General features: G+C 39.0%; 248 protein-coding genes, 8 tRNA genes, 6 rRNA genes and 40 pseudogenes (1 of these 302 running past the window's edge). 108 read left to right on the top strand and 194 right to left on the bottom strand.

What is annotated here, in order from left to right; genetic code table 11:
• Positions 1 to 24 precede the first annotated feature (24 nt).
• Both ACWYN3_RS26075 and ACWYN3_RS26080 read left to right on the top strand, forming a co-directional pair.
• Positions 25 to 1,323 carry an aminopeptidase P family N-terminal domain-containing protein gene (locus ACWYN3_RS26075; protein WP_456216994.1) on the top strand — a complete coding sequence of 433 codons (1,299 nt, stop codon included), beginning with the start codon at positions 25 to 27 and terminating at the stop codon, positions 1,321 to 1,323.
• Positions 1,320 to 1,805: a M24 family metallopeptidase C-terminal domain-containing protein gene (locus ACWYN3_RS26080; protein ID WP_456216995.1), complete on the top strand. Its 486-nt coding sequence runs from the start codon at positions 1,320 to 1,322 to the stop codon at positions 1,803 to 1,805. The genes ACWYN3_RS26075 and ACWYN3_RS26080 overlap by 4 nt, the downstream gene beginning before the upstream one ends.
• A 457-nt stretch (positions 1,806 to 2,262) precedes the next feature.
• On the opposite strand, the gene ACWYN3_RS26085 is transcribed toward ACWYN3_RS26080, so the two are convergent.
• The 24 genes and pseudogenes from ACWYN3_RS26085 to uvrB all read right to left on the bottom strand — a co-directional run bounded on the left by ACWYN3_RS26085 (position 2,263) and on the right by uvrB (position 22,537).
• Positions 2,263 to 2,757: a hypothetical protein gene (locus tag ACWYN3_RS26085; protein WP_456216996.1), complete on the bottom strand. Its 495-nt coding sequence runs from the start codon at positions 2,755 to 2,757 to the stop codon at positions 2,263 to 2,265.
• Positions 2,741 to 2,986, bottom strand: a complete 246-nt coding sequence (locus tag ACWYN3_RS26090; protein ID WP_456216997.1) for a hypothetical protein — start codon at positions 2,984 to 2,986, stop codon at positions 2,741 to 2,743. The genes ACWYN3_RS26085 and ACWYN3_RS26090 overlap by 17 nt, the downstream gene beginning before the upstream one ends.
• 25 nt (positions 2,987 to 3,011) lie before the next feature.
• Positions 3,012 to 3,877, bottom strand: a pseudogene (gene rfbA, locus ACWYN3_RS26095) (glucose-1-phosphate thymidylyltransferase RfbA).
• A gap of 18 nt (positions 3,878 to 3,895) precedes the next feature.
• Positions 3,896 to 4,462: a DUF3109 family protein gene (locus tag ACWYN3_RS26100; protein ID WP_354305532.1), complete on the bottom strand. Its 567-nt coding sequence runs from the start codon at positions 4,460 to 4,462 to the stop codon at positions 3,896 to 3,898.
• 93 nt (positions 4,463 to 4,555) lie between these two features.
• A complete protein-coding gene (locus ACWYN3_RS26105) occupies positions 4,556 to 5,335 on the bottom strand; it encodes a DUF3108 domain-containing protein (RefSeq protein WP_456216998.1) in 780 nt (259 codons plus the stop codon).
• Between the two features lie 33 nt (positions 5,336 to 5,368).
• Positions 5,369 to 5,815: a DUF2480 family protein gene (locus ACWYN3_RS26110; protein ID WP_456216999.1), complete on the bottom strand. Its 447-nt coding sequence runs from the start codon at positions 5,813 to 5,815 to the stop codon at positions 5,369 to 5,371.
• A 137-nt stretch (positions 5,816 to 5,952) separates the two neighbouring features.
• Positions 5,953 to 7,704, bottom strand: coding sequence for a peptidylprolyl isomerase (locus ACWYN3_RS26115; protein ID WP_456217000.1), 1,752 nt, complete (start codon positions 7,702 to 7,704; stop codon positions 5,953 to 5,955).
• 82 nt (positions 7,705 to 7,786) lie between these two features.
• Positions 7,787 to 8,050: a SurA N-terminal domain-containing protein gene (locus ACWYN3_RS26120; RefSeq protein ID WP_456217001.1), complete on the bottom strand. Its 264-nt coding sequence runs from the start codon at positions 8,048 to 8,050 to the stop codon at positions 7,787 to 7,789.
• A gap of 203 nt (positions 8,051 to 8,253) precedes the next feature.
• Positions 8,254 to 9,771, bottom strand: a complete 1,518-nt coding sequence (locus ACWYN3_RS26125) for a TonB-dependent receptor plug domain-containing protein (protein ID WP_456223157.1) — start codon at positions 9,769 to 9,771, stop codon at positions 8,254 to 8,256.
• A complete protein-coding gene (locus ACWYN3_RS26130) occupies positions 9,768 to 10,295 on the bottom strand; it encodes a hypothetical protein (RefSeq protein WP_456217002.1) in 528 nt (175 codons plus the stop codon). Before ACWYN3_RS26130 ends, ACWYN3_RS26125 begins: the two co-directional genes overlap by 4 nt.
• On the bottom strand, positions 10,292 to 10,408 hold the full coding sequence (locus tag ACWYN3_RS26135) for a TonB-dependent receptor plug domain-containing protein (RefSeq protein ID WP_456217003.1): 117 nt from the start codon (positions 10,406 to 10,408) through the stop codon (positions 10,292 to 10,294). The genes ACWYN3_RS26130 and ACWYN3_RS26135 overlap by 4 nt, the downstream gene beginning before the upstream one ends.
• Complete coding sequence (locus ACWYN3_RS26140; protein WP_456217004.1) at positions 10,399 to 11,025, bottom strand: carboxypeptidase-like regulatory domain-containing protein; 627 nt, start codon at positions 11,023 to 11,025, stop codon at positions 10,399 to 10,401. Before ACWYN3_RS26140 ends, ACWYN3_RS26135 begins: the two co-directional genes overlap by 10 nt.
• A gap of 269 nt (positions 11,026 to 11,294) precedes the next feature.
• Entirely contained in the window at positions 11,295 to 11,837 is a 543-nt protein-coding gene (locus ACWYN3_RS26145; protein WP_456217005.1) for a hypothetical protein, read from the bottom strand.
• A gap of 37 nt (positions 11,838 to 11,874) precedes the next feature.
• Positions 11,875 to 13,137 carry a hypothetical protein gene (locus ACWYN3_RS26150; protein WP_456217006.1) on the bottom strand — a complete coding sequence of 421 codons (1,263 nt, stop codon included), beginning with the start codon at positions 13,135 to 13,137 and terminating at the stop codon, positions 11,875 to 11,877.
• A 40-nt stretch (positions 13,138 to 13,177) separates the two neighbouring features.
• Complete coding sequence (locus ACWYN3_RS26155) at positions 13,178 to 13,774, bottom strand: type III pantothenate kinase (protein ID WP_456217007.1); 597 nt, start codon at positions 13,772 to 13,774, stop codon at positions 13,178 to 13,180.
• Between the two features lie 235 nt (positions 13,775 to 14,009).
• Positions 14,010 to 14,741: a DUF6427 family protein gene (locus tag ACWYN3_RS26160; RefSeq protein ID WP_456217008.1), complete on the bottom strand. Its 732-nt coding sequence runs from the start codon at positions 14,739 to 14,741 to the stop codon at positions 14,010 to 14,012.
• Positions 14,742 to 15,022: 281 nt separating this feature from the next.
• A complete protein-coding gene (locus tag ACWYN3_RS26165; RefSeq protein WP_456217009.1) occupies positions 15,023 to 16,009 on the bottom strand; it encodes a glycosyltransferase family protein in 987 nt (328 codons plus the stop codon).
• 28 nt (positions 16,010 to 16,037) lie between these two features.
• Positions 16,038 to 16,890: pseudogene (locus tag ACWYN3_RS26170) on the bottom strand (UDP-2,3-diacylglucosamine diphosphatase).
• Positions 16,891 to 17,322: 432 nt separating this feature from the next.
• Positions 17,323 to 18,273, bottom strand: a complete 951-nt coding sequence (locus ACWYN3_RS26175; RefSeq protein WP_456217010.1) for a YfhO family protein — start codon at positions 18,271 to 18,273, stop codon at positions 17,323 to 17,325.
• Between the two features lie 35 nt (positions 18,274 to 18,308).
• Entirely contained in the window at positions 18,309 to 19,295 is a 987-nt protein-coding gene (locus ACWYN3_RS26180; RefSeq protein WP_456217011.1) for a hypothetical protein, read from the bottom strand.
• Positions 19,296 to 19,297: 2 nt separating this feature from the next.
• The gene (locus ACWYN3_RS26185) at positions 19,298 to 19,789 is read right to left on the bottom strand and encodes a hypothetical protein (RefSeq protein WP_456217012.1); all 492 of its coding nucleotides are present in this window, start codon (positions 19,787 to 19,789) and stop codon (positions 19,298 to 19,300) included.
• An 84-nt stretch (positions 19,790 to 19,873) separates the two neighbouring features.
• Positions 19,874 to 20,143 (bottom strand): DUF4834 family protein, encoded by a 270-nt coding sequence (locus ACWYN3_RS26190; protein ID WP_456217013.1) that lies wholly within the window; start codon positions 20,141 to 20,143, stop codon positions 19,874 to 19,876.
• A 136-nt stretch (positions 20,144 to 20,279) separates the two neighbouring features.
• A pseudogene (locus ACWYN3_RS26195) lies at positions 20,280 to 20,482 on the bottom strand (YwbE family protein).
• Positions 20,482 to 22,537 (bottom strand): annotated as a pseudogene (uvrB, locus tag ACWYN3_RS26200) (excinuclease ABC subunit UvrB). Before uvrB ends, ACWYN3_RS26195 begins: the two co-directional pseudogenes overlap by 1 nt.
• 316 nt (positions 22,538 to 22,853) lie before the next feature.
• Between uvrB and ACWYN3_RS26205 the strand changes: the two are divergent.
• From ACWYN3_RS26205 to ACWYN3_RS26250, 10 genes and pseudogenes are all read left to right on the top strand, one after another.
• Positions 22,854 to 23,327 carry a DUF7033 domain-containing protein gene (locus ACWYN3_RS26205; RefSeq protein WP_456217014.1) on the top strand — a complete coding sequence of 158 codons (474 nt, stop codon included), beginning with the start codon at positions 22,854 to 22,856 and terminating at the stop codon, positions 23,325 to 23,327.
• A gap of 74 nt (positions 23,328 to 23,401) precedes the next feature.
• Positions 23,402 to 23,725 (top strand): hypothetical protein, encoded by a 324-nt coding sequence (locus tag ACWYN3_RS26210; protein ID WP_456217015.1) that lies wholly within the window; start codon positions 23,402 to 23,404, stop codon positions 23,723 to 23,725.
• Complete coding sequence (locus ACWYN3_RS26215; RefSeq protein ID WP_456217016.1) at positions 23,715 to 23,867, top strand: hypothetical protein; 153 nt, start codon at positions 23,715 to 23,717, stop codon at positions 23,865 to 23,867. Before ACWYN3_RS26210 ends, ACWYN3_RS26215 begins: the two co-directional genes overlap by 11 nt.
• Positions 23,864 to 24,361 (top strand): uracil phosphoribosyltransferase, encoded by a 498-nt coding sequence (upp, locus tag ACWYN3_RS26220; protein WP_456223158.1) that lies wholly within the window; start codon positions 23,864 to 23,866, stop codon positions 24,359 to 24,361. Before ACWYN3_RS26215 ends, upp begins: the two co-directional genes overlap by 4 nt.
• A 7-nt stretch (positions 24,362 to 24,368) precedes the next feature.
• Positions 24,369 to 25,060, top strand: a pseudogene (locus tag ACWYN3_RS26225) (YjjG family noncanonical pyrimidine nucleotidase).
• 246 nt (positions 25,061 to 25,306) lie between these two features.
• Positions 25,307 to 25,651: a hypothetical protein gene (locus tag ACWYN3_RS26230; RefSeq protein WP_456217017.1), complete on the top strand. Its 345-nt coding sequence runs from the start codon at positions 25,307 to 25,309 to the stop codon at positions 25,649 to 25,651.
• A gap of 111 nt (positions 25,652 to 25,762) precedes the next feature.
• Positions 25,763 to 26,912: pseudogene (locus ACWYN3_RS26235) on the top strand (flippase).
• Between the two features lie 154 nt (positions 26,913 to 27,066).
• Complete coding sequence (locus tag ACWYN3_RS26240; protein ID WP_456217018.1) at positions 27,067 to 27,870, top strand: class I SAM-dependent methyltransferase; 804 nt, start codon at positions 27,067 to 27,069, stop codon at positions 27,868 to 27,870.
• Entirely contained in the window at positions 27,833 to 28,348 is a 516-nt protein-coding gene (locus ACWYN3_RS26245) for a glycosyltransferase (protein ID WP_456217019.1), read from the top strand. Before ACWYN3_RS26240 ends, ACWYN3_RS26245 begins: the two co-directional genes overlap by 38 nt.
• A 7-nt stretch (positions 28,349 to 28,355) precedes the next feature.
• Positions 28,356 to 28,742 (top strand): hypothetical protein, encoded by a 387-nt coding sequence (locus ACWYN3_RS26250; protein ID WP_456217020.1) that lies wholly within the window; start codon positions 28,356 to 28,358, stop codon positions 28,740 to 28,742.
• Positions 28,743 to 28,869: 127 nt separating this feature from the next.
• Here the strand turns inward: ACWYN3_RS26250 and ACWYN3_RS26255 are convergent, their stop codons facing one another.
• Complete coding sequence (locus ACWYN3_RS26255; protein ID WP_456217021.1) at positions 28,870 to 30,345, bottom strand: ISL3 family transposase; 1,476 nt, start codon at positions 30,343 to 30,345, stop codon at positions 28,870 to 28,872.
• 191 nt (positions 30,346 to 30,536) lie between these two features.
• Between ACWYN3_RS26255 and ACWYN3_RS26260 the strand changes: the two genes are divergently transcribed.
• The gene (locus ACWYN3_RS26260) at positions 30,537 to 31,004 is read left to right on the top strand and encodes a helix-turn-helix domain-containing protein (protein ID WP_456217022.1); all 468 of its coding nucleotides are present in this window, start codon (positions 30,537 to 30,539) and stop codon (positions 31,002 to 31,004) included.
• A gap of 179 nt (positions 31,005 to 31,183) precedes the next feature.
• Here the strand turns inward: ACWYN3_RS26260 and ACWYN3_RS26265 are convergent, their stop codons facing one another.
• Positions 31,184 to 31,900, bottom strand: a complete 717-nt coding sequence (locus ACWYN3_RS26265) for a class I SAM-dependent methyltransferase (protein WP_456223159.1) — start codon at positions 31,898 to 31,900, stop codon at positions 31,184 to 31,186.
• A 374-nt stretch (positions 31,901 to 32,274) separates the two neighbouring features.
• Between ACWYN3_RS26265 and ACWYN3_RS26270 the strand changes: the two genes are divergently transcribed.
• The 5 genes from ACWYN3_RS26270 (at position 32,275) to ACWYN3_RS26290 (ending at position 35,076) form a co-directional block, all read left to right on the top strand.
• Positions 32,275 to 32,778: a hypothetical protein gene (locus ACWYN3_RS26270; RefSeq protein ID WP_456217023.1), complete on the top strand. Its 504-nt coding sequence runs from the start codon at positions 32,275 to 32,277 to the stop codon at positions 32,776 to 32,778.
• 79 nt (positions 32,779 to 32,857) lie between these two features.
• Positions 32,858 to 33,355, top strand: coding sequence for a glycosyltransferase (locus ACWYN3_RS26275; RefSeq protein ID WP_456217024.1), 498 nt, complete (start codon positions 32,858 to 32,860; stop codon positions 33,353 to 33,355).
• Positions 33,337 to 33,546 (top strand): hypothetical protein, encoded by a 210-nt coding sequence (locus tag ACWYN3_RS26280; RefSeq protein ID WP_456217025.1) that lies wholly within the window; start codon positions 33,337 to 33,339, stop codon positions 33,544 to 33,546. Before ACWYN3_RS26275 ends, ACWYN3_RS26280 begins: the two co-directional genes overlap by 19 nt.
• A 20-nt stretch (positions 33,547 to 33,566) precedes the next feature.
• Complete coding sequence (locus tag ACWYN3_RS26285) at positions 33,567 to 34,319, top strand: glycosyltransferase family 2 protein (protein WP_456217026.1); 753 nt, start codon at positions 33,567 to 33,569, stop codon at positions 34,317 to 34,319.
• A gap of 25 nt (positions 34,320 to 34,344) precedes the next feature.
• Positions 34,345 to 35,076 carry an AAA family ATPase gene (locus tag ACWYN3_RS26290; RefSeq protein WP_456217027.1) on the top strand — a complete coding sequence of 244 codons (732 nt, stop codon included), beginning with the start codon at positions 34,345 to 34,347 and terminating at the stop codon, positions 35,074 to 35,076.
• 2 nt (positions 35,077 to 35,078) lie between these two features.
• Here ACWYN3_RS26290 and ACWYN3_RS26295 read toward each other — a convergent pair whose 3' ends face one another.
• The 4 genes and pseudogenes from ACWYN3_RS26295 to typA all read right to left on the bottom strand — a co-directional run bounded on the left by ACWYN3_RS26295 (position 35,079) and on the right by typA (position 39,094).
• The gene (locus ACWYN3_RS26295; protein ID WP_456223160.1) at positions 35,079 to 35,843 is read right to left on the bottom strand and encodes a serine hydrolase domain-containing protein; all 765 of its coding nucleotides are present in this window, start codon (positions 35,841 to 35,843) and stop codon (positions 35,079 to 35,081) included.
• Positions 35,825 to 36,298, bottom strand: coding sequence for a hypothetical protein (locus ACWYN3_RS26300; RefSeq protein ID WP_456217028.1), 474 nt, complete (start codon positions 36,296 to 36,298; stop codon positions 35,825 to 35,827). Before ACWYN3_RS26300 ends, ACWYN3_RS26295 begins: the two co-directional genes overlap by 19 nt.
• Before the next feature lies 1 nt (position 36,299).
• Positions 36,300 to 37,019, bottom strand: a complete 720-nt coding sequence (locus tag ACWYN3_RS26305; protein WP_456217029.1) for a 3-ketoacyl-ACP reductase — start codon at positions 37,017 to 37,019, stop codon at positions 36,300 to 36,302.
• A gap of 263 nt (positions 37,020 to 37,282) precedes the next feature.
• Positions 37,283 to 39,094, bottom strand: a pseudogene (gene typA, locus ACWYN3_RS26310) (translational GTPase TypA).
• Between the two features lie 242 nt (positions 39,095 to 39,336).
• On the opposite strand from typA, the gene ACWYN3_RS26315 reads away from it, so the two are divergent.
• Complete coding sequence (locus ACWYN3_RS26315; protein ID WP_456217030.1) at positions 39,337 to 39,735, top strand: NAD(P)H-binding protein; 399 nt, start codon at positions 39,337 to 39,339, stop codon at positions 39,733 to 39,735.
• A 271-nt stretch (positions 39,736 to 40,006) separates the two neighbouring features.
• Here the strand turns inward: ACWYN3_RS26315 and ACWYN3_RS26320 are convergent, their stop codons facing one another.
• Positions 40,007 to 40,828 (bottom strand): alpha/beta hydrolase, encoded by an 822-nt coding sequence (locus ACWYN3_RS26320; protein ID WP_456217031.1) that lies wholly within the window; start codon positions 40,826 to 40,828, stop codon positions 40,007 to 40,009.
• A 250-nt stretch (positions 40,829 to 41,078) separates the two neighbouring features.
• Here ACWYN3_RS26320 and ACWYN3_RS26325 point away from each other — a divergent pair, with 250 nt between their 5' ends.
• The 14 genes from ACWYN3_RS26325 to ACWYN3_RS26390 all read left to right on the top strand — a co-directional run bounded on the left by ACWYN3_RS26325 (position 41,079) and on the right by ACWYN3_RS26390 (position 48,412).
• Positions 41,079 to 41,786, top strand: a complete 708-nt coding sequence (locus ACWYN3_RS26325; protein ID WP_456217032.1) for an esterase family protein — start codon at positions 41,079 to 41,081, stop codon at positions 41,784 to 41,786.
• Positions 41,787 to 41,826: 40 nt separating this feature from the next.
• On the top strand, positions 41,827 to 42,942 hold the full coding sequence (locus tag ACWYN3_RS26330) for an ATP-grasp domain-containing protein (protein ID WP_456217033.1): 1,116 nt from the start codon (positions 41,827 to 41,829) through the stop codon (positions 42,940 to 42,942).
• Complete coding sequence (locus ACWYN3_RS26335; protein ID WP_456217034.1) at positions 42,939 to 43,370, top strand: glutamate-cysteine ligase family protein; 432 nt, start codon at positions 42,939 to 42,941, stop codon at positions 43,368 to 43,370. The genes ACWYN3_RS26330 and ACWYN3_RS26335 overlap by 4 nt, the downstream gene beginning before the upstream one ends.
• Positions 43,363 to 43,890 carry a glutamate-cysteine ligase family protein gene (locus tag ACWYN3_RS26340; RefSeq protein WP_456223161.1) on the top strand — a complete coding sequence of 176 codons (528 nt, stop codon included), beginning with the start codon at positions 43,363 to 43,365 and terminating at the stop codon, positions 43,888 to 43,890. The genes ACWYN3_RS26335 and ACWYN3_RS26340 overlap by 8 nt, the downstream gene beginning before the upstream one ends.
• A complete protein-coding gene (locus ACWYN3_RS26345; protein ID WP_456217035.1) occupies positions 43,863 to 44,051 on the top strand; it encodes a hypothetical protein in 189 nt (62 codons plus the stop codon). Before ACWYN3_RS26340 ends, ACWYN3_RS26345 begins: the two co-directional genes overlap by 28 nt.
• Positions 44,048 to 44,416 (top strand): hypothetical protein, encoded by a 369-nt coding sequence (locus tag ACWYN3_RS26350; protein ID WP_456217036.1) that lies wholly within the window; start codon positions 44,048 to 44,050, stop codon positions 44,414 to 44,416. Before ACWYN3_RS26345 ends, ACWYN3_RS26350 begins: the two co-directional genes overlap by 4 nt.
• Positions 44,410 to 44,877, top strand: coding sequence for a hypothetical protein (locus ACWYN3_RS26355; protein ID WP_456217037.1), 468 nt, complete (start codon positions 44,410 to 44,412; stop codon positions 44,875 to 44,877). The genes ACWYN3_RS26350 and ACWYN3_RS26355 overlap by 7 nt, the downstream gene beginning before the upstream one ends.
• A gap of 1 nt (position 44,878) precedes the next feature.
• Positions 44,879 to 45,409, top strand: a complete 531-nt coding sequence (locus ACWYN3_RS26360; RefSeq protein WP_456217038.1) for a hypothetical protein — start codon at positions 44,879 to 44,881, stop codon at positions 45,407 to 45,409.
• Entirely contained in the window at positions 45,399 to 46,088 is a 690-nt protein-coding gene (locus tag ACWYN3_RS26365) for a hypothetical protein (RefSeq protein WP_456217039.1), read from the top strand. The genes ACWYN3_RS26360 and ACWYN3_RS26365 overlap by 11 nt, the downstream gene beginning before the upstream one ends.
• 38 nt (positions 46,089 to 46,126) lie before the next feature.
• Entirely contained in the window at positions 46,127 to 46,285 is a 159-nt protein-coding gene (locus ACWYN3_RS26370) for a FeoB-associated Cys-rich membrane protein (protein WP_456217040.1), read from the top strand.
• Between the two features lie 150 nt (positions 46,286 to 46,435).
• Positions 46,436 to 46,894 (top strand): Crp/Fnr family transcriptional regulator, encoded by a 459-nt coding sequence (locus tag ACWYN3_RS26375; RefSeq protein WP_456217041.1) that lies wholly within the window; start codon positions 46,436 to 46,438, stop codon positions 46,892 to 46,894.
• Between the two features lie 154 nt (positions 46,895 to 47,048).
• Positions 47,049 to 47,513, top strand: coding sequence for a YceI family protein (locus ACWYN3_RS26380; protein ID WP_456217042.1), 465 nt, complete (start codon positions 47,049 to 47,051; stop codon positions 47,511 to 47,513).
• 26 nt (positions 47,514 to 47,539) lie between these two features.
• Complete coding sequence (locus ACWYN3_RS26385) at positions 47,540 to 47,947, top strand: pirin family protein (protein WP_456217043.1); 408 nt, start codon at positions 47,540 to 47,542, stop codon at positions 47,945 to 47,947.
• Positions 47,948 to 48,034: 87 nt separating this feature from the next.
• On the top strand, positions 48,035 to 48,412 hold the full coding sequence (locus ACWYN3_RS26390) for a pirin family protein (protein WP_456223162.1): 378 nt from the start codon (positions 48,035 to 48,037) through the stop codon (positions 48,410 to 48,412).
• A gap of 61 nt (positions 48,413 to 48,473) precedes the next feature.
• Here the strand turns inward: ACWYN3_RS26390 and ACWYN3_RS26395 are convergent, their stop codons facing one another.
• The 3 genes and pseudogenes from ACWYN3_RS26395 to porV all read right to left on the bottom strand — a co-directional run bounded on the left by ACWYN3_RS26395 (position 48,474) and on the right by porV (position 50,432).
• A complete protein-coding gene (locus ACWYN3_RS26395; protein WP_456217044.1) occupies positions 48,474 to 48,689 on the bottom strand; it encodes a hypothetical protein in 216 nt (71 codons plus the stop codon).
• Between the two features lie 43 nt (positions 48,690 to 48,732).
• Complete coding sequence (gene ispF / locus ACWYN3_RS26400; RefSeq protein ID WP_456217045.1) at positions 48,733 to 49,209, bottom strand: 2-C-methyl-D-erythritol 2,4-cyclodiphosphate synthase; 477 nt, start codon at positions 49,207 to 49,209, stop codon at positions 48,733 to 48,735.
• Between the two features lie 36 nt (positions 49,210 to 49,245).
• Positions 49,246 to 50,432: pseudogene (porV, locus tag ACWYN3_RS26405) on the bottom strand (type IX secretion system outer membrane channel protein PorV).
• Between the two features lie 220 nt (positions 50,433 to 50,652).
• On the opposite strand from porV, the gene ACWYN3_RS26410 reads away from it, so the two are divergent.
• A complete protein-coding gene (locus ACWYN3_RS26410; RefSeq protein WP_456217046.1) occupies positions 50,653 to 52,251 on the top strand; it encodes an SUMF1/EgtB/PvdO family nonheme iron enzyme in 1,599 nt (532 codons plus the stop codon).
• Positions 52,252 to 52,323: 72 nt separating this feature from the next.
• On the opposite strand, the gene ACWYN3_RS26415 is transcribed toward ACWYN3_RS26410, so the two are convergent.
• The 20 genes and pseudogenes from ACWYN3_RS26415 to ACWYN3_RS26510 form a co-directional block, all read right to left on the bottom strand.
• Entirely contained in the window at positions 52,324 to 52,827 is a 504-nt protein-coding gene (locus ACWYN3_RS26415) for a biotin/lipoyl-containing protein (RefSeq protein WP_456217047.1), read from the bottom strand.
• A 1-nt stretch (position 52,828) separates the two neighbouring features.
• Entirely contained in the window at positions 52,829 to 53,488 is a 660-nt protein-coding gene (locus tag ACWYN3_RS26420; protein WP_456217048.1) for a DUF4159 domain-containing protein, read from the bottom strand.
• Positions 53,485 to 54,189 (bottom strand): annotated as a pseudogene (locus tag ACWYN3_RS26425) (RsmE family RNA methyltransferase). The gene ACWYN3_RS26420 and the pseudogene ACWYN3_RS26425 overlap by 4 nt, the downstream one beginning before the upstream one ends.
• Positions 54,190 to 54,200: 11 nt before the next feature.
• Positions 54,201 to 55,534: pseudogene (locus ACWYN3_RS26430) on the bottom strand (hemolysin family protein).
• Positions 55,534 to 56,084 (bottom strand): annotated as a pseudogene (locus tag ACWYN3_RS26435) (inorganic diphosphatase). Before ACWYN3_RS26435 ends, ACWYN3_RS26430 begins: the two co-directional pseudogenes overlap by 1 nt.
• Positions 56,085 to 56,098: 14 nt before the next feature.
• Positions 56,099 to 56,745: pseudogene (locus ACWYN3_RS26440) on the bottom strand (DedA family protein).
• Positions 56,746 to 56,789: 44 nt separating this feature from the next.
• Positions 56,790 to 58,162, bottom strand: a pseudogene (locus ACWYN3_RS26445) (NADH-quinone oxidoreductase subunit N).
• Positions 58,163 to 58,166: 4 nt separating this feature from the next.
• Positions 58,167 to 59,642: pseudogene (locus ACWYN3_RS26450) on the bottom strand (complex I subunit 4 family protein).
• A gap of 21 nt (positions 59,643 to 59,663) precedes the next feature.
• Positions 59,664 to 61,556, bottom strand: a pseudogene (gene nuoL, locus ACWYN3_RS26455) (NADH-quinone oxidoreductase subunit L).
• Between the two features lie 21 nt (positions 61,557 to 61,577).
• Positions 61,578 to 61,907 (bottom strand): NADH-quinone oxidoreductase subunit NuoK, encoded by a 330-nt coding sequence (gene nuoK, locus ACWYN3_RS26460; protein ID WP_041883890.1) that lies wholly within the window; start codon positions 61,905 to 61,907, stop codon positions 61,578 to 61,580.
• Positions 61,907 to 62,404, bottom strand: coding sequence for an NADH-quinone oxidoreductase subunit J family protein (locus tag ACWYN3_RS26465; RefSeq protein ID WP_456217049.1), 498 nt, complete (start codon positions 62,402 to 62,404; stop codon positions 61,907 to 61,909). Before ACWYN3_RS26465 ends, nuoK begins: the two co-directional genes overlap by 1 nt.
• Before the next feature lie 83 nt (positions 62,405 to 62,487).
• Positions 62,488 to 62,986, bottom strand: a pseudogene (locus ACWYN3_RS26470) (NuoI/complex I 23 kDa subunit family protein).
• 33 nt (positions 62,987 to 63,019) lie between these two features.
• Positions 63,020 to 64,062: pseudogene (nuoH, locus tag ACWYN3_RS26475) on the bottom strand (NADH-quinone oxidoreductase subunit NuoH).
• Positions 64,062 to 65,070 (bottom strand): annotated as a pseudogene (locus ACWYN3_RS26480) (2Fe-2S iron-sulfur cluster-binding protein). The pseudogenes nuoH and ACWYN3_RS26480 overlap by 1 nt, the downstream one beginning before the upstream one ends.
• A gap of 58 nt (positions 65,071 to 65,128) precedes the next feature.
• A pseudogene (gene nuoF / locus ACWYN3_RS26485) lies at positions 65,129 to 66,503 on the bottom strand (NADH-quinone oxidoreductase subunit NuoF).
• Positions 66,503 to 67,013 (bottom strand): annotated as a pseudogene (locus tag ACWYN3_RS26490) (NADH-quinone oxidoreductase subunit NuoE family protein). Before ACWYN3_RS26490 ends, nuoF begins: the two co-directional pseudogenes overlap by 1 nt.
• A pseudogene (locus tag ACWYN3_RS26495) lies at positions 67,006 to 68,220 on the bottom strand (NADH-quinone oxidoreductase subunit D). Before ACWYN3_RS26495 ends, ACWYN3_RS26490 begins: the two co-directional pseudogenes overlap by 8 nt.
• Positions 68,221 to 68,224: 4 nt before the next feature.
• Entirely contained in the window at positions 68,225 to 68,725 is a 501-nt protein-coding gene (locus tag ACWYN3_RS26500) for an NADH-quinone oxidoreductase subunit C (protein WP_456217050.1), read from the bottom strand.
• Positions 68,725 to 69,266, bottom strand: a pseudogene (locus tag ACWYN3_RS26505) (NADH-quinone oxidoreductase subunit B). The gene ACWYN3_RS26500 and the pseudogene ACWYN3_RS26505 overlap by 1 nt, the downstream one beginning before the upstream one ends.
• A gap of 106 nt (positions 69,267 to 69,372) precedes the next feature.
• Positions 69,373 to 69,743: pseudogene (locus ACWYN3_RS26510) on the bottom strand (NADH-quinone oxidoreductase subunit A).
• A gap of 384 nt (positions 69,744 to 70,127) precedes the next feature.
• On the opposite strand from ACWYN3_RS26510, the gene ACWYN3_RS26515 reads away from it, so the two are divergent.
• Positions 70,128 to 70,496 (top strand): serine hydrolase, encoded by a 369-nt coding sequence (locus ACWYN3_RS26515; protein WP_456217051.1) that lies wholly within the window; start codon positions 70,128 to 70,130, stop codon positions 70,494 to 70,496.
• Complete coding sequence (locus ACWYN3_RS26520) at positions 70,463 to 71,446, top strand: serine hydrolase domain-containing protein (protein ID WP_456223163.1); 984 nt, start codon at positions 70,463 to 70,465, stop codon at positions 71,444 to 71,446. The genes ACWYN3_RS26515 and ACWYN3_RS26520 overlap by 34 nt, the downstream gene beginning before the upstream one ends.
• A gap of 287 nt (positions 71,447 to 71,733) precedes the next feature.
• On the opposite strand, the gene ACWYN3_RS26525 is transcribed toward ACWYN3_RS26520, so the two are convergent.
• From ACWYN3_RS26525 to ACWYN3_RS26595, 15 genes and pseudogenes are all read right to left on the bottom strand, one after another.
• Positions 71,734 to 72,444 carry a tetratricopeptide repeat protein gene (locus ACWYN3_RS26525; RefSeq protein ID WP_456217052.1) on the bottom strand — a complete coding sequence of 237 codons (711 nt, stop codon included), beginning with the start codon at positions 72,442 to 72,444 and terminating at the stop codon, positions 71,734 to 71,736.
• Positions 72,386 to 72,886 (bottom strand): tetratricopeptide repeat protein, encoded by a 501-nt coding sequence (locus ACWYN3_RS26530; RefSeq protein ID WP_456217053.1) that lies wholly within the window; start codon positions 72,884 to 72,886, stop codon positions 72,386 to 72,388. The genes ACWYN3_RS26525 and ACWYN3_RS26530 overlap by 59 nt, the downstream gene beginning before the upstream one ends.
• A 25-nt stretch (positions 72,887 to 72,911) precedes the next feature.
• A complete protein-coding gene (locus ACWYN3_RS26535; RefSeq protein ID WP_456217054.1) occupies positions 72,912 to 73,451 on the bottom strand; it encodes a tetratricopeptide repeat protein in 540 nt (179 codons plus the stop codon).
• A gap of 147 nt (positions 73,452 to 73,598) precedes the next feature.
• Positions 73,599 to 73,910: a substrate-binding domain-containing protein gene (locus ACWYN3_RS26540; protein WP_456217055.1), complete on the bottom strand. Its 312-nt coding sequence runs from the start codon at positions 73,908 to 73,910 to the stop codon at positions 73,599 to 73,601.
• On the bottom strand, positions 73,907 to 74,503 hold the full coding sequence (locus tag ACWYN3_RS26545) for a substrate-binding domain-containing protein (protein WP_456217056.1): 597 nt from the start codon (positions 74,501 to 74,503) through the stop codon (positions 73,907 to 73,909). Before ACWYN3_RS26545 ends, ACWYN3_RS26540 begins: the two co-directional genes overlap by 4 nt.
• 1 nt (position 74,504) lies before the next feature.
• Positions 74,505 to 74,729: a hypothetical protein gene (locus ACWYN3_RS26550; RefSeq protein ID WP_041883918.1), complete on the bottom strand. Its 225-nt coding sequence runs from the start codon at positions 74,727 to 74,729 to the stop codon at positions 74,505 to 74,507.
• Positions 74,730 to 74,743: 14 nt separating this feature from the next.
• Positions 74,744 to 75,385 (bottom strand): energy transducer TonB, encoded by a 642-nt coding sequence (locus ACWYN3_RS26555; protein ID WP_456217057.1) that lies wholly within the window; start codon positions 75,383 to 75,385, stop codon positions 74,744 to 74,746.
• Entirely contained in the window at positions 75,382 to 75,567 is a 186-nt protein-coding gene (locus ACWYN3_RS26560; RefSeq protein ID WP_456217058.1) for a hypothetical protein, read from the bottom strand. Before ACWYN3_RS26560 ends, ACWYN3_RS26555 begins: the two co-directional genes overlap by 4 nt.
• Positions 75,568 to 75,594: 27 nt before the next feature.
• A complete protein-coding gene (locus ACWYN3_RS26565) occupies positions 75,595 to 76,131 on the bottom strand; it encodes an ExbD/TolR family protein (RefSeq protein ID WP_183882524.1) in 537 nt (178 codons plus the stop codon).
• A gap of 7 nt (positions 76,132 to 76,138) precedes the next feature.
• Positions 76,139 to 76,396 (bottom strand): hypothetical protein, encoded by a 258-nt coding sequence (locus ACWYN3_RS26570; protein ID WP_456217059.1) that lies wholly within the window; start codon positions 76,394 to 76,396, stop codon positions 76,139 to 76,141.
• 51 nt (positions 76,397 to 76,447) lie between these two features.
• Positions 76,448 to 76,759: an ExbD/TolR family protein gene (locus ACWYN3_RS26575; protein ID WP_456217060.1), complete on the bottom strand. Its 312-nt coding sequence runs from the start codon at positions 76,757 to 76,759 to the stop codon at positions 76,448 to 76,450.
• Between the two features lie 86 nt (positions 76,760 to 76,845).
• Positions 76,846 to 77,535: pseudogene (locus ACWYN3_RS26580) on the bottom strand (MotA/TolQ/ExbB proton channel family protein).
• 431 nt (positions 77,536 to 77,966) lie between these two features.
• Complete coding sequence (gene pckA / locus ACWYN3_RS26585; protein WP_456217061.1) at positions 77,967 to 79,571, bottom strand: phosphoenolpyruvate carboxykinase (ATP); 1,605 nt, start codon at positions 79,569 to 79,571, stop codon at positions 77,967 to 77,969.
• A 133-nt stretch (positions 79,572 to 79,704) separates the two neighbouring features.
• The gene (locus ACWYN3_RS26590; RefSeq protein ID WP_456217062.1) at positions 79,705 to 80,058 is read right to left on the bottom strand and encodes a translation initiation factor; all 354 of its coding nucleotides are present in this window, start codon (positions 80,056 to 80,058) and stop codon (positions 79,705 to 79,707) included.
• A 30-nt stretch (positions 80,059 to 80,088) separates the two neighbouring features.
• A complete protein-coding gene (locus ACWYN3_RS26595; protein WP_456217063.1) occupies positions 80,089 to 81,006 on the bottom strand; it encodes a diacylglycerol/lipid kinase family protein in 918 nt (305 codons plus the stop codon).
• 232 nt (positions 81,007 to 81,238) lie between these two features.
• On the opposite strand from ACWYN3_RS26595, the pseudogene metK reads away from it, so the two are divergent.
• The 15 genes and pseudogenes from metK (at position 81,239) to ACWYN3_RS26670 (ending at position 92,644) form a co-directional block, all read left to right on the top strand.
• Positions 81,239 to 82,516: pseudogene (metK, locus tag ACWYN3_RS26600) on the top strand (methionine adenosyltransferase).
• A gap of 322 nt (positions 82,517 to 82,838) precedes the next feature.
• Complete coding sequence (locus ACWYN3_RS26605; RefSeq protein WP_456217064.1) at positions 82,839 to 83,987, top strand: trehalase family glycosidase; 1,149 nt, start codon at positions 82,839 to 82,841, stop codon at positions 83,985 to 83,987.
• An 11-nt stretch (positions 83,988 to 83,998) separates the two neighbouring features.
• Positions 83,999 to 84,394: a trehalase family glycosidase gene (locus tag ACWYN3_RS26610; protein WP_456217065.1), complete on the top strand. Its 396-nt coding sequence runs from the start codon at positions 83,999 to 84,001 to the stop codon at positions 84,392 to 84,394.
• Between the two features lie 52 nt (positions 84,395 to 84,446).
• Positions 84,447 to 84,794: a hypothetical protein gene (locus ACWYN3_RS26615; RefSeq protein ID WP_456217066.1), complete on the top strand. Its 348-nt coding sequence runs from the start codon at positions 84,447 to 84,449 to the stop codon at positions 84,792 to 84,794.
• 176 nt (positions 84,795 to 84,970) lie between these two features.
• Positions 84,971 to 85,969, top strand: a complete 999-nt coding sequence (locus tag ACWYN3_RS26620) for a cytochrome P450 (protein WP_456217067.1) — start codon at positions 84,971 to 84,973, stop codon at positions 85,967 to 85,969.
• A gap of 135 nt (positions 85,970 to 86,104) precedes the next feature.
• Entirely contained in the window at positions 86,105 to 86,449 is a 345-nt protein-coding gene (locus tag ACWYN3_RS26625; protein WP_456217068.1) for an antibiotic biosynthesis monooxygenase family protein, read from the top strand.
• A 48-nt stretch (positions 86,450 to 86,497) separates the two neighbouring features.
• The gene (locus tag ACWYN3_RS26630) at positions 86,498 to 86,965 is read left to right on the top strand and encodes a hypothetical protein (protein ID WP_456217069.1); all 468 of its coding nucleotides are present in this window, start codon (positions 86,498 to 86,500) and stop codon (positions 86,963 to 86,965) included.
• Between the two features lie 34 nt (positions 86,966 to 86,999).
• A complete protein-coding gene (locus ACWYN3_RS26635) occupies positions 87,000 to 87,317 on the top strand; it encodes a helix-turn-helix transcriptional regulator (protein WP_456217070.1) in 318 nt (105 codons plus the stop codon).
• 64 nt (positions 87,318 to 87,381) lie between these two features.
• Positions 87,382 to 87,789, top strand: a complete 408-nt coding sequence (locus ACWYN3_RS26640; RefSeq protein WP_456217071.1) for a hypothetical protein — start codon at positions 87,382 to 87,384, stop codon at positions 87,787 to 87,789.
• Between the two features lie 10 nt (positions 87,790 to 87,799).
• The gene (locus ACWYN3_RS26645) at positions 87,800 to 87,991 is read left to right on the top strand and encodes a hypothetical protein (protein WP_456217072.1); all 192 of its coding nucleotides are present in this window, start codon (positions 87,800 to 87,802) and stop codon (positions 87,989 to 87,991) included.
• Between the two features lie 139 nt (positions 87,992 to 88,130).
• Positions 88,131 to 88,496 carry a hypothetical protein gene (locus ACWYN3_RS26650; RefSeq protein ID WP_456217073.1) on the top strand — a complete coding sequence of 122 codons (366 nt, stop codon included), beginning with the start codon at positions 88,131 to 88,133 and terminating at the stop codon, positions 88,494 to 88,496.
• Positions 88,475 to 89,005 carry a hypothetical protein gene (locus ACWYN3_RS26655; RefSeq protein WP_456217074.1) on the top strand — a complete coding sequence of 177 codons (531 nt, stop codon included), beginning with the start codon at positions 88,475 to 88,477 and terminating at the stop codon, positions 89,003 to 89,005. Before ACWYN3_RS26650 ends, ACWYN3_RS26655 begins: the two co-directional genes overlap by 22 nt.
• 11 nt (positions 89,006 to 89,016) lie before the next feature.
• The gene (locus ACWYN3_RS26660) at positions 89,017 to 89,406 is read left to right on the top strand and encodes a hypothetical protein (RefSeq protein WP_456217075.1); all 390 of its coding nucleotides are present in this window, start codon (positions 89,017 to 89,019) and stop codon (positions 89,404 to 89,406) included.
• A 221-nt stretch (positions 89,407 to 89,627) separates the two neighbouring features.
• Positions 89,628 to 90,041 carry a glycoside hydrolase domain-containing protein gene (locus ACWYN3_RS26665; RefSeq protein ID WP_456217076.1) on the top strand — a complete coding sequence of 138 codons (414 nt, stop codon included), beginning with the start codon at positions 89,628 to 89,630 and terminating at the stop codon, positions 90,039 to 90,041.
• A pseudogene (locus ACWYN3_RS26670) lies at positions 89,965 to 92,644 on the top strand (glycoside hydrolase domain-containing protein). Before ACWYN3_RS26665 ends, ACWYN3_RS26670 begins: the two are co-directional and overlap by 77 nt.
• Positions 92,645 to 92,914: 270 nt before the next feature.
• Here ACWYN3_RS26670 and ACWYN3_RS26675 read toward each other — a convergent pair.
• From ACWYN3_RS26675 to ACWYN3_RS26805, 27 genes are all read right to left on the bottom strand, one after another.
• Positions 92,915 to 93,583 carry a TetR/AcrR family transcriptional regulator gene (locus ACWYN3_RS26675; RefSeq protein WP_456217077.1) on the bottom strand — a complete coding sequence of 223 codons (669 nt, stop codon included), beginning with the start codon at positions 93,581 to 93,583 and terminating at the stop codon, positions 92,915 to 92,917.
• 72 nt (positions 93,584 to 93,655) lie between these two features.
• Complete coding sequence (locus ACWYN3_RS26680) at positions 93,656 to 93,964, bottom strand: hypothetical protein (protein WP_456217078.1); 309 nt, start codon at positions 93,962 to 93,964, stop codon at positions 93,656 to 93,658.
• A gap of 11 nt (positions 93,965 to 93,975) precedes the next feature.
• The gene (locus tag ACWYN3_RS26685; RefSeq protein ID WP_456217079.1) at positions 93,976 to 94,248 is read right to left on the bottom strand and encodes a hypothetical protein; all 273 of its coding nucleotides are present in this window, start codon (positions 94,246 to 94,248) and stop codon (positions 93,976 to 93,978) included.
• Positions 94,238 to 94,489 (bottom strand): hypothetical protein, encoded by a 252-nt coding sequence (locus tag ACWYN3_RS26690; RefSeq protein WP_456217080.1) that lies wholly within the window; start codon positions 94,487 to 94,489, stop codon positions 94,238 to 94,240. Before ACWYN3_RS26690 ends, ACWYN3_RS26685 begins: the two co-directional genes overlap by 11 nt.
• Positions 94,486 to 95,007 (bottom strand): hypothetical protein, encoded by a 522-nt coding sequence (locus ACWYN3_RS26695; RefSeq protein ID WP_456217081.1) that lies wholly within the window; start codon positions 95,005 to 95,007, stop codon positions 94,486 to 94,488. The genes ACWYN3_RS26690 and ACWYN3_RS26695 overlap by 4 nt, the downstream gene beginning before the upstream one ends.
• Positions 94,982 to 95,839 carry a hypothetical protein gene (locus ACWYN3_RS26700; RefSeq protein WP_456217082.1) on the bottom strand — a complete coding sequence of 286 codons (858 nt, stop codon included), beginning with the start codon at positions 95,837 to 95,839 and terminating at the stop codon, positions 94,982 to 94,984. The genes ACWYN3_RS26695 and ACWYN3_RS26700 overlap by 26 nt, the downstream gene beginning before the upstream one ends.
• Positions 95,840 to 95,844: 5 nt before the next feature.
• Complete coding sequence (locus ACWYN3_RS26705) at positions 95,845 to 96,996, bottom strand: hypothetical protein (protein WP_456217083.1); 1,152 nt, start codon at positions 96,994 to 96,996, stop codon at positions 95,845 to 95,847.
• The gene (locus ACWYN3_RS26710) at positions 96,948 to 98,012 is read right to left on the bottom strand and encodes a hypothetical protein (protein WP_456217084.1); all 1,065 of its coding nucleotides are present in this window, start codon (positions 98,010 to 98,012) and stop codon (positions 96,948 to 96,950) included. Before ACWYN3_RS26710 ends, ACWYN3_RS26705 begins: the two co-directional genes overlap by 49 nt.
• A 74-nt stretch (positions 98,013 to 98,086) precedes the next feature.
• Positions 98,087 to 98,452, bottom strand: a complete 366-nt coding sequence (locus tag ACWYN3_RS26715; RefSeq protein ID WP_456217085.1) for a phage baseplate protein — start codon at positions 98,450 to 98,452, stop codon at positions 98,087 to 98,089.
• 26 nt (positions 98,453 to 98,478) lie between these two features.
• Positions 98,479 to 98,925: a hypothetical protein gene (locus tag ACWYN3_RS26720; protein WP_456217086.1), complete on the bottom strand. Its 447-nt coding sequence runs from the start codon at positions 98,923 to 98,925 to the stop codon at positions 98,479 to 98,481.
• Positions 98,922 to 99,320 carry a hypothetical protein gene (locus ACWYN3_RS26725; protein WP_456217087.1) on the bottom strand — a complete coding sequence of 133 codons (399 nt, stop codon included), beginning with the start codon at positions 99,318 to 99,320 and terminating at the stop codon, positions 98,922 to 98,924. Before ACWYN3_RS26725 ends, ACWYN3_RS26720 begins: the two co-directional genes overlap by 4 nt.
• 58 nt (positions 99,321 to 99,378) lie before the next feature.
• Positions 99,379 to 100,218, bottom strand: coding sequence for a hypothetical protein (locus ACWYN3_RS26730; protein WP_456217088.1), 840 nt, complete (start codon positions 100,216 to 100,218; stop codon positions 99,379 to 99,381).
• Between the two features lie 2 nt (positions 100,219 to 100,220).
• The gene (locus ACWYN3_RS26735; RefSeq protein WP_456217089.1) at positions 100,221 to 100,787 is read right to left on the bottom strand and encodes a hypothetical protein; all 567 of its coding nucleotides are present in this window, start codon (positions 100,785 to 100,787) and stop codon (positions 100,221 to 100,223) included.
• A 1-nt stretch (position 100,788) separates the two neighbouring features.
• Positions 100,789 to 101,007 (bottom strand): hypothetical protein, encoded by a 219-nt coding sequence (locus ACWYN3_RS26740; RefSeq protein WP_456217090.1) that lies wholly within the window; start codon positions 101,005 to 101,007, stop codon positions 100,789 to 100,791.
• Complete coding sequence (locus tag ACWYN3_RS26745; protein ID WP_456217091.1) at positions 101,004 to 101,477, bottom strand: hypothetical protein; 474 nt, start codon at positions 101,475 to 101,477, stop codon at positions 101,004 to 101,006. The genes ACWYN3_RS26740 and ACWYN3_RS26745 overlap by 4 nt, the downstream gene beginning before the upstream one ends.
• Positions 101,478 to 101,479: 2 nt before the next feature.
• Complete coding sequence (locus ACWYN3_RS26750; RefSeq protein ID WP_456217092.1) at positions 101,480 to 101,986, bottom strand: hypothetical protein; 507 nt, start codon at positions 101,984 to 101,986, stop codon at positions 101,480 to 101,482.
• On the bottom strand, positions 101,980 to 102,489 hold the full coding sequence (locus tag ACWYN3_RS26755) for a hypothetical protein (RefSeq protein ID WP_456217093.1): 510 nt from the start codon (positions 102,487 to 102,489) through the stop codon (positions 101,980 to 101,982). Before ACWYN3_RS26755 ends, ACWYN3_RS26750 begins: the two co-directional genes overlap by 7 nt.
• Positions 102,483 to 103,025: a DUF6046 domain-containing protein gene (locus ACWYN3_RS26760; protein WP_456217094.1), complete on the bottom strand. Its 543-nt coding sequence runs from the start codon at positions 103,023 to 103,025 to the stop codon at positions 102,483 to 102,485. Before ACWYN3_RS26760 ends, ACWYN3_RS26755 begins: the two co-directional genes overlap by 7 nt.
• A 56-nt stretch (positions 103,026 to 103,081) precedes the next feature.
• Complete coding sequence (locus ACWYN3_RS26765) at positions 103,082 to 104,878, bottom strand: phage tail protein (RefSeq protein ID WP_456217095.1); 1,797 nt, start codon at positions 104,876 to 104,878, stop codon at positions 103,082 to 103,084.
• Between the two features lie 305 nt (positions 104,879 to 105,183).
• Positions 105,184 to 105,510, bottom strand: coding sequence for a hypothetical protein (locus tag ACWYN3_RS26770; protein ID WP_456217096.1), 327 nt, complete (start codon positions 105,508 to 105,510; stop codon positions 105,184 to 105,186).
• Between the two features lie 2 nt (positions 105,511 to 105,512).
• On the bottom strand, positions 105,513 to 105,947 hold the full coding sequence (locus ACWYN3_RS26775; RefSeq protein ID WP_456217097.1) for a hypothetical protein: 435 nt from the start codon (positions 105,945 to 105,947) through the stop codon (positions 105,513 to 105,515).
• A 7-nt stretch (positions 105,948 to 105,954) separates the two neighbouring features.
• Positions 105,955 to 107,130, bottom strand: a complete 1,176-nt coding sequence (locus ACWYN3_RS26780) for a DUF2586 family protein (protein WP_456217098.1) — start codon at positions 107,128 to 107,130, stop codon at positions 105,955 to 105,957.
• Entirely contained in the window at positions 107,127 to 107,333 is a 207-nt protein-coding gene (locus ACWYN3_RS26785) for a hypothetical protein (protein WP_456217099.1), read from the bottom strand. The genes ACWYN3_RS26780 and ACWYN3_RS26785 overlap by 4 nt, the downstream gene beginning before the upstream one ends.
• A gap of 20 nt (positions 107,334 to 107,353) precedes the next feature.
• Positions 107,354 to 107,494 carry a hypothetical protein gene (locus ACWYN3_RS26790; RefSeq protein WP_456217100.1) on the bottom strand — a complete coding sequence of 47 codons (141 nt, stop codon included), beginning with the start codon at positions 107,492 to 107,494 and terminating at the stop codon, positions 107,354 to 107,356.
• Positions 107,482 to 107,991: a hypothetical protein gene (locus ACWYN3_RS26795; RefSeq protein ID WP_456217101.1), complete on the bottom strand. Its 510-nt coding sequence runs from the start codon at positions 107,989 to 107,991 to the stop codon at positions 107,482 to 107,484. The genes ACWYN3_RS26790 and ACWYN3_RS26795 overlap by 13 nt, the downstream gene beginning before the upstream one ends.
• A 160-nt stretch (positions 107,992 to 108,151) precedes the next feature.
• A complete protein-coding gene (locus tag ACWYN3_RS26800) occupies positions 108,152 to 108,454 on the bottom strand; it encodes a hypothetical protein (RefSeq protein WP_456217102.1) in 303 nt (100 codons plus the stop codon).
• A 55-nt stretch (positions 108,455 to 108,509) separates the two neighbouring features.
• Positions 108,510 to 109,007 (bottom strand): TIGR02594 family protein, encoded by a 498-nt coding sequence (locus ACWYN3_RS26805; RefSeq protein WP_456217103.1) that lies wholly within the window; start codon positions 109,005 to 109,007, stop codon positions 108,510 to 108,512.
• A 582-nt stretch (positions 109,008 to 109,589) separates the two neighbouring features.
• Between ACWYN3_RS26805 and ACWYN3_RS26810 the strand changes: the two genes are divergently transcribed.
• On the top strand, positions 109,590 to 109,730 hold the full coding sequence (locus ACWYN3_RS26810) for a hypothetical protein (protein ID WP_456217104.1): 141 nt from the start codon (positions 109,590 to 109,592) through the stop codon (positions 109,728 to 109,730).
• Positions 109,731 to 109,843: 113 nt separating this feature from the next.
• On the opposite strand, the gene ACWYN3_RS26815 is transcribed toward ACWYN3_RS26810, so the two are convergent.
• Positions 109,844 to 109,966, bottom strand: a complete 123-nt coding sequence (locus ACWYN3_RS26815; RefSeq protein WP_456217105.1) for a hypothetical protein — start codon at positions 109,964 to 109,966, stop codon at positions 109,844 to 109,846.
• Positions 109,967 to 110,093: 127 nt separating this feature from the next.
• Entirely contained in the window at positions 110,094 to 110,306 is a 213-nt protein-coding gene (locus ACWYN3_RS26820) for a hypothetical protein (protein WP_456217106.1), read from the bottom strand.
• A gap of 307 nt (positions 110,307 to 110,613) precedes the next feature.
• Here ACWYN3_RS26820 and ACWYN3_RS26825 point away from each other — a divergent pair, with 307 nt between their 5' ends.
• Both ACWYN3_RS26825 and ACWYN3_RS26830 read left to right on the top strand, forming a co-directional pair.
• Positions 110,614 to 111,003, top strand: a complete 390-nt coding sequence (locus ACWYN3_RS26825; protein WP_456217107.1) for a helix-turn-helix domain-containing protein — start codon at positions 110,614 to 110,616, stop codon at positions 111,001 to 111,003.
• Positions 110,966 to 111,310 carry a S24 family peptidase gene (locus ACWYN3_RS26830; RefSeq protein WP_456217108.1) on the top strand — a complete coding sequence of 115 codons (345 nt, stop codon included), beginning with the start codon at positions 110,966 to 110,968 and terminating at the stop codon, positions 111,308 to 111,310. The genes ACWYN3_RS26825 and ACWYN3_RS26830 overlap by 38 nt, the downstream gene beginning before the upstream one ends.
• A gap of 73 nt (positions 111,311 to 111,383) precedes the next feature.
• Here ACWYN3_RS26830 and ACWYN3_RS26835 read toward each other — a convergent pair.
• The 9 genes from ACWYN3_RS26835 to ACWYN3_RS26875 all read right to left on the bottom strand — a co-directional run bounded on the left by ACWYN3_RS26835 (position 111,384) and on the right by ACWYN3_RS26875 (position 115,467).
• A tRNA-Asp gene (locus ACWYN3_RS26835) sits at positions 111,384 to 111,457 on the bottom strand.
• Between the two features lie 141 nt (positions 111,458 to 111,598).
• Positions 111,599 to 112,075: a hypothetical protein gene (locus ACWYN3_RS26840; protein WP_456217109.1), complete on the bottom strand. Its 477-nt coding sequence runs from the start codon at positions 112,073 to 112,075 to the stop codon at positions 111,599 to 111,601.
• Entirely contained in the window at positions 112,020 to 112,397 is a 378-nt protein-coding gene (locus ACWYN3_RS26845; RefSeq protein WP_456217110.1) for a hypothetical protein, read from the bottom strand. Before ACWYN3_RS26845 ends, ACWYN3_RS26840 begins: the two co-directional genes overlap by 56 nt.
• Complete coding sequence (locus tag ACWYN3_RS26850) at positions 112,394 to 112,552, bottom strand: hypothetical protein (protein WP_456217111.1); 159 nt, start codon at positions 112,550 to 112,552, stop codon at positions 112,394 to 112,396. The genes ACWYN3_RS26845 and ACWYN3_RS26850 overlap by 4 nt, the downstream gene beginning before the upstream one ends.
• Positions 112,540 to 113,070, bottom strand: a complete 531-nt coding sequence (locus ACWYN3_RS26855; RefSeq protein ID WP_456217112.1) for a hypothetical protein — start codon at positions 113,068 to 113,070, stop codon at positions 112,540 to 112,542. Before ACWYN3_RS26855 ends, ACWYN3_RS26850 begins: the two co-directional genes overlap by 13 nt.
• Positions 113,071 to 113,197: 127 nt before the next feature.
• Positions 113,198 to 113,271: transfer RNA gene (locus ACWYN3_RS26860), tRNA-Asp, on the bottom strand.
• 88 nt (positions 113,272 to 113,359) lie between these two features.
• A complete protein-coding gene (prfA, locus tag ACWYN3_RS26865) occupies positions 113,360 to 114,433 on the bottom strand; it encodes a peptide chain release factor 1 (RefSeq protein WP_456217113.1) in 1,074 nt (357 codons plus the stop codon).
• 279 nt (positions 114,434 to 114,712) lie between these two features.
• Positions 114,713 to 114,961 (bottom strand): hypothetical protein, encoded by a 249-nt coding sequence (locus tag ACWYN3_RS26870; RefSeq protein ID WP_456217114.1) that lies wholly within the window; start codon positions 114,959 to 114,961, stop codon positions 114,713 to 114,715.
• Positions 114,961 to 115,467, bottom strand: a complete 507-nt coding sequence (locus ACWYN3_RS26875; RefSeq protein ID WP_456217115.1) for a UDP-2,3-diacylglucosamine diphosphatase — start codon at positions 115,465 to 115,467, stop codon at positions 114,961 to 114,963. Before ACWYN3_RS26875 ends, ACWYN3_RS26870 begins: the two co-directional genes overlap by 1 nt.
• Before the next feature lie 203 nt (positions 115,468 to 115,670).
• Between ACWYN3_RS26875 and ACWYN3_RS26880 the strand changes: the two genes are divergently transcribed.
• From ACWYN3_RS26880 to ACWYN3_RS26890, 3 genes are all read left to right on the top strand, one after another.
• Positions 115,671 to 115,952, top strand: a complete 282-nt coding sequence (locus tag ACWYN3_RS26880; protein ID WP_456217116.1) for an NAD(P)/FAD-dependent oxidoreductase — start codon at positions 115,671 to 115,673, stop codon at positions 115,950 to 115,952.
• Between the two features lie 25 nt (positions 115,953 to 115,977).
• Positions 115,978 to 116,562, top strand: coding sequence for an NAD(P)/FAD-dependent oxidoreductase (locus tag ACWYN3_RS26885; RefSeq protein WP_456217117.1), 585 nt, complete (start codon positions 115,978 to 115,980; stop codon positions 116,560 to 116,562).
• Positions 116,563 to 116,695: 133 nt separating this feature from the next.
• Positions 116,696 to 117,025 (top strand): 2Fe-2S iron-sulfur cluster-binding protein, encoded by a 330-nt coding sequence (locus ACWYN3_RS26890; protein WP_456217118.1) that lies wholly within the window; start codon positions 116,696 to 116,698, stop codon positions 117,023 to 117,025.
• On the opposite strand, the gene ACWYN3_RS26895 is transcribed toward ACWYN3_RS26890, so the two are convergent.
• From ACWYN3_RS26895 to ACWYN3_RS26910, 4 genes are read right to left on the bottom strand one after another with little or no spacing between them, the layout of a single operon-like run.
• Positions 117,022 to 117,510: a hypothetical protein gene (locus tag ACWYN3_RS26895; RefSeq protein WP_456217119.1), complete on the bottom strand. Its 489-nt coding sequence runs from the start codon at positions 117,508 to 117,510 to the stop codon at positions 117,022 to 117,024. The genes ACWYN3_RS26890 and ACWYN3_RS26895 overlap by 4 nt on opposite strands.
• Before the next feature lie 4 nt (positions 117,511 to 117,514).
• A complete protein-coding gene (locus tag ACWYN3_RS26900; protein ID WP_456223164.1) occupies positions 117,515 to 118,534 on the bottom strand; it encodes a S41 family peptidase in 1,020 nt (339 codons plus the stop codon).
• Entirely contained in the window at positions 118,483 to 118,722 is a 240-nt protein-coding gene (locus ACWYN3_RS26905) for a hypothetical protein (protein ID WP_456217120.1), read from the bottom strand. The genes ACWYN3_RS26900 and ACWYN3_RS26905 overlap by 52 nt, the downstream gene beginning before the upstream one ends.
• Before the next feature lie 45 nt (positions 118,723 to 118,767).
• Entirely contained in the window at positions 118,768 to 118,983 is a 216-nt protein-coding gene (locus tag ACWYN3_RS26910; RefSeq protein WP_456217121.1) for a hypothetical protein, read from the bottom strand.
• 978 nt (positions 118,984 to 119,961) lie between these two features.
• On the opposite strand from ACWYN3_RS26910, the pseudogene nagB reads away from it, so the two are divergent.
• The 4 genes and pseudogenes from nagB (at position 119,962) to ACWYN3_RS26930 (ending at position 124,839) form a co-directional block, all read left to right on the top strand.
• A pseudogene (gene nagB, locus ACWYN3_RS26915) lies at positions 119,962 to 121,883 on the top strand (glucosamine-6-phosphate deaminase).
• 106 nt (positions 121,884 to 121,989) lie between these two features.
• Positions 121,990 to 122,643 (top strand): M16 family metallopeptidase, encoded by a 654-nt coding sequence (locus ACWYN3_RS26920; RefSeq protein ID WP_456217122.1) that lies wholly within the window; start codon positions 121,990 to 121,992, stop codon positions 122,641 to 122,643.
• A 20-nt stretch (positions 122,644 to 122,663) separates the two neighbouring features.
• Positions 122,664 to 124,568: a M16 family metallopeptidase gene (locus ACWYN3_RS26925; protein ID WP_456223165.1), complete on the top strand. Its 1,905-nt coding sequence runs from the start codon at positions 122,664 to 122,666 to the stop codon at positions 124,566 to 124,568.
• Positions 124,569 to 124,674: 106 nt separating this feature from the next.
• Positions 124,675 to 124,839, top strand: coding sequence for a hypothetical protein (locus ACWYN3_RS26930; RefSeq protein ID WP_456217123.1), 165 nt, complete (start codon positions 124,675 to 124,677; stop codon positions 124,837 to 124,839).
• A 52-nt stretch (positions 124,840 to 124,891) separates the two neighbouring features.
• Here the strand turns inward: ACWYN3_RS26930 and ACWYN3_RS26935 are convergent, their stop codons facing one another.
• Positions 124,892 to 125,524, bottom strand: coding sequence for a hypothetical protein (locus tag ACWYN3_RS26935; RefSeq protein WP_456217124.1), 633 nt, complete (start codon positions 125,522 to 125,524; stop codon positions 124,892 to 124,894).
• Complete coding sequence (locus ACWYN3_RS26940; RefSeq protein ID WP_456217125.1) at positions 125,479 to 126,429, bottom strand: glycoside hydrolase family 10 protein; 951 nt, start codon at positions 126,427 to 126,429, stop codon at positions 125,479 to 125,481. Before ACWYN3_RS26940 ends, ACWYN3_RS26935 begins: the two co-directional genes overlap by 46 nt.
• Before the next feature lie 217 nt (positions 126,430 to 126,646).
• Between ACWYN3_RS26940 and ACWYN3_RS26945 the strand changes: the two genes are divergently transcribed.
• A complete protein-coding gene (locus ACWYN3_RS26945) occupies positions 126,647 to 127,123 on the top strand; it encodes a hypothetical protein (RefSeq protein WP_456217126.1) in 477 nt (158 codons plus the stop codon).
• Positions 127,124 to 127,140: 17 nt separating this feature from the next.
• Positions 127,141 to 127,554 (top strand): hypothetical protein, encoded by a 414-nt coding sequence (locus ACWYN3_RS26950; RefSeq protein ID WP_456217127.1) that lies wholly within the window; start codon positions 127,141 to 127,143, stop codon positions 127,552 to 127,554.
• An 11-nt stretch (positions 127,555 to 127,565) separates the two neighbouring features.
• Here the strand turns inward: ACWYN3_RS26950 and ACWYN3_RS26955 are convergent, their stop codons facing one another.
• From ACWYN3_RS26955 to ACWYN3_RS26980, 6 genes and pseudogenes are all read right to left on the bottom strand, one after another.
• Complete coding sequence (locus tag ACWYN3_RS26955; protein WP_456217128.1) at positions 127,566 to 127,667, bottom strand: hypothetical protein; 102 nt, start codon at positions 127,665 to 127,667, stop codon at positions 127,566 to 127,568.
• Positions 127,668 to 127,710: 43 nt separating this feature from the next.
• On the bottom strand, positions 127,711 to 129,099 hold the full coding sequence (locus ACWYN3_RS26960; RefSeq protein WP_456217129.1) for an ATP-binding protein: 1,389 nt from the start codon (positions 129,097 to 129,099) through the stop codon (positions 127,711 to 127,713).
• A gap of 436 nt (positions 129,100 to 129,535) precedes the next feature.
• Positions 129,536 to 131,299 (bottom strand): hypothetical protein, encoded by a 1,764-nt coding sequence (locus ACWYN3_RS26965; RefSeq protein ID WP_456217130.1) that lies wholly within the window; start codon positions 131,297 to 131,299, stop codon positions 129,536 to 129,538.
• Between the two features lie 28 nt (positions 131,300 to 131,327).
• A pseudogene (gene fabD / locus ACWYN3_RS26970) lies at positions 131,328 to 132,214 on the bottom strand (ACP S-malonyltransferase).
• A gap of 17 nt (positions 132,215 to 132,231) precedes the next feature.
• A pseudogene (gene folE / locus ACWYN3_RS26975) lies at positions 132,232 to 132,869 on the bottom strand (GTP cyclohydrolase I FolE).
• A 13-nt stretch (positions 132,870 to 132,882) separates the two neighbouring features.
• Positions 132,883 to 133,296, bottom strand: a complete 414-nt coding sequence (locus tag ACWYN3_RS26980) for a 6-pyruvoyl trahydropterin synthase family protein (RefSeq protein WP_456217131.1) — start codon at positions 133,294 to 133,296, stop codon at positions 132,883 to 132,885.
• Positions 133,297 to 133,379: 83 nt separating this feature from the next.
• Here ACWYN3_RS26980 and ACWYN3_RS26985 point away from each other — a divergent pair, with 83 nt between their 5' ends.
• The 3 genes and pseudogenes from ACWYN3_RS26985 (at position 133,380) to ACWYN3_RS26995 (ending at position 134,899) form a co-directional block, all read left to right on the top strand.
• A complete protein-coding gene (locus ACWYN3_RS26985) occupies positions 133,380 to 133,574 on the top strand; it encodes a hypothetical protein (RefSeq protein WP_456217132.1) in 195 nt (64 codons plus the stop codon).
• Between the two features lie 53 nt (positions 133,575 to 133,627).
• Positions 133,628 to 134,008, top strand: a complete 381-nt coding sequence (locus tag ACWYN3_RS26990) for a phosphorylase family protein (protein ID WP_456217133.1) — start codon at positions 133,628 to 133,630, stop codon at positions 134,006 to 134,008.
• Between the two features lie 34 nt (positions 134,009 to 134,042).
• Positions 134,043 to 134,899, top strand: a pseudogene (locus ACWYN3_RS26995) (menaquinone biosynthesis family protein).
• A gap of 18 nt (positions 134,900 to 134,917) precedes the next feature.
• Here the strand turns inward: ACWYN3_RS26995 and ACWYN3_RS27000 are convergent.
• The 7 genes and pseudogenes from ACWYN3_RS27000 to ACWYN3_RS27030 form a co-directional block, all read right to left on the bottom strand.
• On the bottom strand, positions 134,918 to 135,298 hold the full coding sequence (locus ACWYN3_RS27000; protein WP_456217134.1) for a hypothetical protein: 381 nt from the start codon (positions 135,296 to 135,298) through the stop codon (positions 134,918 to 134,920).
• A gap of 1 nt (position 135,299) precedes the next feature.
• Positions 135,300 to 136,532, bottom strand: coding sequence for an ABC transporter permease (locus ACWYN3_RS27005; RefSeq protein ID WP_456217135.1), 1,233 nt, complete (start codon positions 136,530 to 136,532; stop codon positions 135,300 to 135,302).
• A 31-nt stretch (positions 136,533 to 136,563) separates the two neighbouring features.
• Positions 136,564 to 137,202: an MBL fold metallo-hydrolase gene (locus tag ACWYN3_RS27010; protein WP_456217136.1), complete on the bottom strand. Its 639-nt coding sequence runs from the start codon at positions 137,200 to 137,202 to the stop codon at positions 136,564 to 136,566.
• A gap of 12 nt (positions 137,203 to 137,214) precedes the next feature.
• A pseudogene (gene gldD / locus ACWYN3_RS27015) lies at positions 137,215 to 137,803 on the bottom strand (gliding motility lipoprotein GldD).
• A 12-nt stretch (positions 137,804 to 137,815) separates the two neighbouring features.
• The gene (locus tag ACWYN3_RS27020) at positions 137,816 to 138,559 is read right to left on the bottom strand and encodes a shikimate dehydrogenase family protein (protein WP_456217137.1); all 744 of its coding nucleotides are present in this window, start codon (positions 138,557 to 138,559) and stop codon (positions 137,816 to 137,818) included.
• 36 nt (positions 138,560 to 138,595) lie between these two features.
• A pseudogene (locus ACWYN3_RS27025) lies at positions 138,596 to 139,368 on the bottom strand (phosphosulfolactate synthase).
• 252 nt (positions 139,369 to 139,620) lie between these two features.
• A pseudogene (locus ACWYN3_RS27030) lies at positions 139,621 to 141,034 on the bottom strand (tetratricopeptide repeat protein).
• Between the two features lie 342 nt (positions 141,035 to 141,376).
• On the opposite strand from ACWYN3_RS27030, the gene ACWYN3_RS27035 reads away from it, so the two are divergent.
• A complete protein-coding gene (locus ACWYN3_RS27035; protein ID WP_456217138.1) occupies positions 141,377 to 141,547 on the top strand; it encodes a hypothetical protein in 171 nt (56 codons plus the stop codon).
• 122 nt (positions 141,548 to 141,669) lie between these two features.
• Here ACWYN3_RS27035 and ACWYN3_RS27040 read toward each other — a convergent pair whose 3' ends face one another.
• From ACWYN3_RS27040 to ACWYN3_RS27055, 4 genes are all read right to left on the bottom strand, one after another.
• Positions 141,670 to 141,942: a hypothetical protein gene (locus ACWYN3_RS27040; RefSeq protein ID WP_456217139.1), complete on the bottom strand. Its 273-nt coding sequence runs from the start codon at positions 141,940 to 141,942 to the stop codon at positions 141,670 to 141,672.
• On the bottom strand, positions 141,939 to 142,073 hold the full coding sequence (locus tag ACWYN3_RS27045) for a hypothetical protein (protein ID WP_456217140.1): 135 nt from the start codon (positions 142,071 to 142,073) through the stop codon (positions 141,939 to 141,941). The genes ACWYN3_RS27040 and ACWYN3_RS27045 overlap by 4 nt, the downstream gene beginning before the upstream one ends.
• A gap of 165 nt (positions 142,074 to 142,238) precedes the next feature.
• Positions 142,239 to 142,610, bottom strand: a complete 372-nt coding sequence (locus tag ACWYN3_RS27050) for a GIN domain-containing protein (protein WP_456217141.1) — start codon at positions 142,608 to 142,610, stop codon at positions 142,239 to 142,241.
• A 112-nt stretch (positions 142,611 to 142,722) separates the two neighbouring features.
• On the bottom strand, positions 142,723 to 142,863 hold the full coding sequence (locus ACWYN3_RS27055) for a hypothetical protein (protein ID WP_456217142.1): 141 nt from the start codon (positions 142,861 to 142,863) through the stop codon (positions 142,723 to 142,725).
• Between the two features lie 314 nt (positions 142,864 to 143,177).
• On the opposite strand from ACWYN3_RS27055, the pseudogene ACWYN3_RS27060 reads away from it, so the two are divergent.
• Positions 143,178 to 146,086, top strand: a pseudogene (locus ACWYN3_RS27060) (SNF2-related protein).
• Between the two features lie 41 nt (positions 146,087 to 146,127).
• On the opposite strand, the gene aat reads toward ACWYN3_RS27060, so the two are convergent.
• On the bottom strand, positions 146,128 to 146,769 hold the full coding sequence (aat, locus tag ACWYN3_RS27065) for a leucyl/phenylalanyl-tRNA--protein transferase (protein ID WP_456223166.1): 642 nt from the start codon (positions 146,767 to 146,769) through the stop codon (positions 146,128 to 146,130).
• Between the two features lie 70 nt (positions 146,770 to 146,839).
• On the opposite strand from aat, the gene ACWYN3_RS27070 reads away from it, so the two are divergent.
• The 4 genes and pseudogenes from ACWYN3_RS27070 to ACWYN3_RS27085 all read left to right on the top strand — a co-directional run bounded on the left by ACWYN3_RS27070 (position 146,840) and on the right by ACWYN3_RS27085 (position 149,486).
• The gene (locus ACWYN3_RS27070; protein WP_456217143.1) at positions 146,840 to 147,133 is read left to right on the top strand and encodes a hypothetical protein; all 294 of its coding nucleotides are present in this window, start codon (positions 146,840 to 146,842) and stop codon (positions 147,131 to 147,133) included.
• 19 nt (positions 147,134 to 147,152) lie between these two features.
• A pseudogene (locus ACWYN3_RS27075) lies at positions 147,153 to 148,132 on the top strand (DUF1800 domain-containing protein).
• Positions 148,133 to 148,134: 2 nt separating this feature from the next.
• Positions 148,135 to 148,272 carry a hypothetical protein gene (locus ACWYN3_RS27080; RefSeq protein ID WP_456217144.1) on the top strand — a complete coding sequence of 46 codons (138 nt, stop codon included), beginning with the start codon at positions 148,135 to 148,137 and terminating at the stop codon, positions 148,270 to 148,272.
• 11 nt (positions 148,273 to 148,283) lie between these two features.
• Positions 148,284 to 149,486: a DUF1501 domain-containing protein gene (locus ACWYN3_RS27085; RefSeq protein ID WP_456217145.1), complete on the top strand. Its 1,203-nt coding sequence runs from the start codon at positions 148,284 to 148,286 to the stop codon at positions 149,484 to 149,486.
• On the opposite strand, the gene ACWYN3_RS27090 is transcribed toward ACWYN3_RS27085, so the two are convergent.
• Positions 149,483 to 150,058, bottom strand: coding sequence for a phosphatase domain-containing protein (locus ACWYN3_RS27090; RefSeq protein WP_456217146.1), 576 nt, complete (start codon positions 150,056 to 150,058; stop codon positions 149,483 to 149,485). The genes ACWYN3_RS27085 and ACWYN3_RS27090 overlap by 4 nt on opposite strands.
• Entirely contained in the window at positions 150,034 to 150,459 is a 426-nt protein-coding gene (locus tag ACWYN3_RS27095; RefSeq protein WP_456217147.1) for a hypothetical protein, read from the bottom strand. Before ACWYN3_RS27095 ends, ACWYN3_RS27090 begins: the two co-directional genes overlap by 25 nt.
• Positions 150,460 to 150,617: 158 nt before the next feature.
• Between ACWYN3_RS27095 and ACWYN3_RS27100 the strand changes: the two genes are divergently transcribed.
• Positions 150,618 to 151,310 (top strand): diacylglycerol/lipid kinase family protein, encoded by a 693-nt coding sequence (locus tag ACWYN3_RS27100; RefSeq protein ID WP_456217148.1) that lies wholly within the window; start codon positions 150,618 to 150,620, stop codon positions 151,308 to 151,310.
• Positions 151,311 to 151,400: 90 nt separating this feature from the next.
• Here the strand turns inward: ACWYN3_RS27100 and ACWYN3_RS27105 are convergent, their stop codons facing one another.
• From ACWYN3_RS27105 to ACWYN3_RS27170, 14 genes and pseudogenes are all read right to left on the bottom strand, one after another.
• Positions 151,401 to 151,799, bottom strand: coding sequence for a hypothetical protein (locus ACWYN3_RS27105; protein WP_456217149.1), 399 nt, complete (start codon positions 151,797 to 151,799; stop codon positions 151,401 to 151,403).
• Entirely contained in the window at positions 151,800 to 152,450 is a 651-nt protein-coding gene (locus tag ACWYN3_RS27110) for an energy transducer TonB (RefSeq protein WP_456217150.1), read from the bottom strand.
• A 147-nt stretch (positions 152,451 to 152,597) separates the two neighbouring features.
• The gene (locus ACWYN3_RS27115; RefSeq protein WP_456217151.1) at positions 152,598 to 153,113 is read right to left on the bottom strand and encodes a peptidoglycan DD-metalloendopeptidase family protein; all 516 of its coding nucleotides are present in this window, start codon (positions 153,111 to 153,113) and stop codon (positions 152,598 to 152,600) included.
• 74 nt (positions 153,114 to 153,187) lie between these two features.
• Positions 153,188 to 153,577 carry a 30S ribosome-binding factor RbfA gene (rbfA, locus tag ACWYN3_RS27120; protein ID WP_456217152.1) on the bottom strand — a complete coding sequence of 130 codons (390 nt, stop codon included), beginning with the start codon at positions 153,575 to 153,577 and terminating at the stop codon, positions 153,188 to 153,190.
• A 19-nt stretch (positions 153,578 to 153,596) separates the two neighbouring features.
• Positions 153,597 to 154,790 carry a GTPase HflX gene (gene hflX / locus ACWYN3_RS27125; protein ID WP_456217153.1) on the bottom strand — a complete coding sequence of 398 codons (1,194 nt, stop codon included), beginning with the start codon at positions 154,788 to 154,790 and terminating at the stop codon, positions 153,597 to 153,599.
• A gap of 22 nt (positions 154,791 to 154,812) precedes the next feature.
• A pseudogene (gene trpC / locus ACWYN3_RS27130) lies at positions 154,813 to 155,603 on the bottom strand (indole-3-glycerol phosphate synthase TrpC).
• 10 nt (positions 155,604 to 155,613) lie between these two features.
• The gene (locus ACWYN3_RS27135) at positions 155,614 to 156,189 is read right to left on the bottom strand and encodes an anthranilate synthase component II (protein WP_456217154.1); all 576 of its coding nucleotides are present in this window, start codon (positions 156,187 to 156,189) and stop codon (positions 155,614 to 155,616) included.
• A gap of 9 nt (positions 156,190 to 156,198) precedes the next feature.
• Positions 156,199 to 157,616, bottom strand: a pseudogene (locus ACWYN3_RS27140) (anthranilate synthase component I family protein).
• Between the two features lie 217 nt (positions 157,617 to 157,833).
• Complete coding sequence (locus ACWYN3_RS27145; RefSeq protein ID WP_456217155.1) at positions 157,834 to 158,139, bottom strand: hypothetical protein; 306 nt, start codon at positions 158,137 to 158,139, stop codon at positions 157,834 to 157,836.
• Between the two features lie 2 nt (positions 158,140 to 158,141).
• The gene (locus ACWYN3_RS27150; RefSeq protein WP_456217156.1) at positions 158,142 to 158,300 is read right to left on the bottom strand and encodes a hypothetical protein; all 159 of its coding nucleotides are present in this window, start codon (positions 158,298 to 158,300) and stop codon (positions 158,142 to 158,144) included.
• Between the two features lie 108 nt (positions 158,301 to 158,408).
• The gene (locus tag ACWYN3_RS27155; RefSeq protein ID WP_456217157.1) at positions 158,409 to 159,080 is read right to left on the bottom strand and encodes a hypothetical protein; all 672 of its coding nucleotides are present in this window, start codon (positions 159,078 to 159,080) and stop codon (positions 158,409 to 158,411) included.
• A gap of 41 nt (positions 159,081 to 159,121) precedes the next feature.
• Entirely contained in the window at positions 159,122 to 159,391 is a 270-nt protein-coding gene (locus ACWYN3_RS27160; RefSeq protein ID WP_456217158.1) for a hypothetical protein, read from the bottom strand.
• Between the two features lie 179 nt (positions 159,392 to 159,570).
• Positions 159,571 to 159,715: transfer RNA gene (locus ACWYN3_RS27165), tRNA-Asp, on the bottom strand.
• A 23-nt stretch (positions 159,716 to 159,738) separates the two neighbouring features.
• Positions 159,739 to 159,849 (bottom strand) — tRNA-Asp (locus ACWYN3_RS27170).
• 154 nt (positions 159,850 to 160,003) lie between these two features.
• On the opposite strand from ACWYN3_RS27170, the gene ACWYN3_RS27175 reads away from it, so the two are divergent.
• Positions 160,004 to 160,480: an Lrp/AsnC ligand binding domain-containing protein gene (locus ACWYN3_RS27175; RefSeq protein ID WP_041883359.1), complete on the top strand. Its 477-nt coding sequence runs from the start codon at positions 160,004 to 160,006 to the stop codon at positions 160,478 to 160,480.
• 250 nt (positions 160,481 to 160,730) lie between these two features.
• On the opposite strand, the gene rrf (ACWYN3_RS27180) is transcribed toward ACWYN3_RS27175, so the two are convergent.
• The 12 genes from rrf (ACWYN3_RS27180) to ACWYN3_RS27235 all read right to left on the bottom strand — a co-directional run bounded on the left by rrf (ACWYN3_RS27180) (position 160,731) and on the right by ACWYN3_RS27235 (position 173,177).
• Positions 160,731 to 160,842, bottom strand: a 5S ribosomal RNA gene (rrf, locus tag ACWYN3_RS27180).
• Positions 160,843 to 161,011: 169 nt separating this feature from the next.
• Positions 161,012 to 163,893, bottom strand: a 23S ribosomal RNA gene (locus ACWYN3_RS27185).
• 233 nt (positions 163,894 to 164,126) lie between these two features.
• Positions 164,127 to 164,200: transfer RNA gene (locus tag ACWYN3_RS27190), tRNA-Ala, on the bottom strand.
• Positions 164,201 to 164,215: 15 nt separating this feature from the next.
• Positions 164,216 to 164,289 (bottom strand) — tRNA-Ile (locus ACWYN3_RS27195).
• Positions 164,290 to 164,508: 219 nt separating this feature from the next.
• A 16S ribosomal RNA gene (locus ACWYN3_RS27200) occupies positions 164,509 to 166,030 on the bottom strand.
• Between the two features lie 850 nt (positions 166,031 to 166,880).
• Positions 166,881 to 167,060 (bottom strand): hypothetical protein, encoded by a 180-nt coding sequence (locus ACWYN3_RS27205; protein WP_456217159.1) that lies wholly within the window; start codon positions 167,058 to 167,060, stop codon positions 166,881 to 166,883.
• Entirely contained in the window at positions 167,047 to 167,652 is a 606-nt protein-coding gene (locus ACWYN3_RS27210; protein ID WP_456217160.1) for a zeta toxin family protein, read from the bottom strand. Before ACWYN3_RS27210 ends, ACWYN3_RS27205 begins: the two co-directional genes overlap by 14 nt.
• A gap of 220 nt (positions 167,653 to 167,872) precedes the next feature.
• Positions 167,873 to 167,984, bottom strand: a 5S ribosomal RNA gene (gene rrf / locus ACWYN3_RS27215).
• A 169-nt stretch (positions 167,985 to 168,153) separates the two neighbouring features.
• Positions 168,154 to 171,035: ribosomal RNA gene (locus ACWYN3_RS27220) — 23S ribosomal RNA — on the bottom strand.
• 239 nt (positions 171,036 to 171,274) lie between these two features.
• Positions 171,275 to 171,348, bottom strand: a tRNA-Ala gene (locus tag ACWYN3_RS27225).
• A 15-nt stretch (positions 171,349 to 171,363) separates the two neighbouring features.
• A tRNA-Ile gene (locus tag ACWYN3_RS27230) sits at positions 171,364 to 171,437 on the bottom strand.
• Positions 171,438 to 171,656: 219 nt separating this feature from the next.
• Positions 171,657 to 173,177, bottom strand: a 16S ribosomal RNA gene (locus tag ACWYN3_RS27235).
• The 16S, 23S and 5S rRNA genes sit together here with 4 tRNA genes alongside, the layout of an rRNA operon.
• Before the next feature lie 1,452 nt (positions 173,178 to 174,629).
• On the opposite strand from ACWYN3_RS27235, the gene ACWYN3_RS27240 reads away from it, so the two are divergent.
• Genes ACWYN3_RS27240 through ACWYN3_RS27255 form a run of 4 tightly spaced genes read left to right on the top strand, consistent with a single transcriptional unit; the run spans position 174,630 to position 176,659 of the window.
• Entirely contained in the window at positions 174,630 to 175,214 is a 585-nt protein-coding gene (locus ACWYN3_RS27240; protein ID WP_456217161.1) for an RtcB family protein, read from the top strand.
• The gene (locus tag ACWYN3_RS27245) at positions 175,180 to 176,037 is read left to right on the top strand and encodes an RtcB family protein (protein ID WP_456223167.1); all 858 of its coding nucleotides are present in this window, start codon (positions 175,180 to 175,182) and stop codon (positions 176,035 to 176,037) included. Before ACWYN3_RS27240 ends, ACWYN3_RS27245 begins: the two co-directional genes overlap by 35 nt.
• Entirely contained in the window at positions 176,037 to 176,336 is a 300-nt protein-coding gene (locus ACWYN3_RS27250) for a hypothetical protein (protein WP_456217162.1), read from the top strand. The genes ACWYN3_RS27245 and ACWYN3_RS27250 overlap by 1 nt, the downstream gene beginning before the upstream one ends.
• On the top strand, positions 176,237 to 176,659 hold the full coding sequence (locus tag ACWYN3_RS27255; protein ID WP_456223168.1) for a peptide chain release factor-like protein: 423 nt from the start codon (positions 176,237 to 176,239) through the stop codon (positions 176,657 to 176,659). The genes ACWYN3_RS27250 and ACWYN3_RS27255 overlap by 100 nt, the downstream gene beginning before the upstream one ends.
• A gap of 30 nt (positions 176,660 to 176,689) precedes the next feature.
• On the opposite strand, the gene ACWYN3_RS27260 is transcribed toward ACWYN3_RS27255, so the two are convergent.
• Entirely contained in the window at positions 176,690 to 177,553 is an 864-nt protein-coding gene (locus ACWYN3_RS27260) for an AraC family transcriptional regulator (protein ID WP_456217163.1), read from the bottom strand.
• 173 nt (positions 177,554 to 177,726) lie between these two features.
• Between ACWYN3_RS27260 and ACWYN3_RS27265 the strand changes: the two genes are divergently transcribed.
• The 3 genes from ACWYN3_RS27265 to ACWYN3_RS27275 are packed head-to-tail and all read left to right on the top strand — an operon-like array spanning position 177,727 to position 179,484.
• Entirely contained in the window at positions 177,727 to 178,200 is a 474-nt protein-coding gene (locus tag ACWYN3_RS27265) for an MFS transporter (RefSeq protein ID WP_456217164.1), read from the top strand.
• A 32-nt stretch (positions 178,201 to 178,232) separates the two neighbouring features.
• Positions 178,233 to 179,174 (top strand): MFS transporter, encoded by a 942-nt coding sequence (locus ACWYN3_RS27270; protein WP_456217165.1) that lies wholly within the window; start codon positions 178,233 to 178,235, stop codon positions 179,172 to 179,174.
• On the top strand, positions 179,089 to 179,484 hold the full coding sequence (locus tag ACWYN3_RS27275) for a hypothetical protein (RefSeq protein ID WP_456217166.1): 396 nt from the start codon (positions 179,089 to 179,091) through the stop codon (positions 179,482 to 179,484). Before ACWYN3_RS27270 ends, ACWYN3_RS27275 begins: the two co-directional genes overlap by 86 nt.
• Here ACWYN3_RS27275 and ACWYN3_RS27280 read toward each other — a convergent pair.
• The 9 genes and pseudogenes from ACWYN3_RS27280 to ACWYN3_RS27320 all read right to left on the bottom strand — a co-directional run bounded on the left by ACWYN3_RS27280 (position 179,477) and on the right by ACWYN3_RS27320 (position 189,271).
• Positions 179,477 to 181,800, bottom strand: a pseudogene (locus ACWYN3_RS27280) (Tex family protein). The gene ACWYN3_RS27275 and the pseudogene ACWYN3_RS27280 sit on opposite strands and share 8 nt — an antisense overlap.
• Positions 181,801 to 181,945: 145 nt before the next feature.
• Positions 181,946 to 182,932: pseudogene (locus ACWYN3_RS27285) on the bottom strand (pyruvate dehydrogenase complex E1 component subunit beta).
• 105 nt (positions 182,933 to 183,037) lie between these two features.
• Positions 183,038 to 183,667, bottom strand: a complete 630-nt coding sequence (locus ACWYN3_RS27290) for a PD-(D/E)XK nuclease family protein (RefSeq protein WP_456223169.1) — start codon at positions 183,665 to 183,667, stop codon at positions 183,038 to 183,040.
• Complete coding sequence (locus ACWYN3_RS27295) at positions 183,660 to 184,691, bottom strand: PD-(D/E)XK nuclease family protein (protein WP_456217167.1); 1,032 nt, start codon at positions 184,689 to 184,691, stop codon at positions 183,660 to 183,662. The genes ACWYN3_RS27290 and ACWYN3_RS27295 overlap by 8 nt, the downstream gene beginning before the upstream one ends.
• Positions 184,624 to 185,946, bottom strand: coding sequence for a hypothetical protein (locus tag ACWYN3_RS27300; RefSeq protein ID WP_456217168.1), 1,323 nt, complete (start codon positions 185,944 to 185,946; stop codon positions 184,624 to 184,626). Before ACWYN3_RS27300 ends, ACWYN3_RS27295 begins: the two co-directional genes overlap by 68 nt.
• 3 nt (positions 185,947 to 185,949) lie before the next feature.
• The gene (locus tag ACWYN3_RS27305) at positions 185,950 to 186,123 is read right to left on the bottom strand and encodes a hypothetical protein (protein WP_456217169.1); all 174 of its coding nucleotides are present in this window, start codon (positions 186,121 to 186,123) and stop codon (positions 185,950 to 185,952) included.
• A complete protein-coding gene (locus tag ACWYN3_RS27310; protein WP_456217170.1) occupies positions 186,093 to 187,199 on the bottom strand; it encodes a 3'-5' exonuclease in 1,107 nt (368 codons plus the stop codon). Before ACWYN3_RS27310 ends, ACWYN3_RS27305 begins: the two co-directional genes overlap by 31 nt.
• 1 nt (position 187,200) lies before the next feature.
• Positions 187,201 to 187,692, bottom strand: coding sequence for a hypothetical protein (locus tag ACWYN3_RS27315; protein WP_456217171.1), 492 nt, complete (start codon positions 187,690 to 187,692; stop codon positions 187,201 to 187,203).
• A gap of 7 nt (positions 187,693 to 187,699) precedes the next feature.
• Positions 187,700 to 189,271 carry a UvrD-helicase domain-containing protein gene (locus ACWYN3_RS27320; protein WP_456217172.1) on the bottom strand — a complete coding sequence of 524 codons (1,572 nt, stop codon included), beginning with the start codon at positions 189,269 to 189,271 and terminating at the stop codon, positions 187,700 to 187,702.
• A 68-nt stretch (positions 189,272 to 189,339) separates the two neighbouring features.
• Here ACWYN3_RS27320 and ACWYN3_RS27325 point away from each other — a divergent pair, with 68 nt between their 5' ends.
• Positions 189,340 to 189,729: a thioredoxin family protein gene (locus ACWYN3_RS27325; RefSeq protein WP_456217173.1), complete on the top strand. Its 390-nt coding sequence runs from the start codon at positions 189,340 to 189,342 to the stop codon at positions 189,727 to 189,729.
• 159 nt (positions 189,730 to 189,888) lie between these two features.
• On the opposite strand, the gene ACWYN3_RS27330 is transcribed toward ACWYN3_RS27325, so the two are convergent.
• On the bottom strand, positions 189,889 to 190,332 hold the full coding sequence (locus tag ACWYN3_RS27330; protein WP_456217174.1) for an RrF2 family transcriptional regulator: 444 nt from the start codon (positions 190,330 to 190,332) through the stop codon (positions 189,889 to 189,891).
• A 218-nt stretch (positions 190,333 to 190,550) separates the two neighbouring features.
• Between ACWYN3_RS27330 and hmpA the strand changes: the two genes are divergently transcribed.
• Entirely contained in the window at positions 190,551 to 191,759 is a 1,209-nt protein-coding gene (gene hmpA / locus ACWYN3_RS27335) for an NO-inducible flavohemoprotein (protein ID WP_456223170.1), read from the top strand.
• A 364-nt stretch (positions 191,760 to 192,123) separates the two neighbouring features.
• Here hmpA and ACWYN3_RS27340 read toward each other — a convergent pair whose 3' ends face one another.
• Positions 192,124 to 193,764: a glycoside hydrolase family 3 protein gene (locus ACWYN3_RS27340; RefSeq protein ID WP_456217175.1), complete on the bottom strand. Its 1,641-nt coding sequence runs from the start codon at positions 193,762 to 193,764 to the stop codon at positions 192,124 to 192,126.
• A gap of 347 nt (positions 193,765 to 194,111) precedes the next feature.
• On the opposite strand from ACWYN3_RS27340, the gene ACWYN3_RS27345 reads away from it, so the two are divergent.
• Positions 194,112 to 194,723 carry a porin family protein gene (locus tag ACWYN3_RS27345; protein WP_456217176.1) on the top strand — a complete coding sequence of 204 codons (612 nt, stop codon included), beginning with the start codon at positions 194,112 to 194,114 and terminating at the stop codon, positions 194,721 to 194,723.
• 67 nt (positions 194,724 to 194,790) lie between these two features.
• Here the strand turns inward: ACWYN3_RS27345 and ACWYN3_RS27350 are convergent, their stop codons facing one another.
• From ACWYN3_RS27350 to ACWYN3_RS27380, 7 genes and pseudogenes are all read right to left on the bottom strand, one after another.
• Positions 194,791 to 195,801: a carbohydrate porin gene (locus ACWYN3_RS27350; protein ID WP_456217177.1), complete on the bottom strand. Its 1,011-nt coding sequence runs from the start codon at positions 195,799 to 195,801 to the stop codon at positions 194,791 to 194,793.
• The gene (locus ACWYN3_RS27355; protein ID WP_456217178.1) at positions 195,719 to 196,111 is read right to left on the bottom strand and encodes a hypothetical protein; all 393 of its coding nucleotides are present in this window, start codon (positions 196,109 to 196,111) and stop codon (positions 195,719 to 195,721) included. Before ACWYN3_RS27355 ends, ACWYN3_RS27350 begins: the two co-directional genes overlap by 83 nt.
• Before the next feature lie 78 nt (positions 196,112 to 196,189).
• On the bottom strand, positions 196,190 to 196,792 hold the full coding sequence (locus tag ACWYN3_RS27360; RefSeq protein WP_456217179.1) for a LutC/YkgG family protein: 603 nt from the start codon (positions 196,790 to 196,792) through the stop codon (positions 196,190 to 196,192).
• A 2-nt stretch (positions 196,793 to 196,794) separates the two neighbouring features.
• Positions 196,795 to 198,174 (bottom strand): annotated as a pseudogene (locus ACWYN3_RS27365) (lactate utilization protein B).
• Positions 198,175 to 198,183: 9 nt separating this feature from the next.
• Positions 198,184 to 198,921: a (Fe-S)-binding protein gene (locus ACWYN3_RS27370; RefSeq protein WP_456217180.1), complete on the bottom strand. Its 738-nt coding sequence runs from the start codon at positions 198,919 to 198,921 to the stop codon at positions 198,184 to 198,186.
• 349 nt (positions 198,922 to 199,270) lie between these two features.
• Positions 199,271 to 199,858, bottom strand: coding sequence for a TMEM175 family protein (locus ACWYN3_RS27375; RefSeq protein ID WP_456217181.1), 588 nt, complete (start codon positions 199,856 to 199,858; stop codon positions 199,271 to 199,273).
• A 41-nt stretch (positions 199,859 to 199,899) separates the two neighbouring features.
• Positions 199,900 to 200,730, bottom strand: a complete 831-nt coding sequence (locus tag ACWYN3_RS27380; protein WP_456223171.1) for a quinone oxidoreductase family protein — start codon at positions 200,728 to 200,730, stop codon at positions 199,900 to 199,902.
• A 293-nt stretch (positions 200,731 to 201,023) separates the two neighbouring features.
• On the opposite strand from ACWYN3_RS27380, the gene ACWYN3_RS27385 reads away from it, so the two are divergent.
• From ACWYN3_RS27385 to ACWYN3_RS27415, 7 genes are all read left to right on the top strand, one after another.
• Entirely contained in the window at positions 201,024 to 201,302 is a 279-nt protein-coding gene (locus tag ACWYN3_RS27385; RefSeq protein WP_456217182.1) for a LytR/AlgR family response regulator transcription factor, read from the top strand.
• A gap of 148 nt (positions 201,303 to 201,450) precedes the next feature.
• Entirely contained in the window at positions 201,451 to 201,816 is a 366-nt protein-coding gene (locus ACWYN3_RS27390) for a LytR/AlgR family response regulator transcription factor (RefSeq protein ID WP_456223172.1), read from the top strand.
• Positions 201,817 to 201,835: 19 nt separating this feature from the next.
• The gene (locus ACWYN3_RS27395; protein WP_456217183.1) at positions 201,836 to 202,303 is read left to right on the top strand and encodes a hypothetical protein; all 468 of its coding nucleotides are present in this window, start codon (positions 201,836 to 201,838) and stop codon (positions 202,301 to 202,303) included.
• Positions 202,300 to 202,872: a histidine kinase gene (locus tag ACWYN3_RS27400; protein ID WP_456217184.1), complete on the top strand. Its 573-nt coding sequence runs from the start codon at positions 202,300 to 202,302 to the stop codon at positions 202,870 to 202,872. Before ACWYN3_RS27395 ends, ACWYN3_RS27400 begins: the two co-directional genes overlap by 4 nt.
• Before the next feature lie 371 nt (positions 202,873 to 203,243).
• Positions 203,244 to 203,960, top strand: a complete 717-nt coding sequence (locus ACWYN3_RS27405; RefSeq protein ID WP_456217185.1) for a sensor histidine kinase — start codon at positions 203,244 to 203,246, stop codon at positions 203,958 to 203,960.
• Positions 203,961 to 204,007: 47 nt separating this feature from the next.
• Entirely contained in the window at positions 204,008 to 204,751 is a 744-nt protein-coding gene (locus tag ACWYN3_RS27410; protein ID WP_456217186.1) for a histidine kinase, read from the top strand.
• Between the two features lie 771 nt (positions 204,752 to 205,522).
• Complete coding sequence (locus tag ACWYN3_RS27415) at positions 205,523 to 206,152, top strand: histidine kinase (RefSeq protein ID WP_456217187.1); 630 nt, start codon at positions 205,523 to 205,525, stop codon at positions 206,150 to 206,152.
• On the opposite strand, the gene ACWYN3_RS27420 is transcribed toward ACWYN3_RS27415, so the two are convergent.
• Together ACWYN3_RS27420 and ACWYN3_RS27425 are read right to left on the bottom strand one after the other, a co-directional pair.
• Positions 206,133 to 206,744, bottom strand: coding sequence for an MBL fold metallo-hydrolase (locus tag ACWYN3_RS27420; protein WP_456223173.1), 612 nt, complete (start codon positions 206,742 to 206,744; stop codon positions 206,133 to 206,135). The two genes, ACWYN3_RS27415 and ACWYN3_RS27420, sit on opposite strands and share 20 nt — an antisense overlap.
• Positions 206,744 to 206,923 (bottom strand): hypothetical protein, encoded by a 180-nt coding sequence (locus ACWYN3_RS27425; protein WP_456217188.1) that lies wholly within the window; start codon positions 206,921 to 206,923, stop codon positions 206,744 to 206,746. The genes ACWYN3_RS27420 and ACWYN3_RS27425 overlap by 1 nt, the downstream gene beginning before the upstream one ends.
• Before the next feature lie 92 nt (positions 206,924 to 207,015).
• On the opposite strand from ACWYN3_RS27425, the gene ACWYN3_RS27430 reads away from it, so the two are divergent.
• Positions 207,016 to 207,360, top strand: coding sequence for a winged helix-turn-helix transcriptional regulator (locus ACWYN3_RS27430; RefSeq protein ID WP_456217189.1), 345 nt, complete (start codon positions 207,016 to 207,018; stop codon positions 207,358 to 207,360).
• A gap of 91 nt (positions 207,361 to 207,451) precedes the next feature.
• On the opposite strand, the gene ACWYN3_RS27435 is transcribed toward ACWYN3_RS27430, so the two are convergent.
• Complete coding sequence (locus ACWYN3_RS27435; RefSeq protein WP_456217190.1) at positions 207,452 to 209,578, bottom strand: M13 family metallopeptidase; 2,127 nt, start codon at positions 209,576 to 209,578, stop codon at positions 207,452 to 207,454.
• An 868-nt stretch (positions 209,579 to 210,446) separates the two neighbouring features.
• Between ACWYN3_RS27435 and ACWYN3_RS27440 the strand changes: the two genes are divergently transcribed.
• Positions 210,447 to 211,616, top strand: coding sequence for an ATP-binding protein (locus ACWYN3_RS27440; protein ID WP_456217191.1), 1,170 nt, complete (start codon positions 210,447 to 210,449; stop codon positions 211,614 to 211,616).
• Positions 211,617 to 211,639: 23 nt separating this feature from the next.
• Here the strand turns inward: ACWYN3_RS27440 and ACWYN3_RS27445 are convergent, their stop codons facing one another.
• From ACWYN3_RS27445 to ACWYN3_RS27465, 5 genes are all read right to left on the bottom strand, one after another.
• Entirely contained in the window at positions 211,640 to 212,068 is a 429-nt protein-coding gene (locus tag ACWYN3_RS27445) for a DUF6252 family protein (protein ID WP_456217192.1), read from the bottom strand.
• Between the two features lie 189 nt (positions 212,069 to 212,257).
• Complete coding sequence (locus ACWYN3_RS27450; protein WP_456217193.1) at positions 212,258 to 212,860, bottom strand: hypothetical protein; 603 nt, start codon at positions 212,858 to 212,860, stop codon at positions 212,258 to 212,260.
• Positions 212,861 to 212,900: 40 nt separating this feature from the next.
• On the bottom strand, positions 212,901 to 213,209 hold the full coding sequence (locus tag ACWYN3_RS27455; protein ID WP_456217194.1) for a hypothetical protein: 309 nt from the start codon (positions 213,207 to 213,209) through the stop codon (positions 212,901 to 212,903).
• Positions 213,210 to 213,268: 59 nt separating this feature from the next.
• The gene (locus ACWYN3_RS27460) at positions 213,269 to 213,415 is read right to left on the bottom strand and encodes a hypothetical protein (RefSeq protein ID WP_456217195.1); all 147 of its coding nucleotides are present in this window, start codon (positions 213,413 to 213,415) and stop codon (positions 213,269 to 213,271) included.
• Between the two features lie 81 nt (positions 213,416 to 213,496).
• Complete coding sequence (locus ACWYN3_RS27465) at positions 213,497 to 213,952, bottom strand: anthrone oxygenase family protein (RefSeq protein WP_456217196.1); 456 nt, start codon at positions 213,950 to 213,952, stop codon at positions 213,497 to 213,499.
• Between the two features lie 85 nt (positions 213,953 to 214,037).
• Here ACWYN3_RS27465 and ACWYN3_RS27470 point away from each other — a divergent pair, with 85 nt between their 5' ends.
• Entirely contained in the window at positions 214,038 to 214,862 is an 825-nt protein-coding gene (locus ACWYN3_RS27470; RefSeq protein WP_456217197.1) for a helix-turn-helix domain-containing protein, read from the top strand.
• Between the two features lie 481 nt (positions 214,863 to 215,343).
• Here ACWYN3_RS27470 and ACWYN3_RS27475 read toward each other — a convergent pair whose 3' ends face one another.
• The 4 genes from ACWYN3_RS27475 to ACWYN3_RS27490 all read right to left on the bottom strand — a co-directional run bounded on the left by ACWYN3_RS27475 (position 215,344) and on the right by ACWYN3_RS27490 (position 216,700).
• Positions 215,344 to 215,505, bottom strand: a complete 162-nt coding sequence (locus ACWYN3_RS27475) for a hypothetical protein (protein ID WP_456217198.1) — start codon at positions 215,503 to 215,505, stop codon at positions 215,344 to 215,346.
• A gap of 298 nt (positions 215,506 to 215,803) precedes the next feature.
• Entirely contained in the window at positions 215,804 to 216,061 is a 258-nt protein-coding gene (locus tag ACWYN3_RS27480) for a hypothetical protein (RefSeq protein ID WP_456217199.1), read from the bottom strand.
• 23 nt (positions 216,062 to 216,084) lie between these two features.
• On the bottom strand, positions 216,085 to 216,222 hold the full coding sequence (locus ACWYN3_RS27485) for a helix-turn-helix domain-containing protein (protein ID WP_456217200.1): 138 nt from the start codon (positions 216,220 to 216,222) through the stop codon (positions 216,085 to 216,087).
• A gap of 106 nt (positions 216,223 to 216,328) precedes the next feature.
• Positions 216,329 to 216,700: a hypothetical protein gene (locus ACWYN3_RS27490; protein WP_456217201.1), complete on the bottom strand. Its 372-nt coding sequence runs from the start codon at positions 216,698 to 216,700 to the stop codon at positions 216,329 to 216,331.
• 677 nt (positions 216,701 to 217,377) lie between these two features.
• Between ACWYN3_RS27490 and ACWYN3_RS27495 the strand changes: the two genes are divergently transcribed.
• From ACWYN3_RS27495 to ACWYN3_RS27530, 8 genes are read left to right on the top strand one after another with little or no spacing between them, the layout of a single operon-like run.
• Positions 217,378 to 218,316 carry a TlpA family protein disulfide reductase gene (locus ACWYN3_RS27495; protein ID WP_456217202.1) on the top strand — a complete coding sequence of 313 codons (939 nt, stop codon included), beginning with the start codon at positions 217,378 to 217,380 and terminating at the stop codon, positions 218,314 to 218,316.
• Between the two features lie 17 nt (positions 218,317 to 218,333).
• Positions 218,334 to 218,636 (top strand): hypothetical protein, encoded by a 303-nt coding sequence (locus ACWYN3_RS27500; protein WP_456217203.1) that lies wholly within the window; start codon positions 218,334 to 218,336, stop codon positions 218,634 to 218,636.
• A gap of 11 nt (positions 218,637 to 218,647) precedes the next feature.
• The gene (locus tag ACWYN3_RS27505; protein ID WP_456217204.1) at positions 218,648 to 219,322 is read left to right on the top strand and encodes a carboxypeptidase-like regulatory domain-containing protein; all 675 of its coding nucleotides are present in this window, start codon (positions 218,648 to 218,650) and stop codon (positions 219,320 to 219,322) included.
• Complete coding sequence (locus tag ACWYN3_RS27510; protein WP_456217205.1) at positions 219,237 to 220,310, top strand: TonB-dependent receptor plug domain-containing protein; 1,074 nt, start codon at positions 219,237 to 219,239, stop codon at positions 220,308 to 220,310. The genes ACWYN3_RS27505 and ACWYN3_RS27510 overlap by 86 nt, the downstream gene beginning before the upstream one ends.
• Positions 220,300 to 221,307, top strand: a complete 1,008-nt coding sequence (locus tag ACWYN3_RS27515; protein ID WP_456217206.1) for a hypothetical protein — start codon at positions 220,300 to 220,302, stop codon at positions 221,305 to 221,307. The genes ACWYN3_RS27510 and ACWYN3_RS27515 overlap by 11 nt, the downstream gene beginning before the upstream one ends.
• Positions 221,292 to 221,723: a hypothetical protein gene (locus tag ACWYN3_RS27520; protein ID WP_456217207.1), complete on the top strand. Its 432-nt coding sequence runs from the start codon at positions 221,292 to 221,294 to the stop codon at positions 221,721 to 221,723. Before ACWYN3_RS27515 ends, ACWYN3_RS27520 begins: the two co-directional genes overlap by 16 nt.
• Positions 221,724 to 221,732: 9 nt before the next feature.
• Positions 221,733 to 222,809 (top strand): RagB/SusD family nutrient uptake outer membrane protein, encoded by a 1,077-nt coding sequence (locus ACWYN3_RS27525; protein WP_456217208.1) that lies wholly within the window; start codon positions 221,733 to 221,735, stop codon positions 222,807 to 222,809.
• Positions 222,806 to 223,102, top strand: a complete 297-nt coding sequence (locus ACWYN3_RS27530; RefSeq protein WP_456217209.1) for a RagB/SusD family nutrient uptake outer membrane protein — start codon at positions 222,806 to 222,808, stop codon at positions 223,100 to 223,102. Before ACWYN3_RS27525 ends, ACWYN3_RS27530 begins: the two co-directional genes overlap by 4 nt.
• A gap of 161 nt (positions 223,103 to 223,263) precedes the next feature.
• Here ACWYN3_RS27530 and ACWYN3_RS27535 read toward each other — a convergent pair whose 3' ends face one another.
• The 4 genes from ACWYN3_RS27535 to ACWYN3_RS27550 form a co-directional block, all read right to left on the bottom strand.
• Entirely contained in the window at positions 223,264 to 223,626 is a 363-nt protein-coding gene (locus ACWYN3_RS27535) for a hypothetical protein (RefSeq protein WP_456217210.1), read from the bottom strand.
• Between the two features lie 851 nt (positions 223,627 to 224,477).
• On the bottom strand, positions 224,478 to 224,777 hold the full coding sequence (locus tag ACWYN3_RS27540) for a hypothetical protein (protein ID WP_456217211.1): 300 nt from the start codon (positions 224,775 to 224,777) through the stop codon (positions 224,478 to 224,480).
• Positions 224,753 to 225,124 (bottom strand): hypothetical protein, encoded by a 372-nt coding sequence (locus ACWYN3_RS27545; RefSeq protein ID WP_456217212.1) that lies wholly within the window; start codon positions 225,122 to 225,124, stop codon positions 224,753 to 224,755. Before ACWYN3_RS27545 ends, ACWYN3_RS27540 begins: the two co-directional genes overlap by 25 nt.
• A gap of 29 nt (positions 225,125 to 225,153) precedes the next feature.
• Entirely contained in the window at positions 225,154 to 225,504 is a 351-nt protein-coding gene (locus tag ACWYN3_RS27550; RefSeq protein WP_456217213.1) for a hypothetical protein, read from the bottom strand.
• A gap of 358 nt (positions 225,505 to 225,862) precedes the next feature.
• On the opposite strand from ACWYN3_RS27550, the gene ACWYN3_RS27555 reads away from it, so the two are divergent.
• The 6 genes from ACWYN3_RS27555 to ACWYN3_RS27580 all read left to right on the top strand — a co-directional run.
• Positions 225,863 to 226,615 carry a LytTR family transcriptional regulator DNA-binding domain-containing protein gene (locus ACWYN3_RS27555; protein ID WP_456217214.1) on the top strand — a complete coding sequence of 251 codons (753 nt, stop codon included), beginning with the start codon at positions 225,863 to 225,865 and terminating at the stop codon, positions 226,613 to 226,615.
• A gap of 65 nt (positions 226,616 to 226,680) precedes the next feature.
• Positions 226,681 to 226,854, top strand: coding sequence for a hypothetical protein (locus tag ACWYN3_RS27560; protein WP_456217215.1), 174 nt, complete (start codon positions 226,681 to 226,683; stop codon positions 226,852 to 226,854).
• A complete protein-coding gene (locus ACWYN3_RS27565) occupies positions 226,830 to 227,471 on the top strand; it encodes a hypothetical protein (RefSeq protein WP_456217216.1) in 642 nt (213 codons plus the stop codon). The genes ACWYN3_RS27560 and ACWYN3_RS27565 overlap by 25 nt, the downstream gene beginning before the upstream one ends.
• Before the next feature lie 69 nt (positions 227,472 to 227,540).
• Positions 227,541 to 227,711 (top strand): hypothetical protein, encoded by a 171-nt coding sequence (locus ACWYN3_RS27570; RefSeq protein ID WP_456217217.1) that lies wholly within the window; start codon positions 227,541 to 227,543, stop codon positions 227,709 to 227,711.
• Positions 227,712 to 227,997: 286 nt separating this feature from the next.
• On the top strand, positions 227,998 to 228,318 hold the full coding sequence (locus ACWYN3_RS27575) for a hypothetical protein (RefSeq protein WP_456217218.1): 321 nt from the start codon (positions 227,998 to 228,000) through the stop codon (positions 228,316 to 228,318).
• A 7-nt stretch (positions 228,319 to 228,325) separates the two neighbouring features.
• Positions 228,326 to 228,439: the start of a hypothetical protein gene (locus ACWYN3_RS27580; RefSeq protein WP_456217219.1), read on the top strand. 321 nt of this gene lie beyond the right edge of the window; only the first 114 of its 435 coding nucleotides appear in the window; the start codon lies at positions 228,326 to 228,328; the stop codon falls past the right edge of the window.

A 228,439-nucleotide genomic window follows, 5' to 3' on the forward strand; every position in this document is an offset into this window, starting at 1 on the left:
AATTCTATACACTAACATTTGCATATGACATATCAGGATAAACTGCGCGAAATACGTAAACAAATGAAGGCCGATAATGTACAGGCCTATATTATTCCATCTGCTGACCCTCATATCAGCGAATATTTGCCAAAACATTATAAATGCATTCCATTTACTTCTGGCTTTACCGGTTCTGCCGGGACTTTAGTGATTACACACGATTTTGCTGGTTTATGGACTGATTTCAGATATTTTGAACAAGGGCCTGCCCAATTACAAAACAGTGGTTTTGAATTAGTGAAACAAAAAGTTCAGCATGCACCGGAATATATACAATGGTTAAATGAAAAACTGGATAAAGGTGCGGTAGTTGCTACTAATGAAAAACTGCTTTCGGTATTACTGGGTGATTTATTAACACAACAGTTATCTGTAAGGGATATTCAATTAGTAAGTAAGGATTACCTGAGTCCAATCTGGGAAAACCGTCCGCCATTACCCGTTGACCCCGCGTTTCTAATCGCTGATGAACATGCCGGACAATCAGTAAGCAGTAAACTTACAGAAGTGAGAGCTGCACTAAAAAAAAAACATCAGGCAGATCATCACCTCATCTCCTCTCTCGACGATATCGCCTGGTTATTTAATCTCAGAGGTAAAGATGTAAACTTCAACCCCGTAGTATTAGCCTTTGCACTGATTAATCAGGATCATGCTACTTTATTTATTAACCCGGGTAAATTAACAGAAACGGAAAAGCAGGCCTTACTAAAAAGTGGTGTTGAAGTTCTTCTTCCTTATGAAGAGATAGCGCGCGCATTAACTCAGCTTCCGGCAAACAGCTCCATATTTATTGACCCTAAGCGTAACTGTTATGCTTACGCTAAACTGGTACCATCATCGGTCAGGATAGTTAAAGAAACTAATCCTTCTACTAACCTGAAAGCAGTCAAAAACGAAACGGAGCTCAAAAACACCCGAGAAGCAATGCTTAAAGATGGTGTTGCGATCACCAGATTTTTAAAGTGGGTGGAAGAAACAATCGGAAAAATCAGGATTACAGAACTTTCCGCTGCTGCACAGTTACGTGAATACAGAGCAGAACAAGAAGGTTTTATCGGAGACAGCTTTACAACGATTAGTGCTTACAGAGCACATGGAGCATTACCGCATTATTCAGCTTCTGCTGATAGTGATTCAGAAGTAATTCCCGAAAGTCTGTTCTTAGTAGATTCAGGAGGTCAGTATTTTTACGGAACAACTGATATTACCCGTACTATACAAAGGGCATTACTACCGAACAGGAAGAAACTGATTATACTCTCGTACTTAAAGGAATGATCGATGGCTGTAAGGCAAAGTTCCCTAAAGGCACCTGCGGATACCAGATTGATGCAATCACCAGGAAACCACTATGGGACTATACAATCAATTATGGACACGGTACAGGTCATGGTGTTGGTTATTTTCTTAATGTACATGAAGGCCCACAGGTATTCAATCCAACCAATACGCCGGTAGCTATAGAACTGGGTATGATTACATCTATTGAACCAGGCGTATACCGTCCGGGAAGACATGGTATCCGTATTGAGAATCTTGTTCAGACGATTGCTATTGAAACGAATGAGTTTAACGAATTCTATGGTTTTGAGACGCTGACTATTGCACCGATCAGTACAACTATTGTGAAAAAAGAATTATTAGATCAATCACAAATTAACTGGCTGAACAGTTACAATGCAGAGGTCTTTGAAAAACTTAGCCCAAGGTTGACTCAGGAAGAAAGTGACTGGCTGAAAGAGGCTACAAAAGCTATATAATAAAACCCTATATTAGGTATATGTATAAATTTTTGAAAAGTAATATTAACATTTTTTTGAAAGGCTGCTTGTTTTTTACAGTATTACAGGTGCTCTCCATGTTGTTCAATTATTATGTACTCGGTGAGACAATTAAACTTTCCTTAGTATTAATCTCAGGATATGCCGGCATCATAATCTTTGCGGCTCTTTTATACACCTTTGTGATGAAAAGAAAACAAGACAGACAAACGACCTGAAATAAAAAGCGTTGCTTCCTTTTAAAAGGAGGCAACGCTCATATATAATTGAAAGATATTTATTCCTTAAGACTGCTGCCAGCTATAAGCTGCTCCCACAAGAGCCGCATCTTCCCACATTACACTTTGTTTTAAAGCCACGTGTTTATCTTTAAGATGCTTCTGTACTTCCGGAATAAAATAGTCCCATGACTTAGCGATATTTCCACCAATAACAATTACATCAGGCTTCTCTCTTCGTCGATAAAATCATTAAGAAATGCAGCAAGGTTCTGGCCAAATTCTTCAAAGATCAGATCTTTGATTTCCTGTTTGTCAGAAGCTAACAGAGATTCTACATTTTTAATCTCTTCGCCAGTTAACTCTTTAAATCTTTTAGAGAACCATCTGGTTGAAATATACTCTTCAGCTATACTATCCTTAAACGGAATAAATGCACGGTCTGAATCAACAGTTTTACCCTGACAATTACTTGCAGACCCCAGCCCCGTACCTAAGGTAATTCCTAGCGCCCGTTTCTCTCCAGCAACTGCTCCAGAGGCCAATTCACCATGCAAAAACGATTCAGCATCATTTCGAAAAAGAATGTGACTAGTAGGGATACTCAATTTTTCAGCTAGAATTTCCAATACATTAAGCCCGTATAGAGAATCATACTTCTTGGTTCCTTTCATTAAAGAAATACCTTTTTCATAATCAAAAGGTCCTGGCATAGCAATACCAATATAAGTAGTTTTCCTCTCCCTGGTTTTCAATCAGCGGCATCAAAGCATCAACCCAGGACTTAATAATCACATCTGCACCTTCCATAGAAGCTACACGTTCTCTGATAAGTGAACTCTTTATTACTTTCAAATCAGCAGCATCTACATGTGCTGCTGTGATATGAGAGCCTCCAATATCCACCCCTATATAGGGTAGCTTAGGCGAATTATAATTCATGTTTCTGGTTAAGATTGTTTTAAATTTATTTGATCATTTTTAACAAATAGGAACCGTACCCACTTTTAACAAGCGGAGTAGCGATTTTACGTAGTTGTTCACTATCAATATAGCCCATCCGGTAAGCGATTTCTTCAATACATCCTATTTTAAGCCCCTGACGTTCTTCAATAACCTGGACAAACTGTCCGGCCTGCATCAATGAAGCAAAAGTTCCTGTATCTAACCATGCGGTTCCACGGCTCAAAACACCAACTTTTAATTTACCCTGCTCGAGATAGACTTTGTTGTTGACATCAGTAATTTCATATTCACCTCTAGGAGAGGGTTTAATATTTTTAGCAATCTCAACGACACTATTGTCATAAAAATACAGCCCTGGAACTGCATAATCAGATTTTGGCGCTACAGGTTTTTCTTCAATAGATATTGCATTTTTATGTTCATCAAATTCAACAACGCCGTAACGCTCCGGATCTGACACGCGATAAGATAAAAAACAACACCCCCATCAGGATCAGAACTAGCTTGTAAAAGCTTAGCCATTCCATCTCCATAGAAGATATTATCTCCTAATACAAGAGCAACTTTATCTGTTCCTATAAAATCTGCACCAATGACAAAAGCCTGTGCCAGACCGTTTGGCTCATGCTGAACAGCATAAGAAAACTTACAGCCCAAACTACTTCCATCACCTAAAAGCTTCTCAAAATTCGGAAGGTCATGTGGGGTAGAAATAATTAGTATTTCGTTAATTCCGGCCAGCATTAATATTGACAACGGATAATAGATCATTGGTTTTATAAAAACAGGCATCATTTGTTTACTCATAACAAGAGTTAGGGGATGCAGCCTTGTGCCGCTCCCACCTGCTAGAATTATTCCTTTCAAGATTTTATGTTTTAAAGGTTATAGATTTGAAGATACACTATTTTCTAATTCCTCATACCAGTCAGCACCATATTTTCTGATCAGTGGTCCTTTCAAAAAGGTATAGACAGGTACTTTAAGTTCTCTTCCAAATGCACAGGCGTCAGAGCAAATATGCCATCTGTCATAATTAAGCACATCAAATTCAGGGTATTGGGTAATACGTATCGGATATAAATGACAAGAGATTGGTTTTTGCCAATCTACAATTCCCTGTTCGTGTGCCTTCTCAATAGCACATTTAGTAATCCCATTTTCAAAAGTTACATAGGCACATTCTTTGTTGCCATCCACACATGGAGTGGTCAGGTCACCGTCTGCATCTACAACAGAAGTTCCATACTCCTCAATCGCTGCAATCCCTTTTGGGGCAAGCATATGTTTGATTTTAGGATAAATTTCTGCAAGAATAGCCGTTTCAGCTACCTCAAGCGGTGCTCCCGCATCTCCCTCAACACAACATATACCTTTACACTTATTCAGGTTACACACAAAGTTCTCACGTATAACATCTTCGTGAATAAGGGTATTTTGTATTTCTATCATTTTCATCAGAATATATTTGCTTTTCAGCGGTTATGAAGCTATCATGATTTTATGTTCATTTCGTTGTGTAATTTAAAAAATCATGATGGTTTTTTAGTTTTCTTTAGCCAGCGGATATTTCAATCCATCAGCTGATTTAATTTCCATGGTGACTGCACCCACTATAATCTCTACCTGAGCCTTTACAGGCACCCTGTTACCATCATCTGTAATCCAAAGATATAAAGCGCTATCTTTTCTAAAGATCCTTCCAGGATCAATGGACGGACTGAATTTCACACAACGTATATTTCCAAGCTTACTTTTTACAACTTCTTTTCCAACATATTTAATTTCCAGCTGATGAATACCATCCCCCAGAAAGTAGTTCAGTTTAAACTTCTCTCCTATCTTGAGTCTGGAAATATCAAGGCTCCTCGCAAAATAATAAGCCGAGACCAAGTCAAAAGTCTGGTTTGTCGGAGCAGTAAAAGTTCCTTTATTAGAGACTACTTTCTTTGTTTCCTGCGTAAACCTAGCTTTGTCTTTTCTTTTATAGCTTGCTTCTCTAACATCCTCCTGATAAAAATAAGGGGTCAGCGTAGTCTTGTCTATATAAGAATCATAATGATCCCTGATTTTATAAAATATATCAAAGGTCCCTGATGTTTTCGCATCAACTACCAGTTTATAGGTTTCCTTATCATCAAATTTCAAGTCTGAGTTCATTACTTTAATTGTAGCTTCTGCTGCTGTAATAAAGCCGTACTTCAATTTATAGGATAAAACTTCACCCGCTTGAAAAACGGGTTCTTTTTTTAAAGGCAAATCCTGAGCAGCTTTGGTACTAACTACGGTAATCAAAAACAAAAACAGTAAAAATAATTTCCTCATACCTGATCTAAAACAAAAACTCATCCAAAAAACTTAATCCTTTCGTTTAAAGATAGGAACTGTAGAGCAAGGCTCACCATACATAATACTTTTAACCACCGGGGTTAACAAAGATGTGATCTCCACATAGGCTGCTATCGGAACATCAATATCCGCACATCCTTTAACTACAACACGTGCATCTTTATAATCCGACAGGTCAACCTTAGCCAATGCTTTACTGAACAAAACAGCTTCTAAGGTTTCCAGACTTCCAAAAACTACTTCATTTGCATAAGGCTTTAATTTATTAGCCAGCAGCATATATGCCCAGGTTGGAACAATCGCATCAGCACTGCAGATTACTGCTATATTTTTACCAGTATAAGATGACCAGTCATGTGCTTTAATGAACTCTCTGAAATCCTTTTCTCTTAACATTAAACCATGAAAAAGATTATCCTTGATATCGTAGTAGACTCTCTCTCTCTCCTTTATCATAATAGAGTTCCAGATTAAAAGTAACTAAACCACTGGCAGCAACCTTATTGACTATATTTCCCTGAATATCCATTTGCGTCTAAAATAAAAAAACCGGAAGTGATATACTTCCGGTTTCAAAATTACGCAAAATAAGATTAATAGAATTTCACTCTATTGTCTTTTATGTCACTTTTATCTTGTAATGCCTGGAATGCTGCTCCTAATGACTTCTGAGCAACTGCCTGACGCATCATTTCTTTTTGTTTATAAGTATTTCCAATTGGAGCAGGGTTACTGAATCCATTAACAGTGAATACATATACGCCATGTTCACCGTCAACTGGTTTAGATACTTTACCCGGTGCTGAACCAAATACATTACCAATCAGTTTATTTTCCTGTGCTGCACCCGGAACAATCGGATTTGAGAATACGATGTTTGTAACCGGTGTAACGGCTTTCCCAACTTTCTGAGCCACTTGCGCAGGGTTAGCAGCACCTTTAGCTGCATTGCTTAATTTTTCCGCCAGCATCTTAGCTTTAACAGCATTGATCACCATTGGTTCAATATCCTTTTTAACAGATTCAAGAGGTAAAATACCTTTTGCTTTGATATCAGTAACATGGGCTACTACAAAAGCGTTATCCATTTGATAAACTTCTGTTAACACATCTCCTTTTTTAGCTGCAAAACCATCACGGATTAATTGACGCGGATTATCTAATCCTGGTGCATAACCCTGGCTTCCTGTAATTCTATCAGCGATAGCTACAGTATAACCTAGTTTCTTAGCTTCTGCACTAAAGTTATCTCCTTTAGCAACATTCAGGAAGTTCGAAGCTTTTTTATAAGCCTGATCTTTAGTTTTGCTGCTCGGTGTAAGGTTTTTCTCAATGTAAGCCAGCTTCGCAACTTTAGAAGAACCGATTTGTTTTTCGATTTTAATTAAGTGTACACCAAATTGCGAACGTATTACCTTAAGATCACCAACCTGACCATTAAATGCTGCATTCTCAAATTCAGGAACCATTTGTCCTCTTGAGAAAACAGGCAATTCACCACCTTTATCTTTCGATCCGTCTACACTGTACATTTTAGCCAATGCAGCGAAGCTACCACCTTTTTGAACAAGAGTTCTTAAAGAGTCAGCAAATTTTTCAGCTTTATCAACGCCGCCCATTTTGGTTGCATCTAAAAGAATATGACTTGCTTTAACAGAATCCGGAGAAAAACGTGTATCGATAACTTTTACCAGCTTGTAAGAGTTTCCAGTGAACACAGGTCCGTAAAAACTTCCTGCAGGTAAAGCGAATACTGCTGAATCAATTTTAGGATCTAATTTACCTTTGTTGATATAAGCATATGGAACTTTAACATCAGAGTTAACTGCTGCAAATAAGGAATCACTTTTCGAAGCTTTGAAATCCGAAGCTAATTTCTCTACCTGGTTTTTAACCGCAGCAGAATCTTCTTTAGTTGGATTAACACTGAATGAAACATATTCGAATGAACGTGTCTCAGCAGGGTTGTCAAATCTTTTCTTGTTGTTATTGTAATAATCAGCGTAATCTGATTCAGCAGGCTTAACTGATGCATCAGGAATACTTGCGTAATCCAGGCTCACATAGTTGAAGCTGGCCAGTTTATTTCTGTTTTGATACTCGTCGTTAGCTTCGATTGAAGTTACGTAAACAGAGTTCTTAATCAGGTTACCATATTTCTGTTGTAAAGCTTGTTTTTCAACTTCGGCTTCCAGCAAATCCCATTGTTGTTTCAACTGTGGGTTTGTTGCCTGTTGTTTCAACGAATTGATTACCGCAGCACGGTCAACCTGACCAGTTTGAGGATTACCAAAATATTGAACGATCAGCGGGCTGGGATTTTTACCCTGGTACAAATCGAACAATTCTTCACTGGAGATACCTAAACCTAAACGGTGATATTCTTTAGCCAGTAATAAAGTAGCTAACTCACCATTCCATGCATTGTCAAACAGCCATAGCCGTCATTTGAGGATTAGCACTACCACCGTACTGCTGTTTGAATTGTTGTAAATTCTGATCTACTTTAGGACCAAATTCATCGATGTTGATGTCCTCACCATCCACTGACCCAACAACCTTTTGAGATGCTGCCCAGAAAGGCTTTCCTACGTTAATTGCATCACCGACTAAAAATGCAACAATTGCAAAACCGATGGCGCCCACTAAGATAATGCCCATGCGATTCCGCAAAAAAGTCATAAAACCCATAATATCTATTATTTATATTTTTTAAAGAGGGCGCAAGATACAACTTTTGCTAAAAAAAGAAAACAATTTAATGTTTTTGAATAGAGCCCACTTTAAATTTGATTTAATATTTTATTTATAGCAGATAAAACAAGCAAAAAAACCACACAGAAGGAAAGCAGACCGGTGTGGGTTTTTACTGTTTTAACTAAGAAACTATAGGGTTAAACCCACACGAACAAAGAAACGTCTTCCATACTGCCCATTTGCACCGCATCAAAGGGTCCGGCAGGTTCATTATTATAAGCAAATCCTTTTGCACCTTTTATATAGCCCAGATCAGGATGAACATTAAAAACATTATCAGAACCTATGGTAACACGTGCAATTTTACTCGGTTTAAAAGAAAAATAAACGTCACTCACTACTTTTCCGGCATAATTGTACAGATCCGGTATCGGGCCAGACCCATTATCAGCCGGTACTGTAGGATAAATACTTGATCCATCGCCATATCCATAGATATCAACTTTACCAAAGTAAGTAAAACGTGTTCCCACTGTAAAATCCTTATGACCAAACTCAGGATTCAAAGAGAACTTGGCAGACGGAGCCGAAGCTAAGATAAACTTCTTCTCTCTTGAACTTAAGAAAGTCTCCTGCAACTGCTCCGTTTTGCCCAAAATAGGCGGATAATTGATCTTATCGATAGTCATATGCTGAAAATTACCAGTAAACAACATCCTATACCGGTTATCACCGATAGTTTTATTGTAATCCAGTACCACATCCAAACCACGATTAGTCGTATTCACAGCGTTTGCAAAAAACTGTGCAGAACCCACATGAAGTGCTTTCAGGGCATTAGTAAAGGATGGATCTAATGAGGTATCATCCGCGCTGAACTGACCAGACAACACCACGCGGTCTGTAACCTTAATAATATAACCATCAACCGTAATGCTAAATTCAGGAACAGGCTTAAACGTAAAACCTAAGCCCGCATTCTTAGACTTCTCCTGTTTAAGGCTGGCAATACCAGCAGCCTGGGTTATCTGGCTGTGATTAGGAGCGATTTTAACCTCAGAAATAATAGCTCCCTGTACATTGGTAAACGTAGAACTATAATTAATCTGCTGTAGTGATGGCGCACGGAACCCTGTACCAACCGACCCGCGGATATTAAAATTGTCAGTCACCTTGTAACGGGTAGCAAACTTCGTACTAAAATTATAGCCAAAATCACTGTAATGTAATGTTCCAGGCAGGCGATTAGCAAAATCAATCAGCCATTTTTTCGTGATATCTACCTCAAAATCAACGAAACCACCAAACACAGAACGATTTGCATTTGCTACATCTCCAGGCTGAAAACCAGGAAACCCTTGTGAACCGGCAGCCTTTACACCATTGGGATCATAATTTTTATAAGAAGCTTCCTCTCCTGAAAAAATCTTATAACGTTCATAACGGTACTCAGCACCAAAACCAAGGTTAAACCCTTGTAGCACTTTATCAAAATGTTTACTAAAATTCAGATTACTTGTATTCTGCAAAAATGCAGATCCACCATCATCAAAACGCGTCTGATCTGCACCCAGAGAAGCGTTAAATGTCTTTTCTCCATAGAAATGGAAGTTATTATTACCTGTATTATTGCTGAAATCCCAGGTCCAGGCATCACCAAAGCTCCCTTTCAGACCAGCAGCAAAAGCCAGGTCACTGTTATGCGTCTGAATCAGTGGGTTATAATAAGAATCCCCGTTTGGCGTATAAAAAAAATCACCCCATCCACAGGAATCATAGCTCCCGTAGCAGTGGTTGGAAAACGATCCGGTCTTGCCAGAAAATTCCTCGAAAAGGCATAAGCATCAGAAGCCTTATAGCTATAGCCGCCAAAACTGTAAAAAGTAGTCTTACTGCTCACCGGAATCTCGTTATTGAAAAAGATAGTCCCATTTTCAGACGAACCATCACCATTAGCACGTCTTGCCGTATTTACAGGCAATGCTTTAGGATTTGCTGTGGCCGTATCATGTACCTGTCTGTAGGTCTTTCCACTTTTAGAATAATCGGCAGTGATATTCAAAAACCCTTCTTTACCTATCTTAAACCCATAGTTAGCATCCACATTGACCGCATTTCCATCAATAGCCCCACCATGCGGATATTGATTGGCGACAATACTCTTTCCACTATTAAACGCGGGATCATAGTAGCCTGAGTATCCAGCATTAATATTAAACTGGTTTACACTTTTCTTCAAAACAATATTAATTTTACTCCGGCAATCGCATCAGACCCGTATTGAGCAGATGCACCATCCCGTAGTATTTCGACCCGATCAATCGAAGCCGTAGGTATAGAGCTTAGATCCACACCAGAATCCCCCTGCCCCTTGTTCCAAAAACCGAGACAAAAGCTGTTGAGTGCCTCCGTTTACCATTAACCAGAACCAATGTCTGATCTGGCCCTAAGCCCCTCAAAGTACCCAGTTCAACATGATCTGCCCCATCAGAGCCAGACTGTTTATTATAATTAAACGAAGGAGCTGCATAATTTAAAATATCTGTAAGTTCCATACGGCCAGTAGTAGCTGCCGATTTACTCACATTAACAATATCAACCGGAACTGCTGTTTCCAGTTTTACCCGGCCAGCAGAGCGCGTACCAATCAGCACCACCTCATTTAACTGCGCGGTATTACTTTCCAGTGTAACATCAATTTTCGTATTCGTTCCAACAGTCATTGTAACTGAGGTATAACCTGTATAGCTGAAGATCAGCTGATCTGCCGGGCCCGCCTGAATAGCGAAAGCCCCGTTTTGATTTGTACTCGTACTTAAAGTTCCTCCTTTAATCCTTATGGATACCCCGGCAATGGTTTCTTTGCTGGCTCCATCGGTAACGGTTCCACTAATCGTTTTCTTTTGTGCAATTGCCATTCCTGTACTAAGGAACAGCAACACAACAATTGCTAATAAATGTTTTTTCATAGGTCCTGGTTGATATGTTTTGGTTTAGGTATTAATAATATTACATTCAATATACAATATTATTTGACTAAACAATTAGCCAATAACCAACTAACAAAAAGACTTTTCTTAAATCAACCAATAAACATCTATCCACCAACAAATAAACAATTAGCCACCAGCCAATAAACGTCCGCAGAAGGGTAGGTAACGGCAATAAAAAAGGTTAAGGTGTATTCAGACATCAGTTCCATCAAATGGAACGTAGTCTGAATACACCTTAACCTTTTTTATTGTGCTAAATCCCCTTTAAGGTAAGTCTCACCAGATCCCTGCTCAAAAGCAACCGAACTAAAATCTTCTGGTGCAGTAAAGTTAACCGCGTTTAAAACAGTTCCATCGGGTTTTGTAACTACTCCTTTGGGAGAAAAATACATTTTCTTTTGCTCATTCCAGGTTAGCTCCTCCGTATTAAAAGTCAGCTCATCCCGGACTACAACTACATTTTTTCTGAAAATAGTAACCCGTTCTGTCTCTTTTCTAATGGCATAATCAGAAGTAATTGTACCTATAATTTTTTGTTGGGAATCGAAGAAGGTAATTTTTATCCCTTTTGGCATTTCCTGATATTTAGTACCAGAAGATGGGTTTACCTGATCAAGTATTGGTGCAAATCCTTTAGCCTTAACAACCGCAGAATCACTGAAAATGATTTCTACTTTTGAAGACCTGTCCTTACTAAGGATAAGTTTTTTAGAAGAAATAGTAGCCGCTTTTTTTAAGTCATCCTCATTGCAAGAGCTTAGCTTAAAAAAAAAAGCGGAATAAAGCACAGTATAACTATACGTGATAATATACCGGCAGAGTTCATTAATCGAATTTAAATCTTTTGAACCATGTATCATTAAGCGTAAAGCCTAAATGAAAGCTAACAAAGTTTTCCTGAAGAGACCCGGTTTGCATGGTGCCTCTGCGGCCAATTTCAGTCGTGAAATTCATTTTGTAGAATGTTCCCCTGGTTTGTGCATTTGCCAGCGGCAGACCAAGACCAAAAGATACAGCCATTTGTTTCACATCCTTATCAGAAATATTAATATATGTTTTATCGTAACTAAAGCCTAAGCGATAATCAACTCTTTTGAAATAGCTATTGATAGAAGTAATATCCGGTGTAATCTGACCACCTACAGATACTCCCTGACTGTTTTGTAATCCTTGATTTTCACCATTAATTGAGTATGAAGACCATTTTCCCGTTCTGAAATCTGCTCCAATCAACCATTTGTTATCTTTTTGAAGTGCAATTCCGAAGTTATGGATCAAAGGAAGTTTCAAACTAGACTTCCCGCTTGCAATAGAGTCTACAGTTTCGACAGTCACATTACTCTCTCCAGAAGCGCCATCATATAAGTACTTGCTTGCCAGGAAAGTTCTTGTTGAATTGATTGAAGACGGCGATGAACCTGAATAACCAAAAGTCAGCAACGTTTTTGAATCTAAACGAATATCATATTGCGCTCCATAAGAAAAGCTGATTCCGCCAACGCTGTTTTTGTTTTGAAGACGGGTAGCAAAAGCTGCCGGGTCATTCACAAACTCTACACCTCTACTTTCCATCAGGTTACCGAAAAGATATTCAACGTTAGCACCTATTCTGAAATGTTCACCGAAACGGTAACCATACCCAAAATAAGCTTTCGTTAAACCACCTTCACCAGAATAAACGTTATTCACATCAGAAGTTGAAGGGTTTCCTGGCGTACCAGTAATGGTTTGTTTGTTAGAAAAATTATATCCAAGCTCTGAATAAGGAAGGATACCAAAACTCAATGCAGAGTGCTGATTTATCGGAAAAGCAAGAGCAAGGTGACTCAATGTACCATTGAAACTATTTTCAGTAGCACCATTCTTCTTTAAATTGGTAAAAGTACCGGCAATACCCACGTCAATGGTAGTCGAAGTGATCCCTGCATAAGATGCGGGATTCTGCATATTGATATTGTTATATCCCGTAGGCTTATTAACAGCCGTAGAAATACCACCCATCGCCCTGAACTGAGGAAGTAAAACTCCTTTGAGATTTCCGATCCCATACTTTGAGTATGGTGATTGAGTCGTAACCTGTGCGTTCACAGAAATGCTGGCTAGCAGAACTAAAACTGCAGTTATATAGTTAATTTTTTTGTACATATTCAAATGCAATGACTTCATTTAATCCTTTTAATACTAAATAGGGATCGTTTATAATTTGAGGTGCAAAGATGCTGTTTTTTAATTGTTCCAGCAAAAAAGTAGCATCCCCTCCAGTTATAACTACCTTCAGTTCTTTATTATTCTTAGCATTGAAAGCTATAAAACCTTCAACTTCGTTGATTACACCCTGTAAAACCCCATTTATTATCGCCGTCTCTGTATCTGTACCTGATGGAATATTTTCTAATTCCCTGTCCCATTTCACTAATGGCAGCTTACCAGTATAGTGATTTAAGGCGCTGAACCTCATATTTAACCCCAAACTTATACTGCCTCCATAATAAGCTCCCTCATTATTCAACAAATCATAGGTAATGCAGGTTCCTGCATCTATAACCAAACAATTTTGTTGGGGATATGCGTGATGAACAGCGATTATTTTAGCCCACCTGTCCTGCCCAAGAGTGGATACTGTTTTATAATAATTGTTAATACCAGTATTCAAATTGGTAGAAAATGGCAGATAATTAGTTCTGGCCTTTAAAACAGCTATTAACGAGGGATCAGCCTTCTTCACACTGGAAACAGTGGAGTTTGCTATTTTATATTCTCTTCTATTAATGCTATTAGCACCTGCTGATCAAAATGCTCATGGATTTGAAAAAACACCAGTACCTTATCGTTAAAAACAGCTATTTTACTGTTAGTATTGCCGATATCTATAACAAGATTATGCATTTACCGATCCACACTTCATGATACAAAGCTATTAATCTTTACCAAGTTTCAAGCCGGTAAATTGTTAAAAAAAGTTAAACAAACAAAAAGAACTGAATGGTCAGAACCAAAATGAGGAACAAACTTTCATAAAACCAGCGTTTTGTTGCGTTCGAAAAATAGTACGCCAATAAAACTGCTCCAGGCGGCACACACAGTAAAAAATGATACAGCTTAAAGTTGGATTTTGTATAAACACTTAAAATAGCTATCAAAAACATAAAGAACAGCATCTGAAAGGCCTTTCTTGTACTGATAAAACTTCTGAAGAAATTTTCGCGCAGTTGTATCGTTGCCAAAACCATCGTTATTCCTACCGGAACCAGCACCAGGTAATCATTATTATACCTGATTTTAAACATCGAAGGAAACTTATTTTTCAAAGGAAGCCAGATTTTATAGAACATCCCTAAATTATCATTCCAGTAGTAGAAAACCGCCAGAAAGAAAATAATGGATAGAAAACCTACCAGTCCTGAAACCCATTCTCTCCAGTTAAATGACCTGTATAACAGTAAACTCAACCAGATCAGCAATAGCATCATCACAAAAGGAAAATAGATCAGCGTACCTACGGCAATAAATATCCCGATATCGAACATGATCATAATCGCATTGGGAGATTTACCAATTTTCAGCAGTTTATCCATAATCAGGATTAACATAAAATTACAGATCAGTACAGGGCTTAAAATCAGAAACGGGCCAAATAAACTAGCCCCTGTAATAAAAAGCAAAGCAGGTAAAAAACTAGGTTTAGACAGCAAAGCATGATTATTAACAATTCTGTTGAAAATAATAGCCTGTATAAAAATCAATAAACCCGCAATCAGGATTTGCTCGTCACCGAAAAATTATCCCCAATAGGAATCTGGATTAAAAACTTAGTATAGGGCTCCAGAAATTCAAAATTCAACCTGACAGGTGGATTAATTAAGATAGAGATCCGCATAAAAAAAGTATATGCGAACAGCAAAAGCAGGTTGATAGGGTTTAATGTTTTGAATTGATTGATCATGCCATAAATAGAATGGCAAAGTAAAGAAATTTATCTGGCATAAGTCTTTACAACTTTCGCAATCACGTCCGCTGTTTCATCTGGAAAATTAAATTGATGTTCCTGAGGCTGAAGTACCCATTTTTGGATTACTGGCAACCAGTTCTTATTAGATCCCCAGATTACAGGTAAACCCATCTCCTGTAAAGCATAAGCATTGCATTGTTGTTCATACTGGAATTTCATTGGGACAACCAATAATTTTTTCCCTAAAAACAAAGCTTCTGCCGGCCCTTCAAAACCACCACCGGTAAATAATCCTGCTGAACTGGCCAGACTGGCATTAAATTGCTCGTTATTGACCGGACGAACATTGACATTTCCGTCAGTAAACTCTGTCCTGGTATGTTTAGAGAACACTTCCCATTTAACATGAGGAATTTGCTTTAAAATAGGCACAAGCATCTTATCATCTATTGCCGGCAGATATACCGTATAGTGCCCAAGATTACTTGTTTGAAGATTTCTGATTTCAGAACGGATAACCGGGGTATGAATAAAATCATCGTACTCTTTGAAATGGAAACCCACATAATGCGTGGATGGTGCATAGTATTTCATCACTAATTGCGCCCAGTCTATACTTTTAGGCTTAGGGACTTTCTTTGATTGAAAAGAAGCCTGATGACTCAACCCTACACTTTCTACACCTTTTAATTTACATGCCCAGGCAGTAACAGGTTCAAAATCATTTAAAATGAGATCGTAATTCTTTAATGGAAGATTACGCATATCCTTAACAAATCGTGGAAGATTCATTGATTTCCAGGTTTCGTAATGATCTACCCCACCCTTTTTTCCAAAAATAAAACTAAAACCATGAAGCTGATAAGCCACTTGCTGACTTAATTTGACATCAGCCTGTGTACCGCTGATCAGCAGTTCGACATCACCGTGCTGTTGTAATAAGGGCACGATTTCACGTGCACGGCTGATATGGCCGTTTCCTGTACCCTGAATAGCATAAAGTATCTTCATCCTTGCCGAATATCTGTAATTTTATTTGCTAGACAATTTCTAATTTTATCTTTTGCAGCAACATATTGATATCCAGCTTACTATGTAAATCTTCACTATCGGATAAAATCCCTTCTTCTACCTCGTCTGTTTGAAAGTCTTTAGCATCATATTTAAAGATCGTCCAGTTTTCCTCATTATATTCCAGCGCAGTCAGGTTTTCTACCCAATCCCCACTGTTTAAATACAGAACCTGCCCGTCTTCGGTAGTTACAGTTCGCATTTCGGGTTGATGAATATGCCCGCATACGACGTAGGCGTAGCCATTTTTTTGCTGCCAGTTCCGCAGCAGTATCTTCAAATTTATTGATAAACTTAACTGCATCTTTAAACTGCGCCTTAACTTTTTTAGAAAAGCTCATTTTTTCTCTGCCGAATAGTTTTAAGCCCCAGTTTACAAAACTGTTAATCAGGATTAAGCTGTCATATCCTACGGCTCCCAGCTTGGCAAGCCATTTAGAATGCTGCATAGTCACATCAAAAATGTCACCGTGGAAAAACCACGCTTTTTTTCCATCAAGCTCCAAAACCAGTTTATTCTGAATATGGAAAGTACCTAAATGCATGTCCGCAAATTTACGCAGCAGCTCATCGTGGTTACCAGTTAAATAGTATACAGGTACACCCTCTACAACGAATTTCATCAGTTTCCTGACTACTTTCATGTGTGTTTCAGGCCAGTATCTTTTACTAAACTGCCATATATCAATGATATCTCCATTAAGGATCAGCATTTTAGGCTTGATACTTTTTAAATATTTAAGAAGTTCTTTTGCATGACAGCCGTAAGTGCCCAGATGGACATCAGAAATCACTACAATATCAACTTCCCGTTTACACATCGTCTTCATCAATGGTTAGATCATAAGGACTGAAAAAGAATGCTACAAGAGCGATAACACAGACAACCGTAATTACTTCTTGCATATCTTTCAGTTTATATACACAAATGTGCAAAACTCAGGTTAACAATGTGTTAAGTGAACATTATGGTATAACTACTTGCATTTAAACCGATAACCAGATAAGTAAGACACCTACCACTCAGGTAAAAGAGGCAATATTGCAGCTTTATTGTGACTGTGTTGTCGCTGGTCCTGTAACGGGTTTGAAGCGGGTCTGATACGGGTCGAGGCGTTTCAGACCCAGCCAGTATACAGCCCGTTTATAATTCATTTATAGGATTAAACACCTTGCTTCCCCTAACAAAGTGCAACAAAAAAGGGTTGCTGCATCATGCAACAACCCTTATCATATTATTATTTAATCAGGCTTTAACTAACCTTCTTTGTCTTTTTCTGATCACTATAAACAGCAAATCCCAAACCTAACATTAGCAGAATTGAACCTGCCAGAGAGATTTTCTCTCCCGTATAGTAAGAAGCAGGGTGGAAAATGAAGTCAATTTTGTGGTTTCCAGCAGGAAGCTGTGCAGCACGTAATGTATAATCAGCTCTAAAATATGGCTTCTCTACATCATCAACATACATTTTCCAGCCTTTATCGTAATAAATTTCAGAGAATACAGCAATCACATCTCTTGGGGCACTATAAGAATAGACCATATGATCAGGATGATAACTATCTAATTTTATCATCGCTGTCGGGCCACCTAAACCTGCCTTAGCGGTATCAATTAAGTGCTTATACTTAATATCTACAATTGCTTCTTTTTTAGGATCAAAACTGCTGATCGCTTTCATTTCCTCGTCAGAATTCTTCACAAACTGCACCTGCTCTACAATCCAGGCATTACCAGCCGCTGTTTCGTTACGCTGCATTTTGTATGAGCCCGTCTGCGGATCCTGTGTAATGATATATTTAGTGTTGAACATATCCAGCACATCATGGTTTACGCTTTTAGTAAACTGATGATCTACCAGCTCCTGAATACGTTTTAATCTTGCAGAGTGTGCTCCACCAACTGTTTTATGGAAATAAGAAGCATCAGCACTGGTAAAAGTAGGTATAGATGTATCAAATACCCTGAAATCAGGATCTTTATCAGCCAGAATGAAAGTATCTACATCCCTTGGCTGATAATGGTTAGTCAGTGAAGAGGCAGGCACAAAATTATCGTTATTTAAATAACGACGGTCAATCTGCCACATATCAATCAGTGTGAAGAAAGCCAGTAACCCAAAAGCGTACTCTGCTTTCATCTTTTTAGTGATGAATGCCCATGTTAACCCAAAGCCTATAGCGATAAAGATTAGCGTTCTCAAAGCATCAGCTCTTGCCAGCTCTGCTCTGTCCTGAATCAGAGCGCATTGCCGATCGTAAGTGCAACATTTTTATCGTTATTTACAGCCTGGCTCAGTGTAGCCAGAAAAGCTTCGTGGTCAGACGTTTTGAAACTAAAAAACAAAGTAGGCATAATCGCTATGATCAAGGCGAAACCACCTGTAATCCCCGCAGACCATGTTAGTTTTTTAACCAGATATTTCTCATCGTATTGTCCTTCCTGAGCTTCTTTAACAGCAAGCACCGCTAAGATTGGGAACAAGAGCCCTACTACTGCCAGAATTGATTCTACAGCTCTGAACTTATTGTAGAGTGGTACATAATCGAAGAAGAAATCAGATATAAATGGCAGATTTTTACCAAATGATAAGAATAAGAATAAAATTGTAGTAGATAAGATCCACCATTTGATACGGTTACGCACGATAAACAAACCAAATACAAACAGGAAGCAAATAATTGCACCAAAATAATAAGGGCCGGCAGTTCCTGGTTTATCTCCCCAGTATACTGGCATCTGCGCTGCAAAACCCGCAGCCTGCTCTGGTGAAGCACCAACAGTCTCAATAGCTTTGGCTACGTTTGATTTGCCATCAAGGCGATTAGTTCCGCCACCATATAAATTCGGAATTAAGAAGGTGAAAGACTCACTCACACCCTGGCTCCACTGATAGGCGTATTCTTTTGGAAGTCCGCTATCTGGCTCAGCAGCATCAGCAGTCAGGTTAGATTTACCACGGATTGTTTCTTTTCCATATTCATAAGTAGTCCACAGATTACTTGCGTTAACCATTACTGAAAGCAGTATGGCGACACCTAAAAATCCGATTGCTTTAGAAAGCTCTTTAGTTTTATGCGCTTTGAAAGCGTGATAGATCTCTATTCCGATATAAATTAACAGAGCCAGCAGAAAATAATAAGTCATCTGGATATGGTTCGCCCTGATATTCAATGCCAGAAAAAGCGCTGTTAAACTCGCGCCCAACCAATATTTCCCCCGCATGGTCAGAATAATTCCTGCAAATTGGGGGCAAAGAGACCAATTGCAAGCGCCTTATTACTATGTCCTGCACCAATAATTTGAAAATTATAAGAGGTAAATGCAAATGCGATTGCTCCTGCCGCAGCGAGCCATGGGTTAACCTTCATCACGCAGAAAAGCAAGTAAGCACCTAAAAGGTACATTAATACTGTTCCCACCGGATTAGGCAGAATATCCGTAATCAGCGCTATCCCGTAAGTAGTTAAATTTAGTGGATATTGAACCCAGATCTGGTAAGCGGGCATCCCGCCAAACATCTCGTTTGTCCACAGAGGTCCTTTGCCATCTTTGGCTTTGTACTCCATGATCTCCCTTTGCATGGCTTTAGCCTGCATTACATCGCCTTGAATCGGAACTTTACCCTGTAAAACAGGACTAAAATAGACGAAACATAAAATTACAAAAAATGCACTGATGGCTAAGTGTATGCCATTCCTTTTTAACCAATTGTTCATTAAGGTCTGTTTATATTAAACTAACCCAAAAAATATAAAATTGATACAGATTAGGAAGGAAATATCTCGATTAGCGTGATATTTTTATTTAACCTCCTCGTAATCAACGAAATCACCCAGTTTATCGGCATTTCCCTGTTTAGGCTGTGGCGGTACGTAATCGATTGACAACGAGCCCTCTGGTCTGTTAGACTGACGTTGTTGTTGCTGTTGCTGCTGTTGTCCGGCATAACCTGACGACTGCTGCATTTTCCCGAAGATACTTTTGACCACCAAAGGAAAAATCAGCTTCAAAAGAAGACGGATAATCCAGAGTATCAGTATAGTAAAAAAAAGAAATTTAATTAATCCCATTTATTTATTCAGTTAATCTACAAATATAGACAGAATTCGAGGTGAATAATTACAAAGTCTGTCTGTTTGTTGCACAATAATTACAATTTGTACAGAAATATCATTTTAAATTGTATTAAAGGCTGTTTTTAAAACCTTAATCTTCGTCAACAATCTCTGCAACCCTACTACTACTTGCCCGTCTTCGAGACGAACCTTGATGCCGCGCGAGTGAAACGCGGAGGAAGTCAATAAGTTAGCGACTATTCCCCTGGTCAGCTTCCCGCTGCGCTGATCTTTCTTTAAAATTATATCTACTTCTAGTCCCGGATAGATATCCGATCTGTTTTTTCCGTCCATTATTTAACTTTTTGTTTACCAAATCTTTCTTCAAATACGGTTTCCATTGCGAACATTTCGTCGCGCAGCCTTGCAGCCATTAAGAAATCCATATCCTTAGCTGCTTTAGCCATATCCTTACGTGTCTTATCAATTGATTTTTGCATCTCCGGCTGTGTCATATACTGAACAATCGGGTCTGCCATGATACTTGCCTGGTTAGTTTCCTGGTAAGCATTTTTATGTTCTGTATTTGACGAGAAATCCAATACCGATGTCTGCTCCAGGATAGCCTCCCTGCTTTTTCCTACAGTTTTAGGCGTGATACCATGCTCCGTATTATAAGCAATCTGTCTTTCTCTCTCTGCGACGGTTGGTTTCATCCATAGTTCGGGCCATGGAATCCGTTATTTTATCCGCATAGAGAATCACTCTCCCCCGATCATTCCTTGCCGCACGTCCCACAGTCTGGATCAGTGCACGGTCAGATCTTAAAAATCCTTCTTTATCGGCATCAAGTATCGCAACAAATGATACTTCAGGTAAATCCAAACCTTCTCTTAAAAGATTAATCCCTATCAGTACATCAAATTCTCCTAACCGCAATCCACGCAAAATCTCTACTCTTTCCAGAGTTTTCACTTCCGAGTGGATATAACGGCACTTAATATTCAGCCTGTCCATGTATTTGGTCAACTCTTCTGCCATCCGTTTGGTCAGCGTGGTTACCAGTACACGATCACCCATTTTAATGGTTTTATCTATTTCATCCAGCAAATCATCTACCTGATTAATTGCCGGTCTTACTTCGATCAAAGGATCCAGTAACCCGGTAGGCCGGATTACCTGTTCAACGACAACTCCTTCTGTTTTCTGTAATTCGTAATCTGCAGGTGTTGCACTGACATAAATCGTTTGCGGGGCAAGACTCTCAAACTCCTCAAAATTCAAAGGTCTGTTGTCCAGTGCTGATGGCAGACGGAATCCGTATTCTACCAGTGACATCTTACGGGATCTGTCTCCTCCGTACATCGCCCTGATTTGTGGAACAGTTACATGACTTTCGTCAATAACCATGAGATAATCTTCAGGGAAATAATCCAGTAAACAGAAAGGACGCATTCCGGGTTGACGGCCATCAAAGAATCTTGAATAATTCTCAATACCTGAACAATAACCCAGTTCTTTCATCATTTCTATATCAAAATTGACTCTTTCTTCCAATCTCTTTGCTTCGAGCAATTGCCTGTCTCCTATCAATTGATTTTTACGGACTTCCAGTTCTTCCTGGATTCCCCAGATTGATGAAGTAAATCTATCTTTTGGTGTAACGAACAGATTTGCCGGATAAACGGCCATATCTTCTACTTTTTCTACAGTTTTACCTGTTACCGGATCAATAATACTCAGTTCTTCGATATCATCGCCAAAGAAAGATACCCGGTAGGCCGTATCCAGATAAGCCGGAAAGATATCAACAGTATCACCTTTGACTCTGAATGTTCCCCTTTTAAAATCATTGATAGTCCGTGCATATAAAATCTCAACAAGACTATGCAGAAATGAATTTCTGGAAATCTTTGTACCTACAGCAAACCGGAATACAGAACGGGAAAAATCTTCTGGATTTCCCATACCATAAATGCACGAAATGGAAGACACCACAATTACATCCCTGCGGCCCGACATCAATGCAGAAGTTGTTCTTAGCCTTAGCTTTTCTATTTCTTCATTAATACTTAAATCCTTTTCGATATAGGTATTACTACTTGGCATATAAGCCTCCGGCTGATAATAATCATAGTAAGAAACAAAATAATTGACCTGGTTTTCAGGAAAAAAGTTTTTGAATTTCTCCATATATAACTGAGCTGCCAGGGTTTTATTATGACTCAGAATTAAGGTGGGTTTCTGTGTCTGCTGGATAACATTGGCCACGGTAAACGTTTTACCAGATCCTGTTACTCCCAGTAATGTCTGATAATTTTCATTATTGTTAACGCCTGTAACCAATTGTTCAATGGCGGCTGGTTGATCACCCGTAGGTTTATAATCTGAAACAAGTTGAAATTTCATAGCTATTCAAAGATAACAATTATTGATGTATTGGATTGTCGGGATTATATCCTAAATTTATTGGCATCATGAAATTACTGGTATATGTTCCCATACTTACACCAAGGATTAAGTATGTTTTCAACTTTATTTTCACCGATATCCTCAAAACACAAGCAGGATTTAGTTCTAACGTGCAAGAATTTAAAGCTTCAAAATTACCAAAAATCACTTATTCTAATCTGCCTGTAGCCGACGAGCTTTTTTTTAAAAATTCTGACTTCCTTCTGGAGCATACAATTTTCCGCCAAATATAAAGACCACAACATTTGGAGATATGATTGTCCCTTTTGCAGTTGATAACAGCAGTTTACCCTTTGATGTTTTTGCCGCAGCATTTTATTTTGTCAGCAGGTATGAAGAATATTTGCCTTTTGATAGTGATCCAGAGGGTAATTACCCGGTTGAAGCGAGTTTGCAATTCAAGCTTAAATTGCTGGAGTTCCCGGTTATAGACGGATGGGCGTTAATGCTGAAGAACATACTTTTGAAGCGTTATCCAAAAATGCATTTCGGCCAGCAGAAATTTGAGTTTACGCCTTTAATCTGTATGTACGATGCTCCGGGAATGAGCTCATTTAATATATTTAAACATGCTATTAATTTTTTAAGGAATATCCCTTTTGTTTCCAGACCAAGATCTGCTGAACAAACAAAAGGCAGCGGGTTGTCTTTGTTTCTAAATGCGGAGCATGAAAAATATAAAATAAACCCGGTTTGCTTTTTCAAGCCTTCTGCCCGGAAGATCTGATTTGTGACAGGCAGATATCGTTCCCAAAAAGCTACCTCCAATTACTGAAAAGCGGGATAGTTAAAGATTACAGAATGGGTTATGCCACAACTATCGGTTTCAGGGCTGGCACATGCACCCCATTTTTCTGGTACGACCTTCAATTGGAAAAAACTACGCATTTACAGGTTTATCCAATAGCAATAAATGACGCTATCTTAAGACAGGACAGAACTTTTAATATTGATGAAACACTTTATAAATGGGGCCGGCTGATAGAAAATGTAAAACTGCTCAATGGACATTTTTACATTCTATGGCATAAAGAATCATTGCCTGAATTCGGTAAGGGTAAAGTAGGGAGAAGACTATACACACAATTGTTAAGCAATTTTTTATCTTTGCCAAATGATATTTGACCTGAGTAAAACAAATTCTATTGCGAATATTTTCATCGCAGAATTACGTGATGAAAATATACAAAAGGATACGATGCGTTTCCGTAAAAACCTGGGAAAGACTCGGCGTTTTTTTTCGCCTGGGAAATCAGCAGAAATCTGACTTACAACGATTCAGAAACACAAACTCCGCTTGGTATTGCAAAAACAAAAGCTTTAGCAAACCAACCTGTGCTTGCTACCATTCTGCGCGCCGGATTACCTATGCAGCAAGGTTTACTGAATATCTTTGATCGTGCTGATGCGGCATTTGTGACTGCTTTCAGAAAATCAAATCCTGCAGGGACAATAGAGATCCATGTTGATTATATCTCCTCTCCTGATTTAACTGACAAAGTATTGATCATGGTTGACCCTATGCTGGCCACAGGCTTAAGCATGGTATTATGCTGTAAAGAACTGATGGCGAAATACAAAATTAAAGAATTACATATAGTTGCTGCCATTGCAAGTGCCGAAGGCGTGAGACATGTACGTGCAAACTTACCTAACGCCAAATTATGGTTGGGAGCAATAGACGAGGAAATGACTGTTAAGTCATATATCGTACCTGGATTAGGTGACGCTGGAGATCTTGCTTACGGAACCAAAATCTAAGTATCAGATGATAAAACATATCTTTTTTGATCTGGATCATACGATTTGGGACTTTGATAAAAACGCAAGGGAAACACTAACTGAATTGTATCATCAGTATCAATTGAATTTGCTGGGCCTTCCTGCCTGCGATATATTTATTGATGTTTATACTGAAAATAATCATTACCTCTGGGCTGAATATCATTTGGGGAAGATTACCAAAGAGGTATTAAGAGCTGAAAGATTCAGCAAGACCTTTGCACAACTGGGAGTTTCTCCAGCATTAGTGCCAAAAGACTTTGAAGTAGATTATGTAAATCAGAGCCCAAGGAAAAAGAATCTTTTTGAAGGGTCAGAAAAGGTTCTGACTTACTTACAGCAAAAATACACGCTCCATATTATTTCTAACGGTTTCAAGGAAACGACCCTGACTAAAATGGAAACCTGCAATTTAAACCCTTTTTTTTCGAATGTAATTATTTTTCGGAAGATGTAGGCGTCAATAAACCCGACAGGGCAATTTTCGAGTATGCACTAGATAAAGCGGGCGCTCAAAAACAGGAAAGTATTATGATTGGTGATAGCCTGGAGGCCGACATCCGCGGTGCGCAGGATTTCGGCATCAAAGCTATTTTCTTTAATCCGCTAAATATTGCCCAGCCTGCTGATGTGGAATGGCAAATTTTGCATTTGGAAGAATTGATGCAACATTTTTAGTTATTTACTGTTTTAGACCAGATGGCTGTTTAAATTAAAGATTTAAACAGCTTCTAAAGCTTTGATCTGACCCTATGCGTAATTCTTCTGTATTCTCTTCTCTAAAAAACATTTCGGCAGCCTACAGGGCTATATTAAAGGAAATTCCTGAAGAAAAATTTCAATTAACACCCTCTATTGGCGGATGGTCTTACAGCGAGGTTTATTCACATATTTTTGACATCAGTATACTGACTCTTAAAGAAGTTGAAAATTGTATTATTAGAAGGCGAGGGCATGGTAAAACCTACGGCTTTTATTGTTAAAATGGTTCTATTTTTTGGAAGCTTCCCGCCTAAAGCAAAATATAAAGTCCCTAAAGTATTACTGGGCAGGGAAAAGAAAATAACTAAAACTGCTGCTGAAGATTTTATAGAAAGATTTCTTGAACAGCTGAATATAGTTTATTCACAGCTCCATTTGGCCGACCCTGCTCTAAAAACACGTCATCCCCGTTTAGGCTATTTAAATGCGGAACAATGGTTCCGTTTTACGGAGATTCATTTAAAACATCATTTGAAACAATTAAAGCGAATTGAGAAGAGTTTTTAATTTCACATCTTTGCGCGGATGAAATTACCAGGTTTAAAAGGTTTTGACGAAGAAGCATTTAACAAGTATTTTAAAAATACGGGTTGGCTGATGTTTGGGAAAATTCTGAGCATGGTGATTGGCTTTGTCATTGCAAGGTATCTTCGCGCTTCTTCTTTTGGGGAGCTGAGTTTTGCTGATGCTTTTACCATGATCATAGCTGCTGTCGGTGCTTTGGGCCTGGATACTTTTATCATCAGGGAAATTCTGAATGAGCCACATAAAAAAGATGAGATTCTAGGCACTTCTTTATTGATGCGCCTGGGGGTAAACGCACTATTGATACCAATTACGGCAGGTATTTACCTGCTTTTCCACAATTACTCTGAAAAACCCGGAGATTCACTGACCTGGATTATTTTAATCCTGTCTTTCGCCTCTTTTTTCAAGTCGTTCAATGTCATTGATTCTTATTTTCAATCGCAGGTTGCATCAAAATATGTAGTTAAAGTCCAGAATATCTGTGTCGTGTTATCTGCAATAGTGAAAATTTTGCTGGTTGTTTTTAAAATGCCACTGATCTATTTTGCCGCTTCTTTAACTTTTGACAGTCTTGCACTTGCTTCAGGTTTGGTTTACATGTACCATAAAAGAGGATTTAGCCTGTTTACCTGGACTTTTAGCCGTAAAAGGGCTCAATTTATTGAAACAATCTTTCCCGCTCATTCTTTCGGCAGTGATGGTTTCTATCTATATGAAGATTGATCAGGTCATGTTAAAGAGTGTCGGCAGTGTAGAGGTCGGAATCTATAGTGCTGCCGCAAAAATCAGTGAAGCCTGGTTTTTTATTCCCGTAGCCATCGTAACGTCTGTATTTCCAGCTTTAATCCATGCCCGAAAAACTGACATGGGCAGATACATGAAACGATTAAGAAATTTATATGATCTGCTTGTATTTATTAGCTTGCCAGTGGCTATAGTGATCACCTTTCTCGCTCCGTTTATTATTCAGCTCCTTTATGGGGATACTTATAATGGTGCCGGGCAAATGTTAGCCATACATATCTGGTCAGGCCTGTTTGTCTTTTTGGGTAGTGCAAGCTCACAATATTTACTGGCAGAAGGTTATACGATGATTTCTTTCCAGCGAACAGCAATGGGTGCTGTAGTCAATATCTTACTTAATTTATGGCTGATCCCTAAAATGGGGGGGTGCAGGCGCGTCTGTAGCCACCTTAATAGCCTGTGCAGTCAGCGCTTTTTATCTTTTATTCATTCCTAAAACCAGGGGACAGGGTATAATGATGTTAAAATCATTATTTTTGTTTACTGTGTTTCAAAAAATATTCAAACGCCAGGAAAATTTACCGCATGCATAGCTTGCCTCAATTTTTTATACATCAAACCTTATTTACACCTAAAAAAGACCTTTTGCTATGTTAAGCGACGAAGTAAAATCAGCATACGACAATTTCTATACACAGACCGACACGACCTGGCGCATGCTGGGTGCAGAAGCCAAAGCAACAAATATTATGGATGTTTGTAAAAGTATCCAGCCTGACAAAGTATTGGAAGTAGGTGCCGGAGACGGGAGTATTCTTCATTTTTTAAATGAATGGAACTTCGGTAAAGAACTCTATGCGCTGGAAATTGCGGATACGGGTGTTTCTTTAATTAAAAGCCGTAACCTAAGCCGCTTAAAAGAAGTGCAGAGCTTTGACGGATATAAAATCCCTTATTCAGATAATGAATTTGACCTGGTAATTTTAGCGCATGTACTTGAACATGTGGAGCATGAACGTATCTTAATCAGGGAATTAAAACGGGTAGCTAAAAACTTAGTGATCGAAGTTCCTCTGGACTATCGTTTTGGTGTGGATAAAAGGATGAAACATTTTCTGGATTATGGCCATATCAATATGTATACGCCAACTGCAATACGCTTCCTTCTACAAAGTGAGGGTTTAGAGATTATTGAGGACAAAGTTTCAATGACGCCTACATCAACAATTAAATTCAATCAGTTCATCAACAATAAAAAACCAAAAACTTTTTCTAAGGTCTTAAGAATAGAACTGGAATATAGAATCAAAAAGATTTTCGGAAATCTATTGGGTACAAAAAAGCAGGAACAATATGGAAATGCTTATACCGTTTTAACCAAAAAATCAAGTCAGACTCTTCAAAATATTTTAATCCATGCAGATCTTCGCTCCTATCGCCTTATTCGTTTATAACAGACCTAAGCATACTGAACGTACGCTTAAGTTTTTAAAACAGAATGAACTGGCAACCGAAACCCGGTTATTCATTTTCTCCGATGGCGCGAAAACGCCGGAAGACGAAGAAAATGTAAAGGAAGTAAGGGAACTACTGAAACATATTGATGGATTTAAATCTGTTGAGATAATTGAAAGAAAGCAAAATATGGGACTCGCTGAGTCTGTAATTGCGGGAGTTACCAGATTGGTAAAGGACTATAAACAGGTTATTGTTTTTGAGGATGACCTGGTGAGCTCACCTTATACACTGACTTATTTCAATGATGCACTGAACCGTTACCGCAAGGAAAAAAAAGTAATGCACATTGGTGCTTATATGTATCATCTTAAGGAGAATACGTTGCCGGAATCTTTTTTTTTTTTACAGAGCGGCAACAAGCTGGGGATGGGCAACATGGGAAAGAGCATGGGATCATTTCGAACCGGATATTGACAAGTTAATGAAACAGTTTGATGCAAAGAAAAGAGCCGATTTTTCTATTGAACATCAAATGAACTTCTGGAAACAGATGAAGGATTTTAAAAATGGAAAGAATAATTCATGGGCGATCAGATGGTACGCTTCTATCTTTTTAAAGGGAGGGTTAACGCTTAATCCAAGCCAATCGCTGGTGAATAATATTGGTCATGATGGTACTGGGGTACATTCCGGAATAAATGACATTTATAATGTGATTATTAACCCGAAACCGGTAAAGGTTTTTCCGGAGGTAATTGCAGAGAATAAAGTAGCCTACGAAGCAATCAGAGACTTCCTGAGTACGAGAAAGGGAAGTCTCCTGGAAAGAGTGAGGAGATATCTAAAAGAGATGAGGCTTTTCAGGTAAAAGGGAGGGGTTCTTCTCTTGGGAAAAATAAAAAGCCATCACTAATTCCGACCCGCGTTGACGGGGTCAACAATGGGGTTCTTCGTCATTTTGGTGAATTATGCTGACTTTGTGAGAACCATTTTTCTCAACAACTGAAAGCCTGCCCTGCCGTACATTTTTTTTTGATGTTTTTGATTCGGTTTACCTGTCCTTCAACTTGTCCGTTACTTATAGTTGTTATCACTGCATTATTTACCGCCTCGTAGTCCTTCATTAGATTTTTGGCAAAGTTCTTCAGTCCACACTCAGATTTTAGCGCCTCCTCAATCCATTTTTTCAGCATTCCATCCTCCTTGGCAACAAAGAGATGTTTAAAGCCTTTTACCAGTTGCTCCATTTGTTTTATCTGTGGTAGTTTTTCAAATAGTAATTTCAAAAAGTCTTTGTCATCATTTCCCTTAAGCTGGTCTGGTTCCATATATAGCATCAGAGACAGCCTGGTAGGCGACCAAGTCTTAATCGGCACCGGATAAAGAGGTTTTAATCGAGGGAGCGATTGGGTGTTATAAAGATCATTCATCTTAGCGCAAAACTGCGTGTACTTCCCGTTAAATCCCATCTGCATTATGGTTTTATGCAGTTCCCGGTACGTTTTATTCCTATTATGTTCCTGCAAAAGAAAATCTAGGAAAGCTTCCAGATTGGTTGAAGTCCTGGATTGTCTTTTCCCAAGCTGTTCCATGAGTATGTACTTCCTGACCGTTCCTCGTGCCAGTTTTGTGGTTCTAGCAATTTGCTTTATAGCAACACCATTGCTGCGTAGCTCTTTAACTTTCTCGAACTTATGTAGCCTGTCAACGCTAATATTAGCGGTTGAGACGTTCGGTTCTGTAATTTCCAGCGTACCTGGAGCTGGTTGTTCAAGTTCAACTGGTGTAGAAGTTCCTCTTTTCGGATCATTATAAAGGGTAAATATTTCCCTCAATTCTTTTCCTTTTGATTGAAAGATCCTCTTGGTTGCTTCTCCAAGGTTCATCAGCAAATGAAAGCGGTCTGCAACCTGGCTGGCAGCAGGTGCGCCAGTTTTCACGCCTAAAGCGTATGGACCGTACCGGTCTCTCGAAACTATTTTTATTTCCGGATGCTTCCTGAGCCATTCTGCAAGAGTACCTGACTCTCGGTCAGGCAGCAAGTCTATTACTTCTTTTCTTTCTAGATCAACAATAACAGTTCCGTAAGTCTTTCCTTTTTTGAATGCCCAGTCATCTACGCCGATTATACCAGATGTTAATGCCTTAGGCTGGATCTCAATCCTTTTGATCACACGCAATATAGTGGTTGGGCTAACAGGTACGCCAACATAGCGACTGATTGCAGCACCTGTATTTCCACCCAGCTCAAGTGCCATCCGCTTAAGAAGGTCATTCGAACGAACCATTCTTCTGTAGTAAGGTCTGATTTCACAATCGAAGCGTTCAGTAAATACTTTTCTCGGGCATACCGCATTATCACAAAAGTATTTCCTCGCTTTGAGCTTAACTTTGGCCATGTGTCCGGAAATAGGTAGATCTAAAAGGGTTCTGGAATACCTGCTATGGGATTCTATTGCTTGTTTTGCCACAAATGGGACAAGCCGAATATTTTTGACAAACAGAAGTATGAATATAAAGTACTCCTGGTTCTGAATAGATTGTTTCAGCTTTTAGCTGTAAATTAGAAGGAAGGATAAACTGTGATATCATAAGACAATAGTATATTATAAAATTACACATATATTATACTTATATTTGTCTTTATTAAAAGAAAAATATAGTGGGAAAATCTGTATTAAAAGTTCAGCGATCGGAAGCTGGAGAGATAAAGAAACTATTAAATACAAATGACGCTTACACTGTAGGTGTAAGGTTATATTTGGTATACCTAGTTGCTTTAGGTCATTCAAGTAGGAAGCTATCTGAACTTCATAATATAAGTTTCAAGCAAATAACCAATTGGGTACATAGATTTGAACAAGAGGGAATTGAAGGCCTAAAAGATAGAAAGGGACGTGGCAGACGTAGTGCACTATCAGATGAACAGTTAGACAGGATTAAAGAACTGGTGCTAAAAGAAGCTCCGGAGAAATACGGCTTTCAATCAGAAAAATGGACAGGACCGCTATTGGCGCAATGGATCAAGAAGGAATACGGCTTGGAATATCAAAAAGCACAGATATACAATCTTCTAGAAAAAGCGGGAATCGCCTTTAAAAAAAGATCTGGACTAGTTTTAAAAGTGTAATTATTTAATAAACTTTCACCAAAAGTGACGAAGAACCAACAATGGTCGGAATTAGTGATGGCTTTTTATTTTTTTCACATTTGTCTATCTCCTCTTTTACTGCTGCTAAGCAGACGTACTTTTAGATAAGCTCTGGGGTTGTTGTGCCGGGTGCAGAATTGAAGTTATGCATTAGTGCATTACTTTTGTTTTCTAGCCTCAAGGATGATATATGGAGAGAGTTGGCGAGAGTTGAACGGGAGTATTTTTGTGAATACTTTACCAGTTAACCAAATAAACTTTTTTAGGAGCTTCACTCCGGCTGATCTTTGTTTTTCGTTCTCAGCCCAGATGCTGAAATTTCCAAAGTATTTTGACTGGATGACTTCAAGACCTGCTTTCCTGCAAATTGCGGCAAGAAGGTCTGGATCCATACAGCTGATGTTGTGTTTGTCGTAATTGGCGCGATCAAAGTTCTTTTGGAACCACCCGTTTACGGCTTTGAAGTTAGGAAGGGTAATGAAAAGGGTTCCTCCGGGTTTCACAAAGTCTATGTGTCGCTGGATGATGTCGGCGGTATCGTTGAAGTGCTCGATTAAGCCGCAGGATAGAACAAGATCGTACTGCTGGGTTTCTTTATGGTTGAAGAGGTCGGTTTCGATGATGTGGATATCGCTTTCACTCAGGCCATTGGCTTTAAGCAGGTCGTGGGTCACAGGCTGATGAACAAAGTAATCCAAAAGGGTGACGTCTAGTTTAAGGTACTTTTTAAGGAAGACTGCATAATAGCCCGGGAAACCACCGAGTTCTATGGCGGTTTTTACTTTTTGGGTACCGGCTATGGCAGCAAAGTTCCTTATGGAACAAGTAGTTTGCTGGAATACTGACGGACAATCCTGTTTTACTTTCCCAATAATTCACCCAAAATTGTCTGTCTGTCAAAAGGTTATCCATGTTTATTTGCTTTTCTTGTTTTTTTTTATAGTTTTGATCTTCTGCTAAATAACGTCAAATTCTGGTACTAGAGTTTATGGATCTGGCGTTATGGAAGAAAAATATGTCTCAATTGTTTATTTTGGGAGTTGTAAAAATATGATAAAATTATTTATAGGCTCTAATAAGGATAACAATTATACGTAATTTTGATCTGTTGAAACCATCATGTGCAGCACGACACAGACCAAAATGAACTAAATCATGTAGCACATGATAGCTTCAATACCTTTGAAACCACGCTTGCTCCTGAGAACCATTAAAAACTTAAACAGCACGAAAAAACAAATTTACACTATTGAAAATAATCCATTTAAATACATACGAAGGAAACGGAGGCGCTGGAAGAGCTTGCTCAGGGTTAAGTGATGCACTTCAGGAAAGTGGCGTCGAATCCCGCGTGATGGTGTATTACCAGTTTAAGGAAAGTAAGAAAGCTGATTCATTCAGTCGCACGCCTTTCCAAAAAGGGAAAGCTATTTTTAATATTCTTTCAGAAAGGTATTTAGCAAAGGGTCTCACCAAAGCTCTTAAAACGCCTTTCTCTTTACAATGGTTTGGTCGTTCTGTAATTTCTAATAAGGCTTTGAAAGAAGCTGATCTGATTCATATTCACTGGATTAATCATGGGTTTTTAAGACCAAAGGATCTCGCTGAACTGGAAGAACTGGATAAGCCTATTGTATGGACTTTCCATGATAGCAATGCTTTTACGGGCGGTTGTCATGTACGTTACTCCTGCGAGAATTTTCATAAACAGTGTGGGTTTTGTCCGCTGCTGAAAATGAGCGGCAAAAAATGATATTTCTCACAGAAACTGGTTAAGCAAAAAAAAGGGATACGCCAATTTGGGTTTTCATATCGTTGCACCTAGTAACTGGATGGCCAAATCGGTTAAATTCAGCAGCTTGATGGGCGCAAGGGAAGTTACTGTAATCCCAAATACAATTGAAACGAAGGTTTTTAAGCCTTACGTGAAAGCTGAAGCTAAAAAATTATTAAATATTGCTCCTGAGAAATTTGTTCTGATGAGTGGTTTTATGCCTTCTGCAAATGATAAGCATAAAGGTACATCTTACCTGATCGACGCGATGAATGATCTGTCTAACAGACCAGGTATCGTGAAAGAGAATATAGAGCTGCTGATTTTCGGGAATAAAGAAAACGCCGATATGCCTGTTTTCCCCTTTAAGACGACTTTCCTGGGCAAAATAGATAATGATGTTCACCTTGCCAAATGCTATTCTGCCGCTGACGCGTTTATTACAGCTTCTCTGGAAGACAATCTTCCTAACACTGTTATGGAGAGTCTGGCTTGCGCGACACCTGTAGTGGCCTTTAAAACCGGTGGAATTCGGATATGGTGGAGCATCTTGTGAATGGTTATCTGGCAGATTATGAATCCTCAGAAGATCTTGCAACAGGCATGGAGTGGTTATACCATGAGGAGAGTGCCGCTGCAATTCAAAAACAAGCCAGGTTAACGATACTTACTCATTTTTCGGAAGAGGTAATCGCTGATAAGCACATCAATTTATATCAATCCCTGATCAATTTACATCCACATTAATCAATTATACTTTATCCTTCATGTTGCAGCCAAAACTTAGTGTCATCACCATCGTATATAATAATGTAAGGGATATCGAGCGCACTATGCTTTCTGTATTAAATCAGACGTATCCGAATATTGAATATATCATTATTGATGGCGCTTCAACGGATGGGACAAAAGATATTATCTATAAATACAAATCCAGGCTCAGCCAGTTTATTTCCGAAAAAGATAAAGGGATCTATGATGCCATGAATAAAGGGTTGAATCTTGCCACGGGCGATTATATCCTGTTTATGAACTCTGGAGATGAAATTTATGCTCCCGAAACGGTGACTGAAATATTTGATACTGCCCCTGGTGCTGACATTTATTATGGGGAGACGGAAATGTTTGATGATAACTGGAAAAGTTTAGGACAAAGAAGACACCGTGCCCCTGAATGTTTTAGCTGGCGCAGTTTTAAACACGGAATGAGTATTAGTCATCAGGCTATTTATGTGAAACGCAGTTTAGCTGAACCGTATGATTTGAAGTATAAATATAGTTCAGATATTGACTGGATTATTAAAGCAGCAAAAAAGGCATCGAGCATTGTGAATACACAGCTTTATGTAGCTAAATACCTGGTTGGCGGTATCTCCAAGCAAAAACATCTGGCTAGTTTAAAGGAACGGTTTCGCATATTCCATAAATATTACGGGCTCATTCCTAACCTGGTTAATCATTTCTGGATCGCTGTTAACCTGACCCAGTATTATGTGAAACATAAGAAAACCAATGACTAGCTTTAATTTTTCACACTCCTGATTCATGCCGTTTCTATCTCATATATCACTGCCCAAAATTGCAATTGAAGAATATCCTTTCTCTATTCCGGCTTTTAAGGGTGGATTGGATCTGACACTGTATAATAATGTCACTTTCTTTGTCGGGGAAAATGGTTCTGGAAAATCAACTTTAATGGAAGGTATTGCAGAACAATGCGGATTTAGCTTACGCGGAGGAAATCGCAATCATAACCTGAATACAGAAGGGGTATTTGATGGCTACGAAACACCGTTAACTTCACATTTAACTTTGGGATGGACTCCAAAACGCATAAATCAAGGCTTCTTTATGCGTGCAGAAAGCTTCTTTAATTTTGCTGATTATATCGATGAGATTGCTACAGAAGACGGAAGTATATTAGGTGCTTACGGTGGCAAGTCACTTCACGAGCAATCACACGGGGAGTCATTCCTATCTCTTTTTACGAATCAGTTTCGCAATGGTATTTATATACTGGATGAGCCTGAGGCTGCGCTGTCTCCAAACAGATTAATGACTTTTATGTCTATTATTAATAAACTGGAAAAGTCAGGGAGGGCGCAATTTATAATTGCAACACACTCGCCCATGCTACTCTGTTATCCGGATGCCAGCATCTTCAGTTTTAATGAAAATGGACTGGAAGAAATGGGCTGCAAAGATACTGAGCACTATCAATTGACTAGAAGTTTTCTGGATAACCCGGATGCTTATTTCCGTTTCTTATTTGAATAAATTTACTGACTAATCGCTGATTCTGAAGGTGGGTTCTTTGGGTAAGCAAATGGCAAACCCGACAAATACCGGCTAATTTTTCTAAAGGGATACCCTCCTGCCCCTTTGCCCGAAAACTGAACAATGATAGTGTGGGTTAAAGGATCAATATATAATCTTTGTCCTCTCATTCCTTCTGCTGCAAAATCTCCGGCTACACCCTGCTGAGGTACCCACCATAAATAGTGATGTGCTGACTTCTGCCAGCCTTTCGAGTTCGCGGGCGCACTATTACCTAAATTAACAGATTGATTAACCCAGTCTGCTGAAATGACCTGATTTCCTTTATATTTACCTTTATTCAAATACAAACGACCAAGTTTTGCTAAATCTATAGCCGTTGACTGGAATCTGCTGGCAGTATTCGCCAACCCGTTTTCATGATCCAGTCCAAAACCCGCCGGATAGGCAGTTCCTATCTTTTTCCAGATTTTATCCTGAAAGTAAACTGCTGCTTTCTTCCCGGTTGCATTTTCCAAAGCCCAGGTCAGCAGAAAAGCATCTATACTTTTATACTTCCAGACTGTGCCAGGGGGATTAACAGCTTTCACTTTAATCAATTCCTTCTTGATATCGTCTGTATAATAGTATTTCGCTTCATCTGATAAAAAGGCTGATACAATACCTCCGTAAACATCTTTAAATTCCAGACCGGACTTCATATCCAGCAGGTTCTTTAAAGTGATTTCCTCAAATGCAGGGTTTACCTTTAGTTCTGGAACACATATTTAATCAGCTTATCATCGAGGCTTTTAATTTTCCCTTCTGCCAGGCTCTCACCAGCCATGATAGAGACCATGGTTTTGGCTACGGAGAAAAGTGTGGTAAGCGTGGTATCACTATATCCGGGAGCGAACTTCTGATAGATGATCGTGTCATTCCTGATCACCATGAAAATGTTCGCTTGCCCCTCTTTAAGATAGGTTGTAAAGGGAACGGATTCATTTTTCCAGTTCAGCACTTGCACAGTATCCAGATCATCTCTGTTTACCGCAGCTTTTACAAAATGAAAAGCGGTATCTGAAGGCTGGATTATGGCTTGCGGGAATATTTTATAAGTATTAGCATCCGGAGACTGATACCTCATAACACGCACCAGTTCGGGGCGCCAGGTAAACAGAACTGCAAAAAGAAGAATAATTAATAGAAATATAGCCGCAAGCCAGTATAGAATCCGTTTCATATTATGGGTTTTGTAGACCAGCTTCTTCAGCTTCTTTCACAAAAACTCTCCGGTTTAATTTCAATTGACTAACTACTAATTCGGCAAGGTCTTCGGGCTGCATAACCTTATCCGGATTTCCATCAGTAAGCTTCAGTTCTTTCGCTAAATCAGTAGCTACAGTGCTTGGAGTCAAAGTGGTTACTCTGATATTATGTTTACGGACTTCCTGCATTAACGATTCAGAAAGACCGATTAATCCAAATTTAGAAGCACTGTAAGCACTTGTTACTGCGGCTCCGCGCTGACCTGCAGTAGATGATATATTCACAATATCCCCGGTTTGTCTTTCTATCATTTCTGGCAGAATTGCACGGGTTACATAATAAACACCAAATAAATTGACTTTTACAATCTCTTCCCATCTGGCTGGCTCTAACTCCATGAATGAACCAAATGTGCTGGTACCAGCATTATTGATTAAAATATCAATTACGCCCAGATCAGATTTCACTTTTGCAACAGCAATATTTACAGAGTCGATTGAAGATACATCTACTGTAGCGATTGCGGTTTTCACATTAAAAGTTTTTAACTCTTCTGCCAGATTTTGCAAGTCAGATTCTGTTCTTGCAACCAACCCCACATTCACACCCTCCTGAGCAAGGGCTATGGCCAATGCACGACCAATTCCTTTACCAGCACCTGTAATCAGTGCATTTTTTCCTTTTAATGATTCCATGATCCAATTTTATTGAATTACAAAACTAAGAAATTTTAAAATACAAGTGCCCTTTTAAGCTTTAATACAAAAAAGGTTTGGTCACTATTTCACAAAATTCACGCACTATCTATTTAATATATAAATAAAATAGATTTCATCTATAATACAGACAATTTATATATTTCGAAGGACAACCCGGCAACAGGTTCTTTTTGAATCCGCTTAAAAAAAAAAAAAACCCGTAAGCAAATGCTTACGGGCTTCATATTATGAATAAGGTATTAGAAATTTTTACCTTTTATTTTACGTTCTGATTCTGTTAAGTGAATTTTACGTAAACGCATACTTACTTAACGGAGTGATTTCAATGTACTCATCAGCCTGGATGTATTCCATTGCTTCTTCCAGAGAGAACTTAATTGCCGGAGCAATACGGTTACTATCATCTGTACCTGATGCACGCATGTTAGTTAAAGCTTTTCCTTTAACAATGTTTACTACTAAATCATTATCACGGATGTGCTCACCCATAATCTGACCTTCATAAACATCCACACCCGGATCAACGAAGAAACGACCACGATCCTGTAATTTATCAATTGAATAAGCTGTTGTGCTTCCTTTTTCCATAGAAACCAATACACCATTCAATCTTCCAGGAATAGTACCTTTCCAAGGCTCATAAGCTTTGAAACGGTGAGCCATAATCGCTTCACCACCTGTAGCAGTTAAGACGTTATTTCTCAATCCAATGATACCACGTGCAGGGATTTCAAACTCTAAATGCTGTAAATCTCCTTTTGGCTCCATGATCAGTAATTCACCTTTACGTTGAGTAACCAATTCAATTATTACCTTACCAGCAACTTCACCCGGTACATCTACGATCAGTGTTTCAACCGGCTCACATTTTTTACCATCAATTTCTTTGATAATAACCTGTGGCTGTCCTACCTGAATTTCGTATCCTTCGCGACGCATAGTCTCGATTAATACTGATAAATGCAGAATACCTCTTCCGTATACTAAATAAGCATCAGGAGATTCAGTTTCAACAACTTTCAACGCAAGATTTTTCTCCATCTCTTTGTACAAACGTTCTTTGATACGTTGAGATGTAACAAATTTACCTTCTTTACCAAAGAATGGTGAGTTGTTGTTGATTGAAACAACATGTTCATAGTCGGCTCATCAATTTTGATTACTGGTAATTGCTCAGGAGCTTCAAAATCAGCAATTGTATCACCGATATCAAATCCATCAATACCTACAACAGCGCAGATATCACCTGAACTTACTTCAGTTGTACGAATTTTACCTAATCCTTCGAAAGTGTATAATTCTTTTACTCTCTTGATTTTACCATTTTACCATCGCGTTTGATTAAAGTAACAGGTTGGTTTTCTTTAATTGATCCGCGGTGAACACGTCCAACTGCGATACGACCTACGAAAGATGAATAATCTAACGAAGTGATCTGCATTTGTAAAGTTCCTTCAATTAGTGGTGGAGCTGGAATGTTAGCAACAACTGCATCTAATAAAGGGAAAATATCTGTAGTTGGTTTAGTGTAATCAGTACTCATCCATCCTTGTTTAGATGAACCGTAGATTACAGGAAAATCCAACTGATCTTCTGTAGCTTCAAGGTTAAAGAACAATTCAAAAATCTGCTCATAAACCTCTTCAGGACGACAGTTTTCTTTATCAACTTTATTTACAACAACAATAGGTTTCAAACCTAAAGCCAAAGCTTTTTGAGTCACGAAACGAGTTTGAGGCATTGCACCTTCAAACGCATCGCATAACAACAATACACCATCAGCCATTTTTAATACACGTTCAACTTCCACCGAAATCGGCGTGACCAGGTGTATCAATGATATTAATTTTAATATCCTTATACATTACTGAAACGTTTTTGGAAACGATCGTAATACCACGTTCTCTTTCCAGGTCGTTATTGTCAAGTATTAAGTCACCTGTTTGCTCGTTGTCACGAAAAATAGAACAAGTGTGTAAAATCTTATCAACCAATGTAGTTTTACCGTGGTCAACGTGTGCTATAATAGCTATGTTTCTTATTTTTTGCATAAAATGCGCCTAAATTTTGGCGCAAAGATAACGTAAATAATTGATATATCAGCCTATTACCTAGGACTATGTCAATATATTTCGCATAAAAAGCAATCCAGACATTAAATTTCTTTTCATCTTATTAAAAGACAATTATGTAACAAATGTGTCTAATCCGCAAAGAAAGAAATTGATAACACCTATTTTCACACAGAAAATTTATATTTAAAACTAAGCCGAAGCGGAATTTTATGACAGAGATGAACAGGAAAGCAATACTACTGGTTGGCGCAAGCGGATCTATAGGCCGTAGTTTATTGCAGGATTTATTAAATGATAGCCACTATACAGAGGTACTGGTTTTAGTACGCAAAAAATTAAGTATTGAACATCCTGAATTAAATCAGCTGGTCATAGACTTCAGCCGCATCAGTGAATATTCGGCAGAGATTAAAGGAAATGCCGTTTTCTGCTGTCTTGGAACAACAAAAAGCCAGACCCCGGACGAAAACCAATATCGCATGATAGATTATCAGTACCCACTGGATATCGCCTGGATGGCTCATACCAATGGTGCAGATAGCTACCATCTGGTATCTGCAATGGGCGCAGACAAAAATTCCTCATTTTTTTTTACAATAGAACTAAAGGAGAAGTAGAACGCGATCTTAAAGCCGTTCCATTTAAAAGCATTCATATTTACCGCCCATCTTTACTAGACAGCAAAAGACCTCAAAAACGCTTTGGGGAAAGCGTTCTGAATAACCTGATGCATCTGATTAATCCTCTCCTCTGCTGATTGGCAAATGGAAAAAATATAGAAGTATTAAAGCAGAGTCTGTAGCAAAAGTTATGCTGGCACAATCATTAAATAATCAAAAAGGAATATTTATCCATCAATCAGATCAGATTCAGGCCTTAAGCGACGTCCTATAAAAACGTTTTTCTGGCAAAAGCCCAGCATAAAAATGAGGGCAGCGCTTTAGCCCAGGTAGCCACATTATGCTGGCCACCTACCATTTCGTAATAGAAGATATCATCTTGTCTTTTATATCCCTTTTTGGTTAATTCTTTGATCACATCAATTGTATCATCAATAGAATCAATGATAAAATTACGGTTACGGTCAGCTGTCTCATCTTCTGTCCCGGTCATTAACCAGAATTTAACTGAAGGCTGCCCTTCGGTTTCCCTGATGACCTGGTGCATAATTCTGTCTTCATCTGTATAACCGTCTTTCAGATCCTTTTTCCGCCACCAAAAAGAACCTGAGAAGACACCAACGGTATCAAAGAAACTATCATTCTTCCAGACGATATCAAAAGCGGTCAACCCTCCTAATGAACATCCGGCAAACGCACGTTTACCTAAAAAAGGCATTCCGCTTTCCTTTTCAATAAATGGGATTAATTCTAAAGTGATGAATTTAGAATAGTTATCAGCCCTGCCCCCTCTTCCTGCAAAATCAGGAACACCTGCAACTCCATATTCCAGCAACCGCTCAGCTGATGCTTTAATAGCGACAACAACTACAGGCTCAATTTTTTGTTCTTCGTATAAATTATCGAGTGTTTCTTTCAGTTCCAGCCCGGCAACATCCTGTCCGTCGTTTAACAGTAACAAATTTAACTTTTCATTGCCCAGTAAACCTGAAGGGTAAAATATTTCTATTTCCACTACCCGCTGCAAATGAACGGACGCTAACTGACGGCTGACGGGGTTTACCCCAAGAATTGACACAGTACTATACATAATTCAACGAATTCCCTTTCTCACAAATTCTTTGCAAATTTAACAATCTCTATAATATTATTAGTTATCTTTTTCGCTAAAGCATCCTCAGGTCCGGACAGATCAGGCTTATTATCATTATTCGGTTGATCTTTTTAAGCCAAAACCTATACAGATATAATTAATTGTTTATCAGTAATAATAAATCGACAAAACCTTTTGCGGTTTGAATGGGTTTTAGCTATATTCAGTATATCAAAAGGGGGAATTCGTGAAAGAAGAATACAAAAAATGGTACAGCCCTAACTTAAGCGGCGAGATAGAACTTCTGATTTACGGGCACAGCGGATATCCTGTTTTTCTTTTCCCTACAAGTAAAGGCCGTTATTATGAGACAAAGGACTTTGGTCTTATTGCTTCGGTACAGCATCTGGTTGAGGATGGAAAAGTCAAAAAAATATATTGCCCGGACAGTGTTGATGCACTGAGCTGGTACAATAAATCCATTTCTCCGGGAGACCGGGCAAGGAATCATAGCTGGTATGATAAAATGCTGGCTGAAGAACTCTTTCCGCTGGCAGTAAATGAAACCGGATACAAAAAGGTAATCACTTCCGGTTGTAGCTTTGGCGGTTATCATGCAGCAAATTTCGCATTCAAACATCCTTCTTTAGTCAGTCACTTGTTTAGTATGAGCGGGACTTTTGATATCAGTCCACAGGTTGATGGCTTTTATGATAGTGATATTTATTATAATAACCCTGTTGATTTCCTCCCTGCTGATCAGGATCCTGATCTTTGGAAATTAGCCATCATACTGGGCACTGGTGACAGAGACATTTGTAAACCGTTTAATGAACGGTTATCAGGAATCCTTGATCAAAAAAACATAAAGCACTGGCTGGATATCAGGCCTGACGCCGATCATGACTGGCCAGTCTGGCGCGAACAATTCCCAGAATACCTATCAAAAATATAAACAAGATCATATAAGCTTCATCACCTAATTAAAAAAATCTATGAAGAAAATAGGCATTTTATTCGGACAGGAACGATCATTTCCTGAGGCCTTCGTGAAACGTGTAAATGAACTGGGGGGAAATGACTTCAAGGCAGAATTCGTGAATATTGACAAAATATTTCAGGCAGAACCTCTGGATTACGCTGTAATCATTGACCGCATTTCTCAGGATGTCCCTTTTTACAGGGCTTCTTTAAAAAATGCAGCGATTACCGGAACAGCAGTTATCAATAATCCTTTCTGGTGGAGTGCCGATGAGAAATTTTTCAATAACGCACTGGCGGTTAAACTGGGAATACCAGTCCCTAAAACTGCATTGATCCCATCTCATGCCCGCCCTGATGATACGACAGAAAACTCTTTCAGCAATCTGGCTTTTCCCTTTGACTGGGACAATATTTTTGAATATACAGGCTTTCCGGCTTACATGAAACCATTTGACGGTGGTGGCTGGAAAGAAGTTTATAAGCTGAATGATAAAGAAGAGTTTTTTGATAAACATAGCCAGACGCATCAGTATGTAATGATGCTGCAGGAAGAAATTGAATTTGACGAATATTTCAGATGTTATTGTATCGGCGGAAAATATGTGCGTATTATGCAGTATGAACCACGTAACCCTGCACATTTGAGATACGCCGTAGATCACAAACCTTCTAGTGAGAAATTATTAAAAACAATACATGATTATGTGATTAAACTGAATCAGTATTTAGGTTATGATTTTAATACCGTAGAATTTGCTGTGCGCGATGGTATCCCTTATGCAATTGATTTCTGCAACCCTGCCCCTGACGCTGATGCATCAAGTGTAGGAAAGGAAAACTTCGAATGGGTGGTTGAAACATCAGCAAAATATGCAATTGAAAGAGCAAAAGCACAGGTTGACGGACAGGATAACTTAACCTGGGGCGAATATGTAAAATCGGCGATTGCCGGAAAACCACTAACAGCCGGTGGTACGACAGCAAAAACACCTTTTGTTAAAGCGGAAGCAAAACCTAAAGCAGAAGCAAAAACCAAGGCGCCTGTTAAAAAAACAAAAACCGTGGCAGCGGATAAAAAACTGCAGCAGCAAAGAAAAAATAAATTCGATAAGGAGGTTTCAAGATGATGAATGAATTTACGCTCGGTGTAGAGGAAGAGTATATGGTCATTGACCCGGTTACTCGTGAACTAACCTCACATGATCAGAAAATAGTGGAGGCTGCACAGAAAATCCACAAAGACCAGGTAAAAGCGGAGATGCACCAGGCCGTTGTAGAGGTGGGGACAGGGATCTGTAAAAATACAGAGCAGGCGCGAAAAGAAATTTCGCAGTTGCGTCATACTGTTTCAACACTTGCTGGTGAACAGGGTTTACGTATCGGAGCTTCAGGAACTCACCCCTTTTCACATTGGGAAAAACAATTGATCACTGAACACCCCAGGTATAGCGAAATCGTGAATGAACTACAGGAAGCTGCACGTTCTAACCTTATTTTTGGCCTGCATGTACATGTAGGTTTCCAATCGCGGGAGCTGGCTATTTCACATTGCTAATCAAGTCCGTTATTTTTTACCGCATGTTTTTGCTTTATCGACTAATTCCCCTTTCTGGGAAGGCAGAAATACAGGTTATAAATCATACCGGACCAAGATCTTTGATAAGTTCCCGAGAACTGGTATTCCAGATGTATTTAACAGCATAGAAGACTATGATAATTATGTTAAACTACTGATCAAGACTAACAGTATTGATAATGCAAAAAAGATCTGGTGGGACATCCGCGTACATCCTTTCTTTGAAACTATAGAGTTCAGAATTTGTGATTGCCCGATGCTGATCGATGAGACAATGGCTTTTGTAGCATTGTTTCAGGCGCTTTGTGCTAAACTATATAAGCTCCGTCTGCAAAACATGAGCTTCATCAATTATTCCAGGGCGCTGATCAATGAGAATAAATGGCGTGCCGCCCGTTATGGTATCGATGGAAACCTGATTGATTTCGGCAAAGAAATGGAAATCAACTGCCGTAATTTGGTATTGGAGTTGTGGATTTTTTTGATGTGGATGATGTAGTCGATGAACTGGGATGCAGAGAAGATCTGAGTTATATTCATAAGATACTGGAAAATGGCACTGGCGCAGACCGTCAATTAGCAATCTACTCACAGACGGGTAGTTTTGAATCAGTTGTGGATTATATTACTTCACAAACTTTAATCGGGGCACACGCATGACAGAACACACAAAAGAAATAAAAGTTGCTGTAATAGATATGAATAAAGGTGTCCCTAACCAGGGGCTGAGAGGTATTCTCGATATTGTTGCCAGCTATAAAAAAGAACATGCACTTGATTTATCCTGCAAAGTGTTCGATCTGAGGGTAAAGAATGAAATACCGGGAACCGACTATGATATTTATATCTCAAGTGGTGGCCCGGGCAGTCCTTATGAAGGTGTAGACCAGGAATGGGAAAATTCTTTTTTTAAACTCCTCGATGCTATTGAGGCTTATAACAAGATCAATGATCCTAAAAAATATGTGTTTTTAATCGTCACTCTTTCCAGATGGCATGCCGTAAATACGGCCTCGGAATGGTAACAGAAAGAAAGTCTAATGCCTTTGGGATTTTCCCGGTTACTTTAACAGAACAGGGTGAAAATGACATTATTTATGCTGGTTTAACTAACCCATTTTATGCAATTGACAGCAGAGACTGGCAGGTTGTAGATGCAGAAGACGAAACTTTCAACGAAACGGGGGCAGAAATCCTGGCTCTGGAAAAAGAACGTCCGCATGTTGATCTGGAACGTTGTATCATGTCTATCCGTTTCTCCAAAGAGTTTGTAGGCACACAGTTTCATCCCGAAGCCGATCCGGATGGTATGAGATTATATCTTCTGGAAGAGGAAAAGAAAAATACGATCATAGCCGCACATGGTGAGGAAAAATACCTTGACATGCTCGAAAGCCTGGATAATCCTGACAGAATCTTACTGACACAAAAATCAATACTGCCTAATTTTTTAACCGAAGCTATTCAATCTCTTAAAGAAGCCTGATATGGTCCATACTTACAGGGAATATTTTAACCGGAATTTCACAAAAGATAAATATGTGAACTTTTTACGCATACTGGAAAAAGACTACCCGCCAGTAACGATAAGATTTGCTGAAACACCTGTATTCATTCCTGAGGATTTAAAAGACCAGCTGATCGAAGCTGGCGAAGAGATTATCAAATTAATCAAACAGCCCGACTTCAAAGCACTGACAGAAAATGCCATTCCTAAAGAATGGGCTGTCCCTAATGAAAATGATCATCCTCATTTTTTAGCCTTTGACTTTGGTATATGTAAAGATGATGATGGCAGACTTGTTCCCAGGCTCATAGAAATGCAGGGATTTCCTTCGCTTTTCGCCTTTCAGGCACATTTGGCTGACACTTATATAGAAGCATTCGAACTGGACAACCTGGCTGATTTCAGTCCGTTTTTCCACGGTATAAATCAGCAATCTTATATTGCTTTATTAAAAAAAGTGATCCTGGGGGCCTTATGCTGCTTCCGAGGAGGTTGCATTAATGGATATTGATGCCCCAAACCAGAAAACTGCTATTGATTTTTTTGTGACGGCCAAACATTTAGGCATCCGTATTTTAAGTTTAACGGATATCTTTAAAGAAGGTGATCAGCTATTCTACAAGGAACAGGGTAAAAAGACACGCTTAAGAAGGATTTATAACCGTCTGATTTTTGACGAAGTGAGTACACAGCAGGATTTATTTAAAATAAGTTTTGATCCCCGTGAGCCTGTTGACGTCGAGTGGATCACACACCCTAATTGGTTTTATAGGATCAGTAAATTCACAATGCCTTTTTTAAAGAATGAATTCGTACCCGAAACCCGGTTCCTGAATACGATAGAAACTATCCCTGCTGATCTGGAGAATTATGTACTCAAACCTTTGTTTTCATTTGCAGGAATGGGCGTAATTATAGACGTAACTAAGGCTGATATTGAAAAAATAACTGATCCTGGAAACTGGATCTTACAGCGTAAAGTACATTATGAACCTGTTGTTAAATCGCCGGATGGCTATGTAAAAGCAGAAATCAGGCTTTTATATGTGTGGCCGGATGGTGAAGAACCCCAATTGTGTATTAACCTGGCCAGGCTGAGCAGGGGAAAAATGATAGGCGTACGTTATAATGCTGATTTTGACTGGGTGGGAGGCACTGTAGGACTGATGGCACAAGAAATTGACAATTAACAGACTGCCTCACTAAATGAATTAATTAGATTTGTATTATGGATATTCAAGCTATTTTAGTAGGACTTTTATTTGTTGCCGCCCTGTTTTATATAGGTCGCATCATTTATCGCGCCGTATCCCCAAAAAGTGGTGGATGTGCATCTAATTGCAAATGTGGTGTAGATTTTTCTAATATTGAAACTAAAAACAAATAGTTTTCATCTATATCAATATGTTCGGACAGCTTAAAGAGTACTTACAAAAAAGAATTGCAGTAACTGATGAGCAGTTTGAACTGATTTCGAAGGAAGGACATTCAGGTTAAAACTTTTGAAAAAAACAAAGTCATCCTCTCTCCTGATGAAATGAGCGGAAAGACATATTTTGTTACTGAAGGTTTGATGCGCTGTTATTCTATTGACAGCAAAGCTAAAGTTAATATCATTCAGTTTGCACCTGAGAACTGGTGGATAGGGGATAGAAACAGCCTTTTCAATGAGCCTTCTGATTTCTATATTGATACCGTAGAACCAACTACGGCATTGCTGATTCCCAAGAACTATTTTATGGACGCTTCTAAAAGCATCCCTTGTTTCGCTGATCTTAACTATAAGATGCTGAACAATTCGATCCGTTTTATGCAAAAAAGGATCAATATGTTATTAAGTGCTTCCGCTGAAGAAAGGTATCTTGATTTCATCAAATTATATCCCAATCTTACGCTGCGTGTTCCACAGTGGATGATTGCTTCTTATCTGGGCATTACTCCAGAATCGTTAAGCCGCGTACGTAAAGACCTCGCACACAAACATTTCAAAGTTTAATTATTTCTTATCATACATCAACACCCACGCCTAACAATAGCTTTAATTTTGTGTTATAATAAAAACCAATATTAAAACTAAATATTATGGCAACTACTAAATGGGTATTAGATCCAGCACACAGTGAACTTCAATTTTTAAAGTAAAACATTTAATGATCTCTACTGTTACTGGTAGCTTCAATGAATTTTCTGCTGAATTAGATACAGACAGTGAAGATTTCGAACATTCAGCTGTTTCTTTTAAAGCAGGTGTAGATTCTATCGATACGGGTAATAAAGACAGAGATGGTCACTTAAAAAGTGGTGATTTCTTTAATGCAGCAGAATTTCCAGCTGTTTCATTTGTTTCTACTTCATTCACTAAAGATGGCGGCGATTACAAATTAGCCGGGAACCTGACTATTAAAGACGTGACTAAACCAGTTACATTGGATGTTGAATTCGGTGGTACTGCACAGGATCCATGGGGTAACACTAAAGCAGGTTTTACAATCAAAGGAAAAATAAACAGAACTGATTTCGGTCTTACTTATAATGCCGCGCTGGAAACTGGTGGTGTAATGTTAGGTGAAGAAGTACGCATATTAGGTGAATTGCAATTTGCAAAACAAGCTTAATAAGCCTTTATAAATAACAATTTCTTATGGGAACCAATATAAAATCCGTCTCGGCTGTTTTAGATGCACCGTCACCGCATATGGTGGGTGATGGGTTCAAAGTAAGTAATTTTTTCCCGGGAGGTTATAAAATTAAAATGAGCCCGTTCTTTTTGCTTGATTTTAATGATAAAACAGAACTCCCGCCAACTAATCAATTACGCGGTGTTGGCGTCCACCCGCACCGCGGTTTTGAAACCGTGACCATTGCTTATCATGGGGCTGTGGCACATCATGACAGTTCCGGAAACAGTGGAATAATTTATCCTGGCGATGTCCAATGGATGACCGCAGCAAGCGGTATCCTGCATAAAGAATACCACGAAGGAATTCAGCCAGAAAGGCGGCCTTTTCCAGATGGTTCAACTCTGGGTAAACCTTCCGGCAAAAGATAAAATGAGTAAGCCTAAATATCAGGCTATCAAAAAAATAATACTATTGATAAATATATATTACCAGACCATGCAGGCATAGCAGAGATCATCGCAGGGGAATATAAAGGGACTAAAGGAGCGGCAACCACGTTCAGTGAGCTTCATGTATATAACGTACGCTTAAATGCCGGCGGAGAAGCTGCATTCAATTTCCCTGCTCATTATAATACAGGAATACTGATTGTAGAAGGCAGCGTTATGATCAACGGAGAAAAAGCAACTGGAAATCAGTTTGTATATTTCAGGAATGATGGAGAAGAAATCCTTGTTAAAGCCTCAGAAAACAGTATTGTTCTGATCTTAAGCGGTGAACCAATCAATGAACCGATTGCTCAATACGGGCCATTTTTAATGAATAACCAGGCAGAAATCAAAAAGGCGATCAGCGATTATAATGAAGGTAGATTTGGTTACCTCGAAGACTAAACCTGAATTGACATTAATTAAAAACCCGCTAAATGAAATGATTCAGCGGGTTTTTAATGGGTTACTTTTTAACCGGCTTTGAGTGATCTGTCTGCAAACTATCGATTAATGTAGTATCAGAACTCTTTGTTTGCTGCACCGGTTGTGAAGCTTTAATATTTGTATCTATTTTCACTGAATCGGGAACCTTCTCACTTCCTTTATCGCCCAGCGTGCAGGATGAAAAAGAAACAGCTGTTATGCCCGCTATCAGTAAACATTTTAATGAATTTTTCATAATAAAAGTTTCGGTAATAACCCTTTGCAGCAGTAATTGTTTTTTATTTTTCAATCAAACAAACTGCATAAGCAACTACTCCTTCTTCCCTGCCAATAAAACCCATAGTTTCATTAGTGGTCGCTTTAATCGAAATATCTTCTACAGACATCCCTATAGCTTCAGCAATATTTTGCTGCATTTGCGGGATATGAGGATTGATCTTAGGAGCTTCTAAACAAAGCATCGCATCAATATTTCCAATTGTCCATCCTTTTTCTGCAATCAATTTCACAGTTTCCTTTAAAAGAATAATACTGCTGATACCTTTCCACTGAGGATCAGTATTTTTAAAATGGAAGCCGATATCGCGAAGGTTCGCTGCCCCTAATAAAGCATCACAAATTGCATGTAACAAAACATCGGCATCAGAATGTCCAAATGCCCCTTGATGGTGTTCAAGATTTACTCCTCCAACCACAAATGGATGACCACCTTTTAACTGGTGTACGTCAAAACCAAATCCTACTTTAATCTTCATTTTTAATTATATATATTATTTGCCGGTATCCCCCAATTACTTATTGGTTTCTCCAAAATTGAATAATAAGGTAAACCTTAAGGTATTAGCTAATGGGCTTTTCCTGGCACTAGCTGCCAGATAAGACACATCGAAATTAAAACTTTCATATTTAAAGCCTGTGCCCAGTGTGAAGTATCTTCTGTCTCCCTTTTGTGGGCTTTCATAAAAATATCCAGCTCTTAAAGCAAATTTCTTGTTGTACCAGTACTCCAGACCAGTAGCTATATTTATTTCTTTTACCTCTTCACTGAAACCTCCGGGTGCATCGCTGAAAGAACCAAATATCCCCGAAGGAACTGAACGGTCAGGGTCTTTTCCGGATTGTATGCTTCCATCCTGATTATAAATTGGAAGAGTAGGCACTAAAAGTTTATTAAAGTCAAGCGCTATAGTAATTTCATTATAATCATCCAGAATAAAGGTTGACGCACCGCCGATCTTTAGGTTTGTAGGCAGAAAAAATAACTTTGTCCGCCGTCCATATAGCTCATTTTCGTACCTATATTCGAGATATTCGCACCAGCGGATACAATCGCGTCATACCCGAACAGGAAAGTTGGCTTTTTAAAATAGGCCGAAACATCCATCGCAAAAGATTTCCCTGCTTTGGACTGCTGTCCGACAGAAAACTGACCGGCAGCGAGATTAGAATAAATATATCTTACAGAGGTTCCTAAAGAAAAGGAATCCCCAAACCTGCGCGCAAAAGTCGCATCAATAGCAAACTCATTTGGATTATAGGTACCCAGATCCTGCTGATTGATATCTGTCATCTGAATTTTCCCAAGTGAGAAATAGCGCAGTGAAGCACCCAGCGTAGTTTTATCATCCACTTTATAAAATCCACTCAGGTATCCAAGATTGATATCCGATACTATACTTCTCAACCAGGGACTATAAGATGCTGAAAACCCATGTTTCTGTTCAAGAAAGGCTATTTTTGAAGGATTTATACTATTTGAATTTGCATCCGGTGCGATTGCCACACCAGCCTCTCCCATTCCCCCGACTCTCGCATCTGGTGTAATCAATAAAAATGGGACAGCCGTTCGCAAACTATTAAACCTGCTGCCATTGGTTTGTGTTTCTGGTGTCTGCGCACGCAATGAGAAACTTATTACTGCAAGAAAGAAGCAAATCAACAGAAATTTTGAAGAGCACTTAAGATTTATTATCCTCATTTAATTGATTTTCTTTTTTCAGGTTCATAGATAGGTGTGAATCAGTGTTGACTCTCTTCTTCAAATATAATTTAAATAAGCAATTTATTTAATTTAAGCACTAAGATTTACGCCCATAAATAATGCAAGATGTTAATCTAAGATGATATTATTCAATTATTTTGTTGCTTCGATCTTTTTTTGTGTAATTTTAACAGTTAGAATAGCTCAATACGCACTTATGGAAAAAACATACCTATATTCATTTGCTTTTTTATTGTCTGTTTCCTCATTAATTTCGTGCACGTCGAAAAAAAGTGCAACTTCCGAAAAAACAGGATTAGCATACAATAGACCAGAAAACGGAGGGTTTCAAGTAAATAACAAATTCAAACGCGGACCTGGTCCTGGTTTGGTTGAGATTGAAGGTGGTGTATTTGTGATGAGCGGAAGCGCTACCAATGTTCCGGGACAGGAACTTAAAGATTATAACCATAAAAGAGAAACTACAGTATCTTCATTTTACATGGATGAAACTGAGGTATCCAATACCAACTGGTTAGAATATCTGAACTGGATCAGAAAAGTCGATCCTACAAACTACGAATATTATTACAATGAGTTACCTGATACGCTGGTTTGGCGCAGGCCTCTTTCTTATAATGAACCTTACGTTGACAATTATTTAAGACATCCTGCTTACCAGGATTATCCTGTTGTAGGTGTAAGCTGGGAACAGGCACAAAGATATTGTGTATGGAGAACTAATATAGTGAATGAATCCTTGCTAAGGGAACAAAACTATATGACCAGTTACAAAGATCTGAACGGTACTGGCAATAAAAAAGGAAATGCTGCAGCTACTGCCGCTAAACCAACAGGCCCATTCAATACTGACATTTATTTAAATGGACAGTATGATGATAAAGGAACTAAAGCGATGAAAGATTTTGGCCCTGCTGCTACTGCTGCAAATGCGAACGGCAAAGGACAAAAAGGTGGTGCAACAAGAAATGTAAGATTAGAAGACGGTATTGTAAAACAACCTTATCGCCTGCCAACAGAAGCTGAATGGGAATATGCAGCTTTAGGCCTGATCGGGAACACCAATTATGAGAACATCTCTAATAATAAAATCTATCCATGGGATGGTTTAGGTATCAGTTCTGCAAAGAACAAGACCCGTGGTTTGATCCTGGCCAACTTTAAGAGAACTAAAGGAGATTATATGGGTGTTGGCGGTACATTGAACGATAAAGGAAGTATTACTGTTCCTGTACGTTCTTACGTACCTAACGATTTCGGTTTATACAACATGGCTGGAAACGTAAATGAGTGGGTAGCTGATGTTTACCGCTCCAATACATTTGAGGCTGCTGATGCTTTAAACCCATACCGGGGAAATTACTACCAGGATAAAAAAGTAGCCGATGCACTGACTGGCAGATTAGAAAAAGACGCTTATAACAGACCTATTATGACTGCAGCTGTTTCTGGCAAGAAACAAACCTGGGCAGAAAAACAGGCTGCATCAGCCAAAGCTGATACGTTAAAAAACTCATATGCTGACCAAAGAGGTTTCCGTGATGAAGAGAATAAACTATATGGCGAGATTACGCTGGTAAATAATAAATCAAGAGTTTATAAAGGCGGTTCATGGGATGACCAGGCTTTATGGTTAAACCCTGCTACCAGACGATTCTTACAACAGGATGAGTCTACTGCTGATATAGGTTTCCGTTGTGCAATGACAATGTTGGGTGCTTCTGAGATACGTTCTGCAGGAAAACCACAGTTTAAGCCTAAACAGCAAAAACCATTCAATGCCAAAAAGAAATAAAGTTATTTAAGATTATAAAAAAAGAGGAGCAAAATTGCTCCTCTTTTTTTATATGAATATTTTTTCACGTTTCTATACAAACTCAATCAAAACCTGGTTCTTTTCTACCTTATCCCCTCTGGTTACATAGATTTTTTCACTCACTACGCCCTCAGTTGCCGACTTCAGCATATTTTCCATCTTCATCGCCTCCAGAACCAACAGATTATCTCCTTTTTGAACTTCCTGCCCTTCAGAAACACTGATACTTAACACCAGGCCAGGCATTGGAGCCTTAACTTCTCTTGCGACCTTACCACTGCCAGCTCCCATCCCCATTTCCTTCAGCAAACTATCAAACTGGTCTTCGATTGCCACCTCATATAGCTTTCCGTTTATTTTAACAACGGAGGTCTTATCATCATGGTTCTCGGAAACAACCTCTGCGTTATAAGACTTGTTCTTATAAATAAAATGCAGGTGCCCATCATTAAGTTCACGCACATCAACAGGAATAGCCTCACCGTTTAGCTGCAGAGCGTCATTCGAAGCCGACAAATCAAAATCATAAGTATCATTTACTTTTATCTTATACATATCAATGGGTTAAAACATAACTGACTAAATTTGCGCCCATTCTAAGCGCATTGCTTCTTTTTTCAGCACTATCCTCCGGATAAGTACCAAAGTCTTCCCAGCCGTTCCCTAAATCACTCTCATAGGAATAATAGCAAACCACTCTTCCCTCCCAGATCAGTGCAAATCCCTGTGCACGTTTTCCATCATGCTCATGTATTTTAGGAAGCCCGTTTCCAAATTTAAACTTTTGACTGTAAACCGGATGATTAACCGGCAATTCTACAAATGATAATTCCGGAAACACCTTTTTCATCTGTACTCTTACATATTTATCCAGACCATAATTATCATCTATATGCAAAAATCCTCCGCCAGTTAAATAGCGACGAAGATTCTGTGCTTCCTGCGCATTGAAAACAACATTTCCATGCCCGGTCATATAAATAAAAGGATAATTAAAGAGTTCAGGACTGCCAACCTCTGCAATTGCTTCGTCAGCGGCAAAATTAGTATGGAGGTTCTGGTTGCAGAAGGCAATCAGGTTAACCAGAGCAGTCCTGTTGCCATACCAATCTCCACCACCGTTATATTTAAGCCTTGCGAGCTGATAAGCTGGGGTTTGAAAACTGCTCGTCAATAGAACCAATAAAGGGAAAATGATTAATAACCTGATTCTCATCTATTTAAGTAATTCACCTCAAAACAAGCTGCTAAAGCAGCAGTTTCAGTCCTGAGACGTGTATTACCTAAAGTTAATGGTTTAAAGTCATTTTGCAAAGCCAGCTCGATTTCATTTGGTGTAAAGTCACCTTCTGGGCCAATCAGAATCAGATAACTCTGACCCGGTTTGGAAACCTGGCTGATAAAACCGCGGGGTTCACCATCCACGCAATGTGCAATCATTTTATAATCAGCGGTTGCTTTACTGATAAATTCTTTGAAACCGACCGCTTCATTCAGCATCGGGTGATAAGCCTGCAAAGATTGTTTTTTACTGCTGAAGTTATTACTTTATTCAAGCGTTCTTCTTTTACAATTTTACGTTCTGAACGTTCACAGATCAGCGGGGTAATGATCGATTCCAATCTCCGTCGCTTTCTCCAGAAACCATTCGAGCCTGTCTATGTTTTTGGTGGGTGCCACAGCAATATGAAGACTGTGGTTTCTTTTCTGATATTCCCTGGTAGTTTTCAGCATACGCAGTGTCACGTTCCGTTTAGACTCAGCAATGATCTCTGCCTCATATAAACCTCCGTGCCCATCAATCAAATGAACAACATCACCGATAACCAGGCGCAGTACTTTCATACAGTGCCGGCTCTCTTCCTCATTTAAGATATATTCGTCAGCGGTAATATCTGGCGTATAAAAAACATGCATCTTGTGAAATTTTAGTGATTATCTACCAGATCATTATTACCGATTACCAATTCAAGCTTGATAGTCTCAATATTCTGCTCCGTTTTTTTAAGGATGGTAAATAAATACCCATAACATTCTTCACTGTCTCCTACATCGGGGATTTTCCCAAAAGCATGTGAAACCAAACCACCAACAGTATCAAAGTCAAGTCAAGATCCTCTCTAAGTAAGTCATGCGGAAGATGTTCATTTACATCATAAACCGTTGCATAAGCATTGATCACGAATTCTGTATCAGATATTTTCTCTACCGTAGGCTTCTCTTCATCATATTCATCCTGAATTTCACCTACAATCTCTTCAACGATATCTTCAAGGGTTACCATACCTGCAGTACCACCAAATTCATCAATGACAATTGCAATCTGGATACGTTTCTGCTGTAACTCGCTTAACAGGTCATTAATCTTTTTCGTCTCAGGGACAAAATAAGGCTTTCTGATAATATCTTTTAATGACCACTCTTTATTTCCTGCCAGTAAAGGCAAAACATCTTTAGCGTGAACAATACCAATGATTTTATCAATGATATCATCATATACCGGCATTCTTGAATAACCTTCGGCAATAATCAGATCAACCACATCTTCTTTAGGCGTAGACAGTTCGATACCAGAAATTTTGGTTCTTGGTACCATAATATTTTTTACCACACGTTCATGAAAAAAAAAAAACGTTACGGATGAGTTCGTGCTCATTATTATCTAAAGCACCACTCTCTCTTCCCTGGTCTAACAGGTAATATAGTTCTTCTGTACTGTGTACCGCCTCGTGTCCGCCAACTGTCGAAATACCAAAAACTTTCAGAATAATATTTGCAAACCCATTCAGTAACCAGATAAACGGTCTGAAAACTACATAGAAAACCTGTAATGGAACAGAGATAAAAAGTGTAGTGGCTACGGGGCGCTGAATAGCAATTGATTTTGGCGCAAGCTCTCCGAATACGATGTGCATAATCGTAATAAAACTGAATGCGATAATTGGAGAGGCAGTTTTCGAGAAAGAATCGATGAATGCAGGGGACTGGTTTAATGAAGTTAACAAATTGTGTAACAGATGTTCCATTACTGATTCTCCAACCCAGCCTAATCCCAGTGATGCTAATGTAATACCCAGCTGCGTTGCAGCCAGGTATCCATCAAGATGTTGTGTAATATATTAGCAATATTAGCTACTCTATTACCAGATTTAGCCTTAATTTCTATTTGCGACGCTCTGACTTTAACGATTGCAAACTCAGCTGCAACGAAAAAGCCGTTTAAGACGACTAAGAAAAAGGTTAAGAATATTTGAAAGCCCATTAAGAGTTGTTTCTAAATGTACTATTATAAAGTTCTATACTTTCTTCAATAACTTTATAAGCATAAGTAACGCCCATCAACTTTTCGATAGTTACGTTCTTTTCTTCTAAAGCTTTATAATCCTGGAAGAATCTTACGATTTCTTTCATCTGGTGTGGTGGCAATTCAGATATGTCATTGATATAATTCACTGACATATCATTTTTTGCAACAGCAATGATTTTATCATCCTGCTCACCATTGTCTACCATGTGCATTACACCAATAACTTTTGCTTCAACAATAGATAATGGGTAAACATCAACAGAACACAAAACAAGAATATCCAATGGATCATTGTCGTCACAATAGGTCTGGGAATGAAGCCATAATTTGCAGGATACATTACAGAAGAAAACAGGACACGATCCAATTTAATCAAATGAGAGTCTTTATCTATTTCGTATTTAGCTTTTGATCCTTTAGGAATTTCAATAATAGCATTTACCGATTCTGGTAAATTAGCACCTGGAGAAACACTGTGCCAGGGATGTTTTGTGTCTATTTGCATTTTTTTTAATGTTGTTATTTATTCTCTTCGTTAGTATGTACCCGCTTCTTCAAAAAAAAAGTATAGAGCAGCGGGATAGTAGTTATAACCATAAAACCTACAATAATATAAAGCAGGTAAGCGTTGATTTCCTTTTCAAATTTCTTGCCAAGAAAATAGCCCAGCAAAGTTAAAGATGTTATCCATAAAAAAGCACCACATATATTATATAGTGCGAACTTCTTAAAATCAAGTTTGACAACTCCGGCAATAATCGGCGCAAAAGTTCTGACAATAGGTACAAATCTTCCCATGATTAAAGCAAAAGCTTGTTTTTGTGGTAGTAAGCTTCGGCAGCCTTAAGATAACGCTTTTTGAAGAAAAAAGTGTCTTTACGATCGTATAAAACAGGACCTGTCTTCTTTCCAAACCAATAACCGGTAAAATTACCCGAAACTGCTGAAACGATCAGACCGAAGATAAGTACATAGATATTTACATCCAGTTTACCCGTCGCCACAAACATACCAGCCAAAAACAATAAGTAATCGCCCGGTAAGAAAAATCCAAAAAACAATCCTGTCTCAGCAAAAATTACGAATATCAGGACGTAAAAGCCACCTTCTTTAAGTAATTTCTCAGGATCAATAAAGTGATGTACGGAGGTCCAGAAATCGTGCATAGTTCAAGTAATCGTAAAATTACAAATAATTTCCTGAGAAATGCCTATATCAGATTTAATATTATAGTTGGATAAACTCCTAAGAATATCGTGATGATTACCGATAAAATTAAAACAACTTTATATTGAACTGGTGTTTCTAAAACGATATCAGCCCCTTCTTTAAAGTACATAGCTACAATTACTCTTAAGTAATAGTAAAACCCTACAAGCGCGTTTAAAATAGCAAATGCAACCAAATAAATCTGGTATTCATTCATTACGTTTAAGAACATCAGGTATTTTCCTATAAAACCAGCAGTAAGCGGTATCCCTGCAAGAGAAAGCATCGCAATAGTTAACGCCAGGGCAACTAAAGGATTACGTTTTCCTAATCCATTGAAACTCTCGAAAGTATCATGTCCGGTTTTCTGTTTCACCAGGATCAATACTGCGAAAGCAATAATGCTGGCGAAAGTATAAGCCGCTGCGTAAACCATTACATTGTTAGCTGAATTAGCCGTCAAAGTAACTAAAGAGAATAACAGGTAACCTGCATGAGAGATACTTGAATAAGCAAGCATCCTTTTGAAGTTCTTTTGAAAAAGGGCTGTAACGTTACCGATAAACAGGGTAATGCATACAATAGCCATCAATGGTGGCATCAGAAATCGTGAAGTGGTGCGAAAGTACCAGCGAAAAGGCGCAGGAAAGCCGCAAAACCAGCAGTTTTCACTACTGTAGACATGAATGCTGTAATTAAAGAGGGTGCGCCTTCATATACATCCGGAGTCCAGAAGTGGAAAGGTGCTGCACCAATTTTAAAACATAAACCAACCATGATCAGAATCACCCCAGGGTAAAACAGAGGAGATACCGCCTGGTAGTTGCCAACCAGGTATTGATTGATCGCATGCAGACTGAATGAACCAGTTGCACCATAAACTAAAGTGATCCCGAATAAAAGGAAACCTGTAGAAAAGGCACCCATCAGGAAGTATTTTAAAGAAGCCTCATTAGAAGCGAAATTGCTCTTTCTGATACCTGCAAGAATATACAGGGCCACAGACATAATTTCTATTCCAATAAATAACATAGACATATTGGTATAAGAAACCATGATCACAATCCCTGCAAGGGCGAATAGGATCAATGTATAGTATTCAGCTACATTTTCACTGTCTTTGGAGAAGTAATTCTGCGTCAGTAAAAAGATAAAAATAGTTCCTAAAATCGTAAGAGATGAAAAGGCTATGGCAAAATTATCCATCTCCATCATTCCATAATACACTGCATTAGAATTCCAGGCAGTAACTGCAAAGGCCAGAGAGATCAGTAACCCCACAAGAGTTAGTGGTAACAAAGCCTTTTTTGCTTTGAATAAACCTGCATAAAGCACCGCTAAAGCTGTAACAACAATTGTTATAATGATATTCATTTCCTTATTTTACCGATGTTAATTTTTGATTTACCTGTTCTAATAATTGTTGTACCGAAGCTTCTGATAAATGCAGAATTGGCTTAGGGTATACTCCCAGTACGATAATCAACGCACAAATTATAAACAATACAATTTGCTCTGTTCCTTTAATATCTGCAAATCCTACAGTAAGGTCATTTGTTTTGCCTAACATGATATTCTGGTACAGGCGGAACATATACACACCGCACCAAAGATAACAGTCAGACCGGCAAATACGACAGCCCAGATATTGTACTGGTAAATACCGATCAGCAACAGAAACTCTCCGATGAAACCATTTGTTCCTGGTAAAGCTACCGTTCCAAGCACAATGATCAGAAATGCAATAGCTAATTTTGGTGCCGATTTCGCAATACCACCCAGCTCAGCAATAGTATTTGTTTTTACCCTTGAGAAAATAATATCAAGTACAAAAAACAAACCGATTACGTTTACACCGTGACTCAACATTTGAATCATCGATCCTTGCAAACCCTGCATGTTTAAAGCAAAGATACCTGCTGAGATCAATCCTACGTGAGCAATCGAAGAATAAGCAATCAGTCTTTTTGCATCCTTTTGTTTAAAAGCAATAAGGGACGCATATACAATTCCTATAATAGACAATATGATCGCTATATTACCCCAATCCTGTACGCCTGCTGGTACGATTGGCAATAACCATCTGATCACTCCGTAAATACCATTTTTAACATGATACCCGAAAGCAGCATCGTACCTGCGGCTGGTGCCTCAGTATAAGTATCCGGCTGCCAGGTATGGAATGGGAAAATTGGCATTTTAATCGCAAAAGCGATAAAGAATGACCAGAATATCCATCCCTGCTGAACAGGATCTAAATGAAGCTGATAAAATGCCTGTATATCAAAGTTATGTGCAGGATTCTGCAAGTACAGGTAAATGATCCCTAATAACATGAACAAAGAACCGGCAATGGTGTAAACAAAGAACTTCATGTTTACTTTAATGCGGTCTTTACCCCCCCAGATCGCACAAATAAAGTAGATCGGGATTAAGGCAGCTTCCCATCCGATATAGAATAAGAAAGCATCCATTGCAGTAAATACAACAAGCAGACCTGCCTGCATAAATAGTATTAAAGCAAAGAATCCAGCTGGTGATTTATAATTATGCTGATAACTTGCCAGGATAATAATAGGCACCAATACGTTGGTTGGTTAGCAATACAGTGATTAATGAAGCTGATCCCGTCGATACCTGCATGGAAATGAATTCCAAGATCCTGAATCCACGGTAAATTAACCACAAACTGTGTGCTTGCGTCAGGAATAAACTGTCCGGCAACAGCAGCTGTTAATGCCAGTGAAGCAACAGCGAAAGCCAGGGCAACATGTTTAGCGGCATTACCGGTAAATGCCGTAACCAGTGCACCAATTACTGGCAGAAATATTAGAAGTATTAAAAGTTGTTCCATTATGTTTTCTTGGACGATCTTTTACAGAGATAAATAAGTATACAATAACAACGAGATGATTCCAACCACCATCATAAAAATATAGAACCCAACATTACCTGATTGTAATAATCTGACTCCTTTACTTGCTTCTGATGTGCTCCATCCTAAACCATTGACAATACCGTCAATAATCTTTTTATCAAATACCTTATAAAAGAATACTGAAATAGCATCCAGAGGTTTTCTGATCAAAGTATCATAGATCTCATCAACATAGAAATTTATGATAAGATAGTTTTGCCAATGCGGAACGTTGTCCTTCGTCTGCAACAGGAATATGGTTTTGCTTCACGTATTTGCTATAAGCAAATGCGATAGAGATCAGCACACCCACAACTGAAACAGCCATTAAAATATATTCAGTAGCATGATCCGGCGCTTCTCCATGATGCTGGATAACGGGTGCAAGCCAATGCGATAACCAATGAGAACCACCCAGCGATTCAGGAATACCAATTGCACCACCGATAGCTGAAAGCACAGCAAGAACAATTAATGGTATAGTCATGCTTTTTGGTGACTCATGAATTTTTTCTTCAGCATGATGTGTTCCTCTGTATTTACCAAAGAAGGTAAGGAACAACATTCTGAACATATAAAATGCAGTTAAGAAGGCAGTAAATACCCCGATTGCCCACATTACTTTATTGTACTCATATACATGAGAAAGAATTTCGTCTTTAGAGAAGAAACCTGAGAACGGAGGTAAGCCCGAAATAGCTATGGTACCAATCAGCATGGTTAGAAAAGTAACCGGAAGTTTTTTACGTAAACCACCCATATGTCTCATATCCTGCTCATGGTGCATTGCATGAATTACCGATCCTGCACATAAGAACAATAATGCTTTAAAGAAAGCATGTGTAATCACGTGAAAGAAAGAGCCGTTATAAGCACCAACTCCTAAGCCTAAGAACATATATCCCAGTTGCGAAACTGTAGAATAAGCCAGGACTTTTTTAATGTCTGTTTGTGTCAGGGCAACCAATGCACCCATAACAGCTGTTGCCAGACCAATAATTGCGATTAAATGCTGTACTACCGGAGCAAGATCAAATAATACATTTGAACGTGCAATCATATAGATACCAGCTGTTACCATTGTTGCTGCGTGAATCAGGGCAGAAACTGGCGTTGGTCCAGCCATTGCATCCGGTAACCAAGTAAATAAAGGAATCTGTGCAGATTTACCACAGGCACCAACAAATAATAACAAGCAATTAATGGAATGGTAGAATCGCCGGAAACCATATTACCTGCCAGAGGGAATATTTTAGAGAACTCAACACTACCGAAAGTAGTAAAGATCAGGAAGACCGCAATCAAAAAGCCAAGATCACCAATACGGTTCATCACAAAGGCTTTTTTCGCTGCTGTAGCGTAACTGCTGTTGGTAAACCAGAAGCCTATCAATAGATAAGAGCATAAACCAACGCCCTCCCATCCGATAAACATCACAATATAGTTTGACCCAAGAACCAGCAATAACATGAAAAAGATAAACAAGTTTAAATAGCTGAAGAATTTACCGAATCCTTCGTCATCATGCATATAACCGATTGAGTATACATGAATCAGGAAACCGATTCCGGTAATGATCAGTAACATGATTGAACTCAGCGGATCTACCAGGAAGGAAACCGGGATTTTTAAGGCACCGGCACTGATCCAGTCAAACAAGAAAATCTCATGCGATTTCACAGCATCGTTGCCTAAAGCTAAAAAGATGCCGATACTAATCACAAAAGATATGAATATCACGCTACTCCCAATAAAACCTATCAGGTTTTTGGATAATGTATTTCTCCCAAGACCGTTGATGATAAAGCCTAAAAGAGGAATTAACGGAACCAGCCAAACTAAATTTATCATTTTATAATTTATTCTTAATAATTACCACTTAAGGCGATTCAATACATTAATATCTGTTGACTGCGTATTTCTGTAAACCATTACAATAATACTTAAGCCCACTGCTACTTCGGCCGCTGCCAAAGCCATGATGAAAAATACAAACACCTGCCCCGAAGGATCATTGCTATGTACAGAGAAAGCGGTAAGTAATAAATTAACAGCATTCAGCATCAATTCTACCGACATAAAAATTACGATAGCATTTCTGCGGGTCAGTACGCCTATTACACCGATGGTGAAAATAATAGCACTTAACCATATATAATGATTAAGCGGTACACCCTGTAAGGTTTGAGTAAGATTATTCACTATACTTTTTCTTTTTTAGTTAATAATACGGCACCCACCATAGCTGTAAGCAATAGAATTGAAGACAATTCGAAAGGCAGCATAAACGGACCGAACAATTCTTTACCCAGGTTCTTAACCAGACCTAAGTTTGGATTCTGCAATACTAACGGATTAGATACAGCTGTAGCTTTTAAAGAACCTATCAGTGTCACAACCAGACAACATCCGGCTACGATACCTACAACTTTTACCAAACCTGACTTTAAGGGCTCGTTCTCTTTATTGAGATTGAGCAGCATCAGAACAAACAGGAATAGAACCATAATTGCCCCCATGTACACAATAAAGTTTACTACTGCCAGAAACTGGGCATTAAGCAAAATGTAATGGACTGTGAACGTAAAAAACGTTACGATCAGATAAAGTACACTATGCACCGGGTTCTTCGCGAAAATCACCATCAGTGAAAAGAAAATACTTAAAAAAGCGACCAAATAGAATACTGATGTACCCATTTTATTATTTTTGTTTTAAAGCCGTGTGAACGACAAATGTATAAACTGTTTATATCAAGAAGCGTATGAACACTTCAATTTCATTATTTCTTTAAAAGAGGCTCTTCTACCAGTTTATCTTTACCGTAAATAAAGTCTTTACGTAAATAATCTGAAGGAACGATTGGCCCGTCAAGATAAATTGCCTCTTTCGGACAAGCCTCTTCACATAAACCACAGAAAATACAACGCAGCATATTGATCTCATATACGGCAGCGTATTTCTCTTCTCTGTACAAGTCCTTTTCTTCTGGCTTACGTTCAGCAGCAATCATAGTGATTGCTTCTGCAGGGCACGATAATGCACATAATCCACAGGCAGTACAACGTTCTTTTCCGTCCTCATCTCTTTTAAGGGAATGCATCCCTCTCCAGTTGATAGACATTTCACGCTGAACTTCAGGATACCTGATCGTCGCTTCTTTTTTGAAGAAGTGACTAATCGTGATCGCCAGACCTTCCTAATGCAGGCAGATACATCCGCTCCGCAAAATTAAGTGGCTTTTGTATTAATATTTTCTTTTTACTGGTTAATGGTTCCATTAAACCTCCTTTTATATTCCGCTGAGCGGATAGTTAAAACTTTTCTACTATTGCAATCACAATACCTGTGATAATTACATTCGCTATTGCAATTGGAATTAATACTTTCCAACCTAAATGCATCAGCTGATCGTAACGGAAACGAGGAATTGTCCATCTTACCCACATAAAGAAAAATATAAATGCGAATATTTTAGCGAACAATACTGCCGTTCCAATTAACGGTGCGATCACAGGACCTGCTTGTGTCAGTACCCAATCCATACCCGGATAATTATATCCTCCGAAGTATAAGGTAGCCATCACTGCCGAAGACACAAACATGTTGATATATTCAGCAAACAGGTAAAAACCTAATTTCATGGAAGAATACTCTGTATGGTATCCACCAATTAATTCAGTTTCACATTCAGGTAAATCGAATGGCGCTCTGTTGGTTTCAGCAAATGCACAAATGATAAATAACAGGAAGCCTAATGGCTGATAAAGCACGTTCCAGCGCCATCCATGCTGCATATCCACAATTTCTTTCAGACTCATCGTATTAGTCACCAATAACAAGGCGATAATAGAAAGTCCCATAGCCACCTCATAACTGATATTCTGCGAAGCCGCACGAATAGCACTTAAAAAAGAGAGTATTTATTGTTAGAAGCCCAGCCTCCGATCATTACGCCATAAACACTTAGAGAAACAACTCCGAAAATGTATAAAACACCAACGTTAATATCAGTGACCTGTAAAGGGATAATCCTTCCGGCTGCTGTAGTAATCGGACTTCCCCATGGAATAACTGCCGTTCCGATACAAGCCGTTAGCATCGCTAAACCCGGCCCAACCATAAACAGCCATTTATTAGCATGAGTAGGGATAATTTCTTCTTTCATGAACATTTTCAGTCCATCAGCCAATGGCTGCAGGATTCCAAAAGGGCCTGCACGATCCGGTCCAAGCCTGTCCTGTAAAAAAGCGGCAACTTTTCTTTCCGCGTATGTAGAATACATAGCGATAACTAAACTTATACCAAAAATGATAGCAACAAGTATAAATTTTTCTATGACGAATGAGATATCCATTAGAATTTAGCGGTTTTTTCCAGTTCAACTTTATTTGCTTCCTGCAAACGAAGATCTTCCTGAATAACAGGTAAAGGAATCATCGTTTCATAGTGATTAGAAGAGATTACCGAAGTATCACTGATGTGTGTAGGATGCTCAATTGTCCAGTCTGCTGTTTTCTTTTTATCGAAACGGCAGGTGTTACAAATGAACTCTTCAACTTCACCGTAAATATCTTTACGGGCAGTTACCCTTAAAACATCTTCCCCTTTATACCATAAAGTCACTTTACCACTACAAGTAGGGCAGTCTCTATGCGCATCAACAGGTTTTGTAAACCAAACCCTGTTTTTGAAAGGAAAGTTTTATCAGTTAAAGCTCCAACCGGACATACATCAATAACGTTCCCGGAGAAATCATTATCAACAGCAGTCTGGATATAAGTAGAAATTTCTGAGTGATCACCTCTGTTCAAGATACCGTGAACACGTTTATTTGTAATCTGATCTGCTGTAAACACACAACGGTAGCATAAAATGCACCTGTTCATATGTAACTGGATCTTATCACCTATATCGATACGCTCAAAAGTACGGCGCTCAAATTCATAACGTGTTTTCTGTAAACCATGCTCATAACCCAGATTCTGCAAGTCGCATTCTCCGGCCTGATCACATACAGGACAGTCAAGCGGGTGGTTAATTAACAGCATTTCTACCACACCACTTCTGGCTTCAATTACTTCAGGAGAAGTAATATTCTGCACTTCCATCCCGTCCATTACTGTGGTACGGCACGAAGCAACCAGCTTAGGCATTGGTCTTGGGTCTTTTTCAGAACCCTTGCTTACTTTTACTATACAGTACAAGTACGGCATTTACCTCCACTACCTTCTAATTTAGAATAGTAGCACATTGCAGGAGGCACAATGTCCCCTCCTATTTGCCTTGCAGCATTCAGGATCGTTGTACCGGGCTCTACTTCGACGGTTATCCCGTCTATGGTTACCTTAACTTTTTCACTCATTGTTAAAGATATTCTTTTATCATTCCAGCATTTTCAATCAAAAACACAGGTCAGACAGTTAATTTTCCTGTTTTACTTCTGCTTTAGCAATAGGTACTGCATAATTAGCGATACCATAATTTCCCTGAAGACTTTTTATAGGCTCTTTCACATGCCATTCAAACTCATCTCTGAAATGTCTGATTGCACTTGCTACAGGCCATGCAGCAGCATCTCCTAAAGGACAAATTGTATTTCCTTCGATCTTCTTAGACACGTCAACCAATAAGTCAATATCACTCATTTTACCATGTCCGTGCTCCAGTCTGTGTAATACTTTTTCCATCCATCCAGTACTTCACGGCAAGGAGAACACTGTCCACAGCTTTCATGATGATAAAAGCGGGAAAAGTTCCAGGTGTTTCGTACAATACACTGATCTTCATCAAAAGCGATAAAACCACCTGAACCTAACATCGTTCCGGTAGCAAATCCACCTTCAGAAAGAGATTCGTAACTCATTAAACGTGGTTCACCGTTAGCCAATTTAAGCGTTAGGTTAGCTGGCAATACCGGAACAGAAGAACCTCCGGCTACAGTAGCCTTCAATCTTTTGCCATTAGCAATACCACCACAATATTCATCAGAATAAATGAACTCTTCTACCGGAAGACCTAATTCTATCTCGTATACACCTGGTCTTACCAGATTCCCCGAAGCAGAGATCAATTTCGTTCCGGTACTGCGTCCAATACCGATTTTCATATATTCATCACCACCTTCGTTAATGATAGGCACGACAGCGGCAATAGATTCAACGTTGTTAACTACTGTAGGACAGCCAGCCATACAAACCAGCAATAGCCGGAAATGGCGGTTTAATCCTTGGATTACCCCTTTTACCTTCCAGTGATTCTAATAAAGCCGTTTCTTCCCCGCAGATATAAGCTCCGCCACCCGGCTGAACATAAATCTCCAGATCATAACCCGACCCTAAAATATTTTTTCCTAAAAAGCCTGCAGCTTTTGCTTCTGCGATTGCTCTTTCCAGAATCCTGATTTGCGGCATCATCTCTCCACGTACGTAGATATAAGATGTTTTAGCGCCCAATGCATAACTTGACACAATCATTCCTTCAATTAAAGCATGAGGAATGTAAGTCATCAGGTAACGGTCTTTAAAAGTACCCGGCTCTGATTCATCAGCATTACATACCAGGTAGCGCGCAACACCTTCTGGTTTAGCCAGAAAGCTCCACTTCATTCCTGTAGGGAAACCTGCACCTCCACGGCCGCGTAATCCAGACTTTTTAACTTCTTCTACCACTTCATCAGGGGTAAGAGTTTTCAAAGCTTTCTCCACAGCACGCACGATAGCCGCCTTTCTGGCGATAAACATCAAGAGTATTGATGCCTGGTACGTTTATATGTTCTAATAAGAGTTTACGGGCCATTATTTTTTGCGTAATTCTTCTATCAATGTGTCTACCTTTTGATTGTCGAGGTTTTCATAAAAAGTGTATTCAGGGCCTATTTGCAGAACCGGGCCGTAACCGCAGGCTGCAAGACATTCAACACCTCTCCAGCTAAATAAACCATCAGCTGTAACCTCACCTTCTTTCACCCCAAGAGTCTGTTCCATATGCTCCATCAGTTTTTCTGCTCCTACCAGGCAGCAAGGCCCGGTGCGACAAACTTCTAAAACATATTTACCCTTTGGCTGCAAGAAGTACATACTATAAAAAGAGGCTACCTCGTAAACTTCGATAGGTTCAATTTTTAAATATGCTGCTACTTTATCCATCGCATTGGAGCTTAACCAACCCAGCTCTGCCTGAACTTCGTGAAGTATAGGCAATAGGGATTTTTTTGTTTCCCATCAGGATATCTACTTGAAATTTCATCACACTTTGCGATCAAAGCTGACGAAAACTCTACTGTTGTTGTTCTTCTACTTTAAGCATCTAATTCTCCGGCAATAATATTCATACTACTCATGTTGATAATGGCATCAGACAGTAACATTCCTTCACTCATCTTCGCATACATGGAATAATTGATAAAACTAGGTCTTCTGAAGTGCAGACGGTAAGGTGTTCTTCCACCGTCATTGATCAGATAAAAACCAAGTTCTCCGTTTCCGCCTTCAACAGCATGATATACTTCAGCTTTAGGTGCATCAATCTCTCCCATTACAATTTTGAAATGGTAAATCAAGGCTTCCATATTGTTATATACTTCTTCTTTAGCAGGCAGATAAAAATCAGGAACGTCTGCATGGAAAACTCCGGCAGGTTCATGTTTGATTTTTTCCAATGCCTGTTCAATCAGGCTTACACTTTGCCACATTTCTTCGTTACGACTAAATAACGGTCGTAAATGTCACCACTTGTACCTACTGGAACTTCGAAATCGAATTCATCATAAGAACAATAAGGCTCGCTTACACGCACATCATAATCCACACCAGTTGCACGTAACAAAGGACCAGTCCAACTGTAACTTAAAGCGTCTTCAGGGGTAACGCAGGCAACGCCGGCAGTACGGTCAATGAAAATACGGTTACGGTTAAGCAGGCTTTCAAATTCCCTTAAAGCAACAGGGAACTCTTTTAAGAATTTATTGATTTTAGCAAAGGCGATATCATTGAAATCTCTTTCAAAACCACCTATACGGCCAATATTTGTTGTTAAACGCGCACCGCAGATTTCTTCATAAATTTCATAGATATGCTCTCTGAACTGAAAAAGATATAAGAAGGTGGTTGTTGCACCCGTATCCTGTGCGATAATCGTATTACAGATAATGTGATCTGAAATACGCGCCAGTTCCATAACGATGATCCTTAGATAATCTACACGTTTTAGGTACGGTTATATTTAACAATTTCTCTACTGTCATGTGCCATCCCATATTATTAATAGGTGATGAGCAGTAGTTTAACCTGTCTGTCAGAGGTGTAATCTGATAGAAAGGCCTGTGTTCAGCAATCTTTTCAAAAGCGCGGTGAATATACCCTATGGTAGAAACTCCGCTCACAATACGCTCTCCGTCTAACTGGAGTACGTTTTGGAAAACACCGTGTGTTGCAGGGTGAGTAGGACCTAAGTTTAAGGTTACCAACTCATTCTGAGGATCGTTGTCTGTATATACTGGTTGATTGTGATTCATGTTCTTATCTACCAAAGTATTCGTCTTTTTTATCAACTCTGTTTGGATCTTCTAAAGGATATTGTTTTAACATCGGATGAACATTTAGTTCGTCCATATTCAAAATCCTTCTTAAATCCGGGTGACCTTCAAACTTAACGCCGAAGAAGTCATATGTTTCTCTTTCCATCCAGTTTGCACCGTTCCAAAGAACAGTAGCCGTAGGAATTAGTGGAGTTTGTTCGTGTATAAACACCTTCACTCTGATCCTGATTTTGTTCACCATGTTATGTAAATGGTAAACTACAGCGATGTGTTTAGTGTCAGGATAATGAACCGCAGTGATATCAGTAAGGAAGGCAAAATTTGCACCTTCTGCTTCTTTAAGAAACTTAAGTACATCAATAATCACATCCTTAGTGGTTTCTACCGTAAGCAAACCGTAAGGTTCGTTCACACCACTTACTTTAGCTCCGAAACGGTCAGCTAACAGCTGTATTACGCTACTATTATTAACCTCTGCCATTATTCGATACCGTATGAAGCCAACATTTGTTTGTACTGATCAGAATCTCTTCTTCTGCCAGATTCATTTCTTACTAATTCCTGAATCTTACCAAAGCCATCTAAAATTGCTTCAGGTCTTGGCGGACAGCCAGGGACATAAACATCTACAGGAATAATCTCATCAATTCCCTGTAAAACTGATAAGTGTCAAAAATACCACCGCTTGATGCACATGCACCTACCGCCATTACCCAACGGGGTTCTGCCATCTGTAAATACACTTGCTTTAAAACAGGACTCATTTTTTTAGCTATGGTACCCATAACCATTAATAAATCTGCCTGACGTGGAGAAAAACTTAAACGTTCTGAACCAAAACGACCAAAATCATAGTGCGAACCCATTGTTGCCATGAATTCAATTCCACAGCATGAAGTTGCAAATGGCAATGGCCATAATGAATGGGAACGGGCTAAACCAATAACCTTGTCTAAAGAAGTAGCGAAAAAGCCAGATCCTTCAATGCCTGGAGGCGCGTCTACTATATTGATGTCACTCATATCATAAAACAAAAAAGGCTCATTCTAATACAGAATGAACCACAAATCTACAATATTTCGAGCCAAATTGGCTTAGTCTATCTCGATTTAGAACCGATCTAAATAATTAATTCCAATCGAGAGCTTTCTTCTTCAGAATGTAATAAAGCCTAATAAAAGTGTTGCCATAAAGACAAACATCTCGATTAGTCCTGGCCAGCCAAGCTCTCTGAAATTAACTGCCCATGGGTACATAAAGATAACTTCTACGTCGAATAGAACAAATAGGATAGCGACAAGGAAGTATTTAATGGAGAACGGCTGACGCGCATTACCTACTACTTTAATACCTGCTTCGAAAGTTCCCAGTTTATCGCTGGTTTTACGGGAAGGGCCTAAGAAGTGAGTTGCAATAAGGGTTACCACAACAAAGCCCAGGGCTACGATAACTTGAAAAATAATTGGTAAAAAGTCTGAAGGCAAACTTTGCGTTTCCATATAATCTTAATTAGGCTACAAAAGTAAAAGAAAAAAGGGGGAAATCAAATAATTGAAAAAGACAAGCTATGTTCGGCCGGCATTGCCTTCGCTGAAGGGCTCGGAAAGCTATGTCCTCACATTAGCTTGTCTTTTTCAATTATCCGTACTGCACCCCTGTTTGGTCTTTTACCAGACGCCTATTAAGGTGAATGCGCTCTTTGGGTTGCGGGTTGGATAGTTGAGCGGAGAAACTGATGATATGGTTAGAGAAGAAACTTTGCAGCGATACTTATGATGATACTTTACGGCGAAGCTTGTGGAGAGTCTTTTGTCCATTATCTCTACATGATGTGGCTAAATTGTACATTTCGTTTTAGGTAATTTAGAACAAACAAATAATATATGCTTAGACAACGACTATTGATCTGCCTGGCTACACTACTTTTTTATTTTCCTGCGGAAGCACAAAGTGATCTTACGAGTGATAGTGTGGACGTGTTTATTAAAAATAAAATGCAGCAACTCTATATTCCTGCACTGCAAGTGGCCATTGTCAGAGGCGGAAAAATGATCAAACTAAGCAGTTACGGAATAGCCAATCTTGAAAATTCTATTCCCGCAACTGATGAAAGCTTATTTTCCATTAACTCCTGTACAAAATCCTTTGTGGGTGTAGCCATTATGCGCAGCTTCAGGAGGACGGCAAACTCAACATCAATGATCCGATCTCAAAATATCTGGATAGCTTACCTGAAGCCTGGAAAGAAGTAACCTTAAAGCAGACACTGGCTTGCATTTCAGGTCTTCCTAATATTATTGACGAATACGAACATGTATTAGAAGGCGGGAATGTGACTGCGGCATGGGCCAAAGTAAAAACCCTTCCCATGGAATTTAAACCCGGCGAAAAATACAGCTATAACCAGACAGGATACGTAATTCTGGGGATGATTATTAATAAACTCAGCGGAGTGCACTTCACCAAATTTATTGAAGACCGCCAGTTCAGGGCCGCCGGGATGAAATTAACCCGTTTCGGCGATTCACACGATATTATACCTCATTCTGCTGGCGCTTATACGACGCAGAACAATATAAACGGCCGTTGGACCAGCAGTGGTGAATTAAAAATTGCTTATGTAGAATTCCCGCCGTTTTTCAGAACAGCCAGCGGTATAATCTCTAATGCCAGAGAAATTGCTCAATGGATCATTGCCCTTCAGTATGGCCAGTTGCTAAAACAAAAATCCAGCTTGGATTTACTATGGACTTTTGTGCCACTGAATAATGGAAAACCTGGTGGCTTTAACAAGTTACTGAACGGCTATGCCCTTGGCTGGCCTGTCGCAGTAAGAAACGAACATCCGGCTGTAGGCCCGGTGGGCGGAATGAGAACTTCTTATTTCGTTTACCCAAAAGATGATCTTTCAGTCATAATACTGAGTAATTTACAGGGTGCCAATCCAGAGTATTTTATTGATGAAATTGCCGGATACTATATCCCCGATATGAAAGAGTCCAATGATTTTGGTTTATCCCCATCAGTCAAAAAATTAAAAATGGCCTTAATCAAACAGCAATATAACAATGCCTTAAAAACAGCAAGGCAGCTAAAAAAAAGTTTAGGCACAGAATTTACACTCAGCGAAGACGATCTTAACACTTTTGGATACAGACTTTTAGGAAAAAAAAAAAATAGAGGAGGCAGTAAAAGTTTTTAAATTATACACTGGTCTTTATCCAACAAGCAGCAATGCCTTTGATAGTTATGCAGAAGCCCTGGCAGCGAGCGGGAATAAAGCAGAGGCTAAAAAAAAACTACATACGTTCATTTGAACTGGATTCAAATAACACAAACGCTATACAACAGCTTTCAACTCTTCAAGGCCTTTAAGCTAATTTACATGAAATATGATCAGCGGCAAATGAATATACTGGTTCAAAAAAAAAACGGTCTCCAATTAGTTGGAGACGTTTTTTTTTTTTTTATATTCTGATTTAGAATTTACTATTTCTTCTTAGAAGGTGCTTTCGCAGCCGGAGCTGTTAATTGTTTTAAACCAGTTTGTGCATTTGCATTCGCCGGATCAATTGCTAAAGCTTTATTGAACAACTCAGTTGCTTTTCCTTTATCTGTAGGAGAATAGAAGAATCCTAAGTTAGTATAAGCTTCAACAAGGTTCTTTTTCTCTGCATCAGCAGTACCTAATTCAGGTTTTTTAACCGTTACCAGGTCTAAGTATGCTTGATAGAATGGAGCTCTTAATCCTTTTGGATTAGTCTGATCATCCATATAACCTGCAACACGACCTCTCATGATATATGCAAGAGTAAATTCAGGCTGAACTTTATTCAAGTGAGAGAAAGCTGAATCTGCTTCAACTAAAATAGTTTTGCTTGGATTCTTTTTATCTCTGTCTTTAGTTGCGTAATCAAAATAGTTAGCAGAACCTAAGTAGTAATAGTTAGTTAATGAACCTTTACCGTTAGGGTTTAATTTGATAGCTTCTTTATAAACACCTGCAGCATCTGCAAATTTCTTGTTGTTGTATAATGCTTTACCAACATCTTCTAATGCTTCTACGTTAGTAGAATCTTTAGAAATTGCTTTTCTGATGCTTTTCAAAGCCAAACTATCTTGTCCAGCAGCTAACTGAGCTTTACCTAAATAAAGATAATCGGCAGCAATTAAAACGTGAAGTATCAGGGTTCTTAGCAAAGAAGTCTGTTAACAGCTTCAAACTCTCAGGGCTTTTGTTTTCAGCCGCTGAATAAGCTTGCAGACGGTTAATAACCACACTTTTTTGGTTGTTAGGATATAACTTTGCGATCTCAGCAGTTTCAGTTTCTAAACCTTTGAAGTCTTTTGCATAAAACAAGAATTGCGCATAACGTAATCTTGAATCAAAAGATGAATCAGTTAAGTCCATGTATTTTTTGAAGTTCTCTAATGCTTGTTTAGTTTTTTCTGCATAATGAGCTGGTTCAAAATTTGCCCATTGCATGTATAACTCAGCAATTTCACGGTAAGCAGGACCATAGTTAGGATCTGCAGTAATTACTTCTTTTAATTGTGTTTCAGACTCAGGAAATGCTCTTGACTCTTTGTACATTCTACCAATCTGAACTTTAGCTCTTACTAAACCTTCATTGATATTCAATGCGCGTAAGTAGTTGCTTAATGCTTCAGAATTTCTTTTGTGCTGCGTATAAATCACCCAAAGCCAAAAATGTCTCTGGATCTTTATCTGCTGCATCTACTTCGTCTGCTTTTGTAAGGTTAGTTAAAGCTGCAGCGAAATCCGGTTTTGCCTGCGCGATGTAAGCTTTACCAATGTATAGGTATGGAGTATGGTCTTTCTTAGAAGCTAATGAAATAGCTTTATCAAAATTTGTTTTAGCTGATGCTGCATTGTTAGCAGCAAGATCTGCCTGTCCCAATCCAACATAGTTTAATGCATATTTAGGATCGGCTGTAATTCCTTTATTAAAAACTGCCTTAGCTGAATCTACATATTCGTTATGCAGATATACATCACCTAAGTTAAAATAGTTCTCTCCTTTACCTGCCTGAGAACTTACCAGTGATTTAAGCATAGAAGTAGCCTTTGCATACTGCTCAGCGTCAATCGCTTTTTTTGCATCATTCAAGTTTTGAGCAAAAGAGGCAGAACCCATCACTACTAAACCTAAACTTAAGGTCATTGCTTTCTTTGTCATTTTCATTCTTTTTCTGTTTGAGTTTTAATGGTAATGAAGCTTGCATGAAACATGCAGGTTTCATTCGTTCCTTATTTTTTGTTTAATGTATAAGCTAATTCGTTTTTTTTTTTCTATTTCCTAACCGCTGCCAGGCCAGGGCTCAATATAATACTAATTTTTTTTTTTTATATTAATCTCTCTCGGATTCATCTTATTTGGGCCAAGTCCGGATTTCAAAACAATCAACTGACCTCTCTGTCCCGTTAACCACGTTGCAAAACCCGTGCCTAAACCATTTTTACCTTCTGCATTAATAATATATATATTCCTCAAAAAAGGATATATACCATCAATTAAATTCTTTTGAGTAGGCTTGTAAAAGGTATCATCACCTTTTTTGCCCTTGGTGTTCTTCACACCCATAACTTTCACCTTAGTGGTAAAGTCCTGCTGATCTCTGCTACTTTTAAGTAACCAGTTCACTCCAACAACCCAATATAGTTCTTATGTTCTGCAACGTACTTTATAACGTCATTATTGTTCTGCAAAGTATAAATACCTGATTTAGGTAAATCCTTAACTTTTGCAAGGTCTTTAAAGTAGCGTAAAGTGCTCGAATAAGCATTATCGAAAACCAATTGTTTTCCAGAAGCGGAAGTCCCTTTTAAAATGGAAACTACTTCGTCAGCAGTAATTGTAGAATCGGGGTTATCATTCCCCGTAATCAATGCAATACCATCAATAGCAAACCTGGAAGTAAATATTGGAATACTTCTTCTAGAATAGGCTTTTTCTTCGTCAGGTGTAAGCATTCTTGATAAAATTGCTACCCTTACACTATCATTTAAGAAAGTAGGCAATATTTTATTCTCATTTCCCTGGGTCAATTCGAATTTCGCATCCGGATAGTCCAGCTTGAAAACTTCAATCTGATCTTGCAGAACCGAAGAAAAGCTCTCGTCAACAAGCACTTTTACTGTGCCCGAAACACGCGATCCCCCCCCATCATCACTTTTAGGTTTTTGCTTACAGGCAATAAATAAAAATAATGGCAGGATAAAAAATAGCTTTCTCATTCTAATTGTCTTTTTGATTAATCAAACGGAAAAATCTTATGATCGCATAAACGATCAGTAACAGACCGAACAGGATCCGGTAGGTAGGCTTAATCTCAAATGGAATGTCTTTCCAGAAGATCAGAGCAGCTCCAAGTACCAGGTACATGGTCAGCATCACTAGGCCTAAAATGAACAGAAATCGCTGTTGAGGCGATTTCTGCTTAAATGTATTGAAGTCAAACATTATAATAAATAATATTAGTTAGATAAAGTAAAACTGATCGGGATGTTATACTTAACACGAACAGGTTTACCATTCTGGATACCAGGAGTCCATTTTGGACTAGCCTTTAATACCCTGATGGCTTCTTCATCAGTACCACCACCAAGTTTACGCTCAACTTTAATATCAGTCAGACGACCATCTTTCTCTACTACGAAAGATAAGAACACCTTACCCTGAATATTATTTTCCTGAGCCATAGGAGGATATCTTACTGCTTTATGCAAGTATGCATAAAACTTGTCCATACCTCCAGGGAAACCTGGCTGAGTTTCGATACTTACAAAGTCGTAAACTTTAGTATCTTCTACTACTGCTGCTTGTTTAGGGCCTTCTCCTACTGGTCCAACCACTACGATATCAGCACCCGGATCACCTTCGATTGTTTTCTGACCTGGGTCAGCTGCTTTTAACTGCTCAATCTGAGGAGGGTCTTCATCACGTACCTGGTTATCCGGTTTTACAATCGGAGGAGGGAACTTGATTTGATCCGTCTTTGGTGGCGGTGGCTCAACCGGTGGCGGTGGAGGTGTTTTTGGATCCACCGGTGGCGGTGGTGCAACAGTAACTTCAACTTGTTTCACAATTTCCTCTTCAGGAAGCTGACCTTTGATCAAAGTGACGATCTTAGGTAAAAGAAACAAAAATATAAAGCTGCTGCCGAAGCAAAAAGTAGTGCTCTTGAAGTATTCGCGCCATTTTGTTTACGTAGCTCATAAGCTCCGTAATCCTTATTCTTTTTAGCGAAAACAACATCAAGCCATTCCTTATTGAATAAATCTATTTTAGATCCGAACATTGCTTGTTATTTAAAATGTTAATAATATTATAAAAGGTTTTGTGATTTCATAAATGCTTTTTCAGCATCAGTGATGTTTTCATCGTCAATTGCAGGAGCCGACTTGATTCCGGTAATTGCTAATTCATCCATGATATCAACAAAGTTTTTATAAGTTGCGCCAGAAGTTGGTTTAATCACCATAACGATTGATTTTCCACTTGCAGCCTGTACTTTCTGTTTGTTGTCCAGTATTGATTTTCTAATCTGGGTGAAATCCTGAACTTCAGGAGCTGACTTACCAGCCTCTCCCATGTACCATGCAACTTTATTATTTTTACCTAATAAAATCGTCATTGTCTGAGATGCTCTTAATTCAAGTCTCTGTTCAGATTTATCATCTTTATCTGGCTTCGCAATATCCATTGCGATTGGTTTATTCAGCGTGGTGGTTAACATGAAGAAGGTAATCAATAAGAACGCTAAATCAACCATCGCGGTTAAATCTACTTTCGTAGACGATTTCTTACTCCTTACTTTCCCACCTTTTTTGCCACCCCCGCCGGAGGTATCTAATTCTGCCATGTTTTAATTATTTGCTACCGCCTTCAGCAGTGGTGATTAAACTGAATTTGTTAATTTTTTGTTTTTGAAGGATGTCAACAATTTTCTTTACCATCGGGTAACCTTCTTCGGCATCACCTTTGATACTCACTCTCATTCCTTCAGAATGCAGCTCAGCAACAGCTTTACGGGATTGAAGAATCCAGTCTGCCAATTGATTATTGGTAGAATCCGTAGGGATACCTGTTTCCAGACCTGATTTTTTTCTTTTATCTCCGTCCAGCATTACAAACTGCTTTAAAACTCTGGATTGGGAACACCAAATGATCCAATAACGCTAAAGCGTTTTTTTTTTCTCTTCTGGTGTGAAATTGATTTTATATTGCTCACCTATTTTTTCCAGCGTAGCTACTTTGATATCCTGACCAGCAGCCTCGAAGAAAACTTTGTCTGCACCAATCGTTAAGATAGCGATGTCCTTTTCAGGAACTTTGATCTTATACGTTGACGTAGGAAGTCTTACATCCAAAGGATCCGGTTGTTTGGCAGTTGCTGATAAAATAAAGTAAGTAAGTAACAAGAAGGACACGTCGCACATGGCGGTCATATCAATCGAGGTACTCTTTCTTTGAACCTTTGCTCTAGGCATAATTTTAAAAATTACTTATGTTTTATATAATGATGTTAATTCTTCCGGTTTTCCATAAAGCCGGTAAAAAAAAATTACATTATTTTCTATTTATGCGTAGAAGCATAAGTTTGGATGATGCTAAAACCAGCCTCATCAATTGCATAAGTTAATTTATCAATTTTAGAAGTCAGTCAGGATGTTATACATGATAATCGCTAAAGTTGAAGTACCGATACCTGTTGCAGTATTGATAAGTGCCTCAGAAATACCTGTTGCTAACGCTGCTGAATCCGGAGCTCCAGAAGCACCTAAACCACCAAACGCCTTGATCATACCTGTTACTGTTCCTAATAATCCCATTAATGTACCAACAGATACTAATGTTGCGATTACAGTTAAGTTTTGCTCTAACATTGGCATTTCTAATGTTGTAGCTTCTTCGATATCTTTTTGGATAGCTAAACATTTTTGGTCTGTGTCCATGTTTGCTTCAACTTCCATCTCACGATATTTTTTCAAACCAGATTTGATTACGTTAGCAACCGAACCTTGTTGTTTATCGCATTCAGCCATTGCTGCTTCGATATTATTAGAATTTAAAAGAGTTTGTACTTTCTTAACAAAAGCATCTAAACTAGATGTACCAGTTGCTTTTCCGATAACGATGAAACGTTCTACTGAGAATACGATACCATTAAAAGCATACCCATTAAGATTGGAACGATTGGTCCACCTTTGTAAGCCATACCTGCATAGTTACCAACTTTAGGTAAATTCTCAACGTTGTTGTCAATAAAGTTATTTGCATCTCCAAGAACAAATTTATAAATAAGTGCCGCGATGATAATACAAATTGGAATGACTAGAGTAGCGAATAGATTTGAAGCTGATGAGCTTTCCTTTTTAACTGTTGTTGGTTTTGGTGCGTTTGTTTTTTTTTTTAGTTTTTGAGTTTTTAGTACTTTTTTTTTTTTTTAAATTTAGATTAAATATCTTGTAATACACACAACGACGAATAAAATCAAATGTTGTAATAACAAATCTACAACTTTGATTTTAATTCCAAATTAAATTATCATTACCAGGTAAATTTGTTTGTCGCATTAATTCTTCCGTCGCGGAGCCCATATTAAAAAAAGATTGTCCCGGTTAGGAGACAATCTTTCACAATGAAAACTAAAAAAAAATTGAATGCAAATTTTTCCTAAAAAAAAAAAAAAATGATTTAAAGTGTGATTTCTACAACTTTTGGGACTGATTTCAGTATTTCGTCGTTTGCGAACTCTTCAAATTGCTTAAAATTGTCAATAAACGCTTTAGCAAGTTCGTTTGCTTTCTGGTCATAATTATGTTTGTCAAACCACGTATTTCTCGGATTTAAAATTTCTGAAGGAACGCCTGGGCAAGCATCCGGCATCTGCAATCCAAAAACAGGATGCTCCGTAAATGTTGCAGAAGACAACTTTCCATTTAAAGCTGCAGTAATTAAGGCACGTGTATAACTTAATTTCATCCGTTGACCTACTCCATAAGCACCACCGCTCCAGCCTGTGTTCACTAACCATACATTAACTTTGTGCTCTTCCATTTTCTTTCCAAGCAGATCTGCATATTTAGTTGGATGCAAAGGCAGGAAAGCCTTTCCGAAACAAGCAGAAAAAGTGACCTGAGGTTCAGTTACTCCAGCTTCTGTACCAGCTACCTTAGCTGTATATCCGGAAATGAAGTGAAACATTGCCTGCCCCGGGTCTAATTTTGATAATGGAGGTAAAACACCAAATGCATCTGCCGTAAGGAAGAAAATGTTTTTAGGAATACCTGCAATAGAAGGTAAAACTGCATTATCAATATAATTTATAGGATAGGCTACCCTTGTATTTTCGGTTTTTTCAATATTTGAATAATCTACATCTCTGGTACCAGGAAAATAATTGATATTCTCCAGCAAAGAGCCGAATTTGATTGCATTATATATCTGTGGCTCCTTTTCAGCAGTCAGGTCTACACATTTCGCATAACATCCACCTTCAAAATTGAAAACAGAAGAATCTCCCCAACCATGTTCGTCATCACCGATCAACCCTCTTGCAGGATCAGCAGATAATGTAGTTTTACCTGTACCCGACAGTCCAAAGAAAATTGCAGTATCACCCTGAGCCCCAACATTGGCAGAACAGTGCATTGACAATGTGTTTTTAAGTTCAGGTAAAATAAAATTTAACACAGAGAAAATCCCTTTTTTAATTTCACCTGTATAACCCGTTCCACCTATCAATATGATTTTATCTGAAAAATTCAGAATAGCGAAATTCGCCTGACGCGTTCCATCAACTGCAGGATCCGCCAGAAAAGTCGGTGCAGCGATAATTGTCCATTCTGGATTCTCAATAACTTCTCCTTCTTCTGGTCTGAGGAATAAATTATTAGCAAATAGATTTTGATAAGCGGTCTCTGTGATTACCCTGATGCTCATTTTATAGGCTTCATCAGCGCACGCATAAGCATCTCTTACATAAAACTTGTCTTTGTTAAGATGCGCACAAACTTTGTGCAATAACGACTCGAAATTCGACTGACTGAACTGGATATTGATATCGCCCCACCAAACTGAATCTCTTGTAGCATCATCCAGCACTATAAACCTGTCTTTTGGCGAACGACCAGTAAATTTACCAGTATCAATCGCCAAAGCACCTGAAGATGAGAGCGTACCCTCTCCGTTATTGATGGCTTCTTCTATCAGTTGCGGTACGCTTAACTGGTAGTATGCATTATCAGTACCCAAATTCAACCGGGATAAGTCTGGTTTAGGCATTAAAACTTTGCTCATAAAATGATTATTTGTTTAGGCAAAGTTAAGGAGATATTTATTGAAAAAATATCATTTCAAAGGAAATATTTCACTTATTGTGGCATATACACTATACAACAACACGCTGACAATCAATAAATTAACAACGTTATTATCCGCCAGATTTTTTTACTTTATAACCTTCTTTTTGAAGCATCAAAACTACCTTGTCTCTGAAATCACCCTGTATAATAATTTCCCCATCTTTTGCACTTCCGCCTACTCCGCATTTGGTCTTCAGCATTTTTGATAATTTTTCCAGGTCTGCTGCATTTCCACGATAACCAGTAATTAGTGTAACTGCTTTACCACCTCTGTTTTTACGATCAAGCGTCACACGCAGGTCCTGCTGATTATTTGCAATCACCTCCTGCTCTGCATCGTTATCTGTCTCATAGCTATAAGAAGGATCTGTAGAGTACATAATCCCACCAAGATCACTCAATGATTTTTTATTCGGCTTCATATTCTTTAATATTTTGTTTTCAGAAACGTTTTAAACAATTTCCGGAACCGTACCGCCCATTTCTACCGGAACAATGACATTTAAAGACAGCGGCGAAATACTTACTGCAATCTCTCTGCCCATAAAATAAGGCTCCCCATCAATATGGATGGCTGCATCTTCCACCCTGGTAATCTGTATCTCTTTTCCTTTAATAATCTCCACCATATCGGAACGGTCAGTGCTTGCATTCAGCATATGATAAGCCAGCAATGGCAATTTATATAATGGGAACGATTTGATAACACAAACATCCAGCAAGCCATCTGTTACAGAAGCGTGTGGAGAGACATGTGCATTATTTCCATATTGAGAAGAATTAGCTACACTTACAACAAAAGCCGTTCTGGTTCTGGTATAACCAACGCCATCAATCCGAAGATGATAAGTTTCAGGTTTATAATTGATCATTTCCTTGAATCCCAGCTTCAGATAACCTGACAGGCCTCTTTTTTTATTTCCGACAAATACAGAACTGATATGTGCATCAAATCCCATTCCGGCCATATTAAAGAAAAACTTATCATTGAATGTGCCTGTATCTATTTTAATAACATTCAGGTTATTCAATACCTGGATTGCTTTAGCCGTATTCATAGGTATCTTTAAAAACCTGGCCAAACCATTTCCTGACCCAAAGGGAATAATTCCTAAGATCTTTTGCTGCTGCATTACTTTCGCTGCAATTTCGTTAATTGTACCATCACCACCTACGGCGACAATAATATCAAAATTCTTATTTGCAGCTTCTTCCGCTATCTCAGCGGCATGCCCTACATATTCCGTAAAACTATAATTAGGATTAAACTTGGATCTGTCCAGGTTCGCATCAATTATAGCAGGGATCTTTAACTTATCCTTACCCCCGGATATAGGATTGATAATAAATAGAATGTTCGACTTTGCCAAAGGATATGATTTAATTATGGCACAAAATAATTGATATTTTTTGACTATTTTGAATATATATAGTAATTTTGCATTCTAAAGGTGGACTGATTTGCGATGTTATGCTAGCATGACGGGATTGCAACCACGTAAAAAAAAGTGCTAACCATTCATACACTTCATTTTACTGCCTGTTTTTACGGGGTCATTGTCCATTTTAAAAAATTGTTGATTAATAAACTAATTATTTAAAATGTCATATTTATTTACATCAGAATCTGTTTCTGAAGGCCATCCTGATAAAGTAGCAGATCAAATTTCGGATGCACTAATTGATAATTTTTTAGCATTTGATCCTGAATCAAAAGTTGCTTGTGAAACTTTAGTAACTACCGGGCAGGTTTTTCTGGCTGGCGAAGTGAAATCATCAGCATATCTTGATGTGCAGAAGATCGCAAAGAGGTAAGGTAATCAATAAAATTGGTTATACTAAAGGTGAATATATGTTTGATAGTAACTCTTGTAGTGTATTATCTGCGATTCATGAGCAATCTCCTGATATTAACCAGGGTGTAGATAAAGAAGACAAAACAACTCAGGGAGCTGGTGACCAGGGAATGATGTTTGGTTATGCAACAAGAGAAACTGAGAACTTCATGCCTCTTGCACTTGACCTTGCACACAAAATCCTGATTGAATTAGCAGCTATCCGTCGCGAAAATACTGAAATCACGTATTTACGTCCTGATGCAAAATCTCAGGTTACTTTAGAATATAATGATAACAACGAGCCCGTAAGAATCGATTCTATTGTTGTGTCTACACAACATGATGATTTTGATGAAGAGCAGGCTATGCTTAAAAAGATAAACGACGATATTATCAATATCCTTATTCCACGTGTATCAAGTCAATATCCTCAGTTCAGCAAATTGTTCAACAAGGATATTAAATATCACATCAATCCAACCAACTGGTAAATTGTGTTATCGGTGGTCCGCATGGTGATACTGGCTTAACCGGAAGAAAGATTATTGTTGATACTTATGGTGGTAAAGGTGCCCACGGTGGTGGTGCATTTTCAGGAAAAGATCCTTCTAAAGTTGACCGTTCAGCTGCTTATGCAACAAGACACATTGCTAAAAATCTAGTTGCAGCTGGTGTTGCTGACGAGATTTTAGTACAGGTTTCTTATGCAATTGGTGTTGCTCAGCCTATGGGTATCTACGTAAACACTTACGGAACAGCAAAAGTTAAAGCAGCAGACGGTAAATTGCTTACTGATGGTGAAATAGCGAAAGAAGTAGAAAAAATCTTCGATATGACTCCTTATGGTATTGAAACACGGTTAAAATTACGGAATCCAATTTATTCTGAAACCGCAGCTTATGGTCACTTTGGTAAAAACAATGAAGTAGTTACTAAAGTATTCAAAGCATCTAACGGTGTTGAGAAAGAAATCACAGTAGAATTATTTACCTGGGAAAAACTAGACTTTGTAGACGCTGTTAAAAAAGCGTTTTCTCTATAATCCGATAAGGTATTAAAATAGAAAAAAGAGCGGTGTCTTCACAGACATCGCTCTTTTTCGTTTGTACCCAGCTTCGGAAGAACTTCTGTACGAATCCAGCTCTGATCCATGGGAGTTACACAGTGAATCCACCTATTTTCAGGAAAAGGCGGACTCAAGATGGACTCAACGTGGACTTGACGTGGACTCACACGCATCTTCGTCCCAACGAGGTACGTTTGTCTTATACTGATGTCTTGCCCTTGCTTTTCTATAGTTAAAATCCAAAACGTATCTGCAAACCCCAGAATAAATCGTATTATTATTCAATAATAAAAGATATATGACGCGCAGATTTATATTTATCCTGTTTATAGGGCTTCAATTTGGGAGCGTTTACGCCCAGACCAAAACACCAGACCAGTTATACGGACAATTATTTATTGATGTACAAATGCAAAACGTACTGAAAGACGGTAAAACATTTGTGGATTGTATCCCTAAAAAAGAACCATCCAAAATTCTGGAAGATTATATGAAGCTGAAAACGGCTAAAACCAAATTTAGCACACTGGATTTTGTAAAAGCCAATTTTCTTCTTCCCGACACCAATGCCACTGTTGTCATCACAGAAAACAAGCCGGTTGCAGAACATATTAACCAGCTTTGGGAAGCACTACGCCGCAAACCTGCAGACAAGATCGCCAACAGTTCATTATTAGACTTGCCGTCTCCCTATATCGTTCCAGGAGGTCGTTTCAGGGAGGTTTATTATTGGGACAGCTACTTCACGATGTTAGGTCTTCAAGTATCCGGAGAAAATGAAACTATTGAAAATATGGTCAAAAACTTCGCTTACCTGATTGAACAGAACGGACATATCCCCAATGGAAATAGAAATTATTATCTCAGCAGATCGCAGCCCCCATATTTCTCTCTGATGATTGGGCTTCTTGCTCAGATCAAAGATCAAAGGAGGGGGGTATATACAACTTATCAGTCTGCGCTGGAAAAAGAATATGCCTACTGGATGGATCAGTCTGCGCCAACTAAACATGTGGTAGTGATGCCCGACGGAAGTAAGTTAAACCGCTATTACGACCAGTTAAATACACCAAGACAAGAATCCTATAAAGAAGATGTACTGATCGGCAGACAAGCCGAGAAAAAAAACCCGGAGGTATATCGCGATATCAGGTCCGCAGCAGAAAGCGGATGGGATTTTAGCAGCAGATGGCTTGTTGACGAGATGCAGTTAAAGACTATTCAAACCACACAAGTAATTCCTGTAGATTTAAATTGTCTGTTATATAACCTCGAACAGACCATTCAAAAATGTTATGCACTTCAACATGATAAAGCGAAAGAACAGCATTACCAGTCTTTAGCATTAAAAAGGAAAATCAGCATTCAAAAATATTTCTGGTCACCACAACTATCGTGGTTCACTGACTATAATATTAAAACAAAAAAAAACAGTCTCCAGTATTAAGTCTGGCTGGTATGTATCCCCTGTTCTTTAACCTGGCGGATTTAAAACAGGCAAAACTGGTTAAAAACCTTTTACAGCAAAAATTCCTTAAACCTGGCGGGTTAGTTTCTACACCATTAAATACGCATCAGCAATGGGATGCTCCGAATGGATGGGCCCCTTTACAATGGATGGCAATCAATGGGCTGGGCAATTACGGTTTCCACGATCTGGAAAAGGACATCTCTGTACGCTGGATCAACTTAAATACAAATGTGTACAAAAGAACAGGGAAATTGATGGAGAAATACAACGTTGTTGATCTTGAGCTGAAAGCCGGAGGAGGAGAATATGCTTCTCAGGATGGATTTGGATGGACAAACGGGGTATTGCTTTCTCTGATGAAAAAATACGGCTACACTAAATAAAAAAGAAAACCATTTATAGAAGGCTTTGTTTAATAAGCAAACAATCTTTATTATGGAACAACCAGCGGAAATGAACACACTTAGCCAGATTTTAGAAAAATTAAGGCAAAAAGGGTTAGATAACGAAATAAAGATGACCGACCATGGCAAAATGCAGGGTGTTGGTCTGCACAAAATCTACGTACCGGAAGATCTGACTATCATAAAAACTTATCGTTTTGAAGGTGATTCAGATCCCGGAGATAATTCTGTGCTTTATTTGTTAGAAGATAAAGAAGGTCAAATTGGCTACATTATCGATGCTTATGGCATGTACAGTTCTCAGGAAGGAACAGGTTTTGATGACTTCCTTAAGAAAATCCCCACTGCCGACAGGGATATGCAAGAATTATTTAAATAGATATTCAATTTGAGCAAAGGACAACAACAACGTTTTTCTTTGCTCAATTACCACGCTCCCATCCGGGATTCCCGGATTAATCTATCCGCTCAACAGTAAACACCCATACTTCATTTCAAACTGAAGCATAATCTTTTAAGGTTGGTTAATTTTGATTAAACAAATAATCAGATCAAATGGATACCGGACTTATTTTAGATTGGAATAAAATTGACCCTCATACTTTTTATAGTAAATATCAATCAGAACATCCTGTTTACTATGTTTCAGCACAGCAAGGATGGAATATTTATTCTTATGCATATGCAAAACAAGTATTGCTTCATCAGGACGCACTTATTCCCGAAATCAAAACCAGCCATACTGGTCTGAATCAAAATTCAGTAAGACTAATCAGACAACTTGCCCGTTTAAATAATTCTCAGCAACATGAGAAATCAAGACGCGCAGCCATGCATATTTATAATCAAATGTGTCCTGCGCCGGTCAACCCTATTTTGGAATCTCTGCTCAAACCGGCAAAAACAAGAGGGAATATCAATTGGGTTGATGCCATTGCTAAAAAACTACCCGTACTTTATATTTTAAAAAGTCTGAATTTTGGAGAAGAGGACTGTGCATTCGTCGTCAAACATATTGCAGAATTAGTTAAAATAATGTCTGCGCAAAAGACAGCAAAAGAAATAATACTGCTGAATAAAATAACCGACGCTTTATTCACTTTATCACAAAAACATCTCGCCAATACTCCAACTGTGATAAACGGAACAGATAGTGATGAATGGATAGAATTGTTAACTTCTAATTTAATTGGTCTGCTCATTCAGAGTTACGATGCAGGCCGGGGGTTATTAACCAATACGCTGATCCAACTGATCCGTAATAACCAGCCTGTTCCCAAAGCCGGAGCAGAAGACTATTTCAGAAAAGTTATCATCGAAACTTTACGTTTTGACCCACCAGTACATTTAACCAGAAGGATTGCCGGAAAAGATCTTTTAATAGGTAATCAAATAATAAAAGAAGGAGAAATGATAACAATTGTATTAGCAGCAGCAAATCTTGATCCGCTGATATTTAAATCACCATTAACATATAACCCATCAAGAGCTAACAACCATGAGCACCTCACTTTTGGTGCAGGCCATCACCAGTGCCTGGCAAAAAATCTCTGATTACTGAACTAACTATTAAAACTTTTAAGACCTTATATCATCGTATCCAAATACCAGCACAGTCCATAACCTACGAGTCAATGTTAAACGTCAAACTGGTTAAAAACCTATTTATCACAATTTAAATTCATAAACATGATCGCAGTAATTTTTGAAGTCATACCAGAAGATGGTAAAATGGCAGACTACCTGGCTATAGCCGCAGATCTTAATCCCCTATTGTCTACCATAGAAGGTTTTATCTCCATTGAAAGATTCCAAAGCCTGGTACACCCTGATAAAATTTTATCCCTGTCCTTTTGGGAGAATGAAAAATCCATCCTTGAATGGAGAAATATCGAAATGCATCGTGAAGCACAATCAAAAGGACGCGATTCTGTTTTTAAGGATTATCATTTAAGAATAGCAAATGTGGTGCGGGATTATGGGATGTTTGATCGTAAAGAAGCTCCCGCAGACAGTAGGACAGCACACGGTTAATGCTTGAAAATTGTTTATATTAGATGCTGGATTCCAACCAAATAAGCAATGGCTATTTTACTCTCTTCAGGTAACTATTACGGTATTGAAAAACAATTTGAAGAGAGTTTATCCCTGAAATTAAATGTAACCCAATATCAGCCATTCATCAATATTCCAGAACATCAGCACGAAAACGCCTATTTATCGCTGCTGATTAATGGTGGCTATCAGGAAGTAAATGGCAAACAGGAAAACATCATCACTCCCGGCGAAATTCTTTTCCGGCCTGCGGGTTATACACATGCCAATAATTTTCAAAATGCTGGTGGTAAATGCCTCAATATTGAGTTAAAATCTAAGTTGTTTCATAACCACGATCTTTCAGACGCGATTCCAAAAACTCCTGCCATCTATAAAGCAGGTACATTTGAATATTTATACCGCATTATGTACAGCTTTGCACAAGCAGATGCACTTGTCTTTTCAGAAGAATACATCTATAACTGGCTTGCAGAAAGCACCATAGCACCATAGATAAAAACCTGCACGCCTGACCTGGCTGCCCAAAGTGAAGGCTATTCTGGAGAATGAGTTTGAAACGCACCATACGATACAATCTGTTGCAAATCGTGTTTTTGTTCATCCTATATACCTTGCAAGAGCATTTAAAGAAAAAGAAGGCCTTACTATTGGTGAGTACCAGCTTAAAATGCGTGTTAAAAAAGCAGTTGGGTTACTTTTCACTACTCAAACCACAGTTGCAGATATAGCTTATACCGCAGGTTTCACCGATGCGGCACATTTAATCAGATCTTTTCGTCTGTATTATCAGATTACCCCAGGAAAATTCCGCCAGATACTGAAAAGTGGTTTAGAATTCACCTGATAAATTTAAAAAGTTAATCTGATACAATTTCAACTGAAAGCGAACCTCTTTCTTTGTTAATACTATGAATAAATATCAGAAATACGCCAGACGGGCATTATTATGGTCTGTACTTTTTATCTGTCTGTTATTAATCCTGTCAACAGTGGCACATGCTCAGCAAAATCTGAATTACCAGCTACAGGTAAATACAGATTTGAACAAGCAAACTTTTAAGGTGAAAGGAACACTCTCGTTTTTAACAGAATCAATCAATAGTGATTCTGTCGAAATTGTGCTGAGCAAATGTCCTGTTCCTCCACTTTTAGAATTAGCAGGCGCCGCCTTCACAAGGAGAACTTCAGTAAATGATGCCGGAGATGTCGCCTATATTTTTAAGTTCACTAACAAATTACCTATTGGGAGCCCGTTAAAATTAAGTTATGCTTACGACCGTGGCTCCGCTCCCTCTTTTCATATATTATATAGATAGTATTTTTTGTATGGCCAGTGGTTATGGCTCAGCCTGGTATCCACAAGTGATCTCTTATGCTGAAGGAAAAACGGGAAAGTATTTACGGGGAACCGGAACACTTAAAGTAATTACAGAAACATCTCTTACCGCCGTAATGGCATCTTGTGAGGTCTTAACCAGCCAGACAAAAACACAAAAGACATTCACCTTTCACCTTTAAGTATACGCAGCCAGATATTTTCTCTTTATATATTGGAAGTTATCACCGGGAGGAATATAGAGGCAAAATACCTTTTTACACCTACAGCCTGAACAAAGGAATCGATGGAGCAGATTTATCTCTTAAGTCGGCCGCTGTCATGGACTTTCTAAGTTCACAGTTTGGCACACTGGGCATTCCGAATTTCTCTATTATTGAGTTTCCCCAATATATTGCTGAGCTGACAAGTATAGGCGGAGCAAGCGTACTTGGTGGTGTCTTAATGCCTACTGATGCACTGAGAAAATTTAATTACGCCTTGTTTGGTCACGAAATTGGTCATCAATGGTGGGGGAATAAAATTTCATCCAAAGGAGATAAAGGCGGTGCGATGTTAGCTGAGGCCATGGCACAATATGGGTCTTTACAGGTTGTCAACCATTTCGATAGTGCTCATGTTGCGGATTACCGGAAAACAGGATATCCTGGTTATATCAGCGACCAGTGTGGTCTCTGGGCTATCTAAAAAATTCGGCCGCGGGCAATGATGAACCTTTAAGCACCTTATCGGATGCCAACGACCATATTATTGGTGACAGCAAGGGCTTTCTTGTATTAGACTTACTATCCGAAACTATTGGAAAATCACGTTTTAATAAAGGACTACAATCTATCAGTGAGAAATATAGCAATAGTGGATTAACCTGGGCTAATTTTCTAAAAGAAATGGACCTCGCAAATGGAGGCAGTCTGCAATGGTTTTACACACAATGGTTTGACCGTGCTGGTGCCCCATCCTGGAAAACAAGCTGGGTACAGCATAAAAACGAACTAAATCTTAACCTGATTCAGCAAGGAGAGTATTATCGGTTATCACTTGATGTGTTAATCACTTATGCCAACGGAGAAACTTCAATGCAAAAAATAACTGTCAATGACAAAAGCAGTTCAGTCCTGTTATACGTCAACGCTAAAGTAGCAGCCGTAAGTATTGATCCTCATTATAAAGTTATATCCATTGGGACGATGAAATAAGACCACTAGCCATGGAAATGGGTAAAGTACAGCGCGTAGTCCTGCTAAGAATACATCAAAAACCAGAAGAGGCAGAAAAACTAGCCCTGCTTTATATAGATTCATGCAAAAATTCTGATCAGCATGCCCTTGAATTCTCCTTACTTTACAATTTAGGCAGGATAAAATCTGCTCAGCATAAAAGCACGGAAGCGCTCGACTATTACCAGCGTGCACTACAGGCTGTTTCACGTAATAGTGGAATGCTGGCCAGCATCTATTTCAGGATTGCACAAATCGCACTGCAACAAAAAAATAAGACACTCTTACAATGGGCAACCGATAATGCCGTTAAAGCTGATGAGCTTAATCATCATAGCGATGATATGCTCAATAAGGTTACGTCATTATTATTGCAATGACAAACGAAAGAAAGGTGACATCTTCGTATATGAAGGTACAGAAAGATAGCAGACCAGAACTACCGTTGAAACTACGCAGGGCTAAATAATTACAAAGGGCTTAACACAGCTACATTTCAAACGTTTGCGTTAATTTTCGGGGTCAAATCAGGGCTGTTTTCAGGTCTTTCGGAATTAAAATGAATACCTTCATGTCAGGCAAATATCCCTAACCTAAGGTCATGTTCAAATTAACCAAAGCAACTTTTTTATCAAAAGCAGTCCTTGTGACCGCTTTACTTTTCAGTATTAATTGTGCTGATACCCAAGCACAGCAATTAAAGTATGTATCAGGCAAAAGTAGCTGGGATGCGGATTCATTAGGGAATCATCGCGCAGTTATCACAGTTCCTTCAGCTGGCCCGGTGGCTAAGGCTGTGATTGAATGGCGCAGAAAAGATAACCCTGCAAATAAAGAAATCATCGTAGTGGATGCCCGTTCAAACAAACGGGTTTTGAATATCAAAACAGAATCTCTTTCACGTGAGACAGGAACAGTTTATTTCGAACCTGTTTCGGGTGCAGGAACCTATTATATTTTATTACCTGCCTTTTCATGTTCAGCCGGGTTCAAACTATCCTACGGCTATTTATAAAAAACCATCTGATCGCGCAACACCTGCGTGGACAAATAAAATAAACGGCAAAGCTATTGCGGCTAAAGTTGATTACCTGGAATCTTTTAACCAGTTAAACAGCTTTTACCCGATGGAGGTTATCGCTACTGCAAAAGAAGTTGAAAACCTGATCTCAAAAAATAAAGATCAGCCTTATCTTGTGTTTCCTGAAGACAGATCTCATCCTATAAAAATGGAGAAAGATCTTCCTCAGCGCTGGGTTACAAAAGGAACATCCAAAATATTTACTGATACTGCAGATCGTGGAGAGCATTACAGCTTTCAGTTAGGTTTATATGCTTTTTCAAAAGATCTGCACAATGTGAAATTGAATTTTACAGATTTAAAGAGTGCTGAGGGCGATATTATCTCCTCCAAATTAATCTCCTGCCTGAATACAGATGGGATAAACTGGGATAATACAGTAGAAAAGAAACAGGTAGACATTAAGAAGAATGATATTCAGGCTTTGTGGTGTCTGCTGGATATTCCCAAAACGCTAAAAGCTACTACCTATAGCGGGACTGTAACAGTAACGGTTGATGGAGCAGCCGCTGTTCCTGTACAGGTCAAATTAGTGGTCAGCCCGAAGATTGCTGTTAACGGGGGCGTGAACGAACCCTGGAAACAAACTCGTCTAACCTGGTTAAATTCATCTTTAGGGCAGAAAAACGAGCTGATCAAACCTTATATTCCTTTAAGGATAAATGGAAATACAATCAGTTTATTAGGTAGAAAACTGACCTTGGGAAATGATGGTATGCCTGCACAGATCGAATCTTTTTTCACAGAAGAGATGACTGCGATCGATCAGCACCCACGCCCTTTATTATCTTCTCCTTTTACATTGGTTGCTGAAGAAACAGATGGTTCAAATCTCAAATGGAAAACTGGCAAACCTGATATTAAACAACTAGAACCAGGCGAAGTAGTAGAATGGACAGCTGTAAATACATCACCTAAATTACGAATGGATATTAAGGCAAGTCTGGAGTTTGATGGATTTATTAACTATTCCATTAAACTTACGGCATTAAAAGATGTAAATTTCAAGGACATCAGAATGGTCATCCCTTTCAAAAAGGAGATTGCCGAATATATGATGGGCCTGAACTTAAAAGGCGGAAAAATACCAGCCGATTATAAATGGAAATGGGATGTAGCCTATAAAAACCAGGATGGAGCGTGGATCGGAGCCGTGAATGCTGGTTTACGGTTTGCATTAAAAGATGAGCACTATACCCGTCCCTTAAATACAAATTTCTATCTGGATAAACCACTTCTCTTACCTTCTTCATGGGGAAACCATGATAAGGGTGGAATTGATATTCAACAAAATGCCGCAAATACTTCTGTCACTAATTACAGTGGTGCAAGAGAAATGAAAGCAGGTGATACGCTTTATTATAATTTCAATTTAATGATCACACCTTTCCATTCGCTTAATACCGAAGATCAGTGGGCAACAAGATATTATCATAAGTACAATAATGTGGATACTATTAAAGCCACAGGTGCTTCTGTTATTAATATCCATCACGGAACTGCTATAAACCCTTATATCAACTATCCTTTTATCGCGCATGATGCAATGAAGAGCTATATAGACTCAGCACATCACCTGGGTTTAAAAGTAAAAATCTATAATACGGTTCGTGAAGTGTCTAATAGTGCTTACGAACTGGCTCCATTAAGAAGCCTGGGCCATGAAGTCTTTTCACAAGGTAAAGGTGGTGGTTATGCCTGGTTGCAGGAACATTTAAATGCAGATTATATTGCGGCATGGTATGTTCCAGAAGTAAAAGATGCTGCCATTATCAATAGCGGAATGAGCCGCTGGCACAATTATTATGTTGAAGGAATGAGCTGGCTGGTACAAAATGTGGGTATTGATGGGATATACCTGGATGACGTAGCCTATGACGAACAACAATGAAAAGAATTAAAAGGGTGCTGACCCAGGATGGGCATCCTGGTATCATTGACCTGCATTCTGCTAATCAATATAATAAACGTGATGGCTTTAATAACAGTGCCAATTTATATATGGATCATTTCCCTTATTTAAACAGATTGTGGTTTGGAGAAAACTTTGATTACCAAAATAATACTCAGGATTTTTATCTGACAGAAATCTCCGGGATTCCATTTGGACTAATGGGAGAAATGCTTGAGGGTGGCGGTAATCCATGGAGAGGTATGGTTTACGGTATGACTAATCGTATGCCATGGTCCGAAAATGCTGATCCGCGTCCAATATGGAAGGCTTGGGATAACTTCGGTATTAAAGACAGCAGAATGATCGGTTACTGGGTAAAAAGCAATCCGGTAAAAACAACGCAGCAAGATGTTTTGGCGACAGTTTATTTAAAAGATAAAAAGGCATTGGTAGCGATTGCAAGCTGGGCTAAAGAAGATGCAAGATAAAACTGGTAATTGACTGGAAAGCTTTAGGGATTGATCCAAAGAAAGCGACGCTAATTGCACCTGCAATTAAGAACTTTCAACCAGCACAGACTTTCTCTGTTAATGAGGAGATATCCGTTAAAAAAGGAGAAGGATTAATGCTGATAATTGAATGAGTTTTAGCGCCCAATTATTGATTATGAAATAGTCTCTTAAATAATTTTATTCACACACAAGTTCAATCAACAATTAAACGCCTCATAGTGAGGTGTTTAATTGTTGATTTGGTCTAAAAATATTTCCACTTTTTCTTACTTATGTCACCACTTAGGGAATTAATGTAAATTAACTTTGCTTTGTGTGAATCTTTATAAGATTAGAAATCGTTCTTACCAACATTAGTTTAGTATACCTCATGGCTTTAGGTGTGTTTAGCCATGAGGTATCTATTTAACAGTTTTTTTCTTCTTGCTTCCAAAACAGAGCTCTACAATTTTTCTTACGGCCTTTGTAATTTCTTTTCTTCCTGATTCTGATTCTGTATTCAAATCTAGCCCGCACAATGTACTCGTGTTTTTCTTAGTGTGTAACACAGAATAATAGATCCCACAAATAATAATAGCCGAAACTGCCCTGAAATTAATATCCGAGTCTTTAAAATAAGGATCTGTTAATTTTAAAAGCTCCTCTCCCATAGTCTCTCTCTTTTTACTCAGGTCGTTTAAGATATTGCTCTTTTCAGAGATCTCCCACAGAATGATACGCTGCATTTCATCCTCATTGAAAAAGAAATCAAATTGGTTTTCAAAAACTCCTGATGCAAACTCAATCATAGTTTGCTTTTTATTAGATGCAACAGCTGCATCGCTTACTTTTTTAGAAAAGGTCACCCAATAATCCCTTTCGATCAGATAGGTCTCTATTAAAGCGTCCACAGTCCCAAAATAACGATAGATCAGTTTTTTGCTGACACCAGCCGTTTTAGCAATCGCGTTTACGCCCAGCCCTGTATACCCTTTTGACCGGATAATTTCCCCTACAGCATCAATGAGCTTACGCTCAGTCAATTTCCTGTTTTTAGGTTCCGTTTTAAGTAAATCATTTTTCTCCGGCATATCTCTTTCGTACGTATATCATCAAAAATAGCGTTTTATGAGTTCTTTCAATGTAATACCTACGCAAATCGATTACATATTTAAACGTCTTCTAATCTTATCCTCATTTTCATGAAAGAGGTAATTGTGATTTTCAGATACAATCATAGAAGGAATATCTTCCCGCTGTTTGCTGAGAAAAGGAAAAGTCAGACCAATTTGCAATTTTGGCTGACACTTGCTGATGGTGTCTTCAAAATGGTTATAAATTGGCGAATCCAATAAAATACGGTAAGCCGATCTAAAAATCACAGTTAACTGGGTACCCCGGAACCCTCCTATTTTTAACAATTTATCAGAAACAGTCACTTCTTCATAACTTAACCAGGCTCCGGTAGCCAATACGTCCAGTTTTAATGCCGCAGCCGGTCAATATAATTTTCCAGGTTTTCTATGCTAAAGGCTTCTGTAAGCACCAGATCATCTTCAGCAAAAATAACATAGGGTTCTTCGATATGATCCTGAATGATTTGCTTGGCCGTATTATACAGACCATCATATTTTAGTGGTGTTATTTCACCGGTATATAGCCGGTAAGGAATACTATGAGTATTCAGTAAACGAACCAAATCAGCCTGCCGTTCCAGTGACAAGCTGGAATTTGTTGTAGCGATGTTAAAAACCATCTTTGAGTATAAGTTTCGTTTGAATCACTCCATCATTATCGATATACTGTACATGTGCGGGTTTGCCTTGAGAGCCAATGGCAACTATAGTTAGTGGGCCATACCCTTTATTAATATCAAAATACGCAATATTATAGTTGTTTATAGTATACCCCCCACCTGTGAAATTATATTTACTGGTGACATTATTCAATTGATAAGCTATCTTTGATTTAGTGAAATAGATTGCACTGGCACTCATACTACAGGAATTATATATAACCTATTAGATATAATAGTGCTAGACCCGGTATCTATCGTAAGAATGGAATTATCAATTAAACCTGCCATAAACGCATAACGGGCTCTGACAGTAGAATTATATATATCGTTAATTACACAAGGATGCGCTTCCCCATAACCTCCTGCCACGTGAATAGTACAATTTTTACCCATACTCTGTATAGCCAATCCTATACTACCATCTGCCTTCTTATATTTCACTTCCCGGAAATCAAAATTAACTCTATTGTTATTCACAAGGTCCCTTCTTTCCAGGATTGTTCCTTTCGTCGAATCCATAATTCCTCCATATTTATTTTGTAAGGTATAGACCATTTCGTCCTCCGGATAGACAGTAGATCTGGCTGTGCTATGTAAACTGTTAACTGTTAAAGCTAAAACTATAATAGGTTCAATGGCTCCTGAATATACCTCTGAAGTATAGTATAAAGTGTCAGATACTTCAGGATCTTCATAAATTACATGCATGCTGAGCATAAACAAAGGTGCTCTGAAAGTCTGTCATCAGATATTGTTGTCCGGGAACTAACGTACCTGCCGAGGTAGCAGCAACAAGTTCCAGATAGGTGGCTGGAACTAAAGGAGAACCTGCCCCGCCGCCAGAAGCATTAATGATCACCTCAGGATAAACTCCGGTTATTTCAACATTAGTTCCGGCACTAATCTTAGGAAGATCTTCTGCTCTTGCCAGCGTTCCGCTTAAAGCTGGCAGAAGGAGTTGCGTGTCTTCTGTAGCTACCACCGCAGGTTTAATATTTTGGTAAAAATTTTCTGCAGTTCTTACCGATAATTCGGCCGTAGTCAGTTTCCCTTTAATCTCAGCATCACCAGCATTATTAATTGTCAGCTGTTTACCCGAAAATATGGGAGAAGATGCAGTATCCTGAGACGCTGCAGTAGTCATTAATGATAACCTGCCATCCTCAATGTCAAATGTTAATTTACCAGCAAACCCACTACTACCAGATATTTTATCAACAGTATCCAGATTAAAATCAATTCCTGTATCAGAAAGTATCTTTGGTGTTCTGATATTATTTGTAAAGGTGTTCTTCCCTGTAAATTTGTTGTCTTCTCCTAATCCAGCCTTCCCATTTAACCCATGTGCAGTCAGATCTTTGATATGGCTGGCTAAGGCTTCTGCATCCGCTTTTTCATTAAAACGGGTGTCAAGGTTTTCGATATTTGCTGCTGGTATGATTGAATCCTTGTGCCAGAAAGAGTCCCAGGTATCCCAGAATTGCTGTTGAGAAGGTTTTAATCCGGTTTTAAACCAGTTTTTTATGATATTCAAGGTTTGTTTTGCCATGTTGTTTATAGTAATAATTTGTTAAATATTAAATTTGCCGGAGATGGAATTTTACGCTTTGTATTATTCGGGTACGAGAACGCTCCATCCTTTTTGAAGCAGAGATACCTTAGCAACATTAGACGCAGATGTTCTTTTAACATGCTCCATAACAGAGCCATTCCATTCCAGTTTCGATTATTATAAGAATCAATTTCAATTTTTCCATTGAACCTCCCGGCCTTATCCAACTCAATCAACATTCTATCCAGTTCAGACGAACTGATATTTGAATATCTCAATTCGATACTCGTGGTATCGGCTAAATTTTCAGGAATCTTTGAGAATTTACCCCACCATTGTCTCGAAGTATTAATTGCATCTTCAGGTGTATCACCATTAATCCAAACGCGTAGTGATTGGATCTTAACCTCCGGGTGGAATAAAATAGTATTCATGTAAAGAGTCTCACCAGGCGGAGCAACCTCAATCTTATAGACCAGATACATACTAGGAATACCGACATAAATCAGGTTTTTTAATTCTGAGCAATCCAGAATTCCTGCGTTTATTACAAACCGTCCCATTACTGGCAGACGCAACAATTGCAGATTCTCGAAAAAATTTAAGAAGTTTTTATTTAACTCAAAATTGGAAGATTGCGGCTGTGGTAAAGAATTGTATTCTTTGATACCAATTGACATTTCTCTAACACCCAATGGATTAACAATATATTTAACAATTTTTATTCCCGGCTGCTCCCCAAAATACCAGTTAATAACACCTCTTCCTATATATTCTGAGACCTTACTCTCCGTATTATCATTATTCAAATGGAATACCTCAACAATAATATCCTGCGCTTTGTTCTGATGCCAGCCAAAGTCTACATAGAATAAATTATTCGGAAGTGAGTAGTTAGCAGGGCAATCATAAAACCTTCCATATTCAATAGTTTTCTTATCTGTCAGATCGATATCATCTATTTTGATAATAACTGGTGGCGGTGGTGGAGGTATTGTAATGACGTTATATGGAGACCCTTTCGAAATATACAAAGTATCCGCATTTTTTTCGGAAGCCGGAAGTGCAGTATATTCATCTGCCGTTACCTGTCTGATCGTCTTGATCAGATTTGAAGTATCCCCACCAACAGGCACAGATGATCGTACAAGCAACTGCAGCGTACACCATCAGAGTAATAAATACACTTATCAGTACTGAGATATACAAAAGTCAGGGCTGTAGGTATTGTCGCAGGTAAACTATTGACAGTAAGTATACTCAATAACGGATTTCTTACACTTCCAAAAGTATTCCACAAAGTCCCATTCGCATCCCTTTCTATAGCTCCGTTTTGCAAAGCAGACGTCAATACTCCTCCAGGAATAATTAAAGGCGGTGTTGTCCCTGTTCCTGCCCCTAATGTAATCCCGGAATCAAAAGTCCACGATTTAGTGATGATCTGGGTTTGTGTTTTTACCCAGGCCCACCAATTGAATAACTTCAGTCTGCTCACCACCTTACTGTCTTCTGAAACAGTGGCATTAAGCTGAACTTCCGCATCACTGGCAATAGTCACATTCTGTAAGCTGTTTAGTTTAGCCAATAAAACATTGGTAAAAGCATTAGTATCCGGGTTACTTTCATAACTCGTCTTAATCTGACTTGCCGACATAGCTGCGTTCAACAGATCAGGATCACTAATCTTAACATAAGTAGCTTTCACTCCCGTTGTCGTTGCTTTATATAAAGCCCATCGGCCATCGCCATCATTGAGCACAAATATATTCATCGGCAAACCAGAAATATTAAATGCATCCCTTGCTGCAAGATCAGCAACCGTGACTTCTTTGAAACCACCGGATATCTTTTGGTATAATTTCATGAAAGTATTGCCATCTTCGGGAACACCATCTTTTAAATCAAAATCGTAGTCTTCAATCGCATATGAAATTTCCTGCTTGGTCGCTTTACTGTTTAGTACCTGCTGCAATCCGTCAACCTGATCAATAATATGGGTATGGTTCAGGTTCGCTTTTGAAGCTAAAAGTTCATGATGTGCTTGCGGATCTGTTAAATGGCCTGAAAAAGCTTGTCGATCAGCCTTCTCATCCAGACGTTTGTCCAGATTTTCAATATTTGCCGCAGGAATCATCCCATCTTTATGCCAGAAAGAATCCCAGGGTCCCAAAAAATTGCACCTGACTAGGCTTTAAACCAGTTTTAAACCAATTTTTTATCGCATATAAAGTTTGTTTCGCCATCTTATCCTCCTGTATATTCAATGAATATTACGATACGGTAAGGATTGAGATGGGTAATTTCTGCAGCTGTTCCCGGCCAGGAAATATGATTGTAAAGATCTGGTTCTGTACCTGAATTAGTCTTATCCGTACCCCTGGTAGTTACATCTTCTCCCCAGTATGACTGGCGCTGAAGACCAGCTCTGTCATTCGATAATCTCGGTAATTGCGATTCATTTAAAGTGTGCGTTTTAGCTCCCCCATTTTGTCCAACAGTATTGAAATTATAGTCGTCAGGATTCCAGCCCATAGGTAATCGTCCACGCCATTCTCTTACTTCAGACCAGCCAGCAGGAATTTGATTAAAAGGCTTTTTAAATAAGACCATACCACCACCCAAAGAAAATGGAGCCGCTATTTTCTTAAGTGTCTCAACTCATTTCTAAGTGCAGACAAATCTATACTTAGTGCTTTTTTAGTGATCTCTGTAGTTACTGTCTGCAAATCCATCAAACGGGGCAGACTTGCCCATGCTACTGCATCGGTGCCTGTTCCAAATTCTGCATAACGTGTAAAAAAGACATCCCTGCTCTGACCGTTTTCAAATGGACGGGTTTGTTTATCTTCCCTGATGACAATATTACTTTGTTCCAATCCCCCCCTAAAAGGTAACAACTCACCATTCAGTACAACATAGCCGTCTGTAAATGTCCTTCCAGAAGCCAGACAGCCAGACAAAATGTAATTGCTGCCACCTAAAGCAGTAACAGATTGCAGGGAGGCATAGCTGGTCTGCATAAAATTTAAAGTATCAGTTTCAAGCGGAAATCCTCCGGTTTGTTGAAAATTTATATTGTTCATATGGTTTCTATTATATGTCGTTTACTTGCTAGTTTGTAAAAATCAATTAATGCGTCTAGTTGATAATAATTTGCAGGGGTGTTCACCTCTGCCGGTACCATTACCTTAAAATCGTTACCAGTATCTGCGTAGCTTGTCCTGGGTTGTAGAAATAGCGGTTTTATGTAGCGAGGCTGATTCTCGGGCACGGTATAGATATAGGTACGTTTGAACCGGTCGCCATCATCTATGTAAATGCGCCTTAATTCCATGTCAAACATATCATTAAGTGCTTTTCTCAGATAACAAACCTGCCCGTTATGGGCTAGTTTATATAGATTATCTTCCCTTTTGTTATACCAGAACTGGTATAACATAGAGACTGGCGTAACTAATGCCTGTATATAACTTACCATCAGGTTTTGTCTAAGAAAGGTAGGCAGTATCAAAATTGCAAGCCTCTTGAAGTCTATTTTATACCACATATTTGATCCCGCTAAAGTCTTTGATTTCGAAATACCCCGATTGTGGAATCTTAGTTACTGTAATCTCTTCTGGTATTCCATAATCACCAGAGCCTGTACCACCAACCCAGCTGCTTTGAACGCTTTTAATATGCGGGATCTTTACACCAGGTAACAATTGTAATCGGTCTACCAGAGAAGCCAGTATCAATTCACCGTTAAAAGGCAATTCTTTGAGGTACTGTTTGAGCGCCTCTTCTACTGGTTTGCCTCCATTCAGAATACTGTTCCCCTCTGCGTCTATTAATAATGGATCACGAAAGATGAGCATGTCTAAGAAAAGTCTGTCTGGTAAAAAATTAATTACGTTAATACGCACTCCCGCATCCCTGATCTCAGCCAGATAAGCTTCAAAACTTTCTTTTTGAGCAGCAGTGATCGGTCCTAAATCGCCTGCGATTTCCGTAGCAATTTTAACAATCAGACGACTTTCTTCCTTTGCTTCTGTTACTGCTGCATATTTGATGATCTTGCTTTTTTCAACCAGATCTGCAGCTACATTGTTATTGTTATAATAGTCCGTATCACGAACCAGAGGGAAACCGTATTGAAAGGCCTTTGTTTTTTCACGCCACCTCGCCGTATGCGGTTTTAACAACGAGATCTTTGTGTCTGTCTCCTGTTTATGCAGATCAAACAGTTTTTCAAGCGTGGAAATTGCAGCGGCAATAACATAAGTTATCAATCGCCATATCGCTACTCTGCTTGTACTGTTCAGTCCATCCAAATCGGAATCGGCTTCTTTGGCCTGTATAATTTCTGCTTGTATTTGTTCTATGCTTCTTGCCATAATTAACTTACTATAAAATCGTAACTGACTGCCCAGTAGTCTATTCCCTGGGGTTTATTAATTGCTCCCTCTCCAAGTTTGTCAAAGCCGGTTGCCGGAATGTTTTTCATACTGAGCAGCACCAGTTTTTCTGACCTGTAGTCAGGCAGAAAAATCAATGTCCCTGCTACTAAATTTTCTGCTGGACTGGAGTTGTTAAATACTGCCAGATCAGTACCGAATTCAGCGGTTCCGTATTCATGCATGGAAATATCCCACCAGCTTTGCTGTTCATAAATTCTATATACTCCTTCATATGCTCCGTTTAGGTCTATACCATTTTCATTGATTGCCAACTCTTTAACTATAAAACCATCTGCTTCAAGCTGAACCCGGATATTGCGGTACAAAAAGCGATCTATAGTCCCATACTGTGCCTGGCTAATATCAATCCCCGCATGCGGGTTCTCCTTCCATTCGCCTTGTTTGCTTTTCAGGAGATGTTCTACGTGCTGTGCATCGGATTCTTCGATAAAAAAGTCACCCCTGACGATCAATGCATCATCATCTTTTACTAAAATGTCTTTCATCTTATTCTATTGTCATGTTTATAGTTCCTGTTACCGGGCCATTCGGACTCATCAAACCACTGGTATAGTTTATCTTTATGGCTTTGATTTCGGCAATCACAGCTTGTGATATAGATTCAGAAAGGCGATCTAAAGACGCATTTGCATTCTGTTCTTCTGTTTGTTCGGCCTGAATAGCAGCTTTAATTTTCTGTTTTAATCTTTGCTGGTCTAAACTCATTTTAAAAAGCTTTTAAATCTGTTTTCAATGGCTGTAAACTGTGCCTCGTTAATTAGTTTAATGGTTGGCCCCATATTGGTTGTGAACGTCATTAATTTAATCGCAGCAAGTAAATCGAGCATTAGTTTTTTTAAAGTTTCCTGCTCCTTTTGAAGCAGGAAACCTTCATTGGTTATTTCGAATTTTGTTTTTTCGATCTGGAAGGCTGCACTGTTAAGCTCTCCTGCATTAGCCAAAACCGCTGTTTCCTTATTGATAAATACTACTGAAACCAAACTATCATCCTTCGGAATTAAAAGAAAACCTCCGTGATCACTGTCTGCCTGCAAGTGAACCCCAAGAATCTTTGAAGAGCCATCAACAGGCTGTACATCGCAAGTCATTCCTTTGAGGTCAACAGTAACCACTCTACCTATTTTGGCGTATACTTCATCGCCTGTCCGGGCAAGTGCCTGTATTAATTCTTTCATATCTATGGCTTGGTTTTGTTAATATTTATGGGTTGTCCCAGTTCAATTTTCTGGCGGTAACCGCTGACTCCAAATCTTATCTCATTCTTTTTGACCAGGTAAGTTCCGCCTGTACCTTCTGCCGGATAGATCTCTATCATATCGCAGGTGTTTACCAGCGGTTCTCCAAAAGCTTCAAAACTCCCTTTAAGTCCATCCTCTTTATAGGTATCCAGCGATTGCTGAGCATACTTTCTAAGTTCAGGTTCAGTTAGTCCATCAATCCTGATCTGAATAATCTCTCCGACTTCTTTATCTCCAACTTCGACCTTCGTCTCCACGTGCTTTTCATTGAAAGAGACTGCAACAACTTTTGCTTTGACCTCGCTATTGTCCCGGTACTCGAAAGTTTCACTGATGATGTTTTTTCCAGTTATAAATTTTACTTTATTCCGGTTGTCAAATGGATAGGTTAAGCCGACATACAGGATGCTCTTTTCGTCAATATTGCGGAAGTAAGCACTCAACATGTATTTTTCCTTGAGCTCCTCCTGTAATCCTCCTCAGAAACGGTCGATTTGGAGACCCGGTAGTTACCAATATTCAACTCCTCATCAATGAGCTTAAATACAAAATCTGTTCCCTGAAGCAAATGTTTCATTACCTCTTTTAACATCGCAGATTTGAATGCCTTCGGCTCTGGTTTTTTCTGCTTCAGGATATACATGCCATCTTCACATTTTATCTTGATGGGATTTTTGGTGTCAATAGTCTTAATCAGGCCAGAAAAGCGAAGTTTCAATTCATCATCATATCCAAGTTTGATAGTTATCTTATCACCTTTTTTTATTGGCAACCCATTTTTGTTTTTGTTTCCTTCCCAGGAGATCTTTTTTGGTAACTCCAGTTCACAGGTATCGGTTAAAGTGCTAATGTCAGTTTGAATACTGCAGCTGACCAATGAGTCAAATTCCCAGCTCAATTTTCCTCCTTCAGACTGGGTGATGGTGATTCTACTGCATAACCTTAACATCTTTCTCCTTTAATTTTGATTTCATAAGGGGTATCCGAAAGCATCGTTATGTTGACTCCCTGACGATTACTATGAGTCTCCTGGTTGAGAGAGAATTTTTGAACAACAACTGACTCTATATTGAAGAAGTCCAGAAATTCACTATGCACCTTAAGTGAATCTTTGATGTTCAGATAACGGTTAAGCTCCTTAATTTTATCAGTTGGATATTCAGTAAAAGCAGGAGTTAAATTGCTGTTCTCATAATGTGTAATACCGGCCGCCATAGTGATCGTATAGTCACCTTGTGTGACATATTCCTTAATTGTTCCATTTCTACCCTGCAGAGGAGTAGAAACAATTGTTTTCTCCAGGTTTAACGACATGATACATTCTTCGAATGTGAAAGATCCCGGAATTGAATCATGTTGTATTGCCAGTGAAGTAAGCCAGGAGACACCTTCCATGTCATCCAGGATTTTAAAATCCGGGCCCGTCTGATCGATGACCTGAAAAGGTCTGGCAAGACCAAAAACGAAATGCCAGGTTTTGTGCAACTCCCGCTGCCATTTGCTTATTGTTGGGTAATTGTATTTTAAGTAGACTATCCATTTTATTGTGCTTTTACAAGTGAAAAATCTGCTACTGCAGTAAGCAAAGCATCTTTCACCATGGTGACCATGCTTTCTTTGCTCATTGTAGTGCCATTTTGATTATAGATATTCAGGTTTTCGATAAGCTTGGTAATATTCAGGTTCCCGGTGTTTTGAGTCGCGCCACCTTTATCCGGCCCGGCTGTACTCATAACCTGAGTAGCTGCGACTCCACCAATCGGGCTCATCGTTGGTAATGCAGGAGTTGTTTTAAGATTAAAGCTGGAAATTGCAAGCATGGTCTCTTTAGGGCTGTTCTTTCCGGATTTTTCATTTTTAGATTCTCCGGCTTTGTCTTTCTGATCATCCTGGAAACTTTTCGCTCCCTTTTCTTTACCCACCTGTGCAGCAACCTTCAGATCTTTCATCCCATCAGAAGAGAAAATCTTATTCCACAGGTCTTTGATAGGTTTGATAAACTTCATGATCTTGTTCATAATCCCATCGAATAAATCGGAAATCCATTTCCAAATACCACTAAAAGCTTCTCTGATAGGTTTAATCAGCAGGTTATTGATCCATTTTCCAAAACCTGAAAAGGTTTTTATGATCCAGTTCCAGATGCCGGAGGCAAAACCAAGAATCGCTGTAAAAACAGTCTTAATCACATTCCAGATGCCTAAAAATATGCCTGTATATAATTCCCAGATAAACGTTGCTACGGGCTGGATAACAGAAGACCAAAGCCATTGCAGGCCAGTGCTAATCCCATTCCATACTGTTTGTATGAAGTCCCCAATCGCAGTAAACACACCTGAATAGACTTCCCGGATCAGTGCAGCAACAGGTTTAATTACCAGTTCCCATACCCGGTTGATCACTACACCAATGTTATAAAATACAGCTTGTGCAACTTCCCAGATACTGAAAAGGATCTCTCTGAATCGCTGAGAATTATCCCACAATAATTTGACAGCTACAACAACAGCGGCGATGGCGGCAATAATCCATCCTATCCCAGGAATACTCATAATAGCAGTCCCCACCCCGCTTAAAGCAGGAATAATGTTTTTTATGCCTGAACCTACCGAACTGATTACCGTTCCTAATGTCCCCATATTCTTGCCTATACCGTCTACAAGTCCGCCTACACTACCCATGCCTTTACTCAGTGTGTCCATAACTTCGCCAACACCGCCTAAGGTATCACCAATAGTACTTGTATAGCCACCGATATTGCCCACTACACGGCCAATTGTTCCTGTTACGCCCCCAATGCTTTCCATTGATGTACCCAGGCGCCCCATCAGGTCACCCACGTCACCCATGGTACTGCCCAGATTGGTAGAGAGTTCTCCCATGCTGCCAGATACCTGACCCATAGTGCCCATGACATTGCCTACATTGCTGGTTACTGTGCCCATTTTATTTATAAAAAGGCCCAGGCGGTCAATTGCATTACCGAAGTAACCGGTAATGCCCTGACTTTGTGCTGCAATCTGGTTCACCCTGAAGCGCATGTCTGCAGTACCATCTGCTTTTAATGGCCCGGATTGAACCCTGGTTGCAGACAATATATCTTTTCCGGCTTTCATGGCATCGGAAAAGCTTTTGCCAAGAGTTTTAAACGAATCTGAAGCGGTGTTCAGGTCAGTGGTTAGTTTTGTTAAGGAGAAAGAATCCTGGAAATCGACCATAGCCTTAGTCGTTTTCTTGATTGTCTGTTCGATCGTATTCAGACCCTTTTTTATATTCACAAAAACAGGGTCGCCATTGGTGATGAAGTTAATTGGAAAAGTAATGCCGCCGTCAGCCATGTTGGAGTATTGTTTTGTTAATTTGATATAATTGTTATTTATGTTCAGAACTGAACGTTGTTTAAAAGCCGGGGTATCGGCTTTATTCACGATACCCCTAGGCCCCAAACATCACTTTAAATAAATTCAGCCTGCCTGGTTTTCAAGTCGCCAGCGCTCCAGCCATTGTGCCTGGGCATGTAATTTTGCCCATTCACTAAGCTGTAGTCTTTCTGGATCGACACTGAAATTTGAGCGGATTAATGCATCGCCCTGCCACCTCCCGGTGTCTGTTTTGCTATTGTCCGGCTCGCCATTAAGCGAGCCTACAAGTTTTTTACGGTAACATTAAAAGAGTTCATATGTTGCGCAAGGCATTCTACAGCTTTTAACTTTAAAAAGTCACGCTGACTTAAAGCATCATCAGAAGCGATTACACAATTATCAAAAAGTGCGATAGTACCTTTAATCGCATTCTTCTCTCCTACTGCACCGGTAGCTTCCAGTGTTTTAAAATCAGGTTCTTTGAAAATTGCCTGATAAGTTGTACCAGCCTGTCTCACTTCTCCTAAAATTAAAAAACCATGCTTTTCTTTAAGCTGCAGGATCTCAATATCACTAAGTCCGCAGATTAGTTTTTCATTGTTTTCCATAATTAAATGCTCTTGTCTACTACGTGTGAAACGATTAATTCTAATTCTACTTCTTTACTCATATCGCCTTCCTTCCAGTCGAAAGCGTTCTTTTTAAATTCGCAATTCTTTAATACATGCGTAATTAGCGGACCTGCTTCAGGCTGATAATTTACTGTAATGCTAAATGGTGCAACACGGTGTAATTGTCCTTTTGGTGCACCGGATTTTAAAGCGAATACGGTTCCTGCTAGCAGGGTAATTGAAGCTGTCGTTGAAATGCGACCATAACCACGGCTTACTGGATTTCTTCCTGCACCATAGATATTTTCTTTTTCCATGACCTCTTCATACTTGATGGCTCTGATACCTGTTAACGGTACAGCGTCGATATTGACAATAATATCCGCCCATCCATATTCTCTACCGTTAATTAATGGCTCTAATGTGATTCCCATTTTTATTTTATTTTTGAAGTGTTAAACCAATTTTTACCGTAATTTCTCTCAAGGTCCCTACTGGTACCAGTTTTAATACGACTTCTAATTTTGAAGTCTTCAGGATCGGCTGATCAGGATTGATGATAACTTTATAGCCACTTAATTCACCGCTTCTTACCATCTGATCTAAAACATCATCACAGATAGACTCTAATGCCGATGCTGTTGAAGCCTGGATCTTTCCAGTATCAGGATCAACGTATGCAGGACCAGAAACTTTTGGTAAAAGCACTCTATTGATTTCTCTGATGGCTTTATCAATTGTTCTGTTATTTTCGATATAAGCAAAGTCACTGGTTAATTTTACTGCAGTGAAACTATCATTTAAGTAAGAACCAGCGATCCCGGTATATTTCGTACCGAATATGTACCCCTTCTCATGGACTGACTGTAATTGTGAAGGAGTATAGTCCCCGATTTTGCTTCCATCTGCAAAACCTAACACATCAAGCTCTCTGGCCATCTCTGTAAGTGCATCCAATGGTTTAGGATAGGCAGTAGATACCAGGTTTTGTTTTTCAACCCAGCCAATAGATTCCTGAACTTTTGCTTTAGAGACTGCTCCCAATACTGCCCCTAGACATGAAACACTACGATACATAGCGCCACTACTTTTAGCCAAATAACTTCCCTTTCCACCAGCATCCTGACCAATAACCACACTTACACGATCAGCATTGAAATCATGCAGGTTAGGTAAAAGTGGAATATCAGATGGAAGAATATTTGCAGCTAATAAGATACTCAAGGGAATATTTTGATTGCCCAATTCTGTTGCAATCTGCTGTAAGACCGATACACGGCCATCTATCATTGGCAATGATATCGGATCATAAACTGCAAGTTGCCTGATATTGCCTTCTGCAAAATTTTGTAAAGTTTTAACCTCATTATATATACCATCAAGCGCCACCGGAGCGTGGATATATAACTTTGCACCTTCATTGATCCTGAAAAACTCCTGTATATGATAAACCAGTAGAGGGTTTGACATAGATAGGTCATCAACTTCACTTGATGATAGTACCAATTTTCTAGGTACTTCTGCTTCGCCATAAACAATAAGTCCGCTAATGTGGTCGTTGCCTGAAAGCTGTCTTGCAAGCCCGCCGTTTTCTCTGATGAATTTTACACCGTTCATTGATTTGTTTTTGTTATTTTTTGAATTGTTTTGTTATTTAACTCTTTAGCATGATCCTTTGCAGCTGATTCCAAATAGAATGGACTGCCATCACTGGTCAGGTAATACACATCTACAGTTGGATGCGGTACAAATACCTTATTTGGGGTGTCTGTCTCCTTTTGCGGTTTAACCGCAGGTGTTCCTTTGTTTCTTTTTGCCATGTTGACTGGTTAATTATTGTTTAAAATTCTACTAAGTTGTAAGACAAGCCAAGGCCTAGTCCAGGTGAAAACTGGCCTTTAAAGGGATTATAGTAATAGCCGGCCAGTAAGCTCAGGCCAAGACGGGAGGATTTAGGTGCAGCAATCGTTAAGGACTGCATACCGTTGATAGAATCATCCGTTTGTCCGGACTGAGGATATCGGTATATTGTACATAAGGGGAGAACCAATTCTTTCTCTTTACGTAATCCTGCCGTAACAGTTTGATCTGATAATTAATATCAAAGGTGCCACCCGTTGTATCCAGGTTGAAACTTGCTGTTAAATAATCATCACGATAGACATAATGTTTCTTTTGAAGACTGTCAATGATGCTGGTTGCTCTCAGTGCGGTGACCTTCAGATTTGCGTTAAGTAAGGAAGCCTGCTGCAATTTCCTGGTTTTATCCAGGTTGTCCAGCCGCAAACTGTCCATTACAGATTTGCTGATGGGCAACTTACTGATGTCACCGTCACCAATGATTGCAGCTTTCCTTTCCAGCGTTACTTTGGTATATCCCTTCTGATCTACTGCAGTTGCTAATATTTTTGCAGCCGTTTTTGCTTCTTCAATGAGCGCCGGGGATCTTGTTTCATTTTGCTGTACCGACTGCGGCACCAGTTTGAATAGTTTAAAACTAAGCCAGACAGACAATTAAGGAAACTGCGGCAATTAATGCCAGTTGTAAGCCTTTTGTTTTCATCAGAACGAATTTGTTTTTAAGGGTTTCATCAGCGTAAATTATAGGTTGTTGTATTTTGAGTTTATAGGGTTCGGTTTACCGGTACTTATATCTGCTTATAGCAGTGCTGTCAACTGTCTTTTGTATTTGGAGGTTCGCCGACCGTTCTATTAAATAGGCCTTAAAAACCTCGTCTTTCTCTTTCCTTTCAGCTTTCACCATGTCTTCAAGCTGTTCGACCTTTCTTGAGTAATCCTCCTTTGCCGTGCTTGCATCAAACCGCTCGGTCACAATCACACTGACCAGAACCAGCGTAACCACATAAAGTGCATAAGCAAAGGGGGTCTGTGCAATCTCCTTCAAAGAGATCTTCTCCAAACTTTCTTGTATATTTTCCAATGGCTATGTGATTTTTAAACTTCATTTTCTGAAAATGCTCGGCTGTCGGTAAGCCTTATTTATTGACAGTTTCAGGTTTGTTTTTGAAGGCCGGTCTTCTGCAGGCTACTAGCCTGGTTTTATCAATCCAAGCCAGACCAACGGCATTACTTTGGTTGCCCCCATAGACCAAAAATGCTTTTTCATTCTCTCCGCAGTAAAACCCCACATGGCCACCTCCAGGGCGTTTAAAGACCAGAATGTCATTGAACGCCTCTTTTCCTTTTTGGACCTCAACTCCCCATTTCGACCATTCCAATGCTGCCAACAGCTTACTCCCAACTGTCTGATATCCGGCTCGCAAAACACAGATTCCTACAAACAACCCACACCATGGAATGTCATCATTTGTGTACCAGCCAGAAACGCCAGCTTCTTTAGCCCATACTAAAATGTTTGGGTTACTGTCTTTGCCGGGAATCTCCAGCAAGCCATAATGCTTGCGGGCCTCCACCCATATTCGTGGAGATTTGAAACTGTCAAGCCATGTAAATTTTTGTGGTAGTGCTTTCATCTCTCTTTTATTTATTGTTTATAATCAGGATAGGGTTATGCGGGTGGCACTAAGCCTCCCCGCCATTTGAACCTGTTTAATTAACCCTATTAACTAGACTCCGTTTACCGGCTTCCAAAATTTTGAAGTAACGATCAATCATACAAATGATAGCTTAAAACATTAGTCTGAGTGCACGAATGTTTCTGATTCACAGGTTTATTACTGATGAATTTTCAGGCTTGTAAACCTCAGCTGAATTTGTGCGGCATCTGATATTTTGTCGTCCTTACAATGACAAAGGTGTAGCATTTTTCAGGGCTAAAAAAATCGGCAATCAGGCATTGTAACTTTCATAACATTTTTTGTATCAGACAGATACAAGCATTGATCATCACTTTTTTTTAACCTTATTTTTCATAGAGATTTGTCTTTATAAAGTATTTGATATGAACGATTTGATCTTAAAAAACAAGAAAAAGAATCAGGCAAATGACCTGGTTAAAAGCACCATTATGATGGAACAGCAACAGCCAGCCTGAAATCAGACATGAATTAAACAGGGATGAGGAGGATGACGGATCTGATCCGGAGGTCTTCGACTTGCTTAAAACAGAAGATGAAACGGGTTCTCTGAACGAGGCCAGACGTTATTTTGAAAACGACCGGGTAAAGGTGAAGGAATCTCGCTTCACAGAAGAAAACACTTTAATGGAAGAAGGTTTCGATGATTGGTATTTTTAAACAATAGCCAATCAGAACGGGACTGGGATTTACCTGCTCTTAAACAAAAAGCCTGTTTTACAGCCTTCGAAGGGTGAATGTAAAACAGGCGCCAGGAGGGTATTATAGACTATTTAACTGGCGTAATTACCTTCACCCTTTAAAATTGCCCTTACAGTACGTGGACTGATGTAAAATTTAGACGCTGTTTTTTCTTCCAGCGCATCCAGGCGCCATTCGGGTTTCTGTTTTACCAATTCGTCAAAATAGTCTTTAACAGCTTGATTTCTAGATATAAATTGTTGCTGCCATCAATATAATTAGGTTAAGAGCGCTCCTTGGAGCATGATTTAATAAAAAGAATTAATTCTCATGATTTCCATATTATTTTCTTTTAATAATTTTCAAGTGATTTGTATCATATACATAAAATTGTTCCTGTGTATCGAACCGCTTAATTTTAAGACCAAAACCGTAAATAGTATTTTCTCCGCCTATAACCCTGCCTGTTGCGCAGAAATGAGGATGGTATTCGTTGATTACTTTTACTTCGCTCTCAGCATAATAAGCAATCATATTGTTCATTGAGTTATTCATAGCTTAATGTTTAATAATTTATATTTCAATTGGGTTAAATCGTTTACAGATTGAGTGCAAACCTGAAAGAATATCTCAATTTGTGATCAAAATTTTGCATCACCTCATCTTTTTGTGATAATTTTCAATTCCGGCCACTATTCAGGCTTACCTGATACCCCTCTTATAATTCTGCATCAGTTCGTTTATAACCTGATAGTTGCACTTATTCTTTTTTTATTTACTTTTGCATATTGTGTAGCTTGTCTTTCTTGTCAGAACAAACATACACACAATATGTGTTTAAATACAAATAAATATTCACAATATGAGGGAGATCTCAGGTAAATCACAGATCCTTAGCCAGATAAAATCGCATTACAACTTCAAAAACGACGCAGAATTTGCGCGTTACTTAGATATAAAGCCTAATACGCTATCTAACTGGCACAGTAGAAACACCATTGATTATGAATTGATAGTCACAAAATGTGCTGATATCGATGCAAACTGGTTACTGACTGGTCAGGGAGAGATGCTTAAGAATGAAGGACAGGAAGTTAGTGTTAGAAAACTAAGGACAGATATGCTAATGGACACACAAAATATTCCACTTTATGATGTACAGGCTAGTGCAGGTGTCATCGAATTACTTGGAAAAAAAAAACCGGCTCAAACAAGTGCCGATAGACTATATACGTATTCCAAAACTTCCTAAATGCGATGGCGCATTATATATCACAGGCGACAGTATGTATCCTTTGTTGAAATCGGGAGATATTGTGATGTATAAAGAGATCAAGGATATTGCACATAACATCATTTGGGGAGAAATGTACCTGACGTATATTGAACATAATGGCGATGAGTTCTTTTTCACAAAATACTTGCAGAGATCTGAAAAAGAAGGATTTGTAAAATTTGTTTCTCAGAACCAGCATCATCAGTCGATTGAATTTCCACTTCATGCGATCAAGGCTCTTGCAATGGTCAAAGCATCAATCAGGATAAATTCACAACTATAGAAAAAAATGAACAGCAAAAAAAAGCCTGTTATCGGATGATAACAGGCTTTTGAATATTTTGCTATTTATATTGCGGACCGGACGGGACTCGAACCCGCGACCTCCGCCGTGACAGGGCGGCATTCTAACCAGCTGAACTACCGGTCCGTTTTCCTTACGACAACTCAGCATAAATACTGTTTGGTTGTTTTCCGGACTGCAAATATACGTTAATTAATTAAAAAAAAACCATTTTAAAAAGTCTTCAATTTTAAACATCTCTCCTAATTAACTGAAAATGAGGAACTATTATTTTTTCGTTCTGCTAATAATTTCAGTTAAGCTCAACCACTCTTCGTTTTTCAGCCCTTTCTGCTCTCCTTTTTGCGTAGGATGCCCCTTGAAAAACAGAACAGGCATCTGCTTTTGGCCAGGAGGAAGGGCAGTTTCGTTTCCATCCCTGGTTATTGAATGCTTTAAAGAGCAAAATAATTCAACCGTTTTACCATCTGTTCTTGCCAGGAAATCTTTAATATCCCATGGATATCCCCAGTATTTTTTATCGTTCTCTATAATAACAGGATTAACATAAAGCAGTGTTTTATCCTTCCCCGTCTTTAAATTCTGGTCCACAAAAGTATAATCAGCCCCATCTTCATCACCTATCGCTTCATAAATTTCAGGCTCCGGGTCATTGTCCAGATTGATAAACCAACGGTAATGAAACCCATCAATAATATTGAAGCTTTTTGATCTTCTTAAAATTGGACGAAACCCAATATTCATCACCAACTCCTGTAGAATCAAGCTTCATTTTACAGATAAAGTCAGGGATTTTATCCCCGGTAAAATCAATTTCCTCCACGTAATTGATAGAGTCTTTAAGATATTGCTTCAGCTTGATGGGGGTCGTTATTTTTAGCGGCACGGTAAAACCAACATCGATAAACTTTTTCGCAGTATCATTGGCAACTGTATCAGCAGTTTTTGTCTGCTTTTTAACAGTAAACATGTATTTTTTATTTGATTTCCCTTCTTTTTCTGACCCGTTCTGACACGAGACAAGAAATAGTATTGGAATAATTAAAAGTATGATTGTTCTTTTCATTGTAAGGACTTAGAATTCCCGGATTTTAGCCTGTCAATATCAACTTGTTGTTGTTTTATTAATTGCATCAGGATTTCTATTTTCTTATTCTGTTCAATAAGATGTAACGTAAGCTCTTCCTGATGTTTGAGCAATGCTTTATTTAGATTACCCAATTCGACACCATCAGTTTCAACCTGCTGCGCAGATGGAAAGTCAGGCAAATGATTGTTTTTTTAATATAAACTTCAAGGTCCGATAATGACATTGGCTGATATACTTCTTTAAATACATAATCAGGCCATTCCGTAGTTTCTACTCTAATTTCACGAGCACGAATATTACCATTAACAGAAAGTTTCTCCTTAGGAGTAATGGTGCCTATTCCGACATTCCAGGCCGTGGAATTAAGAATAAGATCATTACCCAAATCATTAATATGCAGTGGTCTTCCTCCATGCGACTGTATCCAATTATAATCTATATTATATCCCATACGCAAATTGGGGCCATTCGCATTCCCTAGTATGAAAGTTGTACCATTGGAATCCTCTTCTGTATTGACAACTTGTAATTTGCCAATAGGGTTAGTAATTCCAATACCTACACTGCCATTAACACCAATCTGGTTTGTTTGCGCGTAAATGAATTGGATAGATAAGCAGAGACCTAAGGAGAAGGCTATTGTTTTCATATATGAGCGTTTATGTCAAGTGCAATTTAATGAAATTAGTTTAACCAAATCACAATAACGAAGAGCAATAAAAAAAAAAAAGCCTGTTATCTAAAGATAACTTTTTTTTATTTTAATCTAAATTAAGCGGACCGGACGGGACTCGAACCCGCGACCTCCGCCGTGACAGGGCGGCATTCTAACCAGCTGAACTACCGGTCCGTTTTCCCATTTGGGAATGCGAATATAGGAACTATAATCACATTCCCAAATTAATATTTCAATTATTTTAGACAAAAAACACAACTCATTAAGCTACAGAGCCTTCTTTCATCTTCTCTGCATTCTCAGCGAACTGTAATGCATCAATAAGCTCTTGTACTCCTCCGTCCATCACACCATTCAGGTTATATAAAGTCAACCCGATACGGTGATCTGTTACCCTTCCCTGAGGATAGTTGTAAGTTCTGATCTTAGCTGAACGGTCTCCTGTAGATACCATAGTTTTACGTCTCGAAGCGATATCTCCATTACGTTTCTGCAATTCGATATCATATAGCTTACTACGTAACATCTCCATCGCAATCTCTCTGTTACCTAACTGTGAGCGTTCCTGCTGACAAACAACAACCATACCTGATGGTCTATGCGTCAGCTGTACTTTAGTCTCAACCTTATTTACGTTCTGTCCACCAGCACCACCTGAGCGGGAAGTTTGAAGATCGATATCAGCAGGGTTTAAGTAGAAATCTATTTCCTCGGCTTCAGGCAATACAGCTACAGAAGCAGCTGAAGTATGTACCCTACCCTGAGTTTCTGTGTCAGGCACACGCTGTACACGGTGTACACCCGACTCATACTTCAATTGTCCGTATACATCTTCTCCGGTAACTTTCATAATCACCTCTTTGTATCCGCCTGCTGTACCTTCGGTAACATCCACAACTTCAACTTTCCAACGTTTTTGCTCAAAACGAGTAGTATACATTCTAAATAAATCACCAGCAAATAAAGCGGCTTCATCACCACCAGTACCACCTCTGATCTCGAATACTGCATTTTTAGAATCCTCAGGATCTACAGGAATCAGCATCAAACGAACGCGTTCTTCAATTTCCTCCTGCTGTTTTAACAGTAAATCCAGTTCTTCTTTAGCCATTTCACGCATTTCAGCGTCCTTCTCTGTAAGCAGGATTTCTTTGTTTGCGTCAATATTGCTCATTACATTCTTGTAAACCAGGTATTCATTTACAATCTTGGTAAGGTCTTTATATTCTTTATTTAACTGGGCAAAACGTTTCATATCCTGCATCGTATCAGGATTGGTCAGCTGCTCTTCGACATCTTCCCAGCGAATTTTTATAGCTTCTAATTTCTCTAACATAATATTTTTATTCAGCAAATAAATAATTGCTCCGACCCTTTCAACAACGTTAACGTAGCTAATATCCAGTGTTAATTACCGGGAATAGCATATCAGAAGGGTATACTGAAGCAATTGGTATTTATAGGATTACAAAAATAAGGTTTTTCATTGAAATATGTCATTGATTTTTAATGGTAATGAAGCTATCATGTGCTACTTAGTTTTTGTTCAATCGGTTTATGCTCTGCTTCACATGATGGTTTCATTGAAATATGTCATTGATTTTTAATTACACATTTAATCCCCAGTCTTTTCAAAGTACTTCAAACTCAACTCTTCGCCATCAAAAACAGCATAAGAATTAAATCCAAACCACTCCCCTATATTATAATATTTACTATTGTTACCCAGATCAACGATCATTGGTAAGTGACGGTGCCCATAAATGAAGTAATCATAATGCTGCTTTTTCAGTACATCCCGTGAATAAACGGCAAGCCATTCTTTATCTTCGCCCAGAAAGACTTCTTCTGAAGCAGTATTCACTATACGGCTATGACCGGACCAGCCAGTGGCGATGCCCAAACCAATTCTGGGTGGAAGTCTGAAAATAACCAGCGGCAAACTGGATTTCTAAAAATCTTTCTTAGAATTCTATAATTGGCATCTCCAGGCCCTAGTCCATCTCCATGATGCAGATAAAAACTCTTCCCTCCCCTATGGATAACCAGCTCATCACTAATTATTTCTATGCCCATTTCTTTGGTAAAATAATCATCGACCCACATGTCGTGGTTTCCTTTAAAAAAATAGATTTTAACACCGGCATCAGACATGGAAGCCAGCTTCCCTAGTAACCGGATATAACCCTTAGGCACAACTGTTTTATACTCAAACCAAAAATCAAAAATATCACCCATTAAAAACAACTCTGAACAAGTCGGTTCAATTGAAGTAAGCCAGCGTACAATTCTGTCTTCGCGAAGACGGCTTGTGGTATGATTTGGTGACCCTAAATGAAAATCAGAGGCAAAATATATGTTCTTTTTCATCAATATTCAAAGATAGTCAACCATTTTATCATTCATGTTCAAAAATATTTTTTACAGACAATCGGCCTTAACTATATGATAAAATGAATACATACCCCACTAGATTGGTCAACTTTGTCAAATCAGCCTCAATTTTACATCAAATGCAGACAATCGAGAATCATTACAAACAAATTTCGTAAATTCGCAACAAATTTAAATACATGATTTCTACAGATATAGCCATTATTGGCGCCGGACCCGTAGGTTTGTTTGCTATTTTCGAAGCAGGTTTGCTTAAAATGCGTTGTCATTTAATTGATTACTTACCTCAGGTTGGAGGTCAGCTCTCTGAGATTTATCCTAAAAAACCAATATATGATATCCCTGGTTATCCGAGCGTATTAGCTCAGGAACTAGTTGATAACCTGGTAGAACAAGCTAAACCTTTTCACCCTGGTTATACTTTAGGTGAACGTATTGAAGGATTAGAAAAAACGCGGTGAAGGCGATTTCGTTCTGACGACGAATATGGGTACAAAGATAGAAGCCAAAGTAGTTGTAATTGCTGCTGGGGATTTAGGATGTTTCGAACCTCGTAAACCTGCTGTTGCCGGATTAGAACAATTCGAAAACGGACGTGGTGTAAACTATATGATTTTAGATCCTGAACAATACAGGGGACAAAAAATGGTAATTGCCGGTGGTGGTGACTCTGCATTAGACTGGACTATTTTCCTGGCTGATATTGTAGAAGAATTAACACTTGTTCACCGTAGTGAAAGCTTCCGTGGCGCTCCGGATTCAGTGAATAAAGTAATGGAACTTGCTGAAAGCGGAAAAATCAACCTGGTATTAAACAGCAATCTGAATTCTGTATCAGGACATGGTAAACTGGAAAATGTAGAACTAGTACATAACCGCAGCCTGGAAAAAACAATTATCCCTGCCGATCACCTGATTCCTCTTTTTGGTTTAAGTCCAAAATTAGGCCCTATTGAGCAATGGAACCTGAACATTCATAAAAGTGCGATTGAAGTAAATACTGATGATTATTCTACGAATATCCCAGGTATTTATGCAATTGGCAATTGGCGATATCAACACTTATACTAACAAATTAAAACTAATCCTTTGTGGATTCCACGAAGCTGCATTAATGAGTCACAGTGCTTACCAGTACATGAATCCCGGTGTTAAATACACTATGAAATATACTACAGTTAACGGAGTAGCAGAATTTTAAATAATGGAAGAAAATAATATTACCGTACACGTTCAGAATCCTGATGGTACTTTGACTTCACTGGAAGCCCCTGTTGATATGGGGTTAAGTCTGATGGAATATCTGAAAGCCTGTGAGTACGACATTTTGGCTACCTGCGGAGGTATGGCTTTATGTGCGACCTGCTGTGTAGATGTTTTAGAGGGTGAAGAAAAATTAAAGGAAATGACAGATGACGAATATGCTATGCTGGATACTTTACCTGATCTTTTACCTAACTCAAGATTAGCATGCCAGTTACAGTTAAGTCATGACATGGACGGACTAGTCGTTAAATTACACGGAGTTAACTAATTACTATCACTTGTTCCTGCTATTATTTTCACAGGATCACCTATAGTTTTATAAGTACCCTCACCTTTTAATATTGCAAGCATTTTAGTGGTATTGCCAAGTAGTGATTTTGCTGCTTCAAGCTCTTTATCATACTGGAATGCTTGCATTACTTTACCTTTCTCAAAATAATATCTGCTCACAATCTGTGTTTCCAATATCCTTTTGATCTCCGCTTTATGCGTGAGCACTTCGGTTTTTTTAGCAATGAGCATCTTAGCTTTTAATGCTTCAAGATCTTTTTTAACCACATCAAGCTTCTGCTCCTTTTCGGCCTCAGCCCTAAGATCTGAAAGCAGTCTTTCTGTTGTAGAGACATAAGCATAGTCTTTACCATCCAATGAACTTGCAAACGCCAAATAGTCTTCATCAGATAACTGAAATTCAGTTGCCGGACTTATTGCAGCATGTTTCTTCTTATAGGCATTAGCAAAATCGAAAAACATACTTTTACTGATCAGAGAGATTTGTAATAGGGCTCAGCTTTGTAGCTCCGACTTCCACATCAGGATAAACACCGCTTCCGTTATATACGCTTCTGCCTGTTCTGGTTTTATACTTAGCAATCAGAGAATCAGCTATTTTCACATTTTTTCCTTCTGCATTTTTATGCGCATAATCCACAGCTTGTATACATCTGCCAGACGGGGTAAAATATTTTGCCACGGTAACTTTAACAAGGCTGTTATAAGGCAAATTAAAGGTCTGCTGAACCAATCCCTTACCATAACTCCGTTGTCCGATAATAACGCCCCTATCCAGATCCTGTAATGCTCCAGCTACTATTTCGGAGGCCGATGCTGAAGATCCATTAATTAGCACAGCCAGAGGCAGGTCTGGAAATAATGGCAGATTACTGGTTTTATAATTGATGGTTTTTTCAGGATTACGTCCTTTTTGGGTAACAACAACCAAATCTTTATTAACAAAAAGATTGACGATTTTTACAGCTTCCTGCAAAATACCTCCACCACCATTATATCTTAAATCAAGTATCATCCCTTTTGGATGCTGTTTATTCAGTTCAACAGCCGCATCCTGTACTTCCTGTGCAGAATTCTCCAGGAATTTATCTAAACGGATATAAGCAATATCGCCTATCATCCCCGAATAAGAAACATTAGGCTGTTTGATTTCATCTCTTACCAGTTGTTTTTGAATAACTGTTCCCTCTCTGACAATCAGCAGGTCTACAGCAGAGCCACGCGGACCACGAAGTAAGCGGCTTACCTCTATACGTTCTTTTCCCTTTACTTCAACCCCATTGATCTTTACAATCTGGTCTCCGGGCTGAATACCCATTTTAAATGCGGGATAACCTGAGCTCACTTCATTCACGAAAAGCTTTCCTTCTATAAAAACAGTACTTGCACCAATTCCACCAAACTGTGTACTCACATATTTCAGCTTATATTCTTCTATCTCAGATTCAGGAATATAAGTAGTGTAAGGATCCAGCGTTTCCAGCAGGCATCGATACCATTTTTCATTAAATCAGTAGGATTGGTCTCATCAACATAATTGACGCTAATCTCTTTGTACAGAGATGCGAAAATATCCAGGTTTTTAGACACCAGGAATAGATCCTCCTTGAAAGACCAGGTGAAGGACGCAAATGCAATAAGAGCAAACAGGAGTGCAAACTTATTTCGTTTCATGAGCATGCAAATTATTTAAGAGGATGAGTTTACATGCAACTTACCTTACAACCTGTTTCCGTTAGGATCAGCAAGTGCTTTATTAATCGTAAATTCTACATATCTGACATCCCTTTTCAACAAAGCCGTTAATTGATTAACCAACTGATCTTCCTGGCCAGGCGCAAATACCAAATTCTCTTTAGCCAAATCTCTGTATTTTCTAAGAACTTTGATTTTAACTCTTTCTGCTGTTTCAGGAGTGAATGTAAAGCTTGCCATAATATATTCTTTCCTGCAAAAATATGAAAAAAAAAAAAAAAAACATCTAAAGCCCCATCTAAAAACAACAACTAAGGTTCCCTCTGAAATTTAAAATCTATGGTTTCTTCTGAAACAACAATATCTAAAAGCCCCTTCTAAAAAAACAACAACTAAAGTTTCTCCTGAAATCTAAAATCTACGGTTCCTTCTGAAACAACAATATCTAAAAGCTTCTTCTAAATAACAACAACTAAAGTTCCTCCTGAAATTTAAAATCTACGGTTCCTTCTGAAACAACAATATCTAAAAGCTTCTTCTAAATAACAACAACTAAAGTTCCTCCTGAAATTTAAAATCTACGGTTCCTTCTGAAACAACAATATCTAAAAGCCCCTTCTAAAAACAACAACTAAAGTTTCTCCTGAAATTTAAAATCTACGGTTCCTTCTGAAACAACAATATCTAAAAGCTTCTTCTAAATAACAACAACTAAAGTTTCTCCTGAAATTTAAAATCTATGGTTTCTTCTGAAACAACAATATCTAAAAGCTTCTTCTAAATAACAACAACTAAAGTTTCTCCTGAAATTTAAAATCTATGGTTTCTTCTAAACAACAATATCTAAAAGCTTCTTCTAAATAACAACAACTAAAGTTCCTCCTGAAATTTAAAATCTACGGTTCCTTCTGAAACAACAATATCTAAAAGCCCCTTCTAAAAACAACAACTAAAGTTTCTCCTGAAATTTAAAATCTATGGTTTCTTCTAAACAACAATATCTAAAAGCTTCTTCTAAAATTAAGGCACCATCTAAATAAAGCGCCAACCAGCACACCCCCAATAGGATGAGTTAAAAAAGGGGATAACATGTTTTGTGACATCATTCATTCTATATGAATGCGGTCACAAAACATGTTATCCCCTTTTTTAATCGAAGACTCGAAATCTTTTTTATATTTACGTCTTCCTTAAATCCTCAAAAACTCCATACTAAAAATGGCAAGATTAAATCTTTTGGAAGAAACACGTTTTGAAAAACTCCCTGTTTCAGTATTTGATAATCCAGCAACAGCATCCCCTTAACGTTGCGCAGCGTATCGCCAATCTCATAAGAGACAAACAAGAAAAGAAGCAAAAGGCAATTATAGGCCTTGCAACAGGTGCTACACCAGTTGCCGTATACGCAGAGCTTGTTCGTTTACACAAAGAAGAAAATCTTAGCTTCAGTAATGTCATCACTTTCAACCTGGATGAATATTATCCAATGCAGCCTGATGCTGCACAGAGTTATGTGACTTTTATGAAAGAGCATTTATTTGATCACATTGATATCCCTAAAGAAAATATCAATATTCCTGATGGTACATTAAGTCTTGAGGCTATTCCGGCATTCTGTCTGGAATATGAACGCAAAATTGGTGAGCTTGGCGGTCTTGACATTCAAATTCTCGGAATTGGACGTACAGGACACATTGGTTTTAACGAGCCAGGTTCTGCACCAAATTCAGGAACCCGCCTGGTTACACTCGATGATCTGACCAGAAGAGATGCAGCAAGAGACTTCGGTGGTAAATCTTTTGTCCCCTTCAAAAGCAATTACGATGGGAATCGGAACTATCTTCAAAGCGCGTGAAATCATATTGATGGCATGGAGCCAAAAGAAAGCTTCTATTATCAAAAAGGCTGTTGAAGGAGAAATTTCAAGTGAAGTACCTGCTACTTATTTACAACTTTCTGATCATGTAGAATTTATTCTGGATAAAGACGCAGCTTCATCACTTACCCGTTTTGATACTCCATGGCTTGTTAAAGATTGTGTTTGGGAAGATAAGTTAATTAGAAAAGCCGTAATCTGGCTGGCCAACACCTTGAAAAAGCCAATTCTAAAACTTACCGAAGATGATTTCAATAATCATGGTATGGCACAGCTAGCCATTGAGAGAGGGCCTGTCTATAATATCAACATTCATATATTCAATAAACTACAACATACAATAACCGGATGGCCAGGAGGAAAGCCAAATGCAGATGACTCTCAGCGTCCCGAAAGAGCAAAACCGGCTAAAAAAAGGGTCGTTATTTTCTCTCCGCATCCGGATGATGATGTAATTTCAATGGGTGGTACTTTTATCCGCCTCGTAGATCAGCAGCACGATGTTCATGTTGCTTACCAGACTTCGGGTAATACAGCTGTATGGGATGACGATGCTTTAAGATTCGTAGAATTCAGCATTGACTTTGCAGAGAAAATGGGATTAGATCAAAAGGAGCTGAAAGATATTTATCAGAACATGCGCGCCTTTATTGCGGAAAAACAGCCTAATCAGGTAGATACACCAGAAATCCAGTCTGTAAAAGGATTGATCAGAAAAGGTGAAGCCATAGCAGGAGCACGCTATTGTGGTCTTGAAGATGACCATATCCATTTTATGGCGCTGCCTTTTTATGAAAGCGGTAAAAACAAAAAGAACCCGGTAACTAATCTGGATGTCGAAATGACGATGGATTTATTACAAAAAGTTAAACCCGAGCAGATCTTTGCTGCCGGAGATTTTGAAGATCCGCATGGTACACACCTGGTTTGCTTTAATATAATCATTGAGGCTATGAACCGTCTGCGAAAAACAGAAGAATGGGCAAAGGATTGCTGGTTATGGATGTACCGTGGCGCATGGCAGGAATTCGATACACACGAAATTGAAATGGCAGTTCCACTTAGTCCTCAGGAATTGCTGAAAAAGAAATATGCCATTTTCAAACATCAGTCACAAAAAGACCGAGCAGTATTTCCGGGCGATGATGCCAGAGAATTCTGGGAGCGCGCCGAGGATAGAAACCGCGAAACGGCAAGAGCATATGACGACTTAGGATTAGCAGAATACGAAGCTATGGAAGCTTTCGTCCGCTGGAAATTCTAAAATTATTTTATTTACAAGCTTAGCGCCTGTTTAAGAAATCATTCAAAAACTATATTAACATAAGGTTTTTGAACGTTTCTTAAACAGGCGCTTAAATTAAACCCATATGTATAAAAATATCATCCCGATAATCGGATTAACTGTACTTGCTGCAATTAACAACCCAGTATCAGGACAACAAAAAACTACCGCACACAAATCCACTGTCCAACAAGCTGGAAAACTGATTCCTAATGACCCGGCAGTTAAAATCGGCAAACTTCCAAATGGACTTACCTATTATATCAGGAAAAACACAGAGCCTAAAAACAGGGCTGAGCTTTATCTGGCCAATCGCATAGGCTCTTTAATGGAAAATGATGACCAGCGAGGGCTAGCACATTTTACAGAACACATGGCTTTTAACGGCACTAAAGATTTCCCTAAAAATGAGATTATTAATTATCTGCAAAAGGCAGGTGTGCGTTTTGGAGCTGACTTAAATGCCTATACCTCTTTTGACCAGACAGTTTACCAGCTGCCAATTCCTACAGACAGTGCAGAACTCTTTAAAACCGGCTTTAAAATCCTCGCCAACTGGGCGGGAAAAATCAGCATGGAATCAGACGAGATAGATAGAGAACGAGGCGTAATTATCGAAGAGGACCGCCAAAGCGGCAAGAATTCGGGAGAGAGAGAATCAGAAAACAACTGCTCCCTATCTTACTCAAAGATTCCCGCTATGAAAATCGCATTCCTATTGGAAAAGTTGATTTATTAAAAACCTTTACACACGATAAGATCAGGAATTTTTATGCAGACTGGTACAGACCTGATTTACAGGCTGTCATTGCTGTAGGAGATTTTGACGTGAATGAAGTTGAAAAATTAATTATAGCAAACTTCTCTGACTTAAAAAACCCTGTCAAAGAAAGGGAGAGATTAAAATATGATCTTCCTGACAACAAAACCCCGCTTGTTAAAATTATTACTGATCCTGAACAGCAGTACAATATTGCCTCAGTAACCTGGAAACAACGCGGAAATATTTTAAAAACTACTGCAGACCAGAGGAAAAACATTGTGTACAGCATGATTAACTCCATGTTATCTGCACGCTTTCAGGAGATCATGGAGAAGGACAATGCTCCATTTTTATTTGCTCAAAGTTCATTTGGTGGTTATCAGGGAGGGCTTGTGCCCGAGATCAATGCTTTTCAAACCACAGTTGGGGCCAAATCAGGTAAAGAACTGGAACATGCCCTTACTGCAGCAATTGCCGAAAGTGAAAGAGCCGTAAGATTTGGGTTCCTGCAATCAGAACTTGATGTCGTTAAGAAAAACATTGAGGCCGGGAATGAAATTTTACTCAAAGAGAAAGACAAAACTTCGTCAGGTGCTTTTATGGGTGAATATCTGAGTCATTTCCTTACGGGATCTGCTATAGGATCAATTGATTTCAATTATGCCGATACGAAACAAAATTTAAAGACGATTACACTGGCAGAAGTTAATGCACTGGCAAAAACGCTGATTACAAAAGACAATCAAATTATAATCGTACAGGCTCCCGAAAAGGAAAAGGCGAACCTGCCGACCAAACCCCAGCTACTTGCTGTCTTTACCAATGCAGGAAAAAATCTGAAACCTTATGTGGATAATACAGTGAACAAGCCTCTTTTAGCGCAGCCGCCAGTAGCTGGTAAAGTAACCGCAGAAAAGAAATTCGAGGACATAGGCGTAACAGAGTGGACGCTAAGTAATGGGATTAAAGTTTTGTTGAAACCAACGGATTTCAAAAATGACCAGATTCTCTTCAGTTCATTTTCCAAAGGGGGAACTTCTTTAGCAAATCCAGCAGATTATCAATCTGCTGACAACGCCGGGATCATCCCGCAAAGTGGCTTGGGAGATTTCAATCCTTCACAATTAAACAGATTACTTGCAGGAAATACAGGTAGTGCGAGTGCTTATCTTGGCGAATTGTACCAGGGGTTTAGCGGAAGTGCTTCTCCTAAAGATTTGGAAAATGCCTTACAAATGGTTGTGGCATCTGCCCTGAACCCACGTAAAGACACTGAAATTTTCAAGAAGTGGATCAGTGATGCAAAGGTAAGCCTGGAGAATAAAAATGCCGAGCCTGAAAGTGTTTTTGCAGATACCGTACAAGCAGTTCTTTCTTCTTATAACAAAAGGAGCATGCCTTATACACTGTCTGACCTGGACAAAATCTCTCTGGACAAGGCTTTTGATTTCTATAAAGGCCGTTTTGCTGACCTTGGAGAACAAACCTTTATATTTGTAGGTAACTTTGACCTGAACACAATTAAACCCCTTATAGAGACTTATATTGCAGGTCTGCCTGCACTGAATAAGAAAACTGATTTCGTGGACTTAGGAGCACGCACGCCAAATGGCACCATTAGTAAAACTGTTCATAAAGGATTAGAAGATAAAGCCAGTGTCCAGCTATATATCCACGGAGACTATGATTATACAGCAGCAAATAATGTACAGCTCGATGCACTGAACAGTGCTTTAGAAATTAAAATACTGGAAAGACTACGTGAAAAAGAAAGTGGAGTTTATTCTCCGGGAGTTTCGCTGAGTGTCAGTAAGTATCCAAACGCACATTATTATTTTGTCATCTCTTTCAGCTGTGCACCTGCAAATGTAGAAAAAAACTATAGCCGCAGCATTAGATGAAGTAAAAAGTATTAGAACCAATGGAGCAACGGCACAGGATATCATTAAGTTCAAATCTGAAGAACAGCGTCAGCAGGAATTAAATCTTCGCAATAACGGTTACTGGTTGGGCTATCTGACTACCAGGCTAAAATATGGTGATAATTTAAATCAGTTACTGACAGAAAAACAAAGACTGGATGAAGTAACGGTTGAGTCTTCTAAAACTACTGCACAAAAGTATTTAAAGCAGGACAACTATATCAGACTTGTCTTAATGCCACAGCAATAAAAACATTTTGTTATCAAAAAAGCGGACATGATTGATTCATGTCCGCTTTTTTTTATTTGGTTTCTACTCCTACCGGACCGCCCGGGTCACTCTCGTTCTTTAGCCTGTCCAGCGCAGTCACTAAATAATTATATCTTTTTCCCTTCGTTACGCTCGTGTCTAAAAAGGAAGTTACATTTTCGAAACTGATCTTTATAATGTTTTTCGGGTTTACGACGCTGATTCTGATTCTTTCTCCTTCCTCAAACCGGTAAATCACATAACCAGAAGCGGTTTCTCCATCTTCTGCTTTTAATGGAGCAGCCCATTTAAGTTGCACCCCTACCCCAACAGCCTCAGCACTTAAGCCCTGTGGTATATTCGGTACAATTTCATCCAGCCACGGCATTTGCGGCGGAAGAGCAGGATATTTGTATAAATCATTTCTTAAAGAATCTCCCGTTGCCCTTGCCACTGTAGAAAATGATTTGGAACTAAAGAACACACTTCCCTGAACACGGTTATTCTCCCTCATATACCTGATCTGATCAGGGATCTGACTTGGATCCCGCCATGCGGCCTCCATACGCTGATTCATCAGATAAGCAGCCTGTCCGATATAAAGGTGTCTGCCATAAGTATTATTACTCCACCAGTCTACTAAAGTGTCAAATGGCGCGGCCTTTCTAGTAAAACTGAAATACACCTGAGGATTGATATAGTCAACCCAGCCTTCTTAACCCATTTTCTTGAATCTGCATATAATTCTGTATAATTGGAAAGCCCATGAGTTTCTGAACCCTGGGGATCTTCCTTACTATTTTTCCATATTCCAAAAGGACTGATCCCAAACTTTACATACTTTTTATAGTGGTGAATACTGTCATCCAGTTGCTTAATCAGCAAATCAACATTGTTTCTTCTCCAGTCATTCAGATTAGTAAATCCATTTGGATATTTATTAAAAGTAGCACCATCATTGATACGCTGACCAGCAATAGGATAAGGATAGAAGTAATCATCAAAATGAATACCATCCACATCATATCCTTTAACGACATCCAGAATTACCTGAACAATATATTCTCTTACCTCTGGCAGTCCGGGATCAAATTGTTTTTTCCCTCCATACGTGAAAAACAAGTCTGGCCTTTTTCTGACCATATGATCTTCACTGAAGACAGTATTTGCCCCCATACTTGCACGATATGGGTTAAACCATGCATGTAATTCCATTCCACGGGAATGGGCTTCCGTAATTGCAAATTCCAGGGGGTCATAACCCGGGCCAGGTGCGATTCCTTGTTTTCCCATCAGCCATTGGCTCCAGGGTTCTCTTGATTTGCGGTAAAATGCATCCGCTGCAGGTCTTACTTGTAATAAAATGGCATTCATTCCATTTCTTTTATGCTGGTCAATTAATGCAATCAGCTCCTGCTTTTGTTCATCTGTACTCAGTCCTGGTCTTGATGGCCAGTCAATATTAGCAACGGTTGCAACCCAGACCCCTCTAAACTCCCTTTTTGGAGCAATTTTTGCTGGTGTTTGTGCGTAAATAAAAATTGGGGTAATTAAAGTTGTTAGAATTGCAAAAACAATCTTTTTCAGCATTATTGGTTCTTTTGGTAGTTTAAACTTAACATCAATTTGGGGACAGCATACGAAACATTTATCGCCAACGTCAGCAATTAAACGATTTTTTTTAAGGTCTCATACAATTTCAAGCATTTTTTTTTTCCACAAATTATTTTTTTTATCCTATGTTCGTTTTTTTTTATCAATCAGCAGCTAAACAATTCGACAAAGAAACTTCAATTTTTGATTTCAAATGTTAGACCGAAAAGATCCCATAAATAAAGGAGACCGTAATAAAATATATTTTTTAATCGTAGTAATCGCTGCCTTACTGGGCACGAATGCTTTTCTGTATTTCAAAGATAAGCATGAAAAAGAACGCTTTGTCACTACGAATACTGAAAAAGAAAGATTAAAACTTGAGGTGGAGAAAATAGAAGTAGAATTTGATAAGGTGAACACGATGAATGTTGCCCTAACTGATAAACTTCAAAAAGAACAAGCGCTGGCAAGAGCCAAAATTTCAGCATTAAAACAGTCTTTACAGAGAGGACAGGTAACCCAGACAGAACTTATTACTGCACAAAATGAGCTAAAAAAATTAAGATCATTTTTAGCCGATTACAAAGAAGATTTCTCTCGTGTAGAGAAAGAAAATACTTTCTTAAAGCAGAAAGAGACAGCCTGGTTAAATCAGTTACTTATGTATCTGCTAAAGCTCATGCCTTAGAGAAGAAGAATTCAGAGTTGAGCGCTAAAGTAAAAAGCGGTGCAGCTCTAAAAGCATTTAACGTGAACTTATTAGCCTTCAAGGTGAAAAACAGCGGTAAAAACGTAGAAGTAACCAGAGCTTCCACAGCAAAAAAACTCGTAACCTATTTTAATATCATTCCTAATCAACTCGCAGCCAAAGACTATCATAAGATATATATCCGCGTTTTTGATCCTTCCGGAAACCTGATTGCAAATGAACAAAATATGTTTGAAGCAGATGGACAGGAAATGCAGTTCAGTGATATGATCACTATTTCTTATAACAATGATGATACCGCTTATACTATTGAATGGGTAAACCCAAGGCCATTTGTTAAAGGGACTTATTCTATCCTGCTTTATGCAAACGGCTTTACAATGGGAAAAGCTGCTATTACATTGAAATAGTTCCAGACAAATTAATCCTGAACCAGCGGGAAACTCAGATAAAATGTAGTTCCGGTATCTTCCACTGATTTAAAGTCTATCGTTCCACCAGCATTCTCTACTGCCTGTTTCACAAAGGCAAGGCCCAATCCGGTCCCGGAAGATTTAGTGGTGAAATTAGGGACAAATTTTTTTTGGCTGCAGTTCCTGATCAATACCCTTTCCATTATCCTCTACCTCAACCCACACATAGTCCGAATCATTAGTGATTTTAATAAAAATCATACATTTCTCTTTCTGATTCGCGGCCTCTATCGCATTCTTCATCAGGTTATTGAATGAACGCAGCATCTGATCTTTATCGCCTTGAATGAGCACCTCTTTATTGGTCAGATTGGATATATATATTTCAACATTTCTGGTGTTTACAAAAACATCTCTTGTTTGCTCAATAATTGGGATAAGCTTTAATTTTTCCAGCTTTGTATCTGGCATTTTTGCAAAGTTTGAAAATTCGGAAGCAATTGTTGCTAAACTATCAATCTGCTCTACGAAAGACCTGTAAAAACGTTCAAACTTCTGTTCAAAGTTAGGGTCTTTTTCTTTCCATGATTTCTCCAGCAGTTGTACGCCTAGTTTTAAAGGGGTAAGTGGATTTTTAATCTCATGCGCAACCTGCTTAGCCATTTCACGCCACGCACTCTCTCTTTCAGACTTCGCTAGTTTGACTGCACTTTCTTCCAGTGCAGCAATCATCTTATTATATTCTTTGATTAATGAGCCAATCTCATCGTGGCGCGACCAGAGAATAGGTTGATTTTTTTGTCCCAGCTTTGTCTTTTTAATACTTTCCTGAATGAAAGTCAGGGGGCTTGTAATCTGATTTGCAAGGAAGACCGCAAGGATACCAATGGCTACAAAAACAAGTGCATAAATATTAATCAGCGTATTAATGAACAATCCTATTTTTGATTGATAATCTGCCTCGTTACCGTAATAAGGCAAGCCTATATAAGCTACTGTCTGATTTTGAGCATTACGGATAGGCGCATAGGCGGATGAATATTTGAACTCACCTATCTTCTCCTGAGGATTGGAATATTCTGATCGCTGAAGCTGCTTGAGATAAATATAGGCCTTAGGCTCCATTTTAGTCCCTATAATCCCATAATCATACATCTTGGGCAATGAGGTGAATAAAAGATTCCCATCAGTATCAAACAGGTTTAAATAAGCTGAATTGATATCCGCAAACTGGTTGAAGTTAATCACAGCCATATCTGTGGCTTCTGGCACACCACTTCCAAAAATCTGCTTCTCATAAGAAAGTTGCACTTTTCTTATTTTTTCTCTGATAAAATCTTCCTGTTGTTTCCTGTACTCATCTCTGATATAAAAGAAAGTAGACCATCCAACGATCAATAAGGTAGCCACGACAGAAAGTACGATAGATAATTGTATCCGCGTTTTGTATAAGATCTTATTTGCATTGATCATTAAAGACCGGTTGATATTAAACCCTCCTCCCCAGCTCTTATCAATATTCTTTAATAGCCATATCAGCACATATAAAGCCGCAGAAAAAAAATAATAAACATCAGGAAAAAGAAAGATAATGCTGCGAGCCTGACAATGTAGTTCACCTTCTCTTTACTGATTACTATAATTTTTGAGTTGCTTGCCGAATAGATGAGGTGACTATAGCCTAACTTAGATTCATTCACAATTACTGGTTCACCGTAAATCCCCTTGAATTCCGTATTGGCAATTTTATAGGTATACTTTCCTGCCTGCTTAATCAGCTTATTATTGTTATAAAATGCAAAGGAATAATTACTGTAGTCTTCGTCATTTTTTAATTTCCCATCAATCAGGATCTCAGGAAACTGGCTGTTATAATTATACTGCTGAGATTTTAATTCAATAACCAGTGTCCCCAGAATATGGTTATCATCAAAAATCGGGATTATCCCGAAGTAGTTCTGATAGCCAAAAGTATCATTCAGGCGATAAAAAAGAAGTTTGAGATTTTTACAGACCCCGATTTAACCAGGTTCTGATAATGTTGTAATGACCTTTCTTCTCTGACAGCAAGCGTAGAATCTGCCGCATTAAATTCGTAGAAATTATGTTCAAAAGGAGCTAAATAGCCATCCAGAAAAGTCTTAATAATATAGTTTTGTAAAGCGAGGTGTCTGTTTGACCCGGGGCTTTTAAAGTAATCTGTAATAAAAAGATCATTAGAAATCCCGTTCCCAAGACTCTCAATAGAATTGATCACTTTAGGATCATCCGAAGATTGCAGCCGCTGTGCAATCACATAGCGGTTACTACGCTCCTTAATATCATTGAATTTTAAATACTTGATAGAAGAAATAAACGCAAGGCAGAAAAAGACCGCAGCAAAAATCCCAATCGAAAACTTATTCTTCTGAATATAGCTGTTATAAGAAATGATAAACAGGAATAGCGCATATGCGATAAAGAAAGCCGTAAAATCTGTACATAACATGTAAATGAAATACAGAGAAAACAAGGTAATAAATAAAATCACCCTTTCTTTATTGGTCACAAAAAGCTGCCTGGTTAACTCGATAGCAATACTGGCTATCAGATAAACATTAAACCAGACCAGGCATAGAATAATAATACAAACCCAGCTTAACCAGCTTAGATTGATAATATTGGTAATATCAAAATTTATCTTGGAGTTGTAAATAAGGCCAAAGAATACTTCATTCATCAAAAAGGCAATACCAGAGAAAAGCATCAGTAGCACAAAATGGAAAAACCACCCGGCCATTTTACTCCTGACCATCCATTGGGGAAGCCTGTAATTATCTTTATAGGTATAAACAAAGAGCACAACCCAGGTAATAGAAAGGACATTCAGCAGGAAGTCTCCAAGAGAGGGTAAAAAGAAACTTTCAGCATAAATAGATGGGCTGAAAATTTCGAGATTAAACTGGTGATTATACCAGCCGTATTCCAGGTCTGTAATTCTGACACCCAGGAAAAAGGTAATCAGCAGCAGTAACGTAGCAGGAACCAAATAGCCCCTTCTGGCCAGTCTGGCGCAAAATGAATTAACAAAAAGAGAAAAACTGAATAAACCAATTACCCATAGCCAGATCTGAATGGTAGAATAAACACTTTCAGTATAGTTAGGCTTGAGTTTCACCTCAAACAATAATTTACCATCCAGGTTCATAATTCCATTAACCTGTTCGTCCATAAAGGAAGCCAGAGCCAAAGAATTTGTAGTAGATAAGTTATTTACGATTCCATTTTTAAGATACCGGTTCTGAATACTGAACTGGTCTTTTACATCGATCAGAAAGATCAAAGTATAACTTCCTTCTGTTTTTTTAATCGCTTCATACCATCCATTAGACAGTTGCAGAAAAGAAGACCCTTCTTTTACCTTGTCCAGATTAGGTGGTATCGCTTTATTTGAACTCCAGAATTTAAGTACGGCGTGGTCGTAAGTCAGAATACTTATTCCTTTTACGCCAAATGAATTGATATAATTCAAAGCAAAAAATTTTTCATTCAGGTGAAACTGCTTGGCCCTTTCGAGCTGCTGCGCATCTGCTAAGAAATTATATACAGCCTGTTCGTTTAAAGCAAGGTTCTCCTGAAGTTTGCTTGCCTCGTGTTGCAGAAGGTCTTTTTCTGTTATAGAATGCTTTAACGATAATGCGGTAACAATACAGCATATCCCCAGAATCAATAAAAGAAATCTTATTTTACCCCCTATATTCACGCCGGTTTTTTTAATTAATGATCACCGATTAAACAGGAATTGCTGCAGAACTTGTCTGAGCTTCTCTGCTTACTTTTTTAACCAGGCCCTGCAATACTTTGCCCGGTCCTACTTCTAAAAATTCATCAGCTCCGTCTGCCAGCATACGTTCTACTGTTTGGGTCCATCTTACAGCACCTGTAAGTTGTGTAATTAAATTAAATTTAATTTTTTCAGGGTCTGTTTGTGGTATCGGGTCAACATTCTGGTAAATTGGACATACAGGGGCAAAAAAATTGTAGTATTTTCTATTGCTTCCTTCAGTTCAATTCTGGCAGGCTCCATTAATGGAGAGTGGAATGCACCACCTACATTTAATTTCAAGGCTCTTTTTGCTCCAGCTTCAGTCAATTTCGCACAAGCGATATCAATCCCTTCTATACTACCAGAAATAACCAGTTGTCCCGGGCAGTTATAATTCGCTGCTACAACTACTTCATCAATTTCTGCACAAATATTTTCTACTACATCATCTGCTAAGCCTAAGATAGCAGCCATTGTAGAAGGTTGCAGTTCGCAGGCTTTTTGCATTGCATTTGCACGTGCGATTACGAGTTTTAATCCGTCTTCAAATGAGATTGCAGATGCTGCAACCAATGCTGAGAACTCTCCTAAAGAGTGTCCCGCAACCATATCAGGTTTGAAATCATCTCCTAAAGATTTGGCAAGTATAACAGAGTGAAGAAATATAGCTGGTTGGGTAACCTTAGTTTGCTTCAACTCTTCTTCAGTACCGGAGAACATGATGTCACTGATACGGAACCCAATAATATTATTTGCTTTTTCAAATAATTCTTTGGCCATCTCAGTCTCATACAGTTCTTTACCCATACCTGAAAATTGTGCGCCTTGCCCTGGAAATAAATATGCTTTCATTTATATTATTCTTTTTTCTAATGTAACCGTGCTGTTATTAACCTCAAAAACTCTGCCCTCGTTTTGTCTTTTGCAAATTCTCCTGTAAAAGCTGAGGTTGTTGTTACTGAATTTTGTTTCTGTATCCCTCTCATTGCCATACATAAATGCTGACATTCGATAACCACCGCTACTCCCGCAGGGTTTAAAGTTTCCTGAATACAATCCCTGATTTCATTTGTCAATCGCTCCTGTACCTGCAATCTTCTTGCAAAAGCATCCACAACACGAGGGATTTTACTTAAACCAACAATATGACCGTTAGGAATGTAAGCCACATGGGCTTTACCAAAGAAAGGCAGCATATGGTGTTCACACACATAGAATAAACTTCTATGTCCTTTACCACAACCATCTGGCTGTAATCTTCTTTAAACATTGCCGACCGCAGGATTTCATCCGGTTTGATGTCATAACCATGCGTAAGATACTGCAACGCTTTAGCTACACGCTCAGGCGTTTTCAATAAACCTTCACGCTGAGGGTCTTCACCCAGCTGAGTCAATATATCAGTATAATGGCTGGAAATAGAAACTGTTTTCGCTGTGTTATAACGATCTATTTTAATATACCCTTCGTTCTCTTCATCAAAGGCATCTAGTGTATTATTTTCCATGTATATCGTTTGATTAACCGAAGTACTCTACAAAATTATTTTCGGTCTCGTAAATTTTAACGCAATGCAAAATTGCACCACCTTTTTGAATATGTGGTAATAGCTGTTCCCAAACTGCAATCACCAGGTTTTCTGTTGAAGCAAGTTTGTCTTTCATAAAATCGACATCCAGATTAAGATTTCTATGATCAAGTTTGTCAATGATATGCTGCTCATTGATAATTTCTTTCATCCATTTCAGGTCGACTAAAAATCCTGTTTCAGGATTAATTTCTCCCTTTACAGTAACAAAAAGCTGATAATTATGACCATGCCAGTTAGGATTGGCACATTTGCCAAAAACTTCAAGATTATGATCATCAGACCAGTCTGGTCTTGCTAATTTATGTGCGGCGTTGAAAGATTCTTTGCGGGTTATATAAATCATATTTCAGTAATTGACCGCAAATATACGAAGACTATCTAAAAACAAGCACGCTAGGTAGATCCATTATTTTGTAACTTCGTTAAATGAAGATACTGGTCGTTGCAGCAACAAGAGCTGAAGTAGCTGAATGTTGCCATACCTTCAGCCTTGCTGAAGGTAATTTTATTCAAACTCCACGTTTTGACCTGCTGATTACCGGCGTAGGGATGACTGCCACAGCATTTGCATTAGGCCAGCATTTATCCCCTTCATCAGACTATAAACTGGTTGTTAATTAGGCATCGCCGGATGTTATGATCCTAATATCCCATTAGGCAGCCTGGTTAATGTTGTGAGTGATGAGTTTTCAGAATTAGGTGCAGAGAATAAAGATGAGTTCTTGACGATAGATGCAATGGGCTTTGGGAAAAGCAGGTATACGGCTAAAAACATCCCCGCTTCGCTCAATTTACCAGAGGTGAACGGTATAACGATAAACAAAGTACATGGAAATAAGGCAAGTATAGCTGCTATTAGTCAGAGACTGAACCCCATTACCGAAAGTATGGAAGGTGCTGCTGTTTTTTACAGCTGCGAGCAGCTTGACATCCCTTGTATTCAGATTCGCAGTATATCCAATTACGTTGAAGAAAGAAATCGCGATGCCTGGAATATAAGGTTGGCTATCAAAAACCTGAACAACTGGGCAATTGAATTTTTGACAAACGATTAACCAAGCAGATACAGGAACTGCTTACATTTACCAAATGAAACTTTCACTCGCTTTTTCCTCCTGTGTCCAAACGAACGATTTTTTATTTTTGATGCATTGATTCATCATAAAATTGATACTGAAGGATTAGAATTCGAAGTATTCTTCGATGACGTTGAAACTTTAAACCAAAAGGCACTGAGAGCTGAGCTGGATATTACCAAATTAAGTTTTCATGCTTTTGCCCATGTTGCAGATAAATATGCTTTGCTGGATGCCGGAAGTGCATTAGGATTTGGGGTTGGCCCCTTGCTAATCTGTAATAATGAAAGTTTAATTGACAGCGATGAATTAAACAGAGAAAATTCTTCACTGACAGTAGCTATTCCCGGGGAATTGACAACTGCAAATTTCCTGTTGGGTATTGCATTTCCCAATTTGCTCAATAAACAGGTAATGGTTTTCTCAGAAATTCAGGATGCGCTACTGAATGACAGTATCGACCTTGGTCTGATCATTCACGAAAACCGTTTTACTTATACCGCAAAAGGCTTACATAAAATCGTAGATCTCGGCAGTTACTGGGAAGATTTAACCGGCTGTGCTATTCCATTGGGAGGAATTGTTGTGAATCGTAAACTCGATCGCGAAATACAGCTTAAAGTAAACCGCCTGATCAGAAAATCTGTGGAATATGCATTCAAAAATCCAAAATCAGGTATTGACTTTATCTCTGCTCATGCCCAGGAAATGAATGAAGAAGTCATGTATAAACACATAGATCTATACGTCAACAAATATTCGGTCGATTTAGGCATTGAGGGCAGAAAGGCAATCGACATTCTGTTTAAAATAGCGCAGGAAAAGGGTATCATTCCCAAAATCACCCAAAATCTTTATGTGACTAATTAAATCCGGGATAGCCTGGCCCTATTGATTACAAGGTCCGTCTGGAATTTCTTTGGTGATTTTAATCAATTTAGTAACTACTAAAGTAGAATCAAAGTCTGCTGACACAACAAGGCTATCAGATTTAATGACATGACATTCTGCCTCAATATAAACAGGCTCGTATGGTTTCTCGAAATTGAACTTGCTATAACCTAGTTCCAGTGTTTTAGAACTATCTGCGACCCAGTATTCCCTACCTTCTTCGCAATCAGTAAACGACTTTATTTCAGGCCCATAACTGTACAGCCCCTTTATTATTCTTGTTTTATTTTTTTGATCATCTGTCCCCTTACGGTTACAGCCTAAAATAACAACGGAAAGTACAAATAACAATAAAAACGTACGTTTTAAGAAATTCATGTTAGAGATCTTGATTTAAGTGATTAATGTTCTTCACGCTCAAATTAGATGACAAAGCTGATGCCATAAACGAGAAAATGCTCACTGTGATGAATACTAATAAAAAATCTTTCCATTTAAGACCGATAGGATAAGCGTTACTCATCAGCAGATTGTCCTGTGACATTTTGACTAACCCAAATTTTTGCTGAAGCAAACAAAATACCAGTCCAACGAAAAGGCCAAAAATGCAGCCTGCCAGCGTGATCATCATTCCTTCAAAAAGGAATATCTTTCTGATCAGACCTTTGCCAGCCCCAAGACTACTCAAAATTGCAATATCTTTCAGCTTATCGATAACCAGCATGGTTAGAGAACCTATGATATTAAAAATGGCAATAATCAGAATAAAAGTTAAAATGATATATACTGCCCATTTCTCCGTGCTTAAAATATTATATAATGCTTTGTTCTGTTCAACCCTATCCTTAACAACATAGTTAGCACCCAATTGCTTTTCGATCTTAGCCTTAAAGGCATCCGGATCAACCCCTTTTTGCAGATTGAGTTCTATAGAAGAGACCTTAATATCCTCCTGCAATAATTTCCTGGCAAAACTTAATGGTACAATGGCGATATTATCAAAATCCTGCTGTACTTCAAAAATACCAGATACCGGGATATATAAATCCATAAAGTCATCAGCCGGATTGACCGAGCTTGTCTTCAATCCCTTTTTAGGAGAAAAAACCTGCAACTGTGTAAATGGATCATTGGTATTGACCATTAAGTAGTTTTGTAAGGCAGAGCCGATAACCGCATTGGGACCACCTTCGTTTTCAAGTACAAATTTCCCCTGAACGGTAATACTATCCAGGCTTTTATTTTTAAGATAAGCTGTACTTACCCCTTTTACCATACCTACGGATTGCTTGTCACGATATCTCAGCAATGCATTCTCTGAGAGCACTTCAGTATAGGAATAGATTTCTTTTGCCGTCTTAAGCTCTGTAAAATAAACTGAATGAGGATCAAAGGTTTTCCCTTGAACAGGAGCAATCACCAGGTGCGGGGTAATTGTATTAAACATTTTTAAAACAACCTCTTCAAAGCCATTGAATACCGATAAAATAATAATCAAAGCCGCACTTCCTACAAAAACCCCTAGTACCGATATGGTAGAAATGATATTTATAGCATTGGTAGATTTTTTAGCAAAAAGATATCTGCGGGCAATATAGAGTGCTGTGTTCAAATGCTGGTGGTTTGGTCAAATATAAAGGTACTTATTTTAAAAAAGGATTGTTTCTCTTCTCATAACCAATAGTTGTTGACTGGCCATGACCAGGGTAAACTTCTACATTTTCTGGTAAAATGAAAAGTTTTTCCCTGATATTATCAAGAAGCTGCTGATGATTACCCCCTGGCAAGTCAGTACGGCCAATCGAAGAATAGAATAAAACATCACCACCAACAATAAATCCATCCGCCTTTGCATAAAAGCATAAATGCGCAGGAGAATGTCCGGGAGCAAAGATCAGCTCCAATTCACTGTTCCCAAAAGTCACAGTACCCGTTTCTTCCAGAAAAACTTCTGGTTCTGGTGAGAGTTCATAATTCATCCCCATCTGCGGCGCATATCCAGGGACCGCCTGAAGAATATACAACTCTCCTTTATGGAATTGAGGTTTTAAACCCCAGTTATCAAAAACAAATTTATTACCAAAAACATGGTCCAGGTGACAATGGGTATTTAACAACAATACAGGCTTCAGCTTTGTTTCTTTAATCCAGCTGGCTAATACATTTTGTTCAGCACCATCGTACATTCCCGGGTCAATAATTACACACTCTCCTGTTTCATCATATAAAACATAAGTATTTTCCTGGTACGGGTTGAATGTAAATTGTTTAAGAGTAATCATCGAAATTTATAATTAGTTTTTCCATCTGAAAGTATCGATCATTCGATCAATATCCTTCTTTATAAAACTCACAACGGGGGCAACTGAGTCATATTGCGGACGCTCATTAAAATATAAAGCTCCCCTAAAATAATGTTTAGCACTATCTGTCAGAAAAAACTGCACAGATGATGCCGTATTTCCTTCTATGGCATAATAAACGCCATAAACTTTTCTATCTGGAAAATTGATCAGTTTCTGATCAATAGAATTGGCTTTAACTGTATGTTTAAAGGCTAATGTACGTGCATCCTCTACTAAACCTTCATATTCCTTTCTTGAAGAAACATTATAATAAGTAAGGTGTAAACGTGCATTAAACTGAGAAAAAATGGACATTACTCCAGCATTTGCCGGCTCCACGTTCTTTGTCCGCCTCTATTTTTGTATATTTTGGATAGTCAAAAGAAAACGGACAGCCATCATCGTAAGTCAGGTATTCTTTTTTCGGAAACTTAATCTGAAAATATCCTCTTGGCTTTGGTGTATAACTTTCATTACTGGTACAAGCTGCACTACAGCATAAAAGAAAAAAAATACCATACAGCAAATAATGTTTCATGGTCATTTTAACCTAAGAGTTCCAGATAACCCAGGACCGTTCTGCCTGAAGCTGTAACATTTCATATCCATTTTTAACCGCAGCTCCCTGTGCTTTCGCACGTTTCAAAAATTCCGTTTCTTCCGGGTTATAAACCAGATCGTAAGCCAGGTGCTGTCCAGTGAGCCATTGATAAGGTATTGCCGGAGAAGCTTCAATATTCGGAAAAGTCCCTAAAGGGGTTGTATTGATAATCACCTGATGTTTCTGAATCAGTTCCTCAGTGAGGTCGCTATACAATATTGCATTTGGAGCAGCCTTTCTGACTACAGAAAGATAAGTGATGTTGAGTTGATCTAATACATACTTCACTGCTTTAGCGGCTCCACCATCTCCAAGTATCAGCGCACGCGTATGATGTTTCTTCAAATAAGGTTTTAGTGACTCCTGAAAACCAAATGCATCCGTGTTATATCCCTTAAGTATGGTTTTCCCTTCCTGATGCTTTATAGAAATACAGTTTACTGCACCTATTTTTTCAGCTGCGGGTTCCAGTTCATTCAGATAAGGCATTACGCCGACTTTATGAGGTATAGTTACATTGAGCCCGCTGAGTGAGCTGTCTGCTGCAATCAAAGAGACTACAGCAGCTATATTTTCTATTGGGAAGAGTTCGTATTTATGCTCAGCTATTCCTTCTTTCTCAAATTTCTCAGTGAAGAATTTTTTTGAAAAGGAATGTGCCAGCGGATAACCAATTAGTCCGAATGTTCTCATATGTGTCTCAGCAGCAGACCGGATATATATAGCCGGTTACTTGCCTAAATTAAGAAAGTGATCAAATGTATCCCCTCTTAATCCTAAACGAATAGTTTCCAATGGAATAACTTCAGCTGGAGCAATATTACCAAGATTCACATTAGTTCCAATCAGTTTGATAAACCAAACCTGTTGTTCTTTTTGCGGAGCTTCCCAAATAATAGTTTCTGCTGGAATTTGTGTTAATATTTCATCTACTAATCCTTCACGCACTTCGCCTGAACCTCTGTAAATACCTACATTTCCACCCTCTCTTGCTTCTGCAATTACTTTCCATGAACCGGCTTCAATCTCAGCATTCATTAATTTGATCCATTTATATGGTGCAAATATTTTCGTAGCGTCTTTAGATCCTACTTCTGAAATCACAGTAACGTGTTTGGCTAATTTATGAATGTATTCGCATTTAAGATCATGTTCAATTTCAATAGAACCATCAGAAACCTCTGCGTATTCCATCCCATATTGTTCCAGTACACGAATATAATATAATCTTGAAATTGATTACGGATAATAAACGCTTCGAACAAAGTACCTCCAAAATAAGTCGGGATACCTGCACTACGATATATATCTAATTTCTCTTTTAATTTAGGGGTAACAAACGATGTCGCCCAACCTAATTTTACGATGTCGGAATGGATACCAGCAACATCAATAAAATCTTCTGTCTGTCTCAAACTGAGGCCCTTGTCCATCACCATAGTTATGCCGCTCTGGCGTGGTTTTACTGGACGTTCCGGGATATTATTCAATGGGTAATTCATATCTGCTGTAAAGGTGAAAAAAATAAGGCTATTTTCATCTGTTTTCTATTTGTTTTTTAAAGGTGATGAAGCTTGCATGAAATATGCAGGTTTCATCTGTTTTCTATTTGTTTTTTAAAGGTGATGAAGCTATCAACAGTACATATTCTAAACTAAAAAGCTTATGTCATTATCTGACATAAGCTTTTTAGAGGTCGTCAATTGCATAACGCAAAAATGCCCCCCATGTATTACTGTGTAACGATTAAATGGCTATTTGATATACTTGTTAATAACCTCTATAATCGCGTTGTTGTCTTGTAATTGCGGCAGATATTCAAAAAGAATATAATGTTTCTCCGGATCTGTCACTAAGGCTGTTTCCAAATAAACCAAAGCCTCTTTATGTTGGCCAAGGGCGAATAAATACGCAACCTGTCTGTAATAAAGCTCCGCAGCGTCAGGATTATTCTTTATGCCGTCCGAAATAGTTTCTGAAGCTTCCAGCAATCTCCCCTGTTCATATAATACCGTAGAAAAATCCAGCCATGCCTCTATATCAAGCGGATTATATTCCAGCACTTTATGGTATGCATCCACAGATTGCTCTATTTGTCCGAGTTTATAATAAGCATCAGCCATTGCAAACCAGAAGTCAGGATTTTCATCATCCAGTTCTATTGCTTTTTTATAGAAGTGAAGAGATTCAAAATAACGCTCCTCAAAATTAAGGGTAAGGGTAACACCTATTCCAAACCATGCATCTGCCAGTTTATTATCCATCTTCACGGACTTTTTATAATAGGCACGTGCTTCGTCCATGCGCTCCAGTTTTTCGTAACATTCGCCTATTGCACAATAAGTATCTGCATTTGGCTTCTCATATTCCCAGGTTTGTTTATAAACTTCAATTGCCTCTGCATAGCGGTCAAGCTGCACAAGGGCATTCCCTTTGTTATAATAAGCCGAAGCAAAGTTATCTTTAATCAGAATTGCATAGTCATAAGCATCAATTGCTTTCTCAAACAAATCAAGTTTGTGGTAAGAATTTGCGAGATTGTACCATGCAGCATAAGAATAGGGATCGTTATCAATATATTCCATATAAAACTGGATACTTTCTTCCTGCTTATCCAGAATATCATAACAAAAAGCCAGTTCATATAAACCGTCTTTGTTTTCCATATTTTGTTCCAGACTTTGCTTGATATACTTGATTGCACTTTCGTAATCCAGCATATTCTGAAAACATAAGCGATCTGAAGCAGGATTTCATCTGTCGTTTCGGCGAAAGTCAAAGCGATCTGAAAATTATCCAATGCCTCTGTATAACGCTCCAGGCTGTTGTATATATTTCCGCGAAGGACATAGATTTCCGATTCAGAAGCTTCGAGCATTTCCGCTTTTTGCAAAGAGAAAAATGCTTTATCAATCTGATCGGTGATAAAAAGTAATTGCGCCTGTTTAATAAAAAAACACAGCAGCATATGGATGCTGATTCAGTGCATATTCTATCACCTGCAGTGCCTTTATGGGGTCACTTTTTTCTATATAGTAGTCAATGATATTCTCAAAGGCCTGGGCATCAAAAAAAAAAGTACTGATCCTGGTTCCTTATCATCTCTTCATAACGCTCTACCGAACGCTGTGCGTCATCACTAAAATCAAAGTAAAATTCCTCTTCCATTGTATTGAATAATTAAAGAACAGCTCCCTTTTTTTCTAAAATACAGTATAAGTTTACAGTATTATATAGCATGCAATGAAAACCGAAATAATTATCAACATCCAAACAACTTACATTGTAATTAGCTGATAATATTAAATTTAGCAGTAAATAAGCCGGCTAGCTTGGGTCAGCATTTTTTTTATTGCTGTTGGGATTTTTCCTGAATTCTTACAAAGAAACGCAACTTAATTTTAATCTGCGTAAGATTCAGGTCAAGAAATTAGAAGGCCTTTTTTTAATCTCCTGAAAGCTTCCCAATCATTCAGGATTTTTTTTGTTGATTTGTATAAATCAATAACTATGCAAACTAATATAAACTCAGTTTTAAAAAACTTAGGTATACTGGACTTAAATCCAGCATATAGCACAGGAAACGTATGGGGAAAAAAAAACAAGACAACTATCGACAGCTACTCACCGGTAGACGGTAAAAAGATTGCCGCTGTGCAGGTTGCTGATCAGGAAGATTAAATTTGATTTATAAATCTGCTTTAACTTACAGAATAAAAAAGCCGGTAAAATACCGGCTTTTTTTTTTATTCACCTGACAATTGGCAGCATGAGCTTAAAATATTTCCAAATTGGCGTTGGAACTAGTTACTAACAGTAACTAATTTGCTTGCTAAAATAGTAAACAATCCATCACCGTTACTTCCTACCAGATAGATAGTTCTTGTCCCGGCAGGACCTGAAGCAAAATCAGAACCATTGAATGTAATTGATGTAACTCCGTTTAAAGGCTGATCTGCTGGAAACTGTATACTCGGTGTACCGCTTACGCTCCACATAGCATCAGTCGGAAAGTCACCGATTAAATCGTTATGAGTATAGGTATAAGTGTAAGTTCCCCCACTTAAAGAAATCACCGACGGCCCCTGAATGGTGGGCTTTGGTTTTTTTTCTCTTTTACTACTGGTACCTGATTATCATTTGCATTCGCAGTAAAAGCACCAAATCCAAGGGCCATAGTCAGGCTTAAAATAATAATTTTCTTCATTAGTCTTTAATTAATAAGGTTGATTAAAAAGTTAATTACCTCAATCAATTTAATTAGAAAATTTAATAAACAAAAAAAGCACGAGACATTTTTGTTCTGTAATTTTTTTCACAGATAGAACATCTTATGCTTATTTAGCAAAAATACAACTCCCCCCTTATTTTCTCACACACTTGCATTTACTTTTTTAACCTTTCCTTTCACAACATTCATCGCCAATCTTGATTCTACTGGTAAATTCTCTGTTTTAAAAGCAGCTAACCTTTCCGTTTTCAAACTTCCTATTCCTGCATTTTTTATAGTATGACTCTCAGTTGCCCCTGCTAAATCCAAATTTGCCTCTCCATCCATATCAGTATACATACTCTCTGTCTTAGCTTTGATATGAGCAACTGCATGATCTCTTAGAATCACCTGAAGATACGCTAAGTTAAATGTACCAACAGTTCTTACATCTGCATTATTTAAAGCAGAGATCCGGTATAAATCCTTCACATAAACTGTTACCGTTACAGGTGTTTTTTCATTTGAGCCCACGTCAGTGTATTTCCCATTTGCTTAACTGAGATCTTATCCATATCACCTTCTTCAACAGAAACCCATTCGTTATTACTTTGCACCAGGAACACTTTAGTATTACCCTGTACGATTACTTTTTTTTAATATCCTCTTTAGCGGATACGTTTGCAACAGGTACTACTTTTTGAGCAGCGATTGAACTAAATACTGTGGCCGACAAAATGATGGCAGTCATTGCCGATGTTGCTAGTGTTTTGAATGAATTTTTCATGTCTTTATTTTTAAGGTTTTATAAAAGTCTGTTTCTTAATAGTTTGTAATTAAGACGCAGACTCCTATCATACGTTGCAAAGTTTTTCGTCTTTTATACCATGTACCAATCAAACCCGACGAACGCCCTTAATTTTCCGACAAACCCGAACCAAAATCCGGCCCCTTCTTTTCTTTTTTTCTAAATATTCAGCAGAATAATAAGGAATAATCATATGAAAAATCATTTTTCTATTGATCACGATTCAAATTTGATGTATGTATGTTTAAAGATTTTCCATACCTAAAGACTTCTATTTTTTAATCATTTACCTCATGTTACGCGTAGATAGCTCTAAACCCTGCAAAATCGTATATTCACTGTGCAAGCACGAGTATTTAGGCTATTTAATTGAACCCCATATTGTTCAGCTTAATCCACAGGGAGATTTTTCTTTAACCTACCAGCGTTTATTCAGTCATACGGCTAAAGAATTCATTAAACATCTGACAGATTCAGATCTTAAAATCATTAAGATGCTTGATGAAACAGAGCAGGACCATGTCATTAAAAAATACCATAAAAAAGCAGTCAGACCTTTTGAGTTTTTCAGCAAATTTTACGACGATAAATTCTACGATAGCGTACGCCCTAAAATCGAGAAAAAGTTAGCTGAGGTACTTGAAATCCTTAAAATTAAAGATGAGTTATATCTCATGGATAAAGACGGATGGCCGGCAGAACGCAAAATAGAACTCGCAACTGAACCCGCTACCACCATATTATTCCATTTTAGAAGAAGCGACGTAGAAACAAGATATTTTCCAACGATCAAATATCAGTCTCTACGAATTGATTTTATGTTTAAAGAGGCACAGATTGTCAGTAATCAGCCCGCGTGGTTACTACTGAATGATGTACTCTACTTCTTTGAGCAGGATATTGAAGGTAAAAAACTCTTCCCGTTTTTGAATAAACGATACATCACTATTCCTACGGCTAAAGAAGAGACTTATTTTGAGAAATTTGTTGCCCCCTTAATAGAGAAATATCATGTATATGCCGAAGGATTTGAGATCCAGACAGAAAAACATGAACCAAGTGCAATTCTTAAAGTTATCTATATTGAAGGAGGCATTTCCCAGCTTCAATTATATTTCAAATATGGCGAGCATGTTTTTGCTTTAGGCAATGAAAAAAAAGTAACTGTTCATGTAAGAAAACAGGATAATAATTACCTATTTACCCGTGTCAAAAGAGACACTTCATGGGAGAAATTTAAATATACTGAATTAATTAAGCTCGGACTTAAAAAGACAAGTGCGATCTTTTATAACCTTGAACTGGGAACTGCTGCCGAAACCGAAGATAAATCTTATGGCATTCTAAATTGGGTTAACGAACATATTGATCAATTGGAGGCTCAGGGATATAGCATTGAACAATCAACTGGTCAAAAGAAGTTCTTATTCGCTTCCAGTAAAATTGATTTCGAGATCAAGGAAGACAATGACTGGTTTGACATTAACGCTATCGTATATTTTGGTATACATCCGATCCCGTTTATTTCCTTAAAACAACATATTCTGCATAAAAAAAGAGAATTCCCACTTCCTGATGGCACTATAGCCATCATACCAGAAAAATGGTTCTCTCAATACGGAAGCCTGTTCAGCTTATCTGACAGTGGAAAAATGCTGAAACTAAAAAAACATCATATTGGCCTGATCAATGACCTTGCCAGTGATGGAATTGCGAATGTAACCTTACAACGCAAACTTCAAAAATTAAATGACTTTGAGAACATTGAAGATGTACAGATGCCTGTTCATTTTAAAGGCGAACTGAGAAGTTATCAGAAAGCAGGTTACAACTGGTTCAGTTTCTTAAGAGAATATAACTTTGGTGGATGTTTAGCAGACGACATGGGTTTAGTAAAAAAACTATCCAGACGCTTGCTATGCTGCAAAAACTGAAAGAAGAAGATGAGCTAAACAATACACACAGCACATCATTAATTATTATGCCCACCTCTCTGATTTATAACTGGCTGGCAGAAGCAAAGAAATTCACTCCTAAGCTGAAAATCCTTGCGCATACCGGCAGTGCCAGAAATAAGGACGTCAGTCATTTTATTAAATACGATATTGTGATCACTACTTACGGAATTACCAGGGTGGATGTCAACGAAATACAGGATTTTTACTTCAATTACATTATTCTGGATGAAAGTCAGAATATTAAAAATCCATCTTCAAAATCTTTTAAATCCGTCCGTAAGACAGTTAAAAATCAAGACACAGATTAATCCTGAGCGGTACACCAGTAGAGAATTCAGTGGGAGACCTATGGACACAGCTTACCTTCCTTAACCCGGGATTGCTGGGTACACAGGCTTTTTTCAATGAAGAATATGTACAGGCTATTGAAAAAAGGAAAGATGAGGATAAAGCGAAGAAGTTACAGGCAATTATTAAACCTTTTGTATTAAGAAGAACCAAAGAACAGGTTGCAGAAGAGCTGCCGGCAAAAACCGAGCAGATTATCTATTGTGACATGAGCGAAGATCAGGCATCTTACTATGAAAAAACAAAATCTGCCTACAGGAATGACCTGCTCAGTAGTATGGATGATGGTACGTATGCAAAAAAACAAGTCCAGCTGCTACAGGGCTTAACGGCATTACGTCAGCTAGCAAACCATCCGAGCATGATAGACGATCAATATTTATCGGATTCCGGTAAATTTAAAAATGTAATCCACACCCTTGATAATGTACTTAAAGGTGGCCCATAAGGTGCTTATATTCTCACAGTTCGTCAAACATCTGAGTATTTTCAAGAATTATTTTGAGAAAGAGCTAATCCCTTTTGCCTACCTGGACGGTTCTACAAAAAACCGTGGTGAAATTGTTTCTGAATTTCAGGAGAACACAGATCTTAAAGTCTTCTTAATCTCTATAAAAGCAGGTGGCGTTGGTTTAAATCTTACGCAGGCAGATTACGTCTTTATTTTAGATCCATGGTGGAACCCGGCAGTTGAACAACAAGCTATAGACAGATCACACCGTATTGGCCAGGAAAAGAAAGTATTTATCTATAAGTTTATTGCTAAAGATACTGTAGAAGAAAAAATTCTTGCGCTGCAAAACCGTAAAAAGCGCCTTGCGAGTTCATTGATCACAACCGAAGAAAGTTTCTTCAAATCACTGAGTAAAGAAGATATCCGGGAAATTCTGAAATAGACTTATCCCGAAATAGGTTTCAGCTCAGGTTAAAACCCCGGTTAAACTTGTGGAAATTGCAAAATCGAGGTATAGTCTGCTCTGGAGATCATCTCCGCTCCTAAACTCATTAAATGATCATTTGGTACCTGACAATCAATCAGCCGGTATTTATTTTGCTGACAAAGCCAGATCAGCGCAGTTTTAGAAGCATTACTCCTTAAGCTAAACATACTTTCCCCCACAAACACGCCGTTAATTTCCAAACCATATAAACCGCCTGCCAATTCTCCCTCGTACCATATTTCTACACTATGTGCCCAGCCATGCTGATGAAGATTGATATAAGCATTTTGCATATCATTAGTAATCCATGTACCATCCTGGTCTTTTCTTGGTGCTTTTGCACAGCAAACAATTACATCAGCAAAAACCTCATCCATTGTTACCGTAAAAATGCCATCTGCAATTACCTTGCGCATGCTTTTACTTACCTTAACCTTTTCAGGAAAGATCACGCAACGCTCTGGAGGAGCAAACCAGCAAATCGGATCTCCTTCACTAAACCAAGGAAAAATTCCATTCTGATAAGCTAATACCAGCCTTTCTTTACTTAAATCTCCTCCAATAGCCAATAACCCATCCTCATCAGCTAAAGCTGGATTAGGGAAAACCAATTCTCCTTCAGGTAACTGAAATATCATAAAGACAAAAATATAAAATTTTAAACCTAAACGTTTTATATCTGTCATACCTTTAAAACAGCCTGATACCATGGATAGAAAAGACAATTTTACCAACATCAAGCATCTCTATAACAGAGCTGGTTTCGGAATAGCCTACCCCGACTTACTCCAATTGAGCAAGAGAAAAATAAGTAAGGCTATTTATGGTTTACTTACCCCTACCCAAAAAGGGAACGACTTGGCTGTGATTACCTTAGACGAGTTTAAACAACAGCAGCTTATCCTTTCTGGTTTGAACGGTAAAAAAGAATTAAGTCCCGAAGAAAAACAACAAAGAGAAGACATTACCAAAGCACGCAATGAAAAAAGCAGGGATCTTTAACCTGAGCTGGATACAAAGGATGATTTCGACGGAAAATCCTTTATTAGAAAAAATGACCTTGTTTTGGCATGGACACTTTGCCTGCCGTTCCAATAATCCATTTTATGCCCAGCAATTAAATAATATCCAAAGAAACAATGCATTGGGGAACTTTAAAACCTTACTATTAGAGGTTTCCAAATCTCCTGCCATGCTCGACTACCTGAATAATCAGCAGAACAAAAAAGGCCATCCCAACGAAAATTTTTCCAGAGAATTAATGGAGCTATTTACGCTCGGCAGAGGAAATTATACAGAAAGCGATATTAAAGAAGCTGCTCGTTCATTTACCGGGTGGGCGTATAACAAAACAGGCGATTTCGAATTCAACCAACGGGCACATGATGAAAAGGAAAAAACATTTTTCGGTCAGACAGGTGCATTTGATGGAGAGGCCATTATTGATAAGATCCTTGCTAAGCCCGAAACTGCGACCTTTATTTGCCGCAAGCTTATCATTTTTTTGTCAATGATACCCCGAACGAAACGCATATAAAAGAGCTGGCTGCTCATTTCTATGAACAGAAATATGATATCACCGCATTGATAAACAGGTTATTTACTGCCGATTGGTTCTATGCCAAAGAAAACATGGGCAATAAGATAAAATCCCCGGTAGAATTTCTTGTTAATCTGAGCAGAGCGTTTTATGTTACCTATAACAAACCACAAATCTTAATACAGTTACAAAGCAGTCTGGGCCAGTACCTGTTTAACCCTCCTAACGTAGCAGGCTGGCCGGGAGGCAAAAGTTGGATTGACAGCTCCTCACTAATGCTGCGGCTTAAAATACCTTCATTAGTCTTAAATGATGGGATTCTTGATTTTGATGGGAAAGCAGACCCGGAAGATGAAGCCGTTATCGCGCTGAATAAAAAGCAAAAACCCAGACCTGTTAAGTCCTATATCAATGCTCAGGCAGACTGGTCTAAATTTTTAGCCTGTTTTCCGAAGATATGAATATGAAACAGACAGAACTCGCTTCCTTCCTGCTGGAACCTACAGTAGGAAGGAAAATCAGCGACATTATTGTCACTAATATAAATCTAAAAAATACGGCAATTGCAGTAACCAGCATGCCAGAATATCAATTGTGCTAGCTTAAAACAAAATGGAAAGAAGAGATTTTTTAAGAAAAGCCGCTTTTGCAGCAGCAGGTACACTGATCGTTCCTGCGTTTATGAAACCTTTTGAAGCATTGGCTCTGGATGAACTTAGTTTATACAAAAACCTGGTCGTTGTTCAGCTTTCAGGAGGCAATGATGGTTTGAATACCGTTGTACCTTTTGGAAATGATATTTATTATCAAATGAGAAAAGGTATAGCAATTAAGCCGGAAGAAGTAATCAAGCTGAATGATATGCAAGGATTAAACCCCAATCTGAACTGTTTGAAGGAACTTTACGATCAGGGATGGATGTCAATCATTAATGATGTTGGCTATCCTAATCCTGACAGGTCACATTTTTTTCGTTCTATGGACATCTGGCAAACTGCGAGCGATGCCAATCAATACCTTTCTACAGGTTGGATAGGCCGCTACCTGGACTCTAATTGTGAAACCTGTAAATTCCCCTATACAGCGATTGAAGTGGATGACAGCCTTTCTTTAGCGATGAAGGGTATGAGCAAAAAAGGAATCGCATTAAAAGATCCTGCAGCTTTGTTCCGCAATACCAATGAACCCTTTTTCAGGGAGATGATTAATAGTGATAAAGACCATCTTGATGAAGAAAATCTGGGCTATCTGTATAAAACAATGATTGAGACTTCTTCTTCTGCCAATTATATACAAAATACCTCTAAAATCTATAAGCCCAATTATACCTATCCCAATACAGGATTCTCGAATCAACTAAAAACAGTTTCAAAATTTATCTGCTCAGGCTTAAAAACAAGGGTTTACTACGTTTCTTTAAGTGGTTTTGACACCCATGTGAATCAGCTCAATCAACAAGGCCGTCTATTACAGCAATACGCTGAAGGGATGAATGCTTTTGTCAAGGATCTGAATCAAAACAACAAACTGGATGATACACTAGTCATTACTTTTTCTGAATTTGGCAGACGTGTAGCCCAAAATGCAAGTAACGGAACAGATCATGGTACAGCAAATAACATGTTCTTATTTGGTGGCAAGTTAAAAAAACAAGGTATATATAATCCGGCACCAGATCTGGGCAATCTGGATAATGGTGACCTGAAGTATCAGGTAGATTTCAGAGAAGTATACGGAACTATCCTGGATAAATGGCTGGATGTTAACAACTCCCAGGTACTTAACAAACGCTTCAACACCCTTGGCTTTATCTAAACACTGATTAATCCGATTTGAACAGCGTCTGACATTGCCTCTTTACTGTCGGTAAAAAAACAGGTATGAATCCGTTTTTCCTCCGCTTTTTTTAAAAGATCAAGTGTGGCATTTCGTTTTTCATTCCTGATGTTCCTGATATAGATAGCCTCTATACTTTCAGGATACTTCATAGCAATTGTCGTATAAATCTCGGCGTCTTGTTGTGAATTATCCCCAAAAAGAATAAACTTTTGATTTGGGAAAGCATCTATAATCCGCATTATTCGCATTAGCTTACCTTCATGCCCTGTTTTTCCGGTTTTCAATAAATCTTTCCATCTTTTGATCTGATTTAATAAAAAGGCTCCCTCAGGCAACTGATTAAATCTAAAAGTACTGACCAGGTAGTCATATAAATTCCATTCACTGCTGGAAACATAAAAAAAAGGATTAGGATGTGCAGCATCTGTATGAGATAAAGCCAGTAAATTATAATGAGAAGTAACCCCGGCGAAAGTTTTCCTCGTATGCGGGTTTTTAATAAAAAGCTCTCTCAGTCTTCTGCCTATAGTTGCAGAATGCGAAACCATAATTGTATCATCAATATCAGAGATAAACGCATACTGAGTAATATGAGGTACATAAACATCCCCGGTACTTGCTGCAGGACCTCACCGTTATCGGTTAATGCCTCTACTTTTACCTGATGCCAGCCGGCACTGACATTCTGTTCTGCTTCCCACTCAAATTTAAAAAAGCCATCATATTCGGTAGTCTGATAAACGACCTGATCATAAAAACTGAGCCTCACTTTACCCCAGGGATATGGCTTTAGAATAAACATCCTGATCAGGTAAACAATATTCACAAAAAAATTATTGCTATAGTTCTGGTTATTCTTCGCTTTAAATTTAAAGACATGTCCGTATACAACCAGATTATGTCTGTGGCCATAGCCATGATATACTTTTACGCTGACAGAATTATTCATTATAAATCAAACAGAGCGGACGGATAGTTGTTTGTGCTATTAAACATTATTAATTACCGGTATGAAACTACTTTTTATTGTCAACCCAGGTTCGGGAAGTGACAATATAGATTTCAAGACGGTGATATCGGATTTTTTCAAATCCCTTGAACATACCTTTGAAATTTATCAGCTCACAGAAAACAGAAAATTGCAGTCCTGAACAGATAAAAACAGCTATTGATCAGTCAAAAGCAGAACGTGTTATTGCTGTAGGCGGAGATGGTACACTGAAATTAGTAGCGGACCTCTTAAAAGGGACAAAGACCCCAATTGGAATTATTCCGGCTGGCTCTGCTAACGGTATGGCTAAAGAACTGGGTATCCCGCTCAACATGAATGAAGCTCTTACCTTAACAATAAATGGAGAAACCAAAGAGATTCATGCCGTCATAGTAAATGGTGAATTCTGTATCCATTTATCAGATATTGGCTTCAATGCATATATCGTTAAAAAGTTTGATGACTTACCACAGCGCGGGATGTGGGGCTATACAAAAGCATTATGGAAAGCCCTGTGGAGCCATCATAAGATGGAGGTGGAATTTAACATAGGAAATGAAACAATACGTTCAGAAGCTGCAATGGTGGTCATTGCCAACGCAACCATGTATGGTACTGGTGTAAAGATTAATCCCGACGGAAAAATTATGATGATGACGTCTTTGAAGTTATTCTTGTCAAGAAATACTCCTTTCTGGAGATTATTAAAATCCGTTTTACCAACCTTCCTTTTAATCCGGAAAAAATTGAATCCTTTCAGACTAAAAACCTGCGCATCAAAACCAGGAACAAAGCACATTTTCAGGTAGACGGAGAATATATAGGTAAAGTCAATACAATTGAAGCACAACTATTGCCTGCGGCTATAACAGTAATTTTCAAACCAGATCAGGATACAACTAAGCCTGTCTGAAATAGCTGCGATGCGCCTGTAAAACATAATAACCTCTGAAAAACTCTGCAATTATACATATCCTGAACAGGATACCAAACCACTCGTCCCCTTTATGGAAAAATTCAGGCAATAATGTAATAAATCCTATAGAAAACACCCATAAAGCTAATCTGAAGGGAAATTGAATGTAATAAGTAATCACTCCGTATTTTTTGAATTTAAACAGACCTGCCGCTGAAACAAACAAGGAGAGAAAAATTAACAGGGTAAGAATAGCCCTGGCAATAGAAAATGCCTCGTTAGGGATTTCCTGATATTTAACTAAAACAGACCAGATCTGAGGACTCATAGATACGATGCTGATGATATCCAGCAGCGCGAATAATTTGAATAAAAGACGCATTTACTTACAATATTTTCCAAGTAGTTCATCAGCCAGAGCTGAACCCATATATTTAACAAACAGAAAATCTTCACAAGCTCCCTGTTTGTCCTTTTGTTTTAATTTCTTTTGCCCCTGTTTGATTATTTTCTCCAGGTAAGCATCATCATAACCTAATTCTTTCCTTAACGCAATGATCCGGCCTTCGTCAGCTTCATTATAATTGCCCTGAGCCTTATTACGGTAAAAATTAGTAATCACGTCTGTAAGGCCTTCATTTGCTTTATAAGCTGCGATGGCTTTGTCCTTTTGCTGTGCATTTACAAGATTACAATCCCCACCCGAAAGCGTAAAATTTACCGGCGCAATCAGCACATAAGTTGTATCATAGCGATCAGGCACCTGCCATTTACCACTGCTTAACCTGATTAACCGCAAAGCTTCCTGATCAAGATCTATCCCCAGTCCGCTGCTCACCTTTGAAGTGTATACTTCTCCGGCGCGGTTCACCTTAAAACTAATGTTAATCTTTCCCTGGATACAATTCTGTAACGAAAATGCAGGATAGATAATATTGGTCTGAATAAAAGTTTCCAGACCACCCTTCAGGACGGGTTGTGCTTTTACAGACAAACCAGAAAATAATAGTAGTATAGCAAGAATCTTCCTCATTCCCCAATTTACGAAATTATTCGGCAGGAATGTTAAAGGTGTGGTTAAGAATCAATCCCGGATCCGGGCAATTATTCAGATAAACTGCTCTGTTAGAAAATTGACAGACTCCAGGATAATCTCCTTCCTTTCCCTGCATATCAAACATCAGTTGAAAATGCAGGTGAGGTGGCCAGTTACCATTTTCAGCTGAATACCAAAAGCAGCAAATGAAGTCCCGCCTGCAATAAACTGCCCGGCTTCAAGTCCTGTAATTGATGCCAGACTTAAATGACCATAAAGTGCATATAATGTAAGGTCACCAAGCTCATATTTTAAAATGATAGTTGCACCATAATCACCAAAATGGTCATTATTTCTAAAGCTATGCACTGTAGCACTATGAAAATTATAGACAGGTGTGCCGGCCGGGGCCCATATATCAACACCAAGATGCAATCTTCTGGGTTCCTCTGCGGTATCGAAGTGGATACTTCTGGAATAGATAGTCCTATGTTCACCATATCCGCCAATACCATAACGCGAACTGGTATCTCCAAGTTTTTTTGTTACCCAATCAGAGAAAACCGACGTATCCGCAAGGATGGCATCAGTCAGTTCCAGATTAACCGCGGTAAAATCGAAAGGATATAACCGATCAGCAGAAGGATCGAAGTCTACCACACTGCTGATCTTGTTTTCAGGTTTTCAGGGTTCAATAACCATCCCTTAAGTTTTTCCAGAGGCTCCATCAGAATTTAATCCTCTGTTGTTTCTTCTTCTGTACCTTGTTCTTTACGATCTTTTGAAATCTTATCAAAGATTTTATCCATATGTTCAACGTAGGTATTTGTATCATCCAAAAAGAAAGTCAGCGTAGGTACAACTCTCGCCTGGTGACGAATACGTGCACCTAATTTATATCTGATTTCTCCGGCATGAGAATTTACAGTTGCTATGGATAGTCCGGTATTGTTAGTGCTTAAAAAGCTTAAGTAAACTTTAGCTACTGCTAAATCCGGGGATACACGGACTTTTGTAATCGTAACCAATGTATTGGGTAAGTACTCTGCCCCTTCTCTTTGAAATATCGTCGCTAATTCCTCTTGCAGTACACCAGCAAATTTCTGTTGACGTTTACTTTCCATGTTTTCTTGTTAATTTTACTTAGTATAATAATTTGTCATAAGGATACCTTACCGTATGCAGAGCAACAATTTTATCATATAAAAGTTGTTTAAACTCTTCCAGGTTCTCCTTATGCAGCGCTGAAATAAATAATGACGGCGTATTATGCTGTGCCATCCAGCTCTTTTTAAAGTCTTCCAGTGTTAAGGTCACCTTCTCATCTTCATCCATCTCATCCGCTTCAGGATTGACATAAGCATCAATTTTATTGAATACTACAATCGTTTCTTTATCCCTTGCGCCAAGATCTTTTAATGTTTCATTTACTACATTGATCTGATCTTCGAAACTCGTATGAGAAACATCCACCACGTGGATTAATATATCAGCTTCTCTGACCTCATCCAGTGTTGATTTGAAACATTCAACAAGGTGATGGGGCAGTTTGCGGATAAATCCAACTGTATCTGATAATAAGAAAGGCAGATTATCAATCACAACTTTCCTTACCGTAGTGTCTAAAGTTGCAAACAACTTGTTTTCTGCAAATACTTCCGACTTAGAAAGCATATTCATAATGGTAGACTTACCAACGTTGGTATAGCCCACCAGAGCAACCCTGATTAATTCATTACGGTTTTTCCGTTGTGTTTCATTCTGTTTATCGATCAGCTTCAATCTTCCCTTTAAAAGAGAGATTTTCTCCAGGATCATCCTTCTGTCACTCTCAATCTGTGTTTCACCCGGTCCGCGCATACCAATACCACCCTTCTGGCGCTCCAAGTGAGTCCATAACCGTGTTAAACGTGGTAATAAATATTGCAGCTGAGCTAATTCAACCTGAGTTTTTGCCTGTGACGTTTGCGCTCTTCCGGCAAAAATATCAAGGATAAGATTGCTCCTGTCCAAAACTTTCACTTCCAGTTCACGTTCTATATTCCGCAGTTGCGAAGGAGATAACTCATCGTCAAAAACGACCATATCAATTTCCTCCGACTTCACGTAGGCTCTTATTTCTTCCAGTTTTCCTGTACCAACAAAGGTAGAACGGTCAGGCTTCAGCATTTTCTGAGTAAAAATGTTATCCACCCCACCACCAGCTGTATCTACCAGAAATGTTAGTTCGTCTAAATATTCTTTTGTTTCTTCCGGTTTTTCTCCCGGTCTGATCACCCCTACCAGGACAGCTCGTTCCTGCTTAACCGCGGTATCATAAGTTTTCTCTTTTCCCATGTAAAGTACAAAGATACAAAAGTTATACCGAGATCAACTCCCCTACGAACTGATGCATTGCAGCTGCCGGGTCAGAAGTCTTCATAAAATTTTCACCAATTAGAAAACCGTTAAATCCAGCTGTTTTTAGCTGCTTAATCGTCAGTGGATCACTGATTGCACTCTCAGAAATTTTCAGAAATTCTTTTGGAATCTGATCTGCCAGATCAAACGAAGTCTGAATGTTGACAGAAAAGTCTGCCAGATTACGATTATTAACACCAACTGCATCAATATAAGGATTAATGCTACGCTGTAATTCTTCCAGATTGTGCACTTCCAATAATACGTTTAAGCCAAGGCTTTGCGCTAATTTACCAAAGTTTCTATTTGTGCAGGCGTAAGAATCGCTGCGATCAGCAGGATAATATCAGCACCCAAAGCTTTTGCCTCTACGATCTGATATTCATCGATCATAAAATCTTTGCGTAACAAAGGAACACTATTAGCAGCTCTCGCTTCCAGTAAATCATTCGGATGGCCACCAAAGAAATCGATATCCGTCAATACAGAAATCGCCGAAGCTCCTGCTGCTGCATAACCATTAGTCACTTCTACAACTGTAGAGCGATCATTGATGATCCCTTTTGAAGGGGAGCGACGTTTAAACTCTGCAATAATACCTGTGCGATCCGGAGCAAGAATAAACTCTTTCAAAGAATAAGGTGTTCTGTCAAAACAGACCCCATTTTCTAACTCTTTTATGGTTACCAGTTTCTTAGCCTGTGCAACTTCCTCTACTTTTCTGAGTACGATTTTATCTAAAATATTCATGAGGTCTGTTTTAATTTTCCAACCAATTTTTCATCATCTCCTTACCATATTCAGTCATCAATACGCTTTCTGGATGAAATTGTACGCCACGCACATCATAAGTTTTATGTCTGAGTGCCATAATTTCCTGACTTGCATCCGTTGCGGTAATGATCAATTCAGGCGGAAAGCCCTCCTGACTAACTACCCACGAATGATAGCGGCCTACATTAATAATTTCAGGACAATCATTAAACAAGAACTCTTCTTTATCAATTACATTTATAGGTGTAGCTATTCCATGCATAGGTCTGCCCAGATTCAGTAGCTGACCACCAAATGCTTCAGCAATAGCCTGCTGACCAAGACAGATCCCTAAAATACTTTTTTTAGCTGCATAAGTTTTGATAACCTCTAATAACAACCCAGCTTCCGAAGGTATACCCGGGCCTGGTGATAATAAAATTTTATCAAAAGGCTCAACATCAGCAATTGTAAACTTATCATTTCTCCACACTTCCGCTTCTCTGCCCAATTCATTAATTAAATGCACTAAATTATAGGTAAAGGAGTCATAATTATCTATGACTAATATTTTCTTTTGCATGTCTTTAATTTAAATTTCATTAATCCCTTTAGCCATTTCTATTGCTTTACGCAAGGCAGCAATCTTATTATTTACCTCGTTTAATTCATTTACAGCAATAGAGTCTGCCACAATCCCGGCACCAGCTCTATAATGCAGCTGATTATTTTTACTCATAAACGTACGGATCATAATTGCATGGTTAAATGAACCACCAAAGCCCATATAACCGATCGCACCAGCATAAAAATTACGAGCCAATCCTTCATACTCATCTATTAACTGCATCGCTTTATATTTCGGTGCACCACTTAAAGTACCTGCCGGATACGTATCAGCGACAACTTTAAAAGCTGAAACACCATTTTGAAGATTACCACTCACTTTCGAAACCAGGTGTATCAAATGAGAATAATACTGAACCTCTTTGAAAGACTTAACTTCTACACCTCTGCAATGTCTGCTTAAATCATTTCTGGCTAGAAATCTACCAGCCACATGACATGCTCTGCACTTTCTTTAGGATCCTGTTCCAGTTTCTTAGCTAATTCAGCATCTTCTTCATCATTACCTGTACGTTTAAAAGTTCCGGCAATAGGGAAAATATTTGCAGCTCCGTTTTTAATTGTAATCTGTGCTTCGGGCGAAGAGCCGAAAAGCTTAAAGCTTCCGTAATCAAAATAGAAGAGATATGGAGAAGGATTAATAGAGCGCAAACAACGGTAAACGTTAAACTCATCACCCGAAAACTCCTGATTATAGGCTCTGGAAGGAACAATCTGAAAAACATCACCACGCAGGATATGTTTCTTCATCTTTTCCACGATATCCATGAATCCTTCGTTAGTCAGGTTAGACTGTTCCTCACCTACTGTATCGAAACTATATTCAGGGAAGTTTTTATTCTGAATCAGATATTCAATTTTCTCTAAATCTTCATCTTCTTCCCCATTAAAATTGTTTTTAAATATAGTCACCTCATTCTTGAAGTGATCAATAGCAATAATGTACCGGTAGACATGATACTGCATCATTGGAATTTCTTCCCCTTTCGGAGATTCGGCAGTAAATTTGATATCCTCAAAATACTGAACAGTATTCCAGGTAAAATACCCAAACATACCGGTTGATATATAGCGCTGCTCTTCGACAGACTGCGGATCAAATTTTGCTTTAAAAGCCTCAATTTCATCAGTCAGGACAAATTTATCCTTAACTTCTTTTTCTCCATTTGGAAAATAAGAAGACAGTTGTCCGTTCTGAAGCATAATTCCAGCGACAGGATCTGCACATACATAACTTACTGAATTCTCCCGGCTATGATAATCCGAACTTTCCAATAGCAGGGAATTTGGAAAAACATCCCTCAACCTCAGATAAATACTCACCGGAGTAATCGTATCTGCTAACCTTTTCTTAAAAACTGTATTGATTCTTATCTTCTCCATCTGAAAATTATTAAAAAAAAAAAAAACCCGACGTGTTGTACGTCGGGTTAGTATGTGTGGTTTGGTTTAGGTTGATAAACTATAAGGTACACGAGACTACGACGAAACTCTTTTCAGAATTACCGCGCCATTGCCAAGTAGTATGTTTATTGTTAATCATTGAGTAGCAAAAATAGAAATAAATCTTAAAAACCAAAATTAAATCGTAAAATAATTATCACATTCCAAAGAAATGTCTGCTTGGATCTACCTTAACCATCGCAAAAATTGCTCCTGCGATTAATAAAAGTGCCAATCCAAAAAACAGCGCTATAGTTTTATGCTTCGCTAATGCAGTAGCTCCTTTTTTAGAACGGGCGTTACCTACTGTAATTAAAATGATTGCGATTAACATCATGGTAGCATGCTCCATTTTCCAATAACGCTGGATTGCTACCGAACTATCACCTTTATACCAATCATGCATAAAATAAATAGCCAGGCCTAAAACAAATTGAATATGCGCACTGATCAAAGCAAACACATTTAATTTACGGTTTCCTTCTGTATATATGGTTTCTTACCCACATAGCCCATTAATGCATTGATAAAAGCAACCAGCAATAAGATGATTACTAAATAACGCCATCCAGAGTGCGCACTCTTCAAGATTTCATAAATACCCATAACAAGTTTTTTCTTCAAAAATAAGAAATTAATGTTTGCTTATAAACGCAGAGATTTTTTATTGGTATTTAGAATCATTATAAAATCAGGGTAAATAAAAGCACTAACCCTGGATGGTTTTATGATTTATAATGCCTGATTAAAGTTTGACTTTACAATTCCTCTGGATAAATCTGCTGTAATAAAATTTAAAGGAATTACACCGTACTTCCCATTCGTACTACCACTAAAAAAGGTCGTGATCTTCGGGTTGATATAATTGTTCACCGTATTGATATCTGGAATACCAAAAATCAGTGACTTATAGCCGCTGCAGAAGTTGATATACAGCCTGTTTGAAGTATCGTTATGTGCAGCAGCCAATAAGGTTTTAACCCTGGTCCATTTGGTATCTACATTAGACACCTTATACTCATCCTGTATTTTCAGATTAGCTGCCGGATTGTTAATTTCGAAAGTTGTATTATCGGCCCATTGGGTTGCATCTATTCCCTTAGCATTTCCTGAACTAAATCTTCTCAGAAGCTTAATTTTTCCACGAACAGCTGAAAGTTTAGAGACACCCGTACCCAGATCCCATTTAGAAGCATTTTCCTGCACATAGGCATCGAAAGTATCCTCAAAACTTCGGGTATTTCCAGTAGGCGTATATTCTTCCTTTACGCTCATAATAATCGTTTCTGAAGGATTTGCATTAAGGAAGTCAATACATGCCTTTAAAACGTCGCTATAGTTCAAATTCTGATAAACCAGATCATGGTGAATAGCAAAGGTGTTGTTAATATGCCTGCATCTCACATCCAGGAACCTTACACCCGCAGTTAACTGATCAGCGATACTCAGATTCTGACATTTAGCAGTACCTGAAACTGGTTCACCCTTGCACCAGAATCATGTGTACCAGGAATGGATATTTGTGCGATGCTGGTCGTATCAGGTAAAAAGCTCATCCAGTTACTCAGCGTGTAATTCAACAAAGCAGTCTGCTTTGTTATTGAACTTTCCTTTTTCGATTCAGGAACACTGCCCTGAATGTCTTGTTTCTTACATGCGGTGAAGACGAGGACACCAAAAGTCATGAAGATTAATTGTAGTTTTCTACTGTTCATAATAAATTGTTTTTCCGGTTAGATTGTTATGCAAATACGATTTTTCTTTCGTCATTGCGTAATGCTAAACTAGCGCGGAATTGTTAATTTATTACTTGTGTCAGATTAAGTTTAAAAACTAAAAAGGGTAACCCGCCTCCGGATTACCCTAATTAACTAACTTATTAAAATAAAAAAACTGGCTGTTGGGGAAGGAGTCGAACCTTCAAGGGGAAGTTAGCCGCAGTTCAAAAAATTAATTTGTGGTCAACCCATAAACTGTGTTATCCCATGATCCCCACCACCGAGACAAGAAGGTGTGTCTGCCAATTTCACCACCCAACATTAAATAAAGAACAATCATTCTTTGGCTGTAGGGGAAGGAGTCGAACCTTCAAGGAGTGGTTAGCCTTTACAGGTTTTCCATATTCTCCACCACCGAGACAAGGAGGTGCGTCTGCCAGTTCCACCACCCTACAGAGTATAAGCAATTATTAAAATGAACGTTTTTTTGTTACTTGCTTGATACAAATGTAATGATAGACTGCATACGTTGCAAATATTTTAATGATTTAATTTCATTATTATGATTATTGTAATTATATTAGATCATCATTAAAATTAATTGAAATCATGCTCAAAAAAGAAAGCCAAAATTTAGAAATTGATAACCTCGATATTGACATTTTAAAGCAACTGATGCAGGATGCGACCAAACCCTACACAGAAATAGCAAAAGATTTGATCGTTTCGGGCGGTACAATTCACGTTCGAATGAAAAAACTACAGGAAATGGGGATTATAAAAGGATCTCATTTAATCATAGATCCTCAGAAAGCAGGATATGACATCTGTGCTTTTCTTGGTATATACCTTGAAAAAGGGATACAATATAAAGATGCTGTTGAACAGCTCAGCAGAATTAAAGAAGTTGTAGAGCTGCATTATACTACGGGCGCTTACAGTATGTTCGCTAAAATTATTTGCAGAGATACAAATCATTTACGTCATGTTTTAAACGAAGAAATCCAGGCAGTGGCAGGGATACAACGAACAGAGACTTTGATCTCTCTTGAAGAAAGCATCAGAAGACAAATAGAATTGGGTTAGAAATTTCTACCCTGATTTAATTCAAATATTACGTGCGCTGAGAGGCGTTAACAGGTAAGTCACAATCATTTAATAGACAATCATAATTAAGCTCTTATAAGGGCTATAAATACTTATTGATTGTATTTGTGATCTTATAAATAAGCATTAACAATACGGGTATGGTCAGAATGGAATCAGGCGACCAGGCGTTCATTAAAAAAGGCTTTAAACAAGAAAAGCCTGTAGTTTCCTACAGGCTTTCTTTAAGATTTGGCACCGACCTACTCTCCCACGTGTTACCGCAGTACCATCGGCTCTGGTGGGCTTAACTTCTCTGTTCGGAATGGGAAGAGGTGGACACCACCGATATAGGCACCTAAATGTCTTTATCCAGCTTTTGTTATTATTACTCGATTGATATTTTATTATGGTTTGTCCTTTTCAGTTCCGGTTTTTACATTGCTGCATTATACCTTTCCATCTTTGGAATCAAACGATGACATATTATTGAAAGAAGTTAGTTATGAAGAACAAACAACAGTTTATTGCTCTTGAAAGCTTCGGATGATTAGTATTACTCGACTATGCTGTCACCAGCTTTACATCTATAACCTATCAACGTAGTAGTCTGCTACGGTCCTATATGGAATTCTCATCTCGTGGCTAGTTTCGCACTTAGATGCTTTCAGCGCTTATCTATTCCCAACGTAGCTACTCTGCAATGCCCCTGGCGGAACAACAGATTCACTAGAGGTTAGTCCAACCCGGTCCTCTCGTACTAAGGTCAGCCCCACTCAAAATTCCTACGCCCACAACAGATAGGGACCGAACTGTCTCGCGACGTTCTGAACCCAGCTCGCGTGCCACTTTAATCGGCGAACAGCCGAACCCTTGGGACCTTCTCCAGCCCCAGGATGTGACGAGCCGACATCGAGGTGCCAAACCTCCCCGTCGATATGAGCTCTTGGGGGAGATCAGCCTGTTATCCCCAGCGTACCTTTTATCCTTTGAGCGATGGCCCTTCCATGCAGAACCACCGGATCACTATATCCGTCTTTCGACCCTGCTCGGCTTGTCTGCCTCACAGTCAAGCAAGCTTATGCTATTGCACTCCTCATACGGTTACCAAGCGTATTGAGCTTACCTTTGAAAGCCTCCGTTACCTTTTTGGAGGCGACCACCCCAGTCAAACTACATCAAACAATGTCCCCCCCTGAAGGGGTTAGACACCGAATACAAAAAGGGTGGTATTTCAACGTTGACTCCACAACACCTAGCGATGCCACTTCATAGTCTCCCACCTATCCTACACATCTTGTATCCAATGTCAATGTTAAATTGTAGTGAAGGTGCATGGGGTCTTTCCGTCCCGTTGCGGGTACCCGGCGTCTTCACCGGGACCACAATTTCACCGAGCTCATGGCTGAGACAGCGCCCAGATCGTTACACCATTCGTGCAGGTCGGAACTTACCCGACAAGGAATTTCGCTACCTTAGGACCGTTATAGTTACGGCCGCCGTTTACTGGGGCTTCGATTCAATGCTTCTCCTTACAGATGACATCCCCTCTTAACCTTCCAGCACCGGGCAGGTGTCAGGCCTTATACTTCATCTTTCGATTTTGCAAAGCCATGTGTTTTTGTTAAACAGTCGCCTGGGCCTTTTCACTGCGGCTGACATTGCTGTCAGCGCCCCTTCTCCCGAAGTTACAGGGCCATTTTGCCGAGTTCCTTAGCCATGATTCACTCGAGCACCTTAGAATTCTCTTCCCGGATACCTGTGTCGGTTTGCGGTACGGGTTTTTATAACCTGAAGCTTAGCGGTTTTTCTTGGAAGTCTGATTACCTGCGCTATCCACTTACCCGAAGGCTTGCGGTACTATCGACCTTTAGCTAGAGTGGCGGATTTGCCTACCTCTCCAATACCTACAGTCTTTAACGATCTATTCCGTCAGATCGCGGCAGTGTCACTACTCCGTCCCCACATCGCAGTTATAAAAAGTACTGGAATATTAACCAGTTGTCCATCGAATTTCCCCTTCGGGTTCTCCTTAGGCCCCGACTAACCCTGATCCGATTAGCGTTGATCAGGAAACCTTATCCTTTCGGTGGGCAGGTTTCTCGCCTGCCTTATCGTTACTTATGCCTACATTTGCTTTTCCAGAAGCTCCACCACAACTTACGTCATAACTTCGCTGCCGCTGGAATGCTCCCCTACCGTAATAAATTCATATTACCCATAGCTTCGGTGTACTACTTTATGCCCGTTTATTATCCATGCACGATCGCTCGACTAGTGAGCTGTTACGCACTCTTTAAATGAATGGCTGCTTCCAAGCCAACATCCTAGCTGTCTAGGCAATCGCACCTCGTTAGTTCAACTTAGTAGTAACTTGGGGACCTTAGCTGATGGTCTGGGTTCTTTCCCTCTCGGCCCGTGACCTTAGCACCCCGGGCCTCACTGCAGTGTATATTTAATAGCATTCGGAGTTTGTCTGGATTTGGTAGGATTTGACTCCCCCCCCGCACCCAATCAGTAGCTCTACCTCTATTAAACTTTACCACCACGCTGTTCCTAAAAACATTTCGGGGAGTACGAGCTATTTCCCAGTTTGATTAGCCTTTCACCCCTACCCACAGATCATCCGGAAACTTTTCAACGTTTATCGGTTCGGTCCTCCAGTACGTGTTACCGCACCTTCAACCTGTCCATGGGTAGATCACAAGGTTTCGCGTCTACCTCCCCTGACTATACGCCCTATTCAGACTCGCTTTCGCTTCGGCTGCGTGTCTTAAACACTTAACCTTGCCAGAGAAGAGTAACTCGTAGGCTCATTATGCAAAAGGCACGCCGTCACGCCACCTGGACGCTCCGACCGCTTGTAAGTACACAGTTTCAGGTTCTATTTCACTCCCCTGTTCGGGGTTCTTTTCACCTTTCCCTCACGGTACTGGTTCACTATCGGTCTCTCAGGAGTATTTAGCCTTACCGGATGGTGCCGGCAGATTCCCACAAGGCGTCTCCGACCTCGCGGTACTCAGGATACTACTAGACTAATGTTACTTACGTGTACGCGGCTCTCACGCTATCTTGCCAGGCTTCCCATCCTGTTCCACTTCATTTCATTAATGCCATATTGTAGTCCTACAACCCCAGCTATGCCGTAACATATCTGGTTTGGGCTCTTTCCCGTTCGCTCGCCACTACTTAGGAAATCATTATTATTTTCTCTTCCTCTGCTTACTTAGATGTTTCAGTTCGGCAGGTTTGCGCATCGTAATGCGACTAGTCTTCAACTAGCCAGGTTTCCCCATTCGGAAATCTCCGGATTAATTCATATTTGCTAATCCCCGGAGCTTATCGCAGCTTATCACGTCCTTCATCGCCTCTGAGAGCCAAGGCATCCCCTGTGTACTCTTTCTTACTTTCTTCTCTCCATAGCCTTTTGCGCCTATGGAAATGCTTTTTTTGATGGTTATTAACCCTTTCGTTAGCTCATGTGCAAGCACATTCACTTCCTCAAAGCTAACAACGTCTCTATTGTTGTTTGCTCTTCTTTATTAACTTCTTCCAATATGTCAAAGAACTTTATTGTCCCAGATACCCAGTATTGCTACTTCGTACCCTATTTCTCGTGTCTTTTATCTTAAACACGGGCCAATTGTGGAGAATAACGGAGTCGAACCGTTGACCTCCTGCGTGCAAGGCAGGCGCTCTAGCCAGCTGAGCTAATCCCCCTTAGAATATATAATGTAGTCCCGAGCAGATTTGAACTGCTGACCCCTACATTATCAGTGTAGTGCTCTAACCAACTGAGCTACGGGACTATTTACTTTGGTCTGGTTTTGTTGTTGAGGTGTCTCAGCACAATTCCTTTTCCTCGGTCAATACCTTCTTTCAGTAGGTGAACAACACTAATTTTGATGTTTCATCCTATGGGTTTTCTTTTGAGATTTTATTGTCATTTACTATATATACTAAAAGACCTCTCTTTCGAGTCCTTGTTAGTATATCATTTACGCAGCGAGTAATCTTTCTTTCTCCAGAAAGGAGGTATTCCAGCCGCACCTTCCGGTACGGCTACCTTGTTACGACTTAGCCCCAGTTATCGGTTTTACCCTAGGACGCTCCTTGCGGTTACATACTTTAGGTACCCCCAACTTCCATGGCTTGACGGGCGGTGTGTACAAGGCCGGGGAACGTATTCACCGTATCATTGCTGATATACGATTACTAGCGAATCCAACTTCAAGAGGTCGAGTTGCAGACCTCTATCCGAACTGTGAATGGCTTTTGGAGATTTGCTTGCTGTTACCAGCTTGCTGCCCTCTGTACCATCCATTGTAGCACGTGTGTAGCCCCGGACGTAAGGGCCATGATGACTTGACGTCGTCCCCTCCTTCCTCTCTGTTTGCACAGGCAGTCTGTTTAGAGTCCCCACCATAACGTGCTGGCAACTAAACATAGGGGTTGCGCTCGTTGCGGGACTTAACCCAACACCTCACGGCACGAGCTGACGACAGCCATGCAGCACCTAGTTTCGTGTCCTTGCGGACTCATCTATCTCTAAATGATTCACTAACTTTCAAGCCCGGGTAAGGTTCCTCGCGTATCATCGAATTAAACCACATGCTCCTCCGCTTGTGCGGGCCCCCGTCAATTCCTTTGAGTTTCAATCTTGCGACCGTACTCCCCAGGTGGAATACTTAACGCTTTCGCTTAGCCGCTAACTGTGTATCGCTAACAGCGAGTATTCATCGTTTAGGGCGTGGACTACCAGGGTATCTAATCCTGTTTGATCCCCACGCTTTCGTGCCTCAGCGTCAATAAAATCATAGTAAGCTGCCTTCGCAATCGGTGTTCTGTGACATATCTATGCATTTCACCGCTACTTGTCACATTCCGCCTACCTCTAATTCATTCAAGCTCTTCAGTATCAAGGGCACTGCGATGGTTGAGCCACCGTCTTTCACCCCTGACTTAAAAAGCCGCCTACGCACCCTTTAAACCCAATAAATCCGGATAACGCTTGGATCCTCCGTATTACCGCGGCTGCTGGCACGGAGTTAGCCGATCCTTATTCCTTCGGTACATTCAGCTACTTACACGTAAGTAGGTTTATTCCCGAATAAAAGCAGTTTACGACCCAGAGGGCTGTCTTCCTGCACGCGGCATGGCTGGTTCAGAGTTGCCTCCATTGACCAATATTCCTTACTGCTGCCTCCCGTAGGAGTCTGGTCCGTGTCTCAGTACCAGTGTGGGGGGTCATCCTCTCAGATCCCCTAGACATCGTGGTCTTGGTGGGCCGTTACCCCGCCAACTAACTAATGTCACGCATGCCCATCTTAATCCTATAAATATTTGATCATTGTACAATGCTGTACTGTGATTTTATGCGGTGTTAATCCGAATTTCTTCGGGCTATCCCCCTGATTAAGGTAGGTTGCATACGCGTTACGCACCCGTGCGCCACTTTCCTCCTTAGCAAGCTAAAGAGTATCGTTCGACTTGCATGTATTAGGCCTGCCGCTAGCGTTCATCCTGAGCCAGGATCAAACTCTCCATTGTAAAATGTTGTTGTTTGAACACTGACCATTCTTAACTTGTATTAATAATAGTCTTATTCTTATTTGTCTGTCAGAATAGACTTAAAAAACTCGCGCGGTTCATGTACTTTGAACTTGTACGTGTTTACCTCGCTACGTTTGTAAATGACATCTCTTTAATGAACTTATCGACTTAACCTCACGGCAGTCTATATATTTTCCAATGATTACTCTCCTTTATTCAGGTCTTAATGTTCCTGATTATTTTCCAGCTCTCATCGTTTCAATCTTGTTATTGTTGCCCTATCAACATCCGTTGTAAAGCTTCCCGTTTTTGTTGGGACTGCAAAGGTAGAAATCTTTTTCGTTTTGGCAAGCTTTTTATTTTTTATTTTTAGAAGTTTTTTATCCCTTCCTAAAATGCTTACTAACACTCCTACTTTACATCCTTTCAATCTTCCTTTTCACTCTTTCCCTTCCTCCGAAGCGGGATGCAAATGTAGGAAAATTATGCCACCCACCAAACAATAACACACTATTACTTGTATACAATCCATAACTCCATGGTTTACAACACTAAAAACTTTAAAATAAATAATCAGGACGATAGATTCAACAGCTTTTTAGCCTTTAGCCCCACTAAAATGCATCCCCTCTGCCAACACTAAATACATGAATTATGCCCATTCCCTGCATAAAACCATGTTTTTACGCGAAGTTATCCATAAAGCATCCAGCATAAAAAAACAAAAAGTAATAAAAGATATCGTAGGAATAAGTTGATAAAGTATAAAACTTATTAAAAGGCTCGATCAAATCACCCATATTATTAAAAAACAATCTGGTATCAATAATAATGATCGAATGGTAGATTATTCAGGAAGTGTTTTAAGCAACCCTTTAGCCGGAACGGATGTAGGATTACCATTCTTATCACCGACAACGAGATTTTCATTATTTAAGGCGGCTTCCTCAACCAAGTTGCGCAAGGCCTTTTTAAGTCCAATCATTACCTTATCGGTAAACGTGCCACCCTGATCAGGTCTTTCCATAATTTTGCTGTTTAATGATGGTATACCAAAGCTCGCTATTAAAAATTGTTTTTCCAAAGCCATCATACTTTGCAATTACTTCAGGTGCCAGGTCCATATTATTATTGACAAGCGTCCATTCGTCACATACCGGCATATAGAGATTGTATAAATTATAAATACCTCTGTAATATCTCCGTTCTATGACATCCGCAGGAATATGATGACCTCCATTACTCACTCGTTTCGCCACACGCTCTACAGTTAAATTTGGAAAGCTTAACCAAAAATATAACAGACTGACCTGGTAACCCATCAGCTGAGCCTGCTTAACCATGGAAACATAGCTTTTACTAGCTAATGTCGTTTCAAAAGCAAAATCAACCTGGGCAGTCATCAATTCACGAATACGGTTAAGCATAATCCTCCCGGATCCAAAAGCTACACTTTCAGGATTAAAAGGAGACAAGCCACGCGCGATATCATCTGCATTAACAAATTCCATACAGTTTAGAATTTCCGGCAGGATTGTATTGCTGGCAGTAGTCTTACCCGCACCATTGCACCCGGATATGATATAGAGATTGGACAAGGGATCCCACCTTTCTATCAAAGAACCGAATAGATAGACAATATCAGTTCTATCAAAAATGCAAACCGCATTTATGCCCGCACATTGAGAATAGATTGTTTCATCAGATTAAAGATAGAAATTATCTTTCTCAAAGTTCAGGAAATATTGAGGAGGTCAGAATGGAATCAGGCGACCAGGCGTTCATTAAAAAAGGCTTTAAACAAGAAAAGCCTGTAGTTTCCTACAGGCTTTCTTTAAGATTTGGCACCGACCTACTCTCCCACGTGTTACCGCAGTACCATCGGCTCTGGTGGGCTTAACTTCTCTGTTCGGAATGGGAAGAGGTGGACACCACCGATATAGGCACCTAAATGTCTTTATCCAGCTTTTGTTATTATTACTCGATTGATATTTTATTATGGTTTGTCCTTTTCAGTTCCGGTTTTTACATTGCTGCATTATACCTTTCCATCTTTGGAATCAAACGATGACATATTATTGAAAGAAGTTAGTTATGAAGAACAAACAACAGTTTATTGCTCTTGAAAGCTTCGGATGATTAGTATTTTATTACTCGACTATGCTGTCACCAGCTTTACATCTATAACCTATCAACGTAGTAGTCTGCTACGGTCCTATATGGAATTCTCATCTCGTGGCTAGTTTCGCACTTAGATGCTTTCAGCGCTTATCTATTCCCAACGTAGCTACTCTGCAATGCCCCTGGCGGAACAACAGATTCACTAGAGGTTAGTCCAACCCGGTCCTCTCGTACTAAGGTCAGCCCCACTCAAAATTCCTACGCCCACAACAGATAGGGACCGAACTGTCTCGCGACGTTCTGAACCCAGCTCGCGTGCCACTTTAATCGGCGAACAGCCGAACCCTTGGGACCTTCTCCAGCCCCAGGATGTGACGAGCCGACATCGAGGTGCCAAACCTCCCCGTCGATATGAGCTCTTGGGGGAGATCAGCCTGTTATCCCCAGCGTACCTTTTATCCTTTGAGCGATGGCCCTTCCATGCAGAACCACCGGATCACTATATCCGTCTTTCGACCCTGCTCGGCTTGTCTGCCTCACAGTCAAGCAAGCTTATGCTATTGCACTCCTCATACGGTTACCAAGCGTATTGAGCTTACCTTTGAAAGCCTCCGTTACCTTTTTGGAGGCGACCACCCCAGTCAAACTACCCATCAAACAATGTCCCCCCCTGAAGGGGTTAGACACCGAATACAAAAAGGGTGGTATTTCAACGTTGACTCCACAACACCTAGCGATGCCACTTCATAGTCTCCCACCTATCCTACACATCTTGTATCCAATGTCAATGTTAAATTGTAGTGAAGGTGCATGGGGTCTTTCCGTCCCGTTGCGGGTACCCGGCGTCTTCACCGGGACCACAATTTCACCGAGCTCATGGCTGAGACAGCGCCCAGATCGTTACACCATTCGTGCAGGTCGGAACTTACCCGACAAGGAATTTCGCTACCTTAGGACCGTTATAGTTACGGCCGCCGTTTACTGGGGCTTCGATTCAATGCTTCTCCTTACAGATGACATCCCCTCTTAACCTTCCAGCACCGGGCAGGTGTCAGGCCTTATACTTCATCTTTCGATTTTGCAAAGCCATGTGTTTTTGTTAAACAGTCGCCTGGGCCTTTTCACTGCGGCTGACATTGCTGTCAGCGCCCCTTCTCCCGAAGTTACAGGGCCATTTTGCCGAGTTCCTTAGCCATGATTCACTCGAGCACCTTAGAATTCTCTTCCCGGATACCTGTGTCGGTTTGCGGTACGGGTTTTTATAACCTGAAGCTTAGCGGTTTTTCTTGGAAGTCTGATTACCTGCGCTATCCACTTACCCGAAGGCTTGCGGTACTATCGACCTTTAGCTAGAGTGGCGGATTTGCCTACCTCTCCAATACCTACAGTCTTTAACGATCTATTCCGTCAGATCGCGGCAGTGTCACTACTCCGTCCCCACATCGCAGTTATAAAAAGTACTGGAATATTAACCAGTTGTCCATCGAATTTCCCCTTCGGGTTCTCCTTAGGCCGACTAACCCTGATCCGATTAGCGTTGATCAGGAAACCTTATCCTTTCGGTGGGCAGGTTTCTCGCCTGCCTTATCGTTACTTATGCCTACATTTGCTTTTCCAGAAGCTCCACCACAACTTACGTCATAACTTCGCTGCCGCTGGAATGCTCCCCTACCGTAATAAATTCATATTACCCATAGCTTCGGTGTACTACTTTATGCCCGTTTATTATCCATGCACGATCGCTCGACTAGTGAGCTGTTACGCACTCTTTAAATGAATGGCTGCTTCCAAGCCAACATCCTAGCTGTCTAGGCAATCGCACCTCGTTAGTTCAACTTAGTAGTAACTTGGGGACCTTAGCTGATGGTCTGGGTTCTTTCCCTCTCGGCCCGTGACCTTAGCACCCCGGGCCTCACTGCAGTGTATATTTAATAGCATTCGGAGTTTGTCTGGATTTGGTAGGATTTGACTCCCCCGCACCCAATCAGTAGCTCTACCTCTATTAAACTTTACCACCACGCTGTTCCTAAAAACATTTCGGGGAGTACGAGCTATTTCCCAGTTTGATTAGCCTTTCACCCCTACCCACAGATCATCCGGAAACTTTTCAACGTTTATCGGTTCGGTCCTCCAGTACGTGTTACCGCACCTTCAACCTGTCCATGGGTAGATCACAAGGTTTCGCGTCTACCTCCCCTGACTATACGCCCTATTCAGACTCGCTTTCGCTTCGGCTGCGTGTCTTAAACACTTAACCTTGCCAGAGAAGAGTAACTCGTAGGCTCATTATGCAAAAGGCACGCCGTCACGCCACCTGGACGCTCCGACCGCTTGTAAGTACACAGTTTCAGGTTCTATTTCACTCCCCTGTTCGGGGTTCTTTTCACCTTTCCCTCACGGTACTGGTTCACTATCGGTCTCTCAGGAGTATTTAGCCTTACCGGATGGTGCCGGCAGATTCCCACAAGGCGTCTCCGACCTCGCGGTACTCAGGATACTACTAGACTAATGTTTTACGTGTACGCGGCTCTCACGCTATCTTGCCAGGCTTCCCATCCTGTTCCACTTCATTTCATTAATGCCATATTGTAGTCCTACAACCCCAGCTATGCCGTAACATATCTGGTTTGGGCTCTTTCCCGTTCGCTCGCCACTACTTAGGAAATCATTATTATTTTCTCTTCCTCTGCTTACTTAGATGTTTCAGTTCGGCAGGTTTGCGCATCGTAATGCGACTAGTCTTCAACTAGCCAGGTTTCCCCATTCGGAAATCTCCGGATTAATTCATATTTGCTAATCCCCGGAGCTTATCGCAGCTTATCACGTCCTTCATCGCCTCTGAGAGCCAAGGCATCCCCTGTGTACTCTTTCTTACTTTCTTCTCTCCATAGCCTTTTGCGCCTATGGAAATGCTTTTTTTGATGGTTATTAACCCTTTCGTTAGCTCATGTGCAAGCACATTCACTTCCTCAAAGCTAACAACGTCTCTATTGTTGTTTGCTCTTCTTTATTAACTTCTTCAATATCCAATATGTCAAAGAACTTTATTGTCCCAGATACCCAGTATTGCTACTTCGTACCCTATTTCTCGTGTCTTTTATCTTAAACACGGGCCAATTGTGGAGAATAACGGAGTCGAACCGTTGACCTCCTGCGTGCAAGGCAGGCGCTCTAGCCAGCTGAGCTAATCCCCCTTAGAATATATAATGTAGTCCCGAGCAGATTTGAACTGCTGACCCCTACATTATCAGTGTAGTGCTCTAACCAACTGAGCTACGGGACTATTTACTTTGGTCTGGTTTTGTTGTTGAGGTGTCTCAGCACAATTCCTTTTCCTCGGTCAATACCTTCTTTCAGTAGGTGAACAACACTAATTTTGATGTTTCATCCTATGGGTTTTCTTTTGAGATTTTATTGTCATTTACTATATATACTAAAAGACCTCTCTTTCGAGTCCTTGTTAGTATATCATTTACGCAGCGAGTAATCTTTCTTTCTCCAGAAAGGAGGTATTCCAGCCGCACCTTCCGGTACGGCTACCTTGTTACGACTTAGCCCCAGTTATCGGTTTTACCCTAGGACGCTCCTTGCGGTTACATACTTTAGGTACCCCCAACTTCCATGGCTTGACGGGCGGTGTGTACAAGGCCCGGGAACGTATTCACCGTATCATTGCTGATATACGATTACTAGCGAATCCAACTTCAAGAGGTCGAGTTGCAGACCTCTATCCGAACTGTGAATGGCTTTTGGAGATTTGCTTGCTGTTACCAGCTTGCTGCCCTCTGTACCATCCATTGTAGCACGTGTGTAGCCCCGGACGTAAGGGCCATGATGACTTGACGTCGTCCCCTCCTTCCTCTCTGTTTGCACAGGCAGTCTGTTTAGAGTCCCCACCTTAACGTGCTGGCAACTAAACATAGGGGTTGCGCTCGTTGCGGGACTTAACCCAACACCTCACGGCACGAGCTGACGACAGCCATGCAGCACCTAGTTTCGTGTCCTTGCGGACTCATCATCTCTAAATGATTCACTAACTTTCAAGCCCGGGTAAGGTTCCTCGCGTATCATCGAATTAAACCACATGCTCCTCCGCTTGTGCGGGCCCCCGTCAATTCCTTTGAGTTTCAATCTTGCGACCGTACTCCCCAGGTGGAATACTTAACGCTTTCGCTTAGCCGCTAACTGTGTATCGCTAACAGCGAGTATTCATCGTTTAGGGCGTGGACTACCAGGGTATCTAATCCTGTTTGATCCCCACGCTTTCGTGCCTCAGCGTCAATAAAATCATAGTAAGCTGCCTTCGCAATCGGTGTTCTGTGACATATCTATGCATTTCACCGCTACTTGTCACATTCCGCCTACCTCTAATTCATTCAAGCTCTTCAGTATCAAGGGCACTGCGATGGTTGAGCCACCGTCTTTCACCCCTGACTTAAAAAGCCGCCTACGCACCCTTTAAACCCAATAAATCCGGATAACGCTTGGATCCTCCGTATTACCGCGGCTGCTGGCACGGAGTTAGCCGATCCTTATTCCTTCGGTACATTCAGCTACTTACACGTAAGTAGGTTTATTCCCGAATAAAAGCAGTTTACGACCCAGAGGGCTGTCTTCCTGCACGCGGCATGGCTGGTTCAGAGTTGCCTCCATTGACCAATATTCCTTACTGCTGCCTCCCGTAGGAGTCTGGTCCGTGTCTCAGTACCAGTGTGGGGGGTCATCCTCTCAGATCCCCTAGACATCGTGGTCTTGGTGGGCCGTTACCCCGCCAACTAACTAATGTCACGCATGCCCATCTTAATCCTATAAATATTTGATCATTGTACAATGCTGTACTGTGATTTTATGCGGTGTTAATCCGAATTTCTTCGGGCTATCCCCCTGATTAAGGTAGGTTGCATACGCGTTACGCACCCGTGCGCCACTTTCCTCCTTAGCAAGCTAAAGAGTATCGTTCGACTTGCATGTATTAGGCCTGCCGCTAGCGTTCATCCTGAGCCAGGATCAAACTCTCCATTGTAAAAAATGTTGTTGTTTGAACACTGACCATTCTTAACTTGTATTAATAATAGTCTTATTCTTATTTGTCTGTCAGAATAGACTTAAAAAACTCGCGCGGTTCATGTACTTTGAACTTGTACGTGTTTACCTCGCTACGTTTGTAAATGACATCTCTTTAATGAACTTATCGACTTAACCTCACGGCAGTCTATATATTTTCCAATGATTACTCTCCTTTATTCAGGTCTTAATGTTCCTGATTATTTTCCAGCTCTCATCGTTTCAATCTTGTTATTGTTGCCCTATCAACATCCGTTGTAAAGCTTCCCGTTTTTGTTGGGACTGCAAAGGTAGAAATCTTTTTCGTTTTGGCAAGCTTTTTATTTTTTATTTTTAGAAGTTTTTTATCCCTTCCTAAAATGCTTACTAACACTCCTACTTTACATCCTTTCAATCTTCCTTTTCACTCTTTCCCTTCCTCCGAAGCGGGATGCAAATGTAGGAAAATTATGCACCCACCAAACAATAACACACTATTACTTGTATACAATCCATAACTCCATGGTTTACAACACTAAAAACTTTATTCCAATTACTGAAAGCTCGGATACACATCAACTTTTCTTCATGTAGCTCAGAAAATTCTTGCCCTAAGCTAACCAAAACACATAATTTATACCGAATACCACTTTGGTAATCATTTCTGAATTCTCAATAACATCAAACAAACCTTAGGTAATACAATCCAAAAGGTCAAGAAACGCCTGATAAAGGTCAGAAACAAGGAATCAACTCTATACCAGCTCACCTTGATACGGGTTTGATACGGGTCTGATACGGGTCTGAAACGCCTTGACCCGTATCAAACCCGTATCAAACCCGTATCAGACCCGCTTCAGACTGAGCCACAATACAGCGACAATACTGCTACTACGTTGCCTTGAATACTCCTCAACCCATTATCAAACTATGACTAACCCCATTTTTGAGCTGTATCTCATATATATATATATACATATGTTAGTCCCAGCCCCCATCCTGCCTTCAAAACAATACAGATTCATTGATGAAACTCAACCTATATTCAAACAGGAAAAATAAATTTGGCGCAATCAATTTTCTTATTATACCTTTGTACCAATTCCTTATGGTTTAATCATTTTAAAATCAGGAATCATGACAGAACACAATTACATATCGCCCCTATCGCTCATTGCCTAAATCAGGCTGACGTTTATTCCTATAATTAATATTTTCCGGAATGATACACGTGACTATCAAAAATAGTCAACGCAATTCGTCTGCCTCAGGTTAAGGTATTTCATCGAAATTCTAGAGGGGAGCTATCCTTTAACAGGATCAATTTGAATTTCACCTCTGTATTAACAGGAAAATTCATATCAATATCAGGCCGTTCAATCAGGAATTCTTATTCCACGATTTCCGGCAACAAGCAACAATTTTAAACGCAATGAGCAATTTAAGAACAAAAGAACTCAGTAAAATGGGCTATACTAATGATAAAGCAAGAAGTCTGGTCATTAATACCATGTCCAAACACTACAAACATCATTCAATAGCCGACATTACTGAACTATTAACCCATATTATAAATAACCCGGAAAGCTATCTTGACCATGAACACCTGGGCAAGATAGCTGAAACACTTACAGGAAAGACCAAATCACGTGATTTTGAAGCATTCTCACTTTTAACACAACCTGGCCCCTATAAAGTTTACGGTACTAAAGAAATCGATACCGGTGCTAAAAAACAGATGGAATTGGCTATGTCACTTCCTATAGCTATACAAGGAGCATTAATGCCAGATGCACATACCGGCTATGGTCTCCCAATTGGAGGCGTAATAGCTACTGATAACGCCATTATCCCTTATGCAGTTGGTGTAGATATAGGCTGCAGGATGTCACTTTCGATCATAGATGAAAGCGCCAGCTTCTTTATGCGCTATAGTCATCAGATCAAACTGGCACTTAAAAATCATACTCATTTTGGAATGGATGGAAGGATCATTGGACATCCAGCCTTATCATGAAATTCTGGATAGCCCGGTTTTTAACCAAACAGAATTTTTAAGACGCCTGCAGGGAAAAGCAGCCAGACAGCTCGGTACGTCAGGCAGTGGAAATCACTTTGTCGAATTCGGAGAAATTGAATTATTTGAGAATAATTCAATGAAACTACCTGCAAAGAAATACATGGCCTTACTCTCTCACTCTGGCAGCAGAGGTCTGGGAGCCAATATTGCAGGCCACTACACGCAAATTGCAGTAGAAAAATGCAGGCTCCCAAGAGAAGTGCAAAAGCTCGCATGGCTGGATTTAACAACAGAAGCCGGGCAAGAATACTGGATCAGTATGAATCTGGCCGGAGCATATGCTAAAGCATGTCATGATACCATACATCAGACACTACTGAAATCTCTTGGTCTGCAAACTTTAGTCAACATTGAAAATCACCACAACTTCGCCTGGAAAGAAAAACTGGTGAACGGGAACGAAATGATGATTGTTCATCGCAAAGGAGCAACACCTGCACATGAAGGAGAAATGGGAATTATTCCCGGGAGTATGACTACGCCGGCTTACCTGGTTTCAGGAAAAGGAGCTGAGTTATCACTCAATTCGGCATCACATGGTGCTGGCAGAGCGATGAGCAGGACAAAAGCGAAACAGAACATGACAGCTTCAGCCTTTAAAAAACTGCTGAACAATGCAGGAGTAACTTTAATTGGTGGAAGCGTTGAAGAAAGTCCTATAGCTTATAAAGACATAGAAAGAGTCATAGCAGCACAAAAAGACCTCATTGAGGTACAAGGTAAGTTTTTACCAAAAATAGTTAGAATGAATAGAGACTAATGAAAAGCATTATTATACAAATCACCTCAGGACAAGGTCCTGAGGAATGCTGCAGAGTAGTAGCAAAAGTGCAGGAAATGCTTATTAAACAAGCAAAACAATTGAATATACAGATCGAAGTCCTTGAAAACACTAAAGGAGACCTCAACGGAACAACGGAACCTTACGTTCTGCTGTTTTACTGGCAAAGGCCGAAGACCTGTCTGATTTTATCAAAGAATGGCATGGATCAGTTTTATGGATTGCACAAAGCCCATACCGCCGGTTCCATAAACGCAAAAACTGGTATGTTGGCGTAGGAATCTTCGAAAGTCAGGAAAAATTGAGATGGAACCCTAAAGAAGTAACCATTGAAACACTCAGGGCTTCCGGACCAGGCGGACAGAACGTAAATAAAGTAGAAAGCGCAGTAAGGGCGACACATAAACCTTCAGGTTTACAAGTATTAGCGATGGATACCCGTTCACAGCTCCAAAACAAGAAGCTTTGCCTCGAAAGGCTGGAAAACAAAGTTATTGCATGGCAAACAACACAATTGGTTGATGAACAACAAGTGCAATGGCAAAATCATGCAGCCTTATCAAGAGGAAATCCCGTTAAAACGATAACAGCTAGTTTATAATTACAGCAGGGTTGTACAAACACAGCCCTGCTAAATTTCAGCAACCTTATGCTGCTTTCTATACTCACCAGGTGTTGTACCTCTATATTTTTTAAAAATCCTGGATAGATGGCTTTCATCAGTGAAATTCATCTCTTGCACAATCTCCTTTACCCGCATATTACTATATAAAAGACGCGTCTCTACCAATTTCAGTTTATAATTTATAATGTACTCCTGGATACTTTCGCCAGTACGCTTCTTAAAGTATTCACCCATGTAATTTACCGAAAGATGAAATTCATTTGCTATAACCTGCATTTTTAGACTTTCTGGTTCGTATATATGCTGCTGTAAATAAGCTATTATCTTCATAACGGCAGATTCATTACCACTCTCCAATCTTTCATCAGGCTCGGTACGGATAATATTCCTGGCAATCAAATTAATCAGGATAGAAACTGACTGGCGTATAATCGCTAAAGAACCAATTCCCTTATGGAGATGTTCCCTTACAATTCCTTCCATCAGTGTCAGTCCAAACAATTCGTCTTGCTCATTTCTGAACAGACAACCTGCTTTAGCATGATAATTATGAAATATATACCCGATCTTTTTCATCCAGTCACAATAATCCAGCTGACTGGCTTCGGCCTGAAGTTTAAAAAATGAAACCTCCGAAAATCGGATATGGACAAAACGGGCAGGACTTTCAATCGTAAAAGAGTGCCAGTCGTCAGGAGTTAAAAAGAATATTTTCCCATTATTATACGCGTAACTATTTCCATTTACGGCATGACTCCCATTCCCCTGTTGAACATAAAGCAATTCAAAATGATTCAACTGCTCCGGTTTGGTAATACCTGGCATTCTCTCCAGAATAGAAATTTCGAATAATTCTCTGATATCTTTCATAACCATCCTCCAAAGATACAAGACAAGCCTCTTAAAATACAATTCAACTCTCCCTCTGAGCAGCGTCCTTTGCAATACAAAAAATCAATTTATGCAGAAAGTCGTTCCAGATTCATTATCAGCTCATAAAAAACCTTTACAATAAGAGATGGCTTGCCTTAATTGTCCTGTTGATGGGTGCATTTTTATCTCCGTTAGACTTTTTCATAGTGAACGTAGCCTTGCCAGTAATCAAAGAAGGTTTACAGGCCACCGCAAGTCAGCTACAGTTTGTAATCATTTCTTATGGTGCAACTTATGCCGTTCTGGTTGTAACCGGTGGCAGACTGGGAGATATCTATGGCAGAAAACGCGTGTTTATTATCGGAATGATCTTATTTACCCTTTCTTCCGCTGTTTGCGGTTTCGCTCCGAATATCCTGGTATTAATCAGTGCACGTATCGTACAAGGACTGGCCGCAGCAGTACTTGCACCACAGGTTTTATCCTCTATCCGTATTATTTTCCCGGTAAAAGAGCAGCCTAAAGCAATGGGCTTCTTTGGGGCTACTTTTGGTCTTGCTTCAATTGCCGGTCAGCTCTTAGGTGGAATACTGATCAAAGTTCATCCCTTTGGGTTCACCTGGGAATCAGTTTTTATGATATGATCAATATACCTCTTGGACTCCTCACAATTATAATGGCATTTTTTATTTTACCAGAGAACAAGCCTGCAAAAAAGCCCAAACTGGATATTCCGGGTATCCTATTTCTTTCCCTTGCATTGTTTTTAATCATCTATCCTTTAATCAAAGGGAGAGAAGAAGGCTGGCCATTATGGATATTCATTTGTTTCGCTTCCGCGATCCCAGTTTTAATTGCCTTTATTAAAATAGAAAAGTATACCGTTTCCAAAGGCAGAGACCCGTTGATAGACCTCAATATGTTTCGTGACCAGCATTTTGTAACCGGAGCAATTATCATTTTCTTTTTCAACTGTACAGCCGCCTTTTTTATGGTTTATCCATATTATTTACAAAATGGATTGCGTTGGGATGTACTTTCGGCCGGATTAGCTGTACTCCCCTATGCAGCCGGATTCTTTATTGGCCCGTTAACCAGTGCAATCCTGACAAGGAAGCTTGGATCAGCAGTTGTTCTACTTGCTTTAGGGCTGCTTGTGACAGGTTATGGATTGGTTATTCTTTCTGTTATCCTATACAATACACCAGGATTACTATTATATGCCGGCTTAATGATTGCCGGTATGGGACATGGTATTGTACTGCCAGCCCTGGTCCGTATCACTCTTGCACCTGTTAGCACTGAAAAAGCAGGGATGGCAGCTGGTATAATCAGTACAGCAATACAGATGGGCAGTGCGATAGGCGTAGCCATTATTGGAACAATATTCTTTTCACTATTAAACATTGATCCTGCTGATCATACTTTTAAGACAGCATTTGCAATTTCCATAGGCTGTCTGCTCTGCATTTTCATCATCGCATTCTTTCTCACCATCAGATTAAACAAATTACCGGTAAAAAAAAATAAATATGAATATTACACATACTGCACAACAACAGGTTCACGATTTCAACACCGCAATCACCGCGTGGTTCAAAGGAGAAACAACTATTGAAAATATAAATGAGATATTAGGAAGGCTGCACAAAGATTTTATCATGGTTGCCCCGGATGGTTCTGTTAAAAATTACGATGATCTGGCGGCATGGTTACCGACAGTATTCGGGGCTAAACCAGGATTCTATGCAACAGCAGATCAGTTCATCGTGAGTTATACAGCCGATAACATGGCAATCATTGTATACCATGAAACGCAAAAAACCCCATCAGTAACAAACAACCGCAGATCTAGTGCATTATTTATTGCTGATGAGGAAGGGAAAATAACCTGGCGTCACTTACAGGAAACCTGGATAGTTATTTAAATTTATTTTTCAAAGCTTCCAGCTTCGTTTGCAAATCGCCTTCTGGCTGTGCTTTTACCTGCTGAGGCCTTGGCCTGTTATTTTGAGGTCTGTTACCAGCATCACCCTTGTTATTCTCAGGTTTTCTGTTGGCAACGGGCCTTTCTGTTTTAGCACGTGCAGCCGGTTTAGGTGCATTTTCACTTTTCATAGACAAAGAAATACGTTTTTGACTACGTCAATCTCTTTCACCGTCACTTCTACCTTTTGACTAACTTTTACAATATCATTAGGGTTAGCTACAAATTTATCCGCAAGCTGACTTGTATGCACTAAACCATCCTGATGCACACCTATATCTACAAAAGCACCGAAATTGGTAATATTGGTTACAATACCTGACAATTTCATCCCTACTTTTAAATCATTGATTTCATTTACACCATCTGTAAAACTGAACGCTTCAAAGGCCTCCCTTGGATCTCTTCCTGGTTTAGCCAGCTCACTCATAATATCATTTAATGTAGGTAAACCTACATTTTCACTAATATATTGCTGTAACTTAATCTGTTTTTGAAGTTTTATGTCTTTTAAAAGATCATCTACAGAATGTCCTAAATCTTTTGCCATCTGACTGACCAGTGCATAACGCTCCGGGTGTACACCACTGGCATCCAATACATGAACCGCATCTCCGATTCTTAAGAAACCAGCCGCCTGCTCATAAAGCTTTTATCACCTAACCTCGGAACTTTCTTTAAACTTTCACGGTTTTTGAAGGCACCATGTTCATTCCTATAGGTCACGATATTTTGTGCAAGCTGTGGCCCCAGACCTGAAACGTAAGCTAAAACTTGTTTAGAAGCCGTATTTAATTCTACACCAACCGCATTCACACAGCTCATTACCGTATCATCCAGCGATTGCTGAAGTTTAGTCTGATCTACATCATGCTGATATTGTCCAACACCAATAGATTTAGGATCGATTTTAACCAGTTCAGCCAAAGGATCCATTAACCTGCGGCCAATAGAAACAGCTCCGCGAACCGTAATATCCTGAGTTGGGAATTCTTCACGGGCTACTTCTGATGCAGAATAAATAGATGCGCCGTTTTCATTCACCATCACGATCAGAACACCTGTCAGGCTCAGACCTCTGATAAAAGTTTCCGTTTCTCTACCAGCTGTACCATTTCCAATAGCAATAGCTTCAACTTCATGTTTCATGTTTAGCACATAACTTTTGGATAGCATCCGCCGCATTTTTTATATTTCCTTGTCCGGTATGCGGATAGATTGTTGTATTCTCTAATAATTTACCCTGTCTGTCCAGACATACTACCTTACATCCTGTACGGAAACCCGGATCAACTGCCAGAACATTTTTCTGTCCCATTGGTGCAGCAAGCAATAATTGTCTTGCATTTTCAGCAAATACACGAATTGCTTCTTCGTCTGCTTTTTGTTTAGCCAGCAGGCGAAGTTCTGTTTCCATCGCTGGTCCCAGCAAACGTTTATAACAATCATGCAAAGCCAGCTCTACTTGTTTAGAAGCAGCACTGTTGCCCTGAATGATCTGTCTTTCTAAAATTTCGATCGCTCCATCCTCTTCAGGCATAGCCTCTAATTTCAGTATAGATTCATTTTCTCCACGTCTCATGGCTAAAACACGGTGAGAAGGCGCAGATTTCACTGCTTCTTCCCATTCGAAATAGTCTTTGTATTTAATAATCCCTTCTTCTTCCTTACCTTTGACTACTGTAGACTTCAACACAGCTTTTTGTTGGAAATACTTACGCATATCAGTGCGGACTTCAGCATTTTCATTAATCATTTCGGCAATAATATCTCTTGCACCAGCTAATGCTTCTTCTGTATTCGTGACACCAAGCTCCGTATTCAGATATTTAGCTGCTTCTTCATCTGGATTTAATTTGCCCTGTTCAAAAATCAAAATTGCCAAAGGCTCTAACCCTTTGCGCCTTGCCTCCGAAGCTCTTGTTTTCCTTTTTGGTTTGTAAGGAAGATAAATATCTTCAATAGTTGTGATGTTTTCAGCCGCATTAATCTGAGCTTCAAGCTCTGGCGTTAGTTTACCCAGTGTGGTCAGCGCTTTCAGAATAGCTTCACGTCTTTTGTCAAGTTCACGCAATTGCTGGAAACGGTCACGAACCGCAGCAACCTGTACCTCATCTAAACTTCCGGTAACCTCTTTACGGTAACGGGAAATAAAAGGTACTGTCGCTCCTTCTTCATCTAATAATTCAATAGTTGCAATAACCTGTTTTTCTGAGACTGCTAATTCTGCAGCAATAATCTTTGAGTGATTATTCATGTTAAAATATTGGGTGAGGTTTATGAAACGGCTTATAAATGTAAAACGGTTTCTGTGAATTTAAATTTCTTTGGGTAAAGTTAAAAAACAAAAAATCCCGCATGGGGTTAGCCAGCGGGATTATATATAAACAATTCTTAATAACTTATTTTGTTACGTACATTACTTCTTTCACCGCTTTAATTACACGTTCAGCATTTGGTAAGCTGGCAGCGATTAAAGTTGGTGCATATGGTAATGGTACATCAGCACAAGTGATACGTAAAACTGGTGCATCTAAATGATCGAAAGCATTTTTTTGTACATTGAAAGCAATTTCAGAAGAAATAGAAGCCAATGGCCATGCTTCTTCAACAATTACCAACCGGTTTGTTTTCTTAACAGACTCAATGATTGCAGGGTAATCGTAGGACGTACAGTACGTAAATCGATAACTTCAACACTGATTCCTTCTTTCGTTAATTCTTCCACAGCTGGATTAACAACACGTGTCAGCATTTTACCAAAAGTAACGATAGTTACATCAGTACCTTCCTGAACGATTCTTGCTTTTCCGATTGGGAGGTAATATTCTTCTTCTGGAACTTCACCTTTATCACCGTACATTACTTCCGATTCCATGAAAATAACTGGATCCGGATCAATGATAGCTTGTTTTAATAATCCTTTTGCTTCGTAAGGAGTTGAAGGAATAACAACCTTCAAACCTGGACAGTTTGCATACCAGTTCTCAAAATTCTGAGAGTGCTGAGCGCCTAACTGACCTGCATTACCTGTTGGACCACGGAATACGATTGGAATAGAAAACTGTCCACCGCTCATGGATAACATTTTTGCAGCTCCGTTTATGATCTGATCGATTGCAACCAGGGAGAAGTTGAATGTCATAAATTCTATGACTGGAATACCATTCATTCATTGCAGCACCAATACCGATACCGGTAAAACCAAGCTCAGCAATTGGGGTATCGATGATACGTTTGTCACCAAACTCATCAAGCATTCCCTGACTTACTTTGTATGCACCATTGTATTGCGCAACTTCTTCGCCCATTAAGAATACGTTTTCATTCTTACGCATTTCTTCGCTCAAAGCTTCACGCAAAGCTTCTCTAAATTGAATCTCTCTCATTGTATATTCAAATGTTAACTGCCGGCAAATATAACTATTGTAACGTAATAATAAAGTTTGTTTTAATTACATTACAAAGCGATTATTATTATTGCTATTGTTGCTCTACTTCCCGCAAAGGGACAAATAAGGGCAATATGTACAATTATCGGCTAGTGTTGTATGTATAAAAGGGGTTTCCGGATTAAATAATTCTTCCAGTTTTTCTCTTAGCAGACGACTAAAATCTATTTTCAGACTTTCCAGATGTTCGGCCTGTAACTGCATCTTTTTTCCCCTTCCTTCAGAAAAATTAAACAAGGTCCCCTCTTTCCTCATCTTGCGGATCAGGTACAAATTGGGTTCCATGTCAGTTATTCCTCTCGACTGCTCATAGACATAAGTGTAAAAAAGCGTTTGGATCAGCGCCTTATTCTGTTTGTCTGTATCCGCATCAAAAATCTCTTCCAGAGAACTGTACTGGAGTTCATCACGACCAGTTTTATAGTCAACCACGCGTGTTATCCCATTTTTCTGATCTACCCTGTCTATAATTCCATGTAAAGTAACTTGTCTTTCTATACCAGCTACATTGAGCTTGAAATAAATTTCATCCTTACTTTCTAACCCTATAATAGAAAAAGGAGCTTCTTTTTCATCATGGTCGAGAATCACATTTGCATATTCAGAAACAATAGCCAATACAACCTGCTGCATTCCATTGGCAGTCAAATGTTGTTTTTCATCATCATACATCACTTTCACAAAAGCTGTTTCTGCTAGCCTGGGTAAGTATTCTATGTTCAACAATTCGTTCCCTGGTGATATAAGGACTTTCTGCCTTCAGTTCTTCGTAGAATTTTTCAAGCACAAAGTGGAGCATTGAGCCAATATAGTTTGCTTCAAGATTCTCAGAGAGTTCTTTTGGCTCTTCTATTTTAGCGATATATTTATAAAAAAACTGAACAGGACAGTTAAGATATGTTGTCAGCGCAGTTGCCGAAATCCGTACTGAAGGATCTTTCTGATCAAGATACAGTTCTAAACGCTTTAATACTTCTCCTTCTTTTTTGATATTCATTGTCACCAGATGTTCTGTAGCGACTGATTGCGACTGATCAAAATAGGTAAAGCTATGACCACTTTCAAACTCAAGCTGGCGTAAAAACCTGCTCGGTTCACCTGTAGTATTATCATCTGCCTGACCATTATAAACCAGGCTTATTTTTCGTGAACGCTGTAACAGCCTATAGAACATATAAGCTGAGATCGCATCCTGATTTTCAATTACAGGTAATCCATAAGCTCTCCTGATACTATCAGGGATGAAACTGGGTGATGCACTTACCTGTGGTAAAATACCTTCGTTAACTCCTAGTATATAAACATGATCAAAGTCCAGGCTCCTGCTTTCCAGTAACCCCATGACCTGCACGCCTTGTAAAGGTTCCCCGCTTAATGGAACCGCAATCCCCTGCACCGCTTTTTGAATCAGCGATAAAACAAAAGGCAAAGGTAACCGGGCAGCAAATTCGGCTATTGTATCATGTAACCGGTTTAATTCTTTGATTGTGGCAATAAATAAATCTACCTCGGTTTGTTTTAAGGTTTTCTCCTCTACCTGCTGTGTTAAAACTAATTTAAAAATCTCCTGTAAATTTACAATAGCAGAAGCACCCGTATTTCTTTTAGTAAAAAAAAGGGCTGCCAGCTCACCGGAGCGTTGTAATAAAGGAATATCTACTTCGACTAATTGCCTGGTTAAGATCTCCAGTTGCAAAGTATTCCTGGTTTCTGCGCGAAATGCCAACAAGCGGATGTGATAAAAACGCCTCTACTTCCCTGTGATAAACTGTGTCTTTTTTCCCGCCTGCCAATTGGGATTGTACCGAAAGCCAGATATCTGCCAGCCCAAAAATAGAGGTCGCTAACAGTGGGTAACCCATTGTTACGTTCAGATCAACCGCCAGACGTTTACCTTCTGCATTATAATGCGTAGGAATAGTTTGCAAAACAGGCAACAGTAAACTTTCATCCGCAAGGATTAAAGCGATTTTACCAGCATTATCAGCGGCTTCCAATATTGGATAATCTTCTTCCAGTTCCAATTGCAGAATCTTTGCCTGCGCCGTCTGTCCTTGTGTTTTATAAACTTTAATTTCTTTTTTCTCTGCTTTAATTAAAGATCTGCTATGACCAAGCGCGTTGGGCAAACCCAATCTTTGAATATTTTTCCGAAGGAATAATCCCGCTTCCTGGGTATCATCCTCCATATAATAAGTATCCGTATCAAAATAGAACAACGCTTTTTCGGCTTCATTCCATCTCTTAAAAATTACAGCTTCGGCATTACTTAAGGCATTAAACCCGGCAAAGACTAATTTACCCGCGGCAAAATCAGCTATAAAACCTGGCTTATCTGCCGTTCCATTAGCCAGCTTCCGGTATACATGTGCCATAGAAGTCAGCCCTTTTGCGGCTAAAGCATTATGGAAACCACGATATAACTTAGGCATCCTGCGCCACATCCGGATAAACTGTTCCTGATGGTTCTTCTGTTTTCCTGTAGAAAACGAAGTCCAGAACTGCTCCAGAAAAGCTTGTTGTTCAGGTGTCAGATGCTGAAAATCCTTCTCAATAACAGCTATATCTTCAAGTTCTTCAAATAATTGATTTGCATTGACCAGATCATTGTCTATCTGTGCAAAATCGCTCAGTATAATTCTTGCAATAGGATAAAAAACATCAGGATTGATTTCTTTTGCTCCTTCTGCCTTCAGTAATTCGTTGTATTGCTGGTGTAGCGTAAAAAACTGCGTAAAACCATCAGCAATCAGTAAATCTGTTGAAAGTGCAAAAAACTCCTGTATGGTAAAAAAGGATGGACTCCAGAAAGGTTTGCCTATCGTGTCTGCTAAATGATGCTGCAAATAGGCTACAGGTCGTTTGTTATTAAATATGACAGCAGAATTGTGCAGATTATTTCCTAACCTGTTTACTAAATCTTCTGCAACTTCTTTTAAAAATGCTTTCATTTCTTATACCAGAATCAATTCGCCTAGCGTGGCATAAAATAAATAGGTACTTACTTTCGGATAACCCATTTCCTGTAAAAGGTTCCGATAGCCATGTACTTGCTTCACATGGTTACGGCTCTGTTTTTTTGTAAACTTATAATCAATTACAATAACTTCATCTTTTGCCGTAAACAACACCTTATCCGGACGGTAACTTTTGCCGGTAATATCGATGATACTTTTTTCATTGATACTTTGGGTACTATTCGACAATAAATCTGAAGATCCTGATGCTGCAAAACATTAACTGCCTGCTTTTTGAAATCGACGATCTCCTTTTCCTTGAAGAACCCTTCGGTCAGCATCTGGCCTAAAACCTCATCCACTTCACTAGTATCCGCAGCACGGGCAAGTACTTCATGTAAAATACTTCCTTCACGCCCCGCAGTATCATTTAATAACATATCCAGCTCTTTCTTTTTAACATCGTTATTAAAAACTTCGCTGAGCCTTTCTGATATAGGATATTCTTTCAAATTGATAACTCCCGGACCTATATATTTTGATAAACCTCCTGAACTCTTTTTCACTACTTCTTCTTCCAGCAGAAACTGTCCTTCTGGTGTAAGCTGGTCTTCAAATATTCTGATTAACAAATCACCAATAGTACTAACAGTATCTGTCTTTTTACCTAAACAACTAATATATAGATATTCCTTTGTCCTGGTTGTGGCCACATAAAGCATATTTAAAGCGTCCATATTATTATAAAGCAGTTCTTCATAATAAGGAATGGCAACAGCCGATGCCCCTAAACTAGATGTATATTTTAATGGGATACTCTGTAATTTATGATATGGCGTATTTGCAGCAGGCACCCAAAAGATCGTATTGATTTTACCATTGATATCCCAATTACAGAAGGGGATCATCACCACTTTAAAAGCAAGTCCTTTAGATTTGTGAATCGTAATCACCTGTACGGCGTCTGTACTTTCGGAAGAAGGCAAAGTTTTCCGGCTCCCCTCTTCTTTCCAATACTTCAAAAACGAGGTAATTCCTTTTTCTCCCTGACGTCCGATATTTCCTGCCAGATCTCTTAAAGCAAATAAATAAGGCAGGTGACTTGAATATGCAGTTTCATTCAGACCATAGGCTGAAATCAATTTTTCCAGTAATTCGGGTAAAGGCTGCTGCATCCAGCTACGCCAGTGCTGACATAAATCAACAGGTAATACCCCGGCTAACTCTTCGAGTTGTCTGCTCTTCAAATTAAAAAAAGCCGCAGGCCGCAGGATCAAGCGTACGCTGTTGTAATTGCGCATATAAACTAATACAATTTGCTTTATATAAGGCTGTATTAGCCGGCATTCCTGCCATAACCATTAACGTATCAATCAGTATTTTTACTGCTGTGTTATTTTCTATCAGCAGAGCTTCTCCAGAAATAACATTAATGTTATTCTCCATCAATATATCTACGACCGCAATAGCTTCTGAATTTGAGCGTACCAATACGCAGGCATCGCCCGCCTGATAACGTTTTTCTTCAATCAAAAGCCGCTTAAGTGTTTCCACCATTTTACGGAGCGCCTCTGTCTTGAAGCTTGTTCTATTTAACGGGGCATCATTTTCATCTGTTTTTAAAACATTGAAATCAATCGTGCCCCCATCGGCTGTTCTGGTTGTCAGTTTTTGTTCAGCCTCTGCATAAACATCTGTGATAATATGGCTAAAGCCTTTCTCTTCCCACCACTGATTCAAGGTCAGGTTAGCAGTCTGCCCTTCTACCGTACGTACTATTAATTTTTTTCTGCATTAATATAGGCAGAGCCCTGAACAGAATATTATTAAAATTGATAATGTTTTTAGTACTTCTATAGTTCTCTTCCAGACTGGAATCTACTACATAAGCACTTCCTATATCTTTTTTCGCTTCCTGGTGAAGAATATTCCAGTCTCCATTACGCCATCTGTAAATTGATTGTTTGACATCCCCTACAATTAAATGGTCAATAAGTTTACCATTCGCTTCTGCCAGTGCATTTTTTAACAGCGGCCTGAAATTTCCCCATTGATTAGCCGAAGTATCCTGAAATTCATCAAATAAGAAGTGACGGTAGCGGCTTCCGGTTTTCTCCCAAATAAATGCGGGGTTATCATCATCGTCACCCGTAATCCCTTTTAACAAATTTTGTGCATCGCTGATCAGTAAACTTCCGCTTTCTTCTCTATAGGTTTTCAGCAAAACGGCCATTTCCTGCATCAACCGCAAGTAATATAAGTTCTTGAAAGCCTGCGCAAGGATATAATCAGGCAACCCCTCTGCATAAGTCGTATATAAACTTCGGATAACCGGATTCAATGCATCATATAAAGAAGTATCAGTTCCCGGTTTAAACCACTCATCCGGTTCATCAATGAGTTTGGCTAAACTTTCCAGTTTGGCAAAATCCTCCTTTTTTTCCAGGTCAAAGTCTTCATCTGCAATTTTCTTTAAATTATTGAGCGGAGATCTGGATTTCCCTTTCAGGTTATCCGGATTAATACCCGAAGATTCAAAAATATCGAGTGCTTTCGCAGAAAACTGCTTAATGGTATCCTGGAACAGTGTAATCCGTTTCTTAGTGTCTTTATGGTAATTCCCAAACAGCACATTCATATCTGTATGCTGAACCAATTCCTGGATTGCATTATCGAATGGCTGATAACGTTCTTTAAAGATCTCTCCTGCAAGATCCGTTAATTCAGACCTGTAGTTCCAGCTAATATTATTGCTAATTCTGTCTAAAGCCAGATCGATGATCCATTGCAGTAATTCAGGGTTAACATCTAACTGTTCATCCAGTTTATCTGCCAGTTCATTTTTAACCTTATCAAAGTTCATTTCCAGTTTATACCCTGAGTCAAGCCCTAATTCAAAGGCGAAACCCCGGATTACTTTCTGTACGAATCCATCAATAGTACTCACCGAAAAACGGCTATAGTCGTGAAGTATTCTTTTATAAATTCTAGCTGATTTCTCCTGTAAAGTATCGGCGTTTAAATCAGGATGTGCCTTTAAAACCAGTATTCTATAGTCATTAACATCCTGATCGCCCGTGGCAAAACCCTTTAACACTTCCATAATACGGGTTTTCATCTCCTCGGTAGCCTTATTGGTAAAGGTAACCGCGAGAATCTCCCTGTACTTGGTTTCGCCTGACAGTAAGAGTGTTAAATAATGCGCCGTGAGACTGAATGTTTTACCTGAGCCTGCCGAAGCTTGTAATATTTTGAGTGGTTGGAGGCATTTGGTGAAGTTAGGACTTTTATCATTACAATTTCTTTTCAGGAATTGCATACATTTAGAAGTTGTTTGAATTTAGATGATCAATTTAAACAGCCCCAAAATTATTAAAACGATTGGACATGAAGAAACTATCACTGATTCTGTTAGCCACACTGGCGATCTCGACCGCAACTTTTGCGCAGACAAAAAAAGCTAAAGCAGTAAAAGAAGTAGTAAAAACAAAAGAAGAAGTAAAAATATACAATCCTGATGCTGATGCAAAAGCGGATATTACTGCTGCTGTTGCGAAAGCGAAAAAGGATAAAAAAAATGTTTTCATCCAGGTTGGCGGGAACTGGTGTTCATGGTGTATTGCATTTCATCATTTAGTGGATAACACACCTGCGTTGAAAACTTATTTGAATGATCACTATGAAGTTGTGCTGGTAAACTATAGCAAAGAGAATAAAAATGAAGCAATAATGGCTAGTTTAGGTTATCCGGGACGTTTTGGTACCCTGTTTTTGTAATTCTTGACGGTGACGGTTCAATATTACATATCCAAAATTCTGGTTATCTGGAAGAAGGAAAAGGACATAGTGTAAAAAAAGTAACTGAATTTCTTCAGGGCTGGACTTATGAAGCTATAGATCCAGCAACATATGCTGAAAAAGACACTATTAAATAAATTACTTCTTTAAAGAAAGCATTCCATTCATCAGTTCATTATTGAACTCTCCGATCTTAGTCTCGTGGAGCATCAGATGTATCTTGTTTCGGATATCTTTAAATTCATTATGCAACGGGCAGGGATTAATTTCTGAGCATTGCTTAAGGCCTAAGCCACACCCATAAAAGATATCGTTACCATCTACAGCTGCGACAATATCGCTCAAGGGCCTCTCTAAAGAAGCACTATCCAGATAAAATCCGCCATTGGGCCCTTTCGTAGACTGCACAATTCCTCTACGGCTTAAATCCTGTAAGATTTTTGCCAGGAAAGGTTCAGGCGAATCTATTCCCACTGCGATTTCTTTAATGCCTACCCTGCCGGTTTGTCCGGCTGTTCTGTGTGCAATAAAGAAGACTGATCTGATTGCATACTCACAAGTTTTTTTTGAAAATATTCCCATCTCTGATTATAAAACAAAGATAGTAATAAATTAGAGATAGAATCACTGTTCATTTTCAGTCATTAATCTCAGTTTTAGCACCAAAAAAATAAAAGACTATTTTATCCTTTATTATTTTTTCACTACCTTTGCCCTATCAAATCATACCTGTACAAACAAAAAGATGCAAAGCTGCATCAAATTAAAAGATAAAAAGGTATTTATATATTTTATTATGACTGACGAAAAAAAAAAAACTAATCACAGCTACAGTACCAATTCTAAAAGAAAACGGTGTTTTACTGACTACACACTTCTACAAAAGAATGTTTACTCATAATCCAGAGCTCAAGAACATGTTTAACATGGGAAATCAGCAAAGCGGTAAGCAGCAAACCGCTCTTGCCATGGCAGTACTTGCCTACGCAGAGAATATTGCCAATCCCATGGTTCTATTACCAGTAGTAGACCGTATCGGGCATAAACATACCAGTTTAGATATACGCCCTGAACATTATATGATTGTAGGCCATCACTTGTTAGAATCCATTAAAGAAGTTTTAGGAGATGCAGCAACCCCTGCAATTATTGATGCCTGGGGAGCAGCTTACCAGCAATTAGCCAACCTGATGTCAGGCCATGAGGCTAAGCTTTATGAAAAACAAACCCTTCAAACAAACGGATGGACAGGTTGGAGATCATTTAAAGTTGGTAAAAAGACAATAGAATCTGTAGAAATAACCTCATTCTACCTCTACCCAACCGACGGCGGAAACGTTACCATGCACACCCCCGGCCAATACCTGAGTGTACGTACCTTCCTTCCAGACCTGAATTTAAAACAAGCCCGTCAATACAGTATTTCAAGTGCACCTAACCACGAATATTACCGTATTTCAGTGAAAAGAGAAAAAGGCCAGAACATAGATGCAAACGGCCTGATCAGTAATCACCTTCACGATTTCGTAAACGAGGACGACATCATAGACATTACCTCTCCAGCCGGAAACTTCGTAATGGCAGAAAACCCAACAGCACCAATAGTCCTGATTAGCGGAGGTGTAGGCCTTACCCCACTGATGAGCATGCTCCAAAGCCTGACTGACAATAATCACACCCACCCAATCACCTGGTTACATGGGTGCAGAAACAAATCAGTTCATGCCTTCAAAGACCAGCTAAATCATATCACCACAACAAAAAGCAATATCAAACAGCACACATTCTATAATGTAACAACACCCGAAGACCTAAAAAACGGCATCTTCGAAGGCCATTTAGACATCAACAGCATCCCTGAACTCCACAATCACCCTGATACAAATTATTTCATCTGCGGGCCATCAGCCTTCATACAGAAACAATTCCAGGATCTGCAGGCAAAGGGTATTGACAAAAAATCAATCTTCTTCGAGGAGTTCGGCCCGCAACTGCTTCAATTAAACTAAATCCAAAGCTGTATCGTATAGTTAACCATTAACACACCAAACAGCTATATCAAAAGGTATCTGCATCAAACAGCTAACCATTAACACACCAAACATTAACAAATAATACATCAACTAAGAACAATAGAAAGGGGCAATTTCCAGGAAAAGGAAAGCCCCCACAGGTGTAGGATTGGAAACAGTTACAGAAAAAAAAAAACATGACCTGCTATGTTCCGGCATCAGAACTCTTGAAAAGAGGGCGTAGCCGGAACATAGCAGGTCATGTTTTTTATCTTAAGACTTCCTATCCGGAATTCTTAAAATCCGGAATTAAATCTGAAGAAACTACTGACAGTCACTGGCAACTTTCCCGTAGCAACCTTCACATTTTCAATAACCTCAGCTGCTGCCTTTTGCATATAATCTTCCTTCTGGTACCCGACAACCAAAGACTTCGCATTCTCAATCCCCGGTAACCCGCTAAATTATACGGATTAGCGAACAGCGCGAAAACGGCATTCTTTCCTGCCATATCACGAATCAACATTTTCAAATCACCAGTCAGCTCCATTCCATTGCCCGGACGCGACCGCGTATCGTGAATCCCGATAATCACCTGATCAAACATTCCCAATTCCTTCACAACTTTAGCAATCAAATTTGCATTTGCATTTTTATCTAAACTAAAGAACACCGAATTCTTATAAAAGCTCCCCAGTTCACGTTGAAAAACAGTTACTCCCGGAGTACCGATACTAATAATCGCCGTTCTTTTCTCAGGAGCAAGCGCTTTAATTCCCCCATTACCATTTAACACTGTTATTGACGCATCAGCAAGCTTTTGCAATAAAGCCAGACTTTCAGGTCTGTTCACCTCAGCTGCTACGTTCTGTGTACTTACCGTATCCTTTTTATATACACCAGTCCAATATTTAGCAATTAATATCTTGCGGACACTCTCTTCTATTCTATCCATACTGATCCTCCCATCCCTTACCGCGTTGCGCACCAGCTTAATTGCTCTCTTACTATTTTCAGAAAGTTCAAGAATGTCATTTCCAGCTATTACAGCCATTAAATCGGCTTCACCATCCTTGAAATTCTTGACTACCCCTTTCATCTCCATTGCATCAGTAACAATTAACCCCTTAAACCCTAATTCACCCTTAAGCAAACCGGTTACTATCGGCTTAGATAAAGTAGAAGGAAGTTTAGGCGTATTATCAAGTGAAGGAATATTCATATGCGCGATCATTACCCCCGCAGCGCCCTCTTTGATTAATTCTTTAAAAGGATAAATCTCCAAACTATCCAGCCTTGCCTTTGTAAAATTAAGTTGAGGAAGATCATAATGTGAATCTACATCAGTATCCCCATGCCCAGGAAAGTGCTTTAACGTCACCAATAATCCGCCATCCTGCATACCTTTCATATAGGCGCCCGCTTTCTGTGCTACATTATCTCTGTTCTCACCAAAAGATCTGTAATTGATAATTGGATTCTTAGGATTATTATTAATATCTGCATCAGGAGCAAGATTCATCTGCATTCCAATTCTCTTATAATCACGGGCTACTTCTAACCCCATTTTATAAATCAATTGCTTATCCTGTATTGCACCCAGCGTCATTTGGTATGGATAAGAGATCGTGCTATCCAGGCGCATACCCAGCCCCCACTCTCCATCAGATGCAATTAATAAAGGAGTATGTGCCAATTCCTGGTACTTATTGATCAGGATCGCCTGTCTTCCCGGGCCGCCTTGAAAGAATATCACTCCTCCAAGCCATTCTTTCCTGATCACATGTCCAACGGAGTCTTCAAAAGCTTGCCCTTTATTAGTATGTGCCCTCACAAAAAACAACTGCCCGATTTTATGGCGCTTACTGAGTTTATGAAGGACAGAATCTACCCAATGGTTAGGATCATCAAGACTTTGGATATAGGGTTTCTTTTGTGCCTGGACAGAAAAAGCTATAGAAAACAAAAGGATTAAAACTAAGGGGAACCGTTTTTGAATCATGGAAAAAGATATGGTTAGCAGTCCAAAGTTAATCAAAAGGAGCAAACCACCAGAAAACCTATCATTAAAAGCTAACAGTAAGCTCAATATCTGGCTACAGCTAGCGTATTGTATCAAATTTGATACAGACAAAACAATTATTATAAAAAATAACACAAGCTTAACCCTTATACAAGAGTTTGTTTATCAGTACATAAAGACCTTATCTGTTTTTTTTTTTTTTGCCTTCAAAATCCCAGAAACTGGCACATTTATTTCTATGCACACCGCGTTAATGAAAATTAACAAGATAAAGCTAGCATAAGTTTATGCCTGCTCAACCAGCATGTTAACTTAAATAGAAAATTATGAAAAAGATCCTTATTTTGGCTATTGGCCTTTTTGTAGCTACAGCAGCAAGTGCACAGGATAGAATTAAATTTGGTGTAAAAGCCGGTGTAAATCTTTCTGACATTATCAAAGGCGATGGCAACAACAACTTCGACACCAAAGTAAAAACAGGTTTTAATGCAGGTGTTACTGTAGAAATCCCTTTAATCGCAGGATTAGCTTTCACCCCAGAGGTTTTATATTCGCAAAAAGGATACAAACTAACTTCTTCAATTGGAGAATTCAGACAAACAACAAGCTTTATTGATGTACCTATTTTAGCAAGTTTCAGATTAGGAAGCAGCTTTAATATTGTTGCAGGTCCTCAGGTTTCATTCTTATTATCAACTAAAAACAAGTTTATAAACGGATACGGAAGTGTTGAGCAAACCAATGTAGAAAATGACTCAGACAGATTTAAGAAAAGTCTGGTTGGTGGTGTAATCGGTTTCAGATATGATGTCAATGATAAATTTGATATTCATGGACGTTACGCATTAGACTTCCAGAAAAACAATGAAAATGGAACTTCTAACACACCTGAATACAGAAATCAAGTATTCTCTTTGGGTGTAGGTGTTAAGTTTTAATCATATTCCAATACCTATGGAAAATCAGCCCTTGTTTCTTTTATTAGAAACAGGGCTCTTTTTTTGTCTAAAATTCTACGTGCGCTCTCAAAGAAAAAACGTTTACCGGACCGCGGTCTTTATTGTAAGCCGGATGCAAAACAAACTGATAATCGGGAGATAAGAAGAACTTCTTCTGATAAACATTAACCTTATAATAAGCTTCAGCGATCATTTCAGGCGCATAGTTTAACTTTCCATCACCAATAATAAATCCATATCCGCCGTGTGCAAGATAATCACGGTGAGCTGCGGAGATTCCGTTTCCAACAAAGGCAAGACCAATTTCAGCATCTTTCTGATTCCAGCTATCCCCTTTCAAAATAGCTCCCAAACTTATTGATCTGTCAATTTCTGTAAAAGCCCAGGTTTCTGTCTTACCATCATTATAGCTTGTCTTAGCGAACACACCAAGATTACCATTTACATTCTGTTCTATGTTGATTCCAAAACCGTATTTATTTCTTCTTCCATAGTCACGAGTGGCAGTAACATCAGGAGCTGTTGGATTTTGGGAAACAGCTAAACGGTAATCTCCCATCATTGCAGCATTGTTATAACCTAATATACGTAATATCCCTTTTTCTCCACCAATACGATATCTCTTCTCATATTCCAGGGTAAACGCATGTGCTTTACTTATTTTCCCATCCCAAACAGCCCCATTAGCCGTATTAGTAACCATTGTTGTTGCTAAACGCAGCGTCCATGTTGGTTGTCCTAATTCAAATACGGCACCAAATACATACCCTCTTGTGTTCGCAGGATAATCCCAGGCACCATTAGCCATTAAAGACCAGTTCATAAATTGAGACCTCGCATCATGGCTAAAAGCATTATTGTCAAAGAAATCACTTAATCCAAATTTACCCGCAGTAATCGAGAAATATCTCTTTTTCCTGTAACTGGCAAGCTGATTGGCATCATCGGCAAGCGTATCTACGTCTTTTCCCCAACTAAAAGTCTGTACCAGGTACCAGGTAAGCTCTCGCAATGTAAATAGCCGGTTCAGGAGAACCAATTCTGAAAGTTTCTCCATTGGTAAACCCTGCTACACCTAAAGCCTGACTAAACCCTTTACCCCCGGACATCTCCGGATTGAAATAAGCCTCTGCCCCTTTCCATAACCTTGCACCGCCAAATAAGGTTGTCGTAAATGAGGTGGCAGTTTCGTGCGCAGCAGAAAGGCTGTTATCACCAGAATACAAGGCGTGAAACCCAGGCTTAGTCTGCGTAATTACAGTTTGCTGGAAATGAAAGTTGAATCTTTTTTTAAACAGGCTGTCTGTCTGTGCGTAAATTGGTCCGGCCACCAGGATGGCTATCCCAAGTAATATTATCTTCTTCATAGGATGAGCGCAAAGATATTAGAATACAATATTACTGAGATTAAAACCAGATTAAAGAAAATCTTTTCTAAGAAACTTTTAATCTGGTGTTACGCGTATATAAATATCGTCATACTTCTTCTTGGCCCCATGTGCACCTAAGACCAATGACTGCTCTATATCCGCAGTCTTGGAAGGCCCTGCGATGAAAGTCCCAAAACCATAATCTGCTTCACCGATTTTCTGATACGCAGTATGCATATCCGGAACCAGTGCAGAAACAGGAATCACCATCACGATATGCTGTGTAATAAAAGGCAGGACTCTTATTCCCATCTGATCTTCAGTAAGCCATAATGCAGAATTTTCTGCCACACCCAAACTGGATTTAAAAATCACGACATCCACATCTTCATAGCTATGCGGATCTGTATTGAATTCAAAGGCAGAAATATCATCAGAAACGAGTTCTTTTACCGTAGAAAGAATTCGTTTTTCTGTAGAAAACCGCGCTACAATTAATGGCAGTATTGCTGCAAACTCATCTACCAGGTATACTGTACTGCCTATCCCTTCGGCCATAGCCTTAAACTTAGCTTGCAATTCAAGAGTTTCTACACGCTCCAAAGGCATTGATGCAGGCAAAGGAACTAACTCCGGTTGATTCTGTCTTAATGCGGCTAATATTTTATCTCTGCTCATCCTTATTTAACATTCTTTTTGTACCACTCTCCAAATGATTCTTTAGGGGCCTCGGGCATGTCCCTTTGTTTATACCACGGATTAAAGTGGTTATTAACTGCAAGGGGTATATATTTTAAAACCCATCTCCCTGCTTTTCCTGCTGTACGATAAACACCGGGAGAAGAAAGTGTATAGTTCATGATCTTCATGCTCATTTTTTTGGATGAGGTCGCATAGCCCTCCTGAACAATGACCTGTCTCCATTTATAAAGTTGCTGATGAATATCGATCTTAACCGGACAGACATTAGAACAAGATCCACATAGCGTGGATGCAAAAGGCAGATCCGCATATTTCTCCCTATCCAGATTAGGAGCGAGAATTGCACCAATCGGCCCTGAGATTGCATAATTATAACTATGTCCACCGCTTCTTCTGTAAACAGGACAAGTATTATTCATACAGCACCACAACGGATACATTTTAATGAGGCTCTAAAATCTTCACGCCCCATTTGAATGGTACGTCCATTGTCAACCAAAACCAGGTGCATTTCCTGCCCTGCCCGCGGCTTCTTAAAATGGCTGGAATAAGTAGTAATTGGTTGTCCGGTAGCACTTCTGGCCAACAGACGCAGAAACACGCCTAAATGTTTACGCTTAGGAATAATTTTCTCAATTCCCATACAGGCAATATGTACATCAGCGAGGTGTGCTCCCATATCAGCATTTCCTTCATTCGTACAAACTACAAATTCTCCGGTTTCCGCAATAGCAAAATTAACACCTGTTAAAGCCGCTTTTCTAGTCAGAAAAGTTTCTCTCAAATGCTGTCTTGCCGCTTCAGTAAGTATTTGCGGATCTGAGGTTCCGGCTGGCACGCCAAGATGCTGATGAAATAAATCTCCTATTTCTTCTTTTTTCTTATGTATACAAGGCAGAACGATATGACTTGGCGGTTCTTTAGCCAACCAACTGCACAATCCGTTCTCCTAAATCAGAGTCAATTACCTCTAAACCTTGTTTTTCTAAATATTCATTTAAGTGGCATTCTTCGGTGAGCATGGATTTGCTTTTCACCATCTGGCGGATGCCATGTTTTTGCAGAATACCATGCACAATCTGATTATGCTCTGCTGCATCAGCCGCCCAATGCACAATAATGCCGTTGGCTAAAGCTTTTTCTTCAAAGCTGACCAGGTAATCTGCAAGATTAGATAAAGCATTGTTCTTAATTTGTGAGGCTTTTTCTCTCAGGATTTCCCATTCAGGAATACTATGAGCTGATTTATCTCTTTTCTGCCTGATCCACCATAAGGTTTCATCATGCCAGTCTACACGCTGTTCGTCCTTATTAAATATTTCTGATAGCTCAGGATGTGTCTTAGTTTCTGTGTTCATAAAGCAATCTTATCCTGCATTTAATATTTCTGCAATATGCATCACCTTCACTTTACTGTTTGCTCTCTTTAAAATCCCCTCCATGTGCATCAGACAAGACATATCTGCACCAGTAATATACTCCGCTCCATTTGTCAGGTGGTCTTTTACCCTGTCTTTTCCCATTTTGACAGATACCGCTTCTTCTACTACACAAAATGTCCCGCCAAAGCCACAGCATTCATCTTCTCTTTTCAAATCAATGAGTTCTAATCCTTCAACCTGCGATAAAAGCTGTTGAGGTTTAGAAAAATAAGGGGCAACTAACTCACTCATTTGTGTGAGCAATAAACCGCGTTGACCATGACAGCTTTGATGTAAACCTACTTTATGAGGGAATTTTGCTTTGAGGTTTTTCACCTGCATCACATCAACCAGGAATTCTACAAGTTCATAAACCTTTTTTCTTATCCCGGTAGCCTGCTCTTCTGACTTTTCAGTATGCAAATGTTCTTTAATATGTAAAACGCAGCTTCCCGACGGGGATACTATATAATCGAACTCTGCAAAATTATCGACAAAGAGCTGGTTACAGTCACCGGTAAGATGTTCAAATCCCGAATTAGCCATTGGCTGTCCGCAACAGGTTTGACTGGTAGGATAGGTAACGTCTAATCCTAGTTTTTTAAGCAGTTGATAAGTTGCAATACCTGCATTGGGATAAAACTGGTCAACATAGCAAGGTATAAAAAGACCTACTCTCTTCATAAGGCAAAATCATTGGGAGCAGCACAATACTTTAACTCAATCAAATTATCTGGCATATTTTCGTATTCCATGTTTTATAAATTTCATTCTTACTGAAGCCGCCATCTACGAAAATACGTTTAACACCCTGATCTCCTATCACTAATTTTGAAGAAATGTACTGCTGTACTGCAATATCAAAAATTAACTGATGATATGCTAGTGTATCAGTAGAAAACACAGAAAGGTTACGTTGTTTAAAATCAATCCAGCCTTTTCTTTCTCTCTCAATAATATCTGGTGAGAATAATAAAAATTTTTATCTGGCTAACTATACCGTACTGTCATGATTTATATATAATATTATGAGTTATTTTTCTTCTGCCAATCCTTTTTCAATGCGGGAATCTGGTATGAACCAAATGATAGCAACCAATACATATAAGGCAAAGCTAATCCAGGAATTAAACATAGATAACGTTATCGCCGTAAGATATAATGCAACCGATATCATCCCCTTTCTCCCTTTTCCTATCGCTTTACTAAGATTTGAATTTTTCCCTTCATGTTTGATCAGGAAATTTGATAAGATTGAATAAGCGAATGCATTCATTACCATTACAAAGCCATACAGGGCTATTGGCCATTGACTAAAATGGTTTTCTCCCATCCATGCAGTTACGAAAGGGATTAATGACAACCAGAACAATAGATGTAAATTAGCCCATAAAATACGCCCATTTACAGATTTTGCTGCTTGCAGCATATGATGGTGATTATTCCAGTAAATGCCTACATAAATGAAACTAAGAATATAACTGATAAAAACTGGTATTACGGGAATTAATGCTTTAAGGTCATTACCACCATGAGGCACTTTTAACTCCAACACCATAATTGTAATAATGATGGCGAAAACACCATCACTAAAAGCTTCCAATCTTCCTTTATGCATCATAATCTATAAAATTATAGTTTTTCCTTTATACATCATCCGTTTTATGGAATCAGGATTATTTTACCAGTACTTTTTCTGCTTTCCAGAAAGTCATGGGCATCTTTTCCTTCGGATAATTTAAAAGATGTTGGTTCAGGCAAAGAAATCTTCTTAGTTCTGATCCATTCAAATAACTGGCCAGATCTTTTTACCCGTTCTTCTCTGGAAGTAAGATAACTCCACAGATCACCGCCAGTAAGTGTTTTGGAACCGTCCATCAGCATTCTTGGATCTACAAATGCAGGATCTCCACCACTCATCCCGAAAAACACGACTTGTCCGCAATCTTTTGTAACGTCAAAGCTATCCTGTAATGTACTACCAATACTATCATAAACGACATCAACACCGCCTGCAGCAAATAAAATGACTTGTTTCTTCCAGTTATCACTATATAAATAAACCTGATCTGCTCCATTTTGCAGAGCGATAGCTGCTTTTTCTTCAGAAGAAGTCAAACCAATTACCGTACCACCCAAAATCTTAATGATTTGTGTCAACAGCTGACCAACACCACCTGCAACGGCATGGATCAGAACAATTTCTCCGGCCTTAGTGTGGTGACTATCCGTTGACAGATATTGCGCTGTCAATCCCTGTAATAACACAGCAGCAGCTGTTTCGAAAGTAATATCTTCTGGAATTGGCAAAGCATGACTTACAGGTACGGCTACATATTCTGCATTCGCAAATGGGACATCAGCGAAAGCCACTCTGTCCCCCACTTTAAACTCAGGGTGATTATTTGCATCAGCAACTATACCTGCACCTTCATAACCAGCTATATAGGGTGGTTCTCCGGTTAAATGATAATTTCCCTTCCTGCGGTAGATATCGGCAAAGTTTAGCCTATTGCTTTCATTTCAAGTAATATCTCTCCTTCTTTCAGAATTGGTTCAGGTACTTCTTTATAGTCTAATACTTCTGAACCGCCAAAGCTGGAAAATGTTAGTGCTTTCATGTTTTTCTATTAAATAATTACTAATGTATAACAATGGATACTTTATTGATCAATTAACGATAATCTATTGTAATTTAGTTTTTTTATAACCCCTGAAAGATCGATTTAGTAATATAAATTTACTTATAGCTAGAGAAAATCACAGATACTACCTTTTACCTATTCATGATATTAAACTGTGTAATCATAGAAGATGAGAATCACGCAATTGAATTGCTGACAGATCATATCCAGAGCATGCCTAATCTCAGCCTCCTGAAAGTTTATTCTCAGCCGATAACTGCCATGACAGAGATTACTGAAGAAGACAATATTGACATCATTTTTCTAGACATTAACATGCCTGGTATGTCAGGAATGGATCTCGCGAAAATACTCAGACCAAAGGACCCGCTTTTTAATATTCACTACAGCATATCATCAATATGCCGTAGAGGCCTTTGAACTGGAAGCGGATCAGTATATTATTAAGCCCGTTACCTTCCCCAAGTTTGTCGTTGCTATAGATAAGATTATAAGAAAAATTGGAAAGAATCAGGTTATACCTGCACCCAAATCAGAGATATTTATTAAAACCGGGGTCTTGAATAAGGTGACTAAAGTTAACCCCGCAGATGTGGTTTACCTGGAAGCAAGAGATAATTATATCATTGTGCACACTGACAAGGATAGTATTATCACTTACCTGACCTTAAAAGAAGCACTCCAGACCTTAAATCAGTTAGAAAACCTGATACAGGTACAAAAATCATTCGTAATTGCCAGAAATAAGATAGAAATAGTGGAAGGGAACGTCATCATTATGGATAAAGGGATTCAAATACCGATAGGCAATACTTATAGGAAATCTTTCTTTGATTACATCAAAAAAAACACTGTGATCTCAGACGGGTTAAACCGTCTAAGCTACAAGAACCCGATAATTAAGCATGGCAATTCGTCTACTTACCTTTTTTAGTAAATACAAATATCATTTTTTGATCTGGGGAATCTATATTGCTTATGAAGTAATCATGCAGCATTTAACCGAAGATAGGTTGAGTAGTTTAAAAGAGTGTATTATTGCTTATTCTACCGGTGCTTCCATTTTCTATTTCCACGCGCATGTCCTGCTAAAATATACGCTGAATACCAAAAATAGAATTCTTGAGTATAGTTTGCCATTATTTATCATACTTGAACTTATAGGCTACATAGTAATTAGATACCTTATGGAAGAGTATCTCTACAAGTACATTGGCGTTGAAGGATTTACAATAGATCCCACTTTCAAGCTATATATCATTAGTAAAATCTGGCGATGCCTTTATTTTATAGGTGTTAGCACAGTTTACTACTTTTTAATTCTCGCTGTACGACAAAAAAAAACAGATAGAAAAGATGAAAGCAGGAGGAGCTTAAAGCAATTTTACTGGAAAAAGAAATTAAGTCTGAACTGGTATTGACCCAAAATGCTTTACTGAGAGCTCAAATTAATCCGCATTTCTTAATCAATACGCTAAGTTTTTTATACAATGAGACCCGTAAATTAGCCCCAAAGGCAGCTGAAAGAATTTTGTCTTTATCCGATATTATGCAATATGCACTAAGTAAAGAGGCATCGTCAGAATTTGTGAGACTTGAAAGTGAGATTAAGCTCATAGAGAATGTTATTCTTTTACATCAGTCAAGGCAGACCTATAAAATGCAATTGAAAATGTCTTATAATACAGAAGCACTAACTGTTGTTTTTATTCCACTCATATTGATGTCACTTACTGAAAACATTCTAAAACATGGTCAGCTTGATAACCCTCAGAAACCAGCACAGATTATTATAACTTACGACAATTCTGTTTTATACATTAAAACGTCAAACCCTGAGGTTATAGAAAATCCTATTTCTGGTATAATGCGGGCGGGCTTAAGGAATATCAGAAGCAGACTTTCAATGGCCTATGGCGAAGCAGCATCCTTCGATTATCACCTCGATTCACAAAATTATTTTCACACCTGCATCAAACTGCAATTTTAACATATGATGAGCCCTTTGCTGAATTTCTTAAGTAAATACAAATACCATTTTTTAATATGGAGTATTTATATGGTCTACGATGAGTTATTTATAGGGATAATTAATGGTAAGTTTATAACGTTAAATTACGACTTTCTTTACAGCACTTTTTATATCCTCTTATTTTATTTTCATGCACTTATCTTATTAAGATACAGCTTAGACCGCAAAAAAAAAAAGATTAATCCTTTCCTTTTATTCTTTTTAGTGTTAGTTGAACTTGTACTTTTTATCAGTCTAAAATACGGTTTTGAAATATTAATACAAGGATGCGTAAAATACGATATTCAATATGGAAACAATATTGGCAGAAAAAAAGTGGTAGAAACTGTTTGGAGATCAATCTATTTTTTTTGGGTTATAGTACAGGATATTATTTTCTTATGCTTGTCCGGAGTCAAAAACAACTGGTAGAACAAATGCAACAGCAGGAGCTTAAAAAGCTGATCCAGGAAAAAGAAATGAAGAACGAGCTGATATTAACACAAAATGCATTTCTCAGGTCACAGATCAATCCGGATTTCTTAATTAGTACTTTAACTTCTTTATACGATGAAACACGAGAACCTGCCCCAAAAGCTGCTGAAAGTATTCTTTCTTTATCAGATATTATGCAGTATGCCCTAAGTGAAGAATCCTCCGGTGGATTTGTAAAATTGGAGAAGGAAATTGGTTTGATAGAGAACTTCCTGCTTTTACACCAGGCAAGACAAGTGCATCATGCACAATTAAGATTTTCTTATAATCAAGAATCACTTTCTATAGAGTTTATTCCATTGGTACTGATGACCTTAACAGAAAATATTTTAAAACATGGGCAGCTGGATGATCCGAATAAACCTGCCGAGATTAAAATAACCTGCGAAAGTTCTGTTCTTTACATCGAAACATCAAACCTGCAAGCTATTAACAGCAATATCCCCAGTCATGGCATTGGCTTAAAGAATATTAAAGAGCGCCTTTTTCATGCTTATGGGGAAGCAGCAAGTTTTAACTACCACCTTGATTCAACACACTATTTTCACACCTCTATTGTAGTTCAGCTTTAAGCCGCTTTATATCCCACAGAAAAAAAAAAAAAACTTTTCTTACGTTCTTGAATAAATATAAATACCATTTGCTATTCTGGAGCATTTTTATTGCTTACGAAGCGCTTATTGCAAGACTTCTAAAATTAGGAAAAGAAGAAAGTATGCTAAAATATGTTCTTTATTATTTTAATTATATTTTCCCCTTTTATTTTCATGCACATGTTTTGCTGAAATATGTGCTAAATAATAAAAACAGGCTTGTTAGGTATAGCCTGGCACCATTAATCGTACTTGAACTCATCTTTTTTTTTTTAATCAGATTCCTTATTGAAAAATACTACTCTAAATACGCTGAGGGTTTAAATATAGAATTAAACACATATGGCAGCGAAGCATTTATCAGGGCAGTTTGGCGGAGCATTTATTTTATAGGCATTAGCACTGTTTACTTTTTTTTAATACATGATCGGCAGCAAAGACAGCAGATAGAAAAGATGAAGCAACAGGAGCTTAAAGCTATTTTATTAGAAAAAGAAATCAAGAACGAACTGATATCGACCCAAAATGCTTTTCTGAGGGCTCAAATCAATCCACACTTCTTAATTAATACACTAAGTTATCTGTACAACGTAACCCGAAAATCAGTACCAGGAGCAGCCAATAGCATTTTGTCTTTATCAGAAATTATGCAGTATGCTTTAAGTAAAGATATGTTCTCTGAATATGTAAGACTTGAAAATGAAATCAGGCTGGTAGAGAGCTTTCTCCTTTTGCATCAGGCAAAAAAAAAAAACATACTGTCCATTTAAATCTCTGCTATAATAGCGAAGTTTTACCAATTCTTGTCATTCCCCTAATACTAATGTCGCTTACTGAAAATATAATAAAAAATGGTCAGCTTGACAATCCTTTGAAGCCGGCTGAGATCAGGATAATTTATGAGAATTCCATTTTAAATATTGAAACATCAAATACTGAAAGCATTAAAACCTCGATTTCGGATCATCAAGAAAGCTTAAAAACCATCAATAGAAGACTGTTGGTGACTTATGGAGAAAAAGCATCCTTCCATTCTCATCACGATTCTGAGAATTGTTTTCATACCTCTACCAGAGTACAATTTTAACCTATGAAAGACCACCTGCTTAATAAAAAAAAAAAATACAGATACCATTTCCTAATATGGGTAGTTTATATTATTTATGAGATAGCCATTTTATGGTTGTTAAACTTCGAATTTCTATCCTTGAATAACTACATTTTAAGCTATTCTATTACTATCCTGCTATTTTATTTTCATGCAAACATACTGCTGAAGTATACTTTAGAAAGCCCAAATAAACTACTCAGATATGGTTTAGTGTTTTTAATATTTGTGGAATTCGTATTCTTCGTCTGTTTAAAATATCAATGTAATTTAATATTATACAAATATGAAAGCCCCGATCTTTTAAAAGATTACAAGTTTGACCTGACAACTTTATCAAAACCGATTTATAGAACCATTTACTTTATCGTCTACAGTACAGGGTATTTTTTTTATAGTACGTACCCGACAGCGAAGACAGCAAGTAGAAGAAATGGAGCAGCAGGAACTTAGAAATCTGATACAGGAGAAGGAGGCCAGGAATGAATTGGTATTAACACAAAATGCTTTCCTAAGATCACAAATCAATCCGGATTTCTTACTTGACACTTTAGATTACCTCTATAATGAAACTCTGGAATCCGAGCCAATAGCTGCAGAAAGTATCCTATCATTATCAAATATTATGCAGTATGCTTTAAGTAAAGAAGCATCAACCGGATCTGTAAAACTGGAGAAGGAAATCTGCCTGATTGAAAATTTTCTCCTTTTACATCAGGCAAGACAGGTTCATCAGGCACAATTAAAACTCTCTTATGATAAAGACTGTCTATCTATGGAGTTTATCCCTCTGGTATTGATGACACTCACTGAGAATATTTTAAAACATGGACAGCTGGATGATCCGAATAAACCTGCCGAGATTAAAATTACCTGTGAAAATTCGATTCTTCGCATTGAAACAACAAACCAGCAAGCCATTAACAGCAATCTCCCCAGTCATGGCATTGGCTTAAAGAACATCAAAGAACGTCTTTTCGTAGCTTATGGATCACGTGTATTCTTTAATTATCATCTAGATTCAAAAAGTTACTTTCACACTTCTATTCAGATTCGGCCTTAAGCACCCCCCTTCTAAAACAAATATCCTCCATCCTCAGGAACCAAACATCTAAGAGATAAATTATGCTTTTCAATTGAGCTCCTAATGTCTGCCCTGGTTTCTGTACCCGATTAACAGCTTCAAGATGGACAATATAAACCATCGCTGCCGGTAAATAATTACAAACCTTCAAAATATCATTTATAGTCATTACGATAGGATCACCCATTACAAATCTCGCAGCGCCACCATTGAGGACAATACGTTCTGGCTTATACTTATTCAGAGCTGCCTCTACCTCTTCACACCAGATTGTATCACCCGCTATATAAACAGACTCATTCTCGTATTTGATGACAAATCCTGATACTATTCCCATCAATTTTCCAACCTCTCCTACCCCATGCTGTCCACTGGTCCGGCTGAAACTGATATTGTGCCAGCACATCTCTGTATCAACTGGCTTTACGTTAGTAAAACCAGACTCGCGAACCCGTTCTACATCTGCCGGCTGGCAAAACAAAGTAATATCTTTAGGCAAAAGCCGCTTTGCAGTATCATCCCAGTGATCAAGATGAATATGTGTCAATAAAACGGCATCTGTTTTCGATATTAAAAGATTGAGTTCTCCTCGTTGACTGGCAGATCAACCAATGGGTTTCTTAAAGTAGTATTGGTATTCATAAAAGGCTCATAGGTCTCTTTTGGAGCCAGCATGGGATCTATTAAAATAGTTTTACCATTAACTGTCAGTACCTGTGTAGCATTACGGAGGAGTTGTAACTTCATCATAAATCATCTAATTTTGTAAAGCAAAGATTCGCTTATCATTTTATCTCTGCAAGAAATTCACCTTTAGGTAACCTGTTCACTATTTAGTAACCATGGACTACAACCAGTTTAAACATTGCGGGCTTAACGTAGCGCTTGGTATTTTATCGGGTAAATGGAAAGCTATTATACTTTACCATTTATTTCATCAGAAAGAAATGCGCTTTACTGAACTGTGGAGGATAATCCCTAAAGTTACCAAAAAGGTATTGCTTGAACATTTGAGACAGATGGAATCTCAGGGATTGATTATCAGGAAAGAACTTCATACATTCCCGCCAGAGGTCTATTACAAACTCTCTGATAAAGGCAAAGCCCTTGCTCCGGCACTAAGCGCATTGGAGCTATGGGCTAATGAATATGCGCAAGATGAGGTAAACTTAATGAAGTCCAGCTAAAACTGCTTCATCTACGCCTTTTTTAGATTCTGACGGTAAGTCTGATATCTAATTTCTGCCATCTCCTATTTTTATAGCTGATTTGATAAAATTACCAAATCCGGACTCGCTTTTCAGGGGATAGATAAAGTTCATCTCCTGGATTGATATTGAAAGCTTTATACCATGCATCAATATTTCTGACTACTCCATTTACTCTGTATTCTGCAGGAGCATGATAATTTTGAGAGACCGTCATGCGGTAGGATTCAGGAGTATAAAGAGTACGGCTGGTCTGAGCTAAAGATAGAAAGTAGCGTTGATCAGCCGTATAGCTGTTCAAAACTAATGGTTTATCAGGATGATCAGCACGGTACAGTTGATAAGCTTCATAGGCAACGACTGCCCCGGTTAGGTCTCCGATGATCTTCTCACCAACCGTTTGTTTTCCGTTCAAATGGAGTCCTTCTAAAGGTGAGAAAGCATTGTACTGTTCAATAAGTAGATTAGTACGCTGTTCAAAGGATTTTCGAGTCCGAGGTGTCCACCAGTCACGAACTAAACCATTACCATCGAATTTGGATCCTTCATCATCGAAACAATGGCCTAATTCATGCCCGATGATTGCGCCAATGGCACCAAAGTTTACTGCCGGATCTGCATAGGGATCAAAAAATGGAGGCTGCAGAATGCCGGCAGGAAATTCAATCGAATTATATAATTTGCTGCTGGTTGCATCTACGGTTTGTGGAACCTGATACCAATCTTTACTCGTGAAAGCCCTTTGAAGCAGCGAGCGTTCATAGTCCCAATTTGCTTTTGCAATAAGCTGTTCATTGCCGATGGGATTCTTTATATCAAACTTTAATGACGAATAATCACGCCAGACTTCAGGATAGCCTATCCTTACGGTACCAGCATCCAGTTTTAGCTGCGCTTCTTTTCTGCTGCTGTCGTCCAGCCAATCAAGGTTTTTCAGCCTATTTGCAAATGCCTGTCGCATATATCCCACTAAATCTTTGATCTCCTTGACGTATTCAGAAGGGAAGTACTTTTCTACATAAAGCTTTCCTACGACTTGCCCAAGACGGTTATTAACATATCTGATTGATTTTTGTTCTCTGGAAATATCATCTGTAACACCATTTAGTTTAGCAGAGTAAAAGTCAAACTGGCTTTTGCGGTACTGTTCCGGCAGAATGGTAGAGTGGTTAACGATCCAATGAAATGCCAGATAAGATGACCAGACTTCTATGGATATATTCGTAAATAGAGCCGCTTTTACTTTTATTGCAGAATCTGCCTGCAGGATCACTTCATTTACCTGATCCACCTGTCTGCTTGCCAAAAAGATCTTCCAGGGAAATCCTGGAGCGTAGGCAGCTAGTTCCGAAGTCTTCATCAGATGCGAATTAATCTTACTGTCACGCATTTGTTCGGGTGTCCACTGTACTGCTGCTAATTTAGTTTCGAGTACAAGTATATCATTAGCACGTTTATCAGCGTCTTTGATGCCGGCAAGCTGAAGGGTATAAATTATATATTCTTTATAGGCTGTACGGTAGCCGGGATAAGGACCGTCGTTTTTTTTTTTGTACCATTCGGCTGCAGGCAACCCAATGCCGCTTTCACTTAGGGTAACAAGAAACCGGCTCCTGTCATTAAGATCCGGTCCGGTATGGATTGTAATGATTGAAAAAGATTTTGGGTTTGCCATCCATTTTGCAACCCCTTCATAACTTTTTAAGGCAAGTATATCTTTTAAATCCTTTTGAATAGGTTTGAGTCCAAGTTTATCTATGTTATCGGTGTCGAGATAGCCTGAATAAAGCATGCCTACCTGCTGTAGTGAACTATTCGCTGTGCCAGCAGCTTTTATTCCGCCGTGAATCACATCTGCTATTCTTTCATTTATTTTATTACCAACGTCACCATAGTTTCCAAATGCTGAAGAACCGGCCGGAATAGTTTTTGACTTTAGCCAGCCCTCGTTAACATATTTATAAAAGTCATTGCCTGGTAATACTGATTTACTTATAAACTGAGTTTCAATACCGAAATCTCCAAAGGAAGCATTTTGTTTATTAGATTCTCTCACCTGTGCGTTCAAGGATGAAAATTGAACAGACAGAACAGCAAGTGCAATAAGTTTAAGGATTGATCCTCTTACTTTGGATGCTGTATCCTTTAGGTTTTTAGATCCTATAGACAAGTTTAAGAACTTTATTTTGTCATTCATTGTATATCCTGTGTTAAACACCAAAGTTACTTATAGATTTTGAATGATGATTGTATAAATAAGAACAGAAAATTATCTTTTCAGGGTAATTAAATAATCAGCTTTATTGAAATTTCTGGGTGTTGTCCTGATCACCGATGCAAATACCCTATTAAAATGGGGCTGGTCATAATAATTATTTGCTATCCAATTCTGACATGGTGTTGGAGTTGACCGTAGGAAAGGCCATAACATCTAACGTTTCTCTTAACTTGATGATACTTATGAAGGTCTTTGGGCTTATGCCAATATAATTTTAAAATGTTAGTAATATTGAATTAATACCTTCTCAAGTCAAATCGTTACCCAGATTTACTAGTTGATTTACAATTAAATCTGTGGCAATTATTTTTGAAATAAAAAAGTGCCACGAAGTTGCCATATAGTTTACGAGCATTTTTTGAAAATTTTAGCTATACTGGGCAAAAACAAAAAACCTGCAATTTTAACAAATTGCAGGTTTTTATTAGCTTTTAAGCACTTTTTGAGTTTACTCTTACTTTTCAGCGGAGAGAGAGGGATTTGTCCCTTCTCTAAATAGGGTTGATAACCAATATCTTATGGGTGGGATAATTGCTTACGCACCGAATTACGCACCACTTTTTTGCTACAGATTAATTGCAAATCTTATGACATAAAGATACGAAATAATGCAATGCAATATTATCCAATTTATATTGCAAAAAGTAGGCGGAACAATCTGCCTGTTTATTCGTTTCGGTGATGTTGAACATATTTAGAACAAAACTTTAAGTTCGATGTTAACTCTGTTAGCAATTATCTATAAAAATTTCAGTTTTTGTTCCTACATTACATCCAGGTAGTAATCATGAATCAAGATCCTTCACTTACTCCAAAATCTTCGAAATTTGGTTCGGAGTTTTTTCCGCCGGAATTATTCGACACGTTGCCTGTTGCCATTTATACTTGTGACAGCCTGGGATATATTACCTCTTATAATATGGCGGCGGCGGCCTTATGGGGTAGAGAGCCTGAGTTAAAAAAAGACCTTTGGTGTGGTTCCTGGAAGATTTTTGAAAAAGATGGCAGTCCGATGCCACTAGACACTTGTCCGATGGCTTTAGCTTTAAAAGAAAATCGTCCTATTACAGGGGAGGAGATTGTTGTAGAATGCCCAGATGGGACCAAACGGAATATTATTATTCCGCATCCTGTTCCATTATATGATAACAACGGTAATCTGATCGGCGCCATCAATACCCTGATTGACATCACTGATCAGGTGAAATCAAATACCCGGATTCAGAAATTACTCGATGAAACGGGACTTTTTGATGCAAAAAAGGATGAATTTATAGGTCTTGTCAGCCATGAATTGAAAACCCCGGTTACTTCAATCGGAGCATACTTACAATTAATAGCACGCATATTCTCACCTGGAGATTCAGCTAAAACCCTAATATCAAAGGCGCAAGATCAATTGGCCAGATTAAGTACCTTAATTGCCGATCTACTAGATATTACGGAACTACAAACTGGATTGTTGGAGTCATCCATTAAAGATTTTAACCTAATTGTTATAGTTACAGACGTAATTGAAATGATGCAGCGCACTAATCCTACACATGAACTCAGTCTCTATAGTGATCAGGCAGAGCTTTGGATTAGGGCAGATCAGAGACGGATGGAGCAGGTTATAAGAAATTTGATATCCAATGCCATCAAATATTCGCACCATGCAAACCTCGTGATGATTCGCATCTCAGCAGTGCACAATGTGGCAATTGTTTCTGTTCAGGATTTCGGGTTAGGCATTGAATTAGAAGATCAGGAACGAATATTTACCCGATTCTATCGGGTGAATAAATTAAATGGTCATCCGTCAGGGCTAGGGATCGGCCTATATATGTGCAAGGAGATTATTGAACGTCATCAGGGGAGACTTTGGGTGGAAAGTACACCTGGGAGTGGTTCTTTTTTTTTTTCTTTAATATGCCTTGTAACCCACAACTTTCAAATTAACTTAATTGTTAAATAAAAATCCATTACAAAGATTTCTTCTTAGCGGGGCCAGACTAGTGGCAGCCGGAAAGTACCACCTGTCACCTGTATTAATTTACTTGTTTGACTACTGTTGGCCGTAAAAGAGAATGTACCCTCCAATATCGTGTTGTTTATTTTTGTAATCACCACTTCACCTTTTCTTCCTCCCCAGATGCCAATTTCATCATTTATCATCAGGTCTGCCCCCTTATTATCAGAGAAAATAATATGTTTGCCAGAAGTTACCCCCCGCATCGATATATAAAAACCAATTGATTCGCCATTATTTTCGCCTTGAACCCTTATTGAACTGCTCTTGTCGGCGGGAAGCATTGCTGACGCTATCCATTCTTTTCCCTCAATTTTAGCATTCATCCAATATCCATCTTTAGCGGTGGCGATGAAACCTGGGCTAGTTGCCTTTACAGTTTCCTGAATTTCGTTCAATGCGTTTTTTCGCAGCTGTTTGCGAATTGTTTTGGCAGGCAGTTTGTAAAGAAAGTAGGGCAACCAGGATCGTTAAAAGTTTCATAGCATGCGGTTTAATTTTAATGCGGTTTATTTATTTTTTGGTAAGGGTGTAACTGATCAGAGCAACTGTAGCACCAGTTTTATCGTATTGTTTTCTAAGTCCTTTTATTTGCCCATTGGGATGATCACTGAAAAATAGATATACGTGTAAGGATCTTTCAAAAATTCGTATCTAAAGGTGCATGATCTCCTGGTATAAGGTATGGGACTGAACCCGGAATAACCTCCATCTACCATAAGCCCCTGGTTCTTGTCATAAAAAAATAGGGAAGGGTTGCCCCCAACTTCATTGTATAATCCTTTCCATTCAGAGTTATCAACGTTATTGTCGGCCTGCTTATTTAATTCGCAGCTCAGTGGTTTTTCAATGAGCGAGCCGGTAAATTCGGAAAGCTGATTCTTTAAAATTTTTGCCGTAAAATCTCCTTTTGGAAACTGGAACGATATGGTCCTGGTTTTCGCATTTATGCTATATTTCCCGGTGTATAGTCCTCGTTGCTCCTGCCATATAAACCCACCAATGTCATCAAAATAAATGCTAAAGGGCTCCTGGGGCCTTAGGGCTTCTTTAAATTCTCCTGTCCATACGGTATTAGTAAATAAAAAATTCAGGTCTTCCTGTGGAGTGACGTTATTCTTTTTACATCCTGCAAGCAGGACCAGCAGCATTATTGTTGCTAATAAGCGGGTATATAGGTGCTTTTTCATGGTTAAAAGATTAATTTTTATCAAAATATATTTACAAAGATTAATTGGCTATTTTATTAATCCCCATGTTTTTAAATTCCCCAATTAATGTATATGTTTTCTTATTGATGGCCGAAAAAGCCGTAGCATTGATCATTCCATCTGCAAGCTGATTTTCAAATCTGGTAATGGTTACTTTTCCTGTGGAAAAGGATAAACTGCCCGGAATCTTACTTTGATCGGAGGTAAGGAACAGGCTGGCTGTTCCAGGCCCAAAAGGGGCTTCGTTTTTAACCATATAATCTCCTTTGCCAGTGCCTTTAATATTTATGGTCAATGCATATTTTGTATCACCACTGCTCAATACCATTATCAGCTCAGTGGCCGATTGGCCAATAGTACTGTTTGTGCAATTATTATCATAGGTTACTATGCATTGCTGCTTTCGGCTATTTTGATAGTATAACCACAACTTTCATTGGGGCTTGCATCATTGCTTTTCTCTTTACAGCCAAATATTGCTGTTATTGCAATCCAGATTATAGCTTGCAAAAAAATGTGTCTCAATGTTTTCATATAATTTTTCAATTAGTTTTCAATAGTTTGTCGGCTGTTCAGCTTGGTCTTGCTTCTAATTTGTAAGCTGATATGATTTTATTACACTTTCCTAATACTAGAACAGGAGATTAGGCAGAATGCAATAAAGGCAGAGAGCATCCGGATGGTATGTAAATTCCACCACCGGTCCCTTAATTCCACCCAGTTAGCTGGTGGGTCTAATTTGTCCCAAGTTAACATTACACTATTAATGGGTTGGTTGCCAAACCTGGTGAGTAAGCCCGATAGGATCAGTAATCCGGCCGCAAATAACAATGTGGTGAAATTGGACAATTTTTCCTTTTGCATAAAAGCCGCCGTAAGTGTAATTGCAATAGTCACTAAGCCCATTAATGGCATGAAGGTGTTCATTGCTTTGATTACGCTTTGCTGCTGTTCAACATAAGTTTGCGCTGATAAATTTTTAGGGTTGTAACCGACCCAAATTCCAAACAGTATACCAGCAATTAGCCCGGAGCTAAGAAGGCTTGCTAACCTGATGATCAGTATATTCATAATTTTACTTATATTGTATTACAGCTCAAATTTAGGCTTTAGCAAAAAGCTGAATTGGTAAAAAAACGACATATTTAAAATATAAATGGCCTTCTATCAAATCTATTATCCTACTGGCCCGCTTACGTCATTGATTCGGGACTTTCAGATCAGCCACATGAAATTTGGCGAAGAAGGTCTTGCTGAACCTTTCATAACCTGTCTGGCCAACACCGAGCAGGCGCTTTATTTTTATGTAAATGACCCGATAAAGATAGTGCCGGCAGCCAGGGTAGAAATACCCGTACCCCCAGTAGTAATCACAGGCCCGAAATATATACCAATTGGGCTTTTGTTTGGCCAAAACCACCTGATGATTAAATGTACGTTCCATCCTACAGGCACCTATAGATTACTCGGCCTCCAGATGAAGGAAACTGTTAATAATGGTTTAGATGCTGCTAACTACTGGGGCAACGAAGTAAATAAGGTGCTACACCAACTTCGTGAGGCTTCATCTTACGATTCGATGATTGACATTGTTGCTTTGTTTATCCTGGGCAAGTATGATGATCAGTGCCGGCCAGAGGAACCTATTGATCAGATTGCCGCTAAAATGCTCAATCACCTAGACGACCATACCATCGATGAATGGGCCTCAATGGCCTGCCTTAGTCTCCGTCAGTTTGAGCGCAGTTTCATGACCAGAATAGGCATATCCCCCAAACTATTCATCCGGATTGTTAGGTTTGAGTATGCAATGGAGGTAAAAAATAACTTTCCTGATAAAAACTGGAGCCAGATTGCATTGGAATGCGGATATACAGATTCCTCGCATATCTTGAAAGAGTTCAGAACATTTGCTGAATTTCCCCCAAGCCGTTTCTACCTCCAGCCCAGTAGCGGGTATAGCACCTTTCCGACTGGATAAATCTTCAGATGATACCTACTCTATGGATGATAATGGTGGAGTCTTTTTTATTTATCCTATCCAAAATTTTATCGGTTGTTCTTCTTACCTACAATCCTTATTTTAGATAAGCTGTAACCATCAAAACGAACTACTTGAATTCCATTTATACCTCAAGAGCCACTATTTCGTGGCTCTTGAGGTATAAATGGATAAAGCAATCTATTCATAACGTTTCGGACTATTATTCGTTTCTTTCCCTTGCTCTTTTCTCCATTGTTCTAGAACTAAAGTCAAAATGGTTATTAACAATACACTAACGAAAAAACTAATGGCAACATCCAAAGTAGTAATATGAGGGTTGACGGGAATTTTTTCAGAAAAATACATTTCAGGATATCCGATAAAGTAATATTTATCCATTATTCTAAAACAACATTAAAGGAGGCAGGGAAAAACATTCCACTCCTCATTACACAGGTTCTCGACTCATTTTTGTTGGTTAAGTTGTGATTAGAATCGTATCTCTTTCGAATTTTAAAACCTGCTTTTCGTTAAGTCGGGCAATAATAATGTTATAATGGGTATCCAATCTCTCGGTTTCAATTACCGATCCAAGGTTTACCAAAAAATCACCAACTTCAATATCAGATACTGGGACCATTTTTAATTTCGTAAGGTCTAATAGAATTATGCATAGGCAATGAATTTACCCACAATGGGAGAGGTTATAAAGTTGTTTTAATTCATAATGCGGTTAGCAACAACAAGCAGAGAGTGAAAAAATGGCGAAAGAAAGCCAAGGATGACTTAGCCTCCGCCGGTCAACGCTCTCTCGGGCAATTTAACAATTATTCATGGGAAATGAAAATTGCGCTTGGTTGTAAAATACAGCCAACTGAAAAAAAAGCCACTGTTTCTTGCAGTAGCTTTCTATTGTATCGAAGGGCTTGGCAAACAAATTATACCTTGCCTACTTTTCTTAAATGCGATTCCGCAGTCTCAATTTTAGTGTCGCCTTTCGGCTTTTTGAGCTGGTCAAGCTCAGCCTTCAAACGCTCTATTTCTCCATCTCTTTTTACTACTTCCTCTTTAAAATGGTCAATAATCTCTTTCACAGGGTTGTTGATCTGATCGTTAAAAAGAAAGTTATTGTTTACTACAACACCATTATCAAAATTTCTGATCAGGTCGGCCGTAACATTTAAAACTTTTGCCACATTTTCCAGTTGATCTTTTGTTACTAATTTCTTCTTTCCATTTTTGATACACTTTGTTGTTTAACCCCTAGCATTTCAGCTAAAACGCCCTGCTTTATGCCCTTTAGTTGCCGAATACTTCGGATATTATTGCCTATGTACTTGTTTTTAAGAGCCTCCATTTTTAGAAATACTTGGCCAAATATACTAAACGGCTCTTAAATATTAATATTACTGTCGTTTAGCTTCCTGCTCGGTTTCAAACTACACGCAAAGCATAAAAAATTACTACTTTTTGGACAGTTTGTCTTCAAGAATCTCAATCCGCTTGATCAATTCATTTTTCTCCTTTAAAATTCTTGTATATTCATCACGCCAAAAGTTACGGTCTGCTTCAATTTTTTCAAATGTCGATAGATTGCTTTCCCTTTTCCGTTCATAATATTCAACCATTTCAGGGATTTCATCTCTAAAATCGTAATTAATTGATGTTGCATACTTCTCTAATACATCAAATTTCAGATCTGGATTTTCGATATGTAAATAATATGTAACTCTTCCATATCCCGCTCTTCTAGCGACCTCGGTAATAGGAATACCCGATTCTTTTACTGCTTTTTTAAGAACAGCACCTCTATCTATCTTAGCCTGTTTTTTCACTTCTCCAAAGAAACAGGCTTTAGGTATTCACTGAAATAGGAAAATTTGTAAATTTACACTACATATTTGTATATGTTGGTTATTGTTTGTATATTAGCATGTATATAAAATTATAAATATGTATTTTAAATAGACATATAATGTAGTTATATAGGTGTAAAATTATTAGAACATAAACATAAATAATTGATAATGATTTAGCCTTTATTAGAATGGCTCTGAAATTTGCTTCTGACCGCCCCTCGCAAAGTACGGATAAACAGAGGCAACGAGTAAAGCCCTGCGTTCGCATTTATATTTTTTGATATATTTGGAAAACGAACGCAGGAAACTAGCTCGCCGTATATCCAAACTCGCGAGGGGCGGATGGTGAGTATAGACCTGCGTTTCGTTTTTTTTATTTCGCACTCTACCGCCATTAGATTACTTTTTGAACCGAAGATCTAATGACATGAATACAATCAATTACATTTCTTCCAGTAGTCCATTCGATAGATTATTTGCTTTAAAGCCAAAGAATCCAGTTTAAGTACTTAGTAATTAGCAGGTGGCGGCGTCCTTTCAATAGGTAGGATGGCCATCGCCTTGCTTTTTCTATTTTTTAATCAACTGACCAACTTATTATTCATAAAATAACTAATGAAAAAAACTATACTTCCCATAGTAATGGTTATGCTTTGTCTTTTTTTTTTAGAGCGGATGCGCAAGGCCAAAACAATAGCATCCGGCCCTTAAAAATTGGAGATACCATACCTGAAGCCGTATGGAATATGCCTTTACAGGTTGTCAACCATCCCGAAGGAAAGAAAACCATAACATTAAATGACTACAGAGGCGAACTGATTATACTTGATTTTTGGGCGACATGGTGCAGCAGCTGTATAAAGAAGTTTCCAACACTTTATTCTTTGCAAAAAGAAAACCAGCAGCATTTAAAAGTCATTCCGGTAAACTGTAAATCAACGAAAGATGATAAAGAAAAAGTAAACCGATTTTTAACACAGCGAAAAATCGCGTATAACTTTACTTCTATCGTAGAGGATACGATATTAAGAAATTTATTCCCACATACCGCAATTCCCCATTACAGTTGGATAAAGAATAATAAGGTTATTGCAATAACCGATGCGGATGGCATCACTAAGGAAAATGTAGAAGGTGTGCTAAGAGGCATCGGAATAAAAGCAACACCCGTGAAAATAGCTTATAATCCAAAGCAGTTTTTGTTTGAGGATGGAAATGGAGGTGAACCACCCAAGTATATTTATAAATCTATATTAGCACCTTATGTTGAAGGATTAAAGCGCAGAATGTATGTAAATGAAAATGAAGAGGGGCTAATCAATAAGCTAACAATTACAAATAGTCCGCTTATTGATTTTTACAGATACGCTTATCCCATTCTTGCAAATATCACCCCGGCAAGGATGATCCTAAATATATCGGCACCATCCCGTTTCACATCTGACAGTATATCCACATCTTGGAAAGCATTGAATTTTTATAATTATGAAGCCCTATTTCCACGTCGTCCGAGAGAAAAAGCAATGGAAACTCTGCAAGCAGATCTTAACAGGTTTTTGGTTATCGCGTTACTACCGTCGAAAGGGAGATGAGTTGCTGGATATTAAGGGTGACTGATCCAAAAAAGCTAATCAACTTTCCCAAAACATTGAAACGAGAAACAAACTTATTCGATGAAACTGGTTTGCCTATCTTTTATAACAATTCCCCCTTACAATCACTGGTATTTGAATTGGAAAGAATTTATAATCAGCCATTCATCGATGAAACAAAGTTAGCCGTTCCGGTTACATTATCCTTACCAGCCCGGTTGCTGGACTCCGTCAAACTTCAACTCACACTTTCAGATCAGGGACTCTCTTTAACAAAAGAAATTCGTAAGATTCAAGTGGCCATTTTATCAGATAAATAATACATAACCACATGAAATATATTCTTTACTATTTAATATTCTTTTTCTTGCCTGTTACCACTTACTCCCAGATAGCGACCGGTATAGTAGTCGATAGCTCAAAAAATCGCTTGTCGGGTGTAACAGTAGTATTAAAGGGAACCAAACAAATGACATCCACTGACGGTGAGGGTAAGTTCAGCATCAGAACTACTACATTAAACCAAACGCTACAATTATCAGCAACAGGCTACAAAACACTTGAAGTTGTAGCAGATACAAAACAGTTAATGTTGCTAACATTACAACAAAAAATTAGCACATTGGATGAAGTTCAGGTAATTGCTTATGGCACCACCACCCAACGTTATAATGTAGGATCAGTAACAAAAGTTAAGGCAGAGGACATTGGGACTCAGCCCGTCTCCAACCCATTAGCTGCATTGCAGGGCCGTGTGCCGGGTTTGGTTATTACTGCCACAAGCGGTATTCCGGGAGCTGCTTTCAAGGTTCAGATCAGAGGACAAAATACACTTTCTTCTTCAGTACAAGGATTAGGTGTCGCGTTACCAATCGACAATCCACTTTTCATTGTTGACGGAATTCCTTTTTCGCCACAAAATGGGAATATCAATCAATTCAGCTCTATACAATCACCTACAGGAGCAATCTTTAAACAATCCGTATGGAGGTGCAAGTCCTTTTAATAGCATCAATCCATCTGATATAGAAAGTATTGAGGTTTTACGAGATGCGGACGCGACGGCAATTTATGGTTCAAGAGGAGGTAACGGTGTTATTCTAATAACCACTAAAAAAGGAAGGGCCGGAAAAACGGACTTTACATTAGACGTAAGTAACGGTGCAAGCGTAGTGGGTAAAACCATGCCGATGATGAATACCCAGCAATACCTTATGATGCGCAGAGAAGCAATCAAAAACGATGGTCTTATACCTAACTTAACATTATTTGATAATGCTTATGCTCCCGATCTGTTATCTTTTGATACAACAAAATACACCAACTGGAAAGATTATTTTTTGGGGAACACCGCAAACAATACTGTAGTAAATGCGGCCCTCTCAGGTGGTAGTCAAAATACCAACTTCCGTTTGGCTGCAGGAGTTAATCGGAATACCTATATTTTTCCAGGCGATTATGCTGATAACAGAGCAACATTTTCCGTTAACCTGCACCATAATTCAACAGATAGAAAATTCAGCATAGATTTCACTTCTAATTTTTCTTACAACAAAAATAATTCCTCTGGAAGCCGTGATCTGCTTACTGCATATCGGCTTGAACCAAATTTCCCAAACCTTCTTGATCATAACGATAAGCTTGTATGGTCTTACAACGGCATCTCATTAGGTTTAGGTATGGGCGATAATCCGATTTCCTATCTGAGAAATATTTATTACTTGCAGAATACCATGCTAAATAATGCATTTCAAACGGGTTATAAAATCACTAAAGAACTCACCATAAAGGCAAATGTAGGATATAATACATTGTTAAGTAAAGAGTACTTTGGTAATCCATTTTCAGCACAAAATCCACTTTTAAGTCCTGAAGCTTCTGCAAGTTTTGGTAATAACAATTATACAACCTGGATAATAGAACCTCAAATTGAATATAAGAAAGGCATTAAAAGCGGAATATTAAGTTCTTTTAGGAAGTACTTTGCAGCGTAACGTTAATGCAAAAACACAAACGTTAGGTACTGGTTATATTAATGATGACCTTATAGAATCCATAAATGCTGCCTCAGTCCGTTACGTAAGTGATGATTTCAACGAATATAAATATACTGCGATCTTTGGTAGAATTAACTATGTTCTTGACCAAAAATATATTTTGAACTTAAATGCCAGAAGGGATGGTTCCAGCAGGTTTGGCCCCGGAAAACAATTTGGTAATTTTGGTTCCATAGGTGCAGGCTGGCTATTTGCTGAAGAAGGTTATATAAAGGAAAACTTAGGTTTTCTTAGCTACGGAAAATTAAGGGCAAGTTATGGTATAACTGGTAGTGATGCCATTGGGGACTATCAATATCTATCGAGATGGGCCACTACACCTTATCCATATAACAATAGTATTGGTTATACACCGCAAAACCTTTTTAATCCAGTGCTTGGCTGGGCCTCAACTAAGAAGCTGGAAGCAGGTGTTGAACTGGCTTTTCTTCAAGATCGTATTCTTTTTAATTCAACATGGTTTAGAAACCGGTCTGGTGATCAGTTAATAAGCTACTATTTGCCCAGCCAAACAGGGTTCGGGTCAGTCACAGCAAACTGGGATGCCATAGTGCAGAACTCAGGATTTGAATTTACTGTACAAACGCAAAATATTAAAAAGGAAAATTTCAGTTGGTCATCCTCGTTCAATATATCCATACCGAAGAACAAATTGGTCTCTTTTCCTGGTCTTGAAAGCTCCAGCTACGCCACTACTTACGTCATAGGTCAATCTTTGAACACCATTTATGGTTTTCAATATGCTGGAGTAAATCCCGAAACCGGTTTGTTTCAATATAAGAATGCAGCCGGAGAATTGACAAGCACTCCTAAATCTCCTTCCGAGACTCATTTCAACGATTATGTCAGCATCGGCAATCGTGATCCTAAGTTTTATGGCGGGGTTCAAAATACCTTTAGCTACAAAGGAATACAACAATGGATTTTTTCATAGAGTTTAAAAAACAATTAGGGGCTAATTATCTTAATCAGGTATATGCTTTTACCCCCGGTCAGGAATACAATGTTCCTGCTGCACTATTGAGCCGTTGGCAAAAGCCCGGTGATATATCCGACATTCAGCGATTTGCCGTTGCTTATGCAGATGCTTATGAAAGTGGGCGTTGGTTTCCCTTTTCGAGCGGAGCCTATACCGATGCTTCTTACCTGAGATTTAGGACGATCAATATCTCCTACACTTTCAATGAAAAATTGTCGAAACGGATTGGTTTAAAGCACTTACGAATGTATGGAGCGGCTCAGAACCTTTTCACAATAAGTAATTATTTAGGTAACGACCCTGAAACACAAAGCATTTATGGTATCCCAGTTCTAAAAACCTTTGTCTTCGGGCTTCAATTAACATTATAAACTTACATCATGAAAAATTATCCAACTATATCCTGGACAATAATCTTAATTATTCTATTTACAAATTCTGCTTGCAAAAAGTTTATAGAAATAGATTTACCTAAAGATGAATTAACCACGGAAAAGGTCTTTGCAGACAGTGCTGATGCCAATGCCGCACTCGTGGGAATTTATGCGAGAATGCACAGTGGACTTACTTTTGGTTCTGGTCTATTAACCATTTATCCGGGTATGTCATCTGATGAGCTACTGCAAACGGCATCTGATGATAACAGGCAATTTTATAGCAATACCCTATTGCCAACAAACAGTACGGTTGGTGGGATATGGTCAGCCGGTTATTCATACATTTATACTCAGAATGCCTGCATAGAAGGTGTAGCAAATAGCCACACGCTCACAGATAGTCAGAAAGCTGTTTTCACTGCTGAGGCCAGATGCTTGAGGGCATTTATTTACTTTTATCTCGTTAATCTGTATGGCCCTGTACCCTTAGTGCTCACCACTGATTATAATACTTCAAGGACGTTGCCCCGGGCTTCTGAGGAAGCAGTATATAAGCAGATTGTTGAAGACTTAACCTATGCGAAGTCTGTATTGCCATTGAAAATAGACGGAAACACAAGAGTAAATAAAGATGTAGCAACTGCTTTACTTGCGAGAGTCTATCTTTTCAGAGGCAATTATACAGGCGCAATTACTGAGGCAAACAGTTTGATTGAGTCCAACAGATATGGTATCGCCGCTACGCCGAACGATGTTTTTCTGCCTGAAAGTACAGAAACTATTTGGGGGCTGTTACCCGTCTCACCAAGCCGGGCAACCTGGGAAGGATTTAATTTAATTCCATCTTCATCATCCAGAGTGCCTGCCTATATCATATCAGACGACTTGTTTAATGCATTTGATGTAAACGATCTTAGGAAGATACAATGGATTCGTTTTAATACTGTAAATGGTGTGAAATATCCATACCCCTATAAGTATAAGATGCGTGTTGCCGGGAGCACAACATTGGAAAACTACGTTATGTTACGTTTTACTGAACAATACCTTATAGGGGGGCAGAGGCCGAAGCTAATTTGAACAACCTTTCTGCAGCAGAAATAGACATTAATCAAATTCGACAACGGGCTGGATTGCAGAATTTTTCGGCGGGTAATGACAAGGCATTGATGTTAAAAGAAATTGAAAAAGAACGGCAGCTCGAGCTTGCATTTGAATGGGGTCATCGCTGGTTTGACCTTAAAAGAACTCAAAGAGCGCATGAAGTGTTATCAGCGATCAAAACAACTTGGAAACCAACTGCTGTTCTATATCCAATACCACAAGCTCAACTTGAAAGGAATTCAAGTTTAGTCCAAAGTCTCGGGTACTAAAAAGACGGTGTCCGAAAAAATTGGCTACCTGAGAATCGGTATACAAAAATGTCTCAACCTGTAGCCATATAAACCATATGAATAAGAGGCTGTATTGAACAGCCCCTTATTGAAAATTCAGCTATGCCGCAAAGAAAGTTAAGATTAAAATTCACTTCCTTTTAGATACTTATTTGATTTTTATCTTTTTCGGCACTAGTCGTTACTGGTGTTTGACTACCGTTCAACACAAAAGAAGATCCACTTGGGGCCGTTTGAGAGGTGTTAAACCCAGATACGCACTGATTAGTGTCCCCATCACAATCTTCAGGATTGTTAGGTGGATTTACACTTGTCTGAATATAAACAGCGTCCGAAGTTGGAACAGAAGTCGAAGGCGCATGGGCTCCGGAAATTTTGAACCATCTGAGAGAAGCCCGGTCTGCTTCGCTTTTAACCTCTGATTTGAAAGCAAAGGTTATTATAGTAGTTAAAACAAAAGCAATTGCTACAATCGCTCCTGTTATTTTTTTTGTTAAGGCCATAAGCCGTTGGTGCATATGTTCAGGTAATATGCGTACCTTTAATGATATAATTATGATGTGGGTGTCTTTTAGCAGACCTCGCTGTTTACCTTTCCAACCTTGTTGGTTGGGTTAACTTTTACCCGGATAACCTCGCCCGTTATCCGGGTTTGTCGTCGTATACGGCAAATTTACGCCGATAAATTACTCTGCCCATAACTCTCTTTCGGGCGTAATCGCAGATAAAGAACGGTTTTATACAAATTGTATAATGCCAAATGCATAAACCTGTGTACCTCATGATGAAACGGATGCAAAGCATTGTCATTAGCGCAAGCATTGACAAGGGGATTAGTGTCCCGGCTATGTCCATTATTCGTGTTGTATCAAACGTTTTCATCTTCTTTACATTTTATTCTTCATTGTTCTTAAACTCCGCTGGTACTGCCTTGGCACCAGTTGCCCATTCATCATTTGCACTTTAAGGTTGTACCCACCTTCCGTATACCAGACTCGGCGTCATCTTATCAGTACCGACCGGATTCTATTCTTGATAACAGTTGTTCCTTCGGGGACTGTTATCTTAGCGTCTGGCATTATACCACCAGGAATTGGCGGTTCCAAATCCGGTACTCCCCATCCATACTTTTTTTCTGATTTTTACATTTTCCTTTTTCATATTTTTTTAACTAATAAGGGTAAAGTTAGCTTACAGATATCTTATAAAACTATAGTCAAATCGGACAATTTCCGGATTATTTCTGACCTTTTTGTGATCAGAAATCTGACCATTTTTTAAGAAATAGCAGTTCTAAGCATCCTCATTTTTATAAATCTAATTTACAAACCTGTTTTGGTTCGAAAGTTGGTAATTACCAACTTTTCCGGACTTTTTTTGGGAATAACCTATTTTTAAATTTGGAATATTGAAATCTATCTATGTGCAGGTAACTGGCAATGTGCATATCCAGCATTTTTACCGTTTTGTTGTACGGATGTAGTTCAGGGTACAGATCAAAAAAGGTAAGTATCCTTTCTTCCGGCTCCAACCAGAATAAGGCATCGCGTTCCCTGGCTTTTTCTGAGATTGCAGCAATGATTGCGTTTTCCAGTTCCAGACTTTGCGGGATCGTGTGATGGATGAAATCTAAATCCCGTTTGGAAATCTCCAAAAGTTCGGTTTCGCCACAGGCCATAATATAACAGCTTGAAGGATTTCCATTTGTAAAACTGTCAGGTAAATAGGCAATCGTTCCGGCACGGAATAGCATAAAGACCACTTCTCCCTTGCTTTTTTATCTATAAAATATAGATAAACCATTCCTTTGGTAATAAACCATGACTTTTTCAATACGGTTCCTGCCTTATGCATTTCCTCATCGCGCCCACCACATGACCAGCCAATCAAGCTTTGTTCTAAATGATGATAGTAATTCTGGTCATCCAGGATGAGAAATTTAGCAAGGTAATCAAGCAGCATTTGATAGCTGGATTGACTGATATGATGTTTTATTTTCATTTTAGAGATGATTTGATCGCTGAATATGTTTAATTTTTCTTTATTCTTAGCCTTTTTCCTTTTTCCAGTTTTTCTAAAAGTTCCTGTTGTCTTGCTGCACAGATGATCACATTATCCCTGGCTTTTAAATGAGCTTGAACTTCCTTATTGTTTTGCAGCTCCCTACTTTGAAGGGCCTGATCAGGCAACTGCTCTTCACAGGTACAATTTCCCCTTGGAATGATTAACACCAGGGTAGTTGCCAACAGAAAAACCAGGAAAAAAAAGGGATTGATGTGTTTCAATATGGGTGTTTTTGTGTACCATAAGGCGAAACGCAACCATTTACCAGAGACATTAATTTTAGGATCTGTTCCACAGAGCTGATTGTTTGTTTCCATAATATCACCTATTTGTGATAAAATTAAATACGAACTTTTGATATATCAATAGGCAAAACCCCGACTTGGAATGAAACAGACATATACAGGAATGAAATGGCAGAAAATGGAATGAAACCGGCAAAATAGGGAATGAAATCGCATATTATTTTTGCGAAGTAGATAAATATCAACGCTTTTGGGGTCGTTTTTTAGTAATTTTAACCTAATCATTCTTACAAAAACATGAAAAATGAGGCAAATAAACCACCCGAAAGGAATGTAATAACTTATCCCAACTTCATCTGGATTATGGATTATGGTTATTTCAACAGGGACAGCCTTACTTATGGTTTGGCCTTCTTCCGGTATATCCAGTATGTTTAAATTATTGCCACAACGATGGTTCTATATACCTTTTATCGGTGTCATCTGTACAAACATGATGTTCATTACCATTGTAGACTGGATTACGGTTATTCTTGACAAGAGGTGCCGATGGGAACAAGGCTTTACAAAAAGGGCTACCTTACAATTGCTCTTTGGCTGGTTTCTTCCTCTGGTGCTAGCTGTCCTGTTTTCCCAGCTCTATTTTGGCATCCTACATATAGAAATCCTGCCGATATTGTATTCCAGGCATCTTTTCCCAATGATATTTACCCTTTCCCTACTCGTAAGTGTGGGTTATGCAGGTTATTACTTTAATTACTTGTTTAATAAACATTGGGCATACGCTGGGAATAACAGTTCAGGACAGCAATATCCTGATCATTTGATTTTTTTTTCGGGTGTGGGCAGTGAAATGAAAGTACAGGTCGATGATATTGCTTATATCTGTGGTCATGGTAAAAATCTAATTTTGCAGCCCTGTTTCAGCGCACCGTTACTATTAGGGCTCACCTCGTTAAAACATATCGCTGCAAAATTAGACCCTTACCATTTCCTGCTGGTCAACCGTTCTTATATCATTGCAAGGAAGGCCTATAGAGGTCATAAAAAGTATGACCGGGGACTGGTATTAACCCTTGAACCACGCCCAGGAGAACCTGTTAAGGTTAGTGAGGCCAATAAAGATTTTTTTTTGGAATGGATTAACGCCCAAAAAGAACTTGAACACAGGAATACAGGCTGAGGATACCGGTGGATTTATTTTTGTTTTTAATTCAAGGTAAGTAACTTTATTATAAATAATAGGTTATGTCAGTTTATAGTCCATTCCTGGCTGCAACAACGCAGGTGCTGATCAGCAAATTGTTACTCTCGGTTCCTGAACTGATCGCCGAAATCGCGCCCGAAGGGTTTGAACATTCGCCGCCGTTTCTTTTATCCGGCCAGTCACCGATGAAATGGCGTACCACCAATACCGTTTAACAAGAGTAGAACGATATAAAATCAATCAGCACCAGTTTAAATATGGTCATATCAAAGATCTGCCAATACCAGAACCCTTTAAGACTTTTGAAGCATTTTGTCTTCATTATAAGCGGTTGCCCCAAGATATGCCTATAGAGATGATCTGCATACTGATAAAGTGTATCCAGCATATCTTTGGATTTGAATGTGCTGTCTATGATCAAAATTTAAAGTCACATACCCTGGGCGCTCACTATGGAGGTTCGGTGCTGTTCAAAAGGTACCTGGAAGAACTGCACATCCTGGATTCCAGGATTTTGAAATATCAGAATTTATGTTGGGAAAATGAATCAACAGATCTTGTCCCGGTCTATGAATTTGTTTTCAGGAAATTAAAGGCCTTTGGACTGGATTGGGACTACCGTAATTTCGACCTGGCCTATTTACATTTTGACGAGGCCCGCTGGGTGAAAGAACGTGAAAATGACGAGATCTACCAGGAATATTACGATACGTTTAAGAAAACCATTGAAATCCAGACAAACCTTGAAGGAAGGGCAGTAACCGAGGCGGATTGGGAACTTTATTATGAAGGTGTTGTTATTGAGGAACCTCCTGCGTACCTGGACAGATGAGGGTCGCCGGTTTAACCAGATCAACATGAATTATGTCACCCCTGTAATGACAGCGGAGATTGCACCTGCATGCAAGACAGGGATAAGGTGGGGGAAACATTTGAAGAAGAACTGCAAAGGATACAACAATTGACAGCGCCTGAAAGCGGGAAACTGAAGGTTTATTTTAAGGTTTATGGAAAACGGCCCGAAGGTTACCCGGAACAGAGAATAGATTACAATTACTTAGCCCGTTCCTGACAAATAAAATACCCAACCAATTTTCTAAAGCTTCATCATAGAAGACACGTTGGAGGATAAGTGGGTAAGGGGATGGACATCTATTCTATTACCGAAGTTTTGCCATAGGGATAACCCTTCCGTAGGGCAGGTTTTACGATTTGATAGTTGTTCACAAGTACAATTTACTAAAGAAACGCTGAAGTCATATATGGATATACAGAATTACTACTATACCGCTAGATCGCAGCAATAGCTTATTGCCCCTTTGATCAGCTTTGATTATTTTTGTATAAATCATCAACCTATGAGTGCACTTTTTTTTAGCCCGCGCAAACCTTTCGATTTTTCTAAGGACACTTTGGATATTGGCAACCCCCTGAGCTGGAGGAAAGACAGTTACATGAAGTTTGTGCTCAACAAGATTTTTGAGGTTGGGACAGACCGCTTTAAGGAGTTTTATGTGTACCATCTGGCCTATTATATAGCTACCCAAAGTCAGGCCGATGAGCGGTTGTACTTTATGTTTCTATGGGAGCTCATCGCCGAAGAAGCTGAACGGCTAAAGGGCCTGTCTATTTACGGGCCTGATCACCTGAAAAACTTACAAAAAAAAAAACAGCCTTAAAAATGCATTGGCTTACCTCCAAAGTATCAATGTCTGGGGCGATCAGGAATCTGCTGAGATGACCATTGCCCGTCAGCAGATCAAGATTACCGAACTGGAACGAAAAATCGCAGGAATCACC

The sequence above is a fragment of the Pedobacter sp. NJ-S-72 genome, from assembly GCF_053890575.1.

Excerpts from the sequence above, each read along its gene's own strand:
- ACWYN3_RS26615 (WP_456217066.1), top strand. The coding sequence starts at position 84,447 with ATGGAACAACCAGCGGAAATGAACACACTTAGCCAGATTTTAGAAAAA.
- ACWYN3_RS26305 (WP_456217029.1), bottom strand. The coding sequence starts at position 37,019 with ATGGAATCATTAAAAGGAAAAAATGCACTGATTACAGGTGCTGGTAAA.
- ACWYN3_RS26550 (WP_041883918.1), bottom strand. The coding sequence starts at position 74,729 with ATGTTTGACTTCAATACATTTAAGCAGAAATCGCCTCAACAGCGATTT.
- ACWYN3_RS27550 (WP_456217213.1), bottom strand. The coding sequence starts at position 225,504 with ATGGAAACAAACAATCAGCTCTGTGGAACAGATCCTAAAATTAATGTC.
- ACWYN3_RS26570 (WP_456217059.1), bottom strand. The coding sequence starts at position 76,396 with ATGCTGGACGGAGATAAAAGAAAAAAATCAGGTCTGGAAACAGGTATC.
- ACWYN3_RS26825 (WP_456217107.1), top strand. The coding sequence starts at position 110,614 with ATGAGGGAGATCTCAGGTAAATCACAGATCCTTAGCCAGATAAAATCG.
- ACWYN3_RS26630 (WP_456217069.1), top strand. The coding sequence starts at position 86,498 with ATGGCTATTTTACTCTCTTCAGGTAACTATTACGGTATTGAAAAACAA.
- ACWYN3_RS27020 (WP_456217137.1), bottom strand. The coding sequence starts at position 138,559 with ATGAGAACATTCGGACTAATTGGTTATCCGCTGGCACATTCCTTTTCA.
- ACWYN3_RS26660 (WP_456217075.1), top strand. The coding sequence starts at position 89,017 with ATGGAAATGGGTAAAGTACAGCGCGTAGTCCTGCTAAGAATACATCAA.
- ACWYN3_RS27010 (WP_456217136.1), bottom strand. The coding sequence starts at position 137,202 with ATGATTACTCTTAAACAATTTACATTCAACCCGTACCAGGAAAATACT.
- ACWYN3_RS26380 (WP_456217042.1), top strand. The coding sequence starts at position 47,049 with ATGATCTCTACTGTTACTGGTAGCTTCAATGAATTTTCTGCTGAATTA.
- ACWYN3_RS26945 (WP_456217126.1), top strand. The coding sequence starts at position 126,647 with ATGTTAGACCGAAAAGATCCCATAAATAAAGGAGACCGTAATAAAATA.
- ACWYN3_RS26700 (WP_456217082.1), bottom strand. The coding sequence starts at position 95,839 with ATGGCAAAACAAACCTTGAATATCATAAAAAACTGGTTTAAAACCGGA.
- ACWYN3_RS26090 (WP_456216997.1), bottom strand. The coding sequence starts at position 2,986 with ATGAATTATAATTCGCCTAAGCTACCCTATATAGGGGTGGATATTGGA.
- ACWYN3_RS26805 (WP_456217103.1), bottom strand. The coding sequence starts at position 109,007 with ATGAAAGCACTACCACAAAAATTTACATGGCTTGACAGTTTCAAATCT.
- ACWYN3_RS26370 (WP_456217040.1), top strand. The coding sequence starts at position 46,127 with ATGGATATTCAAGCTATTTTAGTAGGACTTTTATTTGTTGCCGCCCTG.
- ACWYN3_RS26855 (WP_456217112.1), bottom strand. The coding sequence starts at position 113,070 with ATGAAAACAATAGCCTTCTCCTTAGGTCTCTGCTTATCTATCCAATTC.
- ACWYN3_RS26885 (WP_456217117.1), top strand. The coding sequence starts at position 115,978 with ATGGGTACAAAGATAGAAGCCAAAGTAGTTGTAATTGCTGCTGGGGAT.
- ACWYN3_RS27290 (WP_456223169.1), bottom strand. The coding sequence starts at position 183,667 with ATGTATGATGATGAAAAACAACATTTGACTGCCAATGGAATGCAGCAG.
- ACWYN3_RS27575 (WP_456217218.1), top strand. The coding sequence starts at position 227,998 with ATGAGTGCACTTTTTTTTAGCCCGCGCAAACCTTTCGATTTTTCTAAG.
- ACWYN3_RS26285 (WP_456217026.1), top strand. The coding sequence starts at position 33,567 with ATGTTGCAGCCAAAACTTAGTGTCATCACCATCGTATATAATAATGTA.
- ACWYN3_RS26360 (WP_456217038.1), top strand. The coding sequence starts at position 44,879 with ATGGTCCATACTTACAGGGAATATTTTAACCGGAATTTCACAAAAGAT.
- ACWYN3_RS26790 (WP_456217100.1), bottom strand. The coding sequence starts at position 107,494 with ATGCAGTCCTTAACGATTGCTGCACCTAAATCCTCCCGTCTTGGCCTG.
- ACWYN3_RS27440 (WP_456217191.1), top strand. The coding sequence starts at position 210,447 with ATGAATCAAGATCCTTCACTTACTCCAAAATCTTCGAAATTTGGTTCG.
- ACWYN3_RS27080 (WP_456217144.1), top strand. The coding sequence starts at position 148,135 with ATGAAACAGACAGAACTCGCTTCCTTCCTGCTGGAACCTACAGTAGGA.
- ACWYN3_RS26100 (WP_354305532.1), bottom strand. The coding sequence starts at position 4,462 with ATGATAGAAATACAAAATACCCTTATTCACGAAGATGTTATACGTGAG.
- ACWYN3_RS26395 (WP_456217044.1), bottom strand. The coding sequence starts at position 48,689 with ATGAAAAATTCATTAAAATGTTTACTGATAGCGGGCATAACAGCTGTT.
- ACWYN3_RS26120 (WP_456217001.1), bottom strand. The coding sequence starts at position 8,050 with ATGGGTTTTATGACTTTTTTGCGGAATCGCATGGGCATTATCTTAGTG.
- ACWYN3_RS26640 (WP_456217071.1), top strand. The coding sequence starts at position 87,382 with ATGAATAAATATCAGAAATACGCCAGACGGGCATTATTATGGTCTGTA.
- ACWYN3_RS27555 (WP_456217214.1), top strand. The coding sequence starts at position 225,863 with ATGTTTAAATTATTGCCACAACGATGGTTCTATATACCTTTTATCGGT.
- ACWYN3_RS26645 (WP_456217072.1), top strand. The coding sequence starts at position 87,800 with ATGGCCAGTGGTTATGGCTCAGCCTGGTATCCACAAGTGATCTCTTAT.
- ACWYN3_RS26725 (WP_456217087.1), bottom strand. The coding sequence starts at position 99,320 with ATGGTAAGTTATATACAGGCATTAGTTACGCCAGTCTCTATGTTATAC.
- ACWYN3_RS27045 (WP_456217140.1), bottom strand. The coding sequence starts at position 142,073 with ATGAAGAAAATTATTATTTTAAGCCTGACTATGGCCCTTGGATTTGGT.
- ACWYN3_RS27520 (WP_456217207.1), top strand. The coding sequence starts at position 221,292 with ATGGATTTTTTCATAGAGTTTAAAAAACAATTAGGGGCTAATTATCTT.
- ACWYN3_RS27525 (WP_456217208.1), top strand. The coding sequence starts at position 221,733 with ATGAAAAATTATCCAACTATATCCTGGACAATAATCTTAATTATTCTA.
- hflX (WP_456217153.1), bottom strand. The coding sequence starts at position 154,790 with ATGGGAAAAGAGAAAACTTATGATACCGCGGTTAAGCAGGAACGAGCT.
- ACWYN3_RS27385 (WP_456217182.1), top strand. The coding sequence starts at position 201,024 with ATGATATTAAACTGTGTAATCATAGAAGATGAGAATCACGCAATTGAA.
- ACWYN3_RS26075 (WP_456216994.1), top strand. The coding sequence starts at position 25 with ATGACATATCAGGATAAACTGCGCGAAATACGTAAACAAATGAAGGCC.
- ACWYN3_RS27240 (WP_456217161.1), top strand. The coding sequence starts at position 174,630 with ATGAGCAATTTAAGAACAAAAGAACTCAGTAAAATGGGCTATACTAAT.
- ACWYN3_RS27175 (WP_041883359.1), top strand. The coding sequence starts at position 160,004 with ATGCTCAAAAAAGAAAGCCAAAATTTAGAAATTGATAACCTCGATATT.
- ACWYN3_RS26605 (WP_456217064.1), top strand. The coding sequence starts at position 82,839 with ATGACGCGCAGATTTATATTTATCCTGTTTATAGGGCTTCAATTTGGG.
- ACWYN3_RS26280 (WP_456217025.1), top strand. The coding sequence starts at position 33,337 with ATGGTGGAGCATCTTGTGAATGGTTATCTGGCAGATTATGAATCCTCA.
- ACWYN3_RS26890 (WP_456217118.1), top strand. The coding sequence starts at position 116,696 with ATGGAAGAAAATAATATTACCGTACACGTTCAGAATCCTGATGGTACT.
- ACWYN3_RS26770 (WP_456217096.1), bottom strand. The coding sequence starts at position 105,510 with ATGGAAAACAATGAAAAACTAATCTGCGGACTTAGTGATATTGAGATC.
- ACWYN3_RS27035 (WP_456217138.1), top strand. The coding sequence starts at position 141,377 with ATGCAAACTAATATAAACTCAGTTTTAAAAAACTTAGGTATACTGGAC.
- ACWYN3_RS26665 (WP_456217076.1), top strand. The coding sequence starts at position 89,628 with ATGTTCAAATTAACCAAAGCAACTTTTTTATCAAAAGCAGTCCTTGTG.
- ACWYN3_RS26350 (WP_456217036.1), top strand. The coding sequence starts at position 44,048 with ATGACAGAACACACAAAAGAAATAAAAGTTGCTGTAATAGATATGAAT.
- ACWYN3_RS26105 (WP_456216998.1), bottom strand. The coding sequence starts at position 5,335 with ATGAGGAAATTATTTTTACTGTTTTTGTTTTTGATTACCGTAGTTAGT.
- ACWYN3_RS27085 (WP_456217145.1), top strand. The coding sequence starts at position 148,284 with ATGGAAAGAAGAGATTTTTTAAGAAAAGCCGCTTTTGCAGCAGCAGGT.
- ACWYN3_RS26675 (WP_456217077.1), bottom strand. The coding sequence starts at position 93,583 with ATGCCGGAGAAAAATGATTTACTTAAAACGGAACCTAAAAACAGGAAA.
- ACWYN3_RS27000 (WP_456217134.1), bottom strand. The coding sequence starts at position 135,298 with ATGAATTTCTTAAAACGTACGTTTTTATTGTTATTTGTACTTTCCGTT.
- ACWYN3_RS26185 (WP_456217012.1), bottom strand. The coding sequence starts at position 19,789 with ATGAACAATTGGTTAAAAAGGAATGGCATACACTTAGCCATCAGTGCA.
- ACWYN3_RS26375 (WP_456217041.1), top strand. The coding sequence starts at position 46,436 with ATGAGCGGAAAGACATATTTTGTTACTGAAGGTTTGATGCGCTGTTAT.
- ACWYN3_RS27160 (WP_456217158.1), bottom strand. The coding sequence starts at position 159,391 with ATGAACAGTAGAAAACTACAATTAATCTTCATGACTTTTGGTGTCCTC.
- ACWYN3_RS26565 (WP_183882524.1), bottom strand. The coding sequence starts at position 76,131 with ATGGCAGAATTAGATACCTCCGGCGGGGGTGGCAAAAAAGGTGGGAAA.
- ACWYN3_RS26465 (WP_456217049.1), bottom strand. The coding sequence starts at position 62,404 with ATGGGTACATCAGTATTCTATTTGGTCGCTTTTTTAAGTATTTTCTTT.
- ACWYN3_RS26755 (WP_456217093.1), bottom strand. The coding sequence starts at position 102,489 with ATGTTAAGGTTATGCAGTAGAATCACCATCACCCAGTCTGAAGGAGGA.
- ACWYN3_RS26110 (WP_456216999.1), bottom strand. The coding sequence starts at position 5,815 with ATGATAAAGGAGAGAGAGAGAGTCTACTACGATATCAAGGATAATCTT.
- ACWYN3_RS27105 (WP_456217149.1), bottom strand. The coding sequence starts at position 151,799 with ATGCGTCTTTTATTCAAATTATTCGCGCTGCTGGATATCATCAGCATC.
- ACWYN3_RS26985 (WP_456217132.1), top strand. The coding sequence starts at position 133,380 with ATGAAGATACTGGTCGTTGCAGCAACAAGAGCTGAAGTAGCTGAATGT.
- ACWYN3_RS27435 (WP_456217190.1), bottom strand. The coding sequence starts at position 209,578 with ATGAATGACAAAATAAAGTTCTTAAACTTGTCTATAGGATCTAAAAAC.
- ispF (WP_456217045.1), bottom strand. The coding sequence starts at position 49,209 with ATGAAGATTAAAGTAGGATTTGGTTTTGACGTACACCAGTTAAAAGGT.
- ACWYN3_RS27135 (WP_456217154.1), bottom strand. The coding sequence starts at position 156,189 with ATGCAAAAGAAAATATTAGTCATAGATAATTATGACTCCTTTACCTAT.
- ACWYN3_RS26575 (WP_456217060.1), bottom strand. The coding sequence starts at position 76,759 with ATGCCTAGAGCAAAGGTTCAAAGAAAGAGTACCTCGATTGATATGACC.
- ACWYN3_RS26720 (WP_456217086.1), bottom strand. The coding sequence starts at position 98,925 with ATGAACAATATAAATTTTCAACAAACCGGAGGATTTCCGCTTGAAACT.
- ACWYN3_RS27245 (WP_456223167.1), top strand. The coding sequence starts at position 175,180 with ATGGAAGGATCATTGGACATCCAGCCTTATCATGAAATTCTGGATAGC.
- ACWYN3_RS27545 (WP_456217212.1), bottom strand. The coding sequence starts at position 225,124 with ATGAAAATAAAACATCATATCAGTCAATCCAGCTATCAAATGCTGCTT.
- ACWYN3_RS26500 (WP_456217050.1), bottom strand. The coding sequence starts at position 68,725 with ATGGCAGAGGTTAATAATAGTAGCGTAATACAGCTGTTAGCTGACCGT.
- ACWYN3_RS26240 (WP_456217018.1), top strand. The coding sequence starts at position 27,067 with ATGTTAAGCGACGAAGTAAAATCAGCATACGACAATTTCTATACACAG.
- ACWYN3_RS27510 (WP_456217205.1), top strand. The coding sequence starts at position 219,237 with ATGGGAATATCAATCAATTCAGCTCTATACAATCACCTACAGGAGCAA.
- prfA (WP_456217113.1), bottom strand. The coding sequence starts at position 114,433 with ATGTTAGAGAAATTAGAAGCTATAAAAATTCGCTGGGAAGATGTCGAA.
- ACWYN3_RS26590 (WP_456217062.1), bottom strand. The coding sequence starts at position 80,058 with ATGAAGCCGAATAAAAAATCATTGAGTGATCTTGGTGGGATTATGTAC.
- ACWYN3_RS27090 (WP_456217146.1), bottom strand. The coding sequence starts at position 150,058 with ATGGTTTCGCATTCTGCAACTATAGGCAGAAGACTGAGAGAGCTTTTT.
- ACWYN3_RS26215 (WP_456217016.1), top strand. The coding sequence starts at position 23,715 with ATGATATTTGACCTGAGTAAAACAAATTCTATTGCGAATATTTTCATC.
- ACWYN3_RS26420 (WP_456217048.1), bottom strand. The coding sequence starts at position 53,488 with ATGAGAATCAGGTTATTAATCATTTTCCCTTTATTGGTTCTATTGACG.
- ACWYN3_RS26895 (WP_456217119.1), bottom strand. The coding sequence starts at position 117,510 with ATGTTTTTCGATTTTGCTAATGCCTATAAGAAGAAACATGCTGCAATA.
- ACWYN3_RS26740 (WP_456217090.1), bottom strand. The coding sequence starts at position 101,007 with ATGAGTTTAGACCAGCAAAGATTAAAACAGAAAATTAAAGCTGCTATT.
- ACWYN3_RS26905 (WP_456217120.1), bottom strand. The coding sequence starts at position 118,722 with ATGAAACGAAATAAGTTTGCACTCCTGTTTGCTCTTATTGCATTTGCG.
- ACWYN3_RS27340 (WP_456217175.1), bottom strand. The coding sequence starts at position 193,764 with ATGATTCAAAAACGGTTCCCCTTAGTTTTAATCCTTTTGTTTTCTATA.
- ACWYN3_RS26385 (WP_456217043.1), top strand. The coding sequence starts at position 47,540 with ATGGGAACCAATATAAAATCCGTCTCGGCTGTTTTAGATGCACCGTCA.
- ACWYN3_RS26190 (WP_456217013.1), bottom strand. The coding sequence starts at position 20,143 with ATGGGATTAATTAAATTTCTTTTTTTTACTATACTGATACTCTGGATT.
- ACWYN3_RS26765 (WP_456217095.1), bottom strand. The coding sequence starts at position 104,878 with ATGGCTGACGGCGGCATTACTTTTCCAATTAACTTCATCACCAATGGC.
- ACWYN3_RS26515 (WP_456217051.1), top strand. The coding sequence starts at position 70,128 with ATGCTTAGACAACGACTATTGATCTGCCTGGCTACACTACTTTTTTAT.
- ACWYN3_RS27560 (WP_456217215.1), top strand. The coding sequence starts at position 226,681 with ATGTCAGTTTATAGTCCATTCCTGGCTGCAACAACGCAGGTGCTGATC.
- ACWYN3_RS26365 (WP_456217039.1), top strand. The coding sequence starts at position 45,399 with ATGGATATTGATGCCCCAAACCAGAAAACTGCTATTGATTTTTTTGTG.
- ACWYN3_RS26410 (WP_456217046.1), top strand. The coding sequence starts at position 50,653 with ATGGAAAAAACATACCTATATTCATTTGCTTTTTTATTGTCTGTTTCC.
- ACWYN3_RS27470 (WP_456217197.1), top strand. The coding sequence starts at position 214,038 with ATGGCCTTCTATCAAATCTATTATCCTACTGGCCCGCTTACGTCATTG.
- ACWYN3_RS27265 (WP_456217164.1), top strand. The coding sequence starts at position 177,727 with ATGGGTGCATTTTTATCTCCGTTAGACTTTTTCATAGTGAACGTAGCC.
- ACWYN3_RS27355 (WP_456217178.1), bottom strand. The coding sequence starts at position 196,111 with ATGAAGAAGATAATATTACTTGGGATAGCCATCCTGGTGGCCGGACCA.
- ACWYN3_RS27055 (WP_456217142.1), bottom strand. The coding sequence starts at position 142,863 with ATGAAAAATTCATTCAAAACACTAGCAACATCGGCAATGACTGCCATC.
- ACWYN3_RS26840 (WP_456217109.1), bottom strand. The coding sequence starts at position 112,075 with ATGAATATTGGGTTTCGTCCAATTTTAAGAAGATCAAAAAGCTTCAAT.
- ACWYN3_RS26180 (WP_456217011.1), bottom strand. The coding sequence starts at position 19,295 with ATGCGGGGGAAATATTGGTTGGGCGCGAGTTTAACAGCGCTTTTTCTG.
- ACWYN3_RS27415 (WP_456217187.1), top strand. The coding sequence starts at position 205,523 with ATGGAGCAGCAGGAACTTAGAAATCTGATACAGGAGAAGGAGGCCAGG.
- ACWYN3_RS26335 (WP_456217034.1), top strand. The coding sequence starts at position 42,939 with ATGATGAATGAATTTACGCTCGGTGTAGAGGAAGAGTATATGGTCATT.
- ACWYN3_RS26940 (WP_456217125.1), bottom strand. The coding sequence starts at position 126,429 with ATGCTGAAAAAGATTGTTTTTGCAATTCTAACAACTTTAATTACCCCA.
- ACWYN3_RS26205 (WP_456217014.1), top strand. The coding sequence starts at position 22,854 with ATGATTGTCCCTTTTGCAGTTGATAACAGCAGTTTACCCTTTGATGTT.
- ACWYN3_RS26300 (WP_456217028.1), bottom strand. The coding sequence starts at position 36,298 with ATGAAACGGATTCTATACTGGCTTGCGGCTATATTTCTATTAATTATT.
- ACWYN3_RS26715 (WP_456217085.1), bottom strand. The coding sequence starts at position 98,452 with ATGGTCTTATTTAAAAAGCCTTTTAATCAAATTCCTGCTGGCTGGTCT.
- ACWYN3_RS26330 (WP_456217033.1), top strand. The coding sequence starts at position 41,827 with ATGAAGAAAATAGGCATTTTATTCGGACAGGAACGATCATTTCCTGAG.
- ACWYN3_RS26080 (WP_456216995.1), top strand. The coding sequence starts at position 1,320 with ATGATCGATGGCTGTAAGGCAAAGTTCCCTAAAGGCACCTGCGGATAC.
- ACWYN3_RS26685 (WP_456217079.1), bottom strand. The coding sequence starts at position 94,248 with ATGGTTTTTAACATCGCTACAACAAATTCCAGCTTGTCACTGGAACGG.
- ACWYN3_RS26625 (WP_456217068.1), top strand. The coding sequence starts at position 86,105 with ATGATCGCAGTAATTTTTGAAGTCATACCAGAAGATGGTAAAATGGCA.
- ACWYN3_RS27095 (WP_456217147.1), bottom strand. The coding sequence starts at position 150,459 with ATGAATAATTCTGTCAGCGTAAAAGTATATCATGGCTATGGCCACAGA.
- ACWYN3_RS26730 (WP_456217088.1), bottom strand. The coding sequence starts at position 100,218 with ATGGCAAGAAGCATAGAACAAATACAAGCAGAAATTATACAGGCCAAA.
- ACWYN3_RS27360 (WP_456217179.1), bottom strand. The coding sequence starts at position 196,792 with ATGAGCAGAGATAAAATATTAGCCGCATTAAGACAGAATCAACCGGAG.
- ACWYN3_RS27485 (WP_456217200.1), bottom strand. The coding sequence starts at position 216,222 with ATGGAGGCTCTTAAAAACAAGTACATAGGCAATAATATCCGAAGTATT.
- ACWYN3_RS27370 (WP_456217180.1), bottom strand. The coding sequence starts at position 198,921 with ATGAAGAGAGTAGGTCTTTTTATACCTTGCTATGTTGACCAGTTTTAT.
- ACWYN3_RS27205 (WP_456217159.1), bottom strand. The coding sequence starts at position 167,060 with ATGGAAAGACCTGATCAGGGTGGCACGTTTACCGATAAGGTAATGATT.
- ACWYN3_RS26275 (WP_456217024.1), top strand. The coding sequence starts at position 32,858 with ATGGCCAAATCGGTTAAATTCAGCAGCTTGATGGGCGCAAGGGAAGTT.
- ACWYN3_RS26745 (WP_456217091.1), bottom strand. The coding sequence starts at position 101,477 with ATGAAAGAATTAATACAGGCACTTGCCCGGACAGGCGATGAAGTATAC.
- ACWYN3_RS27345 (WP_456217176.1), top strand. The coding sequence starts at position 194,112 with ATGAAAAAGATCCTTATTTTGGCTATTGGCCTTTTTGTAGCTACAGCA.
- ACWYN3_RS27475 (WP_456217198.1), bottom strand. The coding sequence starts at position 215,505 with ATGGTCCCAGTATCTGATATTGAAGTTGGTGATTTTTTGGTAAACCTT.
- ACWYN3_RS26750 (WP_456217092.1), bottom strand. The coding sequence starts at position 101,986 with ATGTTGAGTGCTTACTTCCGCAATATTGACGAAAAGAGCATCCTGTAT.
- ACWYN3_RS26535 (WP_456217054.1), bottom strand. The coding sequence starts at position 73,451 with ATGAAAATGACAAAGAAAGCAATGACCTTAAGTTTAGGTTTAGTAGTG.
- ACWYN3_RS27455 (WP_456217194.1), bottom strand. The coding sequence starts at position 213,209 with ATGGTATTGAGCAGTGGTGATACAAAATATGCATTGACCATAAATATT.
- ACWYN3_RS27430 (WP_456217189.1), top strand. The coding sequence starts at position 207,016 with ATGGACTACAACCAGTTTAAACATTGCGGGCTTAACGTAGCGCTTGGT.
- ACWYN3_RS27300 (WP_456217168.1), bottom strand. The coding sequence starts at position 185,946 with ATGAAAGCATTTTTAAAAGAAGTTGCAGAAGATTTAGTAAACAGGTTA.
- ACWYN3_RS27450 (WP_456217193.1), bottom strand. The coding sequence starts at position 212,860 with ATGAAAAAGCACCTATATACCCGCTTATTAGCAACAATAATGCTGCTG.
- ACWYN3_RS26560 (WP_456217058.1), bottom strand. The coding sequence starts at position 75,567 with ATGTTCGGATCTAAAATAGATTTATTCAATAAGGAATGGCTTGATGTT.
- aat (WP_456223166.1), bottom strand. The coding sequence starts at position 146,769 with ATGATATTTCAGTTACCTGAAGGAGAATTGGTTTTCCCTAATCCAGCT.
- ACWYN3_RS26980 (WP_456217131.1), bottom strand. The coding sequence starts at position 133,296 with ATGATTTATATAACCCGCAAAGAATCTTTCAACGCCGCACATAAATTA.
- ACWYN3_RS26690 (WP_456217080.1), bottom strand. The coding sequence starts at position 94,489 with ATGAGTGCCAGTGCAATCTATTTCACTAAATCAAAGATAGCTTATCAA.
- ACWYN3_RS27350 (WP_456217177.1), bottom strand. The coding sequence starts at position 195,801 with ATGGAGAAACTTTCAGAATTGGTTCTCCTGAACCGGCTATTTACATTG.
- ACWYN3_RS26545 (WP_456217056.1), bottom strand. The coding sequence starts at position 74,503 with ATGAGAAAGCTATTTTTTATCCTGCCATTATTTTTATTTATTGCCTGT.
- ACWYN3_RS26785 (WP_456217099.1), bottom strand. The coding sequence starts at position 107,333 with ATGGCAAAAAGAAACAAAGGAACACCTGCGGTTAAACCGCAAAAGGAG.
- rbfA (WP_456217152.1), bottom strand. The coding sequence starts at position 153,577 with ATGGAAAGTAAACGTCAACAGAAATTTGCTGGTGTACTGCAAGAGGAA.
- ACWYN3_RS26775 (WP_456217097.1), bottom strand. The coding sequence starts at position 105,947 with ATGGGAATCACATTAGAGCCATTAATTAACGGTAGAGAATATGGATGG.
- ACWYN3_RS26695 (WP_456217081.1), bottom strand. The coding sequence starts at position 95,007 with ATGCTCAGCATGCATGTAATTTATGAAGATCCTGAAGTATCTGACACT.
- ACWYN3_RS27375 (WP_456217181.1), bottom strand. The coding sequence starts at position 199,858 with ATGATGCATAAAGGAAGATTGGAAGCTTTTAGTGATGGTGTTTTCGCC.
- ACWYN3_RS27460 (WP_456217195.1), bottom strand. The coding sequence starts at position 213,415 with ATGAAAACATTGAGACACATTTTTTTGCAAGCTATAATCTGGATTGCA.
- ACWYN3_RS26415 (WP_456217047.1), bottom strand. The coding sequence starts at position 52,827 with ATGTATAAGATAAAAGTAAATGATACTTATGATTTTGATTTGTCGGCT.
- ACWYN3_RS27570 (WP_456217217.1), top strand. The coding sequence starts at position 227,541 with ATGCAAGACAGGGATAAGGTGGGGGAAACATTTGAAGAAGAACTGCAA.
- ACWYN3_RS26210 (WP_456217015.1), top strand. The coding sequence starts at position 23,402 with ATGGGTTATGCCACAACTATCGGTTTCAGGGCTGGCACATGCACCCCA.
- ACWYN3_RS27330 (WP_456217174.1), bottom strand. The coding sequence starts at position 190,332 with ATGGGAATATTTTCAAAAAAAACTTGTGAGTATGCAATCAGATCAGTC.
- ACWYN3_RS26650 (WP_456217073.1), top strand. The coding sequence starts at position 88,131 with ATGGACTTTCTAAGTTCACAGTTTGGCACACTGGGCATTCCGAATTTC.
- ACWYN3_RS26735 (WP_456217089.1), bottom strand. The coding sequence starts at position 100,787 with ATGAAAGACATTTTAGTAAAAGATGATGATGCATTGATCGTCAGGGGT.
- ACWYN3_RS27275 (WP_456217166.1), top strand. The coding sequence starts at position 179,089 with ATGAATATTACACATACTGCACAACAACAGGTTCACGATTTCAACACC.
- ACWYN3_RS26845 (WP_456217110.1), bottom strand. The coding sequence starts at position 112,397 with ATGAAAAGAACAATCATACTTTTAATTATTCCAATACTATTTCTTGTC.
- ACWYN3_RS26610 (WP_456217065.1), top strand. The coding sequence starts at position 83,999 with ATGTATCCCCTGTTCTTTAACCTGGCGGATTTAAAACAGGCAAAACTG.
- ACWYN3_RS26875 (WP_456217115.1), bottom strand. The coding sequence starts at position 115,467 with ATGAAAAAGAACATATATTTTGCCTCTGATTTTCATTTAGGGTCACCA.
- pckA (WP_456217061.1), bottom strand. The coding sequence starts at position 79,571 with ATGAGCAAAGTTTTAATGCCTAAACCAGACTTATCCCGGTTGAATTTG.
- ACWYN3_RS27270 (WP_456217165.1), top strand. The coding sequence starts at position 178,233 with ATGGCATTTTTTATTTTACCAGAGAACAAGCCTGCAAAAAAGCCCAAA.
- ACWYN3_RS26320 (WP_456217031.1), bottom strand. The coding sequence starts at position 40,828 with ATGTATAGTACTGTGTCAATTCTTGGGGTAAACCCCGTCAGCCGTCAG.
- ACWYN3_RS26140 (WP_456217004.1), bottom strand. The coding sequence starts at position 11,025 with ATGAAAAAACATTTATTAGCAATTGTTGTGTTGCTGTTCCTTAGTACA.
- ACWYN3_RS26910 (WP_456217121.1), bottom strand. The coding sequence starts at position 118,983 with ATGGCAAGCTTTACATTCACTCCTGAAACAGCAGAAAGAGTTAAAATC.
- ACWYN3_RS27320 (WP_456217172.1), bottom strand. The coding sequence starts at position 189,271 with ATGCAATTCCTGAAAAGAAATTGTAATGATAAAAGTCCTAACTTCACC.
- ACWYN3_RS26250 (WP_456217020.1), top strand. The coding sequence starts at position 28,356 with ATGAAACAGTTTGATGCAAAGAAAAGAGCCGATTTTTCTATTGAACAT.
- ACWYN3_RS26290 (WP_456217027.1), top strand. The coding sequence starts at position 34,345 with ATGCCGTTTCTATCTCATATATCACTGCCCAAAATTGCAATTGAAGAA.
- ACWYN3_RS26355 (WP_456217037.1), top strand. The coding sequence starts at position 44,410 with ATGGTAACAGAAAGAAAGTCTAATGCCTTTGGGATTTTCCCGGTTACT.
- ACWYN3_RS26245 (WP_456217019.1), top strand. The coding sequence starts at position 27,833 with ATGCAGATCTTCGCTCCTATCGCCTTATTCGTTTATAACAGACCTAAG.
- ACWYN3_RS27535 (WP_456217210.1), bottom strand. The coding sequence starts at position 223,626 with ATGGCCTTAACAAAAAAAATAACAGGAGCGATTGTAGCAATTGCTTTT.
- ACWYN3_RS26820 (WP_456217106.1), bottom strand. The coding sequence starts at position 110,306 with ATGAATAACTCAATGAACAATATGATTGCTTATTATGCTGAGAGCGAA.
- ACWYN3_RS27505 (WP_456217204.1), top strand. The coding sequence starts at position 218,648 with ATGAAATATATTCTTTACTATTTAATATTCTTTTTCTTGCCTGTTACC.
- ACWYN3_RS27260 (WP_456217163.1), bottom strand. The coding sequence starts at position 177,553 with ATGAAAGATATCAGAGAATTATTCGAAATTTCTATTCTGGAGAGAATG.
- ACWYN3_RS27565 (WP_456217216.1), top strand. The coding sequence starts at position 226,830 with ATGGCGTACCACCAATACCGTTTAACAAGAGTAGAACGATATAAAATC.
- ACWYN3_RS27070 (WP_456217143.1), top strand. The coding sequence starts at position 146,840 with ATGGATAGAAAAGACAATTTTACCAACATCAAGCATCTCTATAACAGA.
- ACWYN3_RS27465 (WP_456217196.1), bottom strand. The coding sequence starts at position 213,952 with ATGAATATACTGATCATCAGGTTAGCAAGCCTTCTTAGCTCCGGGCTA.
- ACWYN3_RS26315 (WP_456217030.1), top strand. The coding sequence starts at position 39,337 with ATGAACAGGAAAGCAATACTACTGGTTGGCGCAAGCGGATCTATAGGC.
- ACWYN3_RS26920 (WP_456217122.1), top strand. The coding sequence starts at position 121,990 with ATGTATAAAAATATCATCCCGATAATCGGATTAACTGTACTTGCTGCA.
- ACWYN3_RS26085 (WP_456216996.1), bottom strand. The coding sequence starts at position 2,757 with ATGCCAGGACCTTTTGATTATGAAAAAGGTATTTCTTTAATGAAAGGA.
- ACWYN3_RS26780 (WP_456217098.1), bottom strand. The coding sequence starts at position 107,130 with ATGAACGGTGTAAAATTCATCAGAGAAAACGGCGGGCTTGCAAGACAG.
- ACWYN3_RS26880 (WP_456217116.1), top strand. The coding sequence starts at position 115,671 with ATGATTTCTACAGATATAGCCATTATTGGCGCCGGACCCGTAGGTTTG.
- ACWYN3_RS27110 (WP_456217150.1), bottom strand. The coding sequence starts at position 152,450 with ATGAGGAAGATTCTTGCTATACTACTATTATTTTCTGGTTTGTCTGTA.
- ACWYN3_RS27250 (WP_456217162.1), top strand. The coding sequence starts at position 176,037 with ATGAAAAGCATTATTATACAAATCACCTCAGGACAAGGTCCTGAGGAA.
- ACWYN3_RS26620 (WP_456217067.1), top strand. The coding sequence starts at position 84,971 with ATGGATACCGGACTTATTTTAGATTGGAATAAAATTGACCCTCATACT.
- ACWYN3_RS27325 (WP_456217173.1), top strand. The coding sequence starts at position 189,340 with ATGAAGAAACTATCACTGATTCTGTTAGCCACACTGGCGATCTCGACC.
- ACWYN3_RS26165 (WP_456217009.1), bottom strand. The coding sequence starts at position 16,009 with ATGAAGATACTTTATGCTATTCAGGGTACAGGAAACGGCCATATCAGC.
- ACWYN3_RS27425 (WP_456217188.1), bottom strand. The coding sequence starts at position 206,923 with ATGATGAAGTTACAACTCCTCCGTAATGCTACACAGGTACTGACAGTT.